Annotated in this window: 204 protein-coding genes, 1 tRNA gene, 1 pseudogene and 1 riboswitch (2 of these 207 running past the window's edge); of the genes and pseudogenes, 124 read left to right on the plus strand and 82 right to left on the minus strand. The window is 41.9% G+C overall.

From position 1 onward, the window contains the following. Positions 1–772: the 3' end of a serine hydrolase gene (locus AADY36_RS02800; protein ID WP_054560992.1), read on the plus strand. The gene continues 776 nt to the left of window position 1, outside the view; only the last 772 of its 1,548 coding nucleotides appear in the window; the start codon falls outside the window, past its left edge; it ends in the stop codon at positions 770–772. Positions 773–840: 68 nt separating this feature from the next. Next, positions 841–1,761: a histone deacetylase family protein gene (locus AADY36_RS02805; RefSeq protein WP_054560991.1), complete on the plus strand. Its 921-nt coding sequence runs from the start codon at positions 841–843 to the stop codon at positions 1,759–1,761. On the opposite strand, the gene AADY36_RS02810 is transcribed toward AADY36_RS02805, so the two are convergent. Next, positions 1,758–2,051, minus strand: coding sequence for a hypothetical protein (locus tag AADY36_RS02810; RefSeq protein WP_285220655.1), 294 nt, complete (start codon positions 2,049–2,051; stop codon positions 1,758–1,760). The two genes, AADY36_RS02805 and AADY36_RS02810, sit on opposite strands and share 4 nt — an antisense overlap. Positions 2,052–2,129: 78 nt before the next feature. Between AADY36_RS02810 and AADY36_RS02815 the strand changes: the two genes are divergently transcribed. Further along, entirely contained in the window at positions 2,130–4,634 is a 2,505-nt protein-coding gene (locus AADY36_RS02815) for an EAL domain-containing protein (RefSeq protein WP_055196725.1), read from the plus strand. Here the strand turns inward: AADY36_RS02815 and AADY36_RS02820 are convergent. From AADY36_RS02820 to rsmD, 13 genes are all read right to left on the minus strand, one after another. Then, positions 4,631–5,440 carry a DUF2797 domain-containing protein gene (locus AADY36_RS02820; RefSeq protein ID WP_054560988.1) on the minus strand — a complete coding sequence of 270 codons (810 nt, stop codon included), beginning with the start codon at positions 5,438–5,440 and terminating at the stop codon, positions 4,631–4,633. The two genes, AADY36_RS02815 and AADY36_RS02820, sit on opposite strands and share 4 nt — an antisense overlap. A gap of 46 nt (positions 5,441–5,486) precedes the next feature. Next, positions 5,487–7,985, minus strand: coding sequence for an EAL domain-containing protein (locus tag AADY36_RS02825; protein WP_342408471.1), 2,499 nt, complete (start codon positions 7,983–7,985; stop codon positions 5,487–5,489). Positions 7,986–8,079: 94 nt separating this feature from the next. Further along, on the minus strand, positions 8,080–9,366 hold the full coding sequence (purD, locus tag AADY36_RS02830) for a phosphoribosylamine--glycine ligase (protein ID WP_054560986.1): 1,287 nt from the start codon (positions 9,364–9,366) through the stop codon (positions 8,080–8,082). 15 nt (positions 9,367–9,381) lie between these two features. Then, positions 9,382–10,203: a class I SAM-dependent methyltransferase gene (locus tag AADY36_RS02835; RefSeq protein ID WP_342409259.1), complete on the minus strand. Its 822-nt coding sequence runs from the start codon at positions 10,201–10,203 to the stop codon at positions 9,382–9,384. 105 nt (positions 10,204–10,308) lie between these two features. Continuing rightward, a complete protein-coding gene (gene purH / locus AADY36_RS02840; RefSeq protein WP_054560984.1) occupies positions 10,309–11,895 on the minus strand; it encodes a bifunctional phosphoribosylaminoimidazolecarboxamide formyltransferase/IMP cyclohydrolase in 1,587 nt (528 codons plus the stop codon). 234 nt (positions 11,896–12,129) lie between these two features. Continuing rightward, on the minus strand, positions 12,130–12,420 hold the full coding sequence (gene fis, locus AADY36_RS02845) for a DNA-binding transcriptional regulator Fis (RefSeq protein WP_002957804.1): 291 nt from the start codon (positions 12,418–12,420) through the stop codon (positions 12,130–12,132). Positions 12,421–12,441: 21 nt separating this feature from the next. Next, the gene (dusB, locus tag AADY36_RS02850) at positions 12,442–13,413 is read right to left on the minus strand and encodes a tRNA dihydrouridine synthase DusB (RefSeq protein ID WP_054560983.1); all 972 of its coding nucleotides are present in this window, start codon (positions 13,411–13,413) and stop codon (positions 12,442–12,444) included. A gap of 270 nt (positions 13,414–13,683) precedes the next feature. Continuing rightward, the gene (prmA, locus tag AADY36_RS02855) at positions 13,684–14,565 is read right to left on the minus strand and encodes a 50S ribosomal protein L11 methyltransferase (RefSeq protein ID WP_054560982.1); all 882 of its coding nucleotides are present in this window, start codon (positions 14,563–14,565) and stop codon (positions 13,684–13,686) included. Between the two features lie 64 nt (positions 14,566–14,629). Beyond that, the gene (rpoD, locus tag AADY36_RS02860; protein WP_054560981.1) at positions 14,630–16,486 is read right to left on the minus strand and encodes an RNA polymerase sigma factor RpoD; all 1,857 of its coding nucleotides are present in this window, start codon (positions 16,484–16,486) and stop codon (positions 14,630–14,632) included. A gap of 123 nt (positions 16,487–16,609) precedes the next feature. Then, complete coding sequence (dnaG, locus tag AADY36_RS02865) at positions 16,610–18,361, minus strand: DNA primase (RefSeq protein WP_054560980.1); 1,752 nt, start codon at positions 18,359–18,361, stop codon at positions 16,610–16,612. A gap of 136 nt (positions 18,362–18,497) precedes the next feature. After that, a complete protein-coding gene (locus tag AADY36_RS02870; protein WP_054551044.1) occupies positions 18,498–18,944 on the minus strand; it encodes a GatB/YqeY domain-containing protein in 447 nt (148 codons plus the stop codon). 21 nt (positions 18,945–18,965) lie between these two features. Next, entirely contained in the window at positions 18,966–19,181 is a 216-nt protein-coding gene (gene rpsU, locus AADY36_RS02875; RefSeq protein WP_002957797.1) for a 30S ribosomal protein S21, read from the minus strand. A 145-nt stretch (positions 19,182–19,326) separates the two neighbouring features. Continuing rightward, positions 19,327–19,944: a 16S rRNA (guanine(966)-N(2))-methyltransferase RsmD gene (gene rsmD, locus AADY36_RS02880; RefSeq protein WP_054560979.1), complete on the minus strand. Its 618-nt coding sequence runs from the start codon at positions 19,942–19,944 to the stop codon at positions 19,327–19,329. A gap of 209 nt (positions 19,945–20,153) precedes the next feature. Here rsmD and ftsY point away from each other — a divergent pair, with 209 nt between their 5' ends. From ftsY to glsB, 5 genes are all read left to right on the plus strand, one after another. Beyond that, complete coding sequence (ftsY, locus tag AADY36_RS02885; protein ID WP_342409260.1) at positions 20,154–22,250, plus strand: signal recognition particle-docking protein FtsY; 2,097 nt, start codon at positions 20,154–20,156, stop codon at positions 22,248–22,250. Between the two features lie 53 nt (positions 22,251–22,303). Continuing rightward, positions 22,304–22,981 (plus strand): cell division ATP-binding protein FtsE, encoded by a 678-nt coding sequence (gene ftsE, locus AADY36_RS02890; RefSeq protein WP_054560978.1) that lies wholly within the window; start codon positions 22,304–22,306, stop codon positions 22,979–22,981. After that, positions 22,978–23,964, plus strand: coding sequence for a permease-like cell division protein FtsX (ftsX, locus tag AADY36_RS02895; protein WP_055022377.1), 987 nt, complete (start codon positions 22,978–22,980; stop codon positions 23,962–23,964). Before ftsE ends, ftsX begins: the two co-directional genes overlap by 4 nt. 225 nt (positions 23,965–24,189) lie before the next feature. Continuing rightward, the gene (gene rpoH / locus AADY36_RS02900; protein ID WP_054551048.1) at positions 24,190–25,053 is read left to right on the plus strand and encodes an RNA polymerase sigma factor RpoH; all 864 of its coding nucleotides are present in this window, start codon (positions 24,190–24,192) and stop codon (positions 25,051–25,053) included. 80 nt (positions 25,054–25,133) lie between these two features. Continuing rightward, the gene (glsB, locus tag AADY36_RS02905) at positions 25,134–26,054 is read left to right on the plus strand and encodes a glutaminase B (protein ID WP_054560977.1); all 921 of its coding nucleotides are present in this window, start codon (positions 25,134–25,136) and stop codon (positions 26,052–26,054) included. 6 nt (positions 26,055–26,060) lie between these two features. Here glsB and AADY36_RS02910 read toward each other — a convergent pair whose 3' ends face one another. Next, positions 26,061–27,365 (minus strand): inosine/guanosine kinase, encoded by a 1,305-nt coding sequence (locus tag AADY36_RS02910; RefSeq protein WP_054560976.1) that lies wholly within the window; start codon positions 27,363–27,365, stop codon positions 26,061–26,063. Positions 27,366–27,545: 180 nt separating this feature from the next. Between AADY36_RS02910 and tadA the strand changes: the two genes are divergently transcribed. Next, entirely contained in the window at positions 27,546–28,043 is a 498-nt protein-coding gene (gene tadA / locus AADY36_RS02915) for a tRNA adenosine(34) deaminase TadA (protein WP_054560975.1), read from the plus strand. Here the strand turns inward: tadA and AADY36_RS02920 are convergent, their stop codons facing one another. Further along, on the minus strand, positions 28,044–28,214 hold the full coding sequence (locus tag AADY36_RS02920; protein ID WP_165385080.1) for a hypothetical protein: 171 nt from the start codon (positions 28,212–28,214) through the stop codon (positions 28,044–28,046). Between the two features lie 102 nt (positions 28,215–28,316). Beyond that, on the minus strand, positions 28,317–29,786 hold the full coding sequence (mltF, locus tag AADY36_RS02925; RefSeq protein ID WP_054560974.1) for a membrane-bound lytic murein transglycosylase MltF: 1,470 nt from the start codon (positions 29,784–29,786) through the stop codon (positions 28,317–28,319). A gap of 311 nt (positions 29,787–30,097) precedes the next feature. On the opposite strand from mltF, the gene purL reads away from it, so the two are divergent. The 4 genes from purL (at position 30,098) to AADY36_RS02945 (ending at position 37,139) form a co-directional block, all read left to right on the plus strand. Further along, a complete protein-coding gene (purL, locus tag AADY36_RS02930) occupies positions 30,098–33,982 on the plus strand; it encodes a phosphoribosylformylglycinamidine synthase (protein ID WP_055022378.1) in 3,885 nt (1,294 codons plus the stop codon). Positions 33,983–34,150: 168 nt separating this feature from the next. Next, complete coding sequence (locus AADY36_RS02935; RefSeq protein WP_342408472.1) at positions 34,151–36,619, plus strand: intermembrane phospholipid transport protein YdbH family protein; 2,469 nt, start codon at positions 34,151–34,153, stop codon at positions 36,617–36,619. Further along, entirely contained in the window at positions 36,612–36,794 is a 183-nt protein-coding gene (locus AADY36_RS02940) for a YnbE family lipoprotein (RefSeq protein ID WP_054551055.1), read from the plus strand. Before AADY36_RS02935 ends, AADY36_RS02940 begins: the two co-directional genes overlap by 8 nt. A 9-nt stretch (positions 36,795–36,803) precedes the next feature. Beyond that, positions 36,804–37,139 (plus strand): YdbL family protein, encoded by a 336-nt coding sequence (locus tag AADY36_RS02945; protein WP_054551056.1) that lies wholly within the window; start codon positions 36,804–36,806, stop codon positions 37,137–37,139. Between the two features lie 75 nt (positions 37,140–37,214). Here the strand turns inward: AADY36_RS02945 and AADY36_RS02950 are convergent, their stop codons facing one another. Together AADY36_RS02950 and waaA are read right to left on the minus strand one after the other, a co-directional pair. Beyond that, positions 37,215–37,757 (minus strand): DUF1415 domain-containing protein, encoded by a 543-nt coding sequence (locus AADY36_RS02950; RefSeq protein WP_054561196.1) that lies wholly within the window; start codon positions 37,755–37,757, stop codon positions 37,215–37,217. A 32-nt stretch (positions 37,758–37,789) separates the two neighbouring features. Beyond that, the gene (gene waaA, locus AADY36_RS02955) at positions 37,790–39,067 is read right to left on the minus strand and encodes a lipid IV(A) 3-deoxy-D-manno-octulosonic acid transferase (RefSeq protein ID WP_342408473.1); all 1,278 of its coding nucleotides are present in this window, start codon (positions 39,065–39,067) and stop codon (positions 37,790–37,792) included. Positions 39,068–39,255: 188 nt separating this feature from the next. On the opposite strand from waaA, the gene AADY36_RS02960 reads away from it, so the two are divergent. Both AADY36_RS02960 and hldE read left to right on the plus strand, forming a co-directional pair. Beyond that, entirely contained in the window at positions 39,256–39,846 is a 591-nt protein-coding gene (locus AADY36_RS02960; protein ID WP_058585836.1) for a D-sedoheptulose-7-phosphate isomerase, read from the plus strand. Next, entirely contained in the window at positions 39,846–41,285 is a 1,440-nt protein-coding gene (gene hldE / locus AADY36_RS02965; protein ID WP_239964188.1) for a bifunctional D-glycero-beta-D-manno-heptose-7-phosphate kinase/D-glycero-beta-D-manno-heptose 1-phosphate adenylyltransferase HldE, read from the plus strand. The genes AADY36_RS02960 and hldE overlap by 1 nt, the downstream gene beginning before the upstream one ends. 33 nt (positions 41,286–41,318) lie before the next feature. Here hldE and AADY36_RS02970 read toward each other — a convergent pair whose 3' ends face one another. After that, positions 41,319–42,893 carry a capsule assembly Wzi family protein gene (locus AADY36_RS02970; protein WP_239964189.1) on the minus strand — a complete coding sequence of 525 codons (1,575 nt, stop codon included), beginning with the start codon at positions 42,891–42,893 and terminating at the stop codon, positions 41,319–41,321. A 212-nt stretch (positions 42,894–43,105) separates the two neighbouring features. On the opposite strand from AADY36_RS02970, the gene AADY36_RS02975 reads away from it, so the two are divergent. Together AADY36_RS02975 and AADY36_RS02980 are read left to right on the plus strand one after the other, a co-directional pair. Beyond that, on the plus strand, positions 43,106–44,119 hold the full coding sequence (locus AADY36_RS02975; protein ID WP_342408474.1) for a glycosyltransferase family 1 protein: 1,014 nt from the start codon (positions 43,106–43,108) through the stop codon (positions 44,117–44,119). After that, a complete protein-coding gene (locus AADY36_RS02980) occupies positions 44,116–45,207 on the plus strand; it encodes a glycosyltransferase (protein ID WP_342408475.1) in 1,092 nt (363 codons plus the stop codon). Before AADY36_RS02975 ends, AADY36_RS02980 begins: the two co-directional genes overlap by 4 nt. On the opposite strand, the gene AADY36_RS02985 is transcribed toward AADY36_RS02980, so the two are convergent. Next, positions 45,208–45,927 carry a 3-deoxy-D-manno-octulosonic acid kinase gene (locus AADY36_RS02985; protein ID WP_342408476.1) on the minus strand — a complete coding sequence of 240 codons (720 nt, stop codon included), beginning with the start codon at positions 45,925–45,927 and terminating at the stop codon, positions 45,208–45,210. A 124-nt stretch (positions 45,928–46,051) separates the two neighbouring features. Between AADY36_RS02985 and AADY36_RS02990 the strand changes: the two genes are divergently transcribed. The 6 genes from AADY36_RS02990 (at position 46,052) to glpG (ending at position 51,271) form a co-directional block, all read left to right on the plus strand. Continuing rightward, positions 46,052–47,110: a glycosyltransferase family 9 protein gene (locus AADY36_RS02990; RefSeq protein WP_342408477.1), complete on the plus strand. Its 1,059-nt coding sequence runs from the start codon at positions 46,052–46,054 to the stop codon at positions 47,108–47,110. Further along, positions 47,110–47,661, plus strand: coding sequence for a D-glycero-beta-D-manno-heptose 1,7-bisphosphate 7-phosphatase (gene gmhB, locus AADY36_RS02995; RefSeq protein WP_054560965.1), 552 nt, complete (start codon positions 47,110–47,112; stop codon positions 47,659–47,661). The genes AADY36_RS02990 and gmhB overlap by 1 nt, the downstream gene beginning before the upstream one ends. Before the next feature lie 148 nt (positions 47,662–47,809). Continuing rightward, positions 47,810–49,006 carry a glycine C-acetyltransferase gene (locus AADY36_RS03000; protein ID WP_054560964.1) on the plus strand — a complete coding sequence of 399 codons (1,197 nt, stop codon included), beginning with the start codon at positions 47,810–47,812 and terminating at the stop codon, positions 49,004–49,006. A gap of 55 nt (positions 49,007–49,061) precedes the next feature. Beyond that, a complete protein-coding gene (tdh, locus tag AADY36_RS03005; protein WP_054551064.1) occupies positions 49,062–50,087 on the plus strand; it encodes an L-threonine 3-dehydrogenase in 1,026 nt (341 codons plus the stop codon). Positions 50,088–50,141: 54 nt separating this feature from the next. After that, positions 50,142–50,459 (plus strand): thiosulfate sulfurtransferase GlpE, encoded by a 318-nt coding sequence (gene glpE / locus AADY36_RS03010; protein ID WP_054560963.1) that lies wholly within the window; start codon positions 50,142–50,144, stop codon positions 50,457–50,459. Then, positions 50,456–51,271: a rhomboid family intramembrane serine protease GlpG gene (gene glpG, locus AADY36_RS03015; RefSeq protein WP_055021573.1), complete on the plus strand. Its 816-nt coding sequence runs from the start codon at positions 50,456–50,458 to the stop codon at positions 51,269–51,271. The genes glpE and glpG overlap by 4 nt, the downstream gene beginning before the upstream one ends. Positions 51,272–51,300: 29 nt before the next feature. Here the strand turns inward: glpG and AADY36_RS03020 are convergent, their stop codons facing one another. Further along, complete coding sequence (locus AADY36_RS03020) at positions 51,301–51,669, minus strand: flagellar basal body-associated protein FliL (RefSeq protein ID WP_371351978.1); 369 nt, start codon at positions 51,667–51,669, stop codon at positions 51,301–51,303. 201 nt (positions 51,670–51,870) lie between these two features. Between AADY36_RS03020 and AADY36_RS03025 the strand changes: the two genes are divergently transcribed. Continuing rightward, a complete protein-coding gene (locus AADY36_RS03025) occupies positions 51,871–52,416 on the plus strand; it encodes a chorismate--pyruvate lyase family protein (RefSeq protein ID WP_054560961.1) in 546 nt (181 codons plus the stop codon). Beyond that, the gene (gene ubiA, locus AADY36_RS03030) at positions 52,413–53,291 is read left to right on the plus strand and encodes a 4-hydroxybenzoate octaprenyltransferase (RefSeq protein ID WP_342408478.1); all 879 of its coding nucleotides are present in this window, start codon (positions 52,413–52,415) and stop codon (positions 53,289–53,291) included. Before AADY36_RS03025 ends, ubiA begins: the two co-directional genes overlap by 4 nt. Here the strand turns inward: ubiA and AADY36_RS03035 are convergent, their stop codons facing one another. The 4 genes from AADY36_RS03035 to AADY36_RS03050 all read right to left on the minus strand — a co-directional run bounded on the left by AADY36_RS03035 (position 53,292) and on the right by AADY36_RS03050 (position 57,045). Continuing rightward, positions 53,292–53,912 carry a 2OG-Fe(II) oxygenase gene (locus tag AADY36_RS03035; RefSeq protein WP_054560959.1) on the minus strand — a complete coding sequence of 207 codons (621 nt, stop codon included), beginning with the start codon at positions 53,910–53,912 and terminating at the stop codon, positions 53,292–53,294. Positions 53,913–54,053: 141 nt separating this feature from the next. Next, positions 54,054–54,941: a LysR family transcriptional regulator gene (locus AADY36_RS03040; protein WP_054560958.1), complete on the minus strand. Its 888-nt coding sequence runs from the start codon at positions 54,939–54,941 to the stop codon at positions 54,054–54,056. A 118-nt stretch (positions 54,942–55,059) separates the two neighbouring features. Further along, complete coding sequence (locus tag AADY36_RS03045; protein WP_342408479.1) at positions 55,060–56,586, minus strand: DUF3369 domain-containing protein; 1,527 nt, start codon at positions 56,584–56,586, stop codon at positions 55,060–55,062. 51 nt (positions 56,587–56,637) lie between these two features. Continuing rightward, positions 56,638–57,045, minus strand: coding sequence for a DUF2721 domain-containing protein (locus tag AADY36_RS03050; protein ID WP_054560956.1), 408 nt, complete (start codon positions 57,043–57,045; stop codon positions 56,638–56,640). Between the two features lie 86 nt (positions 57,046–57,131). Here AADY36_RS03050 and AADY36_RS03055 point away from each other — a divergent pair, with 86 nt between their 5' ends. The 3 genes from AADY36_RS03055 to tsaD all read left to right on the plus strand — a co-directional run bounded on the left by AADY36_RS03055 (position 57,132) and on the right by tsaD (position 59,147). Continuing rightward, positions 57,132–57,497: a putative signal transducing protein gene (locus tag AADY36_RS03055; protein WP_054560955.1), complete on the plus strand. Its 366-nt coding sequence runs from the start codon at positions 57,132–57,134 to the stop codon at positions 57,495–57,497. Then, on the plus strand, positions 57,481–58,071 hold the full coding sequence (locus AADY36_RS03060; protein WP_342408480.1) for a YjaG family protein: 591 nt from the start codon (positions 57,481–57,483) through the stop codon (positions 58,069–58,071). Before AADY36_RS03055 ends, AADY36_RS03060 begins: the two co-directional genes overlap by 17 nt. A gap of 62 nt (positions 58,072–58,133) precedes the next feature. Then, complete coding sequence (gene tsaD, locus AADY36_RS03065; RefSeq protein ID WP_342409261.1) at positions 58,134–59,147, plus strand: tRNA (adenosine(37)-N6)-threonylcarbamoyltransferase complex transferase subunit TsaD; 1,014 nt, start codon at positions 58,134–58,136, stop codon at positions 59,145–59,147. 9 nt (positions 59,148–59,156) lie between these two features. Here the strand turns inward: tsaD and plsY are convergent, their stop codons facing one another. Further along, entirely contained in the window at positions 59,157–59,759 is a 603-nt protein-coding gene (gene plsY / locus AADY36_RS03070) for a glycerol-3-phosphate 1-O-acyltransferase PlsY (RefSeq protein ID WP_082401545.1), read from the minus strand. A gap of 228 nt (positions 59,760–59,987) precedes the next feature. Here plsY and folB point away from each other — a divergent pair, with 228 nt between their 5' ends. The 8 genes from folB (at position 59,988) to trmB (ending at position 66,143) form a co-directional block, all read left to right on the plus strand. After that, positions 59,988–60,344 carry a dihydroneopterin aldolase gene (gene folB, locus AADY36_RS03075; RefSeq protein ID WP_055021570.1) on the plus strand — a complete coding sequence of 119 codons (357 nt, stop codon included), beginning with the start codon at positions 59,988–59,990 and terminating at the stop codon, positions 60,342–60,344. Positions 60,345–60,346: 2 nt separating this feature from the next. Next, entirely contained in the window at positions 60,347–60,835 is a 489-nt protein-coding gene (gene folK / locus AADY36_RS03080) for a 2-amino-4-hydroxy-6-hydroxymethyldihydropteridine diphosphokinase (RefSeq protein ID WP_054560952.1), read from the plus strand. After that, positions 60,832–61,635 (plus strand): undecaprenyl-diphosphate phosphatase, encoded by an 804-nt coding sequence (locus tag AADY36_RS03085; protein ID WP_285220671.1) that lies wholly within the window; start codon positions 60,832–60,834, stop codon positions 61,633–61,635. The genes folK (AADY36_RS03080) and AADY36_RS03085 overlap by 4 nt, the downstream gene beginning before the upstream one ends. A gap of 160 nt (positions 61,636–61,795) precedes the next feature. Further along, entirely contained in the window at positions 61,796–63,139 is a 1,344-nt protein-coding gene (gene mpl / locus AADY36_RS03090; RefSeq protein ID WP_055198280.1) for a UDP-N-acetylmuramate:L-alanyl-gamma-D-glutamyl-meso-diaminopimelate ligase, read from the plus strand. A gap of 22 nt (positions 63,140–63,161) precedes the next feature. Continuing rightward, positions 63,162–63,785, plus strand: a complete 624-nt coding sequence (locus AADY36_RS03095) for a flavin prenyltransferase UbiX (protein WP_054551081.1) — start codon at positions 63,162–63,164, stop codon at positions 63,783–63,785. Further along, positions 63,782–64,711 carry an ABC transporter ATP-binding protein gene (locus tag AADY36_RS03100; RefSeq protein ID WP_055021568.1) on the plus strand — a complete coding sequence of 310 codons (930 nt, stop codon included), beginning with the start codon at positions 63,782–63,784 and terminating at the stop codon, positions 64,709–64,711. The genes AADY36_RS03095 and AADY36_RS03100 overlap by 4 nt, the downstream gene beginning before the upstream one ends. Continuing rightward, entirely contained in the window at positions 64,711–65,478 is a 768-nt protein-coding gene (locus tag AADY36_RS03105) for an ABC transporter permease (RefSeq protein ID WP_054560948.1), read from the plus strand. The genes AADY36_RS03100 and AADY36_RS03105 overlap by 1 nt, the downstream gene beginning before the upstream one ends. After that, a complete protein-coding gene (gene trmB / locus AADY36_RS03110; RefSeq protein ID WP_054560947.1) occupies positions 65,478–66,143 on the plus strand; it encodes a tRNA (guanine(46)-N(7))-methyltransferase TrmB in 666 nt (221 codons plus the stop codon). The genes AADY36_RS03105 and trmB overlap by 1 nt, the downstream gene beginning before the upstream one ends. On the opposite strand, the gene AADY36_RS03115 is transcribed toward trmB, so the two are convergent. Next, positions 66,140–67,990 carry a bifunctional diguanylate cyclase/phosphodiesterase gene (locus tag AADY36_RS03115; protein ID WP_054560946.1) on the minus strand — a complete coding sequence of 617 codons (1,851 nt, stop codon included), beginning with the start codon at positions 67,988–67,990 and terminating at the stop codon, positions 66,140–66,142. The genes trmB and AADY36_RS03115 overlap by 4 nt on opposite strands. Positions 67,991–68,238: 248 nt before the next feature. On the opposite strand from AADY36_RS03115, the gene panP reads away from it, so the two are divergent. After that, entirely contained in the window at positions 68,239–69,867 is a 1,629-nt protein-coding gene (panP, locus tag AADY36_RS03120; protein ID WP_054560945.1) for a pyridoxal-dependent aspartate 1-decarboxylase PanP, read from the plus strand. A gap of 14 nt (positions 69,868–69,881) precedes the next feature. Here panP and argE read toward each other — a convergent pair whose 3' ends face one another. Further along, positions 69,882–71,033 (minus strand): acetylornithine deacetylase, encoded by a 1,152-nt coding sequence (argE, locus tag AADY36_RS03125; RefSeq protein ID WP_342408481.1) that lies wholly within the window; start codon positions 71,031–71,033, stop codon positions 69,882–69,884. A gap of 221 nt (positions 71,034–71,254) precedes the next feature. On the opposite strand from argE, the gene argC reads away from it, so the two are divergent. From argC to AADY36_RS03165, 8 genes and pseudogenes are all read left to right on the plus strand, one after another. After that, positions 71,255–72,265 (plus strand): N-acetyl-gamma-glutamyl-phosphate reductase, encoded by a 1,011-nt coding sequence (gene argC / locus AADY36_RS03130; protein WP_342408482.1) that lies wholly within the window; start codon positions 71,255–71,257, stop codon positions 72,263–72,265. Then, entirely contained in the window at positions 72,265–73,026 is a 762-nt protein-coding gene (argB, locus tag AADY36_RS03135) for an acetylglutamate kinase (RefSeq protein WP_054560942.1), read from the plus strand. The genes argC and argB overlap by 1 nt, the downstream gene beginning before the upstream one ends. 7 nt (positions 73,027–73,033) lie before the next feature. Beyond that, a complete protein-coding gene (locus AADY36_RS03140) occupies positions 73,034–73,954 on the plus strand; it encodes an ornithine carbamoyltransferase (protein WP_054560941.1) in 921 nt (306 codons plus the stop codon). A 9-nt stretch (positions 73,955–73,963) separates the two neighbouring features. Then, positions 73,964–75,166: an argininosuccinate synthase gene (locus AADY36_RS03145; RefSeq protein ID WP_054551091.1), complete on the plus strand. Its 1,203-nt coding sequence runs from the start codon at positions 73,964–73,966 to the stop codon at positions 75,164–75,166. 53 nt (positions 75,167–75,219) lie between these two features. Next, positions 75,220–77,084, plus strand: a pseudogene (gene argH / locus AADY36_RS03150) (argininosuccinate lyase). Positions 77,085–77,335: 251 nt separating this feature from the next. Then, the gene (locus AADY36_RS03155) at positions 77,336–77,542 is read left to right on the plus strand and encodes a hypothetical protein (protein WP_055021560.1); all 207 of its coding nucleotides are present in this window, start codon (positions 77,336–77,338) and stop codon (positions 77,540–77,542) included. A 7-nt stretch (positions 77,543–77,549) separates the two neighbouring features. After that, positions 77,550–78,077 (plus strand): hypothetical protein, encoded by a 528-nt coding sequence (locus tag AADY36_RS03160; RefSeq protein ID WP_055021559.1) that lies wholly within the window; start codon positions 77,550–77,552, stop codon positions 78,075–78,077. 589 nt (positions 78,078–78,666) lie between these two features. Further along, on the plus strand, positions 78,667–79,200 hold the full coding sequence (locus tag AADY36_RS03165) for a hypothetical protein (RefSeq protein WP_342408483.1): 534 nt from the start codon (positions 78,667–78,669) through the stop codon (positions 79,198–79,200). Positions 79,201–79,210: 10 nt separating this feature from the next. On the opposite strand, the gene AADY36_RS03170 is transcribed toward AADY36_RS03165, so the two are convergent. Together AADY36_RS03170 and coaD are read right to left on the minus strand one after the other, a co-directional pair. Then, on the minus strand, positions 79,211–80,587 hold the full coding sequence (locus AADY36_RS03170; protein WP_342408484.1) for a capsule assembly Wzi family protein: 1,377 nt from the start codon (positions 80,585–80,587) through the stop codon (positions 79,211–79,213). After that, positions 80,584–81,066 (minus strand): pantetheine-phosphate adenylyltransferase, encoded by a 483-nt coding sequence (gene coaD, locus AADY36_RS03175; protein WP_054551099.1) that lies wholly within the window; start codon positions 81,064–81,066, stop codon positions 80,584–80,586. Before coaD ends, AADY36_RS03170 begins: the two co-directional genes overlap by 4 nt. A gap of 218 nt (positions 81,067–81,284) precedes the next feature. On the opposite strand from coaD, the gene AADY36_RS03180 reads away from it, so the two are divergent. Both AADY36_RS03180 and thiI read left to right on the plus strand, forming a co-directional pair. Beyond that, on the plus strand, positions 81,285–81,938 hold the full coding sequence (locus AADY36_RS03180; RefSeq protein WP_054560933.1) for a TetR/AcrR family transcriptional regulator: 654 nt from the start codon (positions 81,285–81,287) through the stop codon (positions 81,936–81,938). A 108-nt stretch (positions 81,939–82,046) separates the two neighbouring features. Next, complete coding sequence (gene thiI / locus AADY36_RS03185) at positions 82,047–83,504, plus strand: tRNA uracil 4-sulfurtransferase ThiI (RefSeq protein WP_054560932.1); 1,458 nt, start codon at positions 82,047–82,049, stop codon at positions 83,502–83,504. 192 nt (positions 83,505–83,696) lie between these two features. On the opposite strand, the gene AADY36_RS03190 is transcribed toward thiI, so the two are convergent. Then, positions 83,697–84,590, minus strand: a complete 894-nt coding sequence (locus tag AADY36_RS03190; RefSeq protein ID WP_054560931.1) for a ketopantoate reductase family protein — start codon at positions 84,588–84,590, stop codon at positions 83,697–83,699. Beyond that, positions 84,583–84,933, minus strand: a complete 351-nt coding sequence (locus AADY36_RS03195; protein WP_055021578.1) for a VanZ family protein — start codon at positions 84,931–84,933, stop codon at positions 84,583–84,585. Before AADY36_RS03195 ends, AADY36_RS03190 begins: the two co-directional genes overlap by 8 nt. A gap of 158 nt (positions 84,934–85,091) precedes the next feature. Here AADY36_RS03195 and AADY36_RS03200 point away from each other — a divergent pair, with 158 nt between their 5' ends. The 3 genes from AADY36_RS03200 to AADY36_RS03210 all read left to right on the plus strand — a co-directional run bounded on the left by AADY36_RS03200 (position 85,092) and on the right by AADY36_RS03210 (position 88,162). Then, on the plus strand, positions 85,092–85,574 hold the full coding sequence (locus AADY36_RS03200; RefSeq protein ID WP_054551104.1) for a YajQ family cyclic di-GMP-binding protein: 483 nt from the start codon (positions 85,092–85,094) through the stop codon (positions 85,572–85,574). A gap of 143 nt (positions 85,575–85,717) precedes the next feature. Beyond that, the gene (locus tag AADY36_RS03205; protein ID WP_054551105.1) at positions 85,718–85,957 is read left to right on the plus strand and encodes a hypothetical protein; all 240 of its coding nucleotides are present in this window, start codon (positions 85,718–85,720) and stop codon (positions 85,955–85,957) included. 161 nt (positions 85,958–86,118) lie between these two features. After that, a riboswitch (cobalamin riboswitch) is annotated at positions 86,119–86,274 on the plus strand. 34 nt (positions 86,275–86,308) lie between these two features. Next, a complete protein-coding gene (locus AADY36_RS03210; RefSeq protein ID WP_342408485.1) occupies positions 86,309–88,162 on the plus strand; it encodes a TonB-dependent receptor domain-containing protein in 1,854 nt (617 codons plus the stop codon). Positions 88,163–88,310: 148 nt separating this feature from the next. Here the strand turns inward: AADY36_RS03210 and msrA are convergent, their stop codons facing one another. The 3 genes from msrA to AADY36_RS03225 all read right to left on the minus strand — a co-directional run bounded on the left by msrA (position 88,311) and on the right by AADY36_RS03225 (position 93,082). Next, positions 88,311–88,844: a peptide-methionine (S)-S-oxide reductase MsrA gene (gene msrA, locus AADY36_RS03215; protein WP_239962485.1), complete on the minus strand. Its 534-nt coding sequence runs from the start codon at positions 88,842–88,844 to the stop codon at positions 88,311–88,313. 84 nt (positions 88,845–88,928) lie between these two features. Continuing rightward, positions 88,929–92,027 carry an efflux RND transporter permease subunit gene (locus tag AADY36_RS03220; RefSeq protein ID WP_055021553.1) on the minus strand — a complete coding sequence of 1,033 codons (3,099 nt, stop codon included), beginning with the start codon at positions 92,025–92,027 and terminating at the stop codon, positions 88,929–88,931. 2 nt (positions 92,028–92,029) lie between these two features. Next, a complete protein-coding gene (locus tag AADY36_RS03225; RefSeq protein ID WP_105181361.1) occupies positions 92,030–93,082 on the minus strand; it encodes an efflux RND transporter periplasmic adaptor subunit in 1,053 nt (350 codons plus the stop codon). Between the two features lie 241 nt (positions 93,083–93,323). On the opposite strand from AADY36_RS03225, the gene AADY36_RS03230 reads away from it, so the two are divergent. From AADY36_RS03230 to AADY36_RS03245, 4 genes are all read left to right on the plus strand, one after another. After that, positions 93,324–94,031 carry a DUF2982 domain-containing protein gene (locus AADY36_RS03230; protein ID WP_342408486.1) on the plus strand — a complete coding sequence of 236 codons (708 nt, stop codon included), beginning with the start codon at positions 93,324–93,326 and terminating at the stop codon, positions 94,029–94,031. A 33-nt stretch (positions 94,032–94,064) separates the two neighbouring features. Further along, positions 94,065–94,397 carry a hypothetical protein gene (locus tag AADY36_RS03235; protein WP_054560926.1) on the plus strand — a complete coding sequence of 111 codons (333 nt, stop codon included), beginning with the start codon at positions 94,065–94,067 and terminating at the stop codon, positions 94,395–94,397. Between the two features lie 83 nt (positions 94,398–94,480). Continuing rightward, positions 94,481–96,157: an Lcl C-terminal domain-containing protein gene (locus AADY36_RS03240; protein ID WP_342408487.1), complete on the plus strand. Its 1,677-nt coding sequence runs from the start codon at positions 94,481–94,483 to the stop codon at positions 96,155–96,157. A gap of 3 nt (positions 96,158–96,160) precedes the next feature. Further along, positions 96,161–96,682 (plus strand): Lcl C-terminal domain-containing protein, encoded by a 522-nt coding sequence (locus AADY36_RS03245; RefSeq protein WP_054560924.1) that lies wholly within the window; start codon positions 96,161–96,163, stop codon positions 96,680–96,682. Here the strand turns inward: AADY36_RS03245 and AADY36_RS03250 are convergent. Further along, on the minus strand, positions 96,670–97,779 hold the full coding sequence (locus tag AADY36_RS03250) for a tRNA nucleotidyltransferase (protein WP_342408488.1): 1,110 nt from the start codon (positions 97,777–97,779) through the stop codon (positions 96,670–96,672). The genes AADY36_RS03245 and AADY36_RS03250 overlap by 13 nt on opposite strands. Positions 97,780–97,904: 125 nt before the next feature. Between AADY36_RS03250 and AADY36_RS03255 the strand changes: the two genes are divergently transcribed. After that, positions 97,905–98,822 carry an ExeA family protein gene (locus AADY36_RS03255; RefSeq protein WP_054560922.1) on the plus strand — a complete coding sequence of 306 codons (918 nt, stop codon included), beginning with the start codon at positions 97,905–97,907 and terminating at the stop codon, positions 98,820–98,822. A 13-nt stretch (positions 98,823–98,835) separates the two neighbouring features. After that, a complete protein-coding gene (locus AADY36_RS03260) occupies positions 98,836–99,888 on the plus strand; it encodes a general secretion pathway protein GspB (protein WP_342408489.1) in 1,053 nt (350 codons plus the stop codon). Positions 99,889–99,907: 19 nt separating this feature from the next. On the opposite strand, the gene AADY36_RS03265 is transcribed toward AADY36_RS03260, so the two are convergent. Together AADY36_RS03265 and putA are read right to left on the minus strand one after the other, a co-directional pair. Continuing rightward, on the minus strand, positions 99,908–101,116 hold the full coding sequence (locus tag AADY36_RS03265; RefSeq protein WP_285220678.1) for an HD-GYP domain-containing protein: 1,209 nt from the start codon (positions 101,114–101,116) through the stop codon (positions 99,908–99,910). Between the two features lie 161 nt (positions 101,117–101,277). Then, entirely contained in the window at positions 101,278–105,081 is a 3,804-nt protein-coding gene (gene putA / locus AADY36_RS03270; protein WP_054560919.1) for a bifunctional proline dehydrogenase/L-glutamate gamma-semialdehyde dehydrogenase PutA, read from the minus strand. Between the two features lie 167 nt (positions 105,082–105,248). On the opposite strand from putA, the gene AADY36_RS03275 reads away from it, so the two are divergent. Then, positions 105,249–105,731, plus strand: a complete 483-nt coding sequence (locus AADY36_RS03275; RefSeq protein WP_054551119.1) for a winged helix-turn-helix transcriptional regulator — start codon at positions 105,249–105,251, stop codon at positions 105,729–105,731. 48 nt (positions 105,732–105,779) lie between these two features. Here AADY36_RS03275 and AADY36_RS03280 read toward each other — a convergent pair whose 3' ends face one another. After that, positions 105,780–106,379, minus strand: a complete 600-nt coding sequence (locus tag AADY36_RS03280; protein WP_239962505.1) for a TIGR04211 family SH3 domain-containing protein — start codon at positions 106,377–106,379, stop codon at positions 105,780–105,782. Between the two features lie 213 nt (positions 106,380–106,592). Here AADY36_RS03280 and AADY36_RS03285 point away from each other — a divergent pair, with 213 nt between their 5' ends. The 3 genes from AADY36_RS03285 to AADY36_RS03295 all read left to right on the plus strand — a co-directional run bounded on the left by AADY36_RS03285 (position 106,593) and on the right by AADY36_RS03295 (position 109,243). Then, positions 106,593–108,113: a CYTH and CHAD domain-containing protein gene (locus AADY36_RS03285; protein ID WP_342408490.1), complete on the plus strand. Its 1,521-nt coding sequence runs from the start codon at positions 106,593–106,595 to the stop codon at positions 108,111–108,113. A 37-nt stretch (positions 108,114–108,150) separates the two neighbouring features. Beyond that, positions 108,151–108,759 carry an START domain-containing protein gene (locus AADY36_RS03290; RefSeq protein ID WP_272982665.1) on the plus strand — a complete coding sequence of 203 codons (609 nt, stop codon included), beginning with the start codon at positions 108,151–108,153 and terminating at the stop codon, positions 108,757–108,759. A gap of 79 nt (positions 108,760–108,838) precedes the next feature. Next, entirely contained in the window at positions 108,839–109,243 is a 405-nt protein-coding gene (locus tag AADY36_RS03295; RefSeq protein ID WP_054560915.1) for a diacylglycerol kinase, read from the plus strand. 52 nt (positions 109,244–109,295) lie between these two features. On the opposite strand, the gene metK is transcribed toward AADY36_RS03295, so the two are convergent. Next, positions 109,296–110,447 (minus strand): methionine adenosyltransferase, encoded by a 1,152-nt coding sequence (gene metK / locus AADY36_RS03300; protein WP_054551125.1) that lies wholly within the window; start codon positions 110,445–110,447, stop codon positions 109,296–109,298. Positions 110,448–110,713: 266 nt separating this feature from the next. Here metK and tkt point away from each other — a divergent pair, with 266 nt between their 5' ends. Continuing rightward, positions 110,714–112,705 (plus strand): transketolase, encoded by a 1,992-nt coding sequence (gene tkt / locus AADY36_RS03305; RefSeq protein ID WP_239962520.1) that lies wholly within the window; start codon positions 110,714–110,716, stop codon positions 112,703–112,705. 231 nt (positions 112,706–112,936) lie between these two features. Here the strand turns inward: tkt and AADY36_RS03310 are convergent, their stop codons facing one another. Together AADY36_RS03310 and AADY36_RS03315 are read right to left on the minus strand one after the other, a co-directional pair. After that, entirely contained in the window at positions 112,937–113,236 is a 300-nt protein-coding gene (locus tag AADY36_RS03310; RefSeq protein WP_342408491.1) for a type II toxin-antitoxin system RelE/ParE family toxin, read from the minus strand. Beyond that, the gene (locus AADY36_RS03315) at positions 113,233–113,475 is read right to left on the minus strand and encodes a type II toxin-antitoxin system ParD family antitoxin (protein WP_054560911.1); all 243 of its coding nucleotides are present in this window, start codon (positions 113,473–113,475) and stop codon (positions 113,233–113,235) included. Before AADY36_RS03315 ends, AADY36_RS03310 begins: the two co-directional genes overlap by 4 nt. A 291-nt stretch (positions 113,476–113,766) precedes the next feature. On the opposite strand from AADY36_RS03315, the gene ppnP reads away from it, so the two are divergent. The 3 genes from ppnP (at position 113,767) to AADY36_RS03330 (ending at position 116,395) form a co-directional block, all read left to right on the plus strand. Then, on the plus strand, positions 113,767–114,078 hold the full coding sequence (gene ppnP, locus AADY36_RS03320) for a pyrimidine/purine nucleoside phosphorylase (protein ID WP_055198221.1): 312 nt from the start codon (positions 113,767–113,769) through the stop codon (positions 114,076–114,078). A gap of 182 nt (positions 114,079–114,260) precedes the next feature. Continuing rightward, a complete protein-coding gene (hpf, locus tag AADY36_RS03325) occupies positions 114,261–114,617 on the plus strand; it encodes a ribosome hibernation-promoting factor, HPF/YfiA family (RefSeq protein WP_054551132.1) in 357 nt (118 codons plus the stop codon). Positions 114,618–115,222: 605 nt separating this feature from the next. Next, entirely contained in the window at positions 115,223–116,395 is a 1,173-nt protein-coding gene (locus AADY36_RS03330) for an NRAMP family divalent metal transporter (RefSeq protein ID WP_432212404.1), read from the plus strand. A 161-nt stretch (positions 116,396–116,556) separates the two neighbouring features. Here AADY36_RS03330 and AADY36_RS03335 read toward each other — a convergent pair whose 3' ends face one another. The 3 genes from AADY36_RS03335 to AADY36_RS03345 are packed head-to-tail and all read right to left on the minus strand — an operon-like array spanning position 116,557 to position 118,865. Continuing rightward, positions 116,557–117,744 carry a vWA domain-containing protein gene (locus tag AADY36_RS03335; protein WP_342408492.1) on the minus strand — a complete coding sequence of 396 codons (1,188 nt, stop codon included), beginning with the start codon at positions 117,742–117,744 and terminating at the stop codon, positions 116,557–116,559. A 1-nt stretch (position 117,745) separates the two neighbouring features. Next, positions 117,746–118,594 carry an AAA family ATPase gene (locus AADY36_RS03340; RefSeq protein WP_055021018.1) on the minus strand — a complete coding sequence of 283 codons (849 nt, stop codon included), beginning with the start codon at positions 118,592–118,594 and terminating at the stop codon, positions 117,746–117,748. A gap of 52 nt (positions 118,595–118,646) precedes the next feature. Then, positions 118,647–118,865, minus strand: a complete 219-nt coding sequence (locus tag AADY36_RS03345) for a DUF1653 domain-containing protein (protein ID WP_342408493.1) — start codon at positions 118,863–118,865, stop codon at positions 118,647–118,649. A gap of 78 nt (positions 118,866–118,943) precedes the next feature. On the opposite strand from AADY36_RS03345, the gene AADY36_RS03350 reads away from it, so the two are divergent. The 11 genes from AADY36_RS03350 to rpoS are packed head-to-tail and all read left to right on the plus strand — an operon-like array spanning position 118,944 to position 126,520. Beyond that, the gene (locus AADY36_RS03350) at positions 118,944–119,426 is read left to right on the plus strand and encodes a DUF2947 domain-containing protein (protein WP_054560905.1); all 483 of its coding nucleotides are present in this window, start codon (positions 118,944–118,946) and stop codon (positions 119,424–119,426) included. A gap of 59 nt (positions 119,427–119,485) precedes the next feature. After that, a complete protein-coding gene (locus AADY36_RS03355; protein ID WP_239962524.1) occupies positions 119,486–120,118 on the plus strand; it encodes a hypothetical protein in 633 nt (210 codons plus the stop codon). A 22-nt stretch (positions 120,119–120,140) separates the two neighbouring features. Beyond that, positions 120,141–120,431, plus strand: a complete 291-nt coding sequence (ftsB, locus tag AADY36_RS03360; protein ID WP_054560903.1) for a cell division protein FtsB — start codon at positions 120,141–120,143, stop codon at positions 120,429–120,431. After that, positions 120,421–121,122, plus strand: a complete 702-nt coding sequence (gene ispD, locus AADY36_RS03365; protein WP_239962526.1) for a 2-C-methyl-D-erythritol 4-phosphate cytidylyltransferase — start codon at positions 120,421–120,423, stop codon at positions 121,120–121,122. The genes ftsB and ispD overlap by 11 nt, the downstream gene beginning before the upstream one ends. Further along, positions 121,119–121,601 (plus strand): 2-C-methyl-D-erythritol 2,4-cyclodiphosphate synthase, encoded by a 483-nt coding sequence (gene ispF, locus AADY36_RS03370; protein WP_054560901.1) that lies wholly within the window; start codon positions 121,119–121,121, stop codon positions 121,599–121,601. Before ispD ends, ispF begins: the two co-directional genes overlap by 4 nt. Then, positions 121,598–122,626, plus strand: coding sequence for a tRNA pseudouridine(13) synthase TruD (gene truD, locus AADY36_RS03375; RefSeq protein WP_285220684.1), 1,029 nt, complete (start codon positions 121,598–121,600; stop codon positions 122,624–122,626). Before ispF ends, truD begins: the two co-directional genes overlap by 4 nt. Continuing rightward, positions 122,627–123,391, plus strand: a complete 765-nt coding sequence (gene surE, locus AADY36_RS03380; protein WP_054560899.1) for a 5'/3'-nucleotidase SurE — start codon at positions 122,627–122,629, stop codon at positions 123,389–123,391. It begins immediately after the preceding gene. Next, entirely contained in the window at positions 123,381–124,019 is a 639-nt protein-coding gene (locus AADY36_RS03385; RefSeq protein WP_054560898.1) for a protein-L-isoaspartate(D-aspartate) O-methyltransferase, read from the plus strand. The genes surE and AADY36_RS03385 overlap by 11 nt, the downstream gene beginning before the upstream one ends. An 11-nt stretch (positions 124,020–124,030) precedes the next feature. Beyond that, positions 124,031–124,609, plus strand: a complete 579-nt coding sequence (locus AADY36_RS03390; protein WP_342408494.1) for a YqaA family protein — start codon at positions 124,031–124,033, stop codon at positions 124,607–124,609. A 42-nt stretch (positions 124,610–124,651) separates the two neighbouring features. Beyond that, the gene (locus tag AADY36_RS03395) at positions 124,652–125,476 is read left to right on the plus strand and encodes a peptidoglycan DD-metalloendopeptidase family protein (RefSeq protein ID WP_055021015.1); all 825 of its coding nucleotides are present in this window, start codon (positions 124,652–124,654) and stop codon (positions 125,474–125,476) included. A 60-nt stretch (positions 125,477–125,536) separates the two neighbouring features. Further along, entirely contained in the window at positions 125,537–126,520 is a 984-nt protein-coding gene (gene rpoS, locus AADY36_RS03400) for an RNA polymerase sigma factor RpoS (RefSeq protein WP_054551147.1), read from the plus strand. Positions 126,521–126,606: 86 nt separating this feature from the next. On the opposite strand, the gene mutS is transcribed toward rpoS, so the two are convergent. Then, on the minus strand, positions 126,607–129,180 hold the full coding sequence (gene mutS / locus AADY36_RS03405) for a DNA mismatch repair protein MutS (RefSeq protein ID WP_055021014.1): 2,574 nt from the start codon (positions 129,178–129,180) through the stop codon (positions 126,607–126,609). A gap of 21 nt (positions 129,181–129,201) precedes the next feature. Here mutS and AADY36_RS03410 point away from each other — a divergent pair, with 21 nt between their 5' ends. Together AADY36_RS03410 and recA are read left to right on the plus strand one after the other, a co-directional pair. Then, on the plus strand, positions 129,202–129,699 hold the full coding sequence (locus tag AADY36_RS03410) for a nicotinamide-nucleotide amidohydrolase family protein (protein WP_342408495.1): 498 nt from the start codon (positions 129,202–129,204) through the stop codon (positions 129,697–129,699). 58 nt (positions 129,700–129,757) lie between these two features. Then, on the plus strand, positions 129,758–130,804 hold the full coding sequence (gene recA / locus AADY36_RS03415) for a recombinase RecA (RefSeq protein ID WP_054560894.1): 1,047 nt from the start codon (positions 129,758–129,760) through the stop codon (positions 130,802–130,804). Positions 130,805–131,314: 510 nt separating this feature from the next. On the opposite strand, the gene AADY36_RS03420 is transcribed toward recA, so the two are convergent. Both AADY36_RS03420 and AADY36_RS03425 read right to left on the minus strand, forming a co-directional pair. After that, complete coding sequence (locus AADY36_RS03420) at positions 131,315–133,438, minus strand: TonB-dependent siderophore receptor (protein ID WP_342408496.1); 2,124 nt, start codon at positions 133,436–133,438, stop codon at positions 131,315–131,317. A 190-nt stretch (positions 133,439–133,628) separates the two neighbouring features. Beyond that, positions 133,629–134,795, minus strand: a complete 1,167-nt coding sequence (locus AADY36_RS03425; RefSeq protein ID WP_055021011.1) for a DcaP family trimeric outer membrane transporter — start codon at positions 134,793–134,795, stop codon at positions 133,629–133,631. A gap of 282 nt (positions 134,796–135,077) precedes the next feature. Between AADY36_RS03425 and acs the strand changes: the two genes are divergently transcribed. Further along, a complete protein-coding gene (gene acs / locus AADY36_RS03430) occupies positions 135,078–137,018 on the plus strand; it encodes an acetate--CoA ligase (RefSeq protein WP_342408497.1) in 1,941 nt (646 codons plus the stop codon). Positions 137,019–137,114: 96 nt separating this feature from the next. Continuing rightward, positions 137,115–137,765, plus strand: a complete 651-nt coding sequence (locus AADY36_RS03435) for a response regulator transcription factor (RefSeq protein ID WP_054551155.1) — start codon at positions 137,115–137,117, stop codon at positions 137,763–137,765. Positions 137,766–137,817: 52 nt separating this feature from the next. Here AADY36_RS03435 and purU read toward each other — a convergent pair whose 3' ends face one another. Further along, positions 137,818–138,648 carry a formyltetrahydrofolate deformylase gene (purU, locus tag AADY36_RS03440; RefSeq protein WP_055021009.1) on the minus strand — a complete coding sequence of 277 codons (831 nt, stop codon included), beginning with the start codon at positions 138,646–138,648 and terminating at the stop codon, positions 137,818–137,820. Between the two features lie 340 nt (positions 138,649–138,988). Here purU and AADY36_RS03445 point away from each other — a divergent pair, with 340 nt between their 5' ends. Both AADY36_RS03445 and AADY36_RS03450 read left to right on the plus strand, forming a co-directional pair. Then, positions 138,989–140,350: a hypothetical protein gene (locus tag AADY36_RS03445; protein WP_058585763.1), complete on the plus strand. Its 1,362-nt coding sequence runs from the start codon at positions 138,989–138,991 to the stop codon at positions 140,348–140,350. 104 nt (positions 140,351–140,454) lie between these two features. Beyond that, positions 140,455–143,058: a DUF2339 domain-containing protein gene (locus AADY36_RS03450; RefSeq protein WP_342408498.1), complete on the plus strand. Its 2,604-nt coding sequence runs from the start codon at positions 140,455–140,457 to the stop codon at positions 143,056–143,058. Between the two features lie 36 nt (positions 143,059–143,094). Here AADY36_RS03450 and AADY36_RS03455 read toward each other — a convergent pair whose 3' ends face one another. Next, positions 143,095–146,535: a PAS domain-containing hybrid sensor histidine kinase/response regulator gene (locus tag AADY36_RS03455; protein ID WP_342408499.1), complete on the minus strand. Its 3,441-nt coding sequence runs from the start codon at positions 146,533–146,535 to the stop codon at positions 143,095–143,097. A 387-nt stretch (positions 146,536–146,922) separates the two neighbouring features. On the opposite strand from AADY36_RS03455, the gene AADY36_RS03460 reads away from it, so the two are divergent. From AADY36_RS03460 to AADY36_RS03515, 12 genes are all read left to right on the plus strand, one after another. After that, positions 146,923–147,186: a DUF4212 domain-containing protein gene (locus tag AADY36_RS03460; protein WP_054551160.1), complete on the plus strand. Its 264-nt coding sequence runs from the start codon at positions 146,923–146,925 to the stop codon at positions 147,184–147,186. A gap of 10 nt (positions 147,187–147,196) precedes the next feature. Then, the gene (locus tag AADY36_RS03465) at positions 147,197–148,921 is read left to right on the plus strand and encodes a sodium:solute symporter family protein (protein WP_054560886.1); all 1,725 of its coding nucleotides are present in this window, start codon (positions 147,197–147,199) and stop codon (positions 148,919–148,921) included. A gap of 119 nt (positions 148,922–149,040) precedes the next feature. Beyond that, complete coding sequence (locus AADY36_RS03470; RefSeq protein WP_285220693.1) at positions 149,041–150,879, plus strand: DUF294 nucleotidyltransferase-like domain-containing protein; 1,839 nt, start codon at positions 149,041–149,043, stop codon at positions 150,877–150,879. 8 nt (positions 150,880–150,887) lie between these two features. After that, the gene (locus tag AADY36_RS03475) at positions 150,888–151,511 is read left to right on the plus strand and encodes a 3'-5' exonuclease (protein WP_055021005.1); all 624 of its coding nucleotides are present in this window, start codon (positions 150,888–150,890) and stop codon (positions 151,509–151,511) included. Then, positions 151,508–151,969: a methyltransferase family protein gene (locus tag AADY36_RS03480; RefSeq protein WP_342408500.1), complete on the plus strand. Its 462-nt coding sequence runs from the start codon at positions 151,508–151,510 to the stop codon at positions 151,967–151,969. Before AADY36_RS03475 ends, AADY36_RS03480 begins: the two co-directional genes overlap by 4 nt. A 296-nt stretch (positions 151,970–152,265) precedes the next feature. Then, entirely contained in the window at positions 152,266–153,282 is a 1,017-nt protein-coding gene (gene epd, locus AADY36_RS03485) for an erythrose-4-phosphate dehydrogenase (protein ID WP_054551164.1), read from the plus strand. A 42-nt stretch (positions 153,283–153,324) separates the two neighbouring features. After that, positions 153,325–154,500 carry a phosphoglycerate kinase gene (locus AADY36_RS03490; protein ID WP_054551165.1) on the plus strand — a complete coding sequence of 392 codons (1,176 nt, stop codon included), beginning with the start codon at positions 153,325–153,327 and terminating at the stop codon, positions 154,498–154,500. Positions 154,501–154,697: 197 nt separating this feature from the next. Then, the gene (gene fba, locus AADY36_RS03495) at positions 154,698–155,762 is read left to right on the plus strand and encodes a class II fructose-bisphosphate aldolase (protein WP_054560883.1); all 1,065 of its coding nucleotides are present in this window, start codon (positions 154,698–154,700) and stop codon (positions 155,760–155,762) included. 419 nt (positions 155,763–156,181) lie between these two features. Further along, positions 156,182–157,132 (plus strand): porin, encoded by a 951-nt coding sequence (locus tag AADY36_RS03500; RefSeq protein WP_054560882.1) that lies wholly within the window; start codon positions 156,182–156,184, stop codon positions 157,130–157,132. Positions 157,133–157,278: 146 nt separating this feature from the next. Continuing rightward, on the plus strand, positions 157,279–157,968 hold the full coding sequence (gene phoB, locus AADY36_RS03505; protein WP_054551169.1) for a phosphate regulon transcriptional regulator PhoB: 690 nt from the start codon (positions 157,279–157,281) through the stop codon (positions 157,966–157,968). A 56-nt stretch (positions 157,969–158,024) separates the two neighbouring features. Beyond that, positions 158,025–159,356 carry a phosphate regulon sensor histidine kinase PhoR gene (gene phoR, locus AADY36_RS03510; RefSeq protein ID WP_285220696.1) on the plus strand — a complete coding sequence of 444 codons (1,332 nt, stop codon included), beginning with the start codon at positions 158,025–158,027 and terminating at the stop codon, positions 159,354–159,356. Positions 159,357–159,447: 91 nt separating this feature from the next. Beyond that, complete coding sequence (locus AADY36_RS03515; protein ID WP_054560880.1) at positions 159,448–160,416, plus strand: PstS family phosphate ABC transporter substrate-binding protein; 969 nt, start codon at positions 159,448–159,450, stop codon at positions 160,414–160,416. A 52-nt stretch (positions 160,417–160,468) separates the two neighbouring features. Here the strand turns inward: AADY36_RS03515 and mdoH are convergent, their stop codons facing one another. The 10 genes from mdoH to sfsA form a co-directional block, all read right to left on the minus strand. Then, positions 160,469–162,451, minus strand: coding sequence for a glucans biosynthesis glucosyltransferase MdoH (gene mdoH / locus AADY36_RS03520; protein WP_054560879.1), 1,983 nt, complete (start codon positions 162,449–162,451; stop codon positions 160,469–160,471). After that, positions 162,423–164,141 carry a glucan biosynthesis protein gene (locus AADY36_RS03525; protein WP_285220697.1) on the minus strand — a complete coding sequence of 573 codons (1,719 nt, stop codon included), beginning with the start codon at positions 164,139–164,141 and terminating at the stop codon, positions 162,423–162,425. Before AADY36_RS03525 ends, mdoH begins: the two co-directional genes overlap by 29 nt. A gap of 346 nt (positions 164,142–164,487) precedes the next feature. Further along, the gene (locus AADY36_RS03530) at positions 164,488–164,688 is read right to left on the minus strand and encodes a hypothetical protein (RefSeq protein WP_370625252.1); all 201 of its coding nucleotides are present in this window, start codon (positions 164,686–164,688) and stop codon (positions 164,488–164,490) included. Positions 164,689–164,784: 96 nt separating this feature from the next. Next, positions 164,785–165,636: a pantoate--beta-alanine ligase gene (panC, locus tag AADY36_RS03535; protein WP_055021001.1), complete on the minus strand. Its 852-nt coding sequence runs from the start codon at positions 165,634–165,636 to the stop codon at positions 164,785–164,787. After that, on the minus strand, positions 165,637–166,431 hold the full coding sequence (gene panB / locus AADY36_RS03540) for a 3-methyl-2-oxobutanoate hydroxymethyltransferase (protein ID WP_239963103.1): 795 nt from the start codon (positions 166,429–166,431) through the stop codon (positions 165,637–165,639). A gap of 29 nt (positions 166,432–166,460) precedes the next feature. Beyond that, entirely contained in the window at positions 166,461–166,949 is a 489-nt protein-coding gene (gene folK, locus AADY36_RS03545) for a 2-amino-4-hydroxy-6-hydroxymethyldihydropteridine diphosphokinase (protein WP_239963091.1), read from the minus strand. A gap of 2 nt (positions 166,950–166,951) precedes the next feature. Next, complete coding sequence (gene pcnB, locus AADY36_RS03550) at positions 166,952–168,238, minus strand: polynucleotide adenylyltransferase PcnB (protein ID WP_239963134.1); 1,287 nt, start codon at positions 168,236–168,238, stop codon at positions 166,952–166,954. Positions 168,239–168,530: 292 nt separating this feature from the next. Then, on the minus strand, positions 168,531–169,475 hold the full coding sequence (gluQRS, locus tag AADY36_RS03555) for a tRNA glutamyl-Q(34) synthetase GluQRS (RefSeq protein WP_285220698.1): 945 nt from the start codon (positions 169,473–169,475) through the stop codon (positions 168,531–168,533). A gap of 20 nt (positions 169,476–169,495) precedes the next feature. Beyond that, positions 169,496–169,939 carry an RNA polymerase-binding protein DksA gene (gene dksA / locus AADY36_RS03560; protein WP_054551179.1) on the minus strand — a complete coding sequence of 148 codons (444 nt, stop codon included), beginning with the start codon at positions 169,937–169,939 and terminating at the stop codon, positions 169,496–169,498. Between the two features lie 252 nt (positions 169,940–170,191). Next, positions 170,192–170,911: a DNA/RNA nuclease SfsA gene (gene sfsA, locus AADY36_RS03565; protein WP_054561190.1), complete on the minus strand. Its 720-nt coding sequence runs from the start codon at positions 170,909–170,911 to the stop codon at positions 170,192–170,194. 149 nt (positions 170,912–171,060) lie between these two features. On the opposite strand from sfsA, the gene pepB reads away from it, so the two are divergent. Together pepB and AADY36_RS03575 are read left to right on the plus strand one after the other, a co-directional pair. Then, complete coding sequence (gene pepB, locus AADY36_RS03570; protein WP_054560873.1) at positions 171,061–172,356, plus strand: aminopeptidase PepB; 1,296 nt, start codon at positions 171,061–171,063, stop codon at positions 172,354–172,356. Between the two features lie 199 nt (positions 172,357–172,555). Continuing rightward, positions 172,556–173,122: a phosphoribosyltransferase gene (locus tag AADY36_RS03575; RefSeq protein ID WP_054560872.1), complete on the plus strand. Its 567-nt coding sequence runs from the start codon at positions 172,556–172,558 to the stop codon at positions 173,120–173,122. A 216-nt stretch (positions 173,123–173,338) separates the two neighbouring features. Here the strand turns inward: AADY36_RS03575 and AADY36_RS03580 are convergent, their stop codons facing one another. Beyond that, on the minus strand, positions 173,339–174,958 hold the full coding sequence (locus tag AADY36_RS03580) for a hypothetical protein (protein ID WP_239963088.1): 1,620 nt from the start codon (positions 174,956–174,958) through the stop codon (positions 173,339–173,341). A gap of 361 nt (positions 174,959–175,319) precedes the next feature. Further along, entirely contained in the window at positions 175,320–175,976 is a 657-nt protein-coding gene (locus tag AADY36_RS03585; RefSeq protein WP_054560870.1) for a Crp/Fnr family transcriptional regulator, read from the minus strand. Positions 175,977–176,244: 268 nt separating this feature from the next. Between AADY36_RS03585 and AADY36_RS03590 the strand changes: the two genes are divergently transcribed. After that, the gene (locus AADY36_RS03590) at positions 176,245–176,475 is read left to right on the plus strand and encodes a YgjV family protein (protein WP_054560869.1); all 231 of its coding nucleotides are present in this window, start codon (positions 176,245–176,247) and stop codon (positions 176,473–176,475) included. A gap of 12 nt (positions 176,476–176,487) precedes the next feature. Here AADY36_RS03590 and AADY36_RS03595 read toward each other — a convergent pair whose 3' ends face one another. From AADY36_RS03595 to AADY36_RS03615, 5 genes are all read right to left on the minus strand, one after another. Further along, complete coding sequence (locus AADY36_RS03595) at positions 176,488–178,128, minus strand: amidohydrolase (RefSeq protein ID WP_342408501.1); 1,641 nt, start codon at positions 178,126–178,128, stop codon at positions 176,488–176,490. Positions 178,129–178,221: 93 nt separating this feature from the next. Continuing rightward, entirely contained in the window at positions 178,222–178,455 is a 234-nt protein-coding gene (locus tag AADY36_RS03600; RefSeq protein ID WP_054560867.1) for an EF-hand domain-containing protein, read from the minus strand. Positions 178,456–178,459: 4 nt separating this feature from the next. After that, positions 178,460–178,693, minus strand: a complete 234-nt coding sequence (locus tag AADY36_RS03605; protein WP_054560866.1) for an EF-hand domain-containing protein — start codon at positions 178,691–178,693, stop codon at positions 178,460–178,462. 103 nt (positions 178,694–178,796) lie between these two features. Then, positions 178,797–179,024 carry a hypothetical protein gene (locus AADY36_RS03610; RefSeq protein ID WP_342408502.1) on the minus strand — a complete coding sequence of 76 codons (228 nt, stop codon included), beginning with the start codon at positions 179,022–179,024 and terminating at the stop codon, positions 178,797–178,799. A gap of 9 nt (positions 179,025–179,033) precedes the next feature. After that, complete coding sequence (locus AADY36_RS03615) at positions 179,034–179,261, minus strand: cag pathogenicity island protein Cag25 (RefSeq protein ID WP_055020997.1); 228 nt, start codon at positions 179,259–179,261, stop codon at positions 179,034–179,036. A 312-nt stretch (positions 179,262–179,573) separates the two neighbouring features. On the opposite strand from AADY36_RS03615, the gene AADY36_RS03620 reads away from it, so the two are divergent. The 4 genes from AADY36_RS03620 to AADY36_RS03635 are packed head-to-tail and all read left to right on the plus strand — an operon-like array spanning position 179,574 to position 183,415. Then, positions 179,574–181,031 carry a HAMP domain-containing sensor histidine kinase gene (locus AADY36_RS03620; RefSeq protein ID WP_342408503.1) on the plus strand — a complete coding sequence of 486 codons (1,458 nt, stop codon included), beginning with the start codon at positions 179,574–179,576 and terminating at the stop codon, positions 181,029–181,031. A gap of 1 nt (position 181,032) precedes the next feature. After that, positions 181,033–181,560 carry a hypothetical protein gene (locus AADY36_RS03625; RefSeq protein WP_239963074.1) on the plus strand — a complete coding sequence of 176 codons (528 nt, stop codon included), beginning with the start codon at positions 181,033–181,035 and terminating at the stop codon, positions 181,558–181,560. A gap of 2 nt (positions 181,561–181,562) precedes the next feature. After that, on the plus strand, positions 181,563–182,906 hold the full coding sequence (locus tag AADY36_RS03630) for a sigma 54-interacting transcriptional regulator (RefSeq protein WP_342408504.1): 1,344 nt from the start codon (positions 181,563–181,565) through the stop codon (positions 182,904–182,906). Between the two features lie 8 nt (positions 182,907–182,914). Next, entirely contained in the window at positions 182,915–183,415 is a 501-nt protein-coding gene (locus tag AADY36_RS03635; RefSeq protein ID WP_055020994.1) for a DUF1543 domain-containing protein, read from the plus strand. Position 183,416: 1 nt separating this feature from the next. Here the strand turns inward: AADY36_RS03635 and AADY36_RS03640 are convergent, their stop codons facing one another. From AADY36_RS03640 to pdsR, 4 genes are all read right to left on the minus strand, one after another. Then, positions 183,417–183,626 carry a hypothetical protein gene (locus tag AADY36_RS03640; protein ID WP_054551195.1) on the minus strand — a complete coding sequence of 70 codons (210 nt, stop codon included), beginning with the start codon at positions 183,624–183,626 and terminating at the stop codon, positions 183,417–183,419. A 50-nt stretch (positions 183,627–183,676) separates the two neighbouring features. Continuing rightward, on the minus strand, positions 183,677–183,847 hold the full coding sequence (locus AADY36_RS03645) for a hypothetical protein (RefSeq protein WP_156426462.1): 171 nt from the start codon (positions 183,845–183,847) through the stop codon (positions 183,677–183,679). A 116-nt stretch (positions 183,848–183,963) separates the two neighbouring features. Further along, positions 183,964–186,087: a proteobacterial dedicated sortase system histidine kinase gene (pdsS, locus tag AADY36_RS03650; RefSeq protein WP_055198178.1), complete on the minus strand. Its 2,124-nt coding sequence runs from the start codon at positions 186,085–186,087 to the stop codon at positions 183,964–183,966. Beyond that, entirely contained in the window at positions 186,087–186,776 is a 690-nt protein-coding gene (pdsR, locus tag AADY36_RS03655; RefSeq protein ID WP_054560858.1) for a proteobacterial dedicated sortase system response regulator, read from the minus strand. The genes pdsS and pdsR overlap by 1 nt, the downstream gene beginning before the upstream one ends. Before the next feature lie 219 nt (positions 186,777–186,995). Here pdsR and pdsO point away from each other — a divergent pair, with 219 nt between their 5' ends. From pdsO to AADY36_RS03670, 3 genes are read left to right on the plus strand one after another with little or no spacing between them, the layout of a single operon-like run. Continuing rightward, positions 186,996–187,733, plus strand: coding sequence for a sortase-associated OmpA-like protein PdsO (gene pdsO, locus AADY36_RS03660; protein ID WP_054560857.1), 738 nt, complete (start codon positions 186,996–186,998; stop codon positions 187,731–187,733). A gap of 26 nt (positions 187,734–187,759) precedes the next feature. Next, positions 187,760–189,760 (plus strand): marine proteobacterial sortase target protein, encoded by a 2,001-nt coding sequence (locus AADY36_RS03665; protein WP_342408505.1) that lies wholly within the window; start codon positions 187,760–187,762, stop codon positions 189,758–189,760. Continuing rightward, the gene (locus AADY36_RS03670) at positions 189,748–190,335 is read left to right on the plus strand and encodes a class GN sortase (RefSeq protein WP_082422949.1); all 588 of its coding nucleotides are present in this window, start codon (positions 189,748–189,750) and stop codon (positions 190,333–190,335) included. The genes AADY36_RS03665 and AADY36_RS03670 overlap by 13 nt, the downstream gene beginning before the upstream one ends. Here AADY36_RS03670 and AADY36_RS03675 read toward each other — a convergent pair. Continuing rightward, the gene (locus tag AADY36_RS03675; RefSeq protein WP_055198171.1) at positions 190,242–191,189 is read right to left on the minus strand and encodes a DMT family transporter; all 948 of its coding nucleotides are present in this window, start codon (positions 191,187–191,189) and stop codon (positions 190,242–190,244) included. The genes AADY36_RS03670 and AADY36_RS03675 overlap by 94 nt on opposite strands. Positions 191,190–191,311: 122 nt before the next feature. Here AADY36_RS03675 and proB point away from each other — a divergent pair, with 122 nt between their 5' ends. The 7 genes from proB to AADY36_RS03710 all read left to right on the plus strand — a co-directional run bounded on the left by proB (position 191,312) and on the right by AADY36_RS03710 (position 204,125). Further along, the gene (gene proB / locus AADY36_RS03680; protein ID WP_054560854.1) at positions 191,312–192,415 is read left to right on the plus strand and encodes a glutamate 5-kinase; all 1,104 of its coding nucleotides are present in this window, start codon (positions 191,312–191,314) and stop codon (positions 192,413–192,415) included. A gap of 63 nt (positions 192,416–192,478) precedes the next feature. Continuing rightward, positions 192,479–193,450, plus strand: coding sequence for a GGDEF domain-containing protein (locus tag AADY36_RS03685; RefSeq protein ID WP_342408506.1), 972 nt, complete (start codon positions 192,479–192,481; stop codon positions 193,448–193,450). Positions 193,451–193,516: 66 nt separating this feature from the next. Then, positions 193,517–193,876, plus strand: a complete 360-nt coding sequence (locus tag AADY36_RS03690; protein WP_054560852.1) for a glutathione S-transferase N-terminal domain-containing protein — start codon at positions 193,517–193,519, stop codon at positions 193,874–193,876. An 80-nt stretch (positions 193,877–193,956) separates the two neighbouring features. Continuing rightward, positions 193,957–195,441 carry a glutamate--tRNA ligase gene (gltX, locus tag AADY36_RS03695; protein WP_239963049.1) on the plus strand — a complete coding sequence of 495 codons (1,485 nt, stop codon included), beginning with the start codon at positions 193,957–193,959 and terminating at the stop codon, positions 195,439–195,441. Positions 195,442–195,663: 222 nt separating this feature from the next. Next, complete coding sequence (locus AADY36_RS03700; protein WP_342408507.1) at positions 195,664–197,190, plus strand: arylsulfatase; 1,527 nt, start codon at positions 195,664–195,666, stop codon at positions 197,188–197,190. Between the two features lie 438 nt (positions 197,191–197,628). Then, a complete protein-coding gene (locus AADY36_RS03705; protein ID WP_342408508.1) occupies positions 197,629–202,950 on the plus strand; it encodes a S8 family serine peptidase in 5,322 nt (1,773 codons plus the stop codon). A 332-nt stretch (positions 202,951–203,282) separates the two neighbouring features. Next, complete coding sequence (locus AADY36_RS03710) at positions 203,283–204,125, plus strand: MipA/OmpV family protein (protein WP_342408509.1); 843 nt, start codon at positions 203,283–203,285, stop codon at positions 204,123–204,125. Here AADY36_RS03710 and AADY36_RS03715 read toward each other — a convergent pair. Genes AADY36_RS03715 through AADY36_RS03725 form a run of 3 tightly spaced genes read right to left on the minus strand, consistent with a single transcriptional unit; the run spans position 204,109 to position 206,386 of the window. Then, entirely contained in the window at positions 204,109–205,299 is a 1,191-nt protein-coding gene (locus tag AADY36_RS03715; protein ID WP_054560846.1) for an ATP-binding protein, read from the minus strand. The two genes, AADY36_RS03710 and AADY36_RS03715, sit on opposite strands and share 17 nt — an antisense overlap. Continuing rightward, complete coding sequence (locus tag AADY36_RS03720) at positions 205,296–205,985, minus strand: response regulator transcription factor (protein WP_054560845.1); 690 nt, start codon at positions 205,983–205,985, stop codon at positions 205,296–205,298. The genes AADY36_RS03715 and AADY36_RS03720 overlap by 4 nt, the downstream gene beginning before the upstream one ends. Continuing rightward, a complete protein-coding gene (locus AADY36_RS03725; RefSeq protein ID WP_055020985.1) occupies positions 205,985–206,386 on the minus strand; it encodes a DUF3019 domain-containing protein in 402 nt (133 codons plus the stop codon). Before AADY36_RS03725 ends, AADY36_RS03720 begins: the two co-directional genes overlap by 1 nt. Before the next feature lie 538 nt (positions 206,387–206,924). On the opposite strand from AADY36_RS03725, the gene AADY36_RS03730 reads away from it, so the two are divergent. The 3 genes from AADY36_RS03730 (at position 206,925) to AADY36_RS03740 (ending at position 209,974) form a co-directional block, all read left to right on the plus strand. After that, on the plus strand, positions 206,925–207,626 hold the full coding sequence (locus AADY36_RS03730; RefSeq protein ID WP_175082939.1) for a DUF3581 domain-containing protein: 702 nt from the start codon (positions 206,925–206,927) through the stop codon (positions 207,624–207,626). Between the two features lie 95 nt (positions 207,627–207,721). Continuing rightward, positions 207,722–208,957, plus strand: a complete 1,236-nt coding sequence (locus tag AADY36_RS03735; protein ID WP_342408510.1) for a DEAD/DEAH box helicase — start codon at positions 207,722–207,724, stop codon at positions 208,955–208,957. A gap of 48 nt (positions 208,958–209,005) precedes the next feature. Continuing rightward, positions 209,006–209,974, plus strand: coding sequence for a sensor domain-containing diguanylate cyclase (locus AADY36_RS03740; protein WP_342408511.1), 969 nt, complete (start codon positions 209,006–209,008; stop codon positions 209,972–209,974). Here AADY36_RS03740 and AADY36_RS03745 read toward each other — a convergent pair. Further along, positions 209,971–210,927 (minus strand): methylenetetrahydrofolate reductase, encoded by a 957-nt coding sequence (locus AADY36_RS03745; RefSeq protein WP_055020983.1) that lies wholly within the window; start codon positions 210,925–210,927, stop codon positions 209,971–209,973. The genes AADY36_RS03740 and AADY36_RS03745 overlap by 4 nt on opposite strands. Positions 210,928–211,174: 247 nt before the next feature. Here AADY36_RS03745 and AADY36_RS03750 point away from each other — a divergent pair, with 247 nt between their 5' ends. Beyond that, on the plus strand, positions 211,175–214,060 hold the full coding sequence (locus AADY36_RS03750) for a M16 family metallopeptidase (protein ID WP_342408512.1): 2,886 nt from the start codon (positions 211,175–211,177) through the stop codon (positions 214,058–214,060). Positions 214,061–214,095: 35 nt separating this feature from the next. On the opposite strand, the gene AADY36_RS03755 is transcribed toward AADY36_RS03750, so the two are convergent. The 3 genes from AADY36_RS03755 to AADY36_RS03765 form a co-directional block, all read right to left on the minus strand. Further along, complete coding sequence (locus AADY36_RS03755) at positions 214,096–215,037, minus strand: sensor domain-containing diguanylate cyclase (RefSeq protein ID WP_055020981.1); 942 nt, start codon at positions 215,035–215,037, stop codon at positions 214,096–214,098. A gap of 330 nt (positions 215,038–215,367) precedes the next feature. Next, on the minus strand, positions 215,368–215,685 hold the full coding sequence (locus AADY36_RS03760; protein WP_055020980.1) for a helix-turn-helix transcriptional regulator: 318 nt from the start codon (positions 215,683–215,685) through the stop codon (positions 215,368–215,370). 3 nt (positions 215,686–215,688) lie between these two features. Then, the gene (locus AADY36_RS03765; RefSeq protein ID WP_055020979.1) at positions 215,689–216,093 is read right to left on the minus strand and encodes a hypothetical protein; all 405 of its coding nucleotides are present in this window, start codon (positions 216,091–216,093) and stop codon (positions 215,689–215,691) included. 338 nt (positions 216,094–216,431) lie between these two features. Here AADY36_RS03765 and cysE point away from each other — a divergent pair, with 338 nt between their 5' ends. Both cysE and AADY36_RS03775 read left to right on the plus strand, forming a co-directional pair. Continuing rightward, positions 216,432–217,256 (plus strand): serine O-acetyltransferase, encoded by an 825-nt coding sequence (cysE, locus tag AADY36_RS03770; RefSeq protein ID WP_054560835.1) that lies wholly within the window; start codon positions 216,432–216,434, stop codon positions 217,254–217,256. An 86-nt stretch (positions 217,257–217,342) separates the two neighbouring features. Next, positions 217,343–217,933: a hypothetical protein gene (locus AADY36_RS03775; RefSeq protein ID WP_055020978.1), complete on the plus strand. Its 591-nt coding sequence runs from the start codon at positions 217,343–217,345 to the stop codon at positions 217,931–217,933. 2 nt (positions 217,934–217,935) lie between these two features. On the opposite strand, the gene xseA is transcribed toward AADY36_RS03775, so the two are convergent. Next, on the minus strand, positions 217,936–219,270 hold the full coding sequence (gene xseA / locus AADY36_RS03780) for an exodeoxyribonuclease VII large subunit (RefSeq protein ID WP_342408513.1): 1,335 nt from the start codon (positions 219,268–219,270) through the stop codon (positions 217,936–217,938). Between the two features lie 134 nt (positions 219,271–219,404). Here xseA and guaB point away from each other — a divergent pair, with 134 nt between their 5' ends. The 5 genes from guaB (at position 219,405) to rimI (ending at position 223,579) form a co-directional block, all read left to right on the plus strand. After that, the gene (gene guaB / locus AADY36_RS03785) at positions 219,405–220,874 is read left to right on the plus strand and encodes an IMP dehydrogenase (protein WP_054560832.1); all 1,470 of its coding nucleotides are present in this window, start codon (positions 219,405–219,407) and stop codon (positions 220,872–220,874) included. A 100-nt stretch (positions 220,875–220,974) separates the two neighbouring features. Next, a complete protein-coding gene (guaA, locus tag AADY36_RS03790) occupies positions 220,975–222,552 on the plus strand; it encodes a glutamine-hydrolyzing GMP synthase (RefSeq protein WP_054551226.1) in 1,578 nt (525 codons plus the stop codon). Positions 222,553–222,698: 146 nt separating this feature from the next. Then, positions 222,699–222,775: transfer RNA gene (locus AADY36_RS03795), tRNA-Trp, on the plus strand. A 68-nt stretch (positions 222,776–222,843) separates the two neighbouring features. Continuing rightward, positions 222,844–223,146 carry a hypothetical protein gene (locus tag AADY36_RS03800; protein ID WP_055020976.1) on the plus strand — a complete coding sequence of 101 codons (303 nt, stop codon included), beginning with the start codon at positions 222,844–222,846 and terminating at the stop codon, positions 223,144–223,146. Beyond that, positions 223,133–223,579 (plus strand): ribosomal protein S18-alanine N-acetyltransferase, encoded by a 447-nt coding sequence (gene rimI, locus AADY36_RS03805; RefSeq protein ID WP_054551230.1) that lies wholly within the window; start codon positions 223,133–223,135, stop codon positions 223,577–223,579. The genes AADY36_RS03800 and rimI overlap by 14 nt, the downstream gene beginning before the upstream one ends. On the opposite strand, the gene AADY36_RS03810 is transcribed toward rimI, so the two are convergent. Further along, on the minus strand, positions 223,576–226,230 hold the full coding sequence (locus AADY36_RS03810) for a hybrid sensor histidine kinase/response regulator (RefSeq protein WP_055020975.1): 2,655 nt from the start codon (positions 226,228–226,230) through the stop codon (positions 223,576–223,578). The genes rimI and AADY36_RS03810 overlap by 4 nt on opposite strands. 251 nt (positions 226,231–226,481) lie before the next feature. On the opposite strand from AADY36_RS03810, the gene prfC reads away from it, so the two are divergent. From prfC to pdxH, 3 genes are all read left to right on the plus strand, one after another. Beyond that, the gene (gene prfC, locus AADY36_RS03815) at positions 226,482–228,065 is read left to right on the plus strand and encodes a peptide chain release factor 3 (RefSeq protein WP_054560830.1); all 1,584 of its coding nucleotides are present in this window, start codon (positions 226,482–226,484) and stop codon (positions 228,063–228,065) included. 61 nt (positions 228,066–228,126) lie between these two features. After that, a complete protein-coding gene (argS, locus tag AADY36_RS03820; RefSeq protein WP_054560829.1) occupies positions 228,127–229,869 on the plus strand; it encodes an arginine--tRNA ligase in 1,743 nt (580 codons plus the stop codon). A gap of 336 nt (positions 229,870–230,205) precedes the next feature. Further along, positions 230,206–230,686 carry the 5' portion of a pyridoxamine 5'-phosphate oxidase gene (gene pdxH, locus AADY36_RS03825; protein ID WP_055020972.1) on the plus strand. The gene runs 158 nt beyond the window's last position, so 481 of the gene's 639 nt are visible here — the first part of the coding sequence; it begins with the start codon at positions 230,206–230,208; its stop codon lies off the right edge, out of view.

Consider the following 230,686-nt stretch of genomic DNA (forward strand, 5'->3'; position numbering starts at 1 on the left):
AAGCGACATGAGCCAATGGCTTCGCACGCAGCTTGCTCATGGCAAAATGCCAAATGGCCAGCAGTTATTCACTGAAAAACAGCAGCAACAAATGTGGCATCCACACATTACGTCAATGGCATCAAAAAGTGCTTATGAAGCTTACCACCAACAATTTAGAGGTTATGGTTTAGGCTGGAGCATTGAAGATTTCCACGGCATTAAAAAGCTAGGCCATGGTGGTGGTATCTTAGGCATGGTGTCTCAAGTGACATTATTACCTGAGAAAAACCTCGGTATTGTTATTCTGAGTAACCAGCAAGCATTCAGCGCGCTCTCTGCGGTGACTTACGAAGTATTAGAAGATGCATTAGATCTTGAAGACAAAGACTGGGTTGAAGATCTTGCTAAAAAGCACTTTGAAGGTAAAAAAGAAGCTTACGCAAACGCAAAACCAGAAACACCTGCAGATTATCAAGCGAAACTACCAAACATCAACTACACAGGCACACTGCACGATAACTGGTATGGTGATGTGGTAATCGAGGAGTTAAATGGTCAGCTACGTATTGATTTTACTCATACAAAGCGTTTGAAAGGTCAGCTTGAGCATTACACCGGCAATACATTTATTGTTAAGTGGGATGAAAAGTTACTTGAGGCAGATGCTTACATTGAGTTTCAAATGAGCCCTGATAACCGAGTGAGTAGTGCAAAAATGCGCGCTGTCTCAACGGCGGTCACAGACTTTAGTTTTGACTTTAGGAATTTAGATTTACGCGCTAAAAAGTAAACCAAAGTCGCAAAGCCACCATTAGGTGGCTTTGTTATACTGGGGGAAAATAATTCAAGGAGCGTATTATGAGAACGGCAGTTATCTCACATCCATTTTGTCGTAAACATAAAATGATTGAGGATCACCCCGAATGCCCTGCGCGTTTAGATGTGATCACCGACCGCTTGCTAGCAAGTGGTGTTGATATAGCAATTACTCACTTACAAGCTCCTAAAGCCAGCCGCGACGACTTTTTACGTGCTCATGATGAACCTTTGGTAAGCCATGTAGAGCAAACAATTCCCGATGAAGGACTTGCTGAATTAGACGGCGATACATGGCTGTGCCCAGATTCAATGAAAGCAATTGAACGAGCCGTTGGTGCTGGATTACTCGCCGTTGATGAAATCCTTGCTGATAAACTGGATGCCGCATTTTGCTCGGTTAGACCGCCAGGGCATCATGCAAACCGTAGCACTTCTGCAGGTTTTTGCGTTTTTAATAACCTAGCCATTGCCGTGAAATACGCGCAAAGCAAAGGTGTTAAACGTATCGCTATTTTGGACTTTGATGTACACCACGGTAATGGCACGCAAGATATCTTTTTAGATGATGACAATGTGTTGTTTTGCTCTTTGTTTCAACACCCTTTTTACCCAAATACTGCGGTTGAAAATAACGCGACTTTAGTTAACTCACCGCTGCCAATTGCCAGTGATGGTAATGACTTAAAAGCTGTTTACCTTGAGCAGTGGCTGCCAAAACTCAATGAATTTAAACCTGAACTGTTGTTTATTAGTGCTGGCTTTGATGCTCACCTTGAAGATGACATGGCAAGCCTGAAATTTGTTGAAGACGATTACGCATGGCTAACCACGCAATTAGCTGAGTTTTGTCAGCAGCAAGATTGCAAAGGGATTATCTCTTATCTTGAAGGGGGCTATGCTTTATCAGCTCTAGGTCGTAGTGCCGTTGCGCACATTAAAGCGCTGGTGGATGCGCCTTAATCTGCCAGCATCGCAAAGGCTTGCGTTGGTGTAAGCCGAGTAACCTTACTTAAACAGCATACTCCCTCTTGTGCTAAGTGCTCAGTCACTCTATTAGCAAGCTCTATATCAGTTAATGCTTTCACGCTTTCTCCCTGCAAGTTGACATACTGCCCTGTTGCCAAAAGTAGCATCGCTTCATGTTGCTGCTCTTCACTTAAGCCATATAAAAAGCTTTCTATATCGGCTTCGTCTTCAACTAAGGCTAATTCATGGTCTGAAAAAATAATCTTAGGAAATGATGAGTGCATTTATTGTCCTGCGTCAAAGTTGCATAGGTTGAAATGATTATAATTGCCAATTCATGTAAGAACTAGGAAAGTCGACTTATGAATCAACCAAGACGACATCAAAAGGTGAGTGATGTCTTTTCGCAAAAGCTGGTATCGTGTCCTGCGCATACGCCTTTGGTCGATGCGGTGAGGTTGATGCATGTTCACAATGTGACGGCGATTTTTATCAAGCATGAGCAGTCTGTTGTTGGGATTTGGACTGAGGCTGATTGTTTGAAAATTGACATCAGCAGCCCGCTCTATAAGAACCTTGCCATTCACGAGGTCATGTCGGCGCCTGTTATTACAGTGCCGAATCAATGCTCTGTCAGTGATGCAACCCTACGTTTTCAACAGCATGGCATTCGTCATTTATTGGTGATGGATAGCGAGAATCAGCCTGCAGGTATGTTAAACCTTTCGGATATTGTGCATAACCAAGGTTTGGACCACTACCTACAATTTCGACCTATTCATGAGCAGTATCGCACTGACCTAGAGATAGTTGATGCGCAAACACCGATAGAAGAGGTTGTGCAACTGATGCGCGCAGGCCGCCTTGATAGTGTACTGGTTTATAACCGAGAGCTTGAACTGCACGGTATTATTACTCAGCGTGATATTGTTGAGCTGATCATTCAAACCGAGTGGCTAAATCCTTGTTGGCAATATGCTAGCTACCCGTTAATTGAAATTGATTGTGAAAGCAGTTTATTTGATGCGTATCGCACTATGACAGAGCGTAATGTGCGTCATTTAGTGGTTCGAGATGATGAAATTTGCGGGGTGATTTCATTTGCTGATTTGATCACAGAGATTGAGTCAGCTTATTGCTGCGAGCTTGAACGGGCCATAGAGCAGCGTGATATTGCTTTGCAAAAGTCACAACGTAACCTATTTTTAGCAAATAAAATTATTGATGCCTCACTCGATGGCATTATGTTAACCCGTAAAGACGGCACTATTATTCAAGTTAACCCTGCTTTTACTAAACTGACCGGCTTTGCTGAGCATGAGGTAATCGGTAAGCGTCCCAATATTTTAAGCTCTACAAAACATAGCCGTTCGTTTTATCAAAAAATGTGGCATGCCATTGAATACGAAGGGGTCTGGCAAGGGGAGATCTGTAATTGCAAAAAAGATGGAGAAGAGTTTGTAGAGTGGCTCACCATTATCCAGATTAAAGACCCTAACTTTGATGAAGTGCTTTATGCGGCAATTTTTAGCGACATTACAGAGCGCAAACGTGCCGAAGAAAAAATTGCCCAGCTCGCCTATTACGATGAGCTGACAGGCCTGCCTAATCGGCGTTTATTTCATGACAGACTCTCTATTGCGCTGAGTTCTGCCAAACGAAACCATGATCTATTAGCGGTGATGTTTATCGATTTAGACCGCTTTAAAGAGGTTAACGACAGCTTAGGGCATGACGCTGGTGATAACTTATTGCAGCAAGTGGCAGAGCGTATTTTATCAATTCTACCTGAAGGGGATACTCTTGCGCGCTTAGGTGGCGATGAGTTTGTTTTATTATGCGAAGTAAATCGGGTTGAAACACTGCTCAACTTTGCCGAACAAGTTTTGCAGCAGGTGAGTATGCCGCTTGCTATTAACGAGCATGTGGTTGCAATTACAGCTTCTATTGGCGCTGCGGTTTACCCTGATGATGGCGTAGATAGCGCTACACTGCTCAAGCATGCTGATATTGCTATGTACCGTGCTAAAGAAGTGGGGCGTAATTCATTTCAATTATTCAAACCTGCGATGAATGCACGTTCTTTAGAACGATTGGCAATGATGAGCCGATTACAAAACGCCATAGAAAGCGATGAGTTTGAGCTTTATTTCCAACCTAAGCAGGAGTTAAATTCAGGCAAAATTTTAGGGGTAGAGGCTCTCTTGCGTTGGCATGAGCCAAACCTTGGGGTGATATCACCCGCTAAATTTATTCCCCTTGCTGAAGAACTAGGCCTAATTGTGAAACTTGATTTATGGGTCATCGAGCAAGCTTGTAAAGAGTTAGAAAAATGGCAGCAACAAGGCATTGAAGCAGGGCGCTTAGCAATTAATATCTCGGCAAATCACTTACGTCAGGGGCAATTAGCGTCGAATGTTGAGCGCTTACTTGAGCGTTACGATGTAGACCCTCACAAGCTTGAAGTAGAGCTTACTGAAAGTTGTTTTATCAGCCACTTTAGTGAAGCTAAGCAAGAGTTACTCGCGCTTAAAAAGTTAGGTGTGCATATAACGTTAGATGACTTTGGCACGGGCTACTCGGCTTTAAGTTACTTAACTAAACTGCCAATTGATACGTTAAAAATAGATGCCAGCTTTATCGCAAAAGTGCCCGATGAATACGGTAATAGTGAAATTGTTACGGCGATTATTAGCCTTGCGAAAAGCTTGAGTATTCATGTTGTCGCAGAAGGGGTTGAGAAGGTAGAGCAGTTAAATTACTTACGTTCACTTAACTGCGATACCATTCAAGGCTATTACTTTTGCCGCCCAATAGCGAAGCAGCAATGGTATGATTTTTATCTCAATAGCGAAAAAAGTGCCTAAGCTAGGCTAATTTCGTAAGAAGTAAACTTACGAATATTAATGACGCCAGTATCAAAAATTAAGTACTGGCCTTTAATGCCTTTTAAAATACCTGATACTTCTGGTGCTTTATCAAAATTGAAAGAGCTGATTTTGCTTGGGTATTCACTGACTGGGTAGTCTAGCTCAACTACATCTTCATCGAGCTTTTCAATGGCTGTTGCGCCAAATAGCTCTGCAAGTTCACTCAACTTAGCATCAATTTGTGGGATCAACTCTGCAGCAGCAGCTTTTAAATCAATCGCTTCAGATTGACCTTTTAGCATGTTTCGCCAATTGGTTTTATCAGCAATAAATTCGGCTAAGGCAACCTCAACTAAACCCGATTGAAGACGGGTTTGTACTTTGAAGATAGGTAAAGCTTGCGTCGCACCTTGGTCAATCCAGCGTGTAGGAATTTGAGTATGGCGGGTAATACCTACTTTTAGGCCTGAGGTGTTGGCTAAATACACGTAATGCGGGATCATGCAGTTTTCTTCACCCCACTGTGGCTCTCGACAGGTGCCTTTATCAAAGTGGCACGTTTCAGGTTTCATGATACACATGTCACAGCTAGCCAGTTTGCGCATACAGACAAAACAGTGGCCTTGAGAGTAGCTTTTCTTGGTTTTCTTACCACAGTTACAGCAAAAAATATTGCCGGTGAATGTCAGCGTGAGCGGCTTACCAATATAGTCATTTAATGAAACTAGCTCATCACCGATAGGTAATTGATATTCGACAGGAGAGGTCAGTGTCGATTTTAATTTTCTGATCGTACCTTGCATCTTTACATGGCCCCTAAAGATGTTAAAAAGGGCAGTGTAACACGGCCTATTTAAATTGTGAGGCAATAAAGCTTAGATACTCATTAATCGGTACCGCTTTGCTGTAATAATAGCCTTGCCCTTGATCTGCGCCCATCTTGATCAGCATTTTTTCTGTTTCTTGGTCTTCAATGCCTTCGATGGTGATATTCATATCAAGGTTATGAGCCATATCAATAGCCGTTTTTACCACTACCTGGTTGGTGGTGTTATTCACTAAATCAAGAATAAAGCTCTTATCGACTTTAATCGTGCTAAATGAATAATTTACTAAGTAGTTCAACGACGAGTAACCAGTACCAAAATCATCGAGTACCACCTTGCTACCGAGTTTATTAAGTTCGCTGATAAAGCTGACCATTTCATCATGGTTTTTGATAAGCGCAAATTCAGTCAATTCAAACTTTAACTGATCCGCAGTAATGCCATGCTTTAAAATGGTGTTTTCGACTTTTTCGACAAGCTTAGGGATCGCTAGATTCTTGGCACTTAAATTAACGCTAATGGTATGCTCGCGATAGCCTTGTCGATTAAGCTGGGCAGCAGCTAGGCAAGCCTGATCAATCACCCATAAGCTCAACTCGTTAATTAAACCAGTACGTTCAGCCAATAAAATGAGTTGCTCAATGTCCAGGTATTTACCCGCTGTAGGCCAGCGTAACAATGCCTCTGCACCACAGATTGCACCGCTGCGTAAATTAATAATGGGTTGTAAGTAAATGGCTAAGGTATTGCTTCGCATTGCTTGTTGTAACTCGGCGGCAAGGCTTACATCCATATCGATATGCGGTGTATTAAAGTCGATGTTCTGTTGTTTTTGTGACAGACCTAAGTAGCCACGTTGTAGCCAAATATCAAAGCCATCATCACTCACCGGTTCGGTAATGCTATAACGGTAGTAAAGCTGCAGGTCTAAGCCTGCCACTTTATACTGCTTAGGCAGCTGTTTGCATAAGTTGCTCAGTTCTTGGTGCAGCTCTGCTTGCGATTGAATTTTGGTAGAAATAAAAGCCAGTACACCATTGCCTAAGTCAGCTACTTTTGGGCTGTTATCTAACGCCGATTCTAAATTAATAAATTGCCTATTCTTATTAATTTGATGCTCTAGCGATTGGGCAACAGTAATAATTATTTGGCTGCTTTGGCTTGGCTTTAGAATGCTCATTAGGGCATTAAATTGCTCTATTTTCACTAAACAAAGATTAGCGAGTCTTTGCTCCGAGGTAATCGCCATATAGGCTTGTTTGAGCATTGCTTGGTTGAGTAGCTCAGTTTGTTGGGTATGGGTTGCATGATAAAGCGCTTTTTCACGTTGATAACGAACGCGATCTGCCAACGCCATTGCCATAAGCACAATCTCACAGAGAATGGCGACTAAAAATATGTGCCTAACTGCAAAGCTATAAGGAATAAAGCCCGTTAGTTCTAAAGGCTGAATGGCAGCGCCTACAATCAGTGGCACCCACGACATGACATAAAATTTTGCCCACCGAAAACCGCTCACCAACTTTTTGTAAATCATGCAAATACATAGAATGTATAACGGCACCATGATGGCAAAAAAGATTTTTGAAGAATGGTATTCCAGCATAAAAAAGCTGATAAGACTGAGGCTAAACAGCAAGGCTAAAAAGCTGATACTGAGTTTGTATAAGCGGCAATTGTCTTTGTGGTAGCGTAAGAACATGGTGCAAAACGCCACCGTGAAAAATGCAATCGCGTAGTTACTGAAGACCACTTGCTCATTAAAAAAGATTTGCCACGATAACGGCCATAAGTAAAAACCAAAGCCGAGCACTGAGCCCATAAGTAGCAGTGCTGAGATGATGTAGCCTATATAAATAAGGTAGACGCGGTCACGGATCCCTAAAAATAATACTAAGTTATACAAGGCTGCCATGATCAGTACACCAATGAAGATCCCCCAAATTCCTGATTGCGAACGTAGTAGATCTTGAAACTCTTTTTCACCATAAATATTGATAGGCGTTTTGCTAATCCCAACCGTATCAATTTTTATAACGAGTGATGTTTGCTCATAGCCCTGCATGGTGAGCATGCTGTGCGGTGTACTGTACTGAAACAAACTGAGGCCTGATACTTTATCACCCAACTCGGTTGTATCTATAAGCTGTCCCTTATCATTAACATGATAAACGCTAAGATAATCAACCATAGGGTTGTCAAAGTGAATCGCCAGCTCCACAGGCTTTGCTTGACGGTTTTCTAAATCAAGCTTTAACCAATAATCTTGCGCCGCTAAATCCCACTCAACATCTTTAAAAGGGCGCTGTTTAAGTTTGTCTGGTTCAGCTAAAAACTGCTCGAGAGTCAGCGCTTTACTACTATCTATTCGATAAGCTGTATTACTGTAGATGGGGGCTGTTTTATCTATAGTGTAGCGGGTAGGGCTGGCTAAATGTGCAGCTAGGGTAGCAATGATAAAAAACAAAATTGTCAGAATAAGAAATGAAACAAAGTTATATTTCAGTGCTTTATTATTCAAAATTAGTTCTTTATCTAGGCAAATGTTCTTAACAGTGTAGCATTAAAAAAGCGCAGATAAACTGCGCTTTTTTCAGAATTAGACTGGTTTGACCTTAATTCTGTTCGCGAGCAATTGCACGGTAAGCGATATCAGTACGATATTCCATGCCTTCCCAGCTGATTTGTTCAACCAGTTTATAAGCACGTTGTTGCGCTTCGGTTACTGTGTTGCCAAGTGCTGTAGCACAAAGTACACGACCGCCAGCTGTTACTACGTTGTCGCTGTCTTGCTTAGTCCCTGCGTGGAATACTTTCTCACCTTCAGGGTAAGTAACTTGCAAGCCGCTGATTACATCACCTTTCGGGTAGCTATCTGGGTAGCCTTTTGCTGCTAATACAACACCGACTGCTGCACGCGGGTCGAACTCGATTGCTGTTTTATCTAGTTCTTCACGGTTAGCCGCTTCGATAAGCTCAACAAGGTCAGACTTAAGACGAAGCATCATAGGTTGTGTTTCAGGGTCGCCAAAACGACAGTTGTATTCGATTACTTTTGGCGTACCATCAGCGGTGATCATTAAACCTGCGTATAAGAAACCAGTGTATGGGTGGCCTTCTTTTGCCATACCTTCAACCGTTGGGTTGATCACTTCGTTCATAATGCGTTGGTGAATTTCATCAGTCACCACTGGAGCCGGTGAGTATGCACCCATGCCGCCAGTGTTCGGACCTTGGTCACCGTTGTAAGCGCGTTTGTGATCTTGGCTAGTTGCGAATGGCAGTACGTTTTTGCCATCAACCATCACGATGAAAGAGGCTTCTTCGCCTTCTAAGAACTCTTCGATAACTACACGGCTACCCGCTTCACCAAAGCTGTTGCCTGCAAGCATATCGCGGATAGCTTCTTCAGCTTCAAGCTCAGTCATTGCAACGATAACGCCTTTACCTGCTGCTAAGCCATCAGCTTTAATAACAATAGGCGCACCTTTTTCTTTTAGGTAAGCAAGTGCAGGATCGATTTGTTCAAACGTTTGGTAGTCAGCAGTTGGAATGTCGTGACGTGCTAAGAAGTCTTTAGTGAATGACTTAGAGCCTTCTAGCTGTGCAGCACCTGCTGTTGGGCCGAAGATAGCTAAACCGTTTTCACGGAATGTATCAACGACACCTAAAACAAGCGGTACTTCTGGACCAACAATAGTTAACTCAACGTTGTTTTCTTTAGCAAAAGTAACTAAACCTGCTAGGTCTTCAACGTTGATAGCTACGTTTTCAAGTTTTGGCTCTAGTGCAGTACCTGCGTTACCAGGAGCAACGAAAACGGTGTTTACTTTAGTATTTTGTGCAGCCTTAAACGCAAGAGCGTGTTCGCGGCCGCCACTGCCGATGACAAGTACATTCATGGCGTATAATCCTATTTATAGCGGTTTTTTAAACTTCAGCGTCATACGATCACTCTCACCAATCGCTTTATATTTAGCAGCATCTTTTTCGTCAAGTGCTAAACGTGGTGGTAGTGTCCACACCCCTTTAGGGTGATCCGCTGTATCAAGAGGGTTTGCATTAATGTCACTGCTTGCCACTAGTTCAAAGCCAGCTTGCTTTGCAATTTCAATTACATAGCTTTGCTTCATATAACCTGATGATTTCTGATCTTCGTCGCTGCGCGCTTCAGGTAGGCGGTGTTCAACCACACCTAAAGTGCCGCCTGGTTTAAGTGCTTTATAAAATGCTTTAAACGCACTTAACGCGCCTTCTTTATCTTTACCCATGTACCAGTTGTGTACATTTCTAAATGTTAAGACAAGATCTGCGCTACCCGCTGGTGCAATATCAAGATGTGTTATTGGCGCAAATTCAGTTAGTTTAACTTCACTGAAGCGTGCGTCATCGCTCATCTTTCTCTTAAAACCAGCTAATGAACGTTGGTAATAACCCACCTCAGAATCAGCAGGGAAATGTGCCGCGTAGTAAACACCATGGCCTTTTACAGCTGGCGCAAGAATTTCGCTATACCAGCCACCGCCCGGTGCAATTTCAACAACTGTCATGTTTGGCTTAAAGCCAAAGAACTCAAGTGTCTCAACTGGATGGCGATATTTATCACGTGCGCTATTTTTAGCATCACGTTCGCTTGATTGCACAGCTTGTGTAAGCGCTGATTCATGAGAATGGCTTAAAGCCTGTGCTGATGTCAGTGCAAGGCTGGCAACAAGTAACGATTTTACGGCAAATTTCATCATCTGTTCCTTCATTATATGGGTAATTATTATTATTATTAATCAGAATACGTGAATTTGTGGCAAACAAAAAGGGTTAAGCTATGTGCTTAACCCTTTATGTGATTAGTGGCGGAAATGGCGCATACCTGTAAATACCATTGCCATACCAGCTTCGTCAGCTGCAGCGATAACTTCTTCATCGCGCATTGAACCACCTGGTTGAATAACAGCGGTGATGCCAGCCTCTGCTGCTGCATCAATACCGTCACGGAATGGGAAGAATGCATCCGATGCCATAACTGAACCTTTTACTTCAAGGTTTTCGTCAGCGGCTTTGATACCAGCAATTTTCGCTGAATAAACACGGCTCATTTGACCTGCGCCTACACCAATCGTCATACCGTCACGTGCGTAAACGATTGCGTTAGACTTAACGAATTTAGCTACTTTCCAGCAGAATAATAAATCTTTTAATTCTTGCTCAGTTGGTTGACGCTTAGATACAACTTTAAGGTCGCCTTGCGTTACCATACCTAGGTCGCGGTCTTGAACTAGAATACCGCCATTAACACGCTTGATGTCGTGACCTGTTGCATTACCAGACCATTCACCACATTCTAATAAACGTACGTTTTGCTTAGCAGATACGATTTGGGCTGCAGCTTCAGATACTTTAGGTGCAATGATAACTTCAACGAATTGACGAGCAACAATAGCTTCAGCTGTGTCTGCATCAAGTTCTTTATTGAATGCGATGATGCCACCAAATGCTGATGTAGGGTCAGTTTTGAATGCGCGATCATAAGCTTCAAGAATGTTGTCACCAATTGACACACCACAAGGGTTCGCATGTTTTACGATAACACACGCTGGTACGTCGAATTCTTTTACACACTCTAATGCTGCGTCAGTGTCAGCAATGTTGTTGTAAGAAAGTGCTTTACCTTGCAGTTGAACTGCAGTCGCAACAGATGCTTCAGTTAGGTCGTTTTCAACATAAAAAGCAGCGTCTTGGTGTGAGTTCTCACCGTAGCGCATATCTTGCTTTTTAGTGAACTGCATGTTGATAGTACGTGGGAATTTAGTCTCTTCAGCAGCTTCCTCTGTGTAGTCAGGAACCATTTTGCCGAAGTAGTTTGCAATCATGCCATCGTACTGAGCTGTGTGCTCGTAAGCAGCAATAGCTAGATCAAAACGTGTTTTATACGTTGTTGAACCGTTGTTGCTTTGCATTTCGCTGATTACGCGGTCGTAATCTTTTGCATTAACTACGATAGTTACGTCTTTATGGTTTTTCGCCGCAGCGCGAACCATAGTTGGACCACCGATATCAATGTTTTCAATCGCATCTTCTAGGCTGCAGTCTTCTTTCGCAACAGTGTTTGCGAAGGGGTATAAGTTAACTACAACGATATCGATAGCAGAGATGTTGTGATCCTCCATTACGTCTTCATCTTGACCGCGACGCGCTAAGATGCCGCCGTGAATTTTTGGATGAAGTGTTTTTACGCGACCATCCATGATCTCAGGGTGACCAGTATGGTCAGATACTTCAGTGACTTTGATGCCGTTATCAGCAAGTAATTTGCAAGTACCGCCAGTTGATAAAATATCCACGCCTTGTGCTTCAAGAGCGCGAGCAAATTCAACGATACCGGTTTTATCTGACACACTTAATAGTGCGCGACGAATTGGACGATGTGTATCCATTGTAGTTTTGATTACCTCAATGTTTGAGCTAGCTTAGAAAGGCGGTATTTTAACTGAATCTGCTTTAAAAAACGACGTTTAAAGCGTGAGGATTTTGCATAGTTTTTAACAGCTATAAAAAAAGCACCCTAAGGTGCTTTTTATTAAAAACTTTTATATCAGTTGTATTGGATTAGTAAGCGTTTATTAGCAAAATAAATATGCTGGCTTACTACGAGTCCAATATAACCAGTATTAGTTCATGCCGTATTTTTTAAGCTTCTTACGTAAAGTACCACGGTTGATACCTAGTAAGATTGCAGCACGAGTTTGGTTACCACGCGTGTACGTCATTACTTCTTCAAGTAATGGTGCTTCTAGCTCAGAAAGAACAAGGTCGTATACGTCTTGTACGTCTTGACCATTAAGTTGCTTTAGGTAGTGATGAACAGCTTTTTTCACTGCATCACGCAACGGCTGTGGTTTCTCGTGTGACTGTACATGAGGGTTTGTGATAAATGGAGAAGTCACGTTTTGTTCGAACATCGTTATATGTCTCTTTCTTTCTTAGTTAGCTGCTAGTGTTTTAAAGTATTCTTCTAATGCGTCGACTTGTGCCTGTGGGTTATCTAACGCATTAAATACTCGCCTAAACTGACCGTCACTGTCATGGGTTTGCAAATACCAAGATACATGCTTTCGAGCGATACGCGCTCCCATTGGCTCCCCGTAAAACTGATGAAGATTGTCTAAATGCTCCATCAAAATGCTACGCACTTCTGAAATTTCAGGTGCTGGCAAATGTTCTCCAGTTCGCAAATAGTGGTCTATCTCCCTAAAAATCCAAGGGCGACCTTGGGCGGCTCGACCAATCATAATGGCATCTGCACCCGTATAATCCAAAACCTGCTTTGCTTTTTCTGGTGAAGTAATATCACCATTGGCAACGACAGGGATAGACACTGAACGTTTAATATCCCTAATTGTGGCGTACTCTGCTTCACCTTTATACATACATGCGCGCGTTCGCCCATGTACTGCCAGTGAGGCAATGCCATAACGTTCAGCTATTCTCGCAATCTCGACACCATTACGGTTATCCTGATCCCATCCAGTACGGATTTTTAAAGTGACAGGGACATCGACAGCATTAACAACGGCATCGAGTATCTCTTGTACTAATTCAGGAAACTGTAATAAGGCAGAGCCTGCGAGTTTCTTATTCACTTTTTTAGCTGGGCACCCCATATTGATATCTATGATCTGTGCACCATTGCTGACATTGAATTGTGCTGCCTGTGCCATAAGCTCAGGATCGGCTCCGGCGATTTGCACCGAACGAATTCCCGACTCACCGCTGTGATCCATACGGTTCATCGATTTTTCGGTTTTCCATACTTTCGGGTTTGACGAGAGCATTTCAGAAACAGCAAGGCCCGCACCTAAGCGACGGCAAAGTTGTCTAAATGGTCTGTCTGTAATGCCTGCCATTGGCGCGACAATTACATTGTTCTCAAGTTGGTATGAACCGATACGCACTGTTATTCAATTGGCCTCTTTTCAAGGGGCGCTAAGTTTACGGCTTTTTTAGCAAAAATCAAAGGCTATAAATTGAACAAAAGTGACTTTTTTTTGCCCTTTTCGTATTGACTTTTGATAACAGTTTGACGGGTAGGTTGATTTGTTTGTTATTTGAACAGAAAAAATTTTACTCACAAAAAAGTGAGAAACTACTAACTGTAAAAATAAGGTAAAGCCTGTTAAATACTGGCTTTACCTATTATGTTTGAGTAAATACTCTAGTGCTATTTAGGCTTTCTTGATGCCGCTGACTCGGGTCCATTCACCCTCAACAGCCACGTCATCAAGTGCTAAAAACGGGGCGTAAACATCGGCTACAGACTGAGCTTGTTCTTCTAAAATGCCTGACATAGCAATTTTACCATTCGGTTTTAAAAGACCTAAAATCACTTCATGTAGTTCACGAAGTGGTTGAGCTAAGATGTTTGCAACCACAATATCGGCTGTAAACTCAGGTTGATCTTCAGGTAAATACACTTCAAGTTTATCTGCAACGCCATTACGTTTTGCATTATCGCGGCTTGCTTCAATAGCTTGAGGATCTATATCGATACCGATCATACGTTCAGCGCCGAGTTTGATCGCAGCAATTCCTAAAATACCTGAGCCACAACCAAAGTCGACCACAGTTTTACCTGTTAAATCTTGGCTTTCTAGCCATTTTAAACAAAGCGCAGTCGTTGCATGGGTACCTGTACCAAACGCAAGGCCTGGGTCGAGTAATACATTAACCGCATCAGGATCTGGAATATCGCGCCAGCTTGGGCAGATCCATAAGCGCTCACCGAATTGAATAGGGTGGAAGTTATCCATCCATTCACGTTCCCAATCTTTATCTTCAAGCTGTTCAATTTTATAAACGAGCTTATCGGCGAGTGTTGCTTCAGCATTTAATGTTGCTACTACGCTGTCCATATCATGGTTAGCGTCATACAGGCCAATCACAGTGGTATCAGCCCATAACTGCACAGTACCAAGTTTTGGCTCATAAATAGGGGTATCTTTGGCATCAACATAGGTGACTGACGCACTGCCAGTGTCCATGAGTAAGTCGCTGATTAATTCTGCGTTGTCTGCATTTGCGTTGATGCGAATTTGGATCCAAGCCATGAATATCTCTCGAATAGAAAAAAGGCCGCAACAGCGGCCTTTTAGTTAATAACGCGATACTAAATTACTTAGCATCTAAGAAGCTTTTCAGTAAGTCAGAGCGAGAAGGGTGACGTAATTTACGTAACGCTTTCGCTTCGATTTGACGAATACGCTCACGTGTTACGTCAAATTGTTTACCTACTTCTTCTAATGTATGGTCAGTGTTCATGTCGATACCGAAACGCATACGTAGTACTTTAGCTTCACGTGCTGTTAAGCCCGCTAGTACATCGTTTGTTGCGCCACGTAGTGATTCCATGGTTGCAGAATCAATAGGTGAGTCGATAGTGGTATCTTCAATGAAGTCACCTAAGTGCGAATCTTCATCATCACCGATTGGTGTTTCCATTGAAATTGGCTCTTTAGCGATTTTAAGTACCTTACGGATCTTGTCTTCAGGCATTAACATACGCTCAGCTAATTCTTCTGGGCTCGGCTCACGACCCATCTCTTGTAGCATTTGACGAGAGATACGGTTTAATTTGTTGATCGTCTCAATCATGTGCACAGGAATACGGATGGTACGTGCTTGGTCAGCAATCGAACGCGTGATTGCTTGACGGATCCACCATGTTGCATAAGTAGAAAACTTATAACCACGGCGGTATTCGAACTTATCAACCGCTTTCATTAGACCAATATTACCTTCTTGGATAAGGTCTAAGAACTGTAAACCACGGTTGGTGTATTTTTTCGCAATTGAAATTACAAGACGTAAGTTCGCTTCAACCATTTCTTTCTTCGCACGGCGAGCTTTCGCTTCACCAATACTCATGCGGCGGTTGATATCTTTAATTCGTTCGATGCTAAGGCCTGTGCTTTCTTCAATTGCACTTAGTTTGCTGATGCAACGAATGATTTCTGGTTTAACTGTTTCAAGTGCTACTGAGTATTTCTCGTTTGCAGCAATCTCAAGGTCAATCCAGCTTGTGTCTGTTTCGTTGTTAGCAAAGTGCTTGATAAAGCTCTTTTTCGGTAACTTAGCAATTTGTACAGCTTGTTTCATGATGATACGTTCTTGTACACGAACGCGGTCCATCATTTCACGCATGTTGTTAACCATGCGGTCAAACTGTTTTGGCACTAATTTAAAGGTTTTAAATAGTTCGCCTATTTCTGCAATAGCTTCAAGTGAATCCGGGTGCGAGCGACCTTTTTCTTCGAACGTTTCGCGTGCTTTGTTATAAAGCTCACGTAAGTTTTCGAAGTGAATACGAGCTTCTTCAGGATCTGGACCTGTGTCGCCATCGCTATCATCATCGTCATCACTGTCGTCATCTTCATCATCGTCTTCGTCGTCTTCTTCGTCGAGTTGCTCTTCGTTTAACTCAGAACCGATGTGTGTTGCAGAGATTTGTGATTCTTCTTCATTATTAGGATCAAAGAAACCAGAGATAATGTCGCTTAAGCGCATTTCTTCTGCTTCGAACTTGTCCCATTGCTCTAGTAGATAAGTAATTGCTTCAGGGTATTCAGCAACTGAAATCTGTACCTGGTTAATACCTTCCTCAATACGCTTAGCGATAACGATTTCGCCTTCACGCGTAAGAAGTTCAACAGTACCCATTTCACGCATATACATACGTACAGGGTCAGTTGTTCGACCGATCTCTTTTTCTACAGTCGCAAGTGCAGCTGCCGCGGCTTCTGCTGCGTCTTCGTCTGTCGTTGTTTCTTGCATCATTAATTCATCGGCATCAGGTGCGTTTTCACTTACCTTGATACCCATATCATTAATCATGCTAATGATATCTTCTACCTGATCTGAGTCGATAATGTCTTGTGGAAGGTGATCATTAACTTCTGCAAAAGTTAAATAACCTTGCTCTTTACCTTTTTGAATCAGAAGCTTTAATTGTGACTGAGGAGTTGGATCCATAGAGATTTATTCTTCCACTCTGAAAGTTGATACAACAGGCGCCAGCTCGCTTACTAATTAAGCGACACGAAAACTAACTAGACGCAGTGAATAGCACAGTATAACAGCATTATTCAATTCTGACTAGCTGTTGCTGCCTTTTAACGCTTGCGTCAGTAAGTGGCATTCTAGCCTTTCTTCGCTGCTTAAGCCTTGGGTCTTGTCTTTTATTAATAGGGTCTCTAGTCGATAATTTAAACACTGGTCTTCAATAAATTTAAAAGTATTTTTAAAAACCGTCTCTAAACGATCGTCATTTATTTGGTGCTGCCAAGTTGCTAGTTTCACTAACGCGTCATATTCAGCGCCATCCCTAAATGACTCTAAAATTTGCGCCGTCGTGATACCTTCACGTTCTAGTGCTAAGTGCTGAATGCGTAAAAATAGCTCAATACCGGCTATTTTCATCTCAGCTAATTCTGGCATATAAGCAATGCTGGTCGCCAAATTTGGGTGTTGCAATAAAATACCAATCGCTTGACGCATTGGTGTTATTTTAAATTTACGCTCAATCGCATGCTGTTGCTTTGGCGACTTAACGCGATTATTTAACTGCTCTCTTGTTCGACCAATTAAGCGGCCAAGATGTTCCAAAATATTTTCTTGGTAAAAATCACTAGGGATTTTTTCAATTAGTGGCAGGGCATCACTAAGGAGCTTTGCTTTACCTGCGTCTTGAGTTAGGTCTATCTCTTGGCTGAGCTTATTAAACAGCACCTTAGTAAAATCATCCGCTTCGCTTAACCTAGCTTCAAAAGCGTCTTTACCTTCTTTTTGTACCAGTGAATCAGGGTCTTCACCATCTGGTAAAAACACAAACTTTAACGACTTACCATCACCAAGATAAGGCAGTGCATTTTCTAGTGCACGCCAAGCTGCATCGCGACCTGCACGGTCACCGTCGTAGCAGCAAATCACTTTATCTGTGGTTCTAAATAAAGTGTGCATATGTTCTGCGGTCGTTGCTGTGCCAAGGGCGGCAACGGCATATTCGATGCCTTGCTCAGCTAAAGCAACAACATCCATATACCCTTCAACAATTAAAATATGTTCAAGTTTTTTATGTGCTTGCTTGGCTTCGTATAAACCATAAAGCTCAAAGCCTTTATGGAAAATACGGGTTTCTGGTGAGTTAAGGTATTTAGGACCTTGATCCGCTTGCATAACACGGCCACCAAAGGCAATCACCCGACCGCGTTTATCGCGAATAGGGAACATGAGTCGATCACGGAAGAAGTCAAATTGACGACCTGGCGACTTTTCAGAGGCTAGTTTTAGTTCTACAAGCTGCTCTTTTTGTTCTTTGTTGCGGCCAAGTTGCTGGCATAGCGCTTCCCATTCACTTGGCGCATAACCAATCATGAATTTTTTCGCTGTTTCACCGCTTAAACCACGACCCTTGATATAGTCGATAACCGTTTTTGAGTTGGCATGATGCTTTAACTGATGCTGATAAAAGCGAGCAGCATGTAACATTAAATCGTAATCGGAGCGCTTTTGTTCTGCAGTGCGTTGCGGGCCGGAACTTGTGCCTTGTTCGCGAGGTACGTCTAAATTGAGCATACTCGCTAATTCTTCAATAGCATCAACGAACTCTAATTTGTCATATTCCATGACAAACGAAATTGCATTGCCATTGGCACCACAACCAAAGCAGTGGTAAAACTGTTTATCTTGAGAAACGGTAAATGAAGGTGATTTTTCGTTATGGAATGGGCAACAAGCTTGGTAGTCTTTACCTGCTTTTTTAAGGCCAACTCTCGAATCAATTAACTCAACAATATCTGTGCGAGCGAGTAAATCATCAATAAACTGTCGAGGGATCTTTCCGGCCATAGCTGTTGTATTTTCCTGCGCTATCTATGCGTTGTAAAATAAGATTTGAACACAATTACTGTGTTTATGAAAGACTAAAAGCAAGAAACCGAGCACTAGGCTCGGTTTGCTTGAATCATACATCTGTATGTGGGGGTTAGGCAGTTAATCGTTGCTTGATTAAGCCAGAAATCTTACCTAAATCGGCACGACCTTCAGCTTTGCTTTTGATAACTCCCATTACCTTACCCATGTCTTGCATACCCGCTGCATTTGTATCAGCTATAGCCGAGTCAATAAGAGCAATGATTTCTTCTTCACTCAATTGTTGAGGTAAGAATTCTTCAAGTGCTTTAATCTCACTGGCTTCAATTTCAGCTAAATCTTCACGACCCGCATCAATGTACTGGGTGTAAGAATCGCGACGTTGCTTAACAAGCTTTACTAAAACAGCGGTAATACCGTCGTCGTCAAGCGTAATTTGCTCATCAATTTCACGTTGCTTGATTGCAGCAAGTACCATGCGGATAGGTTTAAGACGTTCTTTGTCTTTTGCCTTCATCGCATCTTTTTGCGCATCTTTTAGCGTTAATAAAAGGCTCATTTATACAAGACCAAATACTGATTAGTATAATTTAACGCGACGTGCGTTATCGCGAGAAAGCTTCTTCATGTGACGCTTTACTGCAGCAGCTTTTTTACGCTTACGCTCAGCTGTTGGTTTTTCATAGTGCTCGCGACGACGAACTTCTGAAAGGATACCTGCTTTTTCACATGAACGCTTGAAGCGACGAAGTGCTACGTCAAACGGTTCGTTCTCTCTTACTTTAATTACTGGCATTAAAAATTCACCTACCTAAATAATGAGCGTTGCTCAAGTTGATCGAATAACGACCAAGTGGTTCAAAAATGGTGCGGTATTGTAATCCGAAGCAACACCACATGTAAAGAATAATATTAACAGAAACTAGGTTTGCAAAACAGAGTTAATTTGTCTCGCGTTGATATAGCCGACAAATCACTTGCCCGGCAGTTTTTTCTTTTAAAAGCATCCAGTTATCTGGGGTGTCTAAGTCGCTTAGTTCGCTTTCGACCTCAACATATATAAGTGCTTGGGCAGATAACCAGCTATTTTTTTCGAGTAAAAAACAACTTTTTTCAGCCAAGTTTTGTCGAAATGGCGGGTCAACAAAAATTAGATCAAATTGCTCGTTTTGCATGTTTTGTTCTAATAATGAAAGGCTATTGCCTTGTTTTACGACGGCATTATCCAATTTAAGGGTGCTAATGTTTTCTTTTAGTTGGCTAGCGGCACCTTTATCTAGTTCGAAAAACACAGCATGATCAGCAAAGCGCGATAACGCCTCAAAACCTAAACCGCCGGAACCGGCAAAGCAATCGAGTACCGCTGCGCCTCGGGTATCTTGCATTAGCCAGTTAAATACAGTTTCTTTTATTCGGTCTGTGGTTGGGCGCAAGCCTTGCACATCTTTTACGGGTAATTTTCTACCGCGAAATTGCCCACTAATAATACGAATAAATCCATTTGCTGATTTATTGTTCGCTGCTTTTGCTTGGCGGTTAGCTGTTGATTTTTTTCTCATTTAACTCACTAATCATTGGTAACTGACCACTAGCTCAGATAATATTGTATGCAATAGCTAGCGTGTCATTTTTCTACTGCGCTAAAAGTGATAGTATTGCGACCTTAGCGATAGATGGTACCTGTTTATGTTTGGCTAAAAAGCTGAACTGTCACCAAACTATTATTCATGTAAGTTTATCAGATTTTTATAAGTGGTTATTAGCAAGTATGGCAAAAAAAAGTAAATTCCTGTCTTGGTTTGGTTTTGGCAAATCAGATAAGCAACAAGCAGAGCAAGCAGCAAAAGAGGCTGATAACCAGAAGCAAATAGAAGAACAACAGCGAATTGAAGCCGAAAAGGCTGAAGCTGAACGTTTAGAACAAGAGCGTATCGCTGCTGAAAAAGCAGAAGCGGAGCGTTTAGAGCAAGAGCGAATCGCTGCAGAAAAGGCAGAGGCTGAACGTTTAGAGCAAGAGCGTATCGCTGCTGAAAAAGCAGAAGCTGAACGTTTAGAACAAGAGCGTATCGCTGCTGAAAAGGCTGAGGCGGAGCGTTTAGAACAAGAGCGTGTTGCTGCAGAGAAGGCAGAAGCGGAACGTTTAGAGCAAGAACGCATTGCGGCAGAAAAAGCAGAAGCTGAGCGTTTAGAGCAAGAACGTGTTGCTGCAGAAAAGGCAGAAGCAGAACGTTTAGAGCAAGAACGCATTGCGGCAGAACAAGCAGAAGCTGAACGTTTAGAGCAAGAACGCATTGCGGCAGAACAAGCAGAAGCTGAACGTTTAGCTCAAGAACAGCAGGCGGCAGAACAACAACGTCAAGAACAACAAGCTCGTCTTGCTGAGCAAGAAGCAGCAATGAAATTAGAGCAAGAGCGTGCTGCAGCAGAACAGGCACAGCGTGAAGCCGAGCAAGTTGCTGCGCAGAAGGCCGAGGCAGAACGTCTAGAGCAAGAACGCATTGCTGCAGAAAAGGCAGAATCGGAACGTTTAGAGCAAGAACGCATTGCTGCAGAGAAGGCAGAAGCGGAGCGCTTAGAACAAGAACGCATTGCTGCAGAAAAAGCAGAAGCGGATCGTCTAGAGCAAGAACGTATTGCTGCAGAGAAAGCAGAGGCGGATCGTTTAGAACAAGAACGTATTGCTGCAGAAAAAGCAGAAGCGGATCGTCTAGAGCAAGAACGTATTGCTGCAGAGAAAGCAGAGGCGGATCGTTTAGAGCAAGAACGCATTGCTGCAGAAAAGGCAGAAGCGGAGCGTTTAGAACAAGAACGCATTGCTGCAGAGAAGGCAGAAGCGGAGCGCTTAGAGCAAGAACGCATTGCTGAAGAACAAGCAGAAGCTGAGCGTTTAGAGCAAGAGAAAGCTGCTCAAGCCGCTGCTGAAAAACCAAAGAAAGAAGGTTTCTTCGCACGCCTTAAAAAAGGTCTATTAAAAACTCGCGTTAATATTGGTTCAGGCTTTGCGTCTATTTTTAGTGGTAAGAAAATTGACGATGAGTTATTTGAAGAACTAGAAACACAATTACTAACAGCCGATTTAGGTGTTGATACAACAATGAAGTTGATTGATAACCTAACCGATGCCGCTGATCGTAAGCAATTAAAAGATGGCGATGCTTTATATGAGTTAATGAAGCAAGAAATGGCTAGTATGCTTAAAACCGCCGAGCAGCCGCTGGTTGTAAGTGGTGACAAAAAGCCATTTGTTATCTTAATGGTGGGTGTAAATGGTGTAGGTAAAACCACCACGATTGGTAAATTAGCTAAGCAGTTCCAAAGCGAAGGTAAGTCAGTGATGCTTGCTGCCGGAGATACGTTCCGCGCTGCAGCGGTTGAGCAGCTGCAAGTATGGGGTGAGCGTAATAGCATCCCAGTGATTGCTCAGCATACAGGTGCAGACAGTGCGTCAGTGGTATTTGATGCATTTCAGGCTGCAAAGGCTCGTAATGCTGATGTGTTAATCGCTGATACAGCAGGTCGCTTGCAAAATAAAGATAACCTAATGCAAGAGCTTGAAAAAATTGCCCGTGTAATGAAGAAAATTGACCCAGATGCGCCGCATGAAGTTATGCTAACTATTGATGCAGGTACAGGTCAAAATGCAATTAGCCAAGTTAAATTATTTAATGAATGTGTTGGTTTAACGGGCATTACTTTATCTAAACTAGATGGTACCGCTAAAGGTGGTGTGATTTTCGCCGTTGCAGATAAATTTAATATCCCAATTCGTTACATTGGTGTTGGTGAAGGTATTGATGATTTACGTACCTTTAATAGTGGTGACTTTATTGATGCACTATTTAGCCAAGACGAGGATGACGCATAATTAACTAAAGGGAGCTTGCTCCCTTTTTCGCTGCAAGATGATTGATAACTAAAATGATAAATTTTCAGCAAGTCAGTAAAACATATCCAGGTGGCCATCGTGCCCTTGAAAAAGTCAGCTTTCATATTAAGCCTGGTGAACTGGCCTTTTTAACCGGGCACAGTGGGGCAGGTAAAAGTACATTATTGAAGCTTATCAGCTTGATGGAGCGTCCATCAGCCGGGCAGGTGCTTATTAATGGTGTTGATTTAAATGCTGTTAAATCGCGCCAGATCCCTTATGTGCGCCGCGATATTGGTATCATCTTTCAGAATCACCGCTTACTAGAACGTTACTCAGTGTTTGATAATGTTGCCTTACCTTTAATCATTGAAGGTACGCACCATAAGCAAATAGCTAAACGTGTTCACGGTGCGCTTGATAAAGTCGGGTTACTTGATAAAGCTAAGTGTAATCCAGCAACCTTATCAGGTGGTGAGCAGCAGCGTGTTGGTATTGCTCGCGCTATCGTTAATTCACCGCCAATCCTATTAGCCGATGAGCCAACTGGTAACTTAGACCCTGAACTTTCAATGGACATATTACGTTTATTCGAAGACTTTAATAATCATGGTACAACCGTGCTGATTGCAACCCATGATATTGGTTTAATAGCGCGTATGCGTTATCGCAGTCTAACTCTGAAAGATGGCCGTATGATTGACGATCCGTTAGCTGAGGGGGCACTATGAGTTTATTGTTTAAAAGCCGCAACAGCCAAAACGAACGTCAGAAGAAGTCATTTTTAGCAGCGCCTTATTTCTTCTTTATTAATCTTATTCGCCAAGGTGTGCACAGCCTCGGTGAAATGTGGCGAACGCCTTTAGCCTCATTGATGACCATTGCGGTATTGGGGTTAAGCTTAACACTGCCAGCGACGCTTTATTTAGTGGTTAAAAATGTCTCGCAAGTGAGCAGTGGCTTTGAAGATGCCGCAGAGATCTCGTTGTTCGTAAAAGAAACTATGAGCGAACAGCAAACGCAAACCCTTGTTAAGCGTTTAGCACTCTACCCTGAAGTAGATAAAGTGGAGTTTATATCAAAAGGCGATGCCCTCACTGAATTTAAACAAGTATCAGGATTTGGCCAAGCACTTGAATATTTAGATGCGAACCCGTTACCTGATGTTGTTATTGTTACGCCGACAGCACGATACCGTCAACCAAATACGGCAAAACAATTACTGCACAAGCTTGAAGGCGAAAGAGAAGTTGATTTTGGTAAACTCGATATTGCTTGGCTTGAGCGATTAAATGCACTTTTAAGTTTATTAAAAGAAAGCGTGATCACCATTGCTCTACTATTATTAACCTCCGTCACTCTGATCATTGGTAATACTATCCGCTTATCAATTATGGATAAGAAAGATGAAATTCAAGTGATGAAGTTAGTAGGGGCGACAAACACCTTTATTCATGCACCATTTTTATGGACAGGAATTTGGTACGGTATTATTGGCGGTTTGTTCTCTTTTATTTGTGTTGCATTAATGATGTGGTGGCTTGGTGCTGCTGTAAGTGATGTGGCGGGTGTTTATGAAACCAGCTTTGACTTAATTGGTTTAACACTCTCAGAGTTTGGCATTTTAGTCGCTCTTGCAACAGGCTTAGGATTTGTTGGTTCTTACCTATCAGTTAACCGCTACATAAAAGAAATTGAACCCGATAAAGTGTAACAATTCGTTGTTACACTGCTCTTTTAGCGATAAATAGTAGTCGCTGTTAATTTATCAAAATATCACTCCAAGCTAGAATTCATCGCTTATTCAGCGTGTTAGCGTAGACTAAAAATAGATACAAAAACCACTTGATTTGAACTTTAAAAAAGTTTTTAATTGAAGTTAGCACTCTCGCTTAAAGAGTGCTAAGATGGTTTCAAATGTTTATCACTGAGGTGAAAAATGAGTAAAGATTTATACGCAATGGCACTTACTGCAGGTCAACAGAGCGCAAGTATGGACGGCTACCTTCAAGCGGTTAGCACTATTCCTATGCTTGATGCAGAGAAAGAAAAGCAGTTGGCGACACGTCTTCAGGAAGAAGGTGATCTTGAAGCTGCGAAGCAACTCATTATGTCGCATCTACGCTTTGTTGCTCATATTGCGAAAAGCTATTCAGGTTATGGTTTACCGCAAGCTGATTTAATTCAGGAAGGTAACATCGGTCTGATGAAAGCGGTAAAACGTTTCGACCCAAGTGTAGGTGTTCGCTTAGTTTCATTCGCAGTACACTGGATCAAAGCTGAAATTCATGAATACGTACTTAAAAACTGGCGTATCGTGAAAGTTGCAACTACTAAAGCGCAACGTAAATTATTCTTCAACCTACGTAAAAACAAAAAACGTTTAGGTTGGTTTAACCAAGCTGAGGTTAGCACAGTTGCTAATGAGCTAGGTGTAAGTGAAAAAGAAGTACGTGAGATGGAATCACGTATGAGTGGCCAAGATATGGGCTTTGACTTAACGGGCGACGACAATGACGACGCACCGACAAGCACATACTCGCCAGTACAGTATTTAACAGATGGCAGTGCTGACCTTGCTGATGATATCGAAGAGCAGCAATGGCAAGAACAGTCTCATGCACGTTTATTCAGCGCCTTAAAAACCCTTGATGAACGTTCTCAAGACATCGTAAGTGCACGTTGGTTAGCTGACGATAAAGCGACATTACAAGAGCTTGCTGAGAAATATAACGTTTCAGCAGAGCGTGTTCGCCAGCTAGAAAAAACAGCAATGAAAAAACTGCAATCAGCGATGAGCTAATAGCAATCGCTATAGCAAACCATCTTTAGTAGACTACAAAGCCTCGCAAATGCGGGGCTTTTTGTTTTAAAGGACGCGGTATGTCACAGATTGATTATCAACATGTATTAGATGAAATCACAAAAGAAGTTCAACCATTACTGAGCCAAGGTAAGGTTGCTGATTATATTCCTGCGCTTGCAGAGGTTGAGCCAAACCAGTTTGCCATTGCTATTCATACAGTAGATGGGCAAACCTATTGCGCGGGTGATTGTAGTGCACGTTTTACAATTCAATCTGTTTCGAAAGTAATGACCTTAACTTTAGCACTTCAGCGTTATGGTGATGAGCTGTGGCAACGAGTTGGTAAAGAGCCATCAGGCACCGCTTTTAACTCACTTACACAGCTTGAGTTTGAACAGGGCATACCACGCAACCCATTTATTAATGCCGGTGCGATTGTCACCTGTGACGCGTTATATAGCCGTTTATCTGCGCCGATGCACTCTATGCTTGAGTCGTTTCGCCAGTTATCAGGAAATGCTCAGGTTGTTATTGATAAGAAAGTGGCAAATTCTGAATATGAGTTTCGTCATCGCAACGCCGCGATGGGGCATCTAATGAAGTCATTCGGCAACTTTAATAATGAAGTTGATGATGTGTTATGGGCTTACTTTAACTTCTGTGCCATAGAGTTAAACTGCGTAGAATTAGCAAAAGCTTACAATTACTTAGCAAACCAAGGTAAAGATGCCAATGGCCAAGAAGTACTCAGTGCAAGGCAAAATAAGCAGTTAAACTCGTTACTGTTTACCAGTGGTTTATACGATGCTGCAGGGGATTTTGGCTACCGTGTTGGTATGCCGGGTAAGTCAGGGGTATCTGGTACTATATTAGCTGTATTACCAAATCAATTTACTGTGGCTGTGTGGGCGCCAAGACTTAACTCGTATGGTAACTCAGTAGCTGGGATAGCGGCTCTTGAGCGTTTATCCCAGAAACTGGATATTTCAATTTTTTAGTCGCGCTTACTGATCCCAGTAAACTTGCTCTAAACAATCTTCACGTTCAGGTAAGCCACGAGATAAACGTGGCGAGTGCTGAACAAGTACTTCATAACTTGCACGGTTAGCGTATTTACTAATTTGTGCAAGTGATGAGTAGGTCATAGCAGGTTGCTGATGCTTCGCTGAGTTTGCCACATTAAGTTTGTGGTAAACGTTTGCTGATAAGTCATGCAGTACCGCAGCTAGCGCACAGTCGCCCGCACCATTGGTATTTTTAATACTATCTGGGCCGCCCATAAACGGTGCTGTATGGCTGTACGCACGAATAGGGTTTTGGCAGTCGTCTTTACGCATTGCGCGCGAAAATTCATAACGGTTAAAGTCAGCAATCGCGCCTGGTAATAGCGGGTATTCTGTTTCACGCTTGAATGAGTCGTCTACGTAACCGGCCATAAATAAGCCTTTTTCGCCAGCCGTACAAATAACTAAATCAGTCCAATCTAGCGCTTTGTCGGCAGCTAGAAGCGGATCTTCAAAGCCAGTAATCGCAAGACCTTCTTCTTCATTCATAGCAAGAATATCAACATGCTCTTTTACAAAGTCAGCCCACCAAGCAGGGTCTTGTTCAATTAGGAACTTAGTGCCAAGGGTTAAAACCACAGGGACACCTGCATCATTGGCATATTTTACTGCCTGCATGGTGGCTTCTGTCATGGTTTCATCACCTTGAGTACGCATTAGGTATGCGCTGATAACCAGTGCTGATGAATTCTCAATAAGTGCCTGATCGATTGATTCAGGGCGAAGATGATTCATTAGCCCCGCGCTGATTGCGAAGGTACGCTCACCGGTCTCGTCAATTAAGGTAAAACAACGACCAATTGGGCCATCTACAGGCTGAAGGTAGTCAAGGTCAACGCGGCTAGAGGTGTTACATAAAAAACGGTATGCATAGCTGCCGATTTTGATATTTTCACTCATTACCCCTAACAGTACTGATCGGTCGTCAGCTAGGGTAGAGTAGTTGTGCATGGTGTTACCTACCGTACCACCGGCAAACTCATAATCGATCATATTGTCGAGTTTTAGTCTGTCGTATAGCGCGTTGGTAATATCGTTATCGATCACTTGCGACATGCCACGGCGCAATTGAAATTCATCTAGGAAAGCTTGATCAACTTTCGCTTCAATATCTACCACAATTTGGTCGATACCCGTAATATAACTACGTTGTAGTCGGTCGGTTGAGTTAAGTTGATTCGTCAGTGGATCTTTGGCTTCCACCGGAAAATAATGTTTATGCCTGCGGCGTCCAGGAAATTTCATTTGCTACCCGTGTTGTAAGCTAAATAAAAAAAGCGCGAGATTATAGCGCAATATGGGTCCATTGAGCCATGAAAAAGCCACTAAATTTTGCGTTAATTTTTAAGTGTAGCAGTATTTATTGCCGACATTTTTCACTAACTAGGTATAATTACTCACAGTTTTACAAGATTTGTGTGATATATGAGCGAACAATTTAGCGACCAATATTGGATGGAAAAAGCATTAAACTACGCTAATGAAGCGGCTGCGATTAATGAAATTCCGGTTGGTGCTGTGCTGGTAAAAGACAATCAACTGATCTCCTATGGTTATAACCGCTCAATTATCGATAACGACCCATCCGCTCATGCTGAAATGATGGCAATCCGCGAAGCAGGTAAAGTACTTAATAACTACCGATTAATCGATTGCACCCTGTATGTAACGTTAGAACCTTGTTCTATGTGCGCAGGCCTGTTGGTACATAGCCGCATTAAGCGATTGGTATTTGGTGCTAAAGATGCCAAAACGGGATCGGCAGGATCAATTATGAATCTGCTGCAAGAGCCTAGGCTTAATCATCAAGTTGAAGTAACCGGCGATGTTATGAGTGAGCAGTGTGGGGCGGTGATATCTGCGTTTTTTAAGCGTCGTAGAGAAGAGAAAAAGGCGGCAAAGCAGGCTGCTCGCAACGCCTAGTTATACAACCGGCGTTGCAGGAACTTGTGCTTCCATTAACTGCATCGCAAATAAGCGGCGACGCCAAATAACTTTTTTGTGTGTATTACGTAGCATGATACGACGGCGGGTCGCCGTTGAGTAAATAACATTACGCTTGAACTTATGTGTCGTACGTCTTCTTTTTAACATGAGTGCTCCTTAAGTGAGAGTAAAGCATGGCATGGTCCATTCCATTTCTAATAAAAGATAATGATCATTTGATGACAAGTAAACAGATTTCGGTGCTTGAGGTTAGTTGTTTTCTAATTCTTGCTGCTCTGAGTTGGTTTGTTGCGTGTTGTCATTTGGCTTTGGCTCGCTTGCTTGCGCTTCAGGTTGAGCTTCTTCAGTGCTTTGTTCTTTTTCGCTTGGGTTAGCAATCGCATCATTTTCATCAAGCCAAACCAGTGCGTCGTAATAGCGACGGATATTATCAACGTACTTTACTGCAACATCGCCACGGGCATAACCATATTTGGTTTTTCGATAGTAGCGCTTTTTAATTAAAAGCGGTAAGCGCTTTTTAACATCAGCCCATTTATCTGGGCTTGCACCTTCTTGCTCGGTAATAATGCGTGCGTCGTTGACGTGTCCCCAGCCAACATTGTAAGAGGCTAAGGCAAACCAGGTTCTGTCGGGCTGCGGAATGCGTTCAGGGATCCAAGAAATCACTTTGGCAAGATACTGCGCACCGCCTTTAATATTTTGCTCAGGCTCTAGTCGATTTGTTACGCCGACCTGTTTTGCTGTTGCTTGGGTTAGCATCATTATGCCACGTACACCGGTTGGTGACTTAGCCCTTGGGTTCCACATTGATTCTTGATAACTCAAAGCTGCCAGTAATCGCCAGTCTATGTTACCTGCGTATTGCTCAAACCAAGGTTGGTATTTAGGTAAGGTGTCTTTTATTGCTTCGATATAAGCAAGCGTGTTCACATAGTTAAACTGACGAACATGGCCGAAGTATTTTTCTTCTAACACATAAAGCTGGTTGCTTTTCTTAACGTCGCCAAAAAATGGCACCATCAAGGCATATAAAGAGTCGTCACCATCTTTTCTTAGTAACCAAGCGATAGGGTCGTTACGGGTAACCGAAAAGCCGATACTCAAATTTGGGTGATAGCGGCGAAACAGCGATAAGGTGTGTGAATCTGCTAGGGTGTAATCAATTTCACCGTCGATAACTGCTTGCAGAAGCTCTTCTTCATCCATGTCTTCTGTTTCGTTCCAGCTAAGTTCAGGATGCAATTGTTTTAATTGCTGTAGTGCCAACGAGTGGCTGCTTTTGGCTAAAACAGTGAGATTACCGGTTAAATCCTCAAACTCTCGAGGGCGAGTACGGCCTTGTTTATAAACTAATTTTTGGCTAATTGTTCGGTAGGTTGGGCCAAATCGATAATGCTCTGCCCGAATCGTATTATAGGTAAGACCTGAAGCTATAATATCTAAATCGCCACTTTCTAAGCGTGCGAACATATCGGATAGATTAAAAAAGGGCACCATCTCGAGCTCTACACCAACATAGTCAGCAAACTCTTGGGCAAGCTCATATTCAAAGCCTTGCACACCTTGTGGAGCCTGATAGTAGTTACTCGCGCCAGCTAATGTGCCTACTCTAATTTTGTTCTGTGCCTTGATATGAGCAAGTTGCGACGGTTGCTGTTGCATATCACACGCACATAACATGAGCACTAAACTAAAAATAGCGAGTAACTTTTGCATAGATTATAAATGCCCCTTAAACCATTACCTTAGTGTTATAACAAAACTTCTAAGCCACGTCACTTGGCGAATAGTTTTAGTTATCTATTTAAAAATTAATAACTATAACAAGGCTGCTAGCAGATAAGTCATACAGAACAAGAACCTGCGAAGAAATAAGGACGACTAAGATAGTTAATTGCTGCAACCATAAAAGCGGTTATGAAGATTATTTAAATAAAAGCGTAATTTTGAGTTAAATCTAGACGTTATTTGCACTATAATATGCGCCTAAAATATCGTTCAATCCCTAACCCCGGATGAAAATACCTATGTTGATCCTTCGTGGTGCACCAGCACTTTCCGATTTTAGAGTTCAGAAAATTTTAGCGCGTTGCCAACAGGCACAACTTCCAGTCACTGACGTTTATGCTGAGTTCATGCATTTTGCTGATCTTACAGCCGAGCTTTCAGCTGATGAGCAAACCAAGCTGGAAAAACTGCTTACTTATGGTCCAACAATTGCTGAGCATACCCCTGCGGGCACGTTAATTCTTGTAACGCCGCGTCCAGGTACTATCTCGCCTTGGGCATCAAAAGCAACTGACATCGCACATAACTGTGGCTTAAGCCAAGTTCACCGTGTTGAGCGTGGTATTGCATACTACGTAGAAGGTAATTTATCAGCTGAGCAAACAGCTGAAGTTGCAGCGTTATTACATGACCGTATGACTGAAGCAACGCACGCGGATATGGCTGATGCAGCTAAATTATTCCGTCACGATGAGCCGCGTCCAATGTCATCAGTTGACATTTTAGGTGGTGGCCGTGAAGCGCTTGCTAAAGCAAACGTGGAGCAAGGTTTTGCGCTTGCAGATGACGAAATTGATTACTTGGTAGAAAACTTCCAAAAGTTAGGGCGTAACCCGAACGACATCGAATTATTCATGTTTGCGCAAGCAAACTCTGAGCATTGTCGTCACAAAATATTTAACGCCGATTGGACAATTGATGGCATCGAACAGCCAAAATCATTGTTCAAAATGATCAAAAACACTTACGAGCAAAACCCTGAAAACGTACTATCTGCATATAAAGATAACGCAGCGGTAATGAAGGGGTCGTTAGCAGGTCGTTTCTTCCCTAATGTTGAAGGTGAGTACGCGTACCATCAAGAAAACATCGAAATCTTGATGAAAGTTGAAACTCACAACCACCCAACAGCGATTGCGCCATTCTCTGGTGCATCAACAGGTTCTGGTGGTGAGATCCGTGATGAAGGTGCAACAGGCCGCGGCTCTAAACCTAAAGCTGGTTTAGTTGGCTTCACTGTATCTAACCTACGTATTCCTGGTTACGAGCAGCCATGGGAAACAGACTTCGGTAAGCCTGGTCGTATCGTTAATGCACTTGATATCATGACTGAAGGTCCATTAGGGGGCGCGGCATTCAATAACGAATTTGGTCGCCCTAACTTACTTGGTTACTTCCGTACATACGAAGAGAAAGTATCAAGCCATAACGGTGAAGAAGTACGTGGTTACCACAAGCCAATCATGCTTGCCGGTGGTTTAGGTAACATTCGTTCTGAACATGTTCAAAAAGGTGAAATCCCTGTAGGTGCTAAGCTAATTGCACTAGGTGGTCCGGCAATGAACATCGGTCTTGGTGGTGGTGCTGCGTCTAGTATGACTTCAGGTCAATCAAACGAAGACTTAGACTTTGCATCGGTACAGCGTGAAAACCCAGAAATGGAACGTCGTTGTCAGGAAGTTATCGATAAATGTTGGCAGCTAGGTGATGCAAACCCAATCGCTTTCATCCACGATGTGGGTGCAGGTGGTCTTTCAAACGCATTCCCTGAGCTTGTAGACGACGGTGGTCGTGGTGGTAAATTCCAACTTCGTGACATTCCAAACGATGAGCCGGGTATGGCACCACACGAAATTTGGTGTAACGAATCTCAAGAGCGTTACGTATTAGCTGTTGCAGCAGAAGACTTCGCGCGCTTCGAAGCAATCTGTAAACGTGAGCGTGCAGAATACGCTGTTATTGGTGAAGCAACAGAAGAGCGTCACTTAACGGTTGAAGATAGCCACTTCGGTAACAACCCAGTTGATCTTCCGCTTGATGTTTTACTTGGTAAAGCACCAAAAATGCATCGTGAAGTTGAATCGAAAAAAGCGCAATCTCAACCATTAGACGTTGCTAACATTGATGCTGCAGACGCTGCACAGCGTTTATTACGCTTACCAACGATTGCTGAGAAAACATTCTTAATCACCATTGGTGACCGTACGGTAACGGGTTTAGTTGCGCGTGACCAAATGGTAGGTCCTTGGCAGGTGCCAGTAGCAAACTGTGCGGTAACAGCCGCTGCGTTTGATACTTACCACGGTGAAGCAATGTCATTAGGTGAACGTACTCCAGCTGCACTTTTAAACTACGGTGCTTCTGCTCGTTTAGCTGTGGCTGAGTCACTAACGAACATCGCGTGTGCGAACATTGGTGGCCTTGAAAATATCAAGCTATCTGCAAACTGGATGGCTGCAGCAGGCCACCCAGGCGAAGATGCGGGTCTTTACGAAGCTGTAAAAGCGGTAGGTGAAGAGCTTTGTCCGGCGCTCGGTTTAACTATTCCTGTGGGTAAAGACTCAATGTCGATGAAAACTCAATGGGATGAAAACGGCGAGCAAAAATCGGTTACTGCACCATTATCATTGATCATTACTGCCTTTGGTCGTGTTGAAGATGTGCGTAAAACCGTAACGCCACAGCTACGTACTGATAAAGGTGAGTCATCACTATTATTAGTTGATTTAGGTGCGGGTCAAAACCGTATGGGCGCATCAAGCCTTGCACAGGTTTATAAGCAACTAGGGGATGTAACGCCTGACGTTGATAACCCTGTATTATTAAAAGGCTTCTACGAAGCAATGCAAGCGCTTGTTGCTGATAACAAGCTACTTGCTTACCATGACCGTTCAGACGGTGGTTTATTCACTACGGTTGCTGAAATGGCATTTGCTGGTCACACGGGTGTTACTGTTGACCTTGCTGGCTTAACAGGTTCAGACATCGAAGCGCTTTACAATGAAGAGCTAGGTGCGGTTATCCAAGTGGCAAACGCTGACTTAGACGCAGTTAAAGCCGTTCTTGCAGACCATGGCTTAGCAGCTATCAGCCATGAAATTGGCGCACTAAACGCTGATGATCGTGTGGTATTCACTCGTGGTGATGATGTGGTTCTTAACCACACGCGTACTGAGCTTCGTACTATGTGGGCAGAAACAACTTACCAAATGCAAGCACGTCGCGATAACCCTGAGTGTGCTAAGCAAGAGTTTGACGCTAAGTTTGACGCAAAAGACCCTGGTCTTAATGTAAAACTAAACTTTGACTTAAACGAAGATGTTGCAGCGCCTTACATTGCAACAGGTGCGAAGCCGAAAATGGCGATTCTACGTGAGCAAGGCGTTAACTCTCACTTAGAAATGGCTGCGGCATTTAACCGTGCAGGCTTTGCTGCGGTTGACGTGCACATGAGCGACATTCTTGAAGGTCGTTTAACACTTGAGCAATTTAAAGGCTTAGTGGCATGTGGTGGTTTCTCTTACGGTGACGTATTAGGTGCAGGTGAAGGCTGGGCTAAGTCAATCCTATTTAATGAGATGGCGCGTGAGCAGTTCCAAAGCTTCTTCCACCGCGAAGATACATTCAGCTTAGGTGTGTGTAATGGCTGTCAAATGCTTTCAACATTGAAAGAATTGATCCCGGGCACTGAGCACTGGCCTCGTTTCGTAACGAATAAGTCAGAGCGTTTTGAAGCTCGCTTTAGCCTTGTAGAAGTACAAGAAAACCCATCGGTATTCTTTAACGGTATGGCAGGTTCACGTATGCCTATCGCTGTTTCTCACGGTGAAGGTCATGCTGAGTTCGCAAACGGTGATGCAGTTAAAGCAGCGCTTGAATCAGGTACTGTGGCAGTGAAGTTTGTTGATAACTACGGTAACCCAACAACGCAATACCCAGCTAACCCGAATGGCTCGCCAGAAGGTATCACAGGTATTACCTCAACTGATGGCCGTGCAACGGTTATGATGCCGCACCCAGAGCGTGTATTCCGTACTGTTGCTAACTCATGGCACCCAGATGAGTGGACTGAGGATAGCCCATGGATGCGTATGTTCCGCAACGCTCGTAAAAACGTTGGCTAGAACTTAATTGTGTGCCTAGCTATACAAGCTAGGTTCATACAAACCGTTTAAACTAAAAAGGCTGCACTATCATGTGTGGCCTTTTTGTTTATAATGATCTGAGAAGCGAGAAGCGAGAAGCGAGAAGCGAGAAGCGAGAAGCGAGAAGCGAGAAGCAAGGAGAGTTTTTTGAGTTTTAAGCGTGCGTGTGTTGGGTTGCTAGGTATCGTGCTAAGCATGGTGTTGTTGGCGTATCTTTTCAGATTACCACTGACATCGTGGTATTTAACGCCTATGCTCAGTAAAAATGGCGCCGAGCTTCACTGCATTGATTGGTCATTAACTCGCCAGCTTGATTTGAATATTGAGAAATTATGCTTAACTTATCAAGGGCAGCAAATAGAGTTAGCTGACATCCTTGCTAACAAGCAACAGGTTAGTGTTTCTCGAGCCAATCTTATAATTAGCAATCAGACTAATAATCAACAACCTGACGCTTCAAAAACTGAATTTAAAAAGCTTGCCTTGGTATTACCCGAGCAAAGGCCGCTAATTCGAATTGAGCAGCTTGATGTAGTCTCACCGTTTACCGACACCCCTGTTAGGCTGGAGATACAAGAAAAGCGCCTAAATCATTTTACGATTTCGCGGGATCTCAATGCTGACGTTGTAATATCTAATTATGAAGTCAAAGCCAACATCACGTTTGATGAGCAAGTGGCTGAGCGGTTCGTAACATTGCCAACAAGCAGCCATTTTACCACTCAGTCACAGATTAAGTTTGATGGAATTACAGTTGCAATTGAAAGCTCAATTAATGCAAGTTATCAGCATGCAATAAAGGAGTGCGAATTAGGTTTTGCCAGTGAAGGGCAAATGAGTGCTAAGTATCAATTAAATCAACAGCACTTATACGCGGATTTATCAGCTTTACAAAATCAGCTTAGCGCAAACCGAGATTGCTTAAACACCATAGCAGATCAACAGCATCAATCATTTATTGAAGCGCAGTTACCGCTTACTTGGCAGTTACACATTGAAAAACCAGTCAGTGTAGAAGGTGAGCTGCTATCAATCCCAACTGTAAAGCTGCAAGCTACAGAAGGGCAAAGTGAGGTGACAGTCAGTAATACGAGCCTTTCTTTGCTGGAGCCGCTCGCATCACTTAATAGCCAAGTTAGCATTGATTTTAATAGTAAAGATATAGATGAGCTTAAACTCAATGCGCATTTGCATGAAAGCAGCGTTAGCGCTGATTTTGAACTGTCGGTGGAGTCATTACCAGCATTTTTAGATTTTCAGGCTGACGGTGCTCTGGTTGAGGGTATTGGGGCTAAAGGAAAGCTAGATATCGATGAGTTATTTACTAGTCCTACAGCTAAACTGAATACCAATATCAGTGCTAAAAATGCGCTAATATCAGGTGCACAGTTAGCTGATTTTAGCAGCGCGATTGACGCTGAGTATAATGCCCAGCAGCACCTCGTTGTTAAAGCCAATAGCAAGGTTAAATCATTAAATTATGATGATATGAATGCAGTAAAAATAAGTAATGAGCTAACCCTTAGTACAGACCTCAGTGTGGGGGAATTATTTGCTGATATTGATGCCAAAACCACTGCCGCCAAATTATCAACAGCAGAGCTTAGCTTAAATAAGTTGTCTGTTGTGTCAAAGGCTCTTCAAAGCCGCGCCTTGCAGGCAACGCATCATGTATTTGCAGATGGCTTTGAAGCGCTTGTCAGTCATCATATGTCTGAGGTTGCGCATCCGTTTGAGTTGGTGATACCAGAGCAAGCAGTATCCAAACTTAACCCAATAATTGCTCAGTTTGAGCCGCTTGCTACAGTCACCGACGGAGTCGTTTCGGGCAATATAAAAGGGGATGTAAATCTTCAACAAGCACAGGGCAATTTGCAGATAAATAAACTTAGTGCGCTTTATAATAATTATCTAGCGAATGATTTTGCAGTGAATTTGAACGGCACGTTTAATTCAGGCCAGCTTAATATTGCAGCGACTAAATTTACACTCAATGAACTGCGCGCTGGTGCCGTGGTCAAAAATATACAAGGTCAGTTGCAGGTAACGGCTAATCAGCCTTGCGCAGCTAATTTAACTGGTCAGGTTATGGGCGGCGCATTTGTGGTAAATAAGTACTGCCCACTCAGTGATAACCAAACCGCGACTGTTAAGTTTGAAAATATTGATGCCAGCAAATTGGTCACCCTTGATGCTGAGTCTGGCATTAGCTTAAGCGGGCGCTTAGCAGGCACCTTACCTGTTGTTATAAGCAAACAGGGCATAGAGGTAAAGCAAGGGCAGCTAGTTAATCAAGGTGATGGTAAATTACTGATTACTAATAATGCAGGTTTTGAAGCTGTAAAAGCGCAGCAACAGGAGCTGAGCACAACGCTGAGTTTACTTGAGAACTTAGATATTAAAAAACTACGTAGCAGTGTTAACCTCAAACCAGATGGTTGGTTACATTTAGGTGTTAATTTAGAGGGTTATAATGAAGCGCAGCAGCAAGCAGTGAACTTTAATTATAACCATGAAGAGAATGTATTTACCTTGCTTAGAGCGCTGCGTTTAAGTGATGAAATTACTCAAAAAGTTGAGAAAGAGTATGCAAAAAAAGGAAGCAATGATGGCTAAGTGGTTAGTAATGCTGACGGCGGTAGGCATGCTGAGTGCCTGTACTCACCGTGTTGAGGTGGCAGCAAAAGAGCCGATTACAATCAACTTAAATGTAAAAGTTGACCATGAGATCCGCGTAAAAGTGGATAAAGAACTTGATACCTTATTCAGTGATGACAGCGAATTATTCTAAGGAGCACATATGCGTAAATTACAACTTAAAAAACTAAATGTGATCACCTTGATCAGTGCTGTTTGTTTATCTTTCTCTGCTTGGGCTATCAGCCTTGATGATGCAAAGAGCCAAGGTTTAGTGGGTGAAGACAGCTCAGGCTATTTAGGTTTAGTGGTTAATAACAGCGAAGCAAAAGCGGTCGTTGACGAAATTAATGCAAAGCGTAAAGAGCAATATTTAAAACTTGCGAAAAAGAACAACCTTTCGTTAGCACAAGTTGAAGCTCTTGCTGCGGCTAAAACTATCGAAAAAACTAAGCCGGGTCACTACATTGAAGTGAACGGTGAGTGGGTAAAAAAATAACTCACTAAATTTAATAGCTATAAAAAATAAAAAGCCAGCATTGCTGGCTTTTTATCTATTAAACGCCGGTAGGTGTTAGCGCTTATCGATGCAGTTTTGCAGCAGCTGCTGCCAAAAGTCGATGCCTTTGCGTCTTGCTAGTTTAATGTTGTGCTCTGGGATCGATTCGGGTTCATCGTAGCTGTCTAACGCTTCGCTCATGCTGGCTTCACGGATCAAATGCAGTGTTGGGTAAGGTGCACGATTCGTATAGTTTGCAGCGTCGCTGTCATCGCTATCAGCAAACACATAGTCAGGATGAAAGTTGGCTATTTGATACTTACCTTCATAGCCTTGCGCAGCTAAAAGCGCATTGGCTAAATCGACTAAATCTAAGAACTCTTCAAAATCCTTAAAGCCTTGCTCAAACATTAATAAAGTGGTTTCGCGCTCTGCTTGTTGGTCTAACGCGCTACATTGCTCAAGCATATCCATTACTGCATCATCAAGCGTAATAGACTGACTGATTTGATAATGAATGCAATTGCTTTCAACTTCTTTACGGGCAAACGGGCAGAAATTGTATTTTACGATTACGCTTGATACCCATTCGCGCATTTGTATTTCTGGGCGATTCATCGCTTGCTTTGAAGTCACATTATTTCTCTATTCTATTTTACTTTTCTACCGTACTTTTCTAAGTAAAGCTCAATTAAATTAACCGTTTTACTGATGGCGCCTTGATTGTTAGCAACGCATTTCGCAGCTTGTTGACCGAGCTTAATCGTCTTTTGTACATCAGTACTCAAAGCGATAAGTGTGTCAGCAAGGTGATTTTCATCGGTAACGGTTTTAGCTCCTTGAGCACTAATCAGCTCAGGATAAATATGGTCAAAGTTATAGGTATGAGGACCTGCTAATACGCCAACAGAAAACGCTGCTGACTCTAACGGATTATGGCCGCCTCGCTCGATTAAACTACCACCAACATAGCTGATGTTTGCCACACCATATAAGCATTGTAACTCACCTAACGTGTCAGCTAACACAACTTGTTGGTTGTTATAGTTATCTTCACTGCGACGGCTAAAGCTCAAATTTGAGCTTTTTAAAACTTCAGCGACTTTATCAAATTGCTCTGGGTGACGTGGAGCAATAATCAAAAGTGCGTGGGGTAACGCTTTTAACAGCTTTTCATGAGCAGTTAAAATAAGCTCATGTTCAACAGGGTGAGTGGAGCCTGCAACCCAGATAAAGCGCTCGTTGTTATACTGTTTTTTTAGTACTGCAACTTTATTTAATTGCTCTTCTGTAGGCGTGATATCAAATTTAATTGAGCCAAATACGCGTGCCTTTTCAGGTTTTAAACCAAGTTCAATAAAACGTTTGGCATCATTTTGATTATGACTAGCAAGATCGCTAATAGACTGCATTATCACCTTAGTTAAAGGCATTACCTTTTGGTAGCCTTGCTGTGATTTTGCTGAAAGTCGGGCATTTAAAACAAGTACTTTTGTGCCGTAATTGTTGCTTTGCGCCATAAGGTTTGGCCAAAGCTCAGTTTCTAAAATACACAGTACCTTTGGCTGGATTCGTTTTAAAAATCGATTGGTAGCGAAGAAAAAATCAATCGGTAAATAACTACAGCTAACCGCATCTTTAAAGTTATTTTTTATTTGCTCGCGACCTGTTGGGGTATTACAGGTTACTAAAATAGTAAGCGCTGGATTTTCTGATTGAACAGCCTTAATAAGCGGGGTTGCCGCTAACACTTCCCCTACAGAGGCACAATGAAAAACAACATCGTGATGAGATAAGTTCGAAAAGCCAAAGCGCTCAGCAAAATGCTCACGGTAACCCTTATTCTTTTTGCCACGTAAAACATACAGGTAAAAAACAACCAGTGGACTTAGTAGGTATAAAAGTAAAGAGTATAAAATGCGCGCCATAATTTTTAATATATAGAGTTTTAGGGTAGTTTAACGCTAATCGAGCTGTTGCCAATAGTTAGTCTACATATAACTGTAATTATCCAGTCGATATTCATAAAAGTACGATAAACTGAACACAAAGAAATAAATCTGTGGAATAATAACATTATTACTCCTGCCAAAGTTTGTTCCAAAGAGGGATATTCATGCCTGAATTAGATTCTGTAGCAGCAAGCTACTTAGAAAGTTTGAACCGCCATCAAATGTTATTTGAAACGATGGATACATATCACCCAGAAGTGATGCAATTACTTGAAGTATGTCACAGCGCTTTGCAAGCAGGTGGTAAGGTTATTTGGTTTGGTAATGGCGGTAGTGCGGCTGATGCACAGCATTTAGCTGCTGAGTTTGTCGTACGTTACAAATTGGAGCGCGGTCCGCTGGCTTCTATCGCATTAACAACAGACACCTCAATTTTAACCGCTCACAGTAACGACTATCACTTTGATACTGTATTTGAGCGCCAAGTGCAGGCGTTATGTAAACCTGAAGATTTGGTGATTGGCTTAACCACCTCAGGCACTAGTCCTAACATCAATCTTGCACTGGCAGCGGCAAATGAAATTGGCGCCTTTACAGTCGCATTAACAGGCCGAGATGGCGGTAAAGTAAAAGATATCGCTAAGCTACCTATTATCATTAAAAATGATGAAACAGCGCGTATCCAAGAGGCGCATATGTTCATCGGACATTGGCTATGCGAAGCCATCGATATGGTTGTAGCGGAGCAAAAGTAATGGATTTAGCGTTACTAAAAAACCTTTCAAAGGCACGTATTTTGGTCGTTGGTGATGTCATGCTAGATAGATATTGGCATGGCGATTCAGGACGTATTTCGCCTGAAGCCCCAGTACCTGTTGTTAAAGTCAGTAAATTTGAAGACAAAGCTGGTGGTGCAGCAAACGTAGCAAAAAATATTGCTCGTTTAGATGGTAGAGTGGGCCTACTAGGATTAGTTGGTGAAGATGAAAGTGGGCAAATCCTCGAAACAATTTTAAGTTCAGAGAAAATTGATTCGCAATTAGTGAGTGTTTGCGATTTACCGACAATTTCTAAAATGCGAGTAATCAGCCGTCATCAGCAAGTTGTTCGATTAGACCTTGAAGAGAGCTTTACTGAGCAACACAGCCAATTGTTATTAAACCGTTTAGAGCTGGTTTTAGATGACTACGATTTTGTGTTGTTTTCTGATTACAACAAAGGCTCTTTGAGCTTAATTCAACAAATGATTCAGGTTGCAAAGAAAGCGGGTAAAACGGTACTTATTGATCCTAAATCATCTGATTTAAGCTTATATCGTGGTGCTGATTACATAACCCCTAACTTAAACGAGTTTAAGCTTGCTGGTGGTTTGACGGACTCTGAGCAAAACTTGACTGACAGCGCACGTAAGCTAATTACTGAAGCGGGCATCGCTGCTATGTTGTTAACTCGCTCAGAGCAGGGTATGTCGTTAATCAGCCAAGCAGAAAAACATGATTTTGCGGCCCAGCAGCTTGAAGTCAGCGATGTTACTGGCGCCGGCGATACCGTAATCGCGACGCTTGCCGTGATGCTTGGTGCGGGTATGGCAGCAAAAGATGCGGTTGAAATTGCCAACCTTGCTGCCGGAATTGCGGTGAGTAAACTGGGTGCCGCAACCGTATCGCCAGAAGAGCTAAGCCGTAAGCTTGGTCAATATTTACAGCAAACTGGCGAGCATTACCAAACGCCGTTTGAAGATGTGCTTCAGCATATTGAGTTTGCTAAGCAAAATGGTGAAAAAATAGTTTTCACTAATGGCTGTTTTGACATTCTTCACGCAGGCCATGTGCGCTACCTAGCACAGGCTAAAGCACGAGGTGACAGGCTGGTTGTTGGCTTAAATAATGATGAATCAATCACTCGCTTGAAAGGTCCAGAAAGACCGATTAATCCATTGGATGAACGTGCCATGGTATTAAGTGCATTGGCATCAGTTGACTGGGTTATTCCATTTGGCAGTATTGAAGAAAATGACACGCCAGCTAAGCTTATTGAGCAAATTAGCCCTGATGTACTAGTAAAAGGCGGCGATTATACCGTTGACCAAATTGCCGGTGCCGATCATGTATTACGCCATGGCGGCAAAGTCGAAGTACTTGAGTTTCTTAATGGTTGCTCAACATCAAACGTAATTAGCAAAATCAAAAGTTAATAAAAAAGCCAACATGTGTTGGCTTTTTTGATTCTAAAAGTTCATTTCATATTTCATAAATGCGGAGGTTTCAGTGTCTGATTCCTCCATTGATTTATTCTTAGCAGCCAGAGCACCGAAAGAGATTCTTCCTTGTAATGCTAACATTCTGTAGCGCAGTTCTAGTTGTGTACTATCAATGGCATTTTTAGTGATTGTATGCCCTAAATCTGGGTTGCTAGGGTAAAGATCTACATTGTCGTTGTTGTAATCAACTTGGCGCAGTTTAACCTGCCAATCGTTGCCATTTCTATGTTGCCCAAGCACTGTGAGTACAAGGGACTCTGTGTCGTTATCAAATGTAGAACCAATCGTTCTTCCTTGATAGCGATAACCAGAATTATATTTACCATGCTCGTAATAGCAGTTATATGAGATCACAGCACCAGGCACAGATTCATCACCAGAGCATGAAACTACAGTATCAATGTATTCAATGTTTACTTTGATATTTTGCTCTGCAAATGGAATTGTTGTCTCTACACCCGCTAAATACGCTCTGTCTGCGGGCTTAAAGTAGCTACTAGCATCTTCGCCAATCGTACTTACATAAATAGCGTACGGGTATGAATAGAGAGTATCTGACCAGCGTAAATCAATACCTGCCAGTTGGTTGCCTAATTTTGACTTCTCAGCTTCAGTACAGTCTTGCGATCCATCAGGGCAAGTACTTTTACCTGAAACCATATCAAAAAATTCTGAGATAGATTGTGGTTCACCATCCCCGCCCCATTGTGCAGACCAGCTTAGAGCAACCTCAAGCTGCTGAATTGGTCTAAAGTTCACTCGGCTACTCCAAAGTAGCGCATCAGGGACTGCTCGGGTAGATTCAAGCTTAGCCATTTGAGTTGTTAAGCTCCAAGGACCAATCCAACTCAACCAAGCTGATTCAAAAGCGGTGGCTTTTTCACGACTAATGCTGAAAGCTTGTAAAGGTTTACTATTCGCTGTGAGAATTAGACTGTTGTCAACACCTGGTCCCCAGAATTGTTCAACTGCACCTGCACGAAAGACCCAATTGCCAATTTTATAGGCAAGGTAACTATGGTCAAAAGTAATATCATCACAATCAGTAAGAGCTTGATGATCTTCAGCTATGTCTGATTGTTCCATGCCCTCTAGATAGCATTTTCGACCATCAGAACGATAATTAACTGCTAGTTTACCAGCTAAACTTTCACCTAAATAACTATAAGCGACGGTCGCTTCTGATTTTTGTGTGTTGGTGGCGCCAAAACTCGTGGCTGGTAATGTATCTGTTGATAGAAAAACTTCAGTATGGAAATTGTGCTGCTCGGTATTTTCGGCTTTATATCTGTGCTTTACACGAAGTAAAGCATCTTGAACAAAACTAGGTAATTGCTCTAGTGTGGTGTCATTTAATTCATCAATAAAGCTATTCCACATTAGCGGGTATGTCGTTACAGGAGCTTTAATCACTCCTGTATCCGCTAATAATTGAATGTCGGCTCGTAAGCCATAGTCGTCTGGTTTAACCCAAGGTTCAGCAGCTAGAGGTAGACTAAATGCGCTAGCAAGAGCGAATAATAAAAGTGTTTTTTTAGGCAATGCTTAATTCTCGGTTTGTTTTTTGGGACTAGAAGTCTACCAACCCTACATGATGATTGCAGTAAATAATTCACAACGAGTAATTCGTCTAGGTATCGTAAAAGGAACTCAATTTGATGTATAATCTGGCAAATTTTATAATTTAAAGTGTAATGGAAAAAAAACGCCTTTTATTTATCCCCGTGTCATCATCTGAAGGAATAGGTGAATACATGCGTTCGTTATCATTTGCTCATTATTTAAATGAGTGTTTTCCCGATCGTTTAGACATCCACTTTTTATTAAATAAACATACAAATTACGCTTTTGATTGCCCATTTGATACAACACTCATAGAGCAATCAGCGACAAAAGAAACGCGTAAAGTTAATCAATTAATTGAAGCATTTAAGCCTAACTTGGTTGTTTTTGATTGTGCGGGTAGAGCAGCCCAAATGAAAACAGCAAAGCGTGCAGGGGCTAAAGTGGTGTTTATTTCACAGCATAATAAAAAAAGAGCGAAAGGCTTAAAGCTAAATCGTTTAAATTTAATAGATAAACATTGGGTTGCGCAACCTGATTATTGTATTGAAAAAATAAGCTTCAGTGAGCGATTAAAGCTTAAGCTCTTTCCTTTGTCACCTCCGGTAAATGTGGGTCCTTTTTTCTCGCAGTCATCAAGTACTGACACGTATCAATTGTTAGCTCAATTTAACCTTACTAATGAAGGTTATTTTTTAGTAAATGCAGGATCAGGTGGGCACGGTGAAAAAACACAGCTATTTGCTGATATTTTTTATCAAGCAGCCAAGAAAATAGCTGCTGAAACAGGCTTGAAAGGTATCGTTGTTTTTGGTTCTAACTACCCAAACGATCTACCTAAAGATGATACCCTGATCATCTTAAAAAGTTTACATGCAAGTAAATTTGTTGGTGTATTAGCACATGCTAATTTTGCAGTGTTATCAGCGGGGGACAGTTTATTACAAGCTATTTCACTCAAAGTCCCCACTGTTGCTGCAGCAATTTCCAAGGACCAACCGAAACGTTTGCAAAACTGTGTGGACAGTAACTTAACTTTAGCGGCAGACCCAACGTTAGACAGTTTAAGTGACGCTGTTAAACGATTACTGGAACCAGCAACTTATCAAGCAACTAAAAACGTTTTGGCGAAAATAAAACCGCATAATGCCAAGAAAGAAATGCTGCAAGGTGTGTCTGAGTTATTGTTTGGGATTTCTAAATGAAGGTTGCCATAGTTATTGATTCTTTGGTTGGCGGTGGGGCTGAGAAAGTGATGCTGACGCTGGCTGGCGAGCTTTTGGCTCAACAACATGAAGTTGTCATTCTTAGTTTAGCGAACTCGATTGAATATACCTTATCATCACAGCTGCATGTTGAATGTTTGTTTGACCATAAGGCAAAAAAAGTTGATAGATTCTGGCAACTAAAAAAAAGCGTACAACATATCGAAAACTGGTTTGCACAATACCAATCTAAAAACGGGGAATTTGATCTCGTTCTATCAAATCTAGATCGTAGTAATAATTTGCTAATTTGCAGTACTATTAAACATGTTTTCTATGTCATTCATAACTCAATTACGGCTGAGTTAAATAGACAAAAGAAACTTGGACCATTTGCTTATCATTATTTACTGAAGAGTAAAAAGCGCTTGTCAGGGCAAAATTTAATTTGTGTTTCTAAAGGTATTGAAAGTGAAATTAAACAGCAAAAGTTGATTAGTCCCCGCAGTATCACAACAATTTTTAACCCGTTCAATATTCAATGCATAGTCAAAAAAGCGAGTGAAGCTGAGTTAGGATTGCCAAGTGAGCCTTACATTATTCACGTTGGTCGTTTAGCAAAACAAAAAAGACATGATGTTTTATTTTCAGCATTTGCTAATTTAAATACATCCCATAAGCTTGTTTTATTATGTAATAAAGTTAATAAAGCCGCCAAACTTGGTCGCCAGCATGGTATTGAAGATAGGCTTATTTTGCCAGGCTTTCAGCAAAACCCATATGCTTGGATTAAAGGCGCTGATGCTTTGGTACTGAGTTCAGATTATGAAGGATTACCTACTGTTCTCATTGAGGCGCTCATACTGGGTACGCCAGTTGTAAGCACCGATTGTACTCATGGACCAAAAGAAATCTTAACGGGTAGTTTAGCCAAGTATTTAGTTCCTACAAATAACCCAGGGGCTTTAACTCAAGCTATTGAGTCTGTGTTAAACGATAAGCCAGAGGTTGTTGATGCAGAAATACTATCAAAAATACCATCAACAAAAGTTGCTGAAAGTTATTTAGCATTGGCCCAAAATCGATAATTAGTTCAGCAATGCTTGGTAGTCACACACCAGTGACTGCCAATCACTTTGTTGCCAATGCATCACTTCGTTACGGCCTTGCTCTTTTGCAAATGAGCGGGCAAGGCGCTTAATGTTCTCTGTTTGCCAGCTAGCATGTGGCTGTTTGATTTCACCGCGGTCAAAGTCGATGATAAACACCTTCCCTGAATCATCGAACAAAATATTGTTGATGTTTAAATCTGCGTGATAGACGCCGTTATTGTGAAACTCGCTGAGAGAGACAGCTATCGCTTTTAGCTCAGACTGGCTAAGTGGGCGCGTGATTAAAATATCTAACACACTTTTTGCGCCTGTTACTGCCTCGGTAATGATATCGCCGCGATAGATTAAGCCTCGGGTGGTCACTTTTGCCGCAATAGGTGTAGGCACATTTAGGCCAAGCTCAAGTAAGCGCATCATCAGTGTAAACTCTTTATAGACACGAGTTTGTTTTAAACCAACATATAGGTACTGATCGCTCAGTAACTTACCTACTAACCCACCGCGCCAATAGTGACGCAGAACGCCTGTAAGCTGTTGATGTTTAAAAAACCATGCTGTTGCGCGACCTTTTTTTGCGCCAACTATTTTATCTTGTTGTTGCCAATAATTGGCATCGAACCACTGTTGCGTGAGCTCATCTTTATAAGCTGGGTGACACAAAAGGGTGGTGTTTTGTAGATGCTGAGTTTCAAACATAACAACTTCAAGATTAAATAAAATTAGCGCTATCTTACCGTATTTTTAGCTTTTCGCATAAGTGCTTGCATTAGCATCAAGTTAATTTAAGATCGCATATTATTTGCTGTAGCTAAGGGCGCACGTGACTCAATCAACCTCCTATTCAGATATTTGTATTTTAAGGCTTTCGGCTATTGGTGATGTATGTCATGCCGTATCAGCAGTGCAAGCAATTCAAAAGGCACATCCGAAGGCAAAAATTACCTGGGTGATTGGTAAAGTTGAGGCCATGTTACTGGCTGATTTACCAGGCGTTGAGTTTGTTGTGTTCGATAAAAAACAGGGCAAACAGGCTTATCAGCAACTAAAAGATACGTTCAAGGGGCGTAAATTTGATGTGCTATTACATATGCAAGTAGCACTAAGAGCGAATCTAGCAGCCCGTTGTATTCCGGCAAAAGTCAAAGTAGGGTTTGATTGGGCTCGCTCAAAAGAGTTACATAGCTTGTTTATTAATAAGCGTATTGCCCCGCAATCAGAGGCGCATGTATTAGAAGGCTTTAAAGGTTTTGCTCAAGCAATAGGGACCCCTGATTACAAACCTCAATGGCAAATGCCGGTTACCGAGCAGCACCAACAAGCAGCCGATGTGCTATTAGGCGATGAGCGTTTAGCCGGGCGTATTTTTGTTATCTCGCCTGCGGCAAGTAAAAAAGAGCGTAATTGGTTACCTGAGCGTTATGCTGCACTTGCTGAATATGCTCATCAAAAAGGCTTTTCGGTGGTTATTACTGGCGGCCCAACCCCTTTAGAGATTGAACTTGCCGAGCAAATTATCGCGCAGAGTTCGGCACCTGTGCTTAACTTAGTAGGGAAAACTCAACTAAAAGAACTGTTATGTGTTTTGAAACGTGCGGCGTTAGTGCTAGCTCCTGATACTGGGCCTGCGCATATGGCTGTAACGGTAGGAACACCTGTTATTGGTTTGTATGCCCACTCAAACCCAAAACGCACAGGGCCTTATTTATACCAAGATTATGTTGTTGAGGTTTATCACCAAAATTTACGTGAGCAAACAGGCAAAACAGCGCAAGAGCTACCTTGGGGAACACGCGTTAAAGGGGCTGATTTAATGGCGCAAATAAGTGTTGAAAAGGTGATTTCGATGTTTGACCACGTGGTAGATAAAGAGCAATTGTAATGAGCAAAGTTTTATTTTTAGACCGTGATGGTGTGGTCAATATTGATCATGGCTATGTATACAAACCAGAAGAGTTTGAATTTGTACCTGGTGTATTTGAGGCGTGCAAAGCCTTCTCTGATGCCGGTTATAAAATTGTGGTGGTAACTAACCAGTCAGGTATTGGCCGTGGTTATTATTCAGAGCAAGATTTTTACAACCTCACTGAGTGGATGAAGGGCGAGTTTTTAAGTAACGGCGTTACTATTCTTGATGTCTATTTTTGTCCGCATCATCCAAGCAAAGCAGAGCCTGCCTATTTGCAAGAATGTAATTGTCGCAAGCCTGCCCCAGGTATGCTTTTACAAGCCATTGATGAGCATCAAATCGATCCATCACACAGCATTATGGTTGGCGATAAACTTGGCGACCTTATTGCCGCTGAAAGAGCTAATATCGCGACCCGTGTTTTAGTTCGCTCAGGGCAAAGTTATGCCGAGTCAACAGAACAACACGCCGATGTAGTCTGCGAGTCTTTAGCTGAGTTACCTGCTTTAATTTTACAGTCTTAGCAGGTAAGACCAGTTTATTTCGCAACCCTTACGGTCTGCGACGAACTGCAAACAGTGCAATTGTTCGGCTAAGCTTTTACAATAGGCGCAAAATTTAATGTCATGCTAATCATTTCTGGTTAGATACAAGAATATGTGGAGATTACAGATGAGAGCATCTGCGTTTTTTAATCAGTTGCAGCAGCAAATTGATGAAGTGAAAGCTGAAGGCTTATACAAAAGCGAGCGTGTTATCACGTCACAGCAACAGGCTCAAATTGAAGTTGCCTCTGGTGATAAGGTCATTAACTTTTGTGCTAATAACTACCTTGGCTTAGCAAATAGCCCAGAGTTAATTAAAGCAGCTCAACAAGGCCTTGACGATCATGGTTTTGGTGTTGCGTCTGTACGCTTTATTTGTGGTACTCAAGATATTCATAAAACTTTAGAGCAAAAGATCTCAGAGTTCTTAGAAACAGAAGACACTATTCTTTACTCATCATGTTTTGATGCAAACGCAGGTTTATTTGAAACAATCTTAGGCCCAGATGATGCAATCATCTCAGACGCCCTAAACCATGCTTCGATCATTGATGGTGTGCGTCTTTGTAAAGCAAAGCGTTTCCGCTATGCAAATAACGACATGAGCGACCTTGAAAAGCAACTTATTGCTGCTGATGAAGCGGGTGCTAAAACTAAGCTAATCGCTACTGACGGTGTTTTCTCAATGGACGGCGTCATTTGTAACCTTGAAGCGGTTTGTGACCTAGCTGATAAATATGATGCATTAGTGATGGTTGATGACTCTCACGCGGTTGGTTTTGTTGGTGAAAATGGTAAAGGTACGCCAGAGTATTGTGGTGTACTTGACCGTGTTGATATCATCACAGGTACCCTTGGTAAAGCACTTGGTGGCGCATCAGGCGGTTACACTTCAGGTAAAAAAGAAATTGTTGAGTGGTTACGTCAACGCTCTCGTCCATACCTTTTCTCAAACTCACTTGCACCATCAATTGTTACTGCATCAATTAAAGTACTTGAGATGCTAAGCAATGGCGGCGAATTACGCGCTAAGCTTTGGGATAACGCAAAGTATTTCCGTGAACAAATGGAAGCAGCAGGATTTACCTGTGCAGGCAAAGACCACGCTATTATCCCTGTCATGTTAGGCGATGCTAAAGTTGCCTCAGCCATGGCTGACAAATTACTTGCTGAAGGTATTTACGTAACAGGTTTCTCATTCCCTGTAGTACCAAAAGGCCAAGCACGTATTCGTACGCAAATTTCTGCGGCGCATACAAAAGAGCAATTAGATACCGCTATTGCTGCCTTTACCCGTATTGGTAAAGAAATGGGTGTTATCTAATTTTATTTCCTAAACCGAAGCTTTTGCTTCGGTTTTGTTTAATTGAGTGTAAATCATGAAAGCATTATCTAAATTAAAAGCAGAACCAGGGATCTGGATGACTGATGCGCCAAAACCTGAAGTTGGCCATAACGATCTGCTTATTAAAATCCGCAAAACAGCAATTTGTGGAACAGATGTCCATATTTATAAATGGGATGAGTGGGCACAAAATACAATTCCTACGCCAATGGTTGTTGGTCACGAGTATGTAGGTGAAGTGGTTGATATGGGTCAGGAAGTACGTGGTTTCCAAGTGGGTGACCGTGTTTCTGGCGAAGGCCATATTACCTGTGGTCACTGTCGTAACTGTCGCGCTGGTCGTGTTCATTTATGTCGTAATACAACAGGCGTAGGTGTTAACCGCGAAGGTGCATTTGCTGAATACCTTGTGATCCCAGCTTTCAACGCATTTAAAATTCCAGATAACATTCCTGATGAACTAGCATCAATCTTTGACCCATTCGGTAATGCAGTACACACAGCGTTGTCGTTTGACTTAGTAGGTGAAGACGTATTAATCACAGGTGCTGGTCCTATTGGTATCATGGCTGCTGCTGTTGCCAAACATGTTGGTGCACGTCATGTGGTTATCACCGATGTAAACGAATACCGCTTAGATTTAGCACGTAAAATGGGCGCGACTCGTGCTGTAAACGTAGCAACTGAAAAGCTTGAAGATGTAATGAAAGAGCTTGGCATGACCGAAGGCTTTGATATTGGTCTTGAAATGTCAGGTGTGCCAGTTGCATTTAACAGCATGCTAAACAACATGAATCACGGCGGTAAAATTGCCATGTTAGGTATTCCACCTTCAGATATGGCGGTTGATTGGAACCAGGTTATTTTCAAAGGTCTAATTATTAAAGGTATTTACGGCCGTGAAATGTTTGAAACTTGGTACAAGATGGCGAGTCTAATTCAGTCAGGTCTTGATCTGAAACCAATTATCACTCACCAGTTCTCCGTGGATGACTTCCAAGCAGGCTTTGATACAATGATTTCAGGCCAATCAGGTAAAGTAATCCTCAACTGGGATTAATACCGAGTAATTTGATAAGGCGGCTTTGGCCGCCTTTTTAGTTTAGAGAGTACTATGTCGTATAAACATATTTCAGTGAGCGAAACATTTGCGCTGTTAGATAAAGAAGAGGTTGTGATTGCCGATATTCGCGATCCTAACTCATTTCAAACTGGGCATATCCCAGGCGCTGAGCATTTATCAAATGCTAATATCAGCGAATTTATGATGCATAAAGAGTTTGATCAGCCAATCATCATCGTTTGCTATCATGGTGTGAGTTCTCAAGGTGCTGCGAGCTATTTAGTAGAGCAGGGGTTTGAAGACGTATACAGCATGGATGGTGGCTTTACAGCTTGGCAAACGCAACTTCCGGAGCACATTGAACGATGATTGAGTTGGGTAGCATAAATAATCCTCGCGCCGCACAAGGCTTTATAGATTACATAAAAAGTAAGGGCTTACATGGAGAGCTGCGCTCGCAAGATGGACAAACTGTGATTATTTGTGTTGCTCCAGAGCACTTTCATCAAGCTCAACCACTTTGGCAGGAGTTTGCTGCTAACCCTCATGACGAAAAATACCAACAAGCTTCATGGCAGGTAGGCAGTACACAATCGCCTCTGTCATATCAGGGGCAATCCCTTAATTTAAAAGCTCGCTTTAAGGCATTAAGCTGGCTAAACCGTACAGTTACTTTAGTCTCGATAGCTATATTTATTGCCTTCTTATTAGGTGGTTTTGAAACTATTTACAGTATGTTGCAGTTCAACCCTGCACAGCCACTAACTTGGTTTACACCTGCCATTGTGCATTTTAGCGCTATTCATCTTATTTTTAATTTGATCTGGTGGATGACGCTGGGTAACGATATAGAAAAACGCAGCGGTAAATTAACCTTAGTGGGTTTATTTTTAGTGACGGCATTCATTAGTAACTGGGCACAGTTTTTAGTTGTTGGGCCTAACTTTGGTGGTTTAAGCGGTGTTGTGTATGGCTTACTGGGTTTTTGTTGGATCTACAGTGCAATGAGGCCAACAGAGCCGCCACTAGTAAGTAATAGCATTGTTGGTTTTATGCTGGTATGGCTTATTCTAGGCTTTGTAGATATGTTGCCTGTGAGTATGGCGAACTGGGCGCATTTAGCGGGGTTATTGGCTGGTATGGCTTATGCCGTGTCAGACAAGCTGCTTTCACGCAAATAAAAATGGCGGCTTATGCCGCCATCTTACAATTAATGATATAAATACTTAGTAAATAACACTTCTCGGACAATCTCTTGTCCTGTTTCTTGTTTTAGTAGTGCTTTTAGCTTTTCGGTGCAGCGCTTTCTGATTTCTTCGCGACCGGTAAGCGATTTAATGTTTTCTTCAGGCTCTTTTGAGAGTATTTCAACAATCGCATCACGCAATAGTGGAGTGTGATGTTCTACGATTGCGATATCAGATAGATCATTGAGCATGAGATCCACCGTTATACGAACATAGCCAAGCTTTTTATTACCTTGACCTATGTAGTTTGTGATGATGTCAGGCTCAAAACCAAAGTAGCCAACATTTGATTCAGCGCGTACAGACCAACTTGTTGCAGTAACAAGTAGCATGCTTATCAAGTAAATTGATAACAATGATTTTTTCATAGTTAAGAATATTCCACCCTTTCAATGATTTTTAGTCTATACCCAAATTCACTTAAGATACAGGCTGTTCTGCGTTTTTTAACCCTGCTTGAGATTAAATCATGACTTTTTCGAAACGTGCAGCAGTGATATCATTTGCACGGTATTTAAAAATAATGAGTCGTTGTGATCACATTCCCAGTTTCATTAGCTGCAAATTGGCAGCCTGCTTCAGCATTTCCAGATTTGACGCAACAACAGCAAGGTTGGTTGCTTGAAGCTGGGTCATTAACAGCCAAGCTTAAAAGTCACTGTCAGGCTTTTTCAGTTGAAGTTTTAAACGAGGCGCCATTTGACCTAACCGCCGAGCAACAAGCGTTACTCAATACCTCTCTAAGTCAGGCATTAAATCGCGAAGTGTTACTTCTATGCGATGGTAAACCGATGGTTTATGCACAAAGCTGGTTGCCGGCAGATGATACATTAAAAAAGCAGCAGTTACTAAGTATGGGAACAAGGCCGCTCGGTGATGTTATTTTTCAAGACCCAAGCTTATCGCGCACAGAAATAGAAGTTGCTGAATTTTCACAGCAGCACGCTATCCAAGCTTTAACATCTGAAATTGGCTTCTCTTCACAACCATTGTGGGGAAGACGCAGTGTTTTTAGCTTATCTAATGCTCATTTTCTCGTGGCTGAAGTATTCTTACCTGGAGCGTACATTTACCTATGAAGCTAGCTGCACTTAAGGTCGCACATATACCTTACTATAAACAGTTAATGCGTACCGATAAGCCAATTGGCACCTTGTTACTATTGTGGCCAACTTATTGGGCGCTGTGGCTTGCTGAGCTTGGCACACCGAGCTTATTAAATTTTGTGGTTTTTAGTTTAGGCGTCTTTGTGATGCGCAGTGCTGGGTGTGTAATTAATGACTTTGCCGATCGTAAAATAGATGGCTCTGTTAAGCGCACAGCCCAGCGACCGCTGGCAGCAGGTTTGGTATCAAGTGGTGAAGCTCTGAGCTTATTTGTACTGCTTATTGTGGTGGCCTTTGGTTTAGTATTAACACTAGGGTGGTCAACGATATTATTGTCGTTTGGTGCCTTAGCACTGGCGTTTTGTTATCCCTTTATGAAGCGCTACACGCAACTACCGCAAGTTGTGCTTGGTGCTGCATTCAGCTGGGCTATTCCAATGGCCTATATGGCATCGATTGGCTCAGTGCCATTAGAAGCCTGGCTACTATTTACCGCGAATCTTGTTTGGACTGTGGCTTATGACACCATGTATGCCATGGTTGATCGAGATGATGATTTAAAGATTGGCGTTAAATCAACAGCAATCTTGTTTGCCAGCTATGACAGACACATCATCTTTTTACTCAATGCCTTGTTTATTACGATCCTTGCTTACATAGGTATGAGTAATCACCTTGGCTTGCCTTATTGGCTGGGCTTAGCTGCAGCGGTTGGTTTTTTACTTTATCAACAAACGCTTATTCATAAACGAGAGCGAGATCCTTGTTTCAAAGCGTTTTTGAATAACCATTATGTAGGGTTAGTGATTTTTATCGGTATAGCAGCATCCTTGCCACTGCCGTTTTAATTACCTTGGTGGGTCGATAATACCGCTGATTGAGGTATTTTTTCTGAACCAGCCCGCAATAGAGTAGCGTACATCGTTTGCGGGTAATACTTCATGCATAAAGCGTTCGCTTTCAAACATCACCAATAAGCCCGCTTGAGGTTTAATGACTATTTCAATGTCTTTACTTTTTGGTTTGTAGATCACCAATTCACCGCCAGACTCTGGCGTATTTAAGTAACAAACCGTTGTAAAAATGCGATTCGAACGGCCTTTGAAGGCATCATAGTGCTTTTTATAAAAGTCACCTTGTTGATACTTGGCATAATGGCATTCATAATCAAATAAGCCTAAATAGAAGCCACGGTTTAACTGTGTCTTTATCGCTTCCATGGTCGCAAGATAAGTAATTTGTGCTTGGCTTGAGCTATCAAACCAAAAGGTTTTATCTTTACGCACGGTTTTATCTATTTGTTGGTCGTTTAATCGGCCAATACCTGCGGTATGAAAATGCGGGTTAATGCGATAGCAATCTGCAATTAAATCGGCAATTAAGCTTTCATCAATCGCGTTTTCAACAACAGCATATCCTGTACGTTCAATAGCATCTAAGTATGTGTCGGTAATAAGCGGTGCGGTCATTCATGTGCACAATCAAAAAAAGGTGCGTAAGTGTATATGAAAAATTGTGTGATGCACGCTTTTTATGCAGTAAAAAAATGAAGAAATAAAGGGGATTGGCTAGCCTGATTAATTACAGGCTAGCAGCATATAAAATAGCTTTTAGCTTTGGCTTGATAACGCCGTTTTTTCAATGAGGTCAAGTAAATGACTAACATGAGAATTCTCATTGATTTGTTGATTTGTTTGGATCACAAGCTGCTCGTGTGCGATACCTTTATTGGTTTTCAATAACAGTAAATCTGGGTCTGAAGAGACAATATTTGTGTGTTCAATACTGGCTATTGCGATGTGGTTTGACTTTTTAAGGCCATCCATTACTTGTTCAATACTACCTACTTTGATGCTAGATGTTTTATCAAAAGATTCGATAGCATCGTTTAGCATAGCTTGCACTTGTTTAGACTGTGAAAAACAGCTGTACATTGGATAGTCAGCAAAGTCGCGTTTACTAATGTCGCTCTTATGCGCAAGTGGGTGGTTTTTAGCTACAAAAATAATCAGTTGATCAGGTAAATGTATATCACTACCAATGCTGTTCATTGCCTGCGAGCATACGCTAATATCAATTTCACCTAATTGGAGTTTACGTACAAGTTCACTTTGCTCTTGTAGTTGCATCTCGATTTTTACATGCGGATACTGCGCTAAAAATTGGCCGCAAGAAACAGGCACAACCGTGCTTGCCTTGTTGGTATAACCAATAACTAATTTTTCGTTAGTGCAACCATTTAAAGATTCGAATAAACGCTTTTTGGTTTCTTCTAGATTGTCGAGGGTTTGTTTAGCGTACTCAAGGAAAAGTTCACCTTCTTTGGTTAACTTAACTGAGCGTGTAGAGCGGGTAACGAGCTCATAGCCAATTTCATCTTCGAGCGTCTGAATACTGCGAGTTAACGCTGAAGTGCTGATTTGGGTTTTTTCTGCAGCTTGTCGGAAATGCCTCAGCACCCCGAGCGCCACAAATTGTTCAAGTTGTTCAAATCTCACTTTAATAGTCCCTTGTTATAAGTAAGCCTTTTACGTCCAGGCAATATTATTATACTTCACGGTAGGCATAGTAAATTATCGTACCTATTTTGGGAAGTGTTTTACAGAAAAGTTACATCTAATCAGGATAACGGTCCTTAATCTCTAAGAAAAGTGGTAAATTTTCAAGTAATAAGTCGACTAGAATTGGATCAAAATGTTTCGCGCGCTGATCTTTTATGAGAGCTAACGCCTCTTCTAATGGCCATGCCTTCTTATAGCAACGGTCGCTGCAAAGGGCGTCAAACACATCTGCGAGGGCGGTTATGCGGCCAACTATATTAATATCGTCTGCCATTAAACCTTGCGGATACCCTGAACCATCCCACTTTTCATGATGCTGGTAAGAAATTAAAGCACCGCATGTCAATATCTCGTTACTTGAGTTTTTTAATATTTCATAGCCGATTTCTGCATGGGTTTTCATTATTTCCCACTCATCATCAGTGAGTTTACCTGGTTTATTCAATATGCTGTCTGGAATGCTGATTTTACCAATGTCATGTAGTGGTGAAGCAAGCTTAATTATTTCACATTGAAATGGATTAAGCTCTGAAAGTTGAGCAAGTAACTCACTATATAAAGCAACACGTTTAACGTGAGAGCCGGTTTCTTTAGAGCGTTTTTCTACTGCTTCTCCAAGAATGTACGACAGCTCTTTTTGCGACTCTTTTACCATTTCTCTGAGTTTTAAATTATCGTAAGCAAGCGCGATATTGTTGGCATAAAACTCTAACAGTTGATGTTCTGTGGCCTGTAACTTACTGCCTTTATGAACATAAAGCATGGTTTCAAGGCCGGCTTTGGTAGGGAAGTAACCAATATAATCATTACTTGTTTTTAGTGATGATTTTCGCTCATGTGCATCTATAAATAAGTTTTTTACTTCATCAGGAATGGTGTTTTGCTGTGGTGTGGGGCCTACACCTGAGGCTGCAAGCAATTGAAAATCTTTTGCTGGTGACGATTGTAGATTAACGGCTGCAGCACAATAAATTTGCGTGTCATTAATGCCCATCACGTTAGTGACATGGCTTAAAATTGTTGAAGCAAATTCATGAACACTGTCACATTTTAAAAAGTTAGCGGACGCGTTGATGATCTGCTCAAGACCATGCTTGTGCCGGTCTATAATTTGAATATCTCGGTGTGCTCTTAACGCGGAGTAAAGCAAGGTTTTAATTTTAATCGCGGTGAGCTCAGTTTTGTTTTTATAATCGTTAATGTCGTAGTCGCGGATAATCGCTTCTTCTGGGGCTTCACCTGGCTGACCTGTGCGAAGAATTAAACGAATATCGTGGTTTTCTATTTCATCGCGAATGTATTGAATAAGCTCAAGACCAGCATGGTTGGTTTCCATAACCACATCAACTAGAGCAACAGAAAAGGGAATATCTTTTTTTAAAAACTCTTTTGCTTCGGCCGCAGAGTAGGCGTCATAAAAGCGCAGACCTTTATTTTCGAAAGTGAAGCCAGCTAATACTAGTTTCGTAACTTGATGGATATCTTCTTCATCATCAACAACAAGAATATGCCAGTATTCAGGCTCTTCAGTTTCTAAATTATTTTCTTCTAACTGTTCTTCAGAAAATAAGAAATCATCCACAAAAACACCACTTATTGTTGTATCTCATACAATAAGTATAGAGGCAGAAATTTACTCTGCCTTATCTGAAACTGGTTTTTTTTCGATATTCTTTAATTCGATTTCAATAGCATCACAAGAAATGTGGATCTCATACAAAGAGGTGAGAAGTGACAAGGCTAAGCAAGCGAGGCTGATACCAAATAAAATGATTCCTGTAGTATTAAACTCTATAAATAATGCAAACATTGATAAGGTACACATCAGAAAAGAGGCAACACCATAAACCTGCATCACCCGAATGAGTTTAATGCGTTTTCTTAAATTGGTAATTTGTGCAACAACTAATGGGCGGATACTTTCCCCTTCACGTGCATTGAGTTCTCTAATAAGTTGAGCAAGCACCAAAAAACGGTTGGTGTAAGCAAGTAACAGTAAAGAAATTGCTGGGAATAACAATCCCGGTGTTGTTAAAGTCATGTGGCTACCTTGAAATAAGCATTGCAGCGAAGTTAGTTGCTAGCGTAGTTTAGGATTTAAAGATAGAAAAGTAAAAGGGAAGTGATTTGCAAAACAATAATTTAAATCAACCTGCTAAGCAGGACCCATTCGCTTGGGTGAAAGTGTTTCAGGCTGAAAATGGCTTAGAAGCCAACATTATTAAAGGGCTTTTAAAAAGTAAAGGGATCGAATCGCAACTGCAAGGTGAGCTTTTACAAGGGGCGCTTGGGGAGATCCCATTTGAACAAACAGGGGTCGATATACTCGTTTACGCATTAAAAGAGCGCCAGGCGCAAGAAATATTGCTAAACTACCGGCAATTAAAACAATCGGCTCCTGACTGGGTATGCCCTAAGTGTCATGAGCTTAACGGAGCAACATTTGAAATATGTTGGTCTTGTGGGACTGTAAAGAATGACGAAAGCGAATAATTTTCAACGTATTAGAGAATTAAACTCTTTGCAAAAAGCGGTATTAGGTGGCGCATTACTTGAGCGTATGCTGCCTAATTACAGCTTATTTAGTGAAGCAACAGGGTTTGGTGACGCTGCGGTTTTTCGTAGCGCATTAAGTGTCTGCTGGGAAAAAATCTTACTACCAAAAAGTAAAATCAGCCTTGAAAAGCAAATTGAAAAAATAGAGCCGAATGTGCCTGAGTTAACTGACTTTGACATGTTCGGGACTTATCCCGCAATCGATACAGCAACCGCTTTGCTTGGCATGTTGCACGGTTTGATAGCTAAAGATGAACAAGAGTTTTTAAATATTAGTAAAATTTCACAAGCTTCAGTGGCTCGTTTCATTGAATATCAACTAACAGTGGATGGTGAAATTGCTGATAACAAAGCTGTTCGTGAACACCCTTTAATGCAGTATGAAATTGATGTGCTTGCAGAGCTTATTGATTTTGTAGAGCAAATGGGCCGAATTACCTCAGAGAACGTAAAAGAGCTTAAGCAACTTGCTGTATCTGACGGCCAAACCAACATCGGTATTGCAATTTAATATTCAGTAATGCGTATTTTCACTGTAAAATACGCGTTTGTTTTTTCTTGGCGGAGTAATTGATGCGAATTTTAGGTATTGAATCATCATGTGATGAAACGGGTATTGCCATTTATGATGATGAACAAGGCTTATTAGCACATCAACTGTATAGCCAAGTAAAAGTGCATGCCGATTACGGCGGTGTGGTACCTGAGCTTGCGTCACGCGATCACGTACGTAAAACCTTACCTTTAATTGATGCCGCATTTGCACAGGCTGGCTGTGGCCCAGAAGACTTAGATGGTATTGCTTACACCGCAGGTCCTGGACTTGTTGGTGCACTCCTTGTGGGAACTTCTATTGGTCGCTCATTGGCCTATGGTTGGAATATTCCAGCCGTTGCTGTACATCATATGGAAGGTCACCTTCTTGCGCCAATGCTTGAAGAGGACAAACCGGAATTTCCGTTTATCGCACTACTGGTGTCTGGCGGTCATACTATGATGGTTAAAGTATCTGGCATTGGTGAATACGAAGTGCTGGGAGAGTCAGTTGATGACGCTGCTGGTGAAGCATTCGATAAAACCGCGAAGTTATTAGGTCTTGATTACCCTGGTGGTCCACGTTTAGCAAAACTTGCGGAGCAAGGTACGCCTGAGCGTTTTGTATTTCCACGTCCGATGACTGATAAACCAGGCTTAGATTTTAGCTTTAGTGGCTTAAAAACAGCGGCATCGCTTGCGATTCGTGATAGCGATGATGACGAGCAAACCAAAGCTAATATTGCTCATGCATTCCAAACAGCGGTAATAGATACCCTAATCATTAAATGTAAGCGTGCATTAAAGCAAACAGGTATCAAACGTTTAGTGATTGCCGGTGGTGTAAGTGCAAACGTGCAATTGCGTGCTCAACTTGAGCGAGTAATGCAAGGCATGAAAGGGCGCGTGTATTACCCGCGCACAGAGTTTTGTACAGATAACGGCGCTATGATTGCTTATGCTGGTATGCAGCGTTTGAAAGCAGGTCAGTTTGCTAGCCTCGATATGAAAACTAAGCCGCGCTGGCCTATTGATTCACTCGAAGCACTTTAATTTATAGCACTATTCCTGCTCTGGGGCTTTTTTCTTAGCCCCTACTTTAGGTTCTTCCCCCGCCATCAAACGAGTAATATTTGCTCTGTGACGGAAAATTATTAACACGGTCAAAAAGGTAACTGGCAAGGTATACAAAGGTTTTATCCACCATGTATAAAGAGGCGCTAAAGAAACCGTAACCAGTGCCGCAAGCGATGAATAACGTGTGATAGCAACAATTAAGATCCAAGTTGCAATCAACATCCCACCTAGCGATAAACCAATGGGTAATAACGTGCCAAAAGCGGTCGCGACGGCCTTACCACCTTTAAAGCTAAAAAACAGCGGATACATATGCCCTAAACAGGCTGCCACACCAATTAAACCTAGCATTAGTGGGTCTATTTTTAAAAAGTAGGCACCCCAAACAGGGATGGTTCCTTTTAAAATATCAAAGACAAGAACTAAAACAGCGGGGACTTTACCACCTAGGCGATAAACATTTGTAGCACCCGGGTTATTCGATCCATGACTGCGTGGGTCTGGTAGTTTAAACAGCCGTGATACAAGGATAGCGGAAGAGACCGATCCCAGTATGTAAGCTAAAACTAACATTAAAACTTCTAACACGCGCTTCCTTATTTTTTAATCTGCACTTTTGGGCTATCATTGGCGGCAAAACCATCTGCCGCTCTCATCGAGTAGAATGTAAGCACCTTATTGCAATGCATCTATCCGTTATTGTAGGGGTAATTTTTATATATTAAAACAGTATGACAGCTTATATAGCGCATTATTGTTATCAATAAGCGTTTAGTATGAGGAGTTGTTTTAATATTCATGTCACTTGGAGTATCAATGGACAAGGTATATATATCACAACTACATGTAGACACCATTATTGGCGTGTATGATTTTGAAAAAGAAAGTAAACAAAGCCTGTATTTTGATATCGAAATGTTATGTGATATTTCTGCCGCAGCGGCAACTGATGATATAAATTTAGCACTTGATTACGCCAAAGTGAGTGAGCGAGTGATTGAACACACAACGGCAAAACCAGTTGAGTTACTTGAAACTTTAGTTGAGCAATTAGCTGCCATTATTTTAGCTGAGTTTGCTACTAACCAAGTCACTATACGTGTTAGTAAACCAGCCGCAGTGCCACAAGCGCAAACGGTGGGAGTTGAGATCACCCGTCGTAAGGCAAACTAACCATGGCGCAAATTTTTATAAGCTTAGGCTCTAATGTCAATAAAGAGCATTATCTTCGACAAGCGCTTATTGCATTAAAGCCTCACTTTCCAGACTTTATACATTCGTCTGTTTATGAAAGTGAAGCGGTGGGGTTTGCAGGTAGTAATTTTTATAATTCAGTGGTCGCAGCAAAAACAGATATGCCATTAGCTGAACTATGTAAACTACTGAAAAAAATTGAGCTTGATAATGGCCGCACTCGTGAGGATAAAAAGTTTAGTCCTCGCACATTAGACCTTGATTTATTGTTTTATGATGACATTATCTGTGATTCGCCTGCGCAATTACCGCGGGATGAAATAACCAAAAATGCGTTTGTATTGCAGCCTCTCGCTGAAATTGCTCCTGATTTTTATCACCCCGTAGCTAAGCTAACTTTGGCTGAGTTATGGAATAATTATAACAACCCACAACAAAAACTATGGAAGGTGGAGTTTTCTAACCCATGAGTATTATTGAGATAATTGTTTTAGCCTTAATTCAAGGATTGACTGAGTTTTTACCTATTTCGAGCTCAGCACATTTAATTTTACCCTCACAAGTTTTAGGTTGGCACGACCAAGGCTTGGCATTTGATGTTGCGGTACACGTAGGTACGCTAGGTGCTGTGGTACTGTATTTTCGTAAAGAAGTGGTGGATATTCTCGGTGCGTGGTTTAAATCGTTTGGTTCACAAGGCGCAACCGATGATAGTCGTTTAGGCTGGTGGATTATTGTTGCGACCATTCCAGCATTATTAATTGGTTATTTATTTAAAGATTTTGTGGAAAGCTACTCGCGTAATGCCTGGGTTATTGCTACTTCAACCATCGTATTTGGTTTGTTACTTTGGTATGCCGATGTAAAAGCAAAGCAAGTCAAGAATATTTACCAAGTAAACTTTTTCAGTGCGCTTTTATTAGGCTTCTCGCAAGTACTCGCTATGGTATTTCCTGGCACATCCCGTTCAGGTATTACCATTACTGTGGGCTTAATGTTGGGTCTAAACAAGCAAAGCGCCGCACGTTTTTCGTTTTTAATGTCAATTCCAGTTATTGCTGCAGCTGGTTCATATTATGTGTATCAGTTGGCTACAGCGGGCGAGGTGATTGATTGGCATGCAATTCTATTAGGCGCAGGTTTATCATTTGTATCGGCTTATGCATGTATTTTCTTTTTCTTAAAAGTGATTGAGCGCATGGGCATGATGCCATTTGTTATCTATCGCTTACTATTAGGTGTCGGTTTGTTTGCATTCTTAATGCTGTAAAATAGGCTTTAAACTTAATTAAAAAACACCTCAAGTTGAGGTGTTTTTTTATGTTGGCAATTTGGCAATACTCTAATGCCGTGTAGTAATGGTAAGTAAAGCTTATATTTGGCATTATAACGCCTTACTTATCTCTTATTCATTTTGCTCAGGACAGTAGATGCATATTCACATTCTTGGAATTTGTGGCACCTTTATGGGTGGTATTGCCGCAATCGCTAAATCGTTAGGTCACACAGTGACAGGCTCTGATCAAAATGTGTACCCGCCGATGAGCACGCAATTAGAAGAGCTAGGAATTACACTCACCCAAGGTTATGACGTTGCCCAACTAGAACCCGCGCCAGATATGGTGGTGATTGGTAATGCTATGAGCCGAGGCAACCCTTGTGTTGAATACGTTCTTGATAAAGGCTTGCCTTATACTTCTGGTCCAGAATGGTTAAAGCATAATTTACTGCAAAACTCTTGGGTGTTGGCTGTGGCCGGAACACACGGCAAAACGACTACAGCCAGTATGCTGGCATGGTTACTAGAATACGCAGGAATGAAACCGGGCTTTTTAATTGGTGGTATCGTACAAAACTTTGGTGTGTCTGCTCGTGTTGGCGAAACGCCATTTTTTGTTATTGAAGCCGACGAATACGACACGGCGTTTTTCGATAAACGCAGTAAATTTGTTCATTACTTACCACGCACCTTAATTCTAAATAACCTTGAATTTGATCATGCTGATATTTTTGAAGATTTAAACGCGATAAAGAAACAATTTCACCACTTGATGCGTACATTACCCTGTAGTGGCAAAGTGATTTGGCCAAGCCAAGACGAAGCACTACAAGATGTGATTGAACGCGGCCTTTGGAGCGAGAGCGAAACACTGGCGGGTGATTGGGATTACCGTTTACTAAAAGCTGATGGTAGTGAATTTGAAGTACTACTAAATTCACAAGTGCAAGGTGTTGTCAGCTGGCAAGCCATGGGTGAGCACAATGTCAAAAATGCCATTATGGCTATTGCAGCAGCCAGACATGTAGGCATCGCGGTATCAGTCAGTATTGCTGGATTAGCTGAGTTTATCTCACCTAAGCGCCGTATGGAGCTTAAGGCCGACGTTAACTCAATAAAAGTGTATGACGACTTTGCCCATCATCCAACGGCAATTAAAACGACCTTAGCAGGGCTACGTGCAAAAGTAGGCACTGATAAGATAATTGCTATTTTAGAGCCTCGTTCAAACACAATGAAAATGGGCGTGCATCAACAAACCCTGATTGATTCACTCGATGCAGCAGATGATGTGTATTTATTTGAGCCTGAAAATTTAAGCTGGTCACTTAAAGAGTACGCAGACAAAGCAGGTATGCATTGCATGAAAAGCACTGAGGAAATCATTACTCAGGTTGTTGGCAACAGTGCGCCGTCACAGCATATTTTAATTATGAGTAATGGTGGTTTTGAAGGTATTCATCAGCGTTTAATCACAGCCCTTGAGCAAAACTAACCAGTATACGGAGCTTAACTGTATGCAATTTAAAGATAAAATAACGTTAGCTTTTAGCGGTGCTTCAGGTGCTCCCTATGGCTTACGGTTACTAGAGGTATTACTTGAACAGCAGTTTCAGGTGTATGTATTGATCTCAAGTGCGGCAAGAGTGGTCTTTGATACAGAATCGAATATCAAACTTTCGGGTAATGAAGACAAAGCGACAGAGCAGCTTAGTACACTTTTTAATGCCGCTCCTGAGCAACTAAAAGTATTTGGTAAAGACAACTGGTTTAGTCCTGTTGCATCTGGTTCAGCCGCGCCGAAAAAAATGGTGGTATGCCCTTGTAGTGCAGGTTCTGTATCTGCAATTGCGGTCGGCGCATCAGATAACTTACTCGAACGCGCTGCTGACGTGGTTATTAAAGAGCGTGGGCAGCTGATTTTAGTCCCGCGTGAAACGCCATTTAGCGAAATCCACCTTGAAAACATGCTGAAGCTAGCACGACTAGGCGTAACTATTATGCCTGCGGCACCGGGGTTTTATCATCAACCAGAGCAGATTTCCGATTTGGTTGATTTTATGGTGGCGCGAATTTTAGATCATTTAAACATTGAACATACTTTGACGAAACGTTGGGGTTATGGAGAGGGCAAACAGTGAGCGAAAAAACGATCGCATTAAATATTGAAGGCCTAAAAAAGGTTTATAAAAATGGTGTTGAAGCCGTAAAAGGCATTGATTTACAAGTTCAGCAAGGCGACTTCTTTGCCTTACTTGGACCAAACGGGGCAGGTAAATCAACCACTATTGGTGTTATCTCATCGTTAGTGAATAAAAGCGCCGGCCGTGTCCAGGTATTTGGTCACGATATTGATACAGACCTTGAAGCTGCTAAGTCTGAACTAGGCTTAGTACCGCAAGAATTTAATTTCAGTCAGTTTGAAACACTAAATCAAATTTTGGTTAACCAAGCAGGCTATTACGGTGTACCAAGAAAGCTGGCGCATGAGCGTGCCGAAAAATACTTAAAGCAGCTAGGCTTATTTGAGAAAAAAGATAAACAAGCGCGCACCCTTTCAGGTGGTATGAAACGCCGTTTAATGATTGCTCGTGCACTGATGCATGAACCTAAATTACTCATTTTAGATGAACCAACAGCGGGTGTTGATATTGAGCTACGTCGCTCTATGTGGGATTTTCTTCGCGAGATTAATAAGCAAGGTGTGACCATCATCTTGACCACCCATTATCTAGAAGAAGCTGAGCTGTTATGTAAAAACATCGCGATTATCGACAGTGGTGTGATTGTTGAAAACACCACCATTAAAGCGTTACTTGCCAAGCTTGATAAAGAAACTTTCGTACTTGATTTAAAGCAACCAGTGCAGCCAATTAGCATTGAAGGTTACCAATACACACTGACCGATGATCACACTTTAGAAGTTGAAGTGGCGAAGTCTCAGGGCTTAAACCAGGTGTTTAGTGCGCTGACTGAACAAGGTAATACTGTGCTGAGTATGCGAAATAAAGCAAACCGTTTAGAAGAGCTGTTTGTAGGGTTATTAGAACAAGGGCGAGGCGAATAATGTTTAGATATGGAGTAGCGCTAAAAAGTATTTGGATCAAAGAGTGTATTCGCTTTTTACGTATTTGGGTGCAAACCTTAGTTCCACCTGCAATCACGATGAGCCTGTACTTTGTGATTTTTGGTAATCTGATAGGTTCTCGTATCGGTGATATGGGTGGCTTTAGTTATATGGAGTTTATTGTCCCGGGTCTGATTATGATGTCGGTGATCACCAACTCTTACTCGAATGTTGCCTCGAGTTTTTATTCCACTAAATTTCAAAAAAGCATTGAAGAGCTCTTAGTTGCACCAGTGCCAAACTACATCATTGTACTTGGCTACATGGGCGGTGGTATGACACGAGGTATGCTGGTTGGTTTAATTGTTACCTGTGTCTCTTTGCTATTTGTTGATATTCAAATTCATAATATTTTTGTGATTATGGCTACGGTTATTTTAACGTCGGCTGTATTTGCGTTAGGCGGACTTATCAATGCAATTTATGCTAATAGCTTTGATGATATTAGTATCATCCCGACCTTTATTTTAACGCCGCTGACTTATCTCGGTGGGGTGTTTTACTCTATCACCTTGTTGCCAGAATTTTGGCAAGGCGTATCACAAGTAAACCCAATTATTTATATGGTAAATGCATTTAGATATGGTTTCTTAGGTGTGTCTGATGTCGACTTATCGGTAGCATTTGGTGTACTTGGTTTATTTATTGTGGGTTTATTTACGTTAGCATTAACCCTTATTAAACGTGGTGTGGGGCTTAGACACTAATGACGGATGCAAATTCGAGAAGTATTGTATCGAATCAACCTAGCTTACATGAAAAGCTAGACGAAATTGTTTTAAAGCACCTAAGTGCTGAATTTAAAAAGCCGATTGCAGAGCATACGCAAGCGGCTTTTGATCAGGTAAACGAAAAGGTGCAGGCATTTAACGGGCCTATTATTCTTGATTCGTGTTGTGGTGTGGGTGAAAGCACCGCTAACTTAGCTAAACGTCACCCTGATGCATTGGTGATTGGCATTGATAAGTCATCACATCGTTTAGATAAGCATGATATCGAGTACAAGCAAACGGATGCAGGGCAGTACATTTTAGTACAAGCTGATTTAAATGATTTTTGGCGCTTAGCGGTGGCTGCAAACTGGCAACCGAGTCATCATTACTTGTTGTATCCAAACCCTTGGCCAAAAGCAAAGCACTTGCAAAGACGCTGGCACGGCGCTGCAATTTTTCCGTATATCGTTAAATTAGGCGGCCGCTTAGAGCTGAGAAGCAACTGGGATATATACGTAAAAGAGTTTGCCCGCTCATTAGAGCTTGCAGGGCATAAGTGCGATGTTGAGCTGTATGAAAGCGATACTGCAATTACCCCATTCGAACGTAAATATTGGGCCAGTGGTCAACAAAGTCACCGTTTGGTGATCAACCTTTAATGAATATAGGGAGTCGGCGGTGCAAAATGACTCCCTTGCATTAAAGTAACACCTGCTCGAGCAAGCGCGTCAGCTATTTGTTCGTTCTCAACTTGCTCAGCAATTACATCTAATTTTAATTGCTGAGCATATTTCACCAAGTTTTCAATAAATAGATAGTTATCAGTATTGGTATGAATTTGGCTCACCAACCCTTTATCTAGCTTCAAGCCATCAATTTCTAGCTTCCTAATGTGGGGTAAGTTTGAAAAGCCCGCGCCGAATTCATTGATAATAACCTGAGCACCTTTATTTTTTAGGGTGTTAATAAAGGTTTTTACTTCACTAAAGTAAGCAATGGCATCACGCTCATAAAACTGAAAAATAATATTATGAGGCTGCGGATAGCGCCTAAGTTGTAACTCTAAAAACTCGCTTAAGCTTGGGTCGAGAATATCTTGTGCGGTAATGTTGATACTCCATCGCACATTGGTTTTTCTAAACTGCTCAATGCAGCGAGTAAACATGGTGCGCCTTAAAAGACCGTCCATACGTGAGCGCTTTAGCACCATCATAAAGTAATCTGGCGCATGAATACGACCCGTGGCACTGGCCATTCTGGCTAGGCATTGATAATGGTCAATGTGTTTGCTTTGGTTATTATAGACCGCTTGAAAGTAAGGTACGATACGGTTGTTATCGAAGGCTTCTTTTACTTCTTTGGCAAGCGTAACATTGCTTCTAAACTTCTCTTCAACCTGCTTAAACACATTTTCATAACGAACAATACGCTGATTATTTAGCTTTGCTTGTTGCAGCGCAACATGGGCATTTTCAATCAGCATTAATTTATTACCTGTAGCAATACCTGCATACAAGCTCACGTAGATATAAGGCTCTTTTAACGCAGGAATAGCATAGTTAAAAGCATTAATAACATCATCGATATTACGCTCATCACTATGCGTTCGTAATAGCGCAATTTTATTAGTTGCTAATCGATAAACAAACCCTTCGCTAGGCATCCTTGATTGAAAATAGCTAAGCAAGTTAGCCATTACTTTGTCGCTCACTTCAGTGCCATAAAAACTGCTAATATCTTCTAACTCATTAATGGCAATAACTGCTAGTTCCATACGGTGTTTGGTGGTTTTTTTTATGTAGTATTCAAGGGCAACATGGTTAGCAAAGCCGGTGCGGGCATCTGTTGAGAGGGAGCGTTTTAGTTGTAAAAAATACAGCCCAGCAATTAGCGCTGCAATAAAGAAAAAGAAACAGCCAGTGATCATTGCACGGGTCACACTGTGCTGCAGTTGCTGATTTAAGTCACTAATGGTTATGTCGGCACCAGTTATATAGGTGTGACCATTATCATCGACAAAAGTGACAAAGATGCTTTTAAAATAGCCCCATTGATCTTTTGATACCTCAAATACCGGCTCTGTCGAAAAAAAGGCTTCTTTGTTGAGTTCTGTCGCTTCGGGGTAGGCATCTAGAAACTGTGTTACGCGGCCATTGTTTTGATCTTTTTGCGTGTAACTCGAGGCACTAAAATAGACTTTGCCGTCGCGCAGTACCATTGCGTACACATAGGCAAGCTGCATTTGTTTTGCATACTCAGATAGGGCTCGGCTTTTGTCTTTATATATTGCCGAAGAGATTGGTAAGCCCGCATTAACTATATTGTGATAGTCATCACCTAGGATATGTTTGACACTGACCGCAGCATTAAGCAGTTTGGTATCGATATTCTCCATGATCTCACTACGCGTGGTTTCATAGGTGTAATAGATATAGCCAAATAAGCTAATAAAAAATGCGGCGAAGCCATATAGCAGCCAGCTGGTTTTTTGCATTCCTTTGGGCATAGAGATTCCCTTTGCAGTTATCGTTTGATTATACTCAAAAAAAGCGTATCTGATAGTATAAAATGACTGCAAATTTCATTAACTGATCACTTTTTTGTCATCGAAATTAGCGCTTTTTTGCTTTATGCGAGACATTTTCGTGATATTCCAGTAAAGTTAGCCAATTTCGTAGAAACAGTGCCGCAAAAGTGCTTACTTAGATGTCCCATCATCGGGTGCATTTTTAGCTGCTAATTATGGGTATTAGGATGGATCAAAAGCGTTGTGCCGTCGCCTCTAAAGAAAGCTTGATTCGTATTTTTACGGTGCCAGAAGCACCAGACTCGACATTAAGTAAAATCGAATCTGAAATTTCTAGCAACTTAGCTGGGTTCTTAAATGAGAACATAGCTGCTATCGAAAAGCCTTTGCACGAAATTGAAAAAGACTTTCAAACGGCTACTATTCCAGAAGAGCCGACCTTTGTATCTGACTATGCTCAAGACATTATGGAGCAGTTAGTTGCTCATTCTGTTCATACCGCTGCGCCGAGCTTTATTGGCCATATGACCTCAGCATTACCGCATTTTGTGTTACCGCTGTCTAAGTTAATGGTCGGTCTTAACCAAAACCTAGTAAAAATTGAAACTTCAAAGGCATTTACGCCTCTTGAAAGACAAGTTTTGGGCATGATGCATCACCTTGCATATGGAGAAGACGACAGCTTTTATAGTAAATGGATGCACAGTGCGAAAACGTCATTAGGCGCATTTTGTTCAGGTGGCACTGTTGCTAACATTACTGCACTATGGATTGCCCGCAACCGTTTATTAAAAGCGGATGGTGACTATAAAGGTATTGCTGCACAGGGGTTAATCGCTGGAATGCTGCATTATGGCTATAAAGGCTTAGCTGTGCTTGTTTCTGAGCGAGGTCATTACTCATTAGGCAAAACCGTTGATTTACTGGGTATTGGTCGCGATAACATTGTCGCAATTGCAACCGGCGAAAATAATAAAGTCGATGTTGATGCGATGCGTAAAAAGGCTCATGAGCTTGAAGCCTCTGGCATTAAGGTAATGGCACTCGTGGGTGTTGCTGGGACGACTGAAACAGGCAGCATAGATCCACTAAATGAAATGGCTGATTTGAGCGAAGAACTTGGCTGTCATTTTCATGTCGATGCTGCATGGGGTGGTTCAACCTTATTATCTTCAAATTACCGCCATCTATTGAGCGGTATCGAACGCGCTGATTCAATAACCATTGATGCACACAAACAAATGTATGTACCAATGGGGGCTGGTCTGGTGTTATTTAAAGACCCAGCTGCGACGGATGCTATTGAGCATCATGCGGAATATATTCTTCGTAAAGGCTCAAAAGATTTAGGCAGTCATACCCTTGAGGGCAGCCGCCCTGGTATGGCAATGTTAGTGCATGCTTGCTTACGTGTTATTGGCCGTAAAGGCTACGAGATGCTAATTGATCGCAGTATCGTGAAAGCACGCACTTTTGCCGACATGATCAAGCAGGATGAAGACTTTGAGTTAATCTCAGAGCCTGAGCTTTGCTTATTAACCTATCGTTACGTACCAAAAGAAATCCAAGCGAAGCTTAAAGATGCTGACGAAGAAACGAAATTAGATATTTACGCTTCGTTGAATCGCTTTACTGCAAGCATGCAAAAACGTCAGCGTGAAGCGGGTCGTTCTTTTGTATCGCGTACTCGTTTAACTCCTGCAAAATATGACCATCAACCTACCGTGGTATTTCGTGTTGTATTAGCCAACCCGTTAACCTCTAAAGCAATTCTAAAAGATATTTTAGCGGAGCAAAAAGAGCTGGCGAAAACTGATCCGGTATTTAAAAAGTACTTGAGTAAGTACATGGATTAGAAAAGGGAGCGTGGTTATTCACTAAAGCAACTTGCTTTAATCATGTCACTGATAATCGCTTGCGAAGGTTTTATTTTTTCCATCGCCAAAAACTCATCTGGCTGGTGGGCTTGGTTAATTGAGCCGGGCCCCATGACGATGGTTTCGCAGCCAAGCTGTTGAATAAAAGGGGCTTCTGTACAATAGTTTACAGCGACAGCAGGTTGACCTGAGACTTTTTCGGCCAGCTTTACAAGTGCTGTATCAGTGCTACCACTAAATGCTGGGATAGGTTCATGCATGTCGATAACGCTCACTGCATTTGGGTATTGGGCATTAATTTCTTCTGCAGCTGTTAGCAAAATCGCTTGTAGTTCTTGCACACTTAAACCAGGTAAAGGCCGCATATCAATGTGCATTTCACAACAACCACAAATGCGGTTGGCATTATCGCCACCATGGATATGGCCAAGGTTTAAAGTAGGGTACGGAATTTCAAAGTGCTCAACTGAATATTTATTCTTTAACTCTTCTTTGATGATTAACAACTTTGTAATCATTTTATGCATGACTTCGATGGCGTTTAAACCACGTTCAGGATCAGAGCTATGGCCTGAGCGACCAATTACTCGAATGGCTGTACTCATATGACCTTTATGAGTAAATACCGGTGTCATATCAGTTGGCTCACCAATGATGCAGCGCGCTGGTTTTAAGTCTGGGTGGCGGCAAATTTGTTGTGCACCCGCCATTGTGGTTTCTTCATCGGCTGTGGCTAAAATTAAAAGTGGCTCTGTTTGCTTCGTAGCATCAAGCTCACTAATTGCTTGCAATACAAAGGCAAAAAAGCCCTTCATATCAATACTACCTAAACCATAAAGTTTATTGTCATGCTCGCTGAGTTTAAACGGATCGTAGTTCCAGCGGCTATCATCAAATGGCACAGTATCAGTATGACCTGCAAGCATTAAACCGCCATCTCCTTCACCGCGTTTCGCTAATAAGTTGTAACGGCCTTTACCGTTTTCAAGCTCTGTGATTTCACATGTAAAACCCAGGCTTTCACACCAGTCTGCGAGCAAGGTAATAACCCCTTTATTGCTCATGCACAAAGAATCTTCAATCGCACTAATTGAAGGGGCAGCAATCAGCTGCTGATACATAGATATAAAAGAGGGTAGCGACATAAAAAAATCCAAAAATAATTATTCAATCTAATTGCATAACAATATAAAAGTATTTATGATGAATATCAATTCACTTTTTAAGCATAAATATTAGTAAAGCTGTACGATGAACACGAAACGACGATAACCTGATTTCATTACTTTAGACAGTGTTTTTATTCGCAATTGAGCGAGTAATTTTAGGCGTATCGATAAATAGATTTAATAGGTAAAAGTAAGCAATGAATGTAGTGATTATTGGCGCAAGTGGTTATAGCGGCGCAGAGCTAGCAAGTTTAGTTGCTAAGCACCCAAAACTGACCCTACAAGCATGTTATGTGTCTGAAGGGAGTTTAGATAAAGGTAAATTATTAAGCGATTTATACCCTGAGCACCTTGGATTGTTAGAGTACCCACTACAACCTCTAACTTCTGAAGCGTACAAAGATATCGAAAGCAATGCTGACTATGTATGCCTGTGTACAGATCACAAGGTCAGTGTTGATCTTGCGCCGCAATTTTTAGCCATGGGTAAAAAAGTATTCGACCTATCTGGTGGTTTCCGTTTAGCTGGGAATGAGGATTACCTGACTTATTACGGTTTCGCACATGAACACCCAGATCTTTTAGAGCAAGCAGCGTATGGTTTAGCAGAGTGGAATAGCGATGCGATTAGTAAAGCGAACCTTGTAGCTGTAGCGGGTTGTTACCCTACAGCAGCACTTAATTCTTTAAAACCACTTAAAGAAGCAGGGCTATTAGCTGATCAAGCCATTATTGTTAATGCGGTGTCAGGTGTTACAGGCGCTGGCAGAAAAGCCAGTGTTAACACGCACTTTTGCGAAGTGTCACTTGCTCCTTATGGCTTGTTTAACCACAGACACACACCTGAGATTGAGCAGCACCTTGGTCACCCTGTGCTATTCACGCCACATTTGGGTAACTTCCCCCGTGGAATTTTAGAAACTATTTATGTGCAATTAAAACCAGGCGTAACTGCAGAGCAAGTGAATGCGGCTTATCAAGTATTAGCTAACGAGCCGTTAATTCGTTTACTTGGCAATAAAATTCCAAGCATTAAAGGCGTGGCTAAGCAACCATTTGTTGATATTGCATGGCAACAAAAAGGTGAGCAACTCATCGTTATGTCAGCGATTGATAACCTTCTAAAAGGTGCAGCTGGGCAAGCATTACAGTGCATTAATTTAGCCATGGGTGAACCTCACCATACTGGCTTAGTAGGAGCGCTGTAATGAAAACTTGGATCATTAAAGTCGGTGGTGCTGTGTTAAATAGCGCAGATGCCGCAAAAGCGCTTTTTGATGTTTTAGCCTCTGAGCAACAAGATAACTTTGTGATTGTTCATGGTGGTGGAGCCTTGGTTGATGCTTGGCTTAAAGACGCCGGCTTTGTAACTGCAAAACATCAAGGCTTACGTATTAGCCCAAATGAGCAAATGCCATATATTGTTGGTGCTCTTGCCGGTTGTGCCAATAAACAATTGATGAGCCAAGCAATCAGCGCTGGCCACAAACCTGTGGGTTTAAGCCTTTATGAAGCGGGTGTACTGGTATCTGAAAAACTTAAAGTATTGGCGCAAGTAGGTCAGTGCTCAGGTAGTTGTGACAGCGTGCTACCTAGCATGCTTGAACAAGGTCGTTTACCCCTAGTGAGCTCTATTGGCTTTGGAGAAGATGGCCAATGGTACAACGTCAATGCAGATGAAGCTGCAGCGGCTATCGCTAAAGAGCTTAATGCAGAACTTATTTTTATGACAGACGTAGAAGCTGTGCTTGATGCCAATAAGCAGCCTCTACATCAACTTAATACGCAGCAAATCGAAACACTTATCCTTGAAGGAGTCATTCAGGGCGGGATGGAGGTCAAAGTAAAGACCAGCCTTCTTGCTGCCCAACATTTACGACGTGGTGTGTATATCTCAAGCTGGCTGAAGCCAGAGAACTTAGTCGCTTTATTAAAAGGCGAACATGTAGGAACGAAAATTACACCATAGGTATTTCATGTTAAAGAATTTCTTAAATGGTCTTGAATTAGACCAAAAGGGCGCACTTAAATTACTAAACTTAGCGCAAAAAATTAAAGCAAACCCAACAGACTTCAGCCAAGCATTAGCGGGCAAATCAGTGGTTACATTGTTTGAAAAGCCAAGCTTACGTACTCGTTTATCATTTGATATTGGTATTAATAAACTGGGTGGTCACGCAGTTTATTTAGATTCACAAAATGGTGCTATGGGCGCTCGTGAATCAGTTAAAGACTTTGCTCTTAATATCTCAACTTGGGCAGATGGCATTGTTGCTCGCGTGAATGCACACAAAACACTGACCACGCTTGCTGAATATTCATCGGTGCCTGTTGTTAATAGCTTATGTGACTTATATCACCCGTGCCAAGCGCTTGCTGACTTTTTAACGCTGCAAGAAGTCCATGGTGATGTTAGCAAACTAAAGCTTGCTTACTTAGGTGAAGGTAACAACGTCACACACTCTCTAATGCTATTAGCTGCCACTTTAGGTACTGATTTTGTTGCAGTTTGTCCTAAAGGCAGTTCGCCAGATTCGCAAATTCTTAAGCAAGCAGAGCAAATTGCAGCAATGAATGGTGCGTCTGTTATGGTGAGTGACAGAATTGAGGCGGCAGTTGGCGCAAATGCAGTCTATGCTGATACCTGGGTTTCAATGGGTGATAAAACACCGCTTGAGCAGGTTAAAGCTAAATATATGCCATATCAGCTTAACCAAGCCCTACTAGAGAAAACCGGTGCGCAAACGGTACTGCATTGTCAGCCAGCGCATCGTGAGTTTGAAATTACCTCTGAGGTAATGGATGGCCCAGCATCAAAAATTATTCAACAAGCAGAGAATCGTATGCACGCGCAAAATGCTCTACTTGTCACATTATTAAATCCAAATTTTGTTTAAGGAACACCAATGAGTTCAATTAAAAAAGTCGTATTAGCCTATTCTGGTGGTCTTGATACATCGGCAATCGTGCCATGGTTAAAAGAAAACTACGGCTGTGAAGTAATCGCGTTTGTTGCTGATGTTGGCCAAGGCGCAGAAGAGCTTGAAGGCGTTGAAGAAAAAGCCATTGCTTCAGGTGCGTCGGAATGTCATATCGTTGACTTAAAAGACGAAATGGTCAGTGACTATATTTACCCAACTTTAAAAACGGGTTCTATTTACGAAGGCACTTATTTACTAGGTACATCTATGGCGCGTCCAATCATTGCTAAAGCGCAGGTTGAAATTGCCCGTAAAGTAGGTGCCGATGCGCTTTCGCATGGTTGTACTGGTAAAGGTAACGATCAGGTGCGTTTTGAGTCATGTTTCGCAGCCCTTGCACCTGATCTAAAAGTGATTGCCCCTTGGCGTGAGTGGGACTTATCAAGCCGTGAGTCATTACTTGATTACTTAGCTGAGCGTAATATTCCGTGTTCTGCGTCAGCAACAAAAATTTATAGCCGTGATGCTAATGCTTGGCACATTTCTCACGAAGGTGGTGAGCTTGAAGATCCATGGTGCCAACCAAGTGATCAAGTATGGACATGGACTAACTCGCCAGAGCAAGCACCCAATGAAGCAGAATATGTAACATTAAACGTTGTTGAAGGTGAAGTGGTTGCTGTAAATGGTGAATCACTTAAACCATATGACTGCCTAGTTAAATTAAATGACATTGCTGCGCCGCATGGTGTAGGTCGTGTTGATATCGTAGAAAACCGTTTAGTGGGTATGAAGTCGCGTGGCTGTTATGAAACACCAGGGGGCACTGTGATTATGGCTGCTCTTCAAGCGATTGACGAGCTAGTGCTAGATAAATCAAGCCGAAAATGGAAAGAAGTACTTGGTGGCGAGTTCTCTCACTTAGTCTATGACGGTCGTTGGTTTACGCCGTTAAAAGACTCGATTCTAGCTGGTGCTGAATCACTGTCTAAGTTAGCAACGGGTGAAGTAGTGCTTAAGCTTTATAAAGGCCAAGTCACTGCGGTACAGAAAAAATCACCGAATAGCTTATACAGCGAAGATTTCGCAACCTTCGGCGAAGATGATGTATATGACCAATCACATGCAGAAGGCTTCATTCGTTTATTCTCGCTATCTAGCAGAATCTCAGCACTAACGAAAAAGTAATTTAATTATTGCCCTGCACTAGCAGGGCAATAGCCGAATTTGGAGACAGTTCAATGGCACTATGGGGCGGACGTTTTTCTACGGGTCCAGATGAAGCGTTTAAACAATTCAACGATTCACTTCCTTTTGATTATCAACTTGCAGAGCAAGACATTATTGGTTCAGTTGCTTGGGCTGGGGCGTTAAAACAAGTAAACGTTTTAAACCAGCAAGAATACGATGACCTAGTTGCAGCACTTAATAAGCTGTTAGATGAAGTTAAAGCGAACCCACAAGCAGTAGCTGTAGCAGGGCATGAAGATATTCATTCTTATGTTGAATCAGCATTGATTGATAAAGTGGGTGACCTTGCTAAAAAGTTACACACCGGTCGTAGTCGTAATGACCAAGTAGCAACAGATTTCCGATTATGGTGTCGTGATACTGCTGAGCATATTCTTGAAGCAATCGCAGAGCTTAAAGGTGAGTTTATTGCCTTAGCTGAGCGTGAACTAGGTACTATTTTACCGGGTTACACACACTTACAGCGAGCACAACCTGTGCTATTTAGTCATTGGTGTATGGCCTATGTTGAAATGCTTGAGCGTGATGAAAGCCGTTTAACCGACGCTAAGAACCGTATGAATTATTGCCCACTTGGTAGCGGTGCATTAGCCGGGACTGCATACCCAATTGATAGGCAAACTCTTGCCGAAGGGTTAGGCTTTACCGGTGCTACACGCAATAGCCTTGATGCTGTATCAGATCGTGATTTTGTGGTTGAGCTATTAAGCTGTGCATCGATTTCGATGATCCACTTATCACGCATGGCCGAAGATTTAATTTTTTATAACTCGGGTGAAGCGGGCTTTATTGAGCTTTCTGATGGGGTAACATCAGGCTCTTCACTAATGCCGCAAAAGAAAAACCCGGATGCTCTAGAATTAATTCGTGGTAAAACTGGCCGCGTTTTTGGCGCATTCAGTGCCATGATGATGACACTTAAAGCGCTACCACTTGCTTACAATAAAGATATGCAAGAGGACAAAGAAGGCTTATTTGATGCTATGCCAACTTGGCTGGCATGTATTCATATGGCGCAAGCGTGTATCAAAGGTATTAAAGTTAATGCAGATAAAACATTAGCTGCTGCAAAAGGCGGCCACTCAAATGCGACTGAACTTGCTGACTATTTAGTGGCTAAAGGTATTCCATTTAGAGAAGGTCACCACATTGTTGGTACGCTTGTGCAAATGGCTATTGCACAAGGGAATAACTTAGAAGATTTAAGTTTAGAGCAATTTAAGTCTGTGCATAGCATTTTCGAATCAGATGTATATCCTGTATTAGAAATAGACGCCTGTATTAAAGCTAGGCAAGCACAGGGTGGCACCTCTCTTGAGCAAGTAACAAGTGCCATCAAATACGCAAAAAAAAACAGCAAATAGCGGTACGTGACGCAACCTTAAATGATGTTGAGTCCATCGCTAAGCTTATTCAGCATTGGGCTACGGTAGGTGAAAACCTACCACGCGCTAAGAGCGACATGATTCACTCAATTAATGAGTTTGCTGTCACAGAAGTTGAAAACCAAGTTGCTGGCTGTGCTTCGCTGTATATTTACGACACTGGCCTTGCTGAAATTCGCTCGCTCGGGGTAGACCCCGAATCACGAATTGCCGGGCAGGGGCGTCAACTTGTTGAACATTTGCTAAAAAAAGCCAAAAGCTTGGCGCTTAGTCGGGTAATTGTCCTGACAAGAGTGCCAGAGTTTTTTGCAAGCCAAGGTTTCAGCTTTTGTAGCAAAGACAGTTTGCCAGAAAAAGTGATCAAAGATTGTGAGCTTTGCCTTCGCAAAGAGAACTGCGATGAAGTGGCAATGGAATATATTTTAAAGCCAAGTAATAGCGCGGTGATCCCGTGTAAACACGTGGCTTAAATTCCCTGGATGAGAAAAACGCACGGTTACCCCTGTGCGTTTTTTTATGCCTGAAATTTAGATTTACTGACTTTTATGATCAAAAAGATCAAAATATATAAAAGTTGGATCGTTAATTGCTTTTATTATCCGCGCGGTGGCAACGTCGCGATGAAGTATAAAAAAGCGTCAAAAAAATGAGAACGCTTAACTCAGCTTGCAAGCTATTGTAAGCTGTACTGAAAAAACAATTAACTTAAAGGAATTAACTTATGCAAGTTTCAAACAATAGCCAATTGCAAATGCAAGCTTACAGCCAAATGCAACAAACAAAGCCTGCTTTGGAACAAACTACTAGTAATAAAACCCTGCAATCTGATACAGTAACTTTATCGAGTGAAGCCTTGGCTTTATCCGGCGGGGCTGAAATCCAACGTGGTGGTGGTGCAATGCTCCCGCCTAGTAAGAAAGAGCAATAGGTACTGAATGTCTTTTATTGAGCAACTAGGTTTTTTTTCCCTATCTGCAATGAGTGCATGGGGATTTTTAATGGCATTTTTTTTTAATATTTTTGTTTATTGTATAGATGAAAATAAAAGAAAAACCACGTTGCTCATAAGCTCATTCATAATGATGTTCTCCTACTTAGCTGGAGATTACTTTTTTAATTGGATAACTTACACCGCTACCACTTTTCTAGATTGGGCACTGTATGATCTAGCAACACTTACATTTTTGGCTATTTCTTTCTATTTTGTAAGACGCACTACACCTTCATTTATTTATCTCATTGCTGGCTTGATAATCAATACAATCTTGTTCCTTTCTGTTTATGTAGACGTTGAAGTCTACCAGAACACAACTCATTGGATTTTATGGGATGTATATTCGATTGGGGTTAATATTGTTGATTTTACAATGATCATTGCTCTAATTGTTGATCGTGACTTCCTACTATTGAACAAACTAAAAAGCCTTGTATTGTCTTCTGCAAATAACCATAAGTTAGCTTAATATTAAAAGCCATGTATATAAGTGATGTTGTTGGAAGTTTGATAGGATCCTTCATTGAATGGGGGTTCTTGATGGTTTTTCTTTTTAGTTTAGTGACCCACATTAATAAACCTGATAAACGCTTGGTTATCTTGGCGTTTATAATGATGATTTCATACTTTCTAAGTGGTATTTTTAACTTATCTATCTATAGCTATCTAAACTGGTTTTATTTCGACCTGCTAACCATAACAACAATTTTAGCGTGGACTTACTATGCAAAAATAGGCGCTTTTAATGCGATCTACTACATAGTCTTGGGATTGTTTTTAAACGCAATTTTGATGATTTGCATATTTATAGATATTGTAGTTACCGAAAACAGAACACCTTGGGCACTCTGGAGTATCTATTCGTTTGGAGTAAATACCATTGATATAATGATGCTCATTGCATTGATTACAAATCGCGACTTTTTACTATTTCATAAATTTTGCAGTTATATGAAATATAAAATTAGACCGTCATTTTTAGATAAATCAGAGCACCTTACTAACGCTTAATGAAACTCGCCGTATTTTAAGAGTATCTGAATTTTAAGACTTACTTCATGCTTAAACTAATCCAAGACAATTTTGGAGTATACCTCGCAGCATTTATCATGTGGGGTTTCTTGATGTCGTTTCTTTATAACATGGTAAAGAAATCATCAGCGCCAAATGGTGACAAAACAGTAATGTGGATCTCACTTGCACTGTTTATCTCCTACATGATGAGCGATCCATTACTTAATGTGGCGCTTGGCTACGATATCTTAGATTCAAGCTTTGCTTATGTTATTTGGGCGCTATCTGATTTAACAATACTACTCATTGTGTGGTTAATTGCTCGAAAGCGAAGTCTTACTCAGGCTCCTGCTAAACTTTATATATACACAGGGCTTTTAGTTAACTCATCACTGTTTTTAGGCATGTATTTCGATATTAACTACGCCTATACAGGAAGCTGGTGGTTTTGGGATGTCTACAGTATCACAGTGAACCTGATGGATATCATGATGCTCATCGCACTTTTCAGTAATAAAGACTTTTTAGGGCTTGTAAAGCTTTATAGGCGAATTCGAGGTCAAGCTGAACCAACTTAACCTCAATTAGTTAAAAGCGGTATTCCCAACTGGTTCTAAGTGCTGTGTTTGTTTCTGACTCATCACCAATTTCATCCTTTGAAATAAGCCCTGTCACTTTCCACAGGCCGTTAAACACAGATTGCTGATAACCGAGTTCTAACTGCAACTGACTCATCTCTGATGCGAGCTCAGCGTGTGTGGTTTCGCTTTCAATCCAACGAAGCTTAGCATGGCCACCATAACCATTCAGAGTGTGGTAATAGGCGCCAAGGATAGCCGATTTACTTTGTAGTGGTGTTGAGCTGCCAATTAAGCGCGAGCGTTGTGTATAGCTGCCAGAGCCATATACGCAATCGCTAATTTGCTCACAAGTTTGCTCTGTATTTGAATATTCAAAGTAACTTTTTAGTAGGCTCTCTTTCGAGCCAAAATAGCTTTCAACACCTAACGTATAAAATGGTTCACTTGGAGCTAAGCCACTTTCATTTCGACCCATTACTTCAGCATAAAATGCCACAGGTTGCGCCGCTAAAGTGGTTGAGTACTTAACATCTAAGCTCGTTAAACGGTGTGTTGATTCACTGCTTTCGAGTGTAACAGGATCAATTTCGAGGCTAGTTAAATAATCAGAGCCAGCACTATTAATTGCAATTTCAAGGCCTGTTAATGGGGTACTTGCAAATCGGAGCGCCCAAAAGTCACCGTCATCTGAGCTATTTAGATATGGCTTTTGTTTGGCGTAAATACCCGTTAACTGCCAGTTACCTATAAATGATAACCAACTTGGGCCTACATATTGGGTATTTGCTCTGGTAAAGCGCACGCCTTTCATTGGCGCCGCATTATTTGATAGTAGTAGGGCGTTATCGTTACTTGGCCCCCACCAATGACTAACTTGCTCCGCACTAAGTGACCAATTACCCAGGAGTACGGCTAAATAGCTATCTTGGTAAGTAACATGCTGCTTATCAAGGGCGTCATCGGCATAATTTACACTCACTTTAGCGCTAACACGCTTTCCTGTGATTGAACCATAACTATTTATACCGCTTTCTTGCTGGTGGCGTTTACCAAACCCTTGCTGAGAGTGTGGTTCGCTATTGTAGTTTAGGCGAATACCTGAGTTGGTTTTTTGTTTTGCATTATCAAGAGCATGTTTTACATGCTGATAGGCAAATAAGCTTTGCTCATCAAGTTGGCTGGTATTGGCAACATCTAGATCGCGTGCGATACCCTGCCACATTAATGGGTAGCTATTAATCGGCTGTTTAATAATACCTTGGTTAAATAGCATTTCGATTGAAGCGCGAAGTAACGGGTCGTCGCTTTCTATCCATGGTCCTGCAACACTTGGAGCAGAGATCATTAGTAATGCAGTTAAGCTAATGAACTTTTTTAATTTCATCCGTGAATTTTATCCTGTAAGGCTTTAGCTACAATAGGGTCAACAAACTCGCTCACATCGCCATTGTGGCGTGCGACTTCTTTGACGAGAGTCGATGAAATAAATGAATTTTTTTCTGCCGGTGTTAAAAATACACTTTCTAGATCTGGATTCAGGCGACGATTCATATTCGCTAACTGAAATTCATAGTCGAAGTCAGACACCGCACGAATACCACGAATAAGCACTTCGGCTTTATGGTCCCGAGCTAAATCAGCTAATAAGCCTGAAAAACCAATTACACTCACATTATCAAGATGCGCCAAAATTTTATTAGCAAGCTCAACGCGCTCATCAAGAGTAAAGCAGGGTTGCTTACTTGGGTTATGCGCAATGGCAACAATTACTTTATCGAACATTTTTGCCGCGCGATGAATTAAGTCTGTATGGCCATTTGTAAGTGGGTCGAAAGTGCCCGGATAGATTGCAGTAACGTTCATAACTATCAGCGATTTATAAATTTGCCTGCTATATTAACAGTGTTTTCTCGACTATGCAGCTTAGAAAATACGCGTATCGGATTAGGAACCTTCACCTATATAAGGTACTAAGCCGATTGAGGTTAATATTTTTCAAGGTAGTATTTAATTGTCGCGCATTTGTTTATACTGCTCGGCTGGGGACCGTAATAATCATAAAAAAACAGAGTAAATAGGCTATGAGCACAAAGGACAAAATCATACACACCAGCATCGAATTATTTAATCGCCACGGTGAGCGTGCCATAACAACCAACCATATCGCTTCGCATATGGGGATAAGCCCAGGTAACTTGTATTATCACTTTAAAAATAAAGAAGATATTATTCGTCACATTTTTGCTTTGTATAGCGACCATCTACACACTCACTTTAAGCCACTGACTCCAGACGATGATGCGCTAGAAAACCTGGCGGGCTACCTAGATTCACTGTTTGAATTAATGTGGCGTTTTCAGTTTTTCTACGACAACTTAGGCGATATTTTATCTCGTGATGAAGAGCTGAAAAAAGGCTACATTGCGTTTCAAGCTGAGCTTTTAGAGCAAGTCAAAGATGTGCTGTTTGCATTACGTGAAGGTGGTGTTATTTGCATTGAAGACGAAGATGTTACAGAACTTGCGCATATGCTTAAAATGACCGTAAGCTTTTGGACGCCTTACATCAAAGCTCGCCGCTTAAGTGGTGAACTTGCCAGAGCTGATATTTATAACGGTATTTTAAAAGTATTACTGCTATTAAAAGCTCATTGCACCGAGCAACATCTAGAGCAAGTTAACCAATTAAGAGCCAAGTATTTGGCCCTTGCTGAAACAGAGCAAAGCGAACAATAATCCCGCAAAGCAGTTTATTTCCTAGACGCTATAATTTTTGTTATAATCGCGCGCCCTTGAGGTTGCTATACCTTAGGGCGTGTGAAATCCACAGTCTAAGAGTGAACTATGCTTAAATTTATCGTCAAATTACACCCTGAAATCGCGATCAAGAGTAAATCTGTTCGTAAGCGTTTTACCAAGTTATTAGAAAATAACATTAAGATCGTTTTGCGTCGTGTTGACGAAAAAGTTCAGGTAAGAAACAACTGGGACAATATCTCTGTTGTTAGCTTGCTAGAATCTGAGCAAGTTCGCTTAGATATTATCGATGGCTTAAAACGCATTCCAGGTATCGTACAGTTTATTGAAGTAACAGAAACAGACTTCGACTCAATCGACGATATTTACCAAAAAGCACTTGAACTAATCGGCCATACGATTGCGGGCAAAACCTTCTGTGTGCGTTGTAAACGTTCTGGTAAGCATGATTTCACATCGAGCGATGTAGAGCGCTACGTAGGTGGTGGTTTAAACCAGCATGTTGAAGGTGCGCGCGTTAAGTTATCTCACCCTGAAGTGACTGTTCGCTTAGAAGTACGTGATGATAAAGCATACATTGTTACTCAAACTCACTTAGGTATGGCGGGCTTCCCGCTGCCAACACAAGAAGATGTATTGTCGCTTATGTCGGGTGGTTTTGACTCTGGTGTTGCCAGCTATCAAATGATCCGTAAAGGTGCACGTACTCACTTCTTGTTCTTTAACTTAGGTGGTGCTGCGCACGAAATCGGTGTTAAGCAGGCGAGTTATTATATCTGGAAACAGTTCAGCTCTACTCATAAAGTGAAGTTTGTTACTGTTGATTTTGAACCTGTTGTAGCAGAAATCTTAGAGAACGTTGAAAACAGCCAAATGGGTGTTGTGCTTAAGCGAATGATGATGCGTGCCGGTAGCCAAGTTGCAGAAAAACTAGGTGTACAAGCACTAGTAACTGGCGAAAGTATTGGTCAGGTATCAAGCCAAACATTGGCTAATTTGAGTGTGATTGACCGTGTGACGGAAACTTTAATCATTCGCCCGTTAATCCAACACGACAAGCAAGATATAATCAATATTGCGCGTCAAATCGGCACGGCTGAGATGGCAGAAAGCATGCCTGAATACTGTGGTGTGATTTCTAAAAAGCCAACAGTTAAAGCTAAAATCAAAACGATTCTTGCCGAAGAAGCTAAGTTTGACTTCGACGTGCTAAATACAGTTGTTGAAAATGCGCGTGTGATGGATATTCGCGATATCGACACCGAAGCAAAAGAAGAAGTGAAAGAAGCTGAGTCTGTATCTGATTTACCTGAAGGGGCGGTTGTTGTTGATATTCGCTCACCTGATGAAGAAGATGCAAACCCACTAGAGCTTGAAGGTATTGAAGTTGTGCATTTACCTTTCTTCCGCTTAGCGACTAAATTTGGTGACTTACCAAAAGATAAAGAATATTACTTATATTGTGCTAAAGGTGTGATGAGCCAGCTACAAGCGCTGATCTTGCACGAAGAAGGCTTTAGCAACGTAAAAGTGTATCGCCCGTAAGGGATGCTAATAAAAGCGCGACATGTTCGCGCTTTTTTAATGTCTGAAATAATTACGAGAAACGAGAAACGAGAAACGAGAAACGAGAAACGAGAAACGAGAAACGAGAAACGAGAAGCTAGTAACTTTACTCTTTCTCCTTTCCCCTTGTAGCTTAACTTTTTACTCTTTCCCCTAGTAACTAGCAGCTAATTAACTTTTTATTTTTATCATGCTCAGCATGGCCTGATTATAGGGAGTTTTTACCCCTAACTTAGCGCCTTGCTCGCACACATAACCACAAATTGCATCAATTTCAGATTCTCGATTATGGCTGATGTCTTGCTGCATAGAAGAAAAGTTTTCAGCGGTGGCTGTCATCACAGAATAGGCTTGATCCAACGCCTCGCTGAGTTTTACTTTAACCCCTTGTTTATTGGCGACTAGGCACGCTTCATTAAGTAAATTAATAATGCGCGTGCTAAATTGCGGTGCACGTAGCTGGCCATTTTTTACGTTATGAATCGCTGTTAACGGGTTAATAGCAATATTCACTAACAGTTTTTGCCATCGCAATGAGTGAATATCATCGCTCACAGAAAAGTGTGGTAAGTAACTAAACTGCTGCTTAAGTTCACCGAGGTTTTCGCTTGCAGCTGCATTACATGCACCTAACACGCTTTCACCATTACCTGTATGGCTCACACTATAAGGCGTTGTTTTAAAACCAGCTAAACGCGTTGTTAAAAAAGCTAAACCTTGCGTTTTTAAAAGCTGAGCATTCAGTTCATCAACATTCCCCATGCCATTGTGAGAAAGAACGATTTGGCATGTTTTACTGAGGTAAGGTTTTACTTGTTCAAAGGCAGTTTGCACCTGAAATGCTTTTACTGTTATTAACACCAAGTCAAAGGGGTCCGATTGACTTAGCTCTTTGTGGTGAATAAGGCGAGCTTTAATTGGGTGTGATTTACCATTACTCGTTTGATAAAAACGCGTGGTCAGGGTTGGCTTACGGGTCAGCAATGTAATGTCATGTTGTGCTGATAAAAAATGACTAAACAATAGGCCAATTGCACCGTCGCCAACAATTAAAATGTTAGCCATTACGTTGCTTACTACCTAAATGAAAACCAAGTTTAATGATAAAGTAGCTAACTGCACCGATAAAATCAGCGACAAAATCCCCAACCGAAGCTTGACGATAAGGCAGCATATCTTGCATAAACTCTATGGCTGCACCATATCCGGCTAACAGTAAAATTTGCACCATAAGTGGCAATTTAAAGGCTTTATCCATCACCATGGCCAGTACAAAGAAAATACCAAAATGCGCTACCTTATCAACGTGTGGAAAGAGGTTGCTCACCCCTTTAATTTCTTTGGCAAATAAAATTGTAAAGCCAATAATACTGGCTAAAAAGATAACTTGGTAAACACGCCTTGTCACAATAAACCCTAAAAAATGCCGAAATTGAATGGCCAGTATATCAAACAATTTTTGCATCGCACCTGAACAAGTCGGATAAAAATAGAAAGAATCGACAAATAAGCGTTATAATTGCCAACCATAAATGAATTTAAAAAAGACTATGTTAGGAGAACCCCATGCCTTCATTTGATATTGTTTCTGAAGTAGAAATGAACGAAGCGCAGAATGCAGTAGATAATGCAAAGCGTGAACTAGAGACGCGTTTTGATTTTCGTGGTGTTGATGCATCAATCGAACTAAGTGACAAAGTAATCAAGTTAAAAGCAGAAGCACCACAACAAGTTATGCAACTTTTTGACATTCTTGCTGCGAAAATTTCAAAGCGTGGCTTAGATGTATCTAGCCTTGAGCTTAAAGATGAGTCGCGTAGCGGTAAATACGTAATGCGTGACGTTGCTCTTAAGCAAGGTATCGAAAAAGACGTAGCGAAGAAAATCGTTAAGTTAATCAAAGATTCAAAGATCAAAGTACAAGCTGCCATTCAAGGTGAAGAATTACGTGTAACTGGTAAAAAGCGTGATGATTTACAAGAAGCAATGCAAGTTGTTCGTACTGCTGATTTAGGTCAACCATTCCAGTTCAAAAACTTCCGCGATTAATACTCTATGTTTTTAGCTTTAAGCTGTAAGTTTTAAGCTATAAGCCTACAAGTTTCTGAACTTTACAAGGAGCGTATTTTGAGACAAATATTAGGTTACAGAGAAAAAGATATCTTCTAGCTATTTTCAGCTAGAGGATATTTATGTCAGTAAAAAACAAAGCAATAGATCGTAATAAACACGGTAAAATAAACAGAAAATACACAGGCCCACACAGTACTTATTTTTACCAACAAACACCAAGTTGGTGGGTGAAAATGACGATGACCAAGCCAAGAAGACGTTTAAATAAAGCTCTTTGTAAGCTTGTGCTGAATGGTGCTGACCCAGAAGGAATTGTTTTTCCGTTAGGAAACTCGAAACCTCATGAGTATTTCTGGTAATCATTGTTTTAAAAAGCCAATCAGCCATGCTGATTGGCTTTTTTACTTTCGGCTTACAGCTTAAAGCTTAAAATTCATTTTAGCAGTATAGCCGTCCATTGACTTTCTTCCCCAAAATCATCACAATAACGGCCTATTTTCGAGGTGCTTGCTGTATCTTCAGATACGTTTTATTTCAAAGGGTGAAATAGTCGCAAGATAATCGGGAAGTCGGTGCGTTTTCAGGGAGAAAACAATGCCAACACTGCCCCCGCAACGGTAATGTATATGCCATGCATTTACAGAGTCCGGAGACCGGCCTTGAAGTAACTTACTATTCGCGTGTGCGGTGGGCACAGGCTAGGGGATATCATGCTAAATAAATCTGCGTTAGGCGTAGCGGTTGCTGCTGCGTTGTCTTTTTCTGTATCTGCTGACGAGCAATCGATCGAGCATATCACAGTTACTGCCAATAAATTCGAACAATCAATTAATGATGTATTAGCCAGCGTTACTGTTATAGACCGTGCTGATATTGAAGCAAGCTATGTTCGTGACTTACCAAGCTTACTAGCCACTCAGGCAGGCTTTCAAATTAATGCCAATGGTGGTTTTGGGCAAAGCTCAGGTGTTTCATTACGTGGTGCAAGTTCTCGTCACACGCTTATTTTAATTGATGGTGTGCGTACAGGTTCTGCAACACTTGGCTATAAAAGTATTAGCAATATTCCTTTAAACAGTATTGAGCGTGTTGAAGTAATTAAAGGCTCACGTGCTGCTGTATATGGTTCTGATGCGCTAGCTGGTGTGATAAATATCATTACCCGTAAAGCACAAAACACGACCTTAGATGTTACTTTTGGCTCAGATTCTTACCAAGAGTACCAAGTAGCGACAGGTGGTCAGTTTGCGGGTGTTGATGTTGCCGTTAATGCCGGTTATGAAAAAACAGATGGGTTTGATGTCCTTCAAGGCTTAGCGCCAGATGAAGACGGCTACGAGAACAAAAACCTTGGCTTTAATCTAGGTTATCAAAATGAGCAGTTAGGTGAGTTTTTAGCGCAAGCACAATACTCAGAAGGCGAAGCAAAATACGATAGCGCTTATAGCCCTGCAGACAGCACCGTAGAAAAAGGCGAGTTCGAAAATTACCAAGCTTCATTAGGTTGGAAAAAGGCTTTCGAAAAACACAGCCATGCCATTGATATTGCTATATCAAGTGACAGTTCAGATGACTCACGCATTGATTACACGGGCGCAACGGTGGTTGATAAGTTTGAAACTGAGCGTGAGCAAATTGATTACAATGGCCAATACTTTTTCAATCAAGCGCTGACTCTTAGTGGCGGTTTGAATTGGTATAAAGATGAAGTGAACACTAACTCAGGTACTTACTTAAAAGATAGCCGTGAAGTATTCGCTGCGTTTGTTGGCGCTTATTATGACGACGAACACGTGCTGGCAAACCTAACCGTTCGCCAAGATGATGATCAGCAGTTTGGTGATGAAACAACTTACACCGCAGCTGTTGGCTATCACTTAAATGACATCGCTACATTCCGCGTAAGTCAAAGTACGGGTTTTAAATCTCCAACATTTAATGACCTATATTACCCTGGCTCAGGTAACCCAGAGTTAAACCCTGAAACATCAGATAACCAAGAGCTTGGCTTATCACTCAATGTGAATGATATCAGCTTAGATATTGCGATTTTCCGCAGCGAAATCGACAACAAAATCGCTTGGGCACCAAATGCATCAGGGCAGTGGATCCCAACCAATATAAACGAAGCTCGCCACGAAGGTGTTGAGTTTAGCTTTAAAAACCAAGTGTTTGGCTTTGATCACAGCTTTAACTTTACCTATCTTTCAGCGGAAGATACTGAGACAGGTCAGTCACTAACCTATGTGTCAAATCACAGTGTGAATTGGTCATTAAACAAAGCATGGGGGGATTTTGATGCCGGTATCGATATGCAATACCGTGGTGACCGTGATGGCAAGTTAACGCACTTACCTTCGTATACGTTATGGAATTTAGTAGGTCACTACCAAGCAACTGACAACTTAACTGTGTCACTACGTGTAGAAAACCTATTCGATAAAGAGTACAACGCCGTTGACGCCTATGGTACAGACCTAGATGGTGATTACATCAACGACGAATTTTATTACTACAACACGGCCGAGCGTCGCCTGTTTGTAGGTGCCCGCTATCAGTTCTAATAACTCTTAAAGTCAGCTGAGTTGTTTACTTATAGCTAGTAATTGACATTAATTTGCCCGTTGATGTCATTAGTCTTAAGTTAAAACAAACTCAGCGTTATTATTAGTTCTGCGTCTAAAAGCTCGCTACCTACTTAGCGGGCTTTTTTCATTTTAGTTTATCTGCGTAATACTGTTCGAACTTTGCAAGCTTAGGGGCAATAAGAATACTGCAATAACCTTGATTTGGGTTTTCATTGTAATAGTCTTGATGGTACTGCTCTGCAGGGTAAAAGTTTGTAAGCGGGCTAAGCTCGGTGACAATCGGCTCATGAATTTGCTTTTGTAAGGCATCAATCATGGCTTGAGATTCTGCTTTTTGCTTTTCATCATGATAGTAAATAACACTTCGATACTGGGTGCCGACATCATTACCTTGGCGGTTTAACTGTGTGGCATCGTGTAAAGTGAAGAACATTTCAAGTAGGGTGTTATAGCTTACAATACTGCTGTCAAAATCGAGCTGAACCACTTCAGCGTGACCCGTTAAGCCAGTACAAATTTGCTGATAACTTGGGTTTTCAATCTCACCGCCGGCATAGCCAGAGCTGACATTAAGCACGCCTTTTACACGTCTAAATGCAGCATCAATACACCAAAAGCAGCCGCCGCCAAAAGTGGCGATTTGTATGTTGTTATCCATATTTCACTCCCTTACCGTTTTGCTGACTATAGCCGAAAAAACAAAACGCCGTAAAGACGGCGTTTTGTTAAAGCTTAAGCTCGTTTAAATTTCTTCTAACGGCTTGTCTTTTGCTTGTTGTTCTAACTTGCTCTGCAAGTACTCAGGCGACTGGGTATTTCTAGCAAGTGCGCTGTATGCTGCAGGTACTACGAACAAGGTTAGTAAGGTTGCAACAATAACACCTGTAAATACCACCACACCAATTACCATGCGACTTTCTGCACCTGGGCCACTTGCAAGAACTAGCGGTACCGAGCTCATCACTGTGGTCAGTGACGTCATAATAATTGGGCGTAAACGTTGTGTCGCAGCTTGGCTAATCGCTTCGTTAAACTCAACGCCTTTATCGCGCAGCTGGTTGGCGAACTCAACAATCAAGATACCGTTTTTCGCACTTAAACCTATCAGCATTACGATACCAATTTGGCTGTAAATATTTAGAGTAAGTCCGGTGTACCACAAGCCAAATAACGCACCCACTAAACCAAGTGGCACAGTAAGCATGATCACAAATGGGTGAATAAAGCTTTCAAATTGTGCTGCAAGTACTAAGAAGGTCACAGTCAGTGCCAGTATGAATACATAGGTCATTGCCGATGCACCTTCATAGAACAGCTGCGATTCACCCTTGTAGTCGATTGCACCGTCGATGTCGTTTTCTTCTGCTGCCACTTGATTTAAGAAGTTAAGCGCTTCTTCTAGGGTATAACCATCTGCTAAGTTAGCACTTAACGTAATTGCGCGCATACGGTTATAACGGTTTAAACGCGATGCGGTGGCTTCTTCTTTTAAGCTAATTAAGCTATCAAGCGGTACTAATTCGCCACTACGTGATTTTAAATAGATATTTGAGATATCAGTCGGGTTAGCAAAGTCTTCTTTGGTGCCTTTTAAAATCACATCGTATTCTTCACCACGATCGATAAAGGTCGTTACGCGGCGTTGCCCTAACATGGTTTCTAGCGTGCGACCCACATCCGATACAGAAACCCCTAAATCAGCGGCTTTGTTTTTATCAATGTTGATTAAAAACTGCGGGAATGTTTCTTTGTAATCATGATCGATTCTTACCAAGCCTGGGTTTTTCTCAGCACGCTTAATAATACGGTCTCGCCAATCGGCTAGCTGGTCGTAATCGTTACCTTGCAGTACAAATTCAATCGGACGAGATGAACCGCCGCCACCAATACCACGGCGCATAATGGCAAACGCACGCACATCGGTCACTTCAGTCATTTTACCGCTGATTTCGTCCATTACTTCCCACGTCGAGCGCTTACGCTTATCCCAGTCAGCCATACCAATGATAGCAACACCACCTTGGCCTCCCCAGCCAGGTACACGAACAAGCACTCGGCTCAATTCACCAGACTCAGAGTAAGGCATTAAACGTTCTTCAATTTTTGCCATGTTTGCAGCGTTATTTTCATAACTTGCGCCCTCAGGGCCACTCATCATGATAAAGAAAGTACCGCGGTCTTCTTTTGGCGTAAGCTCTGAAGGCACTTTTTGAAACAGCATAAAGCTGGCAACACCGGCCAAAATCATAGTCAGTAGTAAGCTCCACTTACGGCCCATATTTGAAGCCAGCGAGTTACGATAGGCATTTTCGATTTTGTTAAAGGTTCTATCCATCCACTGGCTAAATTTACTCTCTTTTTCTGAAGCTTTTAACACTTTAGAGCAAAGCGCCGGAGAAAGCGTTAACGCCGTAATACTCGAGAAGAACACCGCGGCACTTACTGCCATCGCAAATTCTGTGAATAGGGCGCCAATACGGCCATCCATAAACACCAGCGGTACGAATACCGCAATCAATACGAGGGTAGTGGCAATAATCGCAAAGCCAACTTCACGGGCACCACGGAACGCAGCAAGCAGTGGCGGCTCACCCAACTCTATACGACGATGAATATTCTCAAGCATTACAATCGCATCATCTACTACTAAACCGATAGCAAGCACGAGTGCCAGAAGAGTTAACAAGTTGATTGAGTAACCCATAGCCAGCAAAAACATAAAACTGCCCACCAAGGCCACTGGTACGGTTACAGCAGGCACTAGGGTTGCGCGGATATTGCCTAAAAATAGGTAAATAACCAAGACAACTAGCGCCATTGAAATCCCAAGGGTTCTATACACTTCATCAATAGACTCTTTGATGAAAATAGATGAGTCATAGCTGTCTTGAATGGTGGTGCCTTCTGGCAGGTTACGCTTAATTTTTTCAAGCTCTGCGCGGGCATTATCAACCACGGTTAGGGTGTTGGCTTTGGCTTGCTTGACGATACCCAAACCAATCATATTACGGCCATTACCTCGGAATAAACTTTCGTCGTCAGCAGCTTCTAAGTGAACATCAGCTACTTCACCTAAACGTACTAAATAGCCATCATCGCCACGTTTGATTACTAGATTTCTAAAGTCTCGCTGATCTTTATAACTACGCGCGGTACGTACTGTAAAATCACGGTCGATAGATTCGATTTCACCGGCAGGTAATTCAACGTTTTCAGTGCGTAAGGTATTTTCAATATCGCTACTTGTAATACCGCGCGCTGCCATCGCTTTACGGTTTAACCAGATTTTCATTGCATATTTACGCTCGCCACCAACGCGTACGTTAGAGACACCATCAACAACGGCTAATCGGTCAACAATAAAGCGCTGTGCGTAATCAGATAACTGCAATGAATCCATGGTAGTACTGTTTAGTACAAACCAGGCAATTGGGCTTTCATCACTGTTTGATTTAGAGACCTCTGGTGGGCGAACTTGCTCAGGTAAGCTATCAAGGGCACGGGCTACACGTTCGCGTACATCGTTTGATGCGGCATCGATATCGCGGCTGATATTAAATTCAATAGTGATATTTGAGCGGCCATTACGGCTTGATGAGTTAATACTTTTAATGCCTTCGATACCCGAAATGCGGTTTTCGAGTACTTGGGTGATTTTCGTTTCAATAATCTCTGCGCTGGCACCTGTGTAATCAGTGCTAACGCTGACAATCGGTGTTTCAATATCAGGGTATTCGCGCAGTGGTAGCATAGAAAATGCCACCAAACCAAAGGTAAGTAATAACAGGTTTATTACGATCGCAAAGACCGGGCGTTTAACGCTAGTATCAGTAATTTTCATGTTTAGCCCTTGATACTTACTTTGCTGCCAGTACGGATCTTAATGATGCCTTCAGTCACGACTTGCTGACCATTTTCAAGGCCTTTATCAATAGCTACCCAGCCATTGTGACGACCCGCCACATGTACTTCGACTTTGTTAGCAACGCCATCTTCAATTTGGAACACGTAGTGTTTGTCTTGCTGAGGAATGACGGCTTTCTCTGGTACCATAAGCGCTTGGTTTGAGCTTAACTCTAATGCGGTATTTAACAGCATACCTGGGCGTAACAGGCCTTTTTCATTGATAAAGCTTGCTGTCACTTCAACGCTACGAGTGACTGAATCGATACGCGAGCTAATATGCGTCACTTTACCGTTAAAGGTTCTATCTGGGTAAGCATCGTTTTGCGTCATCACTTTCATTCCTAGCTGTAACTGCGCTAGGTATTTTTCTGGTACTTTAAAGTCGACTTTAATGATGCTGATATCATCAAGAGTGGTGATGTTTGTAGTATTGCTAACATAAGTACCAATTGAAATTTCACGCTTACCAAGTAAGCCAGAAAACGGTGCTTTAATCGTCATTTCTGCCAGCTTTGTTTTAGCGCTTTCAAGTTGTGCTTCGGTTGCGTCTACGCGTGATAGCTGCTCTTCTAGTAACGATTTAGCCGTAGCCTGTGAGCGAGATAGCTCAGTAAGGCGTTCAAGTTGACGGCGTTCTTCACGTAAATTAATGCTTAGCTCTTTCACTGCTAACTCTTCTTCTTGAGATTGCAATTGAACCAGTTTTTGACCTTTACTGACTAAGTCGCCATCATTGAAAAAGATATCGGTAACATAATCGTTTTGTGCACTGCGGATATAAATAGCTTGGTTAGCACGAGCACTACCAATTGCTTCTATTAGCACAGCATTTTCTTCGGCTGTAACAGTGTGTGCTGTCACTTGAGTTGCACGGTCGCCAAAGTTGCTTTGTTCACCTTGGCTTGAAGGTAAATACAAATAAATACATAACCCTAGTAAAAGGGTAATAATAAAAGGAAAAAGTGCTTTACCAGATTGTGTAGAATACATCATCGTGTTACCAGAAAATTAGTTGAGTGTAGTGTACAAAATTAGTACGTGCCCCGTATGTCAGGTATCTCATAAATTTGTGCATTTGGCGTAAAAGTTAAAAGTTCGGCTAATTTGTTCCTTTATTGTGACTAAAAGAGAGGTTTTAGTATGGGTAAAGAGCCAAAATGTAATTATTGTTTAACGCTTAGAAAGATAGTTTTGGTCACAATTGTGATGTTTATTTTTTACTTTTCTGTTTATGGATAAGAAACCTCCTGCACTTAGAGTGCGCGCACAAGCATCCCGCCATGGCAGTGAGTTTTTAATTGTTGGTGGTATTGGGTTAATCATTATTATGCTAGTTAACCTATTGAGGCCCGGTGAAATTAGCATTGTTGAGATTTTTTTAGCCACAACCTGCATAGCGGCAATTTTTATTGGCTTTTTAAAAACTCAAGAACCATACTTTAGCCTAACATTTACTCAGAATTTACTTATTTATCATCACAAAGTTGGGAATTGGCAGCTAAATCATGCTAATTTTCATCATAGTGGTATACCAAAAGTGGAACAGGGCTTAGAATACCTTGAGTTAAATGCAGTTGGTATTAAACTCAATAACATAGATGAATTTTTAACACAGATTCACCCAAGAATTGCCGGACGATTACTAATAGAGCAGCGTCATCTATTTATGCAAGTTATTCAAAAACATTGCAAAAATGGTGATTGCCCATCAAAATGGTTAATAGAAGAGACGGACTACACTGCCCCAAGTGGTCAGCTTTACAAAGGATTGATTGCCATGTTTGCCAATCGTACGCAGCATTTAAGGCAGTTGACAGGATACGATTTATTATTGCCTGCCAATGTACTTGATGTTGATATTTGGCAATTTAATGCTGATTTGAATCGTTGGAAACTGAATCCTAGTGAGTTTATAGAGACTCGCTTACAGAAAAAGTAAGCTATAGGTGGCAGTAAGTAGTAGGAAAAGGCTATGAGTCAAGAACGTTCTTTTATTAAAAGCGGTCGAAACACAATTATACATAAAGATAAAAAACTCGACTTAGTGGTTGTGAATGGTGAGAACCATCCACGCATTAAAGTTACTCAAAACGGTTTAGAGCCGTTTAAAGAAGACCTGCCAAAAAACCGTCGTGAAGCCAAAGAGCGCTACTTAGAGATGGTGTATGTATCAAGCCCAGATGTATTTGCAGAAGAAAAACGTTTGTTGTTTATTCAAGCCCTTGATGGCAGAGAGTACAAAGTTGATTACAGTAAAATAGGCACTAAGCTCTTCGTACGTATTCACCAAGATAGTTATTTATAATTCCTAGTCTGGCACTTTAATTGCTTGTTATTAGCTTATTTGGCAGTCGGCCATGACCGACTTTGCATTTTAAGGTGGTAAACATGAGATTAGTGCCTCTTACCCTAGTTGCATTAACGACATTAACAGGCTGTGGCGGCGGTGGTGGTTCGAGTGATTCGAACCCAGTCGCAGCAACAGTTAATGCAGGCTCCGATCAGCAAATTATTGAAAAAAGTGAATTTACTGTCTCTGCCCAAGGCTCCCCAGCTGATGGCACCTTTACTTGGGAGCGAGTCAGTGGCCCTGCACTAGAAGGTTTTCCAGCAGAGGGCGCAGAACAAACCATTACCGCGCCTGATATTAAACTCGACTCTGAACTTGTTTTAAAAGTGAATTATCAAACCGATGGGCAACTTGTTTCCGATCAAGTCAGTATTTTTATTACATCAAATAATCAACTGCCAGTTGCAGTGATCACGCAAACCGCGCCAGAAGAGTTACCATCACAATATAATGATGTGATCACATTAAGTGGCGAAGAGTCTGTTGATATTGATGAAAACGGCTCAGTTGACAGTTACTTGTGGACTCAACTTGATGGCCCAGATTTAACGGCTGACAGTTACAACAATCAAACCATTAGCTTTACTCACCCACTACTTGAATCAAATACAGCGATGACGTGGCGTTTAACTGTAACAGATGATGAAGGTGGCTCAGCAAGCACTGAGGCGTCGTTTACCTTAAACAAAACCGTTGAGGTAATTATTGCGGATGCAGGTGAAGATCAGCAGGTTATTGAGTTTGATACCGTACCCCTTGATGCCAGCAATAGTGAAATTGTGACAGCAACAAAGTCATGTTTTTGGGAGCAATTAACAGGTGAAACTGTGACCTTGGCAAACCAGAACCAGTGTATCACGACGTTTGTAGCCCCTGATGTTGATACCGATTCAGAGCTTAGTTTTGAAGTTACCGTGACTGACAGTAAATCGCGAAGCGACACAGATACTGTGATTATCGATATTAGCCCAAAACCACTTGGTTTAATTAACGATACAGGCATGAGTGATTGCTATAACAACTCACAAAAAATTAATTGTGACAGCGAAGATTTCCCAAGCCAAGACGCCGATGTAGGTCGTGATAGTGTCGCAAACCAACTAGATAAAGTAGGTCAGGGCGACTTAGCGTTTGATTTTACTAAAATGAATGAATTTGCCGACGAACTCCCTGATGATGCGACCAGCTTTAGTTGTGTACGCGATAACGTGACGGGCCTTATTTGGGAAGTAAAAGAAGCCAGTTCAACATTACCACCGTCGACAGCTGATCGTGCAGCAACAAACCATTATACCTGGTATTTAAATGGTTCAAGTGGTGTGCAAACGGGTAGTGTGCAAGGGGCTGCGAGCTCTACTTGCCCAAGCACCAGTGACTGTGGTCTGCAAACTTACATTAATGATGTGAACAGCAGCGATTTTTGCGGTGGTACAAATTGGCGTGTGCCAACTTACACCGAATTATTAGGGTTATTAGATTATGCCAAGCAAGGTGAGCCTACATTGCTTAATGGTGATTTCTTCCCTAATCAACCAAGTGATACTCAGCTAAGCAGTGATAGTAGCTCATTCATGCCTTATTGGACTTCACAAACAGCGGCAGATGGTACGAGTTTATCGCAAGCTTATATTATCGATATGAGTAGTGCTAATGACTTAGCATATCCAAAAAGTAATACCGCCTTTGTGCGCTTAGTTAGAACGCCGGGAGAGTAAAATATGCGAAAGTTACCTTTAATCACAGTAATTACCGGTATTGCTCTGCAATCGGGTTTTGCTGCTGCGCAAGTATGTTACAGCGCCGTCAATGAGACGACCCCTGATAGCCGTTTTGTAATTAACGAAGATGGCACTGTGAGTGATAGCGAAACGGGTCTTATGTGGCAACGTTGTACGTTTGGTCAAAGTTATGATAGTGACACGGATACTTGCGAGGGCACGAGCCAGCAGCTTACATGGGGCGAAGCTTTACGCGGGGCTGAAAATGCAACCTTTGCTGATTACAGTGATTGGCATGTGCCAAATGTTAAAGAATTAGCAAGTATTTTAGAGCATAGTTGTGTGCAGCCTAGTATTAACGAAAACGCATTTTTATCGACTAAGCTGCAAAACTACTGGAGTAGCACTTCAGGGATCAGTCGCACTGATCTAGCTTGGGTGTATCAATTTGATAAAGGCATCAACAGCCTTCACGCAAAAACGTCCGATGTTTATTTGCGTTTAGTGCGCTACGAAAAGTAGCCTTTAATAATCTCTAACCGCGCTTGCTCAAGCGCGGTTTTTATTTCTGCGCCTTTAATACCTTGTGCAATAAACTGTTGCGGGTTGACAGCTCGTGCTTGCGTGGCTGCATTTACTAAAGAGTCATAGCTGGCTACTGGCTGTTGCTGGCTTATCTCTAACACCTTTAATACTTGCTCAAAACGTTCAGGACGACGCCATAAATCAAGTTGGTTAAAGCAAGCAAAAACGGCCTCGCTAGATGGTTTTTCTGCACTTAACGTTGTTTGATGTGTTTGGCTAAATAGCGCTAAATCGCGCACTTCATTAGGTATGCGTATCTTGCTAGCCATCGCTTTTATCTCGTCGCTTGAAAGCGCTAAGGTAACTTGGCTAAATAATAACGCAGTGTCACTAACTTGCAGTTTATTCGCATAGGCAAAGCGAGCTTGTAAAGTATGGTAAAGCTCATCACACCATTTACTTTCAAGCTCAGAGCTAATTACATGCAGGCCGCCAATGCTGGCAAGTACATTTAAAAACTCGCAAAATGCGCCATCGCTTAGAGATTTTTCGCATTCTAACCAAACGCGTTCAGCTGTTAGTGTGTTTAGCTCTTTGGCTTTGACCATATCAATTAAAAGCGCCTTGGTTTCTGGCGCAATAGTAAAGCCGAGGTAATGGTAACGAGCAGCAAAACGGGCTACGCGTAATATGCGTAGAGGGTCTTCACTAAAGGCATCGGAGACATGACGTAACACACGATTCTCAAGGTCTTGTTGGCCAGAAAAAGGGTCAACTAAGCTGCCATCTTGAGCTTGAGCAATGGCATTTACGGTGAGATCTCGACGAATTAAGTCTTGCTCTAATGTGACATCTGGCGTGAAATCACAAATGAAGCCGGTGTAACCTTGGCCTTGCTTTCGCTCGGTGCGCGCTAGCGCATATTCTTCTTTACTTTGTGGGTGTAAAAATACCGGAAAATCTTTACCAACTTGTTGATAGCCTTGTCTGATCAATTGCTCAGGCGTTGCACCAACTACCACATAGTCGCGCTCTTTAACGTCACGACCAAGTAGAGCGTCTCTGACTGCGCCACCGACTAAATAAACCTGCATAAAACACCTATAATTTTGCCTTTTCGCTATTTTACGTTATTTAGCCAATAAAATGTAAACAAGGTTTTAAGTAGCGATGTTTTTTGCCATTATAGACCGTGATTTTAAACGCAAGGAATAACACGGTGTATTTAAGCTATTTTGGCTTGTCAGAAAAACCCTTTTCGATTGCCCCAAATCCTGAGTATTTATTTCTTAGTGAGCGCCATAAAGAGGCGTTAGCGCACCTTACCTATGGGTTAGGTGAAGCGGGTGGCTTCGTTTTGTTAACAGGCGAAGTGGGTACAGGTAAAACAACACTAACAAGAAGTCTGCAAGAGCAGTTACCTGAAAACACCCAAGTGGCACAAATTCATAATCCGGCTTTGTCACAGCTTGAACTGCTTGCCAGTATTTGTGATGAATTAAAGATTGAGTACGACGGTACTAATGCGACTTTGAAGACCCTAACTGATGTGATTAAAAAGCACCTTGAGGCAAACAATCAAGCGGGCGGTCACACCATCTTAATTATTGATGAAGCACAATTACTCGCACCTGATGTGCTAGAGCAGCTGCGCTTGTTAACCAATATCGAAACAGATCATAAAAAGCTGCTGCAAATTGTATTAGTAGGGCAACCTGAGCTTCAAGAACTACTAAAACGCACTGAATTAAGACAACTTGCCCAGCGTATTACTGCGCGTTATCACTTATTACCACTCACTGAAGGACAAGTGTTTGCCTATGTTAAGCACCGTTTATTTAAAGCGGGCACAGAGCAAGCATTGTTCTCAGGGGATGCGTTAAAAGCGATTTATCAGGTTACTCAAGGCGTACCAAGATTGATCAATTTATTATGTGAGCGCTGTTTAGTGGGAGCTTTTTCACAGCAAAAATTGAGTATCGACAGCGAGCTTGTGATGCGCTCAGCCGCAGAAGCACTGCCGCCAACCAGCACTCCTGTTGCTGTAGCAAATAAAGAGCCGAGTTATGTTTGGCTTTACCCAGTTTCATTTTTAGCCGTATTAGGAATGGGTATTGGTTTATCCTACCTAATATAACGAGTGTTCATTTATGTCATTATTACTAGATGCAATTAAACAATCTGATCAGCACGCACAAACTGCCGTTGATCATGACCAAGCCGCACTTGCGCTCAAACAACAGCAAGAATTAACACGGTATCGACGCTTAGCTTTTTCATTTGGGCTATTACTGGCGGCAATATTGACGCTTATGGCAGGATTTTCGATTGGTAAATGGTTACAGCAAACTAAACCTGCTGCTGAGCAGCCAAAGCTTGTTAATAACAGCAATGAAACCACAGAAAGCGTTGCCACTGAGGCTCAGGCAAGTCCTGAAACACAGCAACCCGCTAAGCAACAGCAAGTAGCGCAAAGCCAAAACCCGCAAGCGACCAATAACCCAGCCCAAGTAACAACGATGCAACAAGGGCAAGTGCAACAATCTGTACCGCAACAAATGATGCAGCAGGTGCCAGTGCAAGGTCAGCAATATCAGTGGGTACAAGTTCCGGTAAATTCAGCCTCTATGTATGCAAATCAAGGTTATCAAGTACAACCTCAGTACCAGCAACAAGCTGTGTATCAAAATCAGCCAGTGTATCAACCACAGCCACAGTTTTCGCAGCCAATGCAACAAATCAACCCGCAGCAAATGAGCAGTAATGGCATTGATTTAAGTAAATACAAGGTGCTAGGCAAGCCACTTAATGGTCAGCCAACTCAACCAGCTTCTCAATCATCAACAAATGATGAGCTCAAAGATGTACCAGATACATTGAAAGATGCTTTTGCTAAAGCGGTTGAAGATGTTGATAACAAACATAGTGTTGATATTACCCGTAGCACTAAAAATACGTCTTATGCAGAGCCAATTGAGCTCTTGCCAGATGCATTACAAAGTCTCATTCCTACCATTAAATACCAAGCGCATATTTATGCTTCAGAAACATCGAAGCGTTGGATAAAGTTAAATGGTCGTGAGTTATACGAAGGCGATAACATAGGTGTGTTATCAGTCATTGAAATCACTCCAGAGCAGAGCTTATTAAGCTACGATGGGTATGAGTTTACTTTAAAAGCATTACAAGACTGGCCTGAGTAGCCAGTCTTTAGTTTAAGGGCTAAGGTAGAATAGCACTTTTAAAAAAGCGGATCAGGTCGATGTTAAAGTCTCTCGGCCTGACTGCTGATTCTAAGCTATCGTGGCAACGGCTGTTAGCCAAATCAATATCTTGCACTTCGGTATAGCGTGCATGTTTAGCGTTATAAAACACTTTCACTTGAGGTTTTAAAGGACTTGTAGGGTTACTGTGTGTGACCAAACCTAATTTTTGGCTTTCAAGTTTAACTAAGGTGCCGACTGGGTGAACACCGATGCACTGAATAAACTTAGTGACCAGGTCTCCATCAAAGCTATCTGGGCAGCCATCTTTAAGTATCTTAAACGCTTTAATTGGCTCCATTCCTGCTTTATAGACCCGCTCTGCGGTTAATGCATCATACACATCAACAATTGAAGCCATACGTACGTACAAGCTGATTTCTTCACCACTTTTACCAAATGGGTAGCCACTGCCGTCTAAGCGTTCATGATGGAAGCCAGCTATATCAACAGCAATCCCGCTCAAGCCTGCTTGCTCTAAAATTTCTTTACTGAAACGAGCATGATCTTGAATAGCTTTGTACTCTTCATCTGTTAACTTGCCAGGCTTATTGAGTATCTCATCGGGAATATTGATCTTACCAATATCGTGAAGTAAAGCACCGGTCGCAAGCTCTTCAATAACGGCTTTTTCAATACCTAAGTGTTTAGCAAAAATACTCATCAAAATTGATACATTGATAGAATGCTCAAGTAGGTAAGCATCTTTTTCACGCATTCGAGTGATACAGGCAAGCGCATCTTGATTACGAAAAACTGAATCAATAAAGCCACTTGCGAGTTCTTTAAAAGGGGCAATATCAATTTTGTTGCCATCGCGGATATCGTCAAAGGCTTTGCTTTGCAATGATCTTGCTTCGTTATATAAGCTGTTTGCTTTGCCCATTTCTGCAGACACACTGTGGGTAGTGTGCCAAGGGTCAAAAGCGCTAGTCTCGCCAACAGGTTGCGGATTATGTTGCTGCTCAACCACTTTATTCTCACTGTCTAAGGTCAGTGTTTTGTCCGGGTCTATCGCTATTTCTAATATGCCAGCCTTGATCAGCTTGTCTATGCTTCCCTGTGTTTTTACCCAACCTTGGTTTTTTATACGGATCTTGCCTTTTTGTTTTGTCACACTTTGGACAAACATGCCGGGCTTAAGTTGATTGATAGGGAGTGTTTTCAAAGCCTTTACTTCTAGTCGAATACATTACTATAAAACTAGCAGAAAATTTGTAGCTCGGTAAACAAGAATAGTAAAAAGGTATCTGTAAAAATCAAAAGCCCCCGCAAATGCGAGGGCTTTTAAGTAGCTCAGAAAAGTTTAATTTCCTTTAACTAATACGGTTACTCGTCGTCTTCAACTAAGGTCATTAGTGATGTGTTACCACCTGAAGCGGTTGTATCAACACTGATTGTTTTCTCAGTGAGTAAGCGCTTGATTAGCGTGTCATAGTACTCAGAGCTGATCACTGGCAGGATTGCACCTTTACGTTGTGCTAGCTGCTGGCTAAAGTAGCCTAAGCGTGATGAACGAGCTGCAACAACCGCACCTGCAAGGTGAGGGTGCGCCAAGATAGCTTGTAACTGATTAGGTTTAGCTACTTGGAATACACCTTCAGCGATACCTGTTGAGATAAACTTGTCTCTGAATGCAACTGCTTCGTCAAAGAATAACTCAGAAGCAACCGTGATTACCGTGTTACCAGCAGCAAGTGCTGTGATAATCGAAATTGCCCAGAAGTTAAATGACGTACTCTTATCTGCATAACAAACCACACAGCCACGAGGCTCTAAGTGAAGTGTGTTTGACTCACCCGTTGGTCCAGGTAACACAGTGTGCTTACGCATGTGTTTTTCAAGACGGTTAAGTTGCGCACGGGCATCAGCTAGCGTTAATGCTAAATCATCGGCAAGTTCGTCGATAATTTCTACAGTCGCTACTTTTGCAAGTAATTGACGCACAGCAGAAACTCGGTCGTTCAGTGGTGTCGCACGCCAGATTTTCTCGTCGCGTAATGAGTTATCCATTAGCGTAGCAACCTGCTCAGCTGCACCTGAATAGTGGTGAGTATCTAGCTCATCAGGTGTTAGGTTAGTCATTTGTACGTTATCTGGTGATGCTTTTTCTTTCACTAGACGTTGTAGGTAGTTAGGGCCACCCGCTTTAGGACCAGTACCAGATAAACCACGGCCACCGAAAGGTTGTACGCCAACAATCGCACCGATCATATTACGGTTGATGTAAACGTTACCTGCACGTGACATTTTCGCTAGGTATTCACAGCGCTCTTCGATACGCGAATGCACACCCATTGTTAAGCCAAAGCCTGTGCCATTGATTTGGTCAATCACGTTATCAAGCTCTGTGCCTTTAAAGCGGATGATATGTACACATGGGCCAAATACTTCGCGCTTAAGTACAGATAAATCTTTGATTTCGTATAAACGAGGCGCAAAGAAGTAAGCACCATTTTCATTGTTATCAGGAATAGCACACTCATAGTGAAGTGTTGCATTACCTTTTAAGTATTCAACATGGTCATTTAAATTTTTCAGTGCTTTTTCGTCGATAACAGGACCGATATCAGTTGAAAGCAATGACGGGTCGCCAACGTGAAGCTCTTTTAAAGCACCTTTGATCATCTCAATGATGCCATCAGCAACGTCTTCTTGTAAGAATAATACACGCAGTGCAGAACAGCGTTGACCAGCACTTTGGAAACCTGAACTGATCACATCGTCAACAACTTGCTCTGGTAGAGCGGTTGAGTCAACGATCATACAGTTTTGACCGCCTGTTTCAGCGATAAGCGGTACTTGAATATCATTACGCGCAGCAAGTGTTTGCGAAATAACAGTACCTGTTTCTGTAGAACCTGTGAACATAACAGCTTGAATGCGCTCATCAGGAACGATAGTTTTACCTACTTCGCTACCACGAGCAATAACAGGTTGTACAACGTGCTCTGGTAAACCTACAGATAGCATCAGTTCAATGGTACGAAGTGCGATTAAGCTTGTTTGCTCAGCAGGTTTAGCAATAACTGTGTTACCAGTCACGATTGCTGCAGCTACTTGACCTAAGAAGATTGCAAGTGGGAAGTTCCATGGGCTGATACATAAGATCACCCCACGTGCTTCAAAGCGCTCATCTTCAGAAAGTTCTTCAGCGCGTGCCGCGTAGTAGCGGCAGAAATCCACTGCTTCACGAACTTCATCGATACCATCTTGGGTAATTTTACCAGCTTCTTTAATACAGATAGCAACAAGCTCATCGTGGTGACGTTCTAAGATGTCAGCAACACGACGTAATAAGTTTGCGCGCTCTTTTACAGGCGTTTGTGACCATGACTCAAATGCTTTTTCTGCATTTTCTAAAAGAGCAGTCATTTCGTCAGAAGATTGTAGTTTCACATGACCAATAATCTCTTTGTGATTTGCAGGGTTCTTCACAGGAAGAGAGCCTTCTGGCACATCGCTTAATTCAATGCGATGCTCATCAAACCAGGTATCAAGGTTTTCTTTAAATGGTGTGATGACGTTGATATCAGTTAAGTCCATACCTTTTGAGTTAGCACGTTCTTCACCGTATAAATCAATTGGCATCTTGATTTGCGTGTTGTACTTGTTACGTAAACCTTGCAGTGTTTCTACAGGGTCAGGTAATAGTGATTCAACAGGCTTAGTCGTATCAACAATCGCATTAACGAATGACGAGTTAGCACCGTTTTCTAATAAACGACGTACTAAGTATGCAAGTAAGTCTTCGTGTTGACCCACTGGTGCGTAAACACGACATTGAATTTTCTCTTGGGTTACGATTTGGTCGAATAACGACTCACCCATACCGTGCAGGCGTTGGAATTCAAAACCTTCGTTGTCGCCTTTTGCAACTTCTAAGATTGTTGCTGCAGTGTATGCGTTGTGTGTAGCAAATTGCGGATACAATACATCGCGTGCTTCTAGAAGCTTAATAGCACAAGCTTTGTAAGAAACGTCAGTGGTCGCCTTACGTGTAAATACCGGGTAATGATCTAAACCATCTTGTTGAGTGGTTTTGATTTCTGTATCCCAGTATGCACCTTTTACAAGGCGAACCATTAGTTTACGACCAACGCGACGAGCAAGTTCTGCAACCCACTCAACGACAAAAATAGCGCGCTTTTGGTATGCTTGAACTGCTAAACCAAAGCCGTTCCAGTTACCTAAATCGTCATCACTGAATACCGCTTCAATAACATCTAAAGAGATATCTAAACGGTCAGCTTCTTCAGCATCAACAGTAAAACCGATATCGTAGCTTTTCGCTGCAAGCGCAAGCTCTTTTAACTTAGGTACAACTTCAGCAATAACACGTTCGCGGTGAGTGAACTCATAGCGTGGGTGAATCGCAGAAATTTTAACTGAGATACCAGGGCTCTTGATTGGTCCACGGCCATTTGCTGCTTTACCAATCGCGTGGATAGCTGTCATGTAGCTGTTGAAGTAACGCTCTGCATCTTTCATTGTGCGTGCGCCTTCACCTAGCATATCGTATGAGTAAACGTAGCCTTTTTGCTCTTTTTCTGCTGCACGTTCAATCGCTTCGTCGATAGTACGACCCATAACGAATTGCTTACCCATGATCTTCATCGCGAAGTTCACAGATTTACGAATAACAGGCTCACCTAAACGACCAATTGTTTTCTTAAGTACACCGAATTGCTGCTCTTTTGACTTGTCGCTGTAGTTAACCATTTTACCGGTTACTAACAGACCCCAAGAAGAGGCGTTTACAAATAAAGAATCGCTGCTACCTAAATGCGAGCTCCAGTCACCTTTAGCAAGTTTGTCACGAATTAGTGACTCTTGCGTTGCTTTATCTGGAACACGTAATAGTGCTTCTGCAAGACACATTAATACAACGCCTTCTTCACTTGAAAGTGAGAATTCATTTAATAGTGCATCTACACCGCTTTGACCATCCTGATCGCGACGGATATTTAAAACCATTTGACGAGCACGTTCCCACGCTCGGCTACGCGCTTTCACGCCTACTTCAGCCAAAGGCAAAATATGATCAATAACCGCATTTTCGTCAATACGGTAGAAATCACGGATCTTTTGTCTAATTGGACATTCAGTTGTCAAATCGCCATTAAATAGCATATGTAACCCTCTGGTATGTGGAGTCTAAAAAATGAACTAATTGCATTTCTTACCATTGATATAATTCGTGCATTCTAATTAAAATCCAGCAGAATATGCTGGTTAAATTTTTCGATTTACGATAATTTACAGGGCATACCGTTAACTTAGCCGCATAAAATTCTGTTATGACCAGTCCGAATAGATTACGCATGTTAGATCGCATCGATTTAGCAATTTTAGACGCTCTGCAAAAAAATGGCAGAATATCGAACGTAAACCTCGCAAAACAGGTAAATCTGAGCCCAAGCCCGTGTCTAGATCGTGTAAAACGTTTAGAGCAAGAAGGCTACATCGAAGGCTATTACGCAAAGCTTAGCGAAGCAAAGCTTAACCAGAGCTTGTTAGCACATGTACAGGTCTCGTTGGTGACCTCGAATACATCGGTGTTTAAAGTATTTCGAGAATATATTTTAAATATTCCGCAAGTGGTTGAATGCGACATGGTTGCTGGTGGCTATGATTACTTATTAAAAGTACGTGTGTCTGATATGGACGAATACCGTCAGGTGCTGGGGGATTTAGTTGATATACCAGGGGTAGGTACGCATCACACCTATATGGTGATCGAAAAAATTAAACAAGATACCGGACTAAGGTTCGATATATAGATACAAAAAAAGCACCATCAGGTGCTTTTTTATTGACTATTTAGTGGCTTATGCCCAGCCGTCGTAACGTTTACGGCGAGATAACACCACGGTTAAGATAATACCTAACAGTAAGCCGATAAATGCAATTGCGCCGCCATATGTAAGTAGCTGACGCTTCTCTTTAGCACTGGCTGTTTGCTTTGCATTGCGCTCAGACTCAATAGTGTTCTTAAGTGTTTCGATTTGCTTGCTAAGAGCTAGGTTTTGCTCTGTTAGTGATTTGTTCTGCTCTTGTAGTTGTGGCAACTCAATTTCAGCTTGGCGAAGCTGCTCTTGCATTACCGTCATGTCGTTATTCAGCGCTTGAAACTGTTGTTGAATACCCGCGTTTTCAGTAACAAATTTTGACTCAACCCAACCTTCACGATCTTTATCATCACGAATTTTAAAGTAGCCATTATCTTCACCTGACAACAACACAACTTGCGTACCTGCATCAACTGAACCCAAAATGCGGTAGTTTTTGCTTGGGCCTGAGTGCATAAAGGTATACAGGTTATCGACTATGTATGCGGTGTTTTGGCTGTCGCTGCTTGGTGCTTCTTCTGCGTAGCTAATAAAAGTGGTGGCCGCAAGGAGCAACCCAAAAATACACTGTTTTAACATCAATCTACCTTGTTAATGTGATCTTGCCTAGAAGTGGCTAAATTTATAATTTCTTTATGTATAGAGATAGTAGGGATTTCAACTATTAATAGCAAGGCTGATATTGTAATCCGTGCGTGGGCTTAACCGTAAAAAACAGGAAAAAATTTGCATTAACAGTCTGCTTTGTTTATTTTGATCACTTATTTATTTTAAATGTACTCCGCAAAGCGAATGGATACTGAGATAGAACTGAAGTTTTTGGTGTCAGATGCCGTTGTTCCACTGATCCCCGCATTAATTACCCAATTTGCAAAAACCGTTACTAACAAACCGTCACGCAATTTACAAAATGCTTATTACGATACGCCAAGCCGAGAATTACGCGCTTTAGATATTGGCCTTCGTACTCGCTGTTGTGATGGTGAGTGTGAACAAACTATCAAGCTTGCTGGCGAAGTGGTTGGCGGCTTACATCAGCGCCCAGAATACAACTTACCACTGTCAGGTAACCGCCCTGATTTACTCGCATTTGATGCTGCTATTTGGCCGCATGGCATGCAAGTGTCTGGTATTGCTGAAAACCTATACCCAATTTTTAGCACTAACTTTATACGCCGTACTTGGTTACTCGAAACCGAAAATGGCGCAAAAATTGAAGTGGTATTAGATAAAGGTGAAGTTGCTGCCTCGGGTCAGGTTGAGCCAATCTCTGAACTTGAAATCGAACTGATTGAAGGTAGTCGTAATGAGTTGTTTGCTTTGGCAGATAAACTGGTTAGTGAAAGCCATATTCGCTTAGGGCTTTATTCTAAAGCTGCTCGAGGTTATCGTCTTGCAGATGACAAACCATTAAAAGCAAGCAAATCAATTGGCTTTGTGCCACTAAAACGTGGTGCAACCCAAGAACAAGCTTTAGTAGAAAGCATTAACTACGCGATTCGCTTTGTACAAAAACATGAAGCCTGCTATTTCATAAAACCAAGCTTAAAAACCCTTAAGCGTGTCACAGACGGTATTCGTTTAATTCGCCATACATTTTGGCTGTTTGACGATATTGTTAGTAAAGACGATACCGACTCATTGCGTACAGAGTTAAAGTGGTTATTGAGCGAATTAGCGTGGGTTGAAAATGCTATTCAGCTAAAAACCTACACATCTAAGCGCCACGCATACTACAAAAAAATCAACAGTGCGCCTGAGCTCACACAAGTTATTAATGACCTAAAAGAGTTACAGCCAAGCATTGATGATATTGAAACTCTTTTTCATAGCACCCGATACAACCGCTTATTATTACAATTAACAACCTGGTTAATTGAAAAACAGTGGCGCAAATCATGGGGGCAGGCTGAGTTTCAGGCTGCAGAAAAACCAGTTGCCGATATTGCTAAGCGTTTATTTGCTAAAGATTGGCACGACATGCACGAGCTTATTCCTGAGCAGCAAGTGTTTACAGATAAAGACTATTTGGCACTACGCACCCGCCTTGAAAATTCATTACTCAGCGGCAACTGCTTAGGCGCTTTGTTCGATAAAGAAGATAGAAATGAGTTCCGTATGCCGTGGGTTGATATCTCCCATGGTATTTATGAGTTAAGCACCCTTGAGTACTTAAAGCAGTTATGTGCAGGACAAGATGACTTAGAGCTGACAAAAATTCAATCATGGCTTGATCAAAAGTCAGAGTTTTTGGTTAGTGCGATGGAGCAAAGTCGCCACGCGTCATTTAATACAGACCCATATTGGTTTTAAATAAATGCGCTTGTGCCTATGGATAGGGTTAGCATGTTTGAGTCTCTCGGCAGTAGCTAACCCTATTGAATGGCAAACCTACAAACAGCAAGACGGCATAAAGGTTAGCTATAAAAAGCATAAAACCGGTATTATCGAAATTAATGCTTCTGTGCTAGTAAAAAATGCCAAAGCCAGTGACTTTATGGCATTACTCAGTGATACCGACAACGCCGCAAACTGGCTTGAAAATGTCAAAAGCGTGACCTTAATGGAGCGCTTAAGCCCCTCAGAAACCCTTGTTTATACTCATTTTAATTCACCTTGGCCGGTGTCAGATAGAGATTTAGTCAGTTACTCTTGTTATCACGCTTTAGATGAGCACAAAACCGAGTTACAAATCAAAAGCCAACCTTATGCAAAAGCCGAAGTCTCTGGTGTTGTGCGTATTAAAGACCTCACCGCCTATTGGCGTTTAGAGCAGCAACAAAGTAATTTGTTGGTCAGCCATCAAGCCTATGCTGATCCAAGTGGTTCAATTCCGCATTGGTTAAGTAACAAGGTATCGCTAAAAAGCGTTTATAAAACGCTACAAGCACTGAGAGAACAATTAACTAATAATCAGTTTTCCCGCGCAAACATCAGCAGTATTCCAGGTGATTGCTAGCGTTTAATCAAGCGTATTTGGGTGACAGAGTAAGAATTTATTATTATGATCAGGCTAATTCTGAGCGGGTAGGTAAAAAATGAAAGAACCAAAAATTCCCCTAGTTAATAAGCCAAATGGTATTGGCTTTGGGCGTATTTTAAAAGCAACCAAGTGTTCTATTAAAGGCTTTAAAGCGGCATTTAAAGAAGAGTCGGCATTTCGTTCTGAAATCTATTTAGGGGTGTGTTTATTACCCTTGTCAGTGGTTCTTGCGCAGTCATTAAATCATTGGTTAGTGTTGTTTATTCCTTACTTGTTATTATTAATTGTTGAGTTACTGAACTCGTCGATAGAAGCGCTCACTGACCGAGTAGGGATTGAGTATCATGTATTATCGGGACGAGCTAAAGATATGGCTTCTGCGGCAGTGACATTGAGCTTGCTAATTCTAGCCTTAGTTTGGGGTGTCGCAGTTTACGAAAAGATAGTTACCTACCTTTAAAACAGACATAAAAAAAGCGCCAAAAGGCGCTTTTTTCATTTTATCAAACCTATTACAGGCCAGCAGCTGCGCGAAGTGCGTCTGCTTTGTCTGTACGCTCCCAAGGGAACTCATCACGACCGAAGTGGCCGTATGCCGCAGTCGGTTGATAGATAGGACGCTCAAGATCAAGCATTTGGATTAAGCCGTAAGGGCGTAGGTCGAAGTGCTCACGTACTAATTCGATTAGGCGCGCTTCTTCTAATTTACCTGTACCGAATGTCTCGATGCTGATAGATGTTGGCTCTGCAACACCGATAGCGTAAGAAACTTGTAGCTCACATTTGTCAGCAAGGCCAGCAGCAACCACGTTTTTAGCAACGTAACGAGCAGCATATGCAGCTGAACGGTCAACTTTTGATGGATCTTTACCAGAGAAAGCACCACCACCGTGACGAGCCATACCACCGTATGTATCAACGATTATTTTACGACCTGTAAGACCACAGTCACCCATTGGGCCACCGATTACGAAACGGCCAGTTGGGTTGATGAAGAACTTAGTTGCGCTTGAGATTAGCTCAGCAGGAAGAACCGGCTTAATGATAGTTTCCATTACCGCTTCAACTAAGTCGTTTTGTGAGATTGAATCACAGTGTTGAGTTGAAAGAACAACTGCATCAATACCAACAGGCTTGCCATTTTCGTATGCAAACGTTACTTGAGATTTTGCATCTGGGCGTAACCAGTTAAGCTCACCGCTTTTACGAACTTCAGCTTGGCGCTGAACTAGACGGTGCGAATAAGTGATAGGTGCAGGCATTAAAACGTCAGTTTCATTACATGCGTAACCGAACATTAGACCTTGGTCACCAGCGCCTTGCTCTTCAGGGCGAGCACGGTCAACACCTTGGTTGATGTCTGGAGATTGTTTACCGATAGTGTTTAGGATCGCACAAGAGTCAGCATCGAAACCCATGTCTGAGTGCGTGTAACCGATTTCACGTACTGTTTTACGTGTGATTTCTTCGATATCAACCCAAGCGCTAGTTGTGATTTCACCACCAACCATCACCATACCGGTTTTAACGTAAGTCTCACATGCAACACGGGCATGAGAATCTTGCTCAAGGATAGCATCTAGAACCGCGTCAGAGATTTGGTCCGCGATTTTATCCGGATGACCTTCAGAAACAGATTCAGAAGTAAATAAATGTTTTGCCATTGTATTTCTGCTCACAAATATTGCGCTTCACAAACGTCGGTAATAGCGCTAAAAAATTAAGGGGCGTATTTTATCTAAAACAAATATGTTTGCATAGTAATTTTACGCCTAGACGTCTATTTAAAATTACTAATAACGTATTGTTCTTAACAAACGCCCATAATTGGTGCATTTAATGCGGATTTTTAATTGCACTGTACCCTTACAATAAGTAAGAATGGGGCTTCATAAACAACCAGCGCAAATACATAAAGGTAGGAGAATTCATGCCATCACGCAAAGAACTTGCAAATGCTATTCGCGTCTTATCAATGGACGCAGTACAACAGGCCAAATCTGGTCACCCTGGCGCCCCTATGGGCATGGCAGATATCGCAGAAGTACTATGGCGCGATTATCTAAAGCACAATCCAACGAATCCAGAGTGGGCAGACCGAGATCGATTTATTCTTTCTAACGGCCACGGTTCAATGCTGATCTATTCTCTACTGCACTTAAGTGGCTATGACTTACCACTAGAGGAAATTAAAAACTTCCGTCAAATGCACTCAAAAACACCAGGTCACCCAGAGTATGGGTATGCACCAGGTATTGAGACTACTACGGGTCCATTAGGTCAAGGGATCACAAATGCAGTGGGTATGGCTATTGCCGAAAAAGCGCTAGCTGCACAGTTTAACCGTGAAGGCCACGATATTGTTGATCACTTCACGTATGCATTCATGGGTGATGGCTGTTTAATGGAAGGTATTTCACACGAAGCCTGTTCATTAGCCGGTACATTAGGCCTAGGTAAACTAGTTGCGTTTTGGGATGACAACGGCATCTCAATTGATGGTGAAGTAGAAGGTTGGTTCAGCGATGACACACCAGCGCGCTTCAAAGCATACGGCTGGCACGTAGTAAGCGATGTTGATGGTCATAACCCTGATGCAATTCGCGCCGCTATCGAAGAAGCGCGTAGCATCACTGATAAGCCATCATTAATCTGTTGTAAAACAGTGATTGGCTACGGTTCACCTAACAAATCAGGTAGCCATGATTGTCACGGTGCACCACTAGGTGAAGACGAAATTAAAGCATCTCGTGAATTCCTAGGTTGGACTGGCGATGCATTTGAAATCCCAGCTGATATCTACAGCGAGTGGGATGGCAAAGAAAAAGGTAAGCAACTAGAAGCAAGCTGGGACGAAAAGTTTGCAGCATACGCAAGTGCACACCCTGAACTTGCTGCTGAGTTTAAACGCCGTACAAATGGTGAGTTACCAACTGATTGGGCTGAAAAGTCACAAGCTTACATTGAAGAGCTACAAGCAAACCCAGCAAACCCAGCAACACGTAAAGCATCACAAAATGCATTAAATGCGTTTGGCCCGTTACTACCAGAATTCATGGGTGGCTCTGCTGACCTTGCAGGTTCTAACTTAACACTTTGGGATGGCTCAAAAGGCCTAGAAGCAAACGATGCTAGCGGTAACTACATTTTCTACGGTGTACGTGAATTTGGTATGTCAGCGATTATGAATGGTATTGCATTGCACAAAGGCTTTATTCCATACGGTGCAACATTCCTAATGTTCATGGAATACGCACGTAACGCAGTACGTATGGCGGCATTAATGAAGCAGCCAAGCATCTTCGTTTACACACACGATTCAATTGGTTTAGGTGAAGATGGCCCAACGCACCAACCGGTAGAGCAAATTGCAAGCATGCGTTTAACGCCTAATCTAGTGAACTGGCGCCCATGTGACCAAGTTGAGTCAGCGATTGCATGGCAACAAGCAATTGAGCGTAAAGATGGCCCAACATCACTGATTTTCACTCGCCAAGGCCTTGAGCAACAAACGCGTACTGCACAGCAGTTAGCTGATGTGAAAAAAGGTGGTTACGTACTTAGCTGTGACGGTGAGCCAGAGCTTATCCTTATTGCAACAGGTTCTGAAGTACAGCTTGCACAAGATGCCGCTGCAGAACTGCGTTCACAAGGTAAAAAAGTACGTGTGGTATCTATGCCTTCAACTGATTTATTTGATGAGCAAGACGCTACGTATAAAGAAAGCGTATTACCAGCAAGCGTAACACGCCGCGTAGCAATCGAAGCGGGCATCGCAGACTACTGGTACAAATACGTAGGCCTAAACGGCGCAGTAGTTGGTATGACGACCTTCGGTGAGTCAGCACCTGCAGGCGAGTTATTCAAGCACTTTGGTTTCACTGTTGAAAACATCGTAAACAAAGCAAACGCCTTGTTCTAAGCTTTAGTCGCTAAAATTTAAAAGCCCGCCCTGTATAACCACAGCGCGGGCTTTTTTATTCCCCCGTAGGTTGAGTAGAACGGAGTGAAACCCAACGCACTCAGAGCTGGTAGCTTTCAGCCATCAGCTGTCAGTTTTAAATACCTCACTGTAAGCGTGAAATTTATTTCGCGTGAAAGTTATGCTTTTGATTGAATACCAGAAGCCAAATTTAAGTTTTTAAGATGAGGGTTATGCGCCAAAAATTGGATTCACATCCATACTTTTGTGGAGGATACGGATGATCTCGATATTTTGACTGCCGATTTGACGATAAAAGATTACGTAGCTTCCTTGTGGGAATTTCCTATAGCCATCGCGAATCTCGTCACAGGCTTTACCAATGTCAGGGTTTTCGGCTAACAGCCAGAATGAGTCATCAAATTGTTTTAGATAAATGTTTCGCTGTTCACGACCCCAGCGTCGAGAGGTAAACAAGGCTACATCTTTTAAATCAGATTTTGCCTTGTTAGTTAATTGAAAGGGCTTCATTTTCTTTCTTCGTTGTCTAACTCATTGATAAACGAATCAAGGTCATAATCCGCAACTCCACTATTTTCACCTTCAACAAGTAATTGGCGTAAAGTGTTCATTTTCGTCTCCTGGCTTTCAAGTAAACGTAAAGCGGAGCGTATGACTTCACTCGCCGAGCCATAGCGACCACTTTGAATTTGATTTGCTATAAAACTGTCAAAATGGTCACCCAAAGTAATACTAGTGTTTTTAGCCATGATTTAGCCCTTAATACCAATAGATACCTAATTATGGTATCAGTTGAGCTTGGATGCAAGGTATGTAACAAAGCGTTCAAGCCATATTTTTGAACTCAAACTAAAGTAAGAAGGATGTGCTTATCATGCTGATACTCGTGCTAAAGCACGACCTACCACAATTGCACCTTCGGCTTAAAACTGACAGCTTACAGCTATCCCGACTTGATTATTTCTCACCCAGCTCCCCTTGAATGCTAAACCGACAACTGGCACTGTCTGTAACTTAATAATAAAACAACAGGAGTGAGGATGTCTCAGTTTGATAATGTAAGTGTGCTGAAAAAAGCCAATGTGTATTTTGACGGTAAAGTGTCTAGCCGTTCTGTGGTATTTGCTGATGGCAGCACGAAGACGTTAGGCTTTATGCAACCAGGTGAGTTTGAGTTTGCTACGAGCAAAAAAGAGTTGATGGAGCTTAACGGTGGCAGTTGGCAAGTGCTTTTACCCGGTGAGAGCGAATGGCAAACAATGCAAGCTGGAGAGTCATTTACCGTTGATGCAAATGTTACCTTCTTAGTAAAGGTCAGCGAATTTGCTGATTACTGTTGTTCGTATAGTTAACGAGCAGTTGTTAACCTCTCTGAAAAGCCCGTGTGATGCGGGCTTTTGCATATTTTATCCGCAACGCATGATCTAAATCATCTGTGGTTACAATCAATTACTAATTATCTGCAATTTTCGCTTGTGTTAATTCAATTCGCCCCCAATACTAACTGTGAGGTAACAAGAAAAAAGGATACCCTATGAAGATTAATATTTCTGGTCATCATGTTGACGTTACTGAGGCTGTTAGAGCTCATATCAACGAGAAGTTCTCGAAAATTGCTAGCCATTTTCCATCATTAATATCACTCGATATTATTCTTTCAAAAGAGCACAATAAGTATCAGGCTGAGATTAGTACAACCTATGAAGGCGCACGTTTATCAGTAAAAGCTGAAGATGATGTGATGTACCCAGCTATCGCAGGTGCTGCAAAAAAACTTGATGCATCACTTAAACATCGTAAAGGGCAAATGAAAGCCAAACTACACGAAAAGCCGGTCAGTACAACACCGGAAATTGCCCACGAAATCATTCAGGAAATGAACCTGAGCTAATTACAGAGCACTAGCCTAAGCGGCTAGACTTAAAACTAAATCTGAAAAAGCCAACCGTTGCGAAACGCTTGGCTTTTTTGGTTTTAATATTTAACTATTAGCCGTCAGCCGTCAGCCGTCAGCCGTCAGCCGTCAGCCGTCAGCCGTCAGCCGTCAGCCGTCAGATTGAAGTTCTAAAAGTTAGCGAGTTACTAGGGGAAAGAGTAAAGGGGAAAGTTTGCGAGATACGAGACGTAGGAGGCGTTTTAACGCCGAATAAAAATGGAGATATTAGATATCAGTCGTTAGAAGTCAGATTAAATAAACAACGGCTTGACAAAAGTGGTAGGCAGTCTAGTGTTGCTAACTTGCTAACTTGCTAACTTGCTAACTTGCTAACTTGCTAACTTGCTAACTTGCTAACTTGCTAACTTGCTAACTTGCTAACTTGCTAACTTGCTAACTTGCTAACTTGCTAACTTGCTAACTTGCTAACTTGCTCTGCTTCCAATCTCACACAAAACGCTGTAAGTTGCTTGTTACTAAGAATAAAACACACAAAGCATATGCAAGCAGCAGTATCAAATTGGCAGTCTAAATTAAATGCTTTAGGGCCGGGGATTTTAATGGCTACAGCCGCCATTGGTGGCTCACATCTAGTAGCATCAACACAAGCAGGATCGTTATTCGGCTGGCAGCTATTTTGGCTAATCATTGTAGTAAACGTGTTGAAGTATCCATTCTTTCGATTTGGCATGGAGTACACCCTTGCGACCAAACAAAGTTTAGTTGAGGGCTACAAGCAAAAAGGGCCGGGGTATTTCTATAGCTTTATTGCGCTTAATATAGTCGCCGCCGTAGTGAATACTGCGGGGGTTTTATTATTAACGGCCAGTCTTCTGCACTACGCATTACCTGTCACAATTTCTGTAACCTTATTATGCTGGCTGATCTTAGCTGTGTGTTTGCTTATTTTGTTGTTGGGGCACTTTAAGGCGCTCGATAATGTCTCAAAGCTCATTATGGGGCTGTTAACGGTTACAACTGTGGCAGCGTTGGTAGTGGCAATTAATAATGGTGCTATGGCGCCAGTTGACTATGTGGGTCCGTCGCCGTATGAGCTTGCTATGCTCGGCTTTATGGTCGCGCTCATGGGCTGGATGCCTGCACCCATCGAAATATCAGCAATTAGCTCATTGTGGCTAAAAGAAAAGCAGCACCAACAACCAGTGACAAAACAACAAGGCTTGTTTGACTTTAATTTGGGCTACTGGCTTACCGCAGCACTTGCGCTCGTGTTTTTCTCGTTAGGTGTGTTAGTACAATATGGCCAAGCACAAGCTGTGCAATTAGGTGGAGTCGCTTTTGCAAAGCAGCTAATTGATATGTATGCCCTTACTATGGGCGAGTGGGCAAGACCGCTGGTTTCAGGTATTGCTTTTTTATGTATGTTTGGCACTACGCTAACTGTGCTTGATGGCTACGCTAGAACATTAAATGAGTCACATAAACTGCTACCGATTAAACAATCTAAACACAGTTTAAATATGTGGTTATTACTACAAGCATTTGCAGGTATGGCAGTGATTTTATTCTTTAAATCAGCCCTTGGCCCAATGCTTACTTTTGCTATGACCCTCGCTTTTGTAACTACTCCCGTATTTGCATGGCTGAACTTTAGTTTAGTACGCTCAGAACCCAGCATTCATCACTCACCTTTATTACGCACCCTCAGCTGGCTAGGTTTGGTTTATTTAGTGGGCTTTGCGTTGGTGTTTTTAGTTTGGAAACTCGCTTAGTTAGCGAGTTACAAGGGGAAAGAGTAAAGTTAGAGCTGTCAGATTGACAGTTAGCGAGTTACTAGGGGTAAGAGTAAAGTTTTCGAGCTGCTTAACTTAGATAGTGGCCAGTTCAGACTTTCTAACTTTCTAACTTTCTAACTTTCTAACTTTCTAACTTTCTAACTCAACTCCCTAATCGCATTACTAATCCCATCTAGCGTGAGTGGGTACATGCGGTTGCCCATTAACTGCTTTATAAAATCAATTGATTGATAATAGCGCCAGTGTTCAACGGGTTGTGGGTTGAGCCAAGCGACTTTATCAAAGTGATTGGTTATGCGGTTTAACCAAGCGCTGCCGGGTTCTTCATTCCAATGCTCAACGCTGCCACCGGGGTAGGCTATTTCGTAAGGGCCCATGGTGGCATCACCAACAAAGATCACCTTGTAGTCGCTGGTAAACTTGTTAATCAAGGTCATGGTATCAATGACGTTAGAGTGACGACGTTCGTTGTCTTGCCAAACATGCTCATACAAACAGTTATGAAAATAGTAAAACTCAAGGTGTTTAAACTCGCTGTGGGCGGCACTAAATAACTCTTCGCAGGTATGAATGTAATCATCCATTGAACCGCCGATATCAAACAGCATCAATACTTTTACGGCATTATGGCGCTCTGGTGCCATTTTTACATCGAGCATGCCGCCTTGTTTTGCAGTAGCGCGAATTGTTTCGGTTAAATCGAGAGTATCGCTGGCGCCAGTACGGGCAAATTTACGCAGTTTTTTTAGAGCAAGTTTAATGGTGCGCGAGCCGATTTCACGGTCACTATCAAGGTTTCGGTAGCTGCGTTTATCCCATACTTTTACCGCACGGCGATGTCGGTTACCGTCTTGGCCTATGCGCACACCTTCAGGGTTATACCCATAGGCGCCAAATGGTGAAGTGCCACCGGTACCCACCCACTTATTGCCCCCTGCATGGCGCTTTTTCTGCTCTTCAAGGCGTTGCTTGAGGGTTTCCATGAGTTTATCAAGGCCGCCTATGGCTTGTAATTGCGCTTTTTCTTCTTCGCTTAGGTGCTTTTCAAACTCTTTGCGTAGCCAATCATTAGGCAAGTCGTGTTGCTGTTTTAAACTTTCGAGCAGATCAAGGTCGGCCACGCCACTAAAGTAATCTGCAAAGGCTTTATCAAAACGATCAAAGTGGGTTTCATCCTTGACCATGATGGTACGCGCTAAGTAATAAAACGCGTCAACATCGGCAAAAATAACCCCATGCTTGAGCGCATTGATCAAATCAAGTAGCTCTCGCAAACTAACAGGTAAGCGGTATTCGCGAAGCTTAAAGAAAAACGCAATCAACATCTTAACGGCGGCTCATAAAAGCAAGTTTTTCGACTAAGCTAATGTCTTGCTCGTTCTTTAATAACGCGCCAAACATAGGCATTAAGCCGCCTTTTTGGCTTTTATCATGCAGTGTTTTAGCGTCTATATCTTCGGCCATCAGTAGCTTTAACCAATCAAGCAACTCGCTGGTTGATGGTTTTTTCTTAATGCCATTAACTTCACGTAGATTAAAGAACACCTCAAGTGCTTGGCGAACTAAATCTTGTTTAACGTGAGGGTGATGCACATCGATAATTTGTGCCATTTCTTCACTACTTGGAAAATCAATGTAATGGAAAAAACAACGACGTAAAAAGGCGTCTGGCAGTTCTTTTTCGTTATTTGACGTAATGATCACAATCGGACGTTGCTTAGCAATAACTCGCTCGCCGGTTTCATAAACATGAAACTCCATTTTATCGAGCTCTAGTAGCAAGTCGTTGGGAAATTCAATATCGGCTTTGTCGATTTCATCAATCAATAGCACAGGGCGTTTGTTATGTTGCTCACCATAGGTAAAGGCTTGCCATAATTTCCCTTTTACAATGTAGTTGCTGATATCGTGCACACGCTCATCACCTAACTGGCTGTCGCGAAGACGCGATACCGCATCATATTCATACAGGCCTTGCTGCGCCTTAGTGGTTGATTTGATGTGCCATTGAATTAGCGTAGTGTCTAAGCTTTTTGCAAGCTCCTCGGCCAGCATGGTTTTACCTGTGCCGGGCTCACCTTTTATTAGCAACGGTTTTTCGAGCAAGATCGCTGCGTTAACCGCTTGTTTTAATGAGTTACTGGCAATGTAGTTATCGGTTGAATTAAAAAGCACGATGTCACCTTATCTGGTCTGAGCAGTGATTAATAACGTCATGATGCCACAGTTAGTCGGCGTCTGAAAGGTATGCAAAACGCGGTACTGTTTTACCCTCGACAGTGACGGTTTCTGTAAACATACTAAGCGGGCGTGCCCACATGCCTAATTCGCCATATAGCGCTTGATAAATTACCAGTGGCTCATTCGTTTCGCTGTGGGTGGCAACATATTCAACTTTGTATTTTGGACCTTTGTAATGTTGGTAAATACCGGGTTTGATTGTCATGTGTTTATCTCGCATCTTGGAGTCATTTGGGTATAATTGCAGTTTGCACATTTTACGCTGAAACAAACTGCCTAAACTATGAATTATATTTCGTTAGATGAATACAAAAAAGCCTGGGTTTTTCGTCATAAAGATATGCCGATAAGCAGCGAAGACGCAGCACAAATTAAACCAATGAGCGCTGAACGCGCTGCGGTTTTATGGACTACTATGGTGAGCCGCGAGCATGATCACCCTGACTTTTTTGATAAAACAGATTGGTGCGGCAAAGACGACAGCTTTTCAGAGACCATTAACTGGGAAAGTGCATGGGAAGCGGGCGATGAGCAGTTACCAGAAGAAATCCTTAACCACTTAGAGTGGGAAGCAAACACCACTGTTTATTTTTGCATGGCTCGCGACAACATCATTGAAACCAGCTTTGCTGTTTTTAAACGTTGTTGGCAAAACTTTATGTTTTTAGCTGATGGTAGTTTGCTACTAGGTAAAAAGCGTGATGCAATGGTGCAGTTTTTAGAAACTGGTAATGCAAAATTGGGTAAAAAAGGCGCAGTAAAGTAGCGCTCAATAAACGCTCTATGCTATAAAACAGTCAAGCAATTGTTTTATAAGAGCGCGCATTGTCTAAACCAACTCCACAGAGCGAACACTCGCAACAAGCCGAAATTTGGCAAACTGATGCCGAGCGAGCTTTGTATGCGCAGTTATGTAATGCATTTTATGCTCGTGAGATCCCGCGTTTAGTTGATGAACCTGATACAGCAAGGCTAAAACGTTTATTAGCAAGCCTGCCTTACTATATTGAGCGTTTAGCTATGCGTATTGTCAGTGGTGATGCGCCACTACAGCTCGATTCACAAAATGGCAGTTGGCTTGAAAAACAAAAAACAACGCCGCCTGTTTATAATAAAAAAGACTCAAAAGACTTTTATAGTCAACATGCTAAGCGCGGGTTAATTGTTCCCGTGCTAATTAATGACGAGCAATGTACAACCGTGCGCATAGACAGCTTAGATCAAGTAAGCGACAATAAGGTACATTGCAACGAGCTTGGTTGGTTTGATACTTCCGGTGAATCGCTAGAAAACACGCATATTCAATTGCTTAAGCCTGCAAAGGCGGTGATGGCTGCGGCGTGTTGCGGTCATCAATGGCAATTTAATAAACGCATCACACCTAAGCGTTTGTCATTAAGAGAAATGCTGTTAGCAAGCAATATAAATTGGCGTAATTTAAAACGCCCTTTGACTTAATTTAACCGCGAAGGAGTGTTCAATGCGGGTTTTTCAATTCGCCTTGTTGTGTTTGGCTTTATTTATTCAGTACCGCTTATGGTTTGGCCATAATGGGGTGCAAGACTACACTCGTTTAAAACAAGCGGTTACCTCTCATCAAGACACCAATGCGAAATTATTAAAGCGCAATAAAGTGCTCAAAGCCGATATTGAAGACTTAAAGCTCGGTCAAGAGGGCATTGAAGAACGGGCGCGTAATGAATTAGGAATGATTAAACCTGGCGAAACCTTTATTCGCGTATTACCAGGTCAACAGCAAAATGAACACTAAGCAATCTATCACCGCCATTGTTCCCGCTGCGGGAGTAGGGAGTCGAATGCAGCATTCGGCGCCAAAGCAGTATATTGAACTTGCGGGTAAAACTATTTTAGAACATACCCTAAGTAAACTTGCAGAACTTAACGAATTAAACACCATCAAAGTAGCAATTAGCGATGATGACGGCTACTTTGCTGATTTACCACACATAGATAAGCGTATTGAGCGCGTGTCTGGTGGTAAAGAGCGCGCTGATTCTGTGCTTAACGCCTTGCTATCACTTGCTGGCAACCCACCTGATTGGGTGCTTGTTCACGATGCGGCAAGGCCGTTAGTGTGTCTTGCTGATATTCAGCGTTTAATAACTGAATGTATCGCTGCCAATGAAGGCGGTATTTTGGCGTCAAAAGTAAAAGACACCATTAAGCGCGGTCATACCCACAGTGAGCAAACGGTGCCACGTGATGATTTATGGCAGGCACTCACCCCTCAGCTTTTCCCTTATCAAGCGCTGACTAATGCGCTATCAAGTGCCCTTAAAAATGGTGTGACTATCACTGATGAGGCATCGGCAATTGAATGGGCTAAGCAGCCTGTTAAGCTGGTTGCAGGTCGCAGTGACAACATTAAAATCACCACCCCAGAAGATTTAGATTTAGCAGCATTTTTACTGCAAAAACAACAAAACGAGAGTACCTCATGATTCGAATTGGCCATGGCTTTGATGTACACAAATTTGGCGGCGAAGGCCCGTTGGTAATTTGTGGTGAAAAAATAGATTACCCACAAGGCTTTTTAGCACATTCAGATGGTGATGTTGCCATTCACGCATTGTGTGATGCCATTTTAGGTGCATTGGCAATGGGTGATATTGGCAAGCATTTCCCTGATACTGCGAGCGAATACGAAAATATTGATAGCCGAATTTTACTACGCCACGTGGTTGGGCTTGCTAAAGAGCAAGGTTATATACTTGGCAATGCCGATGTGACGATTGTTGCGCAAGCACCAAAAATGTTGCCACATATTCAAGCTATGCGTGAAAACTTATGCCAAGACCTTGAAGCTGATATTTCACAAGTTAATGTGAAAGCAACAACCACTGAGAAGCTTGGGTTTGAAGGCCGCAAAGAAGGTATCTCAAGCCACGCTGTGGTGATTATGAGCAAACAAAGCGCATGAGCGAGTTAAACTACCTATACGGTAAACCTCTTTCTAAGGCTGACTTTAAAACTCACGCCGAAGACTTCATGGTTGATGAAGACTTAGGTATTGAGTTTACCGGTTCTGGTGAACATGTTTGCTTGCAGGTTGTAAAAAAAGGCGAAAATACTCAGTTTATTGCTAAACGCATTGCCGAAAAAGCGGGGGTATCACCTCGTGATGTAAGTTATGCGGGCTTAAAAGACCGTCATGGCGTGTGTACCCAATGGTTTAGTGTTCCCGTGCCAATTAAGAAGCACATAGAATTTAGCGAACTGAATAACGATCAGTTTTTTGTAATATCGCAACAGCGCCATAACCGTAAGCTCAGAACCGGTTGTCATAAAGGCAATCGCTTTACCATTACATTACGTAATGTAACTGAGCCGCTGGATATTTTGTGCCGTATCAACGCGGTGCGTGCAGGGGTGCCTAATTACTTTGGTGAGCAGCGCTTTGGCCATGGTGGTCACAACCTTGAAATGGCAAAGCGCATGTTTGCTGGAGAGCGTATCCGCGATAAAAAATTGCGTGGCTTAGTTATTTCAGCTGCGCGCTCTTATGTATTTAATGAAATCGTGAGTATGCGGGTTGCCGAGCATGGCCTTGCGAAAACAATGCACCGCGAAGTGTTTATGCTCAGCGGCAGCAATGCTTTTTTTGAAGACAACATTAGTGATGACAATATTGCGCGCTTAGCGTCTGGCGATATTGTGATGTCGGCACCTATGGTTGGTAAAGGCGAAAAAGGCCTGACCGAAACTGAAAAAGTGTGGCTAGAACCTTATCAGTCTTGGATAGATGGCCTTAGCGAACTTGGCCTTAAGAATGAGCGTAGAATGTTACGACTTATTCCTGACTCATTAGCTGTTGAAACGATTGATGAAACTACTTTAAAGTTAAGTTTTGGTTTACCAAAAGGCTGTTTTGCTACCGCCCTGCTGCGTGAGCTGGTGGACTATCAAGATGCAAGCCCCAGAGAACAAAAACAAAAGGATGCGTAAATGAAAATCTTATTGAGCAATGATGATGGCGTACATGCTAAAGGGATTGCGGTTTTGTATCATGCATTGACGCAAATAGCAGATGTGACCTTAGTAGCGCCAGATCGTAATTGTAGTGGCGCAAGTAATTCATTAACGCTCATGAATCCACTTCGTGCAACCACCCTTGATAATGGCTTTATTTCGATTAATGGCACGCCGACTGACTGTGTGCATTTGGGAGTTAATGAATTAGTCGAGCAGCAGCCAGATCTAGTGGTTGCAGGAATAAACCACGGCGCCAACCTAGGTGATGATACCTTGTATTCAGGTACAGTAGCAGCGGCCACTGAAGGGCGCCACTTAGGTCTGCCGGCGATTGCTGTGTCGTTATGCTCTAAAGAAGGAAATCACTTTGAAACTGCAGCTGCGGTTGCGGTGAGTATTATCAAAGAGTTGGCATCGCACCCATTACCGAAAGATCAAATCATCAACTTAAACGTGCCAGATATTCCGCTTACAGAGCTTAAAGGAGTTAAGGTAACCCGTTTAGGTTCGCGTCATAAAGCTGAAACCATGACGAAACAACAAGACCCATGGGGCCGTGACATTTATTGGTATGGTACCCTTGGTGCTGAAAGTGATGCAGGTGAAGGCACTGATTTTTATGCCATTAATAATGGTTATGCATCAGTGACCCCGCTTAGTGTTGATATGACGGCGAAAGAGAGCTTACAAGCCGTCGATAGCTGGTTAGCAAATATGGAGATTAATAGTGCTGACTAATTATAATCGCAGTGCACTGGCATTAGCAGAGTTATTGAAACGCGAAGGTGTAGAAGACAGTACTGTGCTTGAAGCGATAGCCTCAACACCCAGACACATTTTTATCGATGATGTTTTACAACACAAAGCTTATCAAAATACCGCACTGCCAATCGGTCAAGGACAAACGATTTCGCAGCCATATATTGTCGCACGTATGACTGAGCTGCTCCGCTTAGCGGGTGTACGTGATAAAGTGCTCGAAATTGGCACAGGCTCTGGCTACCAAACAGCAATACTGGCAAAAACCTTCACTAAAGTGTGCTCGGTAGAGCGTATTAAAGCATTGCAATGGCAAGCAAAACGTCGTTTGCATAAGCTTGATTTATATAATGTCACCATGAAACACGGTGACGGTTGGCAAGGCTGGCAGTCGCAAGCTCCGTTTGAGGGGATTATTGTCACAGCAGCTGCGGCTACTATGCCAAAAGGACTTCTGGCACAACTTGCTGATGGAGGCGTTATGATTGCACCTATCGGTGAGCAAGATCAGCAATTAATGATGGTCGTTAGAAATGGCGACACTTTTACAGAACATAAAGTTGCACCAGTACGATTTGTACCTTTGGTACCTGGTGATATTGAATAGGACGTTATACTTTGAAGTTGTTTACTAAGTTATATGATATGGCGCTGGTATGGGCTAAACACCGTCATGCGGAGCGTTATTTAGCAGGGATGAGTTTTGCTGAATCTGTTTTTTTTCCGGTGCCACCGGATGTCATGCTAGCCCCTATGTCGCTTGCTCAGCCAGATAAAGCATGGCGCTTTGCCAGCTTTACGACTATTGCTTCAGTGATTGGTGGTATTTTAGGTTATTTACTTGGCTTTTGGTTATTCGAACCGGTAGTTGAACCGCTGATTGCGCAAATGGGTTGGCAAGCTAAATTTGACACAGCGCTAAGTTGGTTTGAAAACTATGGTGTATGGGTGGTGTTTTTAGCGGGCTTCTCTCCTATACCTTATAAGGTTTTCACCATAGGTGCAGGTTTGATGCAAATGGCATTCTTGCCATTTTTAATTGCCTCGGCAATAGGTCGTGGCGCGCGTTTCTTCTTAGTGTCGGCTTTAATGAAGTGGGGCGGCGTTAAAATGGAGCAAAAATTACGTCAATATGTTGAAGCGCTTGGCTGGGGATTAGTTGCTTTAGTTGTGGTTGCGTACTTTTTACTACGATAACCCGTAAAACCATTAAACTAGTACGATAAGGAGCATTTTACGATGAGCAGGCAGTTAACAGTCTATGTTACTTTGTTTCTTAGTATTTTGCTCTTTGGTTGTACTTCTCGCGAAGCACCGGCACCGGTTAGTAGTTTAGATAATAAAGTTAAACCCGCCACACGCAAAGTAAATATCTCTGGCTCAAAATATGTAGTCAAAAAGGGCGATACTTTGTATTCAATTGCTTTTAGCGCTCAGCAAGATTTTCGAACGCTCGCAAAAATAAACGATATTCCAGCACCTTATACGATCTTCCCTGGGCAGAGTATTTCGCTCACAAAATCGGCACAAAAATCAAAAAAGACGAAAAAGTATACGAATTCGAGTAAAAAGTCTACTGTTTCTATACAAAAAAATAACAAAAAATTAAAGAAAGGGCTTGATCAGCCAAAACAACGAGAGTATGTTCAGAAACAAGCCAACAAAATAATTAGTGAAAAAAAGCGTAATTCTAATGCTAAAGTTGTATGGGGCTGGCCTGCAAAAGGTAAAGTCACAAAACGCTTCTCTAACAAAGAGAATGGCTTTAAAGGATTACAGATCACTAATAAACAAGGGGCTTCTGTTTTAGCTGCTGCACATGGAACTGTGGTATACGCGGGCAACGCATTGAGGGGATACGGTAATTTAATCATATTGAAACACAATGATGATTACCTAAGCGCTTACGCGCACAATTCAAAGTTGCTTGTAAAGGAAAAACAGGAAGTAAAGGCAGGGCAGAAAATAGCAGAAATGGGCAGTTCAGACTCTTCGGTTACGGCTTTGAGATTTGAAATTCGTTATCGGGGTCAAGCAGTCAATCCTGCTAAGTATCTACCTTAGCCATTTAGGGTATTGATAAAGTGATTTAGCTCAATCACATATTTGCTCGGGAGGACGCTTATGGGTCACACAGCAAAACTAGAGAAAAAAACTGACGCGATTGACGATAAATTTGATGACACGGTAGTCGAAGAAGAGTCTTCTGAATTACTTGAAGAAGTCGACAACGAAGATGAAATTTTTGCAAAAGAAGAAGTTGCCAAGAATTTAGATGCTACGCAGCTGTATCTTGGTGAGATTGGTTTTTCTCCGCTGCTAAGCGCAGAAGAAGAAGTTTATTTTGCTCGAAAAGCACTGAAAGGCTGCGAAGCCTCTCGCAAGCGAATGATTGAAAGTAATTTACGTTTAGTGGTGAAAATTGCCCGCCGCTACAACAACCGTGGCCTTGCGCTACTAGACCTTATTGAAGAAGGTAATTTAGGCCTTATCAGAGCCGTTGAGAAATTTGACCCAGAACGTGGTTTTCGTTTTTCAACTTATGCAACTTGGTGGATACGTCAAACCATTGAACGTGCCATCATGAACCAAACACGTACGATTCGTTTACCTATTCACGTGGTTAAAGAGCTTAATGTTTATTTAAGAACAGCCCGTGAATTAACGCAGAAACTTGACCATGAACCAACCGCAGAAGAAATTGCAGAGTGCTTAGATAAGCCGGTTGAAGATGTCACTAAGATGCTGCGTTTAAACGAAAAAATCACCTCGGTGGATACACCTATCGGCGGTGAAAATGACAAAGCGTTATTAGATATTATCGCCGATGAAAAAGACTATGGTCCAGAAGGCGAAGTACAAAATAATGACATCAACAAGCACATTGTTGATTGGCTTGGAGAGTTAAACCCGAAACAGCGTGAAGTACTTGCTCGTCGTTTTGGTTTACTAGGCTATGAGCCATCAACCCTTGAAGATGTTGGTCGTGAAATAGGCTTAACACGTGAACGTGTAAGACAAATTCAAGTGGAAGCATTACGTCGCTTAAAAGACATTTTGCAACACGAAGGTTTAAGTACAGATAGCCTATTCGACCAATTCACCTGATTTGACAACAATACATAGGCCTTCGGGTCTAGAACACACAAAAAAGCTGACATTACGTCAGCTTTTTTTATACCTCTTTTATTGCACTACAGTAAATCTTTTAATTGATACAGTAGTTGGTGTGCTTGTCTTGGCGTTAAGCTGTCTGGATCAAGCTGTTTTAAGGTTAATTCAAGCTCAGAAGGCTCATCATCAAAACTTAACGTTTGTTGTTGTTGCTCAATGGGGGCAGTAACAGGTTGATGGTTCTCAAGCATTTTAAGCTTTTGTTTTGCTTGTTGGATCACCGCTTTTGGTACACCAGCCAAGGCAGCAACTTGTAAGCCAAAGCTCTTGCTTGCTGCGCCTTCAAGCACGGTATGCATAAAGGCAATGGTGTCGTTGTGCTCAATGGCATCAAGGTGCACATTTACCAGCCCCGTTTTTTGTTCGGCCAGTTCGGTTAGCTCAAAATAGTGGGTGGCAAATAAGGTTTTAGCGGCAATTTTTGATGCTAAGTAATCAGCCGTTGCATAGGCAAGTGATAAACCATCATAGGTCGAAGTACCGCGACCTATTTCATCCATCAGTACTAGTGATTGCGCTGTGGCATTATTTAAAATTGTTGCTGTTTCGGTCATTTCAACCATGAAGGTTGAGCGTCCTGATGCTAGGTCATCACTTGCGCCAATACGTGTAAAGATACGGTCAATATTACCAATCTCTGCACTATCAGCAGGAACGTAACAACCAATGTGAGCCATTAGAACAATAAGTGCAGTTTGGCGCATATAGGTCGATTTACCACCCATATTTGGACCTGTGATAATGAGCATTTTACGGTCGTTATTAAGCTCCACAGGGTTAGCTATAAACGGGTCTTTCATTACCTGTTCTACCACTGGGTGGCGACCCTGTTTAATACTGATATTATCGTTATCGCACAGTGTTGGCTTAGCATAATTGAGCGCTTGCGCACGTTCAGCTAAATTGTTCAGTACATCTAAATCTGCTAAAACAGCTGCCATTGTTTGTAACTGCTCAATGTGCGGAGCAATAAACTCAAATAGTTGCTCGTAAAGCTGTTTTTCAAGCGCTAGCGCTTTTGACTGGCTACCAAGTACTTTATCTTCGTGTTCTTTAAGCTCAGGAATAATATAACGCTCATTATTTTTTAGCGTTTGACGGCGAATATAATCCGCAGGAACTAAATGTGAATTAGCACGGCTTACTTCAATAAAAAAGCCATGCACCTTGTTATAGCCTATTTTTAAGGTGCTAATGCCAGTGCGTTCACGCTCACGTTCTTCAAGCTTTTCGAGAATATCGGTAGCACCTTGGCTTAGGGCACGCCATTCATCAAGCTCACTGTTATAACCCGGGGCAATCACACCCCCATCACGAATAAGCACCGGTGGGGTTTCGATGACAGCACGTTCTAGTAAGTCTTGTAGCTCAGGTAATTGCTGTGACTTTGCAATAATTTGGCTAATACGCGGATCGTTGGCGTCCAAAAGTAACTCGTGTAATGGTGCCAGAGCTTGCAGTGCACTACGTAGGCGTGTTAAATCACGCGGGCGTGCTGTGCAAAGCGCTAAACGGGCGATAACACGCTCAATGTCGCCAATTTGCTTTAATGACTCTTGTAGCTCACCACATAATTGCGCATCGATAATTGCACTAATTGCGTTTAGTCGAGAGTTGAGCTCTGTTTTGCTGCGCACAGGGGTATGAATACGACGCTTTAATAAGCGTGAACCCATCGCAGTCGCTGTTTTATCAAGTACTTGTGCAAGTGTGTTTTCGTAACCGCCCGATAAATTAACCGTTAGTTCAAGGTTTTTACGAGTTGCTGCATCTAAGATCACCGCGTGTTCGTTTTGCTCAAGGGTGATTGCACGAATATGCGGCAGGGCTATGCGCTGAGTGTCTTTTACGTATTGCATTAAGCAGCCTGCAGCCACTAAAGCCGCGTGTGCTTTGTCTACTCCAAAACCAACTAAATCTTTGGTGCCAAATTGGTCGCAAAGTAAATGCTGCGCAGTATCTAGATCAAATTCCCATTCCGGGCGACGACGCGCGCCTTTGATATGCTCAATTAAGTGCACATTTGCAAATGTTTCACTGTAAAGCAGCTCAGCAGGGGCTAAACGCTGTAATGTTGAGCTAAATGCTTCATCGGTATTAACTTCTAACACATTGAATCGGCCAGAGTTAATATCTAAGTAAGCAATACCATATAGGCCTTGTTTATTTTGCCATACACTGGTTAGTAAATTGTCTTGGCGTTCTTGTAATAACGCTTCGTCAGAAATTGTGCCCGGTGTAACAATACGTACAACTTTACGCTCAACAGGGCCTTTGCTAGTCGCTGGGTCACCAACTTGTTCACAAATAGCTACTGACTCACCCATTTGTACAAGGCGAGCTAAATAGTTTTCGACTGCGTGATAGGGTACGCCCGCCATTGGAATGGGGTCGCCACCGGCTTTACCTCGATGGGTTTGAGAAATATCAAGAAGTTGCGCTGCACGCTTGGCATCATCAAAGAAAAGTTCGTAAAAGTCGCCCATACGATAAAACAATAAAATATCCCGATGCTCGGCTTTTATTTTTAGATACTGCTGCATCATAGGGGTTTGTTGTTTTATAGTGTGCGGTGCATAAAGATCAAACGACATGTATTTACCCAAAGGCTGAATATGGAATTACATCAAGAGATTAAAACACTTGCTGCGAAATTAGGAGCTATTTTAACGGATAAACGCTTATGGATCACTACCGCAGAGTCATGCACTGGTGGTGGAGTGAGTTATGCACTAACCGATACCCCAGGCAGCTCTAATTATATTGACCGAGCGTTTGTCACTTATAGTAACCAAGCAAAACATGAGCTCATTGGCGTTAGCGAGCAAACCTTAAACAGCTTTGGTGCGGTGAGTGAGCAAACCGTTGTTGAAATGGCATCGGGGGCAGCAAAAGCAGCAAATGCAGATATCGCAATAGCTATTTCGGGGATAGCAGGCCCCGGTGGTGGAACACTGGATAAACCTGTGGGATTAGTATGGTTTTGTATTCATTTTGCTGGTCAAAACTACCCAAGTCAGCAAGTTTTCTCTGGCGATCGAGCTGAAGTTAGACTACAAGCTATTGTTTATTCATTCAAAAATATAATTGAATTGATAAAATCTGAAAATTAGCTTGATACTGTGATTTCATACAGTATACTGTCTGCATTAGCCGGATTTGGAGAACAGAATGAACGATAACAAACAAAAAGCCTTAGACGCTGCTTTATCACAAATTGAGCGTCAATTTGGTAAAGGCTCAATTATGAAACTGGGCGACAATAAAGCCCTAGATATTGAAGCAATTTCAACTGGTTCACTAGGTATCGATATCGCACTAGGTATTGGTGGTTTACCTACGGGTCGTATTGTTGAAGTGTATGGTCCTGAATCATCAGGTAAAACAACGCTTACTTTACAAGTTATCGCTGAAGCTCAAAAGCAAGGTAAAACTTGCGCATTCGTAGATGCTGAGCACGCTCTAGATCCTGTATACGCACAAAAATTGGGTGTAAACATTGATGACTTACTTGTTTCTCAACCAGATACTGGTGAGCAAGCATTAGAAATCTGTGACATGTTAGTTCGTTCAAGTGCAGTTGATGTTGTGATTGTTGACTCGGTAGCAGCTTTAACACCTAAAGCTGAAATCGAAGGTGACATGGGTGACTCACACATGGGTCTACAAGCTCGCTTAATGTCACAAGCTTTACGTAAGCTTACAGGTAACATCAAGCGTTCAAACACACTTTGTATTTTCATCAACCAAATCCGTATGAAAATTGGTGTTATGTTTGGTAATCCTGAAACAACAACAGGTGGTAACGCACTTAAATTCTACTCTTCAGTACGTATCGATATTCGTCGTATTGGTTCTGTGAAAGAAGGCGACGAGGTTGTTGGTAACGAAACTCGCGTTAAAGTTGTTAAGAACAAGGTTGCTCCGCCGTTTAAACAAGCTGAGTTCATCATCATGTATGGCGAAGGTATTTCGAAACAAGGCGAGTTAATTGACCTAGGTGTTAAGCATAAGATTGTTGAAAAGTCAGGTGCTTGGTACAGCTACAATGGCAGCAAAGTTGGTCAAGGTAAAGCAAACTCAATTAAGTTCTTAAAAGACAACCCAGAGATCGCAGATGAGATCGAAGGTAAGTTACGTGAGATGCTATTACTTCAGGCAACTGAACAACCAGAAGATGGTGAAGATGCAGGCCTATTAGCTGAAGACGAGCTATAAACATCGCAAAAGAGTACAGTTAAGCGTGATTTGACCCGCACTTAACACAAAAAAGACCGCTACACAGTTAGCGGTTTTTTATGGGTGAAAGTTAGAAAGGGGAAAGTTAGAAAGAGTAAAGTTAGAAAGAGTAAAGTTAGAAAGAGTAAAGTTAGAAAGAGTAAAGTTAGAAAGAGTAAAGTTAGAAAGAGTAAAGTTAGAAAGAGTAAAGTTAGAAAGAGTAAAGTTAGAAAGAGTAAAGTTAGCAAGGGGAAAGTTACAGGCATTATCGAGTGTTCTGACAGCTAAAAGCGAAACGAAACCATTGAATACCACCAACAATGTAGTGATTAAGCGCGATATAAAATCGCTGCTACAAACTACTGCCTGCTCCTGTAACGGCGGTTTGCACCGCTTCAAAACGCTTTACTCTCGCTAACTTTACTCTTGCAACTCTTTCATGAAAAAGCCGCATATGATGCGGCTTTTCATGTACTTAAAGCTTAAAACTTACAGCTTCTAGCTCAAAGCTTACAGCTGCCAGTTGAAAGACACTGAGTAGTTACGCGGTGCGCCGTAATAACCTTGAGCCCAGAAAAGACTGTGGATGTACTTTTCGTTGGTCACGTTATTAACGTTTAAGTTAACACTCATATTGTCGTTAATATCATATGTTGCCATTAGGTTTAATAGGCCGTACGCATCTTGCGTTGTGGTAATAAGTGCAGCATTTGTTGCCGCATCACGCACTTGTACGCGCTTTGTATCGTCTTGCCAACGATAGTTTAGGCCAAAGGTTAAACCATCAATCTCAGGCACTTTATGAGTTACAGCAAGTTTGAACTGGTTTTCAGGTGTGTAGTCTTTTACTAACTCATCACCATCAATGTTTAGATTACTGTAGCTGAAGCTTGCACTTAGTGTTTCGTTGATTTGACCACTAAGCTCTACTTCAATACCGTCGCTGTTAATACCATCTGCGCCATAGTAGCGAGTGTCGTCAGGTAATGAATCAGGGATAGCAACGGCAAGGCCAACTTGTTTAGCATCAAAGTAGGCAAGAGTTACAAATAAATCGTCATCAAGTAGCTGAGCTTTCACACCAATTTCACTGCTTTTACCTGTGATTGGATCTAAGTAATCACCATTGATGTCACGCTCTGTTTGCGGTACGAAGGTTTCTGTGTAGCTTGCGTAAGTTGAGAAGCTTTCGTTGATATCATACACAGCACCGAAGTAAGGCACAGTTTGGTCGCTATCTTTGTCTTTTGCAACGCCGTAAGAGGCACCTTCAGTTTCCCAATTTACTTGGCTCACACCTGCTAAAATGCTGAATGCGTCAGTTGCACGGATGCGTGTTGAAATATATGCAGAGCGTTGACGGCTAGTGATATCAGCACCTGTTAAACCATCAGTAAGTGTTGGTACTGGCGCAACACCGTCCCAACCACCTAGCTCAGGCATTGCAGGGAAACCATTGCCTGTAGTGTAGTCATACAATGATTTATCTTTGTTATCCATATCTGCTTGGTTTACACCAAACGACAGATCATGTTCCATACCAAATAAATCAAATTTACCTGTTGCGTAGATATCTAAAATGTCGTGCTTATCTTTGTGGTCATATTCACTGGCATAACCAGTTAGGCCAAGACCTGTTTCTCTGTCTGGTGTGCCGTAAACATAGAAAAGCTCAGAATCTTGCTCATTTTCTAAGTGCGCGTAGCTTGCTTTTAAGAACCAAGTATTGGTGATTGCTTGCTCAATTGATAAGAACAGCTGCTCAGTTGTGTTATTCCAGTATGACCAATCAGACGCTGTGCTAGTTGAAGCGTCAAAGTTTGTTGCTGAACCATCGCTGTAATAAAGCGGTAAGGCACCCCACAGTGGGCTATCAGCATCTTTCTTTTGATTTACATAGTTTGCAGTTACTACTGTGCTGTCAGTTAGCTGGCCTTCGTAGGCTAGGTAATAAATTGTTTTATCTTGCTCGTAACGGTCAAGGTATGACTCAGTTTTGTGCTTGGTGAATACCGCACGTACAGCGTGGTTTTCGTTGATAGCAGTTGAAGCGTCAAGCTCTAAACGCTTATTGTCCCAAGAACCATACGATACAGACGCATTTACTTGCGTTTGATAAGTAGGGCGCTTTAGAACCATGTTGACTGTTGCTGATGGGTTACCAGCACCTGTCATTAAACCATTGGCACCACGTACAATTTCAACACTATCGAAAATAGAAGTATCTAGAGTACCTTGGATTGAACCGTTGTCTTGCGGCATACCCATGCCATTAACTTGGAAGTTGGTGATCTCAAAACCACGAGCTTTAAAATAAGTACGGTCAGTTTCGATTTGCTCAACAGTGACGCCCGGTGTACTTTCAAGTACAGCGTTTAGATTATCGAGTGAGAAGTCATCCATTAACGCACGTGAAACAACAGAGATTGACTGTGGTGTTTCTTTAATTGTTAGCCCTAATTTGGTTGCCGACTGTGCTTCTTCAGTGATGTAGTTTTTATGATGCTGGCCATACACGGCAATTTTTTCAATTGCTTGTACTTCTTTTTGTTGTTCTGCAAAAGCGTGGCCACTTAAAAGTGCTGAGGTCACAAGGCTTAATTGAGATAAGCGCAAAAATTTTGTTGATGACATGCAAAGTTCCAATTAGTTCAATGAATAGTGAAATTAATGCGTAATTTAATCTAAATGAAAATAATTTGCAATTAGCATTTGTGTTTTGGTGAATGATTGTTTGCAAAAAGTTTAAAGGGCACAGAAATATAAAAAGGAGATATAAAAAAAGCGGCCGAAGCCGCTTCAGGAAGTAAAATAAGTTTAAATTTTAAAACACGTATTTTGCAGAGAACTGTAGACGGTCCATATCGCCGTCAGCACCGCTTTCTAACTCACGCTCGGCATGTTTAAACTCAACACCAAAGGTAAGCTTTTTAACAGGCGAATATAAAAGGTTGGCACTATAGCTTTGGCTCATTTCTGTAGGATCGCCAGTCACAGCAAGTAAATCTGTGTTGTTATCTGCTGAGAAGAATGAATAAAGGAAAGTTGAGCGCCATTGGCTGTTCCAGTGTTGTTGGTAGGCAATAAAACCTGATGTTGAATCAATTGCATCTAAATCATCACCGTCAAGCACCGCACCATGAGCCACATTTAAACCAACATAACGGCCTAAACCTGAGCCTTGAGTTAGCATAAATTTAAGGTTGTTTTGGCCAAAATTTACTTTACCAGATGCACTGATACCGAACGATGATGTATCTGCATCAATGCCATTTTGTTTATAAGTTAACTGGCGAGCAAGACCGGTAAATACTAATTCACCCCAGTCAGCTTTATGTGCGTAACGTGCTGTAAAGTCAGGCATTGATGCATCATCAGTGGCTACACGTGCGCCGCCAACAGTGACTGTGCTCTCTGGGTTTTCGATAGAGAATGACCAATTACCCGTAGTGTAACGTGCCTGTGCTTGACGTACGAACACAGTACCTTCTGCAGGACCAACGAAATCGAGTGTTTCAGGTAATGCGCCTACGTTTTGAAAGTTTGACCAAGCTTGACCAAATAACCAACCATCATAAGTCACAAATGCTTGACGAATACGAGGCGCGTAAGAGTTACTAACGCGTTCGTTACCGCCTGGCGCTGAAGCAATAAAGTCTATTTCAATTTTAGTTTTGATGGTTTTACCGTCGTCTAATTTTGTTGCTGTACCTAGGTTAAAGCGAGATTGGCGGGCATGCATGTCAAATACTGCATCGCTGTCGCTGTCTGCGCCTACCGGTGTTGTACCCGGTACATAGAAGTCACGGCCAATGCTGCCGCCAGCTGGTACGCCTGCAGAGTAATCACTCCACATAGCATCAAGTTTTACATAGCCACCATAAGAAACGTCTGTGTTACCAATGGTTGCGGCGTTAGCGGTACCTGCAAGTGCACATAAAACAGCTGAGGCTGTGAGTGTTTTTAATGCGGTTACTTTTGTTGTTGTCATAATGTGTATTCCTGTCGAAGCTACTTGTTGATTGCATTAATGTTGTTGTATCACTGTTGTTTAAGAAATGACTTCTCTCAATTATCTATTGGTCTATTAGACTAAGGTGGAATGGGTAGTTAAATCGCATCCAACCTAACATTGGACTAGATTATAGAAGGCAATTTTAAAGTTTTTTGTTAAATGACAAGATATACAACTAAGGTCTAATACTTTCAGGGGCTTTGCTGAGTGATCCTTGAAGCAGGCCGTAGGCAAGTAATTAAAATGGAGACGACAACAATGTCAGAAAGTATCTATCCAGTACCAGCGCATATCAAGAATGCAGCACTAGTTGATAACGATAAATATAATACACTGTACAAGCAATCTATTGATGACCCTGAAGGATTTTGGCGAGAGCACGGTAAACGCCTTGATTGGTCAACTCCTTATAACAAAGTAAAGAACACCTCATTCGACAAAGGCCACATCAGCATTCGCTGGTATGAAGACGGCCAACTTAACGCATCTTACAACTGTATTGACCGCCACCTTGCCACTAAAGCCGATAAAACAGCCCTTATTTGGGAAGGCGACAACCCTGAACACAACGAAAATATTAGCTACCAACAGCTTCACGACGAAGTAGCTAAGCTAGCCAACGGCCTTAAAAAATTAGGCGTATCAAAAGGTGACCGTGTTGCTATTTATATGCCAATGACACCGCAGGCTATTTACGCTATGCAAGCGTGTGCGCGTATTGGTGCTATTCACTCTGTAGTATTTGGTGGTTTCTCTCCATCAGCGATTGCTGACCGAATTAATGACTCAGGCGCTAAAGTGGTAATTACTTCAGACGAAGGTCGCCGTGCTGGCAACTGCGTACCACTTAAAGCAAATGTTGATGAAGCGGTATCACAAGACTCTGTAACCACCGTTGAGCACGTTATTGTTCATCAGCTAACGGGTGGTGAAGTTGAGTGGAATAGTCATGATGTTTGGTGGCATGAGCTTGTCGCTGACTTACCAGCTGAGTGTGAACCTGAACCAATGAATGCAGAAGATCCACTTTTCATTCTTTATACTTCAGGCTCAACCGGTCAACCAAAAGGGGTGGTTCATACTACCGGTGGTTACCTTGTTTATGCATCGATGACACATGAATATGTGTTTGATCTTAAAGAAGACGATATTTTCTGGTGTAGTGCCGATGTGGGCTGGATCACTGGTCACAGCTACATTGCTTATGGCCCATTAGTGAATGGCTGCACGCAAGTCGTATTTGAAGGTGTACCAACCTACCCAACAGCGGGCCGTATGGGTGAAGTAATTGATAAGCACAACGTGACTATCCTTTACACAGCACCAACTGCTATTCGTGCTCTAATGGCGAAAGGCGATGAGCCAACAGCGACTTCAACTCGTAAAAGTCTTCGTGTTATGGGTTCTGTAGGTGAGCCAATTAACCCAGAAGCGTGGGCATGGTATTACGAGCATATTGGTAACGAAAACTGCCCAATCGTAGATACCTGGTGGCAAACTGAGACTGGCGGCATCATGATCACACCATTACCAGGAGCAACAGATATGAAGCCAGGCTCAGCAACACGTCCATTCTTTGGTATTGCACCAGCACTATTTGATGCTGAAGGTAATACACTAGAAGGCGCGGTTGACGGTAACCTTGTTATTTTAGATAGCTGGCCATCACAAGCTCGTACAGTTTATGGTGACCATGAGCGCTTTGAACAAACTTATTTCTCAGCATACCCTGGTGTGTACTTCACAGGTGATGGTTGTCGTCGTGATGAAGATGGCTACTACTGGATCACAGGCCGTGTGGATGACGTACTAAACGTGTCAGGTCACCGCCTAGGTACTGCAGAAATCGAGAGCGCATTGGTTGCTCACGAAGCAGTGGCAGAAGCGGCTGTAGTGGGTTACCCACATGATATTAAAGGTCAGGGCATCTATGTTTACATCACTCCAAATGAGGGTGTTGTAGTGAGCGCTGAACTAACAAAAGAGGTACGTAACTGGGTTCGTAAAGAGTTAAGCCCAATTGCATCACCAGATATGATCCAATGGTCTCCAGGTTTACCGAAAACTCGTTCTGGTAAGATCATGCGTCGAATTTTACGTAAAATTGCGGCAAATGAGCACCAACAGCTTGGAGATACTTCTACACTAGCCGATCCGAGCGTTGTTGATGAGCTAATCGAAAACCGATTAAATCGTTAAAATCGCGTTAAAAACTTGATTAGAAGTTGATTCTAAACGTAGTATATCGGCTGTCACTTAGAAATAGGTGTCAGCCGAATTTATTAGGAGTGAACCATGAGTCAGTTTTTAATAGCGGACGATCATCCGTTATTTCGTGAAGCGCTGAAAGGGGCATTGAGTGCTAAGTTCGCTGATTTAGAAGTGTTTGAATCGGAAAACTTTGATACCACTTTGCAGGTGCTGAGCGAGCAAGAAGATCTTGATATCTTACTACTAGACCTTCACATGCCAGGCAATGGCGATTTATACGGCCTTATTCGCATTCGCGAAGACTATCCAAGCTTACCAATAGCTGTTGTTTCTGGCAGCGAAGACATCAATGTAGTTTCTAAAGTAATGGGTTATGGTGCGATGGGATTTATTCCAAAATCATCTTCATCAGATGATATTGCGCTGGCAATCAACCACATACTTGAAGGCGATGTTTGGCTTCCACTTGAGCTTAAAGATAAAGTGGCTGCCGTAGATGGCGAAGACAAAGAAATTGCTGCGCAAGTGGCTTCACTAACGCCGCAGCAATACAAGGTGTTGCAATACTTACACGAAGGCTTGTTAAACAAACAGATTGCTTACGAGTTACATATTTCCGAAGCAACCGTTAAAGCACACATTACAGCAATTTTTAGAAAGCTAGGTGTGTATAATCGTACTCAAGCGGTATTAATTGCCTCTAAGTTACAATTAGAGCCCATTGAGTCGGCATAACAAAAGATAATAAAAACAATAAAGAGGCCATTCAGCCTCTTCATTTTATTGCTTAAGCGAACACCACGGTTCGATTACCATTGATAAACAGTTTATGTTCAGATGCGAGCTGCAACGCTTTGCAGAACACTGTTTTCTCTACATCTTTACCCATTTTTGCCATCATCTCTGCGGTATCCGCATGACTGACATGCGTCACATCTTGTAAAATAATCGGCCCTTCATCAAGCTCATTATTAACAAAATGAGCGGTCGCGCCAATAATTTTTACACCGCGCTCAAATGCCTGATGGTAAGGCTTTGCGCCAATAAAGGCTGGCAAAAATGAATGGTGAATATTAATAATCTTACCTTCAAAGCGCGCCACAAATTCAGGGCTTAAAATACGCATATATTTAGCAAGGCCAATAATGTCAGGCTGATAGCTGGCTATTAAATCACCGACTTGTTGATCATGCTCCGCACGGCTTAAGCCTTCGTGCGATACCACATGAAATGGTACACCAAAGCCTGCAGCCAGTGGCGCTAAGTCGGCGTAGTTGGCAATCACAGCCAGTACTTCGATGTTTAAGGCTTTTTCGAATTGCTTTAGTAATACACCACCTAAACAGTGCGCTTCTTTGGTAGCAAGCAATACCACTTTGGTTTTTTCGCTGCTGTGCAGGGCAAGCTCTGCGCCATCAGGAAGTAGCTCAGCAAGACTTGGTAAAAAGTCATCTGAAATAACGCCGCTTAACTCTGTACGCATAAAAAAGCGTTTAGCGTCTTTATCTACAAATTCGTTATTACGTGTAATATTTAAATTATGCTGATGACAAAGGCCGGTGATCTTGGCAATTAGACCAACATCATCATCGCATTGTGTGGTTAAAATCGTGTTCATAGTCCTCATTCTAATCCCGTTTGTGTGAACACCATTATTTGCTAATTTTTTTGTGCTGCATAGCGCAAATTTAAATATCTAATAATTTATCTGATTTGATTGCATAAGCGTCTAAAATGTAATCATTATTTACTTTTCGTGTAAAAGTAAGCTGCTTTCACTATAAATGTGATTTTATGTCCATAATTATGATTAATTAAGTGCTTTTCTACATCATTTTCTACACTTTTTAACCTTATCGTAAGTAACTGTAAGTGAAGGTAATAGTTTGTAAAACATAGAATTTTTTCGCATTATTCGAGTCAGAATGGGGTATTACAAACAATAAGGAAAAAATTCCATGAAAAGCACTCTGCTTAAAACAATTGTTGCCTCAAGTTTGCTTTCGGTACTGGCTGCCTGTTCAAGCGATGACAGTAGCAGTAGCAACAGTGGCTATGTGCAACTGTACAATGGCTCTTACAATAGTCCATACACGCGTTTATTTGTTGATGACACTGAACGTTCGGGGGCAGATTTTGGTGATGTATCAACTCGTCATAACTACAGTTCGGGGGAGTATGATCTCAGTTTTGAATATGTTGATGCCAACGATAGTTATATCACCATCGACGAAGAAACCATCAAAATTAAAAATGATCAAACTCAGTTGCTAGTAATGAACGGTGATTTTGCTGAACCAATTTTTACTGAGCTCAGTGTGCCGACGTCAAGCGATGAAGATGAATTCAATGTTGGCTTTTTTAATATCGTTGGCGAAGATAACCTTTACGATGTATACGTTGCCACTGACGACGGTTTATTTGATACCGCTGAGTTATTAATGACTTCGCAATACCTCGTTGAGCCAGAATTAGCGACGCTTGAGGAAGGTTATTACACTATTTATATTACCGCTAGCGGCAGCACTGATGTGATTTTTGAATCACCAACCGTGTACTTTAATGATGAAGCAACGTACATGGCGATGATCCGCCCAAGTTATGCAACAGAAGAAGATGGCATTACGCTTGATGTTGTGACGGCTAGTAGCTCAGTAACACAACTAAACCACCAAGACGCGCAAGGTCAGTTGCGTTTTATCAATACCATCGATGATTACACGCAAACCCAGTTTAAAGTAACCCGAGGCACAACGGCGACCAACACCGAAGTTGTTAGCAACGATAGTTACTCTGAATACATGAGCATGTCACCAAATAGTTATAGCGTCGCTATGTTAGACGAAGCGGGAGACACAATTGTCGATAACTTCTTAATGACATTAGAGCGTGAGCAAAGTGCGGTTGGTCTTTTCTACAATGACAAAGATTACGGGCCTCGTATGATGACCATTGAAGAAAACCTAACTCCAAGCAGCTACAGCCACGCAGTTACTGTGGTTAACTTAATTGATAGCTATGCAGGGCAAGAGATTGACGAAGTTGATGTGTACTTCACCCTCAATGGTGAAACGGTTGAAGATACCAGCAATGTTGTTGAAGGGTTAGATCAATACGACCAGCAAGAACAGGTGGTTGATAACGAAGTTTATACAACCTATGTGGTCTATGAAGACAATGGTCAACAGATTGTGCTATTACAACAAAGCGATATGGATTTTACCGAAGAAGGTAACTATATCTTAGTGATTGAACACGATGAAACCACAGACTCAGGTTTTAAAATGACCTTAGAGCGTACGGTGACTGAACAGTCTTAACCGGCTAAAACGCAATATCGTTGTTTATTTACTCTTGCTAAGTGTTTATTGTATAAACAATTAAGGCTTTTGCTTTTTGTTTAAAGCGTACACAAGGAGAGGATATGGATGGCGGTATTGCGTTACTAATATTACTAGCACTAGTTGTTGTAGGTGGCTCCATTGCGGGTATTTTTGCCTTTTTTCAACTCTCCAGTTTAAAGCGAGAAGTAGCTGCTCTTCGAGTCAAACTTAACGCGACATATAGTCATAATCCACAAGCAAATACTGCAAATCAGTTTGATAATTCAAACGACGATCTGACTGACACTTCAAAATTTGAACCAGAGCCTGTAGTCATTAGTAAGCCGATTGAGGCTATCCCTAAAAAGCCAGAGCAAACAAAACCCAAGCCTGCGACTTTAAATCCGCTAGTAAGCCAACTCGTTACACAAGTCAAAGCTAATTGGCTAACTTGGGTAGGAGCGGTTGCACTTGCCTTTGGCGGTATCTTTTTAGCCCGCTATTCACTGGAGGCAGGCTTATTATCCGAAACCATGCGACTTACGCTTGGCGCTATTTTTGGTTTGAGCTTAATTGTCGCGGCTGAGGTCTTACATCGCAAAGGTATTATTTTTGATGGGTTTAGCAACTATATTCCCGCAGCGCTGGCAAGTGGTGGTTTTATTAGTTGTTTTGCATTGACCTTGCTGGCCTATAGCCATTATGGCTTACTGCAAGCTTTACCGGCATTTAGCATTTTAACCTTAGTTTCTGTAGCAGCAAGCTGGATGGCACTGCGTTTTGGTCCTGTGCTTGCGGTCATTGGTATTATTGGTGCCTACAGCGTGCCGGTTTGGGTCAATAACGGGAGTAATGACTTTATAGCACTGCTAACCTATGTTGCGTTTGTCAGTGTATCGGCTTCGCTAGTCGCGCATTACGTAAAACGGCATTGGTTGTGGTATCTGTTATGGGCAGGTCACTTAGGCTGGTATTACTTAGTTGCAATGGGTGCAGCTAAAAATCTGCATTGGTTTATTAATCTTTATGCTCTATTTAGCATCGTATTGTTAATTGCGATTCCACGCCTAGGGCTGAGTATTAAACAAATAGAATACCGTCCACATCGCTTTAAAACACTACTTAAGCAACTGCCCGACAACCCTCTGTTGATAGCTGTTGTCGTGCCACTTTATCTTTTACTCATGAGCAGTAACCAACTGCTTACTTGGCAGCTTAGTATGTTGTCGTTAGTGGCTTTACTGCTTCTTTTGGTATTAAAAAACAGTGCATGGGATCACTGGCTGATGCTAGCTGTGTTGAGTGTGGTGTGTTTGCTTACAGGGCAACACAATGCTGTTGATTACTCTGAGCAGCTTTTTGTATTTCGGCAAAATTACGGAGCAGGGCTGTTTTTTATTGCTTTGTTCGCGGGTTATGGGTTTTTGTTTGGTCGTAAATACCCTAAACGCTTAGGTTTTGCTTTACTCGCTTCACTTTCAAGTTTTGTGATTATTAGTTGCTTATATGTTATCACTCCCGATCATGCCTTGATGACGGCGTATCCGGTTTGGTGCTTTGTATTATTGGCTCTGTCTGCTTGGTTATTTAAGTTATCAGTCAATAGCACTAATCCGATGCGGGTATTTAGTTACTGGCTTGGCGGTAATGCCAATATTAGCTTAGCGTTAACCATGCTCCTTGAAGGAAGCAGCTTGACCTTAGCGCTTGCTGCGCAAGTGTTGTTGATCAGTTTTTATGTCAATAAACAGTCACTCAGCATACCTACTTGGCCGCTTAAGGGCTTAGTTGGCTCTTTACTAGTTAGGTTAAGCTTTGCACCTTGGTCAACTGATTGCAGTGATGCGTTGCTGCTCGGTGTGCACTGGAGTTTGGTTGTATACCCAGTATGCGCTTGCTTATTTTACTTTGCAGCGAGGCACTGGCAGCAGCAATCTGTTCGGGTGTGGCTAGAAGGTGCAACGCTTCATTGCATTGCTTTATTTATTACCACAGAGACGAGCTATCAGTTGGTGGGGCACTACCCAGACTTTGAGAGCTTGTCTGTGTATGAGCATATTTTATTAACCTGTAACTGGGGTATATTAGGTTGTGTTTATTTACTGCGTTCACGCTTTACTGCGCAATTGGCAAAACTCTATCAAGTAGCAGGTTTTGCGTTATTAACACTGAGTGGCTTACTAATACTGAAAAGCTTTACTGCTGTAAATCCGTTTTTTGAGCCGATAAATATAGGCAGTTGGCCGATTATTAACTGGTTACTATTACTTTGGTTAGTCCCCGCCTGTATTGCAATTTGGGCAAGCCAACTGACTAAATCTCAGCACTATTTACAAAAGCTGTTTACAGCACTTGCAGGTGTGATGAGTGTTTTATATATCAATGCGGAAATTCGCCATAACTGGCAAGGCGAGTTTATAAATATTGCTTTGCCAACTTCAGATGCCGAGCTTTACAGTTATTCTTTAGTTTGGCTTGTTATCGGTGCCTTGGTGGTTGTGGTGGGGCAGTTAAGAACCATTACGGTATTACAAAAGCTCGGCCTTGGCTTATTGGCGCTAGTGGTGTTAAAAGTGTTCTTGATTGATATGGCAAACTTAACCGGGTTGTTGCGGGCTATTTCGTTTATCGGCTTAGGCTTATCGTTAGTTGCGCTTAGTTGGTTGTTCCAAAAATTTAAGGCAAAGCCTACTGCTTTGCCTTAAATCGGTGTTGTTAAAAACGTTGGTTAAGCACTATTGTTAAGTACTGTGGTTAAGCAGTGCTTTGAGTTTTGCGGGCTTAACGGGTTTACTAAGGTAATGAATTTGCTCTTCTTTGGTTTGCTGTTTAAGGGCTTCATCACGCACCGCTGTGATTAAAATGGCAGGCACTGGGCTTTGCCAAATTTCTCTTAGGGTTTTAATAAGGGTTATGCCATCGCAATCATGACCCAACTGGTAATCCATTAAGATAACATCGGGCGCTCGGTGCTCTTTGGCATAGGCCATCACGGTTTCAACTTGATCAAAGAGCTGATAATTTGCCTGCCACTTTTGCAGTAGGCTTGCCATGGCATTAAGGTTTTCAGGGTCATCATCCACTGCAATAATGTTCATCGCACTGCGGTTCTCAACCCCTTTTTTAGGCGTATCTTTTTGTTGAATAAATTGGCTTTCACCATAAGGTACTTCAATACTAAAGCGGCTACCTTTGCCAGGCGTTGAACTGACATCTAAACGTAAAGAGAGTAAGTCGGCCATTCGTTTTACAACTCCTAAGCCAAGGCCAACCCCTTTGTTATCACCGGCTTCAATACGGTAAAAGTCATTGAAGATTTTCGCTTGCTCTACTTCTGTAATGCCGGGGCCTGTGTCCCATACTTCAATTCGTAAATGGTGTTTGCGTTTGCGACAAGCAATTAAAACTCGGCCACTATCGGTGTATTTAACCGCATTTGACACCAAGTTTTGAATAATTCGTCGTAAGTAAGTGATATCACTGTGAACAATAATTCCTTTTGAACGAACCGTCAGTTTTAAGCCTTTTTCGCTCGACATAATGGCGTATTCATTTTTCAGCGGGGCAAGTATGTCATCAATACTAAAGTGGCGCGGAGTAGGGGTCATTGCCCCTTGCTCAAGCTTGGCAATTTCTAACAGCGCCGACATCAAATGCACCGTTGAATCTAAACTTGCACCCAGCTTTTCAAAGTTATTTAAGTTGTTGCTCGAAAGGGTTTTATCATCAATGGCTGCAAGGTATAGGCGCGCTGCATTCAGCGGCTGTAAAATATCGTGGCTAGCCAAGGCTAAAAATCGTGTTTTACTGTCATTGGCTTGTTCAGCCTCTTTTTTAGCTAAAGTAAGTGCTTGCTCAGTTTGTACTCGGCTATCGATTTGTGCTTGTAAATCTTTATTGATAGTACGGATTTCTTGAGTACGCGCTTCAATGCGGTTTTCAAGATCCATGTTTACTTCTTCAAGCGCATTTTGCGTTTCGATATGCGTGGTAATATCAGAGAAACTTGTTACAAAGCCGCCATCAGGCAGTGGGTTACCAATCATTTCGAACACTTGGCCATTACGGCGGTGACGAATAAAGTGATGGGGCGTGCCGTTTTTAAGATGCTGCACGCGCTTTTCTACATGGCGTTCAACTTCACCGGGGCCACATTCACCGCGCTCGGCATTGTATCTAAGCACATCTTCAATTGGTTGGCCTACTTCGAGAAAGTCATCTGGGTAGGCAAACATCTCTGCGTAGCGCTTATTCCATGCCACTAAATTAAGCTCTTTATCAACAACCGAAATACCATGGCTGAGGTTTTCGAGAGAGGTAAATAATAAGTTTTGATTAAATTGCAGGGCTTGTGTGGTTTCATCAAAAAAGTTAACGACTTCTTCAAAGGCCATGCGTTTACCTGAGGCAACCGTGTGGATCAGCGCTTGTGCTGAAGAGGCACCAAGCACACCGGTTAAGGCTCGTTCACAATAAGCGATAAACTCAGGCTCAGGATGCGCGTTGTTGTCATCTAAGTTATTCGATAACGCAAAATGAGCCAGCACTTGCTGCGAGCGCTGCACACCTAAGAAGGTTTGTAGCAGTACTTTAAAGTCGTAAACAGTGGCTTTTACGTTTTTATTTAAACGTCTGGCGAATACCGCTTGCTCTTTTGGATTAACAAAAGCAGCTGCTTGAATTTTATCAATTAAACGCTCATCTGCACCGAGCGAAAAACTTATGTAACAGCCAATATTGGCAAATAAGGCGATTAAGGTGCCACGAGTAATAAGTGTTTGTTGTAGCTCTGCGTTTAAGGTATTGCCCGCATCTAAAATAGGCAGCATTAAGAATAAGACCCAGCAAATAAAGCCTGCTAATAATCCGGCATAAACCCCATAAGCATGGCCTTTTCGCCAATATAGGCCACCCACAATCGCAGGAAGTAATTGCGATACCAAAGAAAAGGCCACTAAACCCATGCTAGCCAGCGCTTTACCATGGCCAAACCATTGCTGGTAGAAATACGACAAAATCAAAATGCCAGCAATTGTGAAGCGTCTCACTAACAGGATTTGCGACTTATAGCTGCTAGTGATGAGGTTACGTTTAAACTTACGACGCAGCATTAGCGGCAACACTACATCATTTGAAATCATGGTACTGAGCGTGAGTGTGGCTACAACAATCATTGCCGTGGCCGCTGATAGACCCCCGATAAATACAAAGGTCGTTAAAAAGGCGTTTTCGTGCATCAGCGGTAGGGCTAATACAAAACTATCTGGTGAGAAGTCACTGCCAATGCCTGGGTGAATCGCTGCCGTTGCAATAGGGAAAATCATTGCTGCAGTTAGTAACAAATACAGGGGGAATGCCCAGCGGGCAGTATAAAGGTGGCGTTTATCTTGGTTATCGACCACAGTCACGTGGAATTGCCTTGGTAAACAGATAATCGCCGCTGCCGCCATTAATGACTGGCCGATAAAGTTAAAGCTAAAAAAGTCGAAGTTCTGCCAGTGCTTCCAAATAGAGCCCGTTAGCTGCTCGGTTTGCACCGTAGTTAAATTAAATAATGTGTATAAAGCAAGCCCCGCTACGGCCACCAAAGCTAGTAACTTAATCATAGATTCAAAGGCGACAGCGAGCATTAGCCCTGAGCGATATTCGGTTACATCGACTTTACGAGTACCAAAGAATATCGCAAACATCGCCATAATGAGTGTTGCCGAAAGGGCGAGCATAGAGCCCGAAATACGATCGTCGTTTTGCAGTAGTAAGAAGCTGCTACTCAGTGCTTTTAATTGCAGTGCGATATACGGAATCGTCGCCAATAAAGCGATAATTGTCACCATAATGGCGGTGGTCTGCCGTTTACCATAGCGAGCAGAAATAAAGTCGGCGATGGTCGTAATATTTTGTTTTTTACTGACCAGTACTAATTTACGTAAAAACCCTTGGCCAAAGAAAAAAAGCAACGCAGGGCCAATTAAAATAGGTAAGTAATTCCAACTGCTGGTGGCTGCTGTACCAACTGAACCGTAGTAAGTCCAAGACGTACAGTAAATCCCTAATGAAAAAGAATAAACAAATGGGTGGTGACTAATTCTTTTAGCAAGAGGAGTGGTTTTGTCTCCCCAATTTGCCAACCAAAACAACACGCCAATATAGGCGAGTGCAACAAATAAAAGCGCAGCTGTCATGTTTAAATTCAGTAATTATTGTAATAACACTACCTTACCAGAATTATGCGCGATTTCGATGGCAAGATTTTTTGCAATAATAATTAATAAAATGCAAGTTATTGGAAATTAATAAATAGTACTGTTTTATGTATCTTTATTAGACTAATGTCGCAGATCATTCGTTTTTACTATTTTCGTTATTTCGTAAATTTATCTTTGTAGGTTAAGTTGTTGTTAAATATTGTTTTTTACCATTCGTTAACAAATGGTGTTTTGCAGTTTACGTAAACGTAAACTAGCTGTTACGACTATGGTCTCAATTCCATAAATCAGAACCCTTGCTAACTTAGTTAATGACAACTAATACCACTCATTACTTTCTTGTAATGCATAAGGGGATAAAAAATGGCTTTTAAAGATGAAGAACAAGCAAAAGCTTATTGGGCGGAAAACCTCGCACTGCTATTTAAATTATTAGCAATTTGGTTTGTCGTGTCATTTGGCTTCGGCATTTTACTGGTAGACGTACTTAACGAGATACGTTTTTTTGGGTTTAAACTCGGCTTCTGGTTCTCCCAGCAAGGCGCTATTTATACCTTTGTTGCTTTGATTTTTGTTTACGTTTTCAAAATGAATACGTTAGATAAAAAATACGGCGTAGACGAATAGGAGCTAAGCAATGGATGTTCAAACACTCACGTTTATTATCGTCGGTTTAAGCTTTGCGCTTTATATCGGCATCGCAATCTGGGCTCGTGCTGGGTCAACAAATGAATTCTATGTTGCAGGGGGCGGTGTACCGCCGCTAGCAAATGGTATGGCAACCGCTGCTGACTGGATGAGTGCGGCATCGTTTATCTCAATGGCGGGTATTATCTCGTTTGCGGGCTATGACGGTGGTGTATATCTAATGGGTTGGACAGGTGGTTATGTACTACTTGCACTTTGTTTAGCTCCTTACCTACGTAAGTTTGGTAAGTTCACGGTACCTGATTTCATCGGTGACCGTTATTACTCACAAGCTGCACGTGTTGTTGCAATTTTATGTGCTATTTTTATCTGTTTCACATATATCGCAGGTCAAATGCGTGGTGTAGGTGTGGTTTTCTCTCGCTTCTTAGAAGTAGATATTGAGACCGGTGTTTACATTGGTATGGTGATTGTATTCTTCTACGCTGTATTAGGCGGTATGAAGGGGATTACATATACGCAAGTAGCTCAGTACTGTGTACTAGTATTTGCTTACCTTGTTCCAGCAATCTTCATTTCAATGATGATGACAGGTCACTTCTTCCCACAAACCGGTTTCGGTGCAACCCTTAGCGATGGCTCAGGACAGTTTGTACTTGATAAACTAGATGGGCTCAGTACCGAGCTTGGCTTTGCGCAGTATACCGAAGGCTCGAAAAGCATGATTGATGTATTCGCAATCACAGGCGCGTTAATGGTTGGTACTGCAGGTTTACCGCACGTAATCGTTCGTTTCTTCACTGTTCCACGTGTTAAAGACACGCGTATCTCAGCTGCATGGACACTTGTTTTCATTGCAATCGTTTATACAACAGCACCTGCTGTAGCGTCATTCGCTCGTGTAAACATGATTGATACAATTAACGGTAAAGACGGTAGCGGTACAGAGTACGCAGAGGCACCAGCATGGGTTAAGAACTGGGAAAGAACAGGCCTAATCACCTTTAACGATAAAAATGGTGACGGTAAAATGTTCTACTCAGCAGGTAAGATTGATGATCCAAACAGCGCAAACGAAGTTAAAGTTGACCGCGACATCATGGTACTTGCAAACCCTGAGATTGCAGACTTACCAGCATGGGTGATTGCATTAGTAGCAGCAGGTGGTATCGCAGCAGCGCTATCAACAACAGCAGGCTTACTATTGGTGATCTCGACCTCGGTATCGCATGACTTATTAAAACGCACCTTAAAACCAGATATAAGTGACAAACAAGAGCTACTTGCAGCGCGCTTAGCTGCGATGATAGCGATTGTGATTTCAGCTTACTTTGGTATTAACCCGCCAGGGTTCGTGGCTTCGGTTGTTGCCTTCGCCTTCGGCTTAGCAGCGGCGAGCTTCTTCCCAGCTATCATCATGGGTATCTTCTCTAAGAAGATGAATAAAGAAGGTGCGATTGCGGGTATGGTGACAGGTATTACATTCACAGCGGCTTATATTATCTACTTCAAGTTCGTAAGCCCTGAATTGAATGCACCTGCAAACTGGTTATTTGGTATTTCACCTGAGGGTATTGGTCTGATTGGTATGATTGTTAACTTTGTGGTTGCAGCTATCGTACTTAAACTAACGGCTGAAACACCAGTTGAAATCCAAGAAATGGTTGAAGGTATCCGTAACCCTAAAGGTTCGAGCGCAGCACACGCGCACTAATAAAACCATTTTATAAGAACACACTCTTGAAGTTCAAAAGCCCGACTTAAGTCGGGCTTTTTATTTATTTCAAACAGGGGTAGTGTAGATATTGTCTCTATTTTATAGCGAGAATGACCATGAATACCGAGCAACAGGAAGTCGCCCAATTTGTGATGCAGCAAACGCCATTTAATCAGCTCGAAGGTGCTGCTAGTGAGTATTTTGTAAACCATCTCGATATTATTTATCTGACCCGTGAGAATCAAAATCAGTGGTTAAGTTCAGATAATCTCAGATTATTTTTAATTCGCTCTGGCGATTATGATTTAGTCGACCCAAAAGGCGATGTGATTACTAAGTTATCGAGTGGCGATTACTTTGGTTTTCCTTCACTGTTAACTGGCGAAGCGATTCAAAATAGTATTTCAGTGCAAAAGGAAGGCATTGTTTACATGTTAAACCAAGCGGCATTTGATTACTTACGCCGTGAGTATAAAGTGTTTGAGCAATACTTTGTTCGCGCCCACAAAAACCGTTTATTGTCGTCTCATTATAAAAGTCAAAACGACAGTTGGTCGGAGAAGAAAATTTGCGAATTGATGAATCGCAAAGCCGTTACCTTGGCACCAGATGCAAGTATTCGTCAAACCGCTAAAAAAATGAAACAGCAGGGTGTTTCGTCGATTATGTTAACGGAACATGATCGCCTCGTTGGGGTTGTCACCGACCGAGATTTACGCAACCGCGTATTGGCCGATGAGGTTGACCCTCAAGACTCAGTAAGTAGCATCATGACGTGTAAGCCCAAGTTTATTTTTGAAAATAACCGCGTGTTTTCGGCGCTACACTTAATGCTTAAGCACAATATTCACCATTTACCAGTGCTTGATGAACATCACAACCCCCTAGGTATGCTCACCAGTACTGATTTACTGCGTCAGCAAAAAAGCGACCCAGTACAATTGATTGGACGAATTTACAAAGCGCACAGCGTGGTTGATTTAAAGCGTTATTCGCAAGAGATACCCGGTTTATTAAAAGGTTTTTCAAACAATATTGATGATATCTCCTTGATTGGTAAATTATTAAGTGGCTTAACCGATGCACTGACTTCGCGTTTGATCCGTTTGTTCCAAGAAGATAATGGCGCGGCACCAACCAGCTTTAGTTTTATTTGTTTTGGTTCACAAGCAAGGGAAGAGCAAACACTGCATTCTGACCAAGATAATGGCCTGTTGCTACCTGATGATTTAACAGAAGAACAACACGATTACTTTAAGCGCATGGGCGAGTATGTCTGTGAGCATTTAATTGAGTGCGGTATAAAACGTTGCCCTGGCAATATTATGGCGAGCAATGCACAGTGCCGTATGGGCATTAATGCATGGACAGAAAAGTTTCATAAGTGGATCACCTCACCCACACCAGAGGCGATGCTCAATTGTAAGATATTTTTTGACCTACGTTTTATTGAAGGTTCCACTACCTTATATGCGCGCTTTTGTGAGCAGCTAAAACGCATTTCTAAAAACGACTTATTCTATGCGGCTATGGCCAGCGACATTAAAAATACGCCAGTGCCCATTGGTTTGTTTAATCAATTTAAATTAGAGAAAGACGAAAAGCAGCATAAGTACCTCGACTTAAAAAAACGCGGTGTGGTGATCATCAACGACATCGTGCGTTTATATTCCCTCAAAGCGGGTATTCAGCGCGCTAATACGCAAGAGCGTATTGATGCATTAATGAAATTTTCGCTACTCAATAAAGATGACTTGTATAACTTAAAAGACTGTTGGCGTTTTTTAACTCAACTGCGTTTAGGCACGCAAATTAACGAGGAAGGATTGCCTAGCAACTGTATTAACCCAAATGCTTTGAATTCATTAGAGCGACATCAATTAAAAGAAGCATTTTATTTGGTTAAACAGGCACAGCAAGCCGCCGCATTTAAATTTGCTCGCGGTAGTTTATAGGAGAGGGTATGGTTAAACGCTGGTTAAGTCGGTATTTAGCGCGCAAGCAACTCTTGGCAGCCGATGCCTATAAAGAGCGCTACGTAGTGATAGACATGGAATTAACGGGCCTTGATCCTCGCCAGCACGAAATTGTCTCGGTGGCGTGGGTGATGATAGAAGATCAATGCATTAAACTCAGCGGTGCACAGCACTTAATAAATAAAGACGTGCAAAGCTTAGAGCAAAGTCCGATTTATCATGGTATTGCAAAACAAGACATAGATACAGGTGAAAGCCTCGAAACCATTCTTGGCAAGCTGCATCAGCATTTTGGTGAGTGCATTTTAGTGTTTCATAACGCGGCACTTGATTGGGGTTTTTTAAAACAGGCCTGCAGAACGCTTGGCTTAGATGCAAAAGCGCGTTTAATTCTTGATACCTTTGTTATTGAAAAAAAACGCCTGCACCAGCAAGGCCACGAAATTGGCCACGATGATTTAACACTTAGCGAATGCCGTAAACGCTACAACTTACCGTATTACAGCTCGCACCATGCCCTTACTGATGCCATGGCAACGGCCGAGTTATTCTTAGCCCAGTGTCATCAAATTAGTCGTGGTAAGGCATTGAAAGTAGGGGAGCTTGTGTGAATCAGTTAGAATTAAAAATTCCTCCAGTCGCGCTGCTGCTGATCATTGCGTTGATGATGTGGGGCATTGCAGAGTTGTTTATGAGTTTTAGCTTCTCGTTTTTTACATCATCTTTTGTAGCACTACTCATAGCATTTTCAGGTGTGATGTTTGCTTTATTAGGGGTTTATCAATTTCGCAAGCAAGGCACGACCGTTGACCCTCGAATTCCAGAAAAGTCGACGAGTCTTGTTACAAGTGGTGTTTATCAATTTAGCCGTAACCCAATGTATGTTGGTATGTTACTAATGCTAGTTGGTTGGGGAATTTATCTTGGTAATATTGCGAGTTTTATAATGCTGCCGGTATTTATTCTCTATATGAATCGATTTCAAATTATGCCAGAAGAAACGTTTATGGCAGAGAAGTTTGGGTCAGCATACCAGCAATACAAAAAATCTGTTCGTCGCTGGCTATAAAGGAAAAAAGTAAGATTGAGGTTGCTAATGCAGTTTTATTTACCTTGCTCTCTTATAAAAATGTCTAAGGTCGATTACCAAAACTGCGCCATCTAAAACATGCTAAGCAATTTTTATTTTGGCTGACCTCTTATAAAAACTCTTCAGGTTGATTACCAAAATTGAGCCATCTAGGGTTGTTAAAGTAGTTTTATTTACCTTGCCCTCTTATAAAAATGTGTAAGGTCGATTACAATACCGCCATCTAAAAGGCAGTTGCCTTTATCTGCAAGCAAATAGAGTGGATTTTCTTCTTCATGGCAATCAAACTTGCAATTAATGGTTTTGGTCGAATCGGGCGCAATATCGTCCGTGCACTGTATGAATCAGGGCTTGAAGATCAAATCAAAATTGTCGCTATTAACGAATTAGCCGACCCTAAGGGCATTGCCCATCTCCTTAAATACGATACATCTCACGGCCGCTTTTCATTCCCTGTTAATCTTGGCGAAGATACTTTAACGGTTGCTAACGACTCTATAGCCTTATTTGCAGAAGAAAACCCTGCAGAACTACCTTGGCAAACTCTTGATGTTGATGTGGTTCTTGAATGTACTGGAGTGTATCACTCTCGTGAACATGCAGAACTACACTTGGCTGCTGGTGCAAAAAAAGTATTGTTTTCACAGCCTGCAGATGCTGATGTTGATGCCACAATTGTGTATGGTATTAACGATGATGAGCTAAAAGCTGAACATACGATTGTTTCAAACGGTTCATGTACCACAAACTGTATTGTGCCAGTAATTAAAGTGCTAGATGACGCATTTTCGATTGAATCTGGGGCTATTACAACGATTCATGCCTCGATGCATGATCAGCAAGTGATTGATGCGTATCATCATGATTTACGTCGTACTCGCGCTGCAAGCCAGTCTATTATTCCGGTGGATACAAAGCTTGCTCGTGGTATTGAGCGTATTTTGCCTAAGTTTCATAGTCGCTTTGAAGCCATTGCTGTTAGGGTACCAACGATCAATGTGACGGCGATGGATTTAAGTGTAACAGTGAATACCGATGTGAATTTAGCGACAGTCAATCAAGCACTTAAGTTAGCTGCAAAAGACCGCCTTGACGGTATTTTAAGCTATACAGAAGAGCCATTGGTATCGGTAGATTTTAATCATGACCCACATTCTTGTATCATAGATGGCACTCAGACACGTGTTAGTCATAAACGACTGATAAAGTTGTTAGTGTGGTGCGATAATGAGTGGGGCTTTGCGAATCGTATGCTCGACACTGCGCGTGCGATGATGGCTGTAAGCCAATAATTTATAAATATAATATTAGTATCGTTAACTAAGGAGAAGTCCATGTCGGTCATTAAAATGGCAGATTTAGATTTAAACGGCAAACGCGTGTTAATTCGTGAAGATTTAAATGTGCCTGTAAAAGAAGGTAAAGTGACCTCTGATGCACGTATTCGTGCAGCATTACCAACTATCAAATTAGCGTTAGAAAAAGGCGCTAAAGTAATGGTGATGTCACACCTTGGCCGCCCTACGGAAGGGGAATATGATGAAGCGTTTTCGCTTGCCCCTGTGGTTAATTATTTAAATGATGCCCTTGAGCAAACAGTTCGTCTTGAAAAAGACTACCTAGAAGGCGTAGACGTTGCTGATAACGAAGTGGTTGTTTTCGAAAACGTACGTTTTAACGCTGGCGAAAAGAAAAACGACGAAGCACTGTCTAAAAAACTAGCTGCATTATGTGATGTTTACGTAATGGACGCATTTGGTACGGCTCACCGTGCACAAGCATCGACTCACGGTGTGGGTTTATTTGCTGATGTTGCATGTGCAGGTCCACTGCTTGCTGCGGAGCTAGACGCACTAGGTAAAGCGCTTGATAACCCAGCTCGTCCTTTGGTTGCTATCGTTGGTGGCTCTAAAGTATCGACTAAGTTAACTGTACTTGATTCACTTTCTAAAGTGGTTGATCAACTTGTAACGGGTGGTGGTATCGCGAATACCTTCATCGCAGCGGCAGGTCACCCTGTAGGTAAATCTTTATTTGAAGCTGATTTAATTGATGAAGCAAACAAATTAAGTGCAGCGGCAAAAGCTAATAACGGTGAAATACCGGTACCAACTGATGTTGTTGTAGGTAATGAGTTCTCAGAATCTGCAGTGGCAACATTAAAAGATGTGAATGAAGTAACAGACGAAGACATGATCTTCGATATTGGTCCTGATACAGCAAACCAACTAGCAAAAATCATTGCTAATGCAGGCACTGTTGTATGGAATGGTCCAGTTGGTGTATTTGAATTTGACCAATTTGGTAACGGCACACGTGCTATTGCTGATGCGATTGCTAACTCAAGTGCATTCTCGATTGCTGGTGGCGGTGATACGCTTGCAGCGATTGATAAATACGGCATTGCCGATAAAGTTTCTTACATTTCAACAGGTGGTGGTGCTTTCCTTGAATTTTTAGAAGGGAAAAAATTACCAGCAGTTGCTATGCTTGAAGAACGTGCTAAGTAATTAGTGCGTATGCCAGCGTAGTTATTAGGTAATTACGCTGGTTTAGCTGTTAATAAAATACCTCTCACCCTCGTTTTATTTACAGCTGTTACGGTAGGCGCGAGCTTTTCGTGATGCAGTGATGCATCAAAAAAATAACTTATCCGTTCAAACTAGATAGTAGGAAACTACTGTCGATACAATTTGGAGAATACCAAATGGCTTTAATCAGTATGCGACAACTTCTTGATCATGCAGCTGAAAATGGTTACGGCGTACCTGCGTTTAACGTTAATAACCAAGAGCAAATGCGTGCAATTATGGAAGCGGCTGACAAAACAAACAGCCCGGTAATTGTACAAGGTTCAGCAGGCGCACGTGCCTATGCTGGTGCCCCTTTTATTCGTCATATGATTTTAGCAGCCGTTGAAGAATGGCCTCATATTCCAGTTGTAATGCACCAAGACCACGGTACTTCACCAGGTGTATGTCAGCGCTCAATCCAGTTAGGCTTTTCGTCAGTTATGATGGATGGCTCATTAATGTCTGATGGTAAAACCCCTTCAAGCTACGAATACAATGTTGATGTAACACGTCAAACAGTTGAAATGGCACATGCTTGTGGTGTGTCTGTTGAAGGCGAGTTAGGTGTTTTAGGTTCACTGGAAACAGGTGAAGCAGGTGAAGAAGACGGCGTTGGTGCTGAAGGTAAATTGTCTACTGATCAAATGCTAACAGATCCTGAAGAAGCCGCTGATTTCGTTAGTAAAACTAAGGTTGATGCACTTGCTATCGCTTGTGGTACATCACATGGCGCGTACAAATTTACTCGTCCACCAACAGACGATATCTTAGCGATTGATCGTATTAAAGAAATCCACGCGCGTATTCCTAACACACACTTAGTAATGCATGGTTCTTCTTCTGTGCCACAAGAGTGGCTAGAAGTGATTAACCAATACGGTGGCGAAATCCCTGAAACGTATGGTGTGCCTGTAGAGCAGATCATCGAAGGTATTAAGTACGGTGTTCGTAAAGTAAATATCGATACCGATCTTCGTTTAGCATCAACAGGTGCAATTCGTCGTCACTTAGCTTTAAACCCAGCTAACTTTGATCCACGTAAATACTTAGCAGAAGCAACGAAAGCAATGACTGAGATCTGTGTTGCTCGTTACGAAGCCTTTGGTACTGCGGGTCAAGCTGGTAAGATCAAGCCTATCTCTTTAGATGATATGCACCTTAAATACTTATCGGGTGAACTTGATCCACAAATCAAGTAATTGATAATAAGTTGAAAAAGCCGGCTTTATGCCGGTTTTTTATTACATTCAAATAGGTATTATTAGTTAGATCAAGGCGGATCAGCGAAATACCTACTCGTGCTTTTCAGGATCACTGTTTTACTAACCTTCGCTTTCACGGATCATTATTTTACTAGTTGTATACTGATCACAGGCTTTTCTTTGCTCATCTTTTAAACGAAATGCTGAGCGTCTTAACATTAAATCAACAAGTTATCTTATTCTCTAGGTAAAAAATTGATCTGAAGTTGATCTTCTTAGTAAAAACCTGATCCTGATCTGATTAAGTTGGTAGATCAGTGATCCGTGATTTTTATGTGAAATATCTCCTCCTCGCCTTGACCAAAAGCCCTTTATGTTCGATTTTTAAGTTATTGCTTAAATTGAGGATCGCTACCATGAATAAACCTGCCATGATGTTGTCGAGCTTTGCAATGTGCTTTATTTCTTTTCATAGTGCTGCCGAAGCTGTAGATGTGTATGGTCGGGCCCATTTAGGGGTTGCTAATAGCGACACTGGCGATGGCAGCGAAACGTCTATTGAGAGCTATAACTCTCGTATGGGGATCAAAGGCAGCGGTGAAATAAGCGATGGGTTAAAAGCCGTATATAAGTTTGAATTTGCAGTAAATGCGGCAGATCAAGATAGCGATGGTAAAACTGAAGAGAATATTACCGCGCGTAATCAATATGTTGGTCTACAAGGCAGCTATGGGCAGGTAGTGCTTGGTCGTCACGATACGGCGTTAAAAGTATCGCAGGGTAAAATTGATTTAATGAACGACTTTAATGGTGATGTTAAAGCCTTATTTAATGGTGAAAATCGCCTTGGTGATGTAGTTCATTACAGTTCGCCAATTGTTGGCAATATGCAATTTGTGGTCACCTATATTGCTGAAGATAACTCCAAACAAGATGAAGAAACCGGTGTTTCTGCGGCATTTATGTATGGTGATAGTAAATTTAAAAAAGCGCCTTACTTTGTAAGTGTTGCCCACGACAGTAAAGTAGCCGGTTATGATACAACACGGTTTACGGCGCAAGGCAAATTAGGCGATTTAACCCTAGGCGGTATGTATCAACAAAGCGAAAAAATCACAGGTTCTGACAAAGAAGATGGGTTTTTAGTGAGCGCATCTTACAAAATAGATAAATATAAGTTGCTGGCGCAATATCAAGATACTGATGGCAGCTTTGGTAAATTGAAAGATTCGGGTAGCGGTACTTCTGTTGGGGTTGAACGAAGCCTGTCAAAACAAGCGCGTATGTACATGTGGTATACGCAATTTTCACTAGATAATAATGCTGATGAAGATCATCTTGCAGTCACTTTAAGGTATGACTTTTAATCCAAAATTTACTATTTAAGCGTAAAAAATGGCTATTTTTGCTTTGATTTTTTTGCGCTTTTTCAATTACTCGTTAGACTTTCATAAAAATGTCATACTTAGTCATAATAATGAAACCAGTTCGCTAACGAAAGAGATAAATTGGAATGTCACGTAAAGTACTAGTCGTCGATGACGAAGCGCCTATCAGAGAGATGCTGGTTTTTGTTTTAGAGCAAAATGGTTTTCAAGCAATTGAAGCAGAAGATTATGACTCTGCGATTGAAGCTATGGTTGAACCATACCCAGATATGGTTTTATTAGATTGGATGTTACCTGGTGGTAGCGGTATTCAAATTGCTAAGAAATTTAAGCAAAACGAATATACTCGTCAGATCCCTATCATTATGCTGACTGCTCGCGGTGAAGAAGAAGACAAAGTACGCGGCCTTGAAGTAGGTGCTGATGATTACGTAACCAAACCATTTTCTCCTAAAGAATTAATGGCGCGCATTAAAGCGGTTATTCGCCGTGTTTCACCAACCTCATTAGAAGAAGCCATTGAAGTTCATGGCTTACGCCTTGACCCAATCTCACACCGTGTAACATCAGAAGGTAGTGAATTAGATATGGGGCCTACTGAATTTAGATTACTACATTTCTTCATGACACATCCTGAACGTGTTTACAGTCGTGAACAATTACTTGATCATGTATGGGGAACAAATGTATATGTAGAAGACCGTACTGTTGATGTACATATTCGCCGTCTACGTAAAGCGATTGCACCATTAGGGCATGACCGTTTAGTGCAAACCGTTCGCGGTGCAGGCTATCGTTTTTCAAGTAAATTATAAGTGTCATGGCAATGACCTTAACAAGCTAATTTACATACTTAAGGTAAAGTGAGTGTATGTATCGAGTAGTGAATAAACAGGCGTTAGCAAAACGCCTGTTTATGTATTTCTTACCCTTGTTATTAGTTGGCGTACTTGTAGGTGCGCCTTTTTTGCTTTTATTTTTAGGCTCTTTTGCACTTTTAATTTGGCATTATCATCAATTATATCGCCTCAGCGATTGGCTCCTTAATCAACGTAGTTTTAACCCACCCGAAGGGGAGGGAGCGTGGGAGCAAGTCTTTGAAGGGATCTATCATTTACAACACCGCAACCGTAAAAAACGCAATGAATTGGCAGACTTAATACGCCGTTTTCGTGATGGCGCCGAAGCTGTGCCTGATGCGGTGGTTGTATTACAAAAAGACCTAAGCATTATTTGGTGTAACCAATTGGCTTTAAAGGTTTTAGGTTTACAGTGGCCTACTGATCATGGGCAACGCTTAGATAATCTTATTCGCGATCCTAAGTTTGCAAAGTACATGCATAAAGCTTGTTTCGATGAACCGCTCGAGCTTGATGGTGGCCACAGCTACGATCAAACCTTAGAGTTTCGTGTTATGCCCTATGCAAGTTCACAGTTGATGATGGTGGTGCGTGATGTTACTCGCTTAAAGCAACTTGAGCAGATGCGTAAAGACTTTGTGGCCAATGTTTCTCATGAGCTGAGAACACCGCTTACTGTGGTAACCGGTTACTTAGAGATGCTTGATTCAGATAGCTTACCACCTCCTGCAATGTGGCAAAAAGCGCAAACAACCATGCTTGAGCAATGTAAGCGTATGGATAGCTTGGTCAATCAATTACTGTCTTTGTCGCGTATTGAAGGGGCACGTCGTCAAGATAACGATAAGCCTGTCAATGTACCGCAGCTACTTACCTATATTCAAACCGAAGCACAGTCATTAAACCAAGATAAAGGCCATGAGCTTATTTTTAATGTTGATGCGAGCTTAGACATTAAAGGGGCCGAAGATGAATTACGTAGTGCCTTTTCTAATCTTGTGTTTAACGCCATCCATTACACCAAGCCTAGTGGCAAGATTGTAGTTGATTGGCAGCTTAAAAATAACCAAGCCGCATTTAGTGTGACCGATAATGGTGATGGTATTGCCGCAGAGCATATTAACCGTTTAACCGAGCGTTTTTATCGTGTAGATAAAGCGCGTAGCCGTACGACAGGTGGGTCTGGATTAGGTTTAGCTATTACAAAACATGTACTTACAAGGCATGATAGTCGTTTAGATATCAGCAGTAAATTAGGACAAGGCTCGACCTTTGCGTTTGCATTTGGTAGCGAAAAAGTCGTGCGTATTGCAGGTAATACCAAAAAAAACGCAAAGTCATAAAAATGTCATTTAAGGGTAATCTAACTGTCATCTAGTGTCATTAGAGTAGACCGCAGTTAGGAAATGGGACGAACAAATCGGAGTAACCCCTATGAAATTCAAAAATCTCGTTGCCGCAATGGGTGTGGCTGTAACAACATTTGTATCAGCACAAGCAGCTGCAGTTGATAAAGATATGCCTGAGTACACTAAAACAAGTGGTATCTCTGGTAACTTTTCATCTGTTGGTTCTGACACTCTTGCAAACATGATGACGTTCTGGGCAGAAGAGTACAAACGCTTCTATCCAAACGTAAACATTCAAATCCAAGCAGCGGGTTCTTCAACTGCTCCTCCAGCATTAACTGAAGGTACAGCAAACTTCGGCCCAATGAGCCGTCGTATGAAGTCAAAAGAAATTGAAGCATTCGAAAAGCGTTATGGCTACAAGCCAACTGAAGTTCGCGTTGCAATCGATGCTCTAGCTGTATTCGTACACAAAGATAACCCAATCAAAGGTTTACGTATTGACCAAGTTGATGCGATTTTCTCTTCTACACGTAAATGTGGTGCAAGTGAACAAGTTAACCGTTGGAGCGAAGTAGGTCTTGAGGGTGATTGGGCTGCAAAAGATATCCAGCTTTACGGTCGTAACTCAGTATCAGGTACTTACGGTTACTTCAAGAAGAAAGCACTTTGTAAAGGTGACTTCCGTAACAACGTAAACGAACAACCTGGTTCTGCATCTGTAGTACAGTCAATCTCTTCTTCAGTGAACGCGATTGGTTACTCAGGTATCGGTTATAAAACATCAGGTGTACGCACAGTTCCACTTTCTAAGAAAGGTGATAACTTTGTTGATGCAACATTAGAAAACGTAGCAACAGGTAAATACCCACTATCTCGTTTCTTATACGTTTATGTGAACAAGCACCCTAACAAGCCGCTTTCACCAATCGATGCAGAGTTCTTAAAAATGGTTCTTTCTGTAGACGGTCAAAAAATTGTTGAGAAAGATGGTTATGTGCCACTTTCAGGTAAAATGGCAATGGCTGAACTTAAAAAGCTAGGCCTTCTGTAACAACCATACAGACATAGATGAAAAAACCGCTCATTGAGCGGTTTTTTTTCGTTTAGCTTTTGGCAAAGAGCTTGGCTTTAATACGTTGCTGAGCAATACGTACTTGCTTGCGCTTTTTACCCGAGGGTGCCTTAAAGCTTTGAATAGGCATTACCGTTGGGTATTCATTGGGTAATGCTGGTACATTAAAGTCAGCGTGTTCATCTTTTGGCAAGCCAATTTCTTGTTGATGTACACGAAGTGCCGCTAAGGTATCATCGTTTTCAACTTCACTTGGACATAAAAATAAACCCATTTTACGCATTTTCACTCCTAAGCCGATGCTGCTTGAATAGCGTACAATTGGCGCTGCTAAAATAAGGCCTACTAAAATAGGTGATAACCACCAAAAGAAGGTCGGTGTGTAATAGTAAGCAACCGAGCCCCAGATAATCGCGGTAATAGTCGAAAATAACGTATAACCAATCGCTTCTTTCCACGGTACCATTCTGCCTTCGCGAGGTTGTGCATCCCAGCTAACTTTTTTGCCTAAAAATACGCACACTACAAAGTAGCTATGAAACACCATCATTAAAGGGGCAATCACAATCGCAAAAATAGTTTCGATGAGTGAACCGGCAATTAACTTCATCGTACCGCCAAAGGCGTTATTACGATGCACTAAAGTCACAATTACGCCCATTAATTTAGGCAGTAACAACAATACAGCTGTAATAAATAACAACGAATCAATTAAATCAGTTTTTGCAATTTGCCAGGTTGGGAAAAGTTGATAAGCATGGTTAAAGTACACGTCGCTATTAAGTGCACGAGTTACTGCATCTAAGGTACTTAATGCCAGCATCGATAACCAAATCAACGATGAAATATACGCTGTGGCACCAAATAAAAAGTGCATTTTACTCATTAGCTTAAGACCTGATTTAGGCAGTAAACCTAAATGCTGGATATTACCTTGCACCCAGCGTCTATCACGAATCGCGTAATCGAGAATGTTACTTGGTACTTCTTCGTAACTGCCTTCAACATCGCTGAGCAGTAACACATCCCAACCACTGCGGTGTAGCAGAGAAGCTTCTACAAAGTCATGACTTAAGATCTCACCACCAAATGGGGCATTACCTTTTAGAACAGGTAGGCCGCAGCACTTTGTGAATGCTTCAACGCGAATAATCGCATTGTGGCCCCAGTAGTTTGCTTGGTTTGTTTGCCAAAAAGCAGAACCAGTTGCCAGCATTGGGCTATATAAAATTGATGCAAACTGTAAAAAGCGGCCAAAAAACGTGTCTTGGCGAACCGGAATCGGGATCGTCTGGATCAAGCCTGATTTTGGATTGCTGATCATGCTGGAAGTCAGTTCAAGCATACATTGACCCGTCATAATGCTATCGGCATCAAGCACAATCATGTGATCGTATTGGCTGCCCCAACGTTCACAAAAATCAGTTAAGTTACCCACTTTACGGTGTTTATTATCTTCACGGCGACGATAAAAAGTATGCTTTGCTAAATCACCTAAGCGCTCAGTAAGTGCATTCCACGCTTTAAGTTCATTACGTGCAATTTCAGGGTCTTGCGTATCACTTAGCAAGTAAAAGTCGTAATGCGGCATTTGCCCTGTTTTAGCCAGCGAGCGTAAACTTACTTCAAAACCGGCGATGACACGCTCTGTATCTTCGTTGTAGATAGGCATAACAATGGCTGTTTTAGTTTGGCTCAAGGCATGCTGATTAATCTCGATTGGCTTTTGACGTTTTAAGGTCAACGGGTCAATACGAAATAATTGCAGGATGAAGCCCATACAGCCACTACAAAAGGCTGTAACAATCCACGCGAAGGTAACTGTAAATAATGCCAGTAAAGCGTACTCAAGCGGTGTCATGCCGTTAGAATTTAAAATATCGAACATGATCCACACGCCATAGGCGGTAATGGTAAGCGCTAGGCTTGAAAAAAGCCAAGCGCGGGTCTTCTTAAATGGCATTGCTGTTGCCTTTAATGCTTTACTATTGGACGTCGTTTGGATACCAGACATAGCTCCATACCTCGCTGATTTCTTTATCACGTAGTTTTAACGATAAGCGCATATCAACAGGCTTATCTCCCTCTGGCGCCACTTTAAATGCTACGCGCCATCCTTGATTGTTTGGTAACTGCTGTACCGTTTTATCGCTTATTTGCCCAGCAGAGAGTGTAAGATCCGCCTGCATGGCAAAATTAGCTGATAGTTGATTAATGGTTTCGCCACTAAAATCAACGGTAAATTGGCGGTGGCTTTTTGGTGGTGGATTGTCTTCACCAGGTAATGCTGCACTACCAATTCGGGTTCTTAACACACCCGCTTTATCTTGAGTTGCAAGCGTGGCATTGAAAGTCGACAGCTTGTAACTAAAGCTTAAGCTGTCACCAGCTTTCATAGGCTGCTCTGGCACCCAATAGCTAACAATATTGTCGTTGGTTTCGGTATCTGTAGGGATTTCTACTAACTCAACACGCCCTTTACCCCAATTACCCACTGGCTCAATCCACATGCTCGGACGGTTGTGATAATGCGCTTCGGTATCAAGGTAGTTATTAAAATCTCGGTCTCGCTGTGCAAGGCCAAAGCCTTTAGGGTTCTCGTAGCTAAACGAAGTGACACTTAATTTTTTTGGGTTATTCAGTGCACGCCAAATCCATTGACCTTGTTCTGATTGCATTAATAGGCCATCAGAATCATGTACTTCAGGGCGGTAATCATCAAAAAACTTAGTACTATTTTCACCGTGGTAAAACATACTTGTTAGCGGGGCTATGCCGAGCTTTTTAATGTCTTTACGGGCAAAAATTTGCATCTCGGTTTTTACTTCTGTGTTAGTAGAAGGTGTTAGTTCAAAACGATAGGCTCCCGACACTGAAGGGCTATCTAATAATGCATAAAGCACGATGGTAGTATCTTCGGGTGCAGGTTTTACTAACCAGAACTCTTTGAAAACAGGAAATTCTTCGCCTGAGCTCAGTGCTGTATCAACTGCAAGACCTCGAGCTGACAGACCATATACTTGATGCGGGCCAACTAAACGAAAATACGAAGCACCTTGGAACACAGCTACTTCGTCTTTGTACTGGTTGTTGTTCAGTGGAAAATGCAAACGAAAACCTGCATGGCCAAGTTGTGTATTGGCAATAGCGGTGCTGATCTCTTGCTCTAACGGGGCAGCAGTTGCATCATAACGATAGTATTCTGTTTTAAAAGGTAAACTTTTTACTTCGGCATTTTGCTCAAGAGTATTGATTGCAACTGGTGAGCGATATAAAAAGCCAGGGTGGAATAACTGCACTTCATACAGGCTTTGATCTTTCCAAATTGCTTGCTCAGTACGAAAACGAATCGCACGGTAGTCCTGATAACCAATACTAGTTAATGCTTCAAGCTCTAACTCTTTAGGCGCTACATACGGCTCAGAGGCTAATTTTTTCGCACGTGCAGTGATAACTTCAAATAGCTTTTCTTCTGGAATCGTGATCATTGCAGGCTTAAGCTCAACAGCAGCAGTATCCTCTACTTGCTGTTTTTCATTTTCGGTTGCTTGAACCTCAGCGGCTGTTTGTTCTGTTTCAGTTGCTTTTGGCTGCTCTGGGTCTTCAACTGCGTAACTATGACCTGCGCTCATGGCTAATAATACGCCCAAGAAGGTCTTCTTTTTAATAGCGCTGAAGAGCTTAGTACGGGTTTCTGGTTTCATTCAATTTTCCTTTAGCCGTAAATCACGTTAATTCTTTCATATCTCATAGCAATTGCTGGACCCAAAATAAAAATTAACAATCTCAATGGTTTTGAGTTGGTGCAGCTAAATGCGAAGAGTAAAATTTTGAAATTAGTGAGAAACAATTACACAGTTGCAGTTGTTTATTCGTCACCAATATGGAGAAGTTTAATGAACGAAAGCTTGCCCTAATATGAATAGCTTAAAGGGTAAACAAAAATATGAACAAAATTACCAGAGGCTTAATTGTGCGAGTGAAATTGTAATCGAGGAGGGGAGTGCAGGCACCGAATAGGTTTTCAGTGCCTTAAAAAGCGAGTAGTTGTTATTTAACTTCGCCTAACTTTTCTGCATTGGCTTTACATTGGTTGTAAGCTTCAATGCACTTGTTGCTACAGACTTTATGAACTAAGCCATCAGCGGTGCTTTGTTGCTCACAGCTCGCTTCGCATTGATAGTTTTGCTGAGCACATTGCTGCATTTCTGGGTTTTCAATTTTGTTTGAGCAGGCAGACAGTAATGTCATAGCAAACAATGTTGCTGCAATTGCTGGTAATTTTTTCATGCTTATCCCTAGTTTATGTCTTTTCTTTGCAATCCATCTTACCCAGATTGTTGCTATTTAATCCAGCTCAACTTGTAAATTGTCAATTAAACGTACTGAGCCCAAATAAGCAGCAGCTAAAATAACAAGTTGTTTGTCAGCCACGGTGGCTGGTTTTAGTGTTGAGCGCTCTGCAATCGAATAATAGTCAGGTTTTAGTCCTGCCTTTTCAAGCTGTGCTTTTGCATCTGCCTCAAGAGCTGCAATGTCTGCGCTGCCTTGTTTAAGTGCCGTTGCAGTATTATTTAGTGTGGCAAACAGTACTCTTGCGGTGTCTTTTTGCTCATCAGATAAATAGCCATTACGAGAGCTCATTGCCAAACCTGAGATTTCGCGGCAAGTAGGAACGCCAACAATTTCAACTGGGATAGATAGGTCGCGCGTCATGGTTTTAATAACCTGTAGCTGCTGAAAATCTTTTTCACCAAAACAAGCAAAGTCAGGTTGAACCAAATTAAATAATTTAGTGACAACGGTTGCAACGCCTTTGAAGTGACCAGGACGCGAGCCTCCACAGTACCCCATAGAAACACCCGGTACATCGACAAAGCTTTGCTCGCCTAAACCATTTGGGTAAATCGTCTCAACGGATGGGGTAAACACGATATCAGTACCAAGATCTGCTAAACCTTGTTTATCTTCGTTTAGTGTACGCGGGTAACTATCAAGGTCTTCATTGGCACCGAATTGCATCGGGTTTACAAAGATACTCACAACCACTTTATCAGCCAATGTTTTGGCTTTTTCAACAAGTGAAAAGTGACCTTGGTGTAAATTGCCCATGGTAGGCACTAGCGCAATGCTCAGGCCCGCTTGACGCCAAGCTTTGATTTGGCTGCGTAACGATTTAATTTCAGTGATTGATTGCATTTATTTAAACTCGTGTTCGGTACTTGGGAAAGCACCACTTTTTACATCTTCACAATACTTTTGCACTGCTGCTGGCATATTGCCGGTTTCTAATAAAAAATTCTTTGAAAACTTAGGGATATAACCTGCCGAAATACCAACTAGGTCGTGCATTACTAAGATTTGTCCATCAGTTTGATTACCTGCACCAATACCAATCGTAGGAATGCTCAGTTCATCAGTAATACGTTTAGCAAGTTCACTTGGAATACATTCTAAAACAAGTAACTGTGCACCTGCTGCCTCAAGTGCTTTTGCATCGCTGACCATTTTATCGGCTTGAGATTGCTCACGACCTTGAATTTTGAAACCGCCAAATACATGTACTGACTGAGGTGTTAATCCTAGGTGGCCACATACTGGAATACCTTGTTGGGTCATTGCACGAATACTGTCGTGCAGCCATTCGCCGCCTTCAAGCTTTATCATGTTTGCCCCAGCACGCATCAGCTCTGCTGCATTTTTACAGGCATCAGCTGGGTTGGCATAGGTCATAAAAGGTAAGTCAGCAATCACAAATAATTCGCGGCTACCCGCACGCACACAACGTGTATGATAAGCAATATCTGTGTTAGTTACTGCAAGGGTGTCATCAGCACCTTGCAGTACCATGCCTAGTGAGTCACCGACTAAAATCACCTCGACGCCATTATCATGAAACAATTTTGCAAAACTGGCATCGTAGGCCGTTAATGCGGTGATTTTTTGTTTTTCTTGTTTCATTTTATTGAGAGTTGAAACGGTGATTTTAGACATAATTTCCTCTAAGGCTTAGCCTTGGTTGATTACTGCTGAGGGAGTTGTTGTAAATCGTTTAAAGGCAACGTTTTTGTTATATCAGCAAGTGATTGATTATTCGGTAGTACAAGTGCTGGTGCAATTTCCAACAAGGGATAAACAACAAATTCTCGCTCTGTTAAGCCATAATGAGGCACAGTTAAGCGAGGGGTGTCTATCACGTCATTACCGAACAATAAAATATCTATATCAAGGGTACGCGGACCCCAGCGTTCTTCTTTTCTAACACGGCCATGCTCAAGCTCAATGGCTTGAGTTAAATCAAGCAACTGCTCTGGCTTAAGTGCAGTTTTAACACACGCGACTGCATTTACATAATCGGGTTGATCTTGTGGCCCCATTGGTTTGCTTGCGTAATCATGGGATACACAAACAAACTCAACGTTTTTTAATGCTTTTAGGGCAGTGACAGCAGCATGAATTTGTTTACGTGGTGTGTTTAAGTTGGCACCTAAACCTAAATAAACGGTATTCATACTTAGTCTACTTTTTTCTTGCGTGGGCGACGACGGCGCTTAGGGCCACCTTGGTGTCCTAAACTTTTAACCATTTCTTTTTGACCATTGATGTCTTGGCTTAGGTAGGTTGTCCACCAGTCAGCAAGCTCTTTTTGCTGCTCTTCGCCAGCTTGCACACGCAGTAGTAAGAAATCATAGGCAGCCTTGAAGCGAGGCTGTTGAGTGAGCCTGTAAGCACGCTGACCACCTCGTTTATCAAGGCGTTGCTGAATATGCCAAATATCGCGTGCACCCAAGGTGAAGCGTTTTGGTACTGCTACATGTTGCGCGTTTTCACTCAGTACTTTGTTCATTGCTTGTGCAAATGCATCGTACTCTGAAAGTTGGTCGCGTTGTTGTAACTTCTTCGCAATGCTCTGCAATGGGAACCACAATAAGGCTGCAAAAATAAAGGCTGGGGTGACTTTTTTATCAGCATTAATACGTTTATCGGTGTTTTTAAACATTTGCAGGATAAACGTATGCTCAAAGCCTTCAGGGTTGGCATCTAAGATTTTATCAAGAGCAGGAAATAATGCTTTGAATAAACCATACTGGCGTAGCATTAAGTAGTTTTCTTCAGCTTTGCCGTTTAAAAACAATTTGAGTGATTCTTCAAACAAACGAGCAGGCGGAATATGATCAAGTAAATTAGCAAGGCCTTTAATTGGCTTTTCGGTGCCAGGTGCAATGCTCATTCCCAGTTTGGTGGCAAAACGCACTGCACGTAACATGCGCACAGGGTCTTCACGGTAACGTGTTTCTGGGTCGCCAATTAGCTCAATTTGTTTTGCTTTTATCGCGCTAATGCCATTGGCATAGTCATAAATACAAAAATCGTTAATTGAGTAGTAAAGTGCATTAATCGAAAAGTCGCGGCGCTCAGCATCTTCTTCGATGCTGCCATAGACATTGTCACGCAGGAGTTGGCCGTGTTCACTTGATTGGCTAATTTGATTTTTGCTTTCTTCGGCTTCGTGATGGCCACGCATGGTCGCCACTTCAATAATTTCTCGACCAAACACGATATGGGCTAAACGAAAACGGCGACCAATTAGGCGACAGTTACGAAATAGCTTTTTGATTTGCTCAGGGGTTGCGTTTGTTACAACGTCGAAGTCTTTTGGTTGTTGGCCTAACAATATATCTCGAATACAACCACCTACAAGGTAGGCATCAAAACCACCTTCTTTAAGGCGGTACAATACTTTGATTGCATTTGGGCTAAATTGTTTGCGCGAAATACCATGTTCACTGCGCTCGATCACCAAAGGTAACTCACTCGTTGGCAAAGCATCACTTGATGTCGTGGCATTTGGGCCAATAATCTGCCGACAAAATTGAAAAAGCTTAGAAATAATAATCTGTCTCCTACGACGCGGACTTTGCGACTCATCAAGTATAGCGTTTGTTTGATACTTCGCCGATGTGAGATTGACGTGTAATCAGTGTGTTTTAAATGGCGCTAAATTAAGGTGTTGATGATTCGCACACTTTGGGTCGCTATCATATACCAGCAGGGCTGAAAAATTAAGTTACCCGGCCTTTAAAATTGGCAATTTATTTTTCAATAGTAACAAAGTTACAAAAAGGAGAGTTTGGATCCTCGCTAACTTGTATTTCTTGCACCTTTGGTATGTGTTCAAGGCGGTAAGTTTCAATAGCCCATGCTAACATCTGATCGATATTTAACGATAAAAGTGAGCTTTCTGGCTTTAAGCCTAAAAAGCGCAAGGCATCGAACAACGCAGGCTTTGGATCTGATTTTGCTATTGCCGGAGCGTAATTTTGTTTTGATAGCTTAAAACCGGGTTTAGCTACTGCTAAAGGTAGGTGGGCGTATTCTGGGGCCGGTTTATTTAGCTGCTTAAACAAACTGAGTTGTCGTGCGGTAGGTTCGAGTAAATCAGCGCCGCGAACGACTCTTGTAATATCTTGTGCAATATCATCGGCGACTACGACCAGTTGGTAAGCAAATAAACCATCGCTTCGCTTTATTAAGTAATCTTCTTTGGCAAGTTGGCTATCAACATACACTTTACCTTGAATTAAATCATGGTATTGACTGGTTGCAAATTGCTGGGTTAAACGTAGCGCTGAATCAGTTAAAGCGTGGTTTTTATACCGGCAGTGTCCTTGGTAAATGCCACCGATTGCTTTAATTTCTTTGCGCGTGCAATGACATGCATAAACAAGGTTCTGCGAAATTAACTCGTCTACAATGGCTTGGTATTGCTCATGACGCTGGGTTTGGTATATGACAGGCTCGTCCCAGTGCAGGCCGTAAGCCTCTAAGGTATGTAATATATCGTCGCTAGCACCGCTTACAACACGCGTTGTGTCGATATCTTCAATGCGTACTAACCACTTCCCTTGATTGGCTTTTGCATCAAGGAAGCTACCCACAGCCGCTATAAGTGAGCCAAAATGTAATGGCCCTGAAGGGGATGGCGCAAAGCGGCCACGATACTCACGCATTGGCGTGTTAACGGCTGTGGTAGACATGGGCTAATTAAAGGATGTAATTAACCGCGTCCAGATTGCTTTTCTTTAATTTCCGCAAGCGTTTTACAGTCTACACATAAATCAGCTGTAGGACGCGCTTCTAGGCGGCGGATACCAATTTCGATACCACATGATTCACAGAAACCAAAGTCATCTTCTTTGATTAATTGAATCGTTTTTTCAATTTTCTTGATCAGTTTACGCTCACGGTCACGAGTACGAAGTTCTAATGAGAATTCTTCTTCTTGTGCTGCACGATCTACTGGATCTGGAAAGTTAGCTGCTTCGTCTTGCATATGCGATTTAGTACGGTCTACTTCGTTACGTAAATCGTTACGCCAAGCTTCTAAAATTGTTTTGAAATGAGCACGTTGTGCTTCATTCATATACTCTTCACCTGGCTGTTCTTGGTATGGTTCCAACCCGGCCTGAGCCAATAACCCTAGTCTTTTTTGGTCTGGCATAACTTTCTCCTAAATCCTTAATATTTTGCCCAGCGTTAGCCGGCGGCTATAAATAGCAGAATCATTAGACTGAGGCAAATTTATTTTTAATTAATCCTCTTGACCTTGCGCTAATGATTGCTCAAATAATTATGGGCGGTTTTGTAAGCCCTTAACTATCCATAAATTTTTTAAATTTGCTAAGTTATATGGGCAAAAAAAAATAATACAACTAAAATAGTGCTTTTATTGTCGTTTTAGTAAAAGAGTAGCTTAGTTCAGAAAATCACATTTTTCTTGCAACTTAATTTCTTCTGCCGAAATTTTTGCTTTATAAGCAATCACTTCAACACCATTATCTATAGCTTCAGTTAAAAGTTTGGCGTATTTCGGGTCGATATGTTCCGCCGCACTTACTTGATTGATACCTTCATGTAAAACGGCAAAAAATAATACTGCACGATGTCCTTGTTGCACCACTTCTATTAACTCTCGCAGATGTTTTTGGCCTCGCTCAGTTTTTGCATCCGGAAAATACCCTTGCCCAGATTGTGGTTCTGTTTGTGAAAGTAATGTCACAGATTTTACTTCTACATAGCAATGGGGTTTGTGTTCACCTGTTAATAAAAAATCGATACGGCTATTTTCTTGGCCGTATTTTACTTCTGCAGCAATTGTTTGATAGTCAACAAGTTCAGTAATCGCGCCTGCATTTAAGGCTTCTTGTACAACGTTGTTTGCAATCGCGGTATTAACACATATTAAGTGATCGAATTGGTTCTGAGTTAATTGCAAGGATTGAGGGAACTTACGTTTGGCGTTATCACTGGTTGAATAAAACGCTTTAAATCCAGGCTCTGCACAGCCCGTCATTTTGCCGGTATTAGCACAGTGAGCTGTAAACTCTACGCCATCGGCAGTTTTTAAGTCGGCTAAAAAACGTTTGTAGCGTTTAATTAAGGTAGCTGTTTGTAATGCGGGAGTAAACTTCATGGCTCTTAGTAATTCGTTTTTCTTTATTGTAAGTGATTCATTACGAGGATTGAACCACATCTCATAATGCTATTTATCGCAAGCTGTTGGGAACTGACGTTGGCTGTAGTAAACTCGAGTAACATTTTTAGCGCAAAGAGTATTCTAACATGTCAGAAAAATTTCTAGTTCAACTTAGCGAGCAGGGCGCTGCCGCACATTGGGGCGAAAAAGCCGCTCTTTCTTTTACTGAACAAGGCGCAACTGTTCATTTAACTGAGCAAGATACACTTAAAAACGTACAAAAAGCAGCACGTACGTTAGCTAATCAAGGCTTAAAAAATATTGCCTTAGTGGGCGATGTTTGGTGTACAGAAACACAATGGGCTTTCTACCAAGGCTTTGTTTCACCAAAGAATTTAGATGCTATTGAGTTTGTTGAAAATGCAAAAACAGACGGCAAAGAATTGGCTTCTTTAAAGCAAGCTGCGACGTGGGCTCGTCAAATGATCAATGGCACAGCTGATGATATTTTCCCAGAGAGCCTAGCTGGTAAAGCAGCTGAGTTTATTCAGTCACTAGCACCTGAGCACGTAAGCTACCAAATTATTAAAGGTGATGCTTTATTAGAGCAACAATGGATTGGTATCCATGCGGTAGGCCGTGGTAGTGAACGTCCACCAGTATTATTAGCATTAGATTACAACCCAACTGGTGATGAAAACGCGCCTGTTGCAGCCGCTTTAGTTGGTAAAGGCATTACGTTTGATTCAGGTGGTTACTCAATCAAAGCAAGTGAAGGCATGTTAGGCATGAAATGCGACATGGGCGGCGCAGCAACTGTGACTGCAGGTTTAGCACTTGCTATTAGCCGTGGTATCAACAAACGCATTAAGTTGTTCTTATGCTGTGCTGAAAACTTAATTTCAGGCCACGCCTACAAACTTGGCGATATCTTAACGTATAAAAATGGTACAACGGTTGAAATCGTTAACACAGACGCTGAAGGTCGTTTAGTACTAGCTGATGGCTTAATGGCAGCAGGTGAGTCTGGCGCGCCATTAATCATTGATGCGGCAACCTTAACAGGCGCTGCGCTTGTTGCTGTAGGCCAAGAGTACAATGCATTGTTTGGTCTTGATAAAGAGCTTGTACGTGACGTACAAGACTTTGCAGAGCAAGAAATGGAAGCTGCTTGGCCACTACCACTTGAAAAGTGGCACCAACAAAATTGCCCGTCGCCATATGCTGATACGGCAAACAGTCGTCCACAAAAAGGTGGTGGCTACGGTGGTGCTTCTAATGCGGCTGGTTTCTTATCACGCTTTGTGCCAAATGAAGGGAAAGGTTGGGTGCACATTGACCTTGCTGCTGCATTTAACATGGGTAGCACAAGCGAGTGGGCTGCAGGCGCAACAACACAAGGTATGCGTACCGTTGCAAGAACATTACTAGAAAAAGCGTAAGCAATTTACTTTTTCATTAATCCCCTTAACTTTATCTAAGTTAAGGGGCTTTTTTGATCTAAAGGGGAATTTTACAAACTGATACAAGCTTTTTTGAGTAAATTAGTATAAAATCACGCCCCACATTTTCTCATCCTGTGGTTAGTTTTTATTAAATTAGCTACACTTGAATGATCAATTCACACTGGGGTCTCTATTTATGTCAGATAAGTGCTATATCACTGCGCAGCAGCTTCTTGAAGATTCATTTCGTGTTGCGGCACAAGTTTATGAAGATGGTTTCCGTCCTGATTTCATCATTGGTATTTGGCGTGGTGGTGCTCCAATTGGTATCGCAGTTCAAGAATATTACGATTACAAAGGCATCGAAACTGACCATATCGCAGTGCGTACTTCTTCGTATTACGGTATTAACCAGCAATCTAAAGAGATTAAAGTTCACGGTTTGCATTACATCATTGAAAATGCCAATGCAGACAATTCATTACTAATCGTTGATGACGTGTTCGATTCTGGCCGCAGTATTTTTGCATTAAAAGAAAAGCTTTCGGAGTTAATGCGTTTAAACCTACCACGTGATATTCGCGTTGCATGCCCATATTACAAGCCGAAGAACTCAAAGGTAGACATGGTGCCAGATTACTTCATTCATGAGTCTGAAGAGTGGTTAGTGTTCCCTCATGAGCTTTCAGGCCTAACGCCAGACGAAATTATCGAAGGTAAATCTGATTTAGCGAACATCCACGACATTTTACTTGAAAAGTAACCTTGTCCAAATTTTTCATAAAAGGCTCTTAGTGAGCCTTTTTTATTGTCTTAAATTAAGAGCGTAAAACTCCCCTTTGATAATAGTGGTAGTTTAAGCAGCGTAAATGCATTGATGCTTATCACAAAAGAGAAACTTGGTGTTTATGTATACTTTTTAAAGGCAATAAAAAACCGCGCATAAGCGCGGTTTTAAAAGTTTTATTAGCGTTGTGGACTAGCCACCGTTACCAGAACCACCAGTACCACCAGTACCACCAGTACCACCAGTTACAGGAACTTCTTCAACTTCACAGTTGTCACGAACGATGTTAAAGGTTTCATCAGTACCATCTGCCGTGATAGTGAATGTTTGCTCTTCAACATCAACACCACGTGGAGTGAATACAACATCATACTCTGCACCACTTTGTAAGCCAGTTAAGCTGTATGAACCATCAGAACCACTTGCTGCTGTTTTAATTCTGTTTGCTTGTGCATACTTAACTAAAGCACCTGTGAATGGGTACGTATTATCTTGGAAATCTTCGCTCGCGTTAGAACAAGAATAAGTTACATTGATATTCTCACTAACGATTTCGTAAGGTTGAACAACTGGAATTGAAATTGGACCACATACTAATTGTGAGCTGAAACCCCATGAGTTACCTAGTAAATCACGTACAGAGATACGAGCATTTAAAGTATTCCATAAGCCATACTTAGCTGCAGCACGTAAGAATAGGTTACCGCTGCCAGATTTAATACGGCGGCTGTATGAAAATTGAGGAGTATCAATATCAATAATTAATGGTACGCTACCAGGATACCCACCTAATGCGAAAGTTGGTACCGCTGTACAAGCTGGGAAGCTCCAAAGGAAAGGCCAGCCAGATAAGTGATTAGTAGAAACTGTTGCGTTGCCATCCGCGTCTACTGTTACAGAATCTTCAGTTGCCCACTCACCAGTATCTTCGTTATAAGACATTACACTTAGAGAATCGCCTTCAGAAATGGCTTGGCCATTAACTGTTGCTGGTAATGATGCCGTAAGAGAGATTGGGCTAGAGAAGTTCTTCACTTTTGAATCACCAGCCATCATTTCAACATTCATCATCGAAACAGGAACTTGAACTGTAGTTGTACTTGATTCATTTAAACCATCAGGGATAAGGTCAATTGCTTTTGCTTTACCTGAAGCCGCATCAACATCAGCAGTAACAACTGATAAGCTAATATCACCGTCAGAGATTGCGTTGCCATCAGCATCTTGCAATACAACATCAGTACCAATAGCAACTGAAGCCGAGCTCGAGTCTGCATCTGCTGATACAGTTAATTCTTCAGCAAGTTGACCAGAAGTAGCAGTACCTGTGCCAGAAGCAGAAGTTACAGTGTCATCAAGTTTTGTAAGTTGAACGAAAGCTTCAAACGGTTCAGAGTCATCTACTTCAGAGAAGTCTAAAATCGAAGTTTTAGAAATAAACTCATCTGAAGAAACAATCATTTTAAGCGTAGAAACATCTGATGATGCAAGATTGAATGTGAAAGAACCATCTTCAGTTGTGATAGAGGTAATAGAGTTACCGTCGATATCTACAACATTTTCAGAAGGAGAGCCGTCTTGGTAGAACATAATTGTTGCAGCAATTGGGTTACCTGTTGATTTTTGAACTACGTTACCTGAAACATAGAACGTTAAATCCTCAGGTGTATCAGCCACAGGAACATCTACAGTAGGTACAGGTGGCTCAGGCACTGTGTCGTTTTTGTCGTCATCACTCAAACAACCACTTAAGCTTAAAGTGACACCTAACGCTAGCGCTAGCTTGGTTAGTTTAAATTCATTGTTTCCCATAATCGTTACCTTTCTTTCCTTTCTCGTAAAGTAATCAGACTTTTATTAGAGCAAATAGTACCGGTTTGTGCACCGAAAAAACGCCACACATGGTTATCTGTTATTGAAGGATAAGCGTACATTATATATACGTCAAGTGAACATTATATATACTTTCATTAATAAAATAAGAAAGTTCTGTCTTATCTATCAAGTACAACAGCTGATAACAAACCGCTTTGCTAAATTGTAATATAGAGTCTTACTGTTAAGAAGCTTAACTCTATGAATATTTATAGATTATCCAACTGAACTTGTGCTGACTTTGCTTTTCAGTTTGGTAATATTATTTTAAAGCATTTAAGAATAATTTGTAACACATTTATAACTGCGCAAAACTTTCTACGTAGTCACTAAGCTTGTCGATATCTACCACTTGTAAACCTTGGTTACTTCTCTGCACTAAGCCTTTTTCAACTAGTTCTGTAACTACTCGTCTATAAGCTCTTTCGGTGGTGGCAAAGCGCTCTGCTTCAGCATTTACGGTAGGGTAGGCACGCAGTAGTGTTGGGTTGCTGTTTTCAGCTCTTAACAAGCAATCTTTAGCTATATTGTAGCTAAGTGGTAATAGCAGTTTATCTAAGTTTATTTTTTGGTTTTCTTGGAACTTAGCAGCAATTGTTTGCGCTGTGTATAAGCTTAATTCTGGCTTTTCTAAGAGTAGTGCGCGCCAATGCTTAAGCTCTATTAAGTTATAACTTACATCGCTAAAACACGTAACTGTGTAAATGCACGGGTAGTTATTCAGTGCTTCAATCTCACCAATCAATGTGTTGTTACAATCAAGCTGGCCTAAAAGAAGGCGTCGGCCATTACCCACGTCATAGCTGAATGACACTGTGCCGCTTCTCACTAATACGAGTTTTGACAAGGGTTGATCTTGGTGGATCAGCACTTCTTTTTTAGCTTGTTGAAAACTACTGCCAGCAAATGTCAGTAATTGGTCAACAAGATAGCTTGAAAAATGATATTGAAACATTAACGCCGCTCTTCGGACAATTGTCCTATTTATTACATCTTAATGACGTTAGCATTAAGATTCTAAGAATTTACGCTAACTTGCTAGTAAGGTGTTTCACGTTACTGATACCTTCATTTCCCGTGTAATGATTTTAAAGCTAAGATTACTCTTAAGCTTTACAAGGTTTTTAGTAAGTTAGCTTTTTTATTTTATTGTCAAACTAGCACAGAGTGCGTCAAAAAAAATGACAAGCTCCAATGCTAACCTAAAGCCTAGGAGAGAACAATTGAGTTGGGAATATTTAGGCTATTTAGCGTCAGCACTGTTGGTTGCTTCTTTGACAATGAGCGATGTAGTAAAACTACGCTGGCTCAACCTAGCAGGGTGTATTGCATTTACCTTCTACGGGCTGGCAATTGGTGCCGTTCCGGTAGCCTTTACCAATGGCTTACTGGCGTTTGTGAATATTTACCACATCATTAAATTAAAGCGTCAGCAAAAAGCTGACGCCGAGTAACACTAAGTAATATTATTTCTCTTTTTTATACTTCAGCTCGCCCGCAATCCAAGTTTGTGTCACGTTTATATCGTGGATCTGAGAAACAGGGGCTTTGTAATAGTCTTTATCAATCAAAATAAAGTCAGCCCACTTTCCTTGCTCTAAACTACCTACTTTAAATTCTTGATGTGCAGCATAAGCACCACCTAAAGTAAATGCACGCAAAGCTTCATCACGCGATAGCAGCTCTTGTGGTCGCCAGCCACCTTCAGGAAGTTGATTATGATCCATTCGTGTAATTGCTGAATATAATCCATCAAACGGATCAGCAAGCTCTACAGGAAAGTCAGAACCTGCTGCAATCACTGAGCCTTGCGCTAAAAAGGTTTTCCAAGCATACGCCCCTTCAAGTTGTTTTTCAGTTAGGCGCTGCTCTGCCATATGCATATCAGAGGTTGCATGAACAGGCTGCATTGATGGAATAATTTTTAACGTTTTAAAACGAGGGATATCTTCAGGAGTAACAATTTGTGCATGTTCAATTCGGTTACGCAGTAAAATCCCACCGGTTTTTTTAAACACATTTTCATAAGCATCGAGCACAACATGATTGGCTTTATCACCAATGGCATGGGTGTTCGCACTAAAACCATGAGCAAAGCTTAAGTTGAATAGTTGCTCAAGTTTTTCTTGGGTTTCAAGCATTAAGCCGTGGTGATTTTTACGATCTGCGTATTCCTCGATAAGGGCTGCGCCTCGACTTCCTAAAGCACCATCCGCATACACTTTGACACTTCGAATCGACAGCATGTCATTCATGTCTTTATATTTGCCTGCTTTGAGCATGGTTTCTAGCTGAGGATCGGCTGCACTTAGCATGGCAACGATTCTAACCGGAAGGGTATTTTGCTCAGAGCGCTGCTTGTACACTTGCCATGTATCATAATCGATACCAGCATCATGGGTTGATGTAATACCCAAACTCAGCAAGTGTTCACCAGCATTATCTAATGCTGTATTTATGCTGGCATGACTTGCTTTTGGTACATGCTGGGTAATAAGTGTTTCAGCTTTATCGATGAATACCCCTGAAGGTAACCCAGAATCTAGCTTTAAAATTTCACCGCCGGCAGGAGAGGGAGTTTGTTTATCAATACCTGCAAGTTCCATGGCTTTTGAGTTAACCCATACTGCATGACCATCAACGCGAGAAAGCACCACAGGTTTGTCTTTTACATACTTGTCTAAATCAGCGGCAGTTGGAAATTCACCGCCAGGCCACTGCTCTTGGTTCCAACCGCGACCAATGATCCAACCTTGCTTATCTTTGGCAAACTCAGCCAGCATTTTGCCAACCTCATCTGCCGAGAGCGTATTCCTGACATCAAGTTGTGAGAGGTTATTCCCTAAACCAATTACATGGCCATGAGCATCGACTAAACCAGGTAACAACGTGGCTTGCTCACCATCAATTGAGGTGGCGTCAGGGAAGCTGTTTTTAATTGAGTCATTGCCTGTTTTTACGACTTTACCGTCTTTAAAAACCAGTGCAGAAAAGTGTTGGGTTTCACCTTTGTAGGTAGGCGTGTAGCCATTTACATTGTAAATAACAGTGGTGTTGGCAAAGCAGCTAAGTGAAGCTGTTGCTAGTAAGCTGATGATGAGTTTCATAATCTTCTAATAGTTTTTATTGATTTACGAAAACAGTATCAGAGTTGCAGTAAACTGCAACTCAGCAGCAGGTAAATAATTAACTGTAACTCTTTATTTGCTTGCGTAGACCTTAAATTCACTGAGCGATAATTTATTATCTTTATCGCTGTCGTAGTTTTTGAAACGTGACCACAGAGCAGGATCTCTCGCTGACTCTGAACGAGTCAGGTAGCCATCGTCATTACGATCAAGTTGTTTAAATTTTTCACCAATACTATCTGCAGCAAAACTTATTGTGCTAAATACACCACATAAAATTAGGCTGGCAAAGGTTAATTTTGACATTATTTTAACTCTTGTTTGTTAAATAGTGTTTAAATTCAAGGAGCGAGATTTGTTGATCTTTATCTGTATCCCACTGCGCTATGCGTTTTTGCAAGTGCGGTTGTGATGACAGTTCCTGCACAGATAAAAAACCATTTTTATCTTTATCGAGGTGATCAAATCGTTGTTTTACATCCAATGCTAAGCTATTGAAGCTTATAGTAATTAAGGTGCATGAAGCAAGCCAGAAAATTCTCATAATTACTCTCCTTTATAAATAAAAGTGCTTGCCATAATTTAACTCCCAAAATTTAAATCCGTTTACACATTCCCTCTGGGATTATGGCAAGCACTTTAAGCCGTTAAGGTTTGAATTTTTCAAACTCTTGTTCAGACAAAACCTGATCGCCGTTTTCATCCAGATCAGCAAATTGCTTAAGTAATTTATCGTGTTTAGTTGCTTCAGTTAATGAAATCTCGCCGTCGGCGTTTGTATCAAATTTAGCAAATCGAACATCCATTTGTGATGCTAAAACAGTGGCGCTGATAACTAAAAACATCAGCGAGAATGCAGCTAAAAGTTGTTTCATTACAATCTCCTATTGAATAAACGACTGAAACTCAGAAAATGAAATTTGACCATCTTGGTTACTATCAATTTGCGTAAAGTTGCCATGTAATAATGCATCTTCAGATGCTTCTGCTTCACTCAAAAAGCCATTACTGTCTTTATCAAGCTCGTTAAACGTTGTTTGCAAATCTAGTGCATAACTACTTAGCGAGATGAGACTTATAAGCAGGGTGGCTACCTGGGCCGTTACTTTCATTTTGTGTCCTAAATAACTAATTTGCTTAGTACTAATCAAAATCAGTGCCAACATTAAAAGGTATTAATTATCAATCGCTTATGGTTCTTGTGTGGTTTTGAATGCGAAATAGTTACAGGGTGTTGTGTCTTTTTTGCAACGATTTTCAGGTGTTAAAAGTTTATCCTTATTATTTCAATTAGTTAGCATGTTGCCAAATAGCAACTTTGTATCGGTTTTTGGGTAAAAATCAGCACTTTTTAAGGTCGGATTCAGCGAGTGTCTAAGTTTGTTCACTAATAATCAGCATCTGAAATTATGTTGAGAGTGAATATGCAAAATAAAGTAGCGATAAAAATAAAACAGTTACTCAATTGGCGACCTAGTCTTATTGGTCAGTTCGTCTGTAGCATTTTGCTGTCTTTACTGCCGTTATCATTGGTGGTGATTTTATTTTTAAATGCGCTCAATAAGCAGCTTGCGGTGACTCAAGAAATTGTTGGTGATAATTACGAAATTACCAAAGCATTTAATAACCTAAAACAAGACTTAAATAGCCTAGAAAGGGCAACTCGACAAAATTGGGTGCTTAAAAGTGAGTCCCTCGATAGCTTGATTGCCAATAAGTGGCAATCGTCACTGCAAAGTGTCGATGAACTTATATTTTTAAGTCCAACCGCTGATTATGTCTCGCAGTGGCGGCAATTGGCTGAGGTATTACAGTTTGCGCATCAACATTTATTAATAGAACAAAAGCAAGATGGTGAGCTGTTTGCACCCGCTAGTAAGCTTATCAGTGAGCAAACAAATTGGCTCAAAGAACAAAATGAATTACGCATCACAAAAAATCAGCAGCAATTAAAAGCACTTCAAGCTTCATTTATTAATTGGTTAGTTGCGTTAATTCCACTGACGTTATTGGTCGGGGGCGGGTTTCTTTGGCGGATCAGCGGACGGCTTAGGGAACTCACACATGTGATTGATAAACTTGGACAAGGCCATTGGCAGCAAAAAATTCAAGTTCGTGGCTCGTCAGAGTTAGTTGAATTAGGTAATAAACTAGAATGGGTTCAAGCACAGTTACATATGCTTGAGCAGCAAAAAGATACGTTTTTACGCCATGTGACACATGAGTTAAAAACCCCCCTAGCTTCGATGGTTGAAGGCACAGATTTACTTGCAGATGAAATTGTTGGTCCAATCAATAGTGAGCAACAAGCTGTCCTTGAGTTAATAACACAAAGTATGGTGCGACTAAGAGCCATGATTGAAAGCCTATTGAGTTACAACGCGATTCGAACGAGTAAGCAAAGCCTAAGCGAGCTTAATTTTAACGTGATTATGAATAAAATTGAGCGTCATTTTGAGCACCGATTATCAGCGCGTGACTTATCCATTACTTGGGTTAACGAGTTACCAAATAAAACCTTGTTTATCTCAATTGAGCTACTTGAAATGGTGCTTATTCAACTCACCTCAAATGCGCTAAAGTTTTCGCCGGAACATGAGTCAGTGACAATAAAAGCAAGCTTAAAGCAGGGACAGTTAATTTTGAGTGTTAGCGACTTAGGAGTAGGAATAGACGACACTGAAAAAGCCGCCGTGTTTGGGGCTTTTTACCAAGGCAAGAATGCAAAACAACATACTGAAATGGGCAGCGGGCTCGGTTTAACTATCGTTAAAGAAACCGTTGAACAATTAAACGGTAAGCTCTCTATTACAGATAATGAGCCACAAGGGTGTGTATTTACAGCCATTTTACCAATTCAATTAACCCAAGGAGTTAACTGATATGGGCTTAGCGAATAAAGCCAGTTTTATGCTTGTTATAGGCACACTTTTTATAACAGGGTGCACGATCACGCAAAAGCATGTCGAGCCAGAGCAAGTAGAACCGACAACAGATGTGAAGCCTCAAGGGCAACCTAATCCCAAGCCTCGGCCGAAAAGTGAGCCGTTATACCCGCCTGCAAGTACTGTCATTGCTTGGCATGCTGCCAAGTGCGGTGGCTTTAAATCGAGTTCTGATAAAGCAAATTATGTTGGCGAAAATGAGCTAAAGCGTCTGTTTGAATCAATTTGTTTACTCGGTGCTTCAGAGCCAGAAAAAGCCCTTAACCAGCTTGAAAAAAGCGACCATGCTTTTTATTGGCCAGATGATATTAAGCAGTATCTTTGGTTGCAAAAGCAATATTTACAACAGAATTTAGCGGCAAAACAAGCAAAGCAAGCACTGAGTGATGAAATGGAAAAAACCTTATCGTCGCTTGCGACTATCGAACAACAACTTCTGCTACGTGAAGAAACCAAGGAGCAGTAATCATGAATGAAGTAACAAAAGCACGGGTTTTATTAGTAGATGACGATGCGAGTTTATTAAAGTTACTAGCGATTAGAATTGAGTCAAAAGGTTATTTGGTAAACACAGTTGAAAGTGGCATTGAGGCACTACAAACGCTAAAAAACCAAACCTACGATGCGGTGATCACCGACTTAAGAATGGATGAAATGGACGGCATGGCTCTACATCGCCAGTTACAAAGTCGTTACCCTTCAATGCCGGTGATTATGATGACAGCACATGGTTCGATACCTGATGCAGTAGAAGCGACGAAGCAAGGTATATTTGCATTTATTACCAAACCGGTTGATAAAGATGAGCTGTTCGACAGCCTTGCTAAAGCTATCGAGATCCATGGTGTACACGGTGATGAAACACCCACACAAACGAATATTGTCACCCGTAGCGGCGCGATGTTGCATCTACTTGAGCAAGTTAAATTGCTTGGTCCAACGCAAGTGAATGTGTTGATCTCCGGTGCCAGCGGCACAGGTAAAGAGCTGCTTGCACAAGCAATACATCAACACAGCCATGTTAGTGATGGGCCATTTGTGGCAATTAACTGCGGCGCAGTGCCGGGAGAGCTTTTAGAATCTGAATTGTTTGGGCATAAAAAAGGCGCATTTACAGGTGCAGTCAAAGACCATCAAGGTTTGTTTCAACAAGCACAAGGTGGTACCCTTTTTCTAGACGAAATTGGTGATATGCCGCTAAATTTACAGGTAAAACTACTGAGGGTTTTACAAGAGAAAACCATTCGCCCAGTGGGCTTTCAAGAAGAGATCCCAATTGATGTGCGGGTAGTGTCGGCGACTCATAAGAATCTTCCTGAGGCAATTAGCAATCAGCAGTTTCGTGAAGATTTATACTACCGATTAAATGTGGTGAACTTAAAACTGCCTCCGCTTTGTGAACGCAGAGAAGATATAAGTTTGCTAGCACAGCATTTTGCAGGTCTAATTGCTAAACGTATGGGGCAAGAGCAAAAGCAGTTTGCCAATGATGCAATGCATGCTTTGGTGCGCTATGACTGGCCGGGTAATATTCGTCAATTACAAAATGTAATAGAGCAGGTAGTAGCCCTTACACCTGGTAAAGTGATTGCCGCTCAGTTAGTAGAGAGTGCATTAAATAGTAATGTAAGTATTGCTGAGCCGCTTTCGTTAAACGATGCAAAAAAAGAATTTGAGCGAGATTATTTAATTAATATGCTGAAAATGTCAGCGGGTAATGTTGCTGAAGCCGCAAAGCTTGCGAAACGTAATCGCTCAGATTTTTATAAATTAATTAAAAAGCACAACATTAATGTTGAAAGCTTAATATAAGGAAAAACATGGCGCTTTTTTTAGTCTATCTGGGCGGTCGTATTCAAGGTTGCCACATTGAAATGCACGACGTTCGATTTGTCGTAGGCGATAACATTGAGCAAACTTACTCAAAACTAAAAGCACAGTGGGTGGGTGATAAAAGCAATGTGCACATGGATAGCTACATGCAAATTCAGCACATCGATGGCTATCAGGTCGAAGTGGTTGATACTGCGCATCACCAAACAGAAAAACTATATTTTGTGAATTTAGGTGCTTACCGAGCTGATAGTCTTGCGGAGCAACATGATTTTGCATTGTACGTTGCCCGTAGCAGTGAAGAAGCGAAGCAACGCGCTAAAGAGTCTTTATTGGCTGGAATGACTCATCTTCATAAAGATGATTTGCACGATGTAGACGATTGTTTTGCGATTGATTTGTTAGATAGCAACTTATCAATAAAATTAACGCCAAGCGGGCAAGCTCAAGCAATGAAGCCCGATTGGTTTGGCTATCACGTTCTTTGATCTATTCTTGGTTATCGTTTTTACTGGCAACTTTAAAGGCGATAATCACTAATCCAAACAAGGCAAATGGCAGTGCAGCGAGTAAATACTCAACGGTATGGCTGTCTTGGTAGTTAGGCTGGAGTAGGAAGTGACCTGCAACACAAAGCAAAATAGCCACGAACAAAACGGGCAGTAAAATCAGTTCTTTTTTAGGTGAGTGTTTTTTCATTACAAGGCGTTATATTCCAAAGGTGCGCCATTGTAATGAGCTACCCTTAGTTAGGTCAAATAAGTTGCTTTGTAGTTTGCTTTATATTGCGCTGTATCAACTTTTTTTGTGTCAGCTTTTACAGGCTGCTTTTTTGGAGCCGCTGGTTTATCGGTTGCTTCATTATAGCTAAATAGCCCCATAATGAACTCAATCTCTTCACGTTGTAATCCAGATCGCATGATGCCCTCCAAAGAATAATTTGCCTTTTGTATTACAAATATTACGTCCTGTAATCTGAATTATCGGTGAATACCCAGTCATTAAACTGTAATCATATGTAACGCAAATATGCTTATTAAATAGGCAGCTCCACAGTGAATACAACACCTGTGCCATCAGCTAAATTTTCTGCTAATACTTTACCGTGATGGTAATCGCAAATAAGCCTTACAATATAAAGGCCTAAACCCAAGTGTGGCTGCTGCTGATGTTGCTGACTTCTCACCGAGACCATTGAGTCGAAAATGTGTTCAACTAAACCGTCAGGGAGCAAAGGCCCTTGGTTGCTGATTTTTAATAATGCATGCTGCTCTTGCTTGGTTAAGCTGACTGAAATTGTGCTTTGCGGGGTTTTAAACTCAAGTGCATTGTTGATGAGCTTATCGAGTAATTGCGCAATAAATTCTGGTGCGCCACTAACATTTAACGGCTCCTTACAAAGCGACAAGGTAAATAGGCTTTCACCATAGGTTATTTGATAGCCCTGCATGCAGCCGGTGATCACCTTGGTCAGGTCAAACTCTTCTGCCTCGGCATTTTGAATACTTTGTTCAAGGCGCGTTGCTTCACTCATGGTGGTAATAATTTTACCTAACCGCTCAACCCCTTCACTGGCACGGTCGAGGTATTTTTGACTCAGTTCAGATTGCGGCTGCATTTGTAAATTTTCAAGTGATGAGCGTACAACAGCCACAGGCGTACGAAGTTCATGGGAGAGTCGTGATGACATATTTTCTAAGTAATCAGTATAACCACTTAAACGGCTAACAATGTTGGCAAAGCTGCGAGAAAGGTCGCCAATTTCGTCATTCGAATCGGCATAAGTAATCTTGCCAGTGATCCGCCCTTGAGCATCAATAGCTTGCTCGGCATTATCACGTAAGCGGCGAATACGGCTGGAAATTCTTGAAGCAAAAAAGAACAGTGTCACAGTACCAACAAGCATCACCGCTAAAATCACATTAAAGAGCTTTTCTAAGGATTTATTACGCAGAGTGCGCACGCCGTTGGTGGTTTCTTCTGCGATTACTGCACCAATGACTTTATCTTGGATCCAAATAGGGTAGGCCGCCGATAAAATAACGGCTTTGTTATCTGGGGTTAAGCGCCATGATGATGCGGGTTTACCATTTAAAGCACTGGCTATGTGAGTACCTTGCATCGCTGCGACATCATGCAAGGTATCAATAAACTCATTTTCTGGGCGAGTTAAAATTTTATAGTAAAGTGGGTGTAAGTAATCTTGCTCAAAGCGTTGCCACCATGTTGTTGCAGGCTCCTCTTTTAAGCCGTCTGCCCAAACGCCATCGGCATGATGAATTGAGCCTGATTGCGCAAGGACACGATGATGGTTATCGACGACCCAAATTCGACTGCCACTGTGGCCCATGCCTTTCAAAATACGGTTAATTTCTGGTGAAGGCACTAAAACTGAGCCGATATCATTTGGGTTTTGCAGGTTTGAGGTCGACATTAGCTGAGGCTCAACTTTGTCTTCATCCCAATCTTCAATCGCAAAACCAAGCTTATTACCTAGCATCGAAAGCGGAAAACGCAGCTCTATGTTGTAACCCGTATCGGTGCTTTTAAAATAGCCTTGGATTTTAGTGACCGGCTCTTGTGTCGTAGCATCAAAGGCATTAACCCAACCATCTTGACGGGCAGCCACCACATAACTTTTAAATTCACCTTCAGGTGTTTTTAACATGATCTGTAAGTGATCATTACGGGTAAAGCTAAGCACATTTTTAGCACGATACACCAGTGAGCTGTCAGTGACTTTAAATGCCGCATAAAGGTAGTTTTCGTACTTGCCTACCATGTGATCAAAACTTAGATCACTTTCTTGATGCTCATTGCTTAGCCCCTGTAAGTAGCGTTTGTCATAATGCCAAAATAAGCTTTGGTAAGGCTGCCACTCCGACAATTTACCATCAAGCTGAATCGGGTTATTTAGGTTGTAAGCGTATAAATCTCGGCCTTTTACAACTTGATCTAAAAAGTTGGTTTGCGAGTCAAACAAAGCGGGGCGTTCATGTAATGCGGTTGCGAGTGCGCGGGTGGTGCCTACTAAGGTTTTTTCTTGCCCTTGTCTTAAGAACTTTTCCATTTCCCAAACATATTCATAGCCAAGCCAAGGCAATAAAAATAAAAAGCAGGATAAGAAAATAAACTTTGTTCTAAGCCCAAAACGCAGCATTAAGCTTGCTCCCAGCGATAACCCATACCGTAAACGGTATCAATGCAGTCAAATGCACCATCTAAAGCAATAAATTTTTTACGAATACGTTTTACGTGAGAAGTAATAGTGCTGTCATCAACATAAATCTTGGCATCACTCATTAATTCGTTGCGGCTTTTTACATGGCCTGGACGCTGTGCAAGTGAATGCACCATCCAAAATTCTGTCACAGTTAAATCAACCAGTTGCTCTTGCCAAAAAACCTGCATGCGCTGAGTATCTAACTTTAATGGGCCGCGATGCAAAAGAGCGGTTTGATCGGCGGGTTGGTCGAAGGCATCAAGGCGTCTAAACAATGCGCCAATTCGAGCAGCAAGGTGCGCCATACTGATGTCTTTAGTTAAGTAATCGTCAGCACCCATGCGCAGGCCGCATACGGTATCAATTTCGCTATCGCGGGCGGTTAAAAATATAATCGGTAAGGTTTTAGATAGACTTCGTAATGTTTGGCAAAGTAAAAAACCACCATCCACTTCATGGCCAAGGCCAATATCAACAATGGCTAAATCTGGTAAAGATTGACTAAATGCCAGTTCAGCACTGGATCTGTCAGCAAAGCCTACAACCTGATAGCCCTGAGCGCTGAGCATTTCTGTGTAGTTTTCACGGATTGCAGTTTCATCTTCAACGATTGCTATTTTCTTCATTGCTAATACTTACTTAAATTCTTTCTATAGCGAACTATACCTAATTTTTTGCCTTGCGTACTGGCAAAAACGCGATTGCCATTTTTCTGCCACAATTGCTCAGCAGTTTGCCCTTTTTGATCCCCTTTATTGCCATTTCGACTTGTTTTAATAGCTCCATACCAAGTTTGCAACACCAACCAATGTTGCCAAGCAATTAAGTAGAAAAAGGATTAAACCATGAAAAAATTAATTATTGCCGCTGTTATCACATCTGCTGTATCTGTAGCCCCTTTTGCAGATGCTGCGAGTCAAAGTAAACAAGAAACACCAAAAGAAACAGCCATTGGCTTAGGTGCTGGCGCAGTTGTTGGCGGCATAGTCGGCGGCCCAGTGGGAGCATTTATTGGCGCGTTTGCTGGTGGCTTAATTGGTGAAAAAGAAGCGGCAGACAACACCATTGATGAACAAGCTCACGCATTAGTTGTAATGAAAGAGCAAACCGCTGATTACCAACAAGTGATTGCCGATAACGCAGCACTAAGTGAGCAGCTTGAATTATTAGCTGACGAAAAAGAGCAGTTACTACAAGCCCAATTAAACACCTTACTGGCGATGACGGTACAGTTTAAAACCGGCTCTAGCGAAATTGCCCCACACTTTGCTAATCAACTCGACAAAGTCGCGCAGTTATTGATTGCCCAGCCAAATTTGGCTATCGACTTAAATGGCTTTGCAGATCAGCGTGGTGATGAATTGGCTAATTTAATGCTCTCAAAACAGCGTGTAAATGCAGTGCAAAGCTACTTAATTAAACAAGGTGTGCCTCATACGCGCTTAACCGCAACCGCCTTTGGTGAGCAGCAAAGTGTTGCCGATTCAAATAACTACGAAGACAACGTGTTTGACCGCCGTGTAACCTTAACGACACGCCCTGTGTCACAAAGCAGCTTACGTACAGCACAAAGTAACCACTAATTCATCGGTCGATGGAGTGACATATTATGTTGAGTAACCGTACCAAAAGGCTCCTTTTTGGGAGCCTTTTTATCCTCTTATTAGGTTATGCAGTTAACCCTGCATTTGCAGCCAATGCCAGTGCCGAACTGCGATTTTATGATGACTCAAATAGCCAAGTGTCTTCGGGCTTATTAGTGAAAAACGATGTCACTATGACGCTCACTGGGCTTATTAATCATGTTGTTGTTAAACAGCGTTATCAAAACCCGCATCCGTTTGCGGTAAATGCCCGCTATGTGTTTCCGTTACCTGATGAAAGCGCAGTTCATGCCATGCAAATGCAAATTGGTGAGCGTATTATCACCGGTAACATTGCCCTTAAGCAGCAGGCTGAACAGCAATTTGAGCAAGCTCAAAAACAGGGTAAACGCGCCGCTTTAGTTCGTCAGCAACGTGCGAATATTTTCTCTACTGATGTGGCAAACCTTGGAGCAGGGGAAGAGATTGAAATTACCTTGCAATACCAAGAGATAATCGGTTTTCGAGATGGTGTGTTTTCACTGCGCTTTCCTACCACTATTACGCCGCGCTACGAACCTTTAACGGCAGAACTACAGCAAAAAGCTAATCTAGAAACAACAGACACAGACCAACAGAACGACGCAACAGCTAACACAGCGCAAGTGGCATCAGCGTGGCTGAAACCTGTTTTTCATCGCGCACAAAGCCAAGAGTCTGATGCGAGCCTAAACCTTGCAATTGCGATGGATATTGGCCTTGAACTCAGTGATATCAGCGCTAATTTAGCGGGTATGCAAATCGATAACCCAAGTTTTGGTCGGTACCAGTTATCACTTAATCGTGATGTTCCGATGGATAGAGACTTTGAGCTGACATTTAAACCCCTTGATAAAGCCCACTCTCAGGCTGCATTTTTTACCGAAACAGTAGCAGGGCAAGAATATGGTTTACTGATGTTAGTACCGCCAAGCGATCACTTTACCTCGCAAGCTCGTCTTCCTCGAGAAATGGTGTTTGTTGTAGATACCTCCGGCTCAATGCATGGTCAATCTATGGAGCAGGCTAAACAAGCCTTGTTTTATGCCCTTTCGTTATTGGATGAAAATGATAGTTTTAACATCATCGGCTTTGATAACGAAGTGTCAGTGTTAAGTGACACGCCAATGATTGCCAATGACTTTAACATTCGCCGTGCAGAGCGCTTTATTTATGGCTTACAAGCTGATGGCGGCACCGAAATAGCAAAAGCACTGAATCAGGTACTTGATGGTAAACAGCATGATGGCTTTGTACGCCAAGTGGTGTTTTTAACAGATGGCAGTGTGGGTAACGAAACGCAGCTATTTAAACAAATTCAAACAGATTTAGGTGACAGCCGACTCTTTACCGTCGGTATTGGTAGTGCGCCTAATAGCTTTTTTATGACCAGAGCTGCTGATATTGGCCGTGGTACATTCACTTTTATAAGTAGCACCAGCCAAGTACAGCCAAAAATGCAGCTGCTTTTTGATAAGCTGGCGCATCCCGCTGTTACAGATCTTGTTCTTGAAGGTGACAAAGCAGCCCTTGAGTATTGGCCATCGCCATTACCTGACTTGTATTTTTCAGAGCCAGTTTTGGTTGCAGTGAAGCTTGATGGTAATCATCACTTAACTTTAAAAGGGCAAACGAACACAGGGCCAATGACGATTAATTTAGCAACAGCCAATGCTGCACACGGTGAAGGTATCGCTAGACTCTGGGCCAGACAAAAAATTAAATCGCTGCTGCTTTATAACGAAAAACAAGCGGTACGCGCAGAAGTCGAAACATTAGCACTTCAGCACCATTTACTTAGCCCATTTACAGCCTTTATTGCAGTTGATAACTACGCGGGTAATGAGATTGCAGAGCGTTCAATGCAAGTACGAAATAAACTTCCTAATGGCATGACGCTACCGCAAACCGACGGACAAAGCCGGGTGTTTATGTTACTTGGGTTGTTGTTGCTTACATTCTCATGGTTATGGCAATGGCGACGCTAAAAAAAGCGCTGCCAGTTTGCAGCGCCTTACTTGGCATCGCATTGTTTGTTAATGGTGGCTATATACAGGCGAAAGCTTGGCTGGCACAGGCTCTAATTGAGTCAGCTTGGCAGCAAGCTTTGCAAAGTCCTAATCAGCAAGTAAGGCCCTGGTTTTACGCCGATGGTTATGTCACTGCACACATAAATTGGCCAAGCCAGCAGCAAGAATTGACTGTACTTGCCGGTGCGTCGGGGAGAAACCTTGCGTTTGCCCCCGGGCATTTTTTGCCAAGCGGTGAACTTGGCAGCTCAAAAGGGGTGTTAATAGCTGGCCATAACGACACCCACTTTGCATTTCTAAAACATGTCGCAGTGGGTGAGCAGTTCAGTATGCAGTTGCAAAGTGGCCAGATTGAGCACTATCAAGTTCGTAGCATTGATGTTATTCATCAAAGCGAACAGGGCTTTTTAGCACAATCAGGCCTTTATTTATTAACCTGTTACCCTTTTGACTCGTTAGCTTCAGGGACAGAGTTTAGGCTATTGGTGTCGGCTGATAAATTATCGTCGTCTACGTCAACTTTCAGCTCTTGATGACGTTGACTAACAATAACACCGGCGAATACCACCGCAATACTCACCCATTGCCAAAGTGTGAGTACTTCGCCAAGTAAAATGGCAGACAAAATTAACGCAAAAATTGGAATGAGGTTTGAATAAGCAGCAGCAGTTAATACCGACACCTTACTAATGGCGTAGTTGTACATGCCATAGCCGCCTAAAGTGACACATGAGCCTAAATATAAAATGCTCAGTAGGGCACTTAAATCATGCTGATTTTCGCTGGGTAGTTCGATGAAAAATAAAAAAGGCGCAAAGAATAAGCTACCGCTAAACCCTTGAATTGCAATTAAAGTAAGTGGTGAGTAACGAGCTACTAGGTGTTTTACGCTCACGGTATAAAACGCCGCGCACACCATCGCCATCAACTCTAAAAAGTTACCAAGCAGTGGGTTAGGGGCTTGCTCTGTGCTTGGTGACAATAGCGTTAATAAAATGCTGCCGCCAATACACAAGGTAAAACCAACGACGATGGCTTTACTGATGTACTCTTTTAATATTAAAAACGCCAAAATAGCGACGATAATTGGTAAACAAGAAACAATTACCCCAGCTTGCGATGCCGAAGTGTATTCAAGGGCATGCCCTTCAAATAAATAATAAAAGCAAGGCTCAGCCAGCGACATACCAATTAAGTACTTCCAGTCACCTGGTTTAAACTCAAAGCGGATTATATAGCGCCATAAACATAAGCTAATCAATAATGTGGTTAGCATTCTTAAAAAAATCACTAACACAGGGTCATAAACATTGATTGCATGCTTTAAAGCAATGTAAGAGCTACCCCATAAAAAGGTCGCGATAATTAAGCATAAACTGGCTGGCATAGGTGTCGCTATTGAGTAAAAAAACGAGAGCGCGATCCTAGCATGAATTTTTTTAACTTGTTCAAAAACCGTTAGCTGGTATATATAAATTCTCTATTTTAATTACAGAATATAAGAATCAAATGCAAAGGCCACACGTCGTTGTTGTAAAGCTGGGCACAAGCGTGTTGACAGGCGGTACCGACAAATTAGATAAAGCGCACATGGTTGAACTTGTTCGCCAATGTTGCGAGTTAAAAAAGCAGGGTTATCAGGTTGTTTTAGTATCAAGCGGCGCGGTTGCTGCAGGTCGCGAGCAACTCATTACCCCCTGTGGTCGTTCTTTGATTGAAAAACAAATGCTTGCTGCAATCGGTCAAGGGCAACTTATTCATATTTGGCAGAGCTTGTTTGCTTTGTATGGTGTGAATGTTGGACAAATGCTACTGACCCGCGCTGATGTAGAAGACCGTGAACGTTACTTAAATGCCCGCGATACCTTAAATGCGCTACTTGCGCACAATGTAGTACCAATTATTAACGAAAACGACGCCGTGGCAACCGCCGAAATTAAAGTAGGTGATAACGATAACTTATCTGCTTTAGTCGCGATATTAGCGAATGCAGAAAAGCTGTTACTGTTAACTGACCAAGAAGGCCTATTTACAGGCGATCCTCGCTCTGATGCCAATGCGACACTTATCAACGAAGTTGAGCATATTAATGATGAGCTAAGAGAGCTCGCTGGTGGCAGTGGCACTACCCTAGGTACCGGTGGTATGGCAACCAAACTGCAAGCAGCCGATATTGCACGTCGCGCTGGTGTTGAGGTCATTATTGCCAAAGGCGCAGGCAAAAATGTGATACTAAATTGTATGGCCGACAAGCTTCCTGGTACACGCTTTTTAAAACTCACCGCACCAAAAGATGGCCGCAAAAAATGGTTACTTGCAGGACCTAAAAGCACGGGGCAATTAGTGATTGATGATGGCGCAAGCCTTGCACTTAAAGAGCGTGGTGCAAGCTTACTGGCAAAAGGCGTAAAAACTGTGCGAGGGCAATTTGAACGCGGCGATGTGATTGAAGTGGTGACGTGCCAAGGGCAATGTATAGCCAAAGGCCTTGTTAATTTTAACCATCAAGAAATTGATCAAATTAAGGGCTGTCATTCGTCGCAAATTACCCAGTTGCTTGCATTTGCACCAAGCAGTGAAGTAATCCATCGAGATGATATGATTTTGTTATAGTTTTTTAGTAATTCTGATAAAGTTAACTAAACTAAAGTAATAAGCAGTTTTGGGGACTTTTAGATGGCGGCTAACGCTTGCGGACATGACTGGGTTGTAGAAATTACCCAACAAGAAGAAGAGCCTGAGCTCGATCAGGCGCTTATCAATGCCGTGAGTGAATTAGATGAATTCTCTCGTTTCGCTATTTATATCAATAAATTTTTCAAACCGGGCTTGCCTGCAAGACTGCTGAATAAAGATTCAGTTATCGAAGAGCTCAGTGAGCACGAAGTCAATGAGCTCATCGAAAAAGTCAGCCGCAATAAAATTCGCATCAGTCGCAACTACGGTTTTATTTCTACTTATGTGCCCATTTATTACATGGGCAATGTGGTCGGTGTACTTGTCATTGAGTCTGAAAAAGAGCTTTCAGAGCGTTGTAGCATGCTCGCCATCTACATGCTAAATATCTACGCGAATCAACTGTCGTTACTTTATAAGTCGCAACTAGACCCTTTAACTGAGCTTTTAAACAGGCAAACCTTTGATAAAAAAGTGATTGAAATTGCAGCCGATGCCGCTGTAGGTCATGAAAGCCATGAGTCAAAGCAACGTCATTGGTATTTAGCTATGGTCGATATTGATCATTTTAAAAGCGTAAATGACAACTATGGGCACGTTATTGGCGATGAAGTGATCTTGTTAGTAGCACAGTTATTAAAAAATAATTTTCGAATAGAAGATTACGTTTTTCGCTACGGCGGCGAAGAGTTTGCTGTGTTATTTCAAGCAAGTGACGAGCTCGATGCACGCAATGCCCTCAATCGCTTCCGTGGCTGTGTGGCAGAATACCCTTTTCCTCAAGTCGGTAACTTAACAGTGAGTAGCGGTTTTATGCCAATCTACGAGTTCGAAATGGTTGCCAGCCTAGTCCAAAAAGCCGATCAGGCCTTGTACCATTCTAAAAACAGTGGTCGTAATTGTGTCACTGCCTATTCAGAGTTAGATATTCAAAAAATCAAACCTCAAGATGATTCAATAGAGCTGTTTTAAGGTGTTGCAGCGCGCTTAGCTGTGTTAAAATTGCCCACTATTTTTAGAGCCACATGAGAAGGTAAGATGAAGTTTGTTCGTTGGTTACTAGGCCGCATCATTTTGTTTTTTGATTTTGTATTCACACCACGTAGTAAAAAGCGTCCGGCAGCAGAGCAAGCGGCGCTTGATTCAGTGACATCACAATTTAAGCTATATCAATTTAAAGCTTGTCCATTTTGCGTGAAAGTACGTCGTGCAATTAAACGCCAAGGTCTTTCAGTTGAAACTCGTGATGCCAAAGGCAACGAGCAATTTCGCCAAGAGCTTTTAGAGCAGGGCGGAAAAGTAAAAGTGCCTTGTTTACGCATTGAAGAAAACGGCCAAGTAACTTGGTTGTATGAATCAAACGATATCATTGCTTATTTAGATAAAGTCGCGGCATAAAGCGGCTTTTCACTTCGATTATAGCCCGTGCTGTGCTAGCATTTGGGCAAATTTTTAATTGTCTTTTGAGAGATATAACCATGACAATTCGCACCCGTGTTGCTCCGTCACCGACTGGTGACCCGCACCTAGGTACTGCATACATCGCATTATTTAACTACTGTTTTGCTAAGCAGCAAGGCGGTGAGTTTGTGTTACGCATTGAAGATACAGACCAAGTTCGTAGTACGCCAGAATCAGAGCAAGCTATTATGGATAGCTTACAATGGTTAGGCTTAAACTGGGATCACGGTCCAGATGTAGGCGGTGAGTTTGGTCCATACCGTCAATCTGAGCGTAGCGATTTATATAAGAAATTTGCGCATCAGTTAGTTGAACAGGGTAAAGCTTTTTACTGTTTTGCTACGAGCGAAGAACTAGACCAAATGCGTGAAGAGCAAATGGCCGAAGGCCTACGCCCTAAATACGATGGTCGTGGTTTAAATCTTTCTGAAGATGAAATTAAAGCAAACCTTGAAGCGGGTAAGCCTTACGTAATCCGTATGAAGATCCCAAGCGAAGGCACGTTTAAGTTTAACGACTACCTACGTGGCGACATTGAGATCCCATGGGAAAATGTAGACATGCAAGTGCTACTTAAAGCTGACGGTTTCCCAACTTACTTCCTTGCTAACGTAGTTGATGATCATCACATGCAAATTAGCCACATTTTCCGTGGTGAGGAGTGGATCAATTCAGCGCCTAAGCTATTAAAACTATATGAAGATTTCGGTTGGGAAGCGCCAGTACTAGGCCACTTACCATTACTTCGTAACCCAGATAAGTCAAAATTATCGAAGCGTAAAAACCCAACTTCAATCAACTACTACAAAGAAATGGGTTACCTACCAGAGGCACTATTAAACTATTTAGGCCGTATGGGTTGGTCAATGCCTGATGAGCGTGAAAAGTTCACGTTAGCAGAGATGATTGAACACTTTGATATGAAACGTGTGTCGCTTGGTGGCCCTATTTTCGACATCGATAAACTTAGCTGGTTAAACGGTATGTGGATCCGTGAAAACTTATCTGATGCTGAACTAATGCAGCGTTTTGTAGATTGGAAATTTAATACTGAGCTATTCGCTAAAGTATTACCAGAAGCAAAAACGCGTATTAATACGCTTTCTGATATGGTTGACCTTGCCGGTCACTTTGTCGGTGGTATTCCAAGCTATGATCCTGCGCTATTAACAGCAGGTAAAGCTGATGAAGATGTAATCCGTCAAGCATTACAGTTCTTCATCTGGCAATTAGAAGGTTTACGCAGTTGGGAAAAGCCAGCGATTTTTGCTATCGCAAAAGAAGTGGCGACTTTCCATGAATTGAAGATTAAAGACTTCCTTGAGCCAATCTTTGTGGCAATCACAGGTAAGACATCTTCAACTTCAGTACTTGATGCGATGGAAATTTTAGGTTCTGACTTATCACGTGCTCGTTTACGTGTTGCACTAGCGCACCTTGGTGTGTCTAAAAAGCAAGCGAAAAAAATTGAGCGTGCATATCGCGATTATCCACAAGCTTAATCGTAATGTTAGTTTTAAAAACCGAGCTTATATGCTCGGTTTTTTTTATTTAAATCAAAGTTAATGCAGATTTAACTTGTAAATAGGGACTGCTCTAATAGTATTAAACATGCACAATTTATCACTTGTAGATATATCTTAATGAAGCAGTATGAGGTAACTGCAAGCGAGGGATTATTAAAGCTGAGGCGAATGCTTTAGTTAGTTTTCAAGGAGAAAGTGATGTTTAAATACGTATTGGTCTATTTGGCCATTTTAGGCTTTAGTTTGCCAAGTTTCGCGGCTGATAAACCCAATGTACTTGTTATTTGGGGTGATGATGTTGGTATGTGGAACATTAGTGCCTATCATCGAGGCATGATGGGAGGCAGTACCCCAAACATAGATAGAATTGCTAATGATGGCATGATATTTATGGACCATTATGCACAGGCCTCGTGTACTGCTGGCCGTGCTGCATTTATCACAGGTCAGTATCCAATGCGAACTGGTCTCAGTACGGTAGGGCTTCCTGGCGCGAAGCAAGGCTTGCAAGAGAAAGATCCCACCTTAGCAACTATGCTCAAATCAAAGGGTTATGTCACAGGCCAGTTTGGTAAAAACCATTTAGGTGATCGTGATGAACACTTACCTACAAATCATGGCTTTGATGAGTTTTTTGGAATTTTATATCACCTCAATGCCGGTGAATATCCAGAACAACAAGACTATCCTCAAGATGCCAAAACACAAGAAAAGTTTGGTTTAAAAATGCGTGGGGTCATTCATTCAAAAGCGCTTGGAAATGGCAAGCAAGAGATTAAAGATCTTGGTCCATTTGGAAAAGAGCGCCAGCGCAACTTAGACCAAGAAGTACTTGTAGAGTCAAAACGCTTTATCCGTGATGCAGTAAAACAAAATAAACCTTTCTTCGTTTGGCACAACACAACTCGTATGCATTACCAAACTAACCTTAATAAAGCTTATGACGGCAAAACTGGCTTTGGTTTATATGCTGATGGTATGGCCGAAATGGATGATGATGTAGGTGAATTACTTAACTTACTTGATGAACTTAAAGTAGCTGATAACACAATAGTGATGTTTTCTACCGATAACGGTGCCGCATCAAACTCATGGCCAGATGGTGGCAACCAGCCATTTCATGGTGAAAAAGGCGTTGGTGGCTGGGAAGGTGGCTTCAGAGTACCTATGGTTGTTAAATGGCCGGGCCATGTTCCTAAAGGTGTGAGCACCGGTGAGTTCATGACAATGGAAGATTGGATGCCAACGATTATGTCGTGGGTTGGCGATAAAGATTTAAAAGCTAATTTATTAAAAGGCACCAAGATTAATGGTCAAAAGTATAAGGTTCATTTAGATGGTTTCGATCAAAGTGATATCTTACTAAACAATGGTAAAACAAAGCGTAAAGAGTTCTATTATTTCACCGAAACTACCTTTCATGGAATGCGTTACGGTGACTGGAAGTTAATCTTTACAGAACAAAATCATTGGTTTAGGTCTACACAGCAAGCCCTTACTTCACCTTACATTATTAACCTAAAAATGGATCCATTTGAGCGATTCATTGATGCTAGGGGTTATGATGAGTGGGCAGAAAACCGTAGTTGGATTTTAGGCCCAGCAGGTAATCAAATTGCAGAGTTTGTAAAAACTTTTAAGACTTTTCCACCTAGCCAAGAGAGTATGTCAGTACAAGTGGGTAGTGTTGCTGAAATGATTTCACAGCAAGCGTTAAACCGCTAAAAACGATAGGCTTTACCAGAATACAAGGTTGCAACATCACAGTCTTGGTAGTCACTGGTAAAGTCTTTACAACTCTCAACTAAGTAACCATTGCCGCCTCGATTTACTACTTCAAGTTTTAGCTGCTCAATAGCAATATTATTGACCTCTGTAGGGCTATAACCACCAGATTGTGCTGAGCGCTCACCAAGACAACTAAGCCCTTAAACTTCACTTAAATAATATGCGCCGCCTCTCTTTTCTATTTATAGGCATTGTAAAAAGAAACTAAATATTGATGCTTGCTTGGTAATTGAAATGTTAACGGTGTGTACAAAACGCTACACGAATGTACGTCATTTTTAAAACGTCTTGTGGTTATATTGTAGTCGCAAGCAGTGAAATGGATGTTCACACAGCTTGAATAATTACTCTAACTAACTATCCAGGGGATACTTTATGCAAGTGAAAACACTCTCGATTGCTGTTGCCGCAGCTCTCTACAGTGCCAGTGCTGCTCATGCAGTGGGTGTTGATAACAATCAAGTAAAACACCAATTAAAAGCACCTAATATCACATTTGAAGAAGTAAAAGCGTTTAGCAAAGAGTTTAACCAAGGTGACTCTAGCAACATGCTACAAAACGATGGCCTAAATGTTCAGCTAAATAGCAAAGCAAATAAATTTGCTGAAGAAGGCATTGATGGTGAGCATATTTATATTATCCGTTTACGTGATAACTCTGTTGCTCTTGAAGCACGCGATTTAACCTCACCATTATCACAATCACTTCAAGCACAAGGCGTTTCAAAAGTATTTGAGAAAGGTCAAGCGGCGGCCTCTGCTGTAACTGATTATCAAAATAAACTACTTTCAAAACAACGTACTGTAATGCAAAACGTGACTGCGGTGACTGGTCGTACAGAGATGCGTCGTCAATTCACTAAAGCATTAAATGGTTTCTCTGTAAAAATGACAGAGCAAGAAGCGATGCGCGTTGCAGAGCTTGGTGCCGTCGTTTCTGTAATGCGTTCGAAGAACTATGATCTTCTTTCTGATGAAGGTCCTAAGCATATCGGCGCTGATCAAATTTGGGATGGCTCAAGCGTTCCTAGTGGCATCAAGGGTAAAGGTGAAGGCCAAATCGTTGGTATCATCGATACCGGTATTAACTCAGATCACCCTTCATTTGCAGCTGTAGGTGGGGATGGTTACGAGCATGAAAACCCGTTTGGTCCAGGTGTTTATGTAGGTGACTGTGTTGAAGAACCTGAAGAAATTCAATGTAATAATAAATTAATCGGTGTGCGTTCTTATGATGTGATCACTGATGCATTTGATGCCATGATCCCAGGCTGGCCAGCAATTGGTGAAGATTACCAAGGTCACGGCTCACACGTAGCTTCAACAGCAGCTGGTAACGTGGTCAACGATGTACCGTTTATGCTTCCGAGCTTTGGTGAAAACACCGATGGTAATATCTTAAAAGAAGGTTTATTTCCTGAAATCTCAGGTGTTGCACCGCACGCAAATATCATTGCTTATCAAGTATGTTATCCATCAAGTGACGAATACGCAGGCTGTCCTGGCGAAGCACTTGTAGCGGGTATTGAAGATGCAATTTCTGATGGTGTTGATGTAATCAACTTCTCAATTGGTGGTGCTGATTCTAATGTGTGGGCCGATCCAGTACAACTTGCATTCTTAGCAGCGCGTGAAGCGGGCATTAACGTTGCCGCGGCAGCAGGTAACAGCGGTCAAGCATGTGGTGCAGCTGAGTGTTTTGGTTACTTAGATAATTCATCACCTTGGCTTGCACAAGTTGCAGCAACAACACATGGTCGTACTGTCGCTGTTGAAACTGCGGTCGAGTTTGCTGGTTTTGCAGACGATACTTTGGGTTCAGAAGTACCTAGCTGGTCAGAAACAGGCCTTGTTGGTGGTTCAATTAATAGCGAAGAAATTACCGGTGTTGTTGTTTGGGCTAAAGATTACGAAGACGTAAATGGTTTTAAAGACTACAACGGTTACTGTACGGCAGATTATCCAGAAAACACCTTCAATTTCTACAAAGATGGTACTGAAATCGCGGGCGCGGCTGATGGTAGCACTGATGTTATTGTTATCTGTCAACGTCACGATCCAAATGATTCAGCAGCCAATGCGCGTACTGCAAAAGTTGATCACGTAAAAGCCGGTGGTGCGGATGGTTTCATTATGTTTAACCGTGACCGCGATCAAGGCACAGTGGCTGAAGGTTATTCATTACCAGGTGTTCACTTTACTTATGACCAATGGAATGGTGTTTATCCAGAAGATGGCTTAGAAGATTGGGTAGATAGTTACTCAGAACTTGGTCATATGATCACTATCAAACCAACAGTGATTGAGCGTCGTGTTGATGCAGAAGATGCTGACTGGTTGGCAACATTCTCATCACGAGGCCCGTCTTATTCTAATGTTGAAGTACTTGCTCCTACGCTCGCTGCTCCTGGTGTTGATATTTACGCGGCTTACTCTGATGAACATCCATTTGTAACGCCACATGGCCAAGATTACGCTGCAATTAGCGGCACATCGATGGCATCACCACATGTTGCAGGCTCAATGGCGTTATTACGTCAAATTCACCCTGAGTGGACTGCGGCTGAAATCCAATCTGCATTATCGATGACTGCTGAAAACGTTGTTAAGTATCATCGCTTGAATAGTGCAAGTGATGTTGTTGCTGATGCGAAAACCTATCGTTCGGGCGCAGGTCGCATCAATGTTGGATTGGCTGCTAAAGCTGGTTTTGTCATGGATGAAACGGCAGATAACTTCTTAGCTGCTGATCCATATAATGGTGGTACACCACATAAACTTAACTTACCAAATCTAGTTAATTTCTCTTGTGCGCCTGAATGTCAGTGGGTTCGTACAATTAAAGCAACAGAAGATGGTACTTGGACTGTAAGTCATGAAGATGTAGAAAACTGGGCGTTTGATGTTAACTCACAAACAGCGCAAAACGGTGTGAATATCGATATCTTCCCGAAAACTTTCACGCTGAAAAAAGGTGAAACACAAACAATCATTGTTAAAGCATCGATCATGGATACCCAAGATTGGTTCAGTAACTCTGAAGTTGAGCTTCATACTAACCTTGTTTTCCAGGCTGAAGAAGAAAATATCCCTGATGCACATTGGCCTGTGGCGTTTAAATATGATCGTGGTAACTTACCATCATCTTTAGAGACAACAGCTCACTCAAACGTAGGTACTTATGTAGCTAAAGGTATTGTATTACCAAGTGTTGAAGCGCCAGTGGCCCGTGCATATGAGCCAGTAAAAGCAGATATCACAACGGTGACTTTACCAAAAGATGATGAGCGTACTTTCCCTTGGACGATGAATCGCACAGGTGATGTTGATGCAGCTGATATTTTAGATGAAGCAACATTTACTAAGTTTGTGACAGTACCAGCTAACTCAAAACGTTTTATTGCAGAAACTGTTGATGTTGAATCTGAGCTAGAAGGTACCTTGAACGTAGTTAACCCTATTATTTATATAGGTAAAGACTACAACGGTGATGGAATTGTTCAGCCACAAGATGAAATATTATGTGTATCTAATCATAAGATTTATAAAAACTTCTGTAATATCAATAACCCAGAAGAAGGTGAGTATTGGGTTGTTGCTTATAGCCCGAATAAAGCGTCAGTGGGTGCCGTTGAAGAAACATTTGAACTTGCAACAGCGGTTGTGTCAGACCAAGTAGCCTCTGGTATGACTGCAAGCCTTCCTGGAAGTGATGGTCAAAATACTGTTGAAATGACTGTTGACTGGGATATGGACATTGATGCTGACAGTGTGTACTACTCACTATTAGATGTAGGTACATCGGCTGTGAACCATGGTAACCTAGGTTCTATTCCATTTAAGCTCAACCGTGGTAATGACGTTGCTCATCTTGATGCACCATATACTGGTGCGAAAGTGGGTGATATGGTGCCTTACACATTTGAAGTGTTGGCAAATAATTCAGGTGTAGATCGAGAGTTCTCACTAGAGCTTGATATCCCTGCGGGTCTTGATATTAAAGCAGAAAACGTGGCGGTCTCAACAGCATCAGAAATCAATGTTGAAATTGCTGACGGTAAGGTGATTGTAACGGGTACGCAAGCGGATACTCGCGATGTTGAACCTGATTATATCGTCACAGATAACATTACCGATGAAATGTGTCGTACGCCTGATTTTGGTAACTCAAACCCGGGTGGCTATGTTGACTTAGCAGAGTTTGGTATTACACCTGTTTTATCTGGTTTTGAAGAGAATAATTATTACAACTCACGAAATGGTTACTCGTTACCAATCGCAAGTTTTTATAACGGCGCATATGATACATTCAGCCTTTATAACAATGCTGAAAATACCAATATCCAAAACTCGATAATCCAAATTCGTGGTATGGGTACAGTTAACACAAATGGTAGCCGATATTTCTTCCCTGTTCATAACCCGTTCCCTTATAACTCATTCCCATATGAGAATATGGGCCCATTATGGCGTGGTTGGGAGTTCACTGATAATGGCTTATTGCGCTCTGTAATGTCAGTTGGTTTATCGTCTAGCGAAGGTATTTCACTTGCAAGTACAACAACTGGTTGGGGCATTGTTGAGTGGGATAACGCATCAGACTATGATAATCCAGTATATGACCGTACAACAGGTAAATACACATACACTAAACGTGATAACTCTTTTGATTTCCAGGTGTTATTTAATGCAAATACACGCTTTGGTAAAGATGAGCATGAAATTTACTATGCATACGACAATCTAGACTACGGTTCGACGCGTCCTGCAGGTAGTATCGGCCTGCAAGGTTTCCGTGGTGCCCAGTTCGAGTATGGTCCACTTGAAAACTACCGTGGTATTCAAATCGCTTATAACAACCTAGATGAAGTGATCAGCGATGGTTACGTGGTGTGTATGGACTATGTAGGTCCAGAGTCATCACAATTTGAAGTGACTGCTTGGGCCGAAGTTACGCCGTCTGCAGCAGGTCAAACACTTGAAGTTGCAGCTAAAGCAGCAATCTCGGGTCTGAATGACATGACTTCAACAGCAACACTAACCATTCCAGGCAACATCACTGTGGTAGCCCTTGATGACATGGTAACAACAGAAGAAACACCGATTAGCTTTGAAGTTCATCACATTGATGAAAAGAACTCGAAGAATGAAATCTCGGTAATTTCTGACGACGTAACCTATGAAGTTGATGGCGATACAGTCACGATTACACCAAATGAGAACTTCTCTGGTGAGACAGAAGTAACTGTGATGGTATCTGATATTGAATACCCATCAGATGCTGCAAGCACGACCTTTATGTTAACGGTTGAAGCAGTTAACGATGCACCGGTAGTGGTTGTTGAAGCAAGTGCTCAGCAAGTTACTGAAGGCAGCATGATTACCCTAGATGCATCAGCATCACATGATTTAGATAACGATGAGTTAACTTTCTCATGGGAAGGCCCAGGTACAATCGCAAGCCCAACATCAGCAATCACTGAAGTATCAGGTTTAACAGCTGGTGAGCATCAGTTTACTGTAACGGTTAGTGATGGTGTTGAACCGATGGAACTAGGTGTAGCAGTGACGGTAACGGCACAAGAGACAACCGTTGTTCCTGAAGAAAAAGCGAAATCATCAAGTGGTTCACTTGCTTGGTTAACTGTTCTATTAGCTGGTTTTGCAGGTGTTCGTCGCCGCGTAAAACGAGGCTAAGTACTCCCTAAGTATGTTATGTAACAAAGGGCCTTCGGGCCCTTTTTTTGGTCTAGCAAAAATAAGTCGTACATTTTAATAACCAAAAAGAATAACTAACAACTGAAAACCTATGTAGCAAAATGTACATGCTATTTTATATTTTTTTCAGTGTGTTAGTTTGAAGATAGGGCGTAAATTAACAGTCTACGCCGCTTTGTTGGTCAAAAAAATTATACAATAAAGCGCGCAAGCGATATGATCGTCCCCGATTAAGTAAAGACTAAAGACTTTTTGGTAGTATTAAGTTGTCATAGTGATTGTTATTTATGACATAAAGGTGAATTGCGTTAATGAAGAAATTGTTTGGCTTAGTATGTTGTTTAACTGCATCAACTGCGTTTGCGCAGGCTGATGTTAAACAACCACAATTAATTAAAAAGTCGACAATACATGCCAGCATCACAGTGGGGTACGGGGGCATTGAAAACCCGGTACTTGATGCTGATGATGTCACTTCGCCAATTCTGCCAAGTTTTGCTTATTATGATGATAACTGGTATTTCGATGATTTCTCTGTTGGCTACAGCCTATATGAAACAGAAAAATTTTATGTCGATTTACTGGGGCGCTTTAATGACGATGGTTTTTTCTTTGAGCTGGATGGGGTAGATAAACTCTATGCCACAGGTGTTGTTCGTTCGAGTTCAGGGCGACCGACATTACCCACTGCATCACCAATTAATTTAACACCTATAGAACGCGACCTTTCTTACATGGCAGGGTTATCATCGGCAGTAAACGTGTATGATAATATCTGGTTAAGTGCTGCGTATGTGCACGATGTAACCAATGTTCATAATGGTTATGAAATATTGTTCAACGGCTATCATGTATTTGAATTGTTTTCTGGTACTGCAGGTCTTGAAGCGGGCATTAATTACAAAAATGAAGAACTGATCGATTATTACTACACGGTTAACCCATCAGAAAGCAAAACGCGTTTACTAAGCTACAATTTAGAAAGTGCCACTAACTACTACTTCAAAGTAAGTTATGAATATCCGATCAGCGACAGTTTCAGTCTTGATTTCAAACTTAAACATACTTGGCTTGATAGCAACTTAGCTAACTCACATATGATCAATAAAAACGGTTATTTCTCAGGTTTTACGGGAGTTACTTATCACTTTTAGGCCAACGAATGGTGATCTCTGCACCGCCTGTTTGCGAACTGTTAGCCAAGCTAATTTTACCGCCATGCCAACTGGCAATACGATGCACGATATAAAGTCCTAATCCATACCCACTCGCTAGTTTATCTCCTTCACCTTGTTTAAAAGGCTCAATTAACGCATCCGCATTAATTGGTAAGCCAGGTCCATCGTCTGTAATACTTATACTGTAATAGCCTGCTTGTTCTGTGCTACTTATATGGATTGTGTGTTTTGCGTATTTTGTGGCGTTGATCAGTAAGTTTTGTACCGCGATTGCCATAAAGCTTGCTTCGCAATAGGCTGTGTCTATTTCAAGGGCTGGTATGAATTCGAGCTCTTTGTATAAATCGAATTTAGCAATTTCTGTGTTGATCAGTTTAGCTAAGTTAACTTTTTCCTGATTAAACACACTTTGCTGGTGCTCTAAGCGAGCGAACGATAAGTATTGCTCTAGACGTAATTCAATCTCATCAATATCACGTTCAATTTGGCTACCTTCTTGAGATTCCAAATCGGCAATCGACAAAGCAAATCGCATACGGGTAAGGGGAGTGCGAATTTCATGAGAAATAATACGCGATAAGTCATTATGTAGCTGAACAAACTTATTGATGCGCTCAGACATATGGGTGAAGGTGCTGGCTAATGGCGCAATAGATGAATTTGGTTTTATATCAAGCTCTATACGTTGCGGTTTCTTACTAAAACGATGAGCTGCGCGTTGTAATAAGCTCAAATCACGAAATACTGGGCGAATGAATAATAAGATCATCGCACCAAGTAAAAAGTAAAAGGCAAAAAATGCAAGCCAGTCAGTTTTGGCTTGCGAAATCAAAGAAATGGGGCCAACTTTTTGGATGCTACCGTTATTGCCTTTGAGGTATATATACTGCTGATTGTTTTCGGTGACGCTGATAATACCATCTTTATCGAATTTGGCTTGTAATGAATCAGGTAAAACAAGCTCGTTTTGGTTAAAGGAGCTGATCCTAGATTCTTTTTGCTCAGCTATTTGAGCAAGTTCAGCAACACTTATTTGCACACTCGGTATGTGCTCAGAAAAAAACTGATTATAAAGCTGGCCAAAAGCTAAAACTAAGGCAATTAAGCTTACTGTGATAATTAAGTACAGCTTAAAAAATTGCTGCTTCATATTTTTGAAATATCCAAGCTGTATCCTTTACCTCGTACAGACTTGATATCAAGCGTTTCTTTTTGCTCGCTAATGGTTTCTTTAAGCTTTTTACGTAAACGGCTAATTTTTAAATCAATAGCTCGGTCAAGTCCGTCATACTCACGGCCAATAACATGCTTGAATAATACCTCGCGAGAAACCGGTTCTGGGGTGTTTTTCGCAAGGTAGGCAATGATCTCAAATTCACTTTCATTGAGGTTCAATGCTGTATTATGAAAATAGATATCGCGTTTTTTACTATCGATACGCAAAATATCAATTTGGTGTGAAAAGTTATCTTGGCCAACAGTGTGGGCGATAATCGTTTTAACTTTGGCGAGTAACAATTCAGGCTTAATGGGTTTTACAAGGTAGTCGTAAGCACCTAGGTTTAAGCCCTTAATTTGTGATTGCACAGAATCCAGTGCCGTTAGAAAAATAACAGGGCAACTGTACTTTTCTTTCAATTGAGAAATTAACTCAAAGCCATTGCCATCCGGTAGCATCACATCACAGATGATCAGTGAAGGCATAAAGGTGATTTCACTGCTACGGTACGCCTCAGCAGTATTGAATACATCTATGGTATAGCCATGCTTTAACAAAAACGTTTGTATTAAGCTTGCTAATTTCACATCATCTTCAATTAAAAAAATATGCTGCATTATAAACTCCAGCCAAAGCGCCGTTTTATTCGGTAATCTTTAGCTTCATAGCTTGCTATTGACAGTAGTTGTTGCTTAACAACTTGATTGCTCAATGGATTAATTAATTTCACTGTAAGCGGATGCTCAGTCTTAACCGTTAATTTCTCGATAATTAAACCACCTTGTTTGTAACACTGTGTATATTGAGGACGCTGAGTTATTTCTAAACAAAGTTCTTTAAAGGGAGCAACACGAAAATGAATCTGTATATTAAACTCACAGGCTTTTTGTTTTGCATCTGTCACACACACGGTGGGTGAGACTTTAAAAAAAGGTTGCTCGGGACTGTCATCGCTTAAACAAAGCGACGAAAAACAAAGACAAAAAAACAGTAATAGCCAACTAAATCGGTTTATCATTTAACCAAGTCTCTGTTTTTTAGAAGTCTTTTCTTCAAAGTAACAATAACCATCGAAAGCTGATGTAACCTGCCCAACTCACTTTGAGTACTCATTTTTTTGCCGTTTATTATAATTATTATTTATGCAGCCTATGAGTGGCGATTACACGATAAAAAAGCGTGTCTATCATACCTCATTTATCGTTATAGCTACAAATAGGTGCTATGCAAAGCCAGTAATTTCAACCTATTGGCGTATTTTCTTTATATTCTAAAGTTAGCTTGTTGTTTTAAAAGGGAAACTGAATTTATATTTAGTTTTAGCTAATAGTTTTTCACTAAATTTAGTTGGGCCTTAGTCTTTACTATTCTGCGTTATTTGTTAATTGTTTCGTACAAATTGATACAATTTAAATTTAGCCTATCAAAACCACTATTTTAGCTCATGCATTTAAACATATGCTGAGCGCGTGATTAATAATTAACAGATTCGACCTCTATTTTCATTTTATCTGGTAGTATAGTCAGGTTATAAGTAGTTTAAGCAGTGAACAATTATGTTAAGTCCTTATTATCAGCAACATGCTGATTACGTTTCTATCTCACGTGAGCAAGGCTGTCGTTTTGCCAAGTTAGTGGCTGATGATTTCAATCCGTTACACGATAAAGATGCCAAAAAGTTTTGTGTGCCGGGCGATTTACTTTTTTCGCTGGTTTTAAACCGCTATGGCATCAGTGAAAAAATGGAATTCACGTTTGCAGGCATGGTTGATGAAAATTCAAAGCTGACTTTCCCTGAAGGGGCTGATGAGTTTGCGATCACCGATGGCGAAAAAGTCATGCTAAAAGTGAAACGAGAAGGGGCTGTTAGCCAATGTCCTGAGTTAACAAATAGCTTAATCAAAAACTATGTTGAGTTCTCTGGCACGACCTTCCCGCACGTGATTATTCCATTGATGGGGAAGCAGGATGTGATGATCAATCCAGCGCGTCCAATGGTGATTTACGAATCAATGCTGATTAACCTTGACCGTCTTGATATCAGCGCACCTGAATTACAATTTGCTGAGCCTGATTTTGAGTTTACTGGCAAACGCGGCAAAATCACGCTTCGCTTCAACCTATTAGAAAATGGCGAAAAAGTAGGGGCGGGTGAAAAACACATGCTTGTGTCTGGCATTCGTGACTATTGCCAAGCAACGGTTGATGACCTAATTAGTTTTTATAATCAACGTAAAGAATCACTTAAACCAGCGTAATCTTTACAATTGCTACAAAGGGCGCTGATTGCGCCTTTTTTGTTGCTGATGTTCCGCGTACAATAGCGCTTTTATAGCCAAATGTACTTCAGACTATGTCAGTAGCGAACTTTTCAGAGTTAAATCTTGCCCCTGCATTGCTAACAGCCCTGCAAGCAGAGAATTATCACACACCTACAGCAATTCAAGCGCAAACAATCCCACTTATTTTAGCGGGTGCTGATGTAATGGGCAGTGCACAGACGGGAACGGGCAAAACCGCCGCGTTTGTTTTGCCACTACTGCACAATTTGCTATCTGCTGAAGTACTCCCTGATGCCGTTAAAGTCCTAATTTTAACACCTACCCGGGAGCTCGCTCAGCAAGTATTTGCAAGTGTAGAGCGTTATGCTGCGCATACTGAAATAAAAGCAGCACTGGCTTATGGCGGTGCTAGTATTGGCCCACAAACTAAAGCCATAAAAGGGGCGCAGGTTGTAGTGGCAACACCTGGGCGTTTACTTGATCATGTGATCAAAGGCAGTATTAAGCTTTCAAGTATCAATGCGCTGGTATTTGATGAAGCTGATCGCATGCTTGATATGGGCTTTATTGACGAAATTAAACGTATCTTGCGCCATGTGCCGAAAGAGCGCCAAACCTTACTTTTTTCAGCCACATTTGACGACAGCATCTTTAAACTCAGTAAGCAGTTATTAAATGATCCTAAATTAGTTGAAGTGAATAAACGCAACTCAGCAGCGGTTGAAGTTGAGCAGCTAGTTTATGCGGTTGATGAAGACCGTAAGCGCGAGCTGGTATCTCACATGATTGGCATGAAAAATTGGCAGCAAGTACTGATATTCACTCGTACTAAACAAACCGCCGATGTGCTTGCTAAAGAAATGTGTAAAGACGGCTTAAAAACCGAATCTATTCATGGCGATAAAAGCCAAGGTGCGCGTGATAAAGCACTGCAAAATTTTAAATCAGGTGCGACAAGAGTACTGGTTGCGACAGATGTTGCTGCGCGTGGTCTTGATATTGCCTCACTCAAGTATGTGATTAACTATGAGTTGCCTTATGTGGCTGAGGACTACGTACACCGTATTGGTCGAACAGGACGTGCTGGCGAGAAAGGGATGGCGATGTCGCTGGTTAGCATCGATGAGCAGTGGCTATTGGACGAAATAGATATCTTACTCGACACAAGACTCACGCCGCAGTGGTTACCAGGGTATGAGCCTGATTTAACCAAAGAGCCAAAGCAAGTTCGTAAAAATACTAATAAGGCACGCCGCTCTCGTGATAAAAAACGTATTTTAGGGCAAAAAAGTAGGAGACGTTCCTAAATCTGGCATATATTTATACTATCCTCCGGCTAAAGTTGAGAGTTTAGTATGTTAGAAGAGAATAAATGGACGTTCCGCCGCGCTGATAAACAGTTCTCCTTAGAAAAGTGGCAGAAAACAATTGATCTCATGACCGAGTTGTTTTCTGCTCCCGCAGGTTTTATCGTTCATAAAACAGATGATGTTTATCGTATTATCGTCTCCAGTGAGCAACAAGAAAACCCCTATGATGCCGGGGCTGAATTAAGCGCCGACGATAATATCTTCTGCAAAAAAGTACTGCGTGACATGGCACCGCTTTATGTGGATCACGCCAGCCAAGACAGTCAATGGGATGACAGCCCTCTGGTAAAAGATGGTTTTGAGTCTTATCTTGGGGTGCCAATTAGCTGGCCAAGTGGCGAGCCCTTTGGCACCTTTTGTGTTATGGATTTTAAACAAACCCATTATCAACAGAGCTTTTTAGAACTAATCGAGCAGCTTCGCGATATGGTCGAAGATGACCTTGCACTGTTAGACAACTTTACGCAAATGCGTGAAATTGCCATGCTTGATTCATTGACCAATATTTATAATCGCCGTGCAATAGATTTGCTTTGCCAACATAAATTAAATATATCGAAACGACTTGGTTTTGATATTAGTTGTCTATTTATCGATATAAATAGCTTTAAGCCACTCAATGATACGTATGGCCATGAAGTGGGCGATCTCGCGCTGATTTGTTTAGCTGACACCATGAAAGAATGCCTACGTGAAACCGATATTATTGGCCGTCTAGGGGGCGATGAGTTTATTGCGTTATTGCAAGTTCAGCCCGGTGATTGCATAGACAGCATCGCTGATAAGCTCAACACCACCTATCAATCTAATTTAGAGAAGCGGGGCATTCCTGTTACGAGCTTAAGTATTGGTTCAGGGGTAATAGCTCAGCCAAAAGAAAACTATGCTGAGCTATTAAAACGAGCAGATGAAGATATGTATGAGAAAAAGCAAGCTTCTAAGGCAGCACGCTAAGCTATTTGCTTCTCAGCTAGATTTAACTCCATAGTTGCTTTAAGTAAACGGTAAAGGTTAATTGACGCATCAATTTCTTCTTTACGATTGGTTAAGCTCTCAATATTTAAACCTAGCGGTACATCTAAATGTGCGCAGCTTTGTAAAATTAAGTCGAGATTCTCACGGCAAATTCGCACTGATTCACTCAATGTATTTGCCGAATCTAACATGCGGTATTTAGTCGCTTCTGGTACAGAAATACCTAACCATTCCATAAATTCTAAGGTTTTTTCACCACCACAAGGGGTAAACGTCAGAATAATGCGTTTTGGTGCTGTGCCTTGTGCTTTACAGCTACGCGCATAGCTGGTGATTAAATCAATCGTTGCTTGGGCATTGTAAACGGCTTGTGAGATGAAAAACTTACAACCTTGCGCTGTTTTTTCAACTAAACGCTCATGTTCATTACGTTTGCTGGCATGGCGCTCGGCAATAGTAACACCACCTAAAAATACATCACTGTTCTGTTTTGCCAGCGTTTTATATGCATCAGGTAGGCTTAATTTGATGTCGCCATGAGATGATGGGCTACCCACCAACACTAAGTTTTTTAGTTCAAAGTCGTTACGTGTTTCGTTTAACCATTCGGTAAATTCAGCTTCTCCACGCTGGGCAACACTTTTATAAGTGATCACATCAAGTTGTGACAAGCTACGTAGTAACTGACTGTATTCACGAGGATCTACCGTTTCTTTAAACGGAAAAGGACGCGGCTTTGCAATACGGCTACTCTCATCTTGAATGTCGTAGATGATTACACCGTCGTATTCAATTTCGTGTAAACGACCGAGCAGCTTCTGAGCAATGGTCTCAAGCTGTGCTTTATCAGTACCAGACTTTGGTGGTGTGGTACCAATTAGGTAGACACCTTGATTGGTGTCTTCAATTTTCTCTTGTAATGATAAAGCCATAATCCTCATTCCAGCTCGTGCTAATGTCTATGACAAATAATATAGCAGCCATTTAGACGTCTAGATAGATTTTTTTCTTGAAAGTTTTTCAATGACTATGAATTTTACTCAAGTTTAAAGCTGAGCGTTTCGCAAAATTGACACACCTGTTTACATAAATTATTGCTCTGACCCTCATATTTTCTGGCGCTTTGATGCATAATCAAGCAGCAATGATTATGAGAAAAATAACTAACAAGGGAACATTATGAAATTTAGATTATTAGCAACCAGTGTTGCTGTAACACTTGCTTTAAGTGGCTGCGCAAGTAACTCACAGTCAACGATGGTTAAAGAAGTCGAAATTGAGCAGCAAGTAAGCCAAGATGATAACCGTGTATTTAGCCAAGATTACCTATTAGAAGAGCTTGAGAATGGCCTTCGCGTGATGGTAGTTAAAACAGATTACCCAGATGTTGTGTCACTGCAAATTCCAGTATCGGTTGGTTCACGTAATGAGGTTGAAGCAGGTAAAACCGGTTTTGCACACTTCTTTGAGCATATGATGTTTAAAGGCTCTGAAAAATTCCCACAAGATGTGTATTCAGATATTTTAAAAAACTCGGGTGTTGATAATCGCGCGTATACGACCAACGATTACACTAACTATCACTTAAACTTCTCAAAAGAGCACTTAGATAAAGTGCTCGAAATTGAAGCTGATATTTTCCAAAACCTGACTTACAGCGAAGAGCAGTTCCGCACCGAAGCGCTGACTGTAAAAGGTGAGTATTTAAAGAATAATGCTAGCCCAATTCGTAAGTTACTTTCTGCGGTTCGTAACGAAGCATTCAAAAAGCATACCTATAAGCACACCACCATGGGCTTTTTCGAAGACATTGAAGCTATGCCTGATCAAATGGCCTATGGTAAAGAGTTTTTCGCTAAATTTTATAAGCCTGAGTATGTATCTTTAGTCATTGTTGGTGATGTTGATCCACAAGAGACCATGGCAATGGTGAAAAAGCATTGGGGTAATTGGAAAAAAGGTGATTACCAAGCAGATATTCCTGTTGAACCAAAGCAACAAGCCGCAAAATATGTACATGAAAAAAATGATGGTTTACCAGGCCACTGGTTGCTTGTGTCTTATAAAGGCACTGAATGGGATCCAACTCAAAAAGACCGTGCTGCTCTTGATTTGATCTCACAGCTGTATTTCTCTAACAACTCGGCACTTTATCAAGAGCTTGTTGTTGATAAACAAATTGCCAGCCAAATGTTTACCTATAACCCAGATACTAAAGATCCGGGTTTATTACATGTGTTTGTAAAAGTCGAAAACGAAGCGGACCTGGCTAAAGCCCGTGATGCGATTAACCGTACCTATGCACAAGCGCGTACTGAATTAGTAGATGCGCAAAAGTTAGCGGATTTAAAATCAAACCTAAAGTATAGCTTTATAAATGGTCTTGATTCATCGCAGTCAATAGCTTCAACACTTGCAAGCTACATGCACTTTGAGCGTGATCCTGAAGTGATTAACCAACTTTATGCCACAGCTGACAGCATCACTCCGGATGATATCAAAGCGGTAGCAAACAAATATTTTGTTGATCCGAGCCGTACCACGGTGACAATGTCGGCGCTTGATAAAGTGGCTGGTTTTGAGCAAGAAGTTGATTTAAATGCCTTGGTTGCCAGTATCGAGCAAGCCCCAACAGAGCGTCACTTTAAAGTACTTGATAAAACCAATAGCTCACCACTGGTTGATGTTAACTGGTTATTTAATACCGGCGCAGCGGCTGATCCACATGGTAAAAAAGGCTTAGCAGCACTCACTGCAGCGATGCTAGCGCAAGGTGGCTCAGAAACTATGAGCTACAAAGATATTCAAAAAGCGTTATACCCACTAGCGGGAAGCTTTGGCTATCAAATCGATAAAGAGATGATTTCACTACGCGGCCGTGTACATAAAGACAATGCCGCGCAGTGGTATGCACTTGTTAGCGACCAGTTGTTAAATCCTGGCTTTAGAGAAGATGATTTCAAGCGTCTGAAAAAAGAGCTTATTGATAGCATTAAAGCAGGCCTGAAAGCGTCAAATGACGAAGAGCTAGGTAAAGAAGTGCTTTATCATCAGCTTTATAAAGGCCACCCGTATGAAAGCTATAACTATGGTGATTTATCAGACCTTGAAGCACTGACACTTGACGATGTAAAAGCGTTTTATGCTAACCAGTTTACTCAATCTAAGTTAACAGTAGGTCTAATTGGTGCGATTCCGAGTGATGTTAAATCGACGATGATGAAAGATTTAACATCGCTTCCACAAGGTAAAGAAAGCCGCTTAACGATCCCTGATGCGCCAGAACTTAAAGGTCATCATGCAACGATTGTTGAAAAATCAGCGCAATCTACCGCTGTGTCATTTGGTTTCCCAATCGATACAATTCGTAGTAGCGATGACTGGACAGCGCTTTGGTTAGTGCGTTCTTACTTTGGCGAACACCGCAGCTCAAACAGCTTCTTGTATCAGCGCATTCGTCAAACCCGTGGTATGAACTATGGTGATTATGCATACATTGAGTACTTCCCGCGCGGTATGTTCCAAACGAAACCTGATGCTAACTTAGGTCGTTCAGAGCAAATTTTCCAAGTGTGGTTACGTCCGCTTCGTTCTAATAACGATGCGCATTTTGCAACGCGTACGGCATTATTTGAGCTTGATAAGCTAATTAAAAATGGCATCAGCAAAGAAGATTTTGAAGCGACTCGTAACTTCTTAATTAACTTTGTGCCACAAATGGTTGCAAGCCAAGATCGCCAGTTAGGCTATGCACTTGATAGTGAGTTCTATAACACTGAGAGCTTTGTTGACTATGTGCGCGGCAAGCTTGAAAAGCTAACCCTTGATGATGTTAACCGTGTTATTCGCGATAACCTGCAAACAGAGAATATTCACTATGTGTTTATTACTGGTGACGGCAAAGACATGCAAAAGCGCCTTGCTTCAGAGCAAACATCACCAATGGTGTATAACGCTGAAAAACCAGCAGAACTTGTTGCTGAAGATAAAGTGATTGCAGACTATAAGCTTGCAATACCAGCGAAAAACATTTCAGTACTTGATGTCGAAAAAGTATTTCAGTAATAACTGAATAAACAGGCTCTAATCAATGCCCCTAATCAGGGGCATTTTTCTATGTTTAATGGCTCGATGTTATCAGCAACCACAAGCTGATTTCGGCCAGCTTCTTTTGCTTGATAAAGCGTGTTATCAGCCATTTCAATGAGTAACATGGCATCATCAATGCTACTAGGGCAGATAGTTGCTAAACCAATACTAACCGTCAAGGGATGACCGGCAAGCTCTGGTAATTGAAGCGTATTTAGCGCTGCCATAAAACGCGTCACGAGTTTTTGTGCTTGATGGCTTTGCGTGTTACCAAGTACCAGTACAAATTCTTCACCGCCGTATCTAGCGCACAAGTCACCAGGTCTGCGAGTATAATCTGGTAATAGTTTTGCCACTTCTTTCAAGCAAATATCACCCACCAGATGACCAAAGTTGTCATTAAGAGACTTAAAGTTATCAAGATCGATCATGGCTAACGACAAGGGGTGCTTTAAACGTGCACAGCGACTCCATTCCTGTTTATAAAAATCATCAAAATGACGTCGGTTAGCTATTTGTGTGAGGCCATCGATACGGGCGAGTTCTTGTACTTGCTGCTCGGCGATTTTACGTTCGGTAATATTCAAGTGGCTGATCACAACATAACCTGCTGTGCCAAGTTTTAAAGGCACTGCGCGCATCATAAACCAGCGGTTTTCGGTATCACTGTGGCAAGGGTACTCGAGGTAAAACTCGGAGAGTTGTTGCTTAATAACTTGGTTTATTCCGGTGTAGGCTTTTGCACCAAATTCATCGCCATTGGTAGCAGCTGATTTGCAAATAGCAAGGTAGTTTTGATCTTCCCATTGAGTGTTACACTGGCAATTATTCTCATCGCCAAATGTCTGCCAACTACGATTTACAAACTTGATATCACCCGAGTCATTAATCACCACAATATGCTCAGAGATCGTATCGAGTATTGATTTTAGAAACTCTTTTGATTCAACCACATTAGTTCCTAGCCATTGTCACTTTTTTAAGATTAGCAATAAATGCTGGGTTTTCACCGTGGTTTACATAAAAAACAATTAATAAGGTATTGTCTTTTACTTATAGCTTGGCTATTTGAAAGTAGATATCTACAGATATCTGTAGGTGCTGATATGAAAAAACTGCCAGCACCTAGCTCAACGCTCAGTTCTGACAGTTATATTTTATTTATATGCTTAGAAATGCTAAAGCATTGCGCCAATTTTAACTGCTAGTGCAAATAGCATGGTTGCTATTACAAAGCCGATAAGTGTAGCGTAGCCGCGTTGTTCTTTGGTCATCTATCACTCCTAAAAAATAACAAATACCGTTGCCATACCAAGCGCAAAACTTACAAACGAAGAAGCCGCTACGATTGCAGCGAGATTTTGCTTACTCACTGCATGTGTTGTGCTTTGTTCTGGTGTTTCGTCATCGAGCTTAATAAGCTCACCTTGGCGCACTTCAAAAACTGCGCATAGGCTCATAGTGGTTTCTTTTGATGCCGCACCTTCTTTTTCAACTCGTTGAATAGTACGTAGGCTTACATCACAGGCATCGGCTAGTTGCTGCTGCGTCCAATCGAATTTAAGCCTGAGTGCTTTTATTGTATTGGGATTCAGTTGCATTACTTACTTCCCAAGAAATGGTTCAATAAAAGTAACGACAGCATAACCCGATATTGCCCCACCAATAAAACAACCTAAGGTAACCAAAGCTACTTGTTTTGGATTATCAGTAAGTGAGGTTTGTGTGCTCTGTTTAACTAATTTGTCAGCTTTATAAAACGAACATTCAAGCTTGCCTGTCAGTATATTTTGCATCTCAAATTTGACTGCATAAGCATTACCTTGGTAGTTAAAGTCATGATGGCTTTTAAAGCCGAAGCTGCGTTTTTCACTTACCAATTCGTCGTTTACATATACTTTTTCTTTACCGCTCATGATATGACCAAAGCATGCGATTTGGTTGTCACCATCTTGAAAGTAAAATTTATAACCTAGCTTGTGTGAGTTTAGTACGTCGTTTTTCATCATCGTTTCCTTGTTAAGTTGATGATGTAAATTTAATGATTATTTTTGTTTTTTACGCCGTCAGCGATATGCCAGTTCCTATTTTGGCATATGACAGGCAAGATGTCATATCTGTTTTGTCATTGAAAAGTAAGCACTTTAATTAAGTTTCTCGGCTAGAGTTAGAATTTGCTACTGTCATATGCGATTGGCAAAAAAGCACAGCAAAAAGAGTAAAAATAGGTATTGTTACTCTGGTTATTAGATATAACCAGAACAAATAAACAACGGGTTAGTACATCTTGCTACAAATCCGTTAAACTTAAGGCTTAGCAGTTAGGTACAACCAGAAAGGCAATATTATGCGTCATGAAATTTGGCAAAAGCTTCGAGATGAAGCAAACGAAGTCGTTTCCCGTGAACCGCTTTTAGCAAGTCACGTTTATTCGTGCGTGTTAAATCATGAATGCTTAGGTTCGGCGCTGAGCTTTATTGTGGCAAATAAACTTGCAGATGCGGTGGTATCAGCATTTACTATCCGTGAATTATTCGACCAAGCCTTTGTTAAATGTGATCTAATGCTGACGCATGTGGCTCATGACATAAAAGCAGTTAAAGATCGCGACCCTGCGGCCGATAGTTACTTAACTGTTATTTTGAACCTTAAAGGCTTCCATGCAATACAAGCACACCGACTCGCAAATTGTTTATGGCAACAAAACCGAAAAGAGCTTGCTCGCTTCATTCAAAGCAGAACCTCAGAAGTATTTGGCGTTGACATCCATCCTGCTTGTAAAGTTGGTCATGGTATTATGTTTGACCATGCAACTGGGATTGTAATTGGTGAAACAGCAGTTATTGAAGATAACGTATCGATTCTACAATCTGTAACCTTAGGTGGTACGGGTAATGAGCAAGGTGACCGCCATCCAAAAATTCGCGCCGGTGTTTTGATTGGCGCAGGTGCAAAAGTACTAGGTAATATCGAAGTAGGAGAGGGGGCGCGTATTGGTGCAAACTCTGTCGTGTTAAGTGCAGTTCCAGCACATACAACTGTGGTTGGGGTACCTGCTAAAGTGGTCGGCAAACCGAGCTGTCCCTGTCCAGCAGAGAGCATGAACCAAAACTTTTTAGATGATGGTACGACTACCGCTAGTAATGCCTCCCACACCAGTGCTATGTTGTAGTTTTACACTTTAAAAGAGCAATGGAATTGTCTAAGTTATCCTTCGGATTAGCAGTTACAGCGTCATTTATTTGTGGCGCTGTCGCTATGTCACTTTTTCAATCAGACCCACAACAACAGCCACACACTTATCAGCAAGAATTTGTTGAAGAACAAATAGTTCAAGCACCAGAGCAGCAAGCCACTGCTATAGCGCCTGTTATTAATAAACAAGTCGCTGAAGTTAATTCAGATAGTTCAGTAGCTGATAGCAAAAGCGAGCTTGAGCAACAAATAGTAGAGTTAAAGTTACAAGTCGAAAATCAACAAGCTGTGATTGCTAGTTACCGTTCAAGTGCGATACCTCCACAGCAAATCGACTCACACCTGGATGAACTTTATACCTTGTTAGAAGAGCAATCTCGGGATGAGGCTTGGGCCTACCAAGTTGAAACAGCCATGAGTGATTTTTTAATCATGGCCGATTTACCAGTGCAACCACAGCTCAGTGTCTCTACATGCAAAAGCTCTGTGTGTCAGTTTAAGCTATTGCAACCAGAGGATGTTGATGATTTGCCAAGTCATTATTGGCGTAACATGACCGATAAGATGATGGAACAAAGCTGGTGGAAGCAATTTAAATTTACCTCCACCACCTCAAGTGACGATAGTCTAACAATCATCGCAAGCACGCAGTAATTTTATACAACTTTTGATTGTAGCTGCCCATCTGCAAGCTCGGTGGTTATAAGCTCACCAGAACTTACATCGTTAACCGATTTCACTACACTACCGTGCTGGTTTTTAGTAATACTATAACCACGTGCTAACACACTGAGTGGGCTCACAGAATCTAAACGGCTCGCTTGTAAAGAAAGCTGGTTTCGAGAACTTGAAAGTTGTTGCTGCATCGCTTGTGTGAGGCGGGCATGCAATTGCGCCAGTTGATGCTCGCTTTTCGCTAGCTGCTTTTCAGGAGAACGTTGCATTAAGCATGGTGTTAGGTTAGCAAGTACTCGCTCATATCGCTGGATTTTGCCACTCATTGCGCTGTGTAAGGCCAAACTAAGTTCATCTAGTTTTTGCGCTTGTTGATTGAGTTGATTACGGGGATGGCATAGCTGCAAGCGATGCTCAAATTGAGTGGCAGTACTGCGTTTTACAGCTAAAGCGTGTTTAAAGGCATGATTTAAGTGCCTAACTAACTGCGTAACTTTGTTATGTAGCTCTTCGGTATTTGGACTAACTAGCTCTGCGGCTGCAGAAGGTGTTGCGGCGCGAATATCGGCAACATAATCACTAATTGTGGTATCGACCTCGTGACCAACGGCGCTAACAATAGGTAAGCGACTTTCAAAAATAGCGCGAGCTAATTGCTCATGGTTAAAACACCACAAATCTTCGAGTGAACCACCACCACGACCTAATATAAGCACATCTACTTCGTTGCGCTGATTGGCGATGTTTATTTTTTCTATTAATTGGCTGTGGGCATCTGCACCTTGCACCATAGCTGGGTAAATCACGACTTCAAGCTGCGGAGCACGGCGTTTAAGTACCGTTAGAATATCGCGTATAGCCGCACCTGTGGCTGAGGTGATTACCCCAACGCGATTAATATTGGTTGGTAATGGTTTTTTATGGGCTGAGCTAAATAGACCTTCGGCAGCTAAGCGCATTTTTAGCGCATCGAATTCTTGCTTTAATAAGCCTTCACCTGCAGGGGCCATATGCTCAACAATCAGCTGATAATCACCACGAGGTTCATATAAAGATACGCGGGCACGCACAGTTACTTGTGCACCATTGCTCGGGCGAAAAGTTTGGCCGCGATTATTGCCGCGCCACATTGCCGCTTTTACCTGTGCTCGGTCGTCTTTTAACGTAAAGTACCAGTGTCCAGATGCAGGGGCTATAAAGTTAGAAATTTCACCATTTAAGATAAGCGATGAAAAGCCTTGTTCAAGAACATGGCGAATTTCCTTATTTAGGCGCGAGACCGTGTAAACAGGCTGTGTTGATTGCGTAAAAGCCATTAAAAACCCCAGTAAAAAATTCTCTGTGTACTTTAACACAAATAAATGAATAATTTTATTTACTCGTGCTCACAACGCTGATAAAATTTGGCCGCAATTCCTTATACTCAGATCCACATGTGAGAAGTTGCACTATGCTAAGAATCGCTAAAGAAGCTCTTACCTTTGACGACGTACTTTTAGTACCAGGTCATTCTACTGTTTTGCCACACACGGCAAATATTTCAACTCGCTTAACGCGTGGTATCAATCTTAACTTGCCGCTAGTTTCAGCATCTATGGATACTGTAACAGAAGCACGCTTAGCGATTGCTTTAGCGCAAGAGGGCGGTTTAGGTTTCATCCACAAAAACATGACAATTGAAGAGCAAGCTAAAAACGTTCGTAAAGTTAAAACTTACGAAGCGGGCATTGTTTCTTTCCCTGTTACTGTGACTGCGGATCTTACAATTGCTGATGCTATCGCGCTTTCAGAAGACAAAGGTTTTTCAGGTTTCCCTGTAACCGACGCTGACAATAACCTTGTTGGTATTGTGACAAGCCGTGATATGCGTTTTGAAACGAAACTTGAGCAACCTGTTTCTACAGTAATGACGAAAAAAGAATCGTTAGTGACTGTTAAAGAAGGTGCAGACCGTGATGAAATCTTAGGTCTAATGCACGAGCACCGTATCGAAAAAATTCTCGTAGTTGATGATGCATTTAAACTTAAAGGCATGATCACTGTAAAAGATTATCAAAAAGCACAAGACAAGCCGCATGCATGTAAAGACGATCAAGGTCGTCTACGTGTAGGTGCAGCTGTTGGTGTTGGCGCGGGTACTGATGAGCGTATCGCAGCACTTGTTGAAGCAGGTGTTGACGTATTACTTATCGATACATCACATGGCCACTCACAAGGTGTTATCGACCGTGTTGCACAAACACGTCAAGCATACCCAGATCTACAAATCGTAGCAGGTAACGTTGCAACAGCTGAAGGCGCGATTGCCCTTGCTGATGCGGGTGTTGATGCTGTTAAAGTTGGTATCGGCCCTGGTTCTATCTGTACTACTCGTATCGTAACAGGTTGTGGTGTTCCACAAATTACTGCTATTTCTGACGCAGTTGAAGGCTTAAAAGGCCGTGATATTCCTGTTATTGCTGACGGTGGTATCCGTTTCTCTGGTGACATCGTAAAAGCACTTGTTGCTGGTGCATCATGTGTAATGGTGGGTTCAATGTTAGCCGGTACTGAAGAAGCACCGGGTGAAGTTGAGCTATATCAAGGTCGTTACTACAAATCATACCGTGGTATGGGTAGCCTTGGTGCTATGGACCAAAAAGAAGGTTCATCAGACCGTTACTTCCAAAAATCGAACGAAGCAGACAAGCTTGTTCCTGAAGGTATCGAAGGCCGTGTTGCTTATAAAGGTCCTATCGCGACAATCATTCATCAACAAGTGGGTGGTCTACGCAGTGCAATGGGCTTAACAGGCTGTGCAACAATTGAAGAGTTAAATACTAAACCTCAATTTGTTCGCGTAACTTCAGCTGGTATGGGTGAGTCACACGTTCACGACGTGCAAATCACTAAAGAAGCGCCAAACTACCGCCTAGGTTAATTACCTTAAGGTATTGAAATTACATGGGCTAGCATTTGCTAGCCCTAATTTATTGATCATCTCCCTTTGGGAGAGCAGTTCCTGACTAACGAGATACTCCATGAGCAAAGACATTCACGATTCACGAATTCTCATTTTAGATTTTGGTTCGCAATACACACAGTTAATCGCACGTCGTATACGTGAGATTGGTGTTTACTGTGAGCTATGGGCATGGGATGTAACTGAAGAGCAAATCCGCGAATTTAATCCACAAGGTATTATTTTGTCGGGTGGCCCTGAGTCTACAACACTTGAAAACAGCCCACGTGCTCCTGAGTATGTATTTAACGCAGGCGTTCCAGTACTTGGTATCTGTTACGGCATGCAAACAATGGCAACGCAACTAGGTGGTAGCGTACACAGCTCTGATAAGAAAGAGTTTGGTTATGCGCAAGTTGAAAAAGTAGGTAACTGTGCGTTATTCGATGCTATCGAAGACCACATTACTGATGGCGGTGCAGGCGTACTAGACGTTTGGATGAGCCACGGCGATAAAGTGATGGAAGTACCTGAGACTTTCAAAACAACTGCTAAAACTTCAACATGTCCACATGCTGCAATGTCTTGGGAAGAAAAACGTTTTTACGGCGTACAGTTCCACCCAGAAGTAACTCATACTCACCAAGGTTTACGTTTACTTGAGCGCTTCGCGATTGATATCTGTGGCTGTGAAAAACTATGGACACCAGCTAAAATCATCGACGATGCTATTGAGCGTATTAAGGAAACTGTAGGTGATGACGAAGTTATCTTAGGTTTATCAGGTGGTGTTGATTCATCTGTTGTTGCCATGCTTATTCACCGTGCAATCGGCGACAAGCTAACGTGTGTATTCGTTGATAACGGTCTTCTTCGTTTAAACGAAGGTCAGCAAGTTATGGACATGTTCGGTAACAAGTTTGGCCTAAACATTGTTAAAGTAGATGCTGAAGATCAATTCTTAGCAGACTTAGCAGGTAAGTCAGACCCAGAAGATAAGCGTAAAGCGATTGGTCATACCTTCATTAAAGTATTTGACGAGCAAGCTAAAAAGCTGAAAAGTGCTAAATGGTTAGGTCAAGGTACTATCTACCCAGACGTAATCGAATCTGCTGCATCTGCAACAGGTAAAGCACACGTAATTAAGTCTCACCACAACGTAGGTGGTTTACCAGACGACATGGAAATGGGTCTTGTTGAGCCGTTACGTGAGCTATTCAAAGATGAAGTACGTAAAATTGGTCTTGAGCTTGGTCTACCATACGACATGCTTTACCGTCACCCATTCCCGGGTCCTGGTTTAGGTGTTCGTGTACTTGGTGAAATCAAGAAAGAGTACTGTGACTTACTACGTCGCGCAGATGCTATCTTCATTGAAGAGCTACACAAAGCAGAGCTTTATCACAAAGTAAGTCAAGCCTTCACTGTATTCTTACCAGTTAAATCGGTCGGTGTAATGGGTGATGCGCGTAAATACGACTGGGTTGTATCGCTACGTTGTGTAGAAACAATCGACTTTATGACAGCACGTTGGTCACATTTACCTTATGAGTTCTTAGGTGTGGTTTCTAACCGTATCATCAACGAAATCGATGGTATCTCACGTGTTGTTTACGATATTTCAGGTAAGCCACCGGCAACAATCGAGTGGGAATAATTTTATTATTCTGACCTGAATTGGTACAAAAACGGCGAATTAGCTTGCTAATTCGCCGTTTTGTTTATTTAAGAAGCAGTTAAACTAAAAACTGTGTTTTTTTACTTTACCTTTGAAAAAAGCTCTATATAATTCGTCGTCATTGCAGGGGCGTAGTTCCAATTGGTAGAACAGCGGTCTCCAAAACCGACGGTTGGGAGTTCGAATCTCTCCGCCCCTGCCATTTCTTCCTTCTTTACTTTAATCGCAAATCTCCCTATATTACTTGCTCTTAATCATGATTGAGTTGTTATGAATCCAAGTTACGCTGCGATATTCTCTGTACAATCTTTAGAGTTGAATCAACACTATCGAACTGCGCCTGATGCTTCTGGCGAACAGATACCAAACACTCAACAAGAAACATTGACGCTTCCGTTACAGTTTCACCAAGACCTCGAAAAAGCATTTGCGCCGTTAGTTATTACTCAAATCGTTAAAACAGCAAATATTAGCTGGCAAGAGGGTTGCTTAGGCTTACCAAGCGATAAGCTGAATGGCGAACAGAAAAAACAACTTTGGTCTTTAATCGGTGAACAACTTGATAAGCTTTAAACCTGTAGATGCAACCTATATTAGCCAGTTAATGGCTATCGAAAACGCCTGCCATAGTCACCCGTGGACAGAGAAAACTATGCTGTCGTGTTTAGCTGGGCGTTATTTTAACCTAGCTGCTTTTCAAGGTGATGAGATGCTAGGTTTTTATATTGGTGAACAAGCGGGCCCAGATTACACTTTAATGGATATTTGTGTTGCGCCGAAGTACCAAGGGCAGGGCATTGCTAAGCAGTTGTTAAATGCATTTATTGAGCACGGCGAGCAGCACCAAGCTGAAAACCTATTCTTAGAAGTGCGTGAGTCGAACGCTCCTGCTATTGGCCTGTATGAAAGCGCTGGCTTTTCACATATGTCGGTGCGCAAGAACTACTACCCAACCGCGACAGGCAACGAAGACGCTATTTTAATGGGGATGAGCTTTAGCCTTTAAGATGCTTCTTCAAGGGCATTGATAAGCGCATCGTAGCATTGCTCCACCTGTTCAGTTTGATTACTGCGTAGCGCATTTTCAAGCTGACCAGCTGTCTTATGAATGGCTTCAAAACTAAAACATCCCGCACTGCCTTTTAAGCTGTGTGCTAATGAACGTAGCGCTTCCCACTCTTTAGCGCGATACAACTGCACGACCTGGCTTAAGTAATCAGGTAATTTTGAGCGATAGTTGTCGTTAATTTGTTGGAACTTTTCACTTTTTAGTAAGTTTTCCCACTTGTTTTGACTGTCTTTTTCAATGTGTAAGTAGCTTACAAGCACTTGCTCTAGAGCATCTTTGTCGATTGGTTTGGCGAGTGCTTCATCACAGCCCGCTTCAATGTAGGTGTCAACATCGGTTTTCATTACATTGGCTGTAAGCGCAATGATAGGGCCATCATAGGCTGCGTGACGTAGCATTTGCGTTGCTTCTAAGCCACCCATGACTGGCATCTGCATATCCATGATGATGAGCTGATAATCATTAACTAATGCCATTTCTACTGCTTCTGCACCGTTTTTCGCGATGTCTGGCTCAAGCCCCCAAGTTTGTAACAGCAGTTTTATTAGCAACTGGTTATCTGGGTTATCTTCGGCCACCAGTATATTGGCATCAAAACTGTTTGCTGCAAATGAAAGCTGAACGTCTTTACTTGGCGATAGTTGCTCATAGCTATGAATAAAGGCCTCGTACTTAAGCTGTTCGGCATTTAAGTGAGCAGCAACTTGTACGGTAAAACAACTGCCGTTTCCAGGTTCACTAATAAGCTGTACATCACCACCCAATAACTGGGCTAAGTTCTTCGATATACACAAGCCAAGACCCGTACCACCAAAGCGGCGAGTTGTCGTCGCATCGGCTTGTTCAAACGGTTTAAATACCCGTTCGACTTCGCGCTCAGACATACCGATACCGGTATCTTGAATAGCAAATTGTAAATGCTGTTTTTCGCTGTTGTAGCTAATATCAATCGAGATGCTGCCTTTCTCAGTGAACTTAACCGCATTGCTGGCAATATTGATCAAGATTTGTTTTAAACGTGTGGTATCGCTATTAATTGTTTTGGGTATTGGTAGCTTGTAGTTGATATTAAACGCCAGTTGCTTCTCATTAGCCAGTGGTCGAATAATCGAATCAATATCATGAATAAGCTGCACTACATTACAAGGCCCGCGTTCAACGGCGAGTTTTTCAGCTTCAATTTTTGATAAATCAAGAATGTTATTGATGAGCTCAAGCAAGTGCTTAGAGTTACGTAAAATGGTGCTTAAATGCTGCTCATCATTCACCGCATCTTTGTTGTGCAGAAGTTGCTCTGTAAAGCCCATAATTGCGGTAAGTGGAGTACGAATTTCATGACTCATATTCGCTAAAAAGCGGCTTTTCAGTTGGTTTGCTTGTTCAGCTTGCGCAATTGCCACTTCTAGTTTGCTATTCATTGCTTCGAGGGCTTTAGTACGGCTTTCTACTTTTTCTTCTAGGTGATGCTTATATTCTTCAAGCTCGTCTTGGTAATGACGAATTTGGTTCACCATATGATTGAAGTCATTAAAAAGCACACCTACTTCATCATTTGTATGGGCGGGCAAATACACCGATAAATCACCATCACCAACTCGATGACTTGCAGCCCCTAATAGTTCGACTGGGGTGAGTAGTAAGTTGCGCACCACAATGTAGATCAAAATAGGCAGTGAAATCACCGAAATAATAACAATTAATGCAGTAATTAAACTGATGGCTTTACCTGATTGATACAACAAATCTTTGGGAGTGGTTGAAATAAAATAATCACCGTCGGTCATTTGTACCGCGTAGATGATGCGCTCTTCTTTATCGATACTCGACAGCTCAATACTGGCTAGTTTGCCGTAATCGGCCAAACTCTTTATTTGTTCAAGCTCGTATTCACTTAAGTAGCTGCCACGTAAGTCATAGTCTGAGCTAAACAAAATTTGCCCTTTAGTAGTCAAAAACAAATTTAGGGTGTTATTAAAAGGCGCTTCTAAAATACTGGCATTTAATATCGATGGTTCAACATGGACAACAATGAACCCAAGTTGCTGCGGCTGTTTTAAGTAGTAATCGATATTATAAATGGGGTGCACAAAGTACAGGCTAGTCGAGCCATCTTCTTTGGAGATCATAAATTGCTGTTGGCGCAAATTTGATTGCAGTACTTGATCAAAAAACGGGTAACTTTTCGGCGCAGGAGTTAATTGGCTTGAATAAAATGCATCGCTTTTACCATCTGGGGCAACATAGTTAATACTTACAATGTCAGGGTAAGCTTCTGAATAACTTGCAAATACATTCATTAATTCGCCAAGGCGTTCAATGTATTGATTTTTTGATTCAGGTTCGCGGGCTAAAAAGTCTGCTAATACAGGGGAGGTCGAAAGCAAGCGGGTAATCGAGTGAAATGAGTCAATGTAATTGAAGATTTTTTGCTGCTGTTGCTCAACAAAGCGACTGACAATCAGCTCAGCTTGTTTTTTTGTTGAATTGGTCACATTGGTTAACGTAAAGCCACCTAAAAACAACAAAGGTAAGATCACTAATGGTGTGATATACCATAATAATCGAATACTGAGCTTACTGGTTTTCATGACCTAAATTGATATCCCTCCGTGCAATTTATCAATAGTATGCGTTACAACTTGATTACACAAGCTTAGCAAAAAAGTGAACAACGAAAATCCGCAACGAAAGGTGAATAATTACTTACAATCGCTGCTTTTTTGGCTAAGACAAACAAGGTATAATACTTGGCAATTCTATTTTATTTTTACAGTGCGCACCGAGCTTTATAATTTATAAGGCAGTTAAGTGCGCTTTGTTATGACTAAAAGCAGCTTACATGTCTAATTTAACTACCGAAATTAATAAACGACGCACCTTTGCGATCATCTCGCACCCGGATGCGGGTAAAACCACTATTACAGAAAAAGTTCTGTTATTCGGACAAGCGATTCAAAAAGCGGGTACCGTAAAGGGTCGTGGCTCAAACCAGCACGCAAAATCAGACTGGATGGAAATGGAAAAAGAACGTGGTATCTCGGTAACTACGTCTGTTATGCAATTTCCTTACAATGAGCGTCTAGTTAACTTACTTGATACTCCAGGACACGAAGACTTCTCTGAAGATACTTATCGTACACTGACTGCGGTTGACTCATGCCTAATGGTAATCGACGCAGCGAAAGGTGTTGAGGATCGTACTCGTAAATTAATGGAAGTAACACGTTTACGTACCACACCTATCGTAACTTTTATGAATAAGTGTGACCGTGATATTCGTGATCCAATGGAGTTATTAGACGAAGTTGAAACTGAGCTAAACATTGCCTGTGCGCCGGTAACTTGGCCAATTGGTTGTGGTAAAGAGTTTAAAGGTGTTTACCACATTCACCGTGAAGAAACGATTTTGTACAGCACAGGTCAAGGCCACACAATTCAAGAAGTGCGCGTTATTAAAGGTTTAGATAACCCTGAGCTTGATACTGCGATTGGTAGCGAACTTGCTGAGCAGCTTCGTGAAGAGCTAGAGCTGGTAATTGGTGCATCACACGAATTTGATTTAGATCAGTTCTTAGCTGGCGAATTATCACCAGTCTACTTTGGTACAGCACTTGGTAACTTTGGTGTTGACCATGTTCTTGATGGCTTAACTGAGTGGGCTCCTGCGCCATTACCACGTGAAACAGAAGACCGCCAAGTTGCGGCAACTGAAGATAACTTCTCTGGTTTCGTATTTAAAATCCAAGCGAACATGGACCCTAAACACCGTGACCGTATCGCCTTTATGCGTATTGTATCTGGCAAATATAGCCAAGGTATGAAGATGAACCATGTTCGTATTGGTAAGCAAGTCAGTATTTCTGATGCGGTAACCTTCATGGCCGGTGACCGTGAGCGAGCGCAAGATGCTTACGCAGGTGACATCATTGGTTTACACAACCACGGTACAATTCAAATTGGTGATACCTTCACGCAAGGTGAAAAAATGAAGTTTGGTGGTATTCCTAACTTCGCGCCAGAATTATTCCGTCGTATTCGCTTAAAAGATCCATTAAAACAAAAGCAATTGTTAAAAGGCTTAGTTCAGTTATCTGAAGAAGGTGCTGTGCAAGTATTTAGACCGCTTATCAATAACGACCTAATCGTTGGTGCGGTCGGTGTACTACAGTTTGATGTGGTTGTTGCGCGCTTAAAAGCAGAATACAACGTTGATGCGATTTACGAAGGTGTGAGTGTTAACACTGCACGTTGGGTAAGCTCAGACGATACCAAAAAGCTTGAAGAGTTTAAGCGTAAGTGCGAAAGCAACTTAGCGCTTGATGGTGGCGATAACCTTACTTATATCGCCCCAAGCCGTGTAAACCTAAACTTGTCGATGGAACGCTATCCAGATATCAAGTTTAACCACACGCGCGAAAACTAATACGCTAAGTCTGCTTCAAATTTAAGTGCCCGTACAGCGGGCCATAAAGGTAAAAATTACAATGAATATTCGTACTCTTTTAATCGACAAAGCAATTGCTGCTATGGTTGCAGCAGGGTTACCTGAAGACACTAACCCAGCGGTAACACAAAGTACACGTCCACAGTTTGGTGATTACCAAATCAATGGCGCAATGGGCGCGGCTAAAAAATTAAAATCAAACCCGCGTGAACTTGCACAAAAAATTATCGATAACCTAGACCTTGCTGATATCGCAGAAAAAACTGAAATCGCGGGCCCAGGTTTTATCAATATTCACCTAAAGCCTGAGTTTTTATCAGCTAGCTTAAAAGCAGCAAACGAAGACGAAAAGCTAGCAGTTGCGCCACATGCAACAGCACAAAAAGTAGTTGTTGATTACTCATCACCTAACCTTGCTAAAGAAATGCACGTAGGCCACTTACGTTCAACCATCATTGGTGATGCAGTTGTTCGTGCCCTTGAGTTCCGTGGTGATGAAGTTGTTCGTCAAAACCATATGGGTGACTGGGGTACTCAGTTTGGTATGTTAATCGCGCACTTAGAAGATCAAATCAACCAAGGTGTAGACTTAGAGTCTGTAGCGCTGGCCGATCTTGAAACCTTCTACCGTGATGCGAAAAAACGCTTTGATGATGAAGAAGGGTTTGCCGACAAAGCCCGTAATTACGTTGTTAAATTACAAGGCGGCGACGCACACTGTGAAAAACTTTGGAAGTTATTCATTGCCACTTCTGTAAAGCATTCTGAAGAAGTTTATAAGCGTCTAAACGTCACACTTACGCAAGATGATATCATGGCTGAAAGTGCATACAACAGCGAACTTGCAAACATCATCGCACTTTTAAAAGACAAAGATATTGCTGTTGAGTCTGATGGCGCACAAGTGGTGTTCTTAGATGAACTAGCTAACAAAGACGGTGAGCCTTCAGTGTTTATCGTACAGAAATCAGGTGGTGGTTTCTTATATGCGACAACCGACTTAGCGGCCTGTGATTACCGTTCTAATAAACTGGGTGCTGATCGCATCTTAATCTTTGTAGATGCACGTCAAAGCTTACACTTCAATCAAGTTGAGCTAACAGCTCGTAAAGCAGGTTTATTACGTGATGAAACAAGTTATGAGTTCTGCCCATTCGGCACCATGATGGGTGAAGACGGTAAGCCATTCAAAACACGTACTGGCGGTACCGTTAAGCTTGCTGATTTACTTGAAGAGTCTATCACTCGTGCCGCAGCTAAGCTTGCTGAGCGTGAGTCAGATTTAAGCGACGAAGAGCGTAGCGAAATTGCCCGTAAAGTAGGTATTGGCGCAGTAAAATATGCGGATCTCTCTAAGCACCGTACTAGCGACTATATCTTCAACTGGGACACTATGCTAAGCTTTGAAGGTGCGACAGCGCCTTACTTACAATATGCATACACACGTGTTCGCAGTATTTTCCGTAAATCAGGTATCGATGCTGCGTCATTAACAGCAGATATTGCAATCAACGAGCCACAAGAAAAAGCGCTGGCACTTAAACTTCTACAATTAGAAGAAGTACTCGATCTAATGATCAGCGAAGCGACACCGCACGTATTATGTGGATACCTATACGAACTAGCAAGCCTATACATGACGTTCTATGAAGCATGCCCAGTTCTAAAAGAAGGCGTAGAGCCAAGTGTTCGTGACAGCCGTTTAGTACTGTGTAATTTGGTTGCTAAGACGTTGAAGTCAGGATTGGATCTTTTAGGTATCGAAGTCATGGAGCAAATGTAATCTGCTTCGTGTAGTTCGCTTTGAAAGCACTCCTAGACTTGCTGATGATGTGCTTCGTAGGTTGGGTAGAGCGCAGCGAAACCCAACATAAATCGAAGGCCCTAGACTCTAGGCGCTAGGGGAGTAGCTTGTAGAACCTAGAACCTAGAACCTAGAACCTAGAACCTAGAACCTAGAACCTAGAACCTAGCTTCGTAGGTTGGGTAGAGCGTAGCGAAACCCAACAAAATTGACAGCTCAATAACCTTGATTAATCTTTAGCTGATAGCTGATAGCTGATAGCTGATAGCTGATAGCTGATAGCTGATAGCTGATAGTAGCGATAGAGGGAATTTTATGAAACTTGAAGATATTCGCCGTGAATATTTACAGGATGGTTTATCTGAAGACATGCTTGATGCGTCTCCAATCAAGCAGTTTGAAAAATGGCTTGAGCAAGCTGTTGCCACTAATCTGCCTGATCCTACGGCGATGGTCGTTGCAACGGTTGATGAGCATGGTCAGCCGTCGCAGCGTATTGTGCTGTTAAAGCATCTTGATGAAAATGGCTTTGTATTTTTTACCAATACCGGCTCGCGCAAAGCGCAGGAGCTTAAAGGTAATAACAAAATTTCTCTCCACTTTCCGTGGCACCACATGGAGCGACAAGTCATTGTTTATGGTGAAGCTAAACCTTTACCAACAACTGCTGTGGCAAAGTACTTTTTATCGCGTCCTAAAGAAAGCCAGTTAGCTGCATGGGCATCTCAGCAAAGTCGTCCTGTGTCATCGCGTAAGGTACTAATGGAAACATTTGCGAAAATGAAGCAAAAGTTTT

Source organism: Pseudoalteromonas sp. D15MCD-2, assembly GCF_038562745.1.
Lineage (GTDB): Bacteria > Pseudomonadota > Gammaproteobacteria > Enterobacterales > Alteromonadaceae > Pseudoalteromonas.

Bases quoted from the DNA above. Each gene is read 5' to 3' on its own strand.
- AADY36_RS03630 (WP_342408504.1), top strand. From the start codon at position 181,563: ATGAATGAAGTAACAAAAGCACGGGTTTTATTAGTAGATGACGATGCG.
- AADY36_RS03180 (WP_054560933.1), top strand. From the start codon at position 81,285: ATGAGCACAAAGGACAAAATCATACACACCAGCATCGAATTATTTAAT.
- sfsA (WP_054561190.1), bottom strand. From the start codon at position 170,911: ATGAAGTTTACTCCCGCATTACAAACAGCTACCTTAATTAAACGCTAC.
- AADY36_RS03295 (WP_054560915.1), top strand. From the start codon at position 108,839: ATGAAAGAACCAAAAATTCCCCTAGTTAATAAGCCAAATGGTATTGGC.
- purD (WP_054560986.1), bottom strand. From the start codon at position 9,366: ATGAATGTACTTGTCATCGGCAGTGGCGGCCGCGAACACGCTCTTGCG.
- AADY36_RS03260 (WP_342408489.1), top strand. From the start codon at position 98,836: ATGTCATTATTACTAGATGCAATTAAACAATCTGATCAGCACGCACAA.
- AADY36_RS03230 (WP_342408486.1), top strand. From the start codon at position 93,324: ATGGATAAGAAACCTCCTGCACTTAGAGTGCGCGCACAAGCATCCCGC.
- AADY36_RS03745 (WP_055020983.1), bottom strand. From the start codon at position 210,927: ATGGCTTTATCATTACAAGAGAAAATTGAAGACACCAATCAAGGTGTC.
- guaA (WP_054551226.1), top strand. From the start codon at position 220,975: ATGAGCAAAGACATTCACGATTCACGAATTCTCATTTTAGATTTTGGT.
- AADY36_RS03275 (WP_054551119.1), top strand. From the start codon at position 105,249: ATGACCAGTCCGAATAGATTACGCATGTTAGATCGCATCGATTTAGCA.
- AADY36_RS03165 (WP_342408483.1), top strand. From the start codon at position 78,667: ATGCTTAAACTAATCCAAGACAATTTTGGAGTATACCTCGCAGCATTT.
- rsmD (WP_054560979.1), bottom strand. From the start codon at position 19,944: ATGAGAAAAAAATCAACAGCTAACCGCCAAGCAAAAGCAGCGAACAAT.
- ftsX (WP_055022377.1), top strand. From the start codon at position 22,978: ATGAGTTTATTGTTTAAAAGCCGCAACAGCCAAAACGAACGTCAGAAG.
- AADY36_RS03685 (WP_342408506.1), top strand. From the start codon at position 192,479: ATGGCGGCTAACGCTTGCGGACATGACTGGGTTGTAGAAATTACCCAA.
- AADY36_RS03350 (WP_054560905.1), top strand. From the start codon at position 118,944: ATGAATTATATTTCGTTAGATGAATACAAAAAAGCCTGGGTTTTTCGT.
- AADY36_RS03205 (WP_054551105.1), top strand. From the start codon at position 85,718: ATGTCAGTAAAAAACAAAGCAATAGATCGTAATAAACACGGTAAAATA.
- AADY36_RS03285 (WP_342408490.1), top strand. From the start codon at position 106,593: ATGGATACTGAGATAGAACTGAAGTTTTTGGTGTCAGATGCCGTTGTT.
- tkt (WP_239962520.1), top strand. From the start codon at position 110,714: ATGCCATCACGCAAAGAACTTGCAAATGCTATTCGCGTCTTATCAATG.
- AADY36_RS03095 (WP_054551081.1), top strand. From the start codon at position 63,162: ATGCAATTTAAAGATAAAATAACGTTAGCTTTTAGCGGTGCTTCAGGT.
- AADY36_RS03190 (WP_054560931.1), bottom strand. From the start codon at position 84,590: ATGGCTAACATTTTAATTGTTGGCGACGGTGCAATTGGCCTATTGTTT.
- AADY36_RS03665 (WP_342408505.1), top strand. From the start codon at position 187,760: ATGTTGAGTAACCGTACCAAAAGGCTCCTTTTTGGGAGCCTTTTTATC.
- AADY36_RS03690 (WP_054560852.1), top strand. From the start codon at position 193,517: ATGAAGTTTGTTCGTTGGTTACTAGGCCGCATCATTTTGTTTTTTGAT.
- acs (WP_342408497.1), top strand. From the start codon at position 135,078: ATGTCAGAAAGTATCTATCCAGTACCAGCGCATATCAAGAATGCAGCA.
- purH (WP_054560984.1), bottom strand. From the start codon at position 11,895: ATGGATACACATCGTCCAATTCGTCGCGCACTATTAAGTGTGTCAGAT.
- AADY36_RS03635 (WP_055020994.1), top strand. From the start codon at position 182,915: ATGGCGCTTTTTTTAGTCTATCTGGGCGGTCGTATTCAAGGTTGCCAC.
- guaB (WP_054560832.1), top strand. From the start codon at position 219,405: ATGCTAAGAATCGCTAAAGAAGCTCTTACCTTTGACGACGTACTTTTA.
- pdsS (WP_055198178.1), bottom strand. From the start codon at position 186,087: ATGCTGCGTTTTGGGCTTAGAACAAAGTTTATTTTCTTATCCTGCTTT.
- AADY36_RS03220 (WP_055021553.1), bottom strand. From the start codon at position 92,027: ATGAAAATTACTGATACTAGCGTTAAACGCCCGGTCTTTGCGATCGTA.
- hldE (WP_239964188.1), top strand. From the start codon at position 39,846: ATGGATTTAGCGTTACTAAAAAACCTTTCAAAGGCACGTATTTTGGTC.
- AADY36_RS03210 (WP_342408485.1), top strand. From the start codon at position 86,309: ATGCTAAATAAATCTGCGTTAGGCGTAGCGGTTGCTGCTGCGTTGTCT.
- purU (WP_055021009.1), bottom strand. From the start codon at position 138,648: ATGAACACGATTTTAACCACACAATGCGATGATGATGTTGGTCTAATT.
- AADY36_RS03410 (WP_342408495.1), top strand. From the start codon at position 129,202: ATGGAATTACATCAAGAGATTAAAACACTTGCTGCGAAATTAGGAGCT.
- fba (WP_054560883.1), top strand. From the start codon at position 154,698: ATGGCTTTAATCAGTATGCGACAACTTCTTGATCATGCAGCTGAAAAT.
- AADY36_RS03675 (WP_055198171.1), bottom strand. From the start codon at position 191,189: ATGCCAGCCAGTTTATGCTTAATTATCGCGACCTTTTTATGGGGTAGC.
- AADY36_RS03470 (WP_285220693.1), top strand. From the start codon at position 149,041: ATGAATACCGAGCAACAGGAAGTCGCCCAATTTGTGATGCAGCAAACG.
- AADY36_RS03620 (WP_342408503.1), top strand. From the start codon at position 179,574: ATGCAAAATAAAGTAGCGATAAAAATAAAACAGTTACTCAATTGGCGA.
- proB (WP_054560854.1), top strand. From the start codon at position 191,312: ATGCAAAGGCCACACGTCGTTGTTGTAAAGCTGGGCACAAGCGTGTTG.
- AADY36_RS03500 (WP_054560882.1), top strand. From the start codon at position 156,182: ATGAATAAACCTGCCATGATGTTGTCGAGCTTTGCAATGTGCTTTATT.
- AADY36_RS03235 (WP_054560926.1), top strand. From the start codon at position 94,065: ATGAGTCAAGAACGTTCTTTTATTAAAAGCGGTCGAAACACAATTATA.
- AADY36_RS03800 (WP_055020976.1), top strand. From the start codon at position 222,844: ATGAATCCAAGTTACGCTGCGATATTCTCTGTACAATCTTTAGAGTTG.
- glpG (WP_055021573.1), top strand. From the start codon at position 50,456: ATGATTGAGTTGGGTAGCATAAATAATCCTCGCGCCGCACAAGGCTTT.
- glsB (WP_054560977.1), top strand. From the start codon at position 25,134: ATGTCACAGATTGATTATCAACATGTATTAGATGAAATCACAAAAGAA.
- AADY36_RS03115 (WP_054560946.1), bottom strand. From the start codon at position 67,990: ATGCCCAAAGGAATGCAAAAAACCAGCTGGCTGCTATATGGCTTCGCC.
- AADY36_RS03310 (WP_342408491.1), bottom strand. From the start codon at position 113,236: ATGAAGCCCTTTCAATTAACTAACAAGGCAAAATCTGATTTAAAAGAT.
- folB (WP_055021570.1), top strand. From the start codon at position 59,988: ATGGACAAGGTATATATATCACAACTACATGTAGACACCATTATTGGC.
- AADY36_RS03020 (WP_371351978.1), bottom strand. From the start codon at position 51,669: ATGCTACTTGTTACTGCAACAAGTTGGTCTGTACGCGCTGAATCAAAT.
- AADY36_RS03730 (WP_175082939.1), top strand. From the start codon at position 206,925: ATGTTAAGTCCTTATTATCAGCAACATGCTGATTACGTTTCTATCTCA.
- AADY36_RS03625 (WP_239963074.1), top strand. From the start codon at position 181,033: ATGGGCTTAGCGAATAAAGCCAGTTTTATGCTTGTTATAGGCACACTT.
- folK (WP_239963091.1), bottom strand. From the start codon at position 166,949: ATGAATACCGTTTATTTAGGTTTAGGTGCCAACTTAAACACACCACGT.
- AADY36_RS03170 (WP_342408484.1), bottom strand. From the start codon at position 80,587: ATGAAATTAAAAAAGTTCATTAGCTTAACTGCATTACTAATGATCTCT.
- AADY36_RS02940 (WP_054551055.1), top strand. From the start codon at position 36,612: ATGGCTAAGTGGTTAGTAATGCTGACGGCGGTAGGCATGCTGAGTGCC.
- ftsE (WP_054560978.1), top strand. From the start codon at position 22,304: ATGATAAATTTTCAGCAAGTCAGTAAAACATATCCAGGTGGCCATCGT.
- mltF (WP_054560974.1), bottom strand. From the start codon at position 29,786: ATGCAAAAGTTACTCGCTATTTTTAGTTTAGTGCTCATGTTATGTGCG.
- tdh (WP_054551064.1), top strand. From the start codon at position 49,062: ATGAAAGCATTATCTAAATTAAAAGCAGAACCAGGGATCTGGATGACT.
- AADY36_RS03525 (WP_285220697.1), bottom strand. From the start codon at position 164,141: ATGAAACCAGAAACCCGTACTAAGCTCTTCAGCGCTATTAAAAAGAAG.
- AADY36_RS03605 (WP_054560866.1), bottom strand. From the start codon at position 178,693: ATGAGAATTTTCTGGCTTGCTTCATGCACCTTAATTACTATAAGCTTC.
- dksA (WP_054551179.1), bottom strand. From the start codon at position 169,939: ATGCCAGACCAAAAAAGACTAGGGTTATTGGCTCAGGCCGGGTTGGAA.
- AADY36_RS03445 (WP_058585763.1), top strand. From the start codon at position 138,989: ATGAAAAGCACTCTGCTTAAAACAATTGTTGCCTCAAGTTTGCTTTCG.
- recA (WP_054560894.1), top strand. From the start codon at position 129,758: ATGAACGATAACAAACAAAAAGCCTTAGACGCTGCTTTATCACAAATT.
- truD (WP_285220684.1), top strand. From the start codon at position 121,598: ATGAGCGAGTTAAACTACCTATACGGTAAACCTCTTTCTAAGGCTGAC.
- AADY36_RS03455 (WP_342408499.1), bottom strand. From the start codon at position 146,535: ATGACAGCTGCGCTTTTATTTGTTGCACTCGCCTATATTGGCGTGTTG.
- AADY36_RS02960 (WP_058585836.1), top strand. From the start codon at position 39,256: ATGCCTGAATTAGATTCTGTAGCAGCAAGCTACTTAGAAAGTTTGAAC.
- metK (WP_054551125.1), bottom strand. From the start codon at position 110,447: ATGGCAAAACATTTATTTACTTCTGAATCTGTTTCTGAAGGTCATCCG.
- AADY36_RS02910 (WP_054560976.1), bottom strand. From the start codon at position 27,365: ATGAAATTTCCTGGACGCCGCAGGCATAAACATTATTTTCCGGTGGAA.
- AADY36_RS03200 (WP_054551104.1), top strand. From the start codon at position 85,092: ATGCCTTCATTTGATATTGTTTCTGAAGTAGAAATGAACGAAGCGCAG.
- prfC (WP_054560830.1), top strand. From the start codon at position 226,482: ATGTCTAATTTAACTACCGAAATTAATAAACGACGCACCTTTGCGATC.
- AADY36_RS03085 (WP_285220671.1), top strand. From the start codon at position 60,832: ATGAGTATTATTGAGATAATTGTTTTAGCCTTAATTCAAGGATTGACT.
- AADY36_RS03585 (WP_054560870.1), bottom strand. From the start codon at position 175,976: ATGTTTCAATATCATTTTTCAAGCTATCTTGTTGACCAATTACTGACA.
- gltX (WP_239963049.1), top strand. From the start codon at position 193,957: ATGACAATTCGCACCCGTGTTGCTCCGTCACCGACTGGTGACCCGCAC.
- rpsU (WP_002957797.1), bottom strand. From the start codon at position 19,181: ATGCCAGTAATTAAAGTAAGAGAGAACGAACCGTTTGACGTAGCACTT.
- panP (WP_054560945.1), top strand. From the start codon at position 68,239: ATGGATCAAAAGCGTTGTGCCGTCGCCTCTAAAGAAAGCTTGATTCGT.
- AADY36_RS03750 (WP_342408512.1), top strand. From the start codon at position 211,175: ATGAAATTTAGATTATTAGCAACCAGTGTTGCTGTAACACTTGCTTTA.
- tsaD (WP_342409261.1), top strand. From the start codon at position 58,134: ATGCGAATTTTAGGTATTGAATCATCATGTGATGAAACGGGTATTGCC.
- argS (WP_054560829.1), top strand. From the start codon at position 228,127: ATGAATATTCGTACTCTTTTAATCGACAAAGCAATTGCTGCTATGGTT.
- rpoH (WP_054551048.1), top strand. From the start codon at position 24,190: ATGAGTAAAGATTTATACGCAATGGCACTTACTGCAGGTCAACAGAGC.
- AADY36_RS03720 (WP_054560845.1), bottom strand. From the start codon at position 205,985: ATGCAGCATATTTTTTTAATTGAAGATGATGTGAAATTAGCAAGCTTA.
- AADY36_RS03035 (WP_054560959.1), bottom strand. From the start codon at position 53,912: ATGACCGCACCGCTTATTACCGACACATACTTAGATGCTATTGAACGT.
- AADY36_RS03765 (WP_055020979.1), bottom strand. From the start codon at position 216,093: ATGATGAAAAACGACGTACTAAACTCACACAAGCTAGGTTATAAATTT.
- AADY36_RS03000 (WP_054560964.1), top strand. From the start codon at position 47,810: ATGAGAGCATCTGCGTTTTTTAATCAGTTGCAGCAGCAAATTGATGAA.
- panB (WP_239963103.1), bottom strand. From the start codon at position 166,431: ATGTCTAAAATCACCGTTTCAACTCTCAATAAAATGAAACAAGAAAAA.
- tadA (WP_054560975.1), top strand. From the start codon at position 27,546: ATGAGCGAACAATTTAGCGACCAATATTGGATGGAAAAAGCATTAAAC.
- rpoD (WP_054560981.1), bottom strand. From the start codon at position 16,486: ATGGATCCAACTCCTCAGTCACAATTAAAGCTTCTGATTCAAAAAGGT.
- xseA (WP_342408513.1), bottom strand. From the start codon at position 219,270: ATGGCTTTTACGCAATCAACACAGCCTGTTTACACGGTCTCGCGCCTA.
- panC (WP_055021001.1), bottom strand. From the start codon at position 165,636: ATGCAATCAATCACTGAAATTAAATCGTTACGCAGCCAAATCAAAGCT.
- rpoS (WP_054551147.1), top strand. From the start codon at position 125,537: ATGGGTCACACAGCAAAACTAGAGAAAAAAACTGACGCGATTGACGAT.
- AADY36_RS03610 (WP_342408502.1), bottom strand. From the start codon at position 179,024: ATGAAACAACTTTTAGCTGCATTCTCGCTGATGTTTTTAGTTATCAGC.
- waaA (WP_342408473.1), bottom strand. From the start codon at position 39,067: ATGGCGCGCATTTTATACTCTTTACTTTTATACCTACTAAGTCCACTG.
- AADY36_RS02945 (WP_054551056.1), top strand. From the start codon at position 36,804: ATGCGTAAATTACAACTTAAAAAACTAAATGTGATCACCTTGATCAGT.
- ispF (WP_054560901.1), top strand. From the start codon at position 121,119: ATGATTCGAATTGGCCATGGCTTTGATGTACACAAATTTGGCGGCGAA.
- AADY36_RS02980 (WP_342408475.1), top strand. From the start codon at position 44,116: ATGAAGGTTGCCATAGTTATTGATTCTTTGGTTGGCGGTGGGGCTGAG.
- pdsR (WP_054560858.1), bottom strand. From the start codon at position 186,776: ATGAAGAAAATAGCAATCGTTGAAGATGAAACTGCAATCCGTGAAAAC.
- AADY36_RS03760 (WP_055020980.1), bottom strand. From the start codon at position 215,685: ATGCAACTGAATCCCAATACAATAAAAGCACTCAGGCTTAAATTCGAT.
- AADY36_RS03450 (WP_342408498.1), top strand. From the start codon at position 140,455: ATGGATGGCGGTATTGCGTTACTAATATTACTAGCACTAGTTGTTGTA.
- gluQRS (WP_285220698.1), bottom strand. From the start codon at position 169,475: ATGTCTACCACAGCCGTTAACACGCCAATGCGTGAGTATCGTGGCCGC.
- coaD (WP_054551099.1), bottom strand. From the start codon at position 81,066: ATGAACGTTACTGCAATCTATCCGGGCACTTTCGACCCACTTACAAAT.
- ftsB (WP_054560903.1), top strand. From the start codon at position 120,141: ATGCGGGTTTTTCAATTCGCCTTGTTGTGTTTGGCTTTATTTATTCAG.
- AADY36_RS03240 (WP_342408487.1), top strand. From the start codon at position 94,481: ATGAGATTAGTGCCTCTTACCCTAGTTGCATTAACGACATTAACAGGC.
- hpf (WP_054551132.1), top strand. From the start codon at position 114,261: ATGAAGATTAATATTTCTGGTCATCATGTTGACGTTACTGAGGCTGTT.
- AADY36_RS03705 (WP_342408508.1), top strand. From the start codon at position 197,629: ATGCAAGTGAAAACACTCTCGATTGCTGTTGCCGCAGCTCTCTACAGT.
- AADY36_RS03580 (WP_239963088.1), bottom strand. From the start codon at position 174,958: ATGGGAAACAATGAATTTAAACTAACCAAGCTAGCGCTAGCGTTAGGT.
- AADY36_RS03740 (WP_342408511.1), top strand. From the start codon at position 209,006: ATGTTAGAAGAGAATAAATGGACGTTCCGCCGCGCTGATAAACAGTTC.
- AADY36_RS03140 (WP_054560941.1), top strand. From the start codon at position 73,034: ATGTTAAAGAATTTCTTAAATGGTCTTGAATTAGACCAAAAGGGCGCA.
- pdsO (WP_054560857.1), top strand. From the start codon at position 186,996: ATGAAAAAATTAATTATTGCCGCTGTTATCACATCTGCTGTATCTGTA.
- AADY36_RS03595 (WP_342408501.1), bottom strand. From the start codon at position 178,128: ATGAAACTCATCATCAGCTTACTAGCAACAGCTTCACTTAGCTGCTTT.
- fis (WP_002957804.1), bottom strand. From the start codon at position 12,420: ATGTTCGAACAAAACGTGACTTCTCCATTTATCACAAACCCTCATGTA.
- AADY36_RS03735 (WP_342408510.1), top strand. From the start codon at position 207,722: ATGTCAGTAGCGAACTTTTCAGAGTTAAATCTTGCCCCTGCATTGCTA.
- folK (WP_054560952.1), top strand. From the start codon at position 60,347: ATGGCGCAAATTTTTATAAGCTTAGGCTCTAATGTCAATAAAGAGCAT.
- AADY36_RS03465 (WP_054560886.1), top strand. From the start codon at position 147,197: ATGGATGTTCAAACACTCACGTTTATTATCGTCGGTTTAAGCTTTGCG.
- trmB (WP_054560947.1), top strand. From the start codon at position 65,478: ATGACGGATGCAAATTCGAGAAGTATTGTATCGAATCAACCTAGCTTA.
- purL (WP_055022378.1), top strand. From the start codon at position 30,098: ATGTTGATCCTTCGTGGTGCACCAGCACTTTCCGATTTTAGAGTTCAG.
- AADY36_RS02835 (WP_342409259.1), bottom strand. From the start codon at position 10,203: ATGAAATTTGCCGTAAAATCGTTACTTGTTGCCAGCCTTGCACTGACA.
- argC (WP_342408482.1), top strand. From the start codon at position 71,255: ATGAATGTAGTGATTATTGGCGCAAGTGGTTATAGCGGCGCAGAGCTA.
- AADY36_RS03615 (WP_055020997.1), bottom strand. From the start codon at position 179,261: ATGAAAGTAACGGCCCAGGTAGCCACCCTGCTTATAAGTCTCATCTCG.
- glpE (WP_054560963.1), top strand. From the start codon at position 50,142: ATGTCGTATAAACATATTTCAGTGAGCGAAACATTTGCGCTGTTAGAT.
- AADY36_RS03280 (WP_239962505.1), bottom strand. From the start codon at position 106,379: ATGTTAAAACAGTGTATTTTTGGGTTGCTCCTTGCGGCCACCACTTTT.
- dnaG (WP_054560980.1), bottom strand. From the start codon at position 18,361: ATGGCCGGAAAGATCCCTCGACAGTTTATTGATGATTTACTCGCTCGC.
- ftsY (WP_342409260.1), top strand. From the start codon at position 20,154: ATGGCAAAAAAAAGTAAATTCCTGTCTTGGTTTGGTTTTGGCAAATCA.
- thiI (WP_054560932.1), top strand. From the start codon at position 82,047: ATGCTTAAATTTATCGTCAAATTACACCCTGAAATCGCGATCAAGAGT.
- argB (WP_054560942.1), top strand. From the start codon at position 72,265: ATGAAAACTTGGATCATTAAAGTCGGTGGTGCTGTGTTAAATAGCGCA.
- AADY36_RS02920 (WP_165385080.1), bottom strand. From the start codon at position 28,214: ATGTTAAAAAGAAGACGTACGACACATAAGTTCAAGCGTAATGTTATT.
- argE (WP_342408481.1), bottom strand. From the start codon at position 71,033: ATGTCGCTACCCTCTTTTATATCTATGTATCAGCAGCTGATTGCTGCC.
- AADY36_RS02975 (WP_342408474.1), top strand. From the start codon at position 43,106: ATGCGTTCGTTATCATTTGCTCATTATTTAAATGAGTGTTTTCCCGAT.
- AADY36_RS03725 (WP_055020985.1), bottom strand. From the start codon at position 206,386: ATGATAAACCGATTTAGTTGGCTATTACTGTTTTTTTGTCTTTGTTTT.
- epd (WP_054551164.1), top strand. From the start codon at position 152,266: ATGGCAATCAAACTTGCAATTAATGGTTTTGGTCGAATCGGGCGCAAT.
- pepB (WP_054560873.1), top strand. From the start codon at position 171,061: ATGTCAGAAAAATTTCTAGTTCAACTTAGCGAGCAGGGCGCTGCCGCA.
- AADY36_RS03145 (WP_054551091.1), top strand. From the start codon at position 73,964: ATGAGTTCAATTAAAAAAGTCGTATTAGCCTATTCTGGTGGTCTTGAT.
- AADY36_RS02805 (WP_054560991.1), top strand. From the start codon at position 841: ATGAGAACGGCAGTTATCTCACATCCATTTTGTCGTAAACATAAAATG.
- AADY36_RS02985 (WP_342408476.1), bottom strand. From the start codon at position 45,927: ATGTTTGAAACTCAGCATCTACAAAACACCACCCTTTTGTGTCACCCA.
- AADY36_RS02815 (WP_055196725.1), top strand. From the start codon at position 2,130: ATGAATCAACCAAGACGACATCAAAAGGTGAGTGATGTCTTTTCGCAA.
- AADY36_RS02820 (WP_054560988.1), bottom strand. From the start codon at position 5,440: ATGCAAGGTACGATCAGAAAATTAAAATCGACACTGACCTCTCCTGTC.
- AADY36_RS03105 (WP_054560948.1), top strand. From the start codon at position 64,711: ATGTTTAGATATGGAGTAGCGCTAAAAAGTATTTGGATCAAAGAGTGT.
- AADY36_RS03225 (WP_105181361.1), bottom strand. From the start codon at position 93,082: ATGTATTCTACACAATCTGGTAAAGCACTTTTTCCTTTTATTATTACC.
- AADY36_RS03155 (WP_055021560.1), top strand. From the start codon at position 77,336: ATGCAAGTTTCAAACAATAGCCAATTGCAAATGCAAGCTTACAGCCAA.
- AADY36_RS03475 (WP_055021005.1), top strand. From the start codon at position 150,888: ATGGTTAAACGCTGGTTAAGTCGGTATTTAGCGCGCAAGCAACTCTTG.
- AADY36_RS03160 (WP_055021559.1), top strand. From the start codon at position 77,550: ATGTCTTTTATTGAGCAACTAGGTTTTTTTTCCCTATCTGCAATGAGT.
- AADY36_RS03345 (WP_342408493.1), bottom strand. From the start codon at position 118,865: ATGACAATCAAACCCGGTATTTACCAACATTACAAAGGTCCAAAATAC.
- phoB (WP_054551169.1), top strand. From the start codon at position 157,279: ATGTCACGTAAAGTACTAGTCGTCGATGACGAAGCGCCTATCAGAGAG.
- AADY36_RS03600 (WP_054560867.1), bottom strand. From the start codon at position 178,455: ATGTCAAAATTAACCTTTGCCAGCCTAATTTTATGTGGTGTATTTAGC.
- mpl (WP_055198280.1), top strand. From the start codon at position 61,796: ATGCATATTCACATTCTTGGAATTTGTGGCACCTTTATGGGTGGTATT.
- prmA (WP_054560982.1), bottom strand. From the start codon at position 14,565: ATGGCTTGGATCCAAATTCGCATCAACGCAAATGCAGACAACGCAGAA.
- AADY36_RS03050 (WP_054560956.1), bottom strand. From the start codon at position 57,045: ATGACTTTAACAACACCGGGATTGTTATTCCCAGCAATTTCTTTACTG.
- AADY36_RS03710 (WP_342408509.1), top strand. From the start codon at position 203,283: ATGAAGAAATTGTTTGGCTTAGTATGTTGTTTAACTGCATCAACTGCG.
- AADY36_RS03460 (WP_054551160.1), top strand. From the start codon at position 146,923: ATGGCTTTTAAAGATGAAGAACAAGCAAAAGCTTATTGGGCGGAAAAC.
- mdoH (WP_054560879.1), bottom strand. From the start codon at position 162,451: ATGTCTGGTATCCAAACGACGTCCAATAGTAAAGCATTAAAGGCAACA.
- AADY36_RS03670 (WP_082422949.1), top strand. From the start codon at position 189,748: ATGGCGACGCTAAAAAAAGCGCTGCCAGTTTGCAGCGCCTTACTTGGC.
- AADY36_RS03490 (WP_054551165.1), top strand. From the start codon at position 153,325: ATGTCGGTCATTAAAATGGCAGATTTAGATTTAAACGGCAAACGCGTG.
- AADY36_RS03395 (WP_055021015.1), top strand. From the start codon at position 124,652: ATGAGCAGGCAGTTAACAGTCTATGTTACTTTGTTTCTTAGTATTTTG.
- AADY36_RS03330 (WP_432212404.1), top strand. From the start codon at position 115,223: ATGGCTACAGCCGCCATTGGTGGCTCACATCTAGTAGCATCAACACAA.
- AADY36_RS03775 (WP_055020978.1), top strand. From the start codon at position 217,343: ATGTCACTTTTTCAATCAGACCCACAACAACAGCCACACACTTATCAG.
- AADY36_RS02870 (WP_054551044.1), bottom strand. From the start codon at position 18,944: ATGAGCCTTTTATTAACGCTAAAAGATGCGCAAAAAGATGCGATGAAG.
- ubiA (WP_342408478.1), top strand. From the start codon at position 52,413: ATGAAGCTAGCTGCACTTAAGGTCGCACATATACCTTACTATAAACAG.
- AADY36_RS03575 (WP_054560872.1), top strand. From the start codon at position 172,556: ATGTCAGATAAGTGCTATATCACTGCGCAGCAGCTTCTTGAAGATTCA.
- mutS (WP_055021014.1), bottom strand. From the start codon at position 129,180: ATGTCGTTTGATCTTTATGCACCGCACACTATAAAACAACAAACCCCT.
- AADY36_RS03435 (WP_054551155.1), top strand. From the start codon at position 137,115: ATGAGTCAGTTTTTAATAGCGGACGATCATCCGTTATTTCGTGAAGCG.
- cysE (WP_054560835.1), top strand. From the start codon at position 216,432: ATGCGTCATGAAATTTGGCAAAAGCTTCGAGATGAAGCAAACGAAGTC.
- AADY36_RS03250 (WP_342408488.1), bottom strand. From the start codon at position 97,779: ATGCAGGTTTATTTAGTCGGTGGCGCAGTCAGAGACGCTCTACTTGGT.
- phoR (WP_285220696.1), top strand. From the start codon at position 158,025: ATGTATCGAGTAGTGAATAAACAGGCGTTAGCAAAACGCCTGTTTATG.
- ppnP (WP_055198221.1), top strand. From the start codon at position 113,767: ATGTCTCAGTTTGATAATGTAAGTGTGCTGAAAAAAGCCAATGTGTAT.
- gmhB (WP_054560965.1), top strand. From the start codon at position 47,110: ATGAGCAAAGTTTTATTTTTAGACCGTGATGGTGTGGTCAATATTGAT.
- ispD (WP_239962526.1), top strand. From the start codon at position 120,421: ATGAACACTAAGCAATCTATCACCGCCATTGTTCCCGCTGCGGGAGTA.
- AADY36_RS03425 (WP_055021011.1), bottom strand. From the start codon at position 134,795: ATGACAACAACAAAAGTAACCGCATTAAAAACACTCACAGCCTCAGCT.
- AADY36_RS03315 (WP_054560911.1), bottom strand. From the start codon at position 113,475: ATGGCTAAAAACACTAGTATTACTTTGGGTGACCATTTTGACAGTTTT.
- msrA (WP_239962485.1), bottom strand. From the start codon at position 88,844: ATGGATAACAACATACAAATCGCCACTTTTGGCGGCGGCTGCTTTTGG.
- putA (WP_054560919.1), bottom strand. From the start codon at position 105,081: ATGCTATTTAATGGCGATTTGACAACTGAATGTCCAATTAGACAAAAG.
- AADY36_RS02950 (WP_054561196.1), bottom strand. From the start codon at position 37,757: ATGAATCGCCCAGAAATACAAATGCGCGAATGGGTATCAAGCGTAATC.
- surE (WP_054560899.1), top strand. From the start codon at position 122,627: ATGAAAATCTTATTGAGCAATGATGATGGCGTACATGCTAAAGGGATT.
- AADY36_RS02810 (WP_285220655.1), bottom strand. From the start codon at position 2,051: ATGCACTCATCATTTCCTAAGATTATTTTTTCAGACCATGAATTAGCC.
- AADY36_RS03515 (WP_054560880.1), top strand. From the start codon at position 159,448: ATGAAATTCAAAAATCTCGTTGCCGCAATGGGTGTGGCTGTAACAACA.
- AADY36_RS03530 (WP_370625252.1), bottom strand. From the start codon at position 164,688: ATGACATTACTGTCTGCCTGCTCAAACAAAATTGAAAACCCAGAAATG.
- AADY36_RS03700 (WP_342408507.1), top strand. From the start codon at position 195,664: ATGTTTAAATACGTATTGGTCTATTTGGCCATTTTAGGCTTTAGTTTG.
- AADY36_RS03640 (WP_054551195.1), bottom strand. From the start codon at position 183,626: ATGAAAAAACACTCACCTAAAAAAGAACTGATTTTACTGCCCGTTTTG.
- AADY36_RS03715 (WP_054560846.1), bottom strand. From the start codon at position 205,299: ATGAAGCAGCAATTTTTTAAGCTGTACTTAATTATCACAGTAAGCTTA.
- AADY36_RS03245 (WP_054560924.1), top strand. From the start codon at position 96,161: ATGCGAAAGTTACCTTTAATCACAGTAATTACCGGTATTGCTCTGCAA.
- AADY36_RS03060 (WP_342408480.1), top strand. From the start codon at position 57,481: ATGACGAAAGCGAATAATTTTCAACGTATTAGAGAATTAAACTCTTTG.
- AADY36_RS03810 (WP_055020975.1), bottom strand. From the start codon at position 226,230: ATGAAAACCAGTAAGCTCAGTATTCGATTATTATGGTATATCACACCA.
- AADY36_RS03420 (WP_342408496.1), bottom strand. From the start codon at position 133,438: ATGTCATCAACAAAATTTTTGCGCTTATCTCAATTAAGCCTTGTGACC.
- AADY36_RS03335 (WP_342408492.1), bottom strand. From the start codon at position 117,744: ATGTTGATTGCGTTTTTCTTTAAGCTTCGCGAATACCGCTTACCTGTT.
- AADY36_RS03645 (WP_156426462.1), bottom strand. From the start codon at position 183,847: ATGCGATCTGGATTACAACGTGAAGAGATTGAGTTCATTATGGGGCTA.